This is a genomic window from Syntrophales bacterium (assembly GCA_023228425.1).
Taxonomy (GTDB): domain Bacteria; phylum Desulfobacterota; class Syntrophia; order Syntrophales; family UBA2210; genus MLS-D.
Map to the genome: position 1 here is coordinate 1 of JALOBE010000002.1, position 177,491 is coordinate 177,491.

Consider the following 177,491-nt stretch of genomic DNA (forward strand, 5'->3'; position numbering starts at 1 on the left):
ATAACGCCGGGTTTCCTTTCAAACAATCCCGGATCGGCGCTCATCGAGATGGGCGGTACGCGGGTTATCTGCGCGGCCTCACTGGAAGATCGTGTGCCTGATTTTCTAAGAAATTCCGGCGGCGGGGGGCTGACGGCGGAGTATTCGATGCTTCCATCGGCGACTCCCCGGAGATCCGCACGCGAGGCAGTCCAGGGGCGACAGGGAGGGCGTACCCAGGAGATCCAGCGACTCATCGGACGATCACTCAGGGCCGTCACGAATCTGTCAGGATTCGGTGAGCGAACCATATACCTCGACTGCGACGTGCTGGAGGCGGACGGAGGCACCAGGACGGCGTCAATAACGGGCGGTTTCGTTGCAGTGGTCGAGCTTTTCAAAGCTCTCAAGTCACGCGGTACTATCGAAACCATCCCGCTGGCGGGCTCGGTGGCGGCCGTCAGCGTAGGGCTCGTAAAGGGGGAACTGCTCCTCGATCCCGATTACGAGGAAGATTTCCGGGCCGACGCGGATGCCAACTTTGTCATGACCGGCGAGGGAAACCTCGTGGAGGTTCAGATTACGGCCGAAGGTACCCCCTTTGGGCGAAATCTTCTGGAAAAAATGATAGTTATGGCCGAAAAAGGGATCGTGGAGCTTACGGAACTGCAGAAAAACAGTACCGGGGGCTGGACGTGAAACAGGTGCTGTTCGCGTCGCGGAATCGGGGGAAAATCAGAGAAGCGCAGGCAATCCTCGATTCCTGTGAAGTGACCCTCCTCTCCATGGACGACTTTCCCCTCGCGCCCGATGTCGAAGAGGACGGCACTACCTTTTACGAGAACGCCCTGAAAAAGGCTTCCGAGATAAGTCGTCACACGGGGGTTGCTACCATCGCCGACGATTCAGGCCTGGAAGTCGACGCCCTGGGGGGGCGTCCCGGAGTCCATTCGGCCCGCTTCGCGGGACCCCGGGCGACGGACTCCGACAATATCCGTTGCCTGCTCAAGGAACTGGGGGGAGTCGCACCGGAGAAACGGCAGGCGGCTTTCCGGTGCGTCTTGGTGTACTATCGGCCCGACGGATTCTACCGGGCCTTCGAGGGATCCCTGGAGGGAACCATCGCCATGGAACCGTCCGGAGACGGCGGATTCGGGTACGACCCGGTGTTCCTCCTCCCCGGCGGCACCATTACGGTCGCCCAGCTTGACGGGGCAAGCAAGAACCGAATCAGCCACCGGGGGAAGGCCTTTGAAAAGTTGAGACACTTTCTGCTGTCTTGATGTGATCGTCCTTTGGAAGTCGTGCGATCGGGGCGTGGCGCAGTCTGGTAGCGCACCTGCTTTGGGAGCAGGGAGCCGGGGGTTCAAATCCCTCCGCCCCGACCAATAATAACAAAGGGTTACGGCTCATACCGTGGCCCTTTTTTTGTTTAAAAATCTGCGGGGTACAAATCGGGGTACAAAATGAGAAGGTGCTACAAACACAAAAAAAGCGACCGTTAAGCCGCCTTGTGAATTATATGCAAATAGTTTCACGAAACCAAATGCACAAAATTATGCCAATTTAGTTTCCGGGAACCAAAGTTGCAAAATTGCCATGAATGTCTGTCAGTGATATTTTGGCAATTTAGTTTCGCGGAACCAAACCGCCAAAATCTGCCGCCGAACTTTTAGCGGAAATGGCAGATGCGCCGAAGTCGCTAAAATCCGCCTGTGGCTGGCTCGCACGGTAAAAGAAAACAAGGACAAGCGCGACAAGAAAATATTCGACATGTGGCTTGCCTGTTGGACACAAGAAGAAATTGCGGAACGGGAGCAAATGACACGACAAGCGGTTGCGTTAATTTTGCAAGAAATGGCAGAACTGCCAAAACTTGCTAAATCAGATAAGTCAACCGCCAGCCATGAAACCGGCTTCACGCCGCCTTTGTATAATATTTGGACAAAGCAAACCAAAACAAACGCAGTCAGTCATTAGAAGAGATTGCGGAGCGTGAACATGTAAGCCAGAGGGAAGTTAGCCGAACTTTAGACGAAATGGCAGGTCTGCCAAAAAGTCTAAAGTCTGCCGCCAACCACGCCGCCTTTGTATAACATTTGGACGAAGCAGACAAAGACGAACAAAATTGGAACTCCTTCCAAATTTGCAGGACGCTTATGAAAGACATTGAAGGCGAAAAGCAAAGGATGCTAGCAACGCAAAACAATGAAGCAGCTAGGGAAATATTTCCCGAACAGGTAGAAAAAGGCCCAGCTCGGCAAGGGTGGGGGGCGGAGTAATGCCTTGTAACTCCGGGCCCAGCTCGGCAAGGGTGGGTGTGTCCGTGGTAACGTCGGGTAACTGCGGGCCAACCTTCAGCAATCCCTTTGCCCTCTCCGTATCCAGTAGCATTTCGGCGGCTTCGGCTTGTGATATTTTTGGTATAGGCAAATTTGCCGACACCACTTGATATTGATTGCCGTGAAATTCACCAACATTCATATTTGCCAGCCGCTCAGCATTTCGGCGGCTTGGGCTTGGCTGATTCCATCCGGCAAATTTGCCGAATCGAAATTCTTGTCTTTCTTGCTTGGCCTGTCACCACCCACCGGCATGTTCGCCAGCTTTTCAGCAATTACGGCCCGTCTGTATTGGATAAAAAAGAGAAGGGGGCGGCCCAGACAGGAGAGTGCGCCCAGGCCGCCCCCCAGTTGGCGGTTATTTCGTTATTTTAAGAAATTTTACCGCCTGAAAGTTGTTAATTCCAGCCGCGACACGCTTTGTGACATAAAACTTAACGAAACCTTTTTCCGTGTAGGGATCGCGAAGCAGCCGGACGCCCGCGACATGATCAACGATCAAATACGCCCGCTTGAAATCGCCAAATGCAACCGGGTATTCATTCCCGGCAATATCCGGCATATTGTCGTCGATTTCAACAGGCTTGCCTAAGAGCATCTCAGGTGCCGCCTCAGTGAGGCCCGGCCTCCAGATGTAGTTGCCTTCACCGTCCTTCAGCTTTCGACAGGCTGAAAGCGTCGTGTCATTCATGAGCCAAACGCCGTTTTGACGATAGACAGGCTTCAGCGCGTGCTGAAGGTTAAACAGGGAGTCCGCACTGATTCCGGCATTATCCCCGCTTGTAACGAAGCCCGTTTTGCCATATTCCCACCCGGCATCTGCAACCATTTTTGCTTTGTCAACGATTCCGGACGGCTGTTTAACGCCGTTTCCCTTGATAAATGCCGCGCCTTCACGGGCTGTAAACGCCTCGTCGATTTCGTCGATAAGCCAACCCTCAACATCAAAGTCTGACATATCTAAGAGCTTTTGCGTGGACTTCGGCAGCGCGTAAATTTCGCAAAACGGAGGTGCAAAGAGCTGCAACTCCGGTGAATCCGTTTCAGGTCGGTCATCCTTCTCTCCGACCCACCCCGAGCCCGTGCCACCCAGAGAAAGGGGCCTCTTATACTCCCCTCGTGCCCTCTTGACAGTCGCCAGCCGCCGCATAGCAACGCTATCCGTTGCCAGCCGATCGATCTCTTTCGACATTTCCTCAGGCACGAGAAAGCCACCATCCGGATCGGACAAGGTGGAAAGCGAAGCCTCGAAAGCTCTTAAATCCGCGCCATCGCCGCCGCGCCGCACCCATGCCACGAAAGCGGCCGTGTGCTCCGTGTTTCCGGTCATGTCGGAATTACCGCCGCCAAGCCCACGCCTGCCGACAACGGTATCCAGCTGCTCAAGCTGCTTTTTGAGGTCGTCAAAATCCTTACGCAGGCCATCGAACTTGTTCTCCATCTTGCCTCGTTGTTCAGCGTTAAGCTGTCCTAATTTATCAATTAAATCCTGTACTTCCTTCTGTGTATATGACATTTGTATAAGTCCTTTCGATTTCAAGTTGGCCAGATTCGGGGCTTTCGCTCTCGTTCTTGCCCTTAACATTCGCTCTCGCTCCTGCTCGGTTCTGGCTGGTCCGGCCGGGGCTTTCTCTCGATCACCCACATTTAAGATTTAGTTTCTCAACCTCGTCGCCGTTGTTTGGCCCTGTTCTTTTGGGAGGGGCCGCCTCTATATAAAATTTATTCCAAATCTTTTTTGCACCTCAAGCGAAGGTTTTCAACGGCATCTCTCGGTACGCGGATCGTGCCCCCTGGGGCGTATTGTTCCGCCGTCAGGAGGCCGTGATCGATCCACAAATAAACAGTGGACCGCGAGACGTCAAGGTAATAAGCCACTTCGTCAGGCCGCAACAACTCTTTCTTCGGCAGGTCGGTCATAATTGCCCCCTCGATTTCAGCAGTTTTTCAGCATATGGGCGCTTTCCGGGATTCGCCGCCCGCCATGCTTCCACCGTCGGCCCGTCTTTTATGTTATCCCACCATTCCCACCATTGTGGGCCTTTTCCCCAGCGGCAAGGGTGCTCATCCGGGCGCGCATGGCTGAAGCAAAAGCCAGCAAAGCCCAGCGACTTATCCGGCAAAACGCCGTCGAGTAAAAAATCTAATCGCCACTGCTCCACGGTGCCGCTCGTGTTTCTTTTCTTTTTTCGCATTTTTAACCTCCTAGGGGCCTGTTCCATAGGGCCGCTTCTCGTCAGGTGTCGGCGTGCAAATTCCAAGGTGCTTACAACCGCCGATGAACTGTGACCAAGCAATTTTGCTTACCTCAAAAGCCGGATGCTTCCGAACCATTGATCCCCCCGTTACCGTGATCCCCTCCCGCTTCAGGATATCTGCCGCCCTCCAATAGTTGCTCAGTGCTTGCACAACTCCATCAAAAAAGGACAGCTCAGCATCGTTAAAAATATATTCCGCCAAAGCTTGCCGTCGGAACTGTTCAGCTCTTTTGTGAATCTTCATGACGCCCCCACTTTAATTGAAAAATGAACTTCCGGAAAAAAATGACTCCCCATCCGGTTAAACCCCGCTCAAACGCAGTGATCTGAAGGGGGGGGGTATATCCGCTGGGCTAGTCTGGGCGCTCGCAGGCGGATATGCTTGCCGTTTTTTTTTATCCCACCCCATCGCCTGTTTGGCCTTCTTTTCATCCGTTTTCTTTCGAAACGCTCGATTGCTGCCTCGAACCGGCGGGCGATTTCTTCCGCGTCCATCATATCCACGCCCTCATTGCCACCGCGCTTCACCTGTGATCAATGCCATTTCCCCAAGTAGGAGCCTTTTTCGGTTGTCCAACAGCTTAACAGCCCGCCGCTTCAGTTCCCTAAGCCGTTCAACGTCGCTGGCTGGATTTTGAAATAAAGTTGCCAAGTTGCCGACAAGCGCCTCGGCAGTCTCTGCATCAACATCCACAGTTTCCGCCTGCCTGATTTTCATTTCCAGTTTTTCGAGTTGTTCCATTGTTTTCATATCGAACCCCCTTTATAAAATCGCCTGAATACCTGCGTACTTCTGCGGAAAGGCGGTGATCTGGTCGCGCTCCGAAAAAGCCCACTCCATAAGCTCTTGTGACGCCCCCGCTTTTTCAAGCTCGTTTAGAACCCCCACAGGGTTTTGATCATAGGCTTGAAATATCTTGCCCCATGCCTTGCAAAAGGAATTGAACTCATCAAACCCAGGGCGATCAGCTTCGATTTCCCTAAGCATCCGGCCAAGCTGAATTTGTGTGCGTAAATGCTTCACTGCTGCTGTAGTTTGTAGCGCTTGAGCCCGGTCGACGATCTTGTTGACGATCCGTATCTGTTCGGCCGTGGGTAAACTCTCATCAAGATCGTTTAACCCTTTTTGCAATGCTTTTGTCTGTATGTCGTCGTAGAGTATCTTGTTGAATGTCCACGGCCCCGCCCAGGGATGGTCAGGCGTTAAAGGTAACGGCCGAACATCGCCCCATCTTCGCAGCTCATCGCCTAGAGCGTCCATGAGCGCGTCTTTGTGGATCGGCTTTTCACCGCCGACGACAGCGCAGACATCGCCTTCGAGCCATGCATAGTAAAGGAAACCAGCGGCCACACTCGGCACCACCCAGGCAAACTGGCCGGGCGCGCCAGATAGAACAAGTCCAGATCCTAAGTTGTCCGGATCAAAAGGCGCGGGCACGGGCAGCTCCCGCGTGTCTGTCAGTAACCGATAGGCGCCAGTCAAAGCGGAAACTGTTTCCGATTTCAAACGGTCTCGCTCCCGGTGTAGCCGCATGTAATTCCTTGCCGTCCGCGACGTGAAAGGCAAGTTGTCACACACCCATTTTTCAAATTCTCCGTGCGGGAGTTCGGTCTTTACCTCTGCAAGCAACTTCCCGATCCTGATTGCATCGGTTAAGGCATTTTTAATATGCCCGGTGACTCTCTCGTGTAGCTGGATAATGCCCGAAATCCGATCTGCCTGATTTATTTGCAAGTTCATTTTTTTCGCCCTTTCATCGATACCAGCCCCCTTGCCGAACGAACTCAAACCCCCGATGAACCTCAAATTTTATCTTATTTAGCGACGGCATCGGATCGGCTTCTCGAAAGCGGTTCTTTGCGATCTCCAGCTTCCCCCAGTCCAGGGCCAGGGCCAAGGTTGCCGCTTTCACCGAATAGATGCCGCCCGTTCCCATCGTCGCGCCGGGCTTTTTCTGGATCGTAATGAGCGCGACCCCTTTGTTCAGCCTGCGAATGATCGCACTGATAACCCCGTGTATATTAAAGGCCTTCTCACCCTCCGGTTCAAGATAGTCAACCACGTTGAGGGCATCGGGTTGTATTTTGTCAGCGATGTTGTGGAAATCCCAATTGTCGATAACTTTCATGTGTTTTGCCCACTCCTCAATTGGGATCGGGAAATGGGATAGCTTCTGTTTTAGTGCCTCAGGGCCCATCTCACTATTGAAGTAGTAGATGGGAAACCGGCCCATGTTTGCCGCTATGGTGTTGAAAGCAAAAAGGGTCTTACCCATTCCCGACACACCAGCGACGACAATGACCGCCTTGGGAAAAAGTTTCGTTTTTGCATGAATCCCCAGGGGTAGGGTAAGATCGACTGTATTCTCGATGTCAGCATTCTTGAAATCCATGAACTCGATTTCGCTGTCTATGCGCCGGAAGCTGCCGTTTTTTTTGCCGTATCTTTCAATTATGCCCTCCGCGATGAGACGCCGCAGGATTTCGCTGACGTTCTTCAGCTCTTCTCGTGTGGACACTTGTAGACTTCTGTGGACTTCTGTGGACAAAAAGTGGCCGTTTGTGGACATCACCCACTCCCGAACATCGGCTGCAAGATTCCTTTCTGCCTTGTTTCCGCGCTCAAAAGCCGACTTTAAAACCGCCTCAACCTCTTCTTTCGGCAATGGCGGCTTACAGTTTTTCGCTATGTTTTCAATGGCTTGGCGGATGAAGGCTTCTGAAAGTTTCTGCTTGGTTAAGGCAAGGGCCGCCGTGAAAAGGTCCTCGTTGCGCCTGCCCTCTGAAAAGATTTTTTCGGCAGTGTCCACACGATGTCCACACCCCTTATAGGTACTATTATTTATTATATTATATAGGGCCGGTGGTACCGTCGCGGGTGCTTCGTCAAAGATGCTCAGGCCGTCAAGCCAGCAGTAACGCCCGCCCTCTCCGTTGATTGAAGGTGGCGCGATGATATAACCCCCACTGCCTCGCACATCGACGCCGGGCATGATCCCTGTGGCATTGCCAACGCTCTTATCCTTCGGCATCGCCAAGTATATATGATAGCCGCGGGGTGTCTTTGCAATGCAAGTAATGAAGCTCTCCGGCAATAGTTTTTGTATCGCCTGATAAGCGTCCTCAGAATCGCAGTCGATAACCAAAATCCCGGATATTTCGCCCGTCACGATGCCGATCATGGCTTTGGGCCATTTTGTAAACCACGTTCGGATTTCCTCCGGTGTTGCCTTCCGGGTCTGATATTCTGTCCAGGCGACGAACGGCCGCTTATCGGGCCTCACGGGAATAACGGAAAACCCGGCCTGGCGGTAGCGCAGCGCAGCATTAAGCATGCCCATGGCCGCCTCCTGTCAAGGTCGCCCGGATCGCCTTTTCTGCCCTCTCCGGTGCTCTCCGGTCCTTCTGGCACCGCTCACAGATGCAGTAGCGAATGATCCGCCGCCCGCCTGCCTTTCCGCCGAAATCCTCCGCCCTGGTAGGGACGAAAAACCCAATGAGGTCGGGATTTCCGCCGCATAGGAGGCAGAAATCGCCAGGGCCGGGGCGCTCAAATAGCTTTGGGCTAATAATGTCTTTGATGTGCGTCACGTCGCCCCCTGTCGTATCGCTCCGTTGCTTTTCGCTCAAGCCAGCTCGAAATTTCATGATTGAACCAACCGACGGAATTTCCACCCAGTTTAACGCGCTTGGGGAACCGTCCCGCCTTTTCGAGCCGCCATATCGTGGCATCCGACAGCCCGATGATGGCGAGTAATTCCGGTTTTCTGATGATCCGCTGTTTTTGCATCGTGTGCCTCCTTAAAAAAAAAGCCCTCAAGTGTTTCTCTTAAGGGCATTGAAGCACACCGCTTTGCGTGTGTATTCCTATTTACTTTTGAAAGTTCGTGGGAGTGCTGTTACCCGCTGTCAGCACGGGTTTTTCCATCGTTCTAGGTAGTTTTTTACTTCGTAGTAGAATTTTTCAACCAGGGAACCACTGAGGCAAAATTCCCGCCCAACATCATCAAAAAGTCCCCGATCGATTGCAACTGAAGGGTCGTCTCTTCGCAGCTCCTGCACCTTCCGATAAACGGCATGTCTCTTTTTTAGTCTGTCCCGGTGAGCCTCAATTTTTATGTGCTTTGGATGTGGCTTCCCAAAAACATCGTCCCAGCTCTTGGCTTGATACCTTCGAACCTTGTGATATGAGTGAGCAAGAGCCACCTCCAGCCACGCGGGCATGGCCAGCGAATTCACTGCGCAGGTGAAGAGTGCCTCAGTGATAGCGGCATCGTTCCCGGCGTCATAGGCCTGCTTCAACCATTTTAGTTCCTGCACGCCGATCCACCTGGAAAACTGGTCTCGGCAATGTGATGACCGTATGTCCCTCGGCCATCGTTCCTCCGTCAAACACTGAACCGCTTCATCCACAGGCATCGCATAGAGTCGCGCCATTTCAGCGCGTTCAGGGCCATCGATTGATGGCAGAAGTTCATCTGGTATTTTTTCTTTAGCCATGACGAAACACCTCCATCGAGATGACCTTGCTATCGCCTTGTTCCAGCCCGAGAATGGCGCGGAGCTTACGCTCCCAGGCTTCAAAGGCGTGCCGCTTTTCAACGGCGTACTCGTGGCGGTTATAGACGGCAAGGATGCCCCCCAGCTTATGGCCCAGGGCCCTTTCCGCGACGATGTCGCTGATTCCCAGTTCGGCCAGACGGGTTCGGAAGGTTCTTCGTAGATCATGCGGTGTAAATTGTTCCTCAATTCCCATTTCCCCGTAGTGCCGCCGTATGGCCGTCGATATCGCCGCCCGCCTCAGGGGAAGGGAGTCGTTGCGGGGAGAGGCGAAAACGTAGCTGCCTGCGGAATAGGGGCGTGCCGTGTTAATGACCTCGCGGAACAAGGGCAGGATGGGGACTCGGTTTTCTTCCTGGTTCTTCCTCTGGTCCGCCGGGATGACCCACCAATCCCCCTCGACGTGATCCCATTTCATTTTTACTGCCTCGCCGGGTCTCTGGCCGGTAAGCAGGATCGCTTTTGCCGCCAGCTTTACAACGTGGAAAATATCAATATCCTCGTTGCTTAAGTCCAACCCCCGCCATAGCTGTTTTATCTCGCCATCGGCCAGAACACGGGCGCGCGCTGATTCTTCGCCGCGTCTCATGCCATCCAGTGGGTTTGTTGTAAGCAGCCCTTCCTCGCAAGCGAAGTTAAAAGCCCGAACCAGTACGCCCAGCAGACGGTTTGCGGTAACAGGGGCGCGCTCCCGCACCTCCCGGATCAACAGAACACCGTCCCGCCGGGTAATGTCTGATATTTTCCGCTTTTTCCAGTGGGGGAGGGCATCTTTCTCGATTAGGCGAAGGCGTTCCTTCGCCGTGGGGGTTTTAGAAAGCTCCTGTTCCCAGTATTCTGCGATCAAATCTGCAAAGGTGTGTTCCTCGCGACGTTTCGTCTTTCTCGCTTGTGCCAGGGCACCAGGGTCAACACCTCGGTCAACGTCCTGCCCCGCTACCGCGTGCCTCTCTCGTGCCTCTGCAAGCGTAACCGCGGGATATCGGCCCAGGGTCATCCGTCGTGCCGTGCCGTCCACCATATAACGGTAAACCCACGACTTTGTACCAGATGGATTGACACGAATATAGAGACCCCCCTTATCAAGAACCTCGTATCTTTTACCCCGCGGCTTCAAATTCTTGATGGCCTTATCGGTAAGTGTCATTTTTTACTCTCCTTTCGATAAAACGGGGTACAAATTTGGGTACAAAAAAGTCCTTGCTAGGGGTGAAAAATGGTGCAATGTAATGCATAAGATATTTGCACAAAAAATGAATAGTGTCAAGTAGTTTTGCTCTGAGGTGAGTAGTGGTGAAAAATGGTGAAAATGACTCATTTCTGCTTTGGGAGCAGGGAGCCGCAGGTTCAAATCCTGCCGCCCCGACCATTCTTTCAGAAATCACTCGTCTTCAATCCTTTCAGTGCCGGTCTCTGCCGGTATAATGGTAGGTGTCGTATGTTGTTTCCGACCCGAGTACCCCGTCGATGCGGTCCTGGAGCTCCCGTCGCTGCTTGCTTGATTTCCAGGCCTCCCAGTCCTCGACGCTCGCCCAGGTGCTGATAACGACAATCGTGGAAGTGTCGGGGCCGGAAGCGCTCCACAGGGTTTCACCGGAAATGTATCCGGGCTGCCCGACGGCCAGACTTCGAAGGCGCTTTATGAGTTCCAGCAGTTCATCCTGTTTTCCCTGCACCACCTTCCTTCTGATAAATACCTTGACAGCCATGACGTCACCTCCCGAGGTACGGCTTTATTGTGTGTTTTATCTCCCGTTACCCTGAAACGTTACTTGAGGTATTTAAATGATACTTTCAATTTTGCCCGGTAGATGAGATCGCCCCCCTCCACCTTGATGTCAAGTTCCGTCACTTCGGCAACCCGCAATTCCTCAAGACTTTTATGGGCCTTTTCAACAGCCCGTCTTGCCGCGTCGTCCCAGGACGTGTTGCTGGTTCCAATGATCTCGATTACCTTATAAACGCTGTCCATGGTACACCTCCTTTTTTCTGTATCGCCGTCCCCCGGACGTTGAAATGGTAATGGATGCCGGTAATCACGGTCAAGAAATATCCATAACTCATTTTAATGCCGAGTTAAGTATAGATCAAGCACGATATCAGGTCCGTTCAATCTGTGTACGTTCGGCACAGGCCTGAACCTGTAGACGCTTCTCTCGTCCCGGGAAACAAAACAGGTGATCCTGTGCCACCGACGATTCCGCCGTCACTCCACAAAAGGGTAGTTGCTGAATCACTTGTGAATAGTGCCCCTGGCCAGGGAAGCGAAGATGGCGCTGACACACAAGAGCGAGGCGATGAAGAATATGATGCGGCTGCTGGTGATAAAGGCGTGGTGCCGGTCGGGGGTAATCTCGACGCTTCCGATGACCAGCGCGAAGACGACCATGACCATTCCCATGCTCAGGGTCATTCCGATCTGGCGCATGGTTGCCACCGTGGCCGAGGCAAAGCCGTAGTATGCGGGGTCGATGGAGCTCATGATCGCGTTCGTGTTCGGCGATGCGAACAGGGCGAAGCCTGAGCCGATAATCACCAGGCTTACGATGATATATACAATGCCGGTCTGTGCCGAGAGCAGTACCAGCATGGCCATACCGACGACGGTGACGGCCATCCCGATGGATGCCAGGATCCTCGGCTCAACGCGATCCGACAATCTTCCACAGGAGGGGGAAAGAAGGGCCTGGACAATGGGGCTGGTAATGAGAACCAGTCCTGCTGTTTCGGCAGGAAGCCCCTTGGCGAACTGAAGAAACAGGCTGAGCAGGAAAGTGACCGCCCAGGTGCCGCTGTAATGGATCAGGGCGGCCAGGTTCGAAAATGTAAATCCCCGATTATGAATAAATATCTGAAAATTGATGAGCGGGACCTCCGTTCTGTTTGCCCGTCGGACAAAGAACCCGGCACCAAGAAGACCGGCACTGATCGCCAGGATGCCGATCGTGTCCGGTAGCCGCGACAGTCCGTATATCAGGGCGATCAGGCTGGTGCTGTACAATACCGTACCCGCCAGATCAAAGCGCTCTTTTGTTTTTTCGTTGAAATCACGTAGCTTCCATACAACAGCCGTTATAACCACAAAGCATGAAAGAGAGGAAATCCAGAAAATGCTTCTCCAGCCTATAGATTCCGTCAGCAGCCCTCCCAAAAAAGGTCCCATGGACAACCCGGCGTACACGGCCGCGGTATTGATTCCGAGTGCCCTGCCCAGCCCTCTTCGCGCGAAGACCTCCGTCAGGAGAGCGAGTGTCGTGGACAATATCGCCGCTCCACCGAGACCCTGTACGGCACGCGAAACCAGGAGTATCGTACCGTTCGGCGTTGCGGCGGCGAGCGTCGATCCGATAAAAAAAATGACATATCCAATGAGGAATATCCGTTTCCTGCCGTACATGTCCGACAGACGTCCAAAGGGTACCAGCAGGGACGCCGAGGCCAATATATAGGATGTCGTCAGCCAGCTGAGGGTGATGATATTCATTTCAAATTCTCGACCCATGGCCGGAAGGGCGATGATGACCGAAGATGACATGAATGGAATAAGAAAAGAAGAAAGCGCGGTGATAAGAAGGGTGATGAGGCCATGCCGGTCGTCATCCTTCAGTGAAATCGGCATGTCCGGCTTTGAAACCGCTCCCCGGGAGGAAGATTTTTTGAACCCGTCGGATGTCGTCGATACCCGTTCCCTGCGAAACATGTTCGGACCTTGCTAGGAATGCCGCAAACTGAAAGGAAAATCATACCTGAGACAGAGGTGAACAAAGGTATCAAGGGAACCGTAATCGGACAGGATATTCCTGACATTGGCGTCCTCAAGTTTCGTCACACCCAAGTACTCTCCTCCGAGGTACCGAGACATCTGCGGAACGATGGGTACCTCCCCCACATGGGGTTTGTCTGTAAACCATATCAACTCCGGGGACCCCTCCGGATGTCCATCCGGGAGATTCACCGCCGGGAACGGGCCGTTTGCCTTGAGAAGAATGGAGGCGGCATACATGATCGAACGATTGCTGTAGCCCAGGACCAGGTCACCTTCCTCCATGCCGTGCCATGGGGCCTTCCAGCCTGTACCGGCGTTCCACAGGCACCAGGCATAACAGATCCCCCGGGGGTAGAACTGCATCAATGCTTCCCTGAAATTCATAGTCGCGGGGATCATTGAAAAAAGTTTTTCCAATTCCCAGGCTGCATCCCTGACCGTTGCCGTCCTTTCCCCGTCCCGATCATCAAGGGCCAGAATAAATACATTGCTCATTGCTTAATTTCCCGCTTTCTGCCTACCGAGTGCGTCCGGTCCGGTAGAATAGTATGTTCTTCATCAAACTCGCAGCTCTTGTACCGGATTTCCGGGATCCTCTCCGGTGCCATAGCTGCCTGAGGCATGGCGCTTCACCGGGATGTTCTTCTATCCGACGGCTTCACCGGGTCACAGATTTTCCATAATGTAACGCTTTTATACGAAGAGTCAAATGCCGATGAGCTCGCAAAAAGCCGAAAAATGGCGAATTTTGAAAATCGAGACCAATATTTCCAATGAGTTACAAGGCTGCCTTTGGAAAATTTGGACTTTTTAGGGGACCATCAAATGCCGATGCTTTAATTCTGCCTCCCGTACCGCAGAATTCCATGAAACTGCTGGAAAAGATAAAAAAAATAGGATAGGTCTATTATACGTTGTTCCAGGGGATCGGAAGGGCAGATGATGGAAAAAAACGAGGGAAACCACTTGAGTATGCTCTGCGATATGAGCGAAATCGCTTCGCTTCTGGCCGGAAGCGAGAACATGGAGAGCTTTTTCAACCACACCGTTACCATGGTGGCGGAGCACCTCCGGGTTCCCGTGTGTTCCATCTACCTCTATGACGATGAAACACGCGAACTCGTGCTGAAGGCAACATTGGGGCTGAATCCCCGGGCTGTTGGAAAAGTGCGGATGAAACGGGGTGAAGGCCTGGTCGGGACAGCCATGGATACTCTTGATCCCGTGCTTGAAGGGTCTGCAAGAACCAGCAAGAATTACTTATATTTTGAGGAAGCTGACGAGGACATGTACGAATCCTTTCTCGCCGTTCCCATCGGACGCGGCGACGAGCGGATCGGCGTCATCGTGGTTCAGCACGAGCAGCGGGATTATTTCAATCAGCTCGATGTGACGGCACTTCGCGGCATAGCGTCACAACTGGCGGGTGTCATCGCCAACGCCCGTCTTTTGATGAGCATCGAACGGCAGCCCGGGCCGACACCCATGGAAGAAATCTTCCGGCGTCTTCGGTTCGTCAAGGGGAAAAGCGGCTCGGAGGGATACGCCCATGGCCTTTCAGCACCTTTTGACAAACGAAATTCCCTCAGACTCTACGACGCCATTCCCCCTGACGAGGACAGGGCCACCAGGGAAGATTTTTTCCGTTCTCTCAAAGAGACATCGGATCAGCTGGAAGATCTTCAGGGAGATTTTTTCCAGAGGCTGCCCGAGGCGGCCTCCCTCATCTTCGATGCCCACCACCTGATTCTCAAGGACGAAGGCTTTTCCCGGCGTGTCATGGAACATATGGACGAGGGAAAGGGTGCGGCGGAGTCGGTCAGGCTTGCCGCCCTGTATTACATCAAGGCATTTTCTTCGAGTAACTATGGCTACCTTCGAGAAAAGGTGGTGGACATCGAAGATCTGGGGCTGCGCATCATTGAAAACCTCCTGCCCACAACAGCCCGAGACAGCTATTCCATGGCGGGCCGTATCGTTATTGCCGACGTACTCTATCCATCCGACATCCTCTGGCTTGCCGCCGAGGAAGTGCGGGGAGCCGTCCTTGTCGGAGGAGGCACCACGTCACACATAGCCATTCTGTCACGATCGCTCCAGCTTCCCCTGGTTATCACCGACAACAGGGATCTCCTGGTGATTCCCCGGGGAACGTCCTTGCTTGTGGACGCCGACCTCGGAGATATCTATGTAAACCCATCACCTGCCGTGATCTCGAGCTTCCGGAGGAAAAAGGAGACGCGCCTGTCCCTGGAAAAAGCGGCCGCTGCCGTCACGGATACAACCGTCACAAGGGACGGGGAACCGGTAGAGATCATGGCCAACATCAACCTGCTGGGGGAACTGCCCCTGGCACGAGGGCTGAAGGCCCGGGGAGTGGGGCTCTACAGAACGGAGTTCCCCTTTCTCGTCCGGTCGGGACTGCCCTCCGAAGAGGAACAGTATGCCATCTACCGCCGCGTGTTTGCCGAAATGGAAGGGCGCCCCGTGGTAATAAGAACCCTCGATCTCGCGGGAGACAAGGTCCTTCCATATATGGAATCCTGCAGGGAAGAGAACCCTCAACTGGGCCTCCGGTCGATACGATTTCTCTTCGAAAACAGGGATATTTTCGAACACCAGGTCCGGGCTATACTCAGGGCCGCGGCGGATGTTGAAAAGGTGGGCATTCTATTCCCGCTCATTTCGTCCATCGATGAGTTCGAAGAGGCCCGACGGTGTGTCGAATCCTGTATGACCGAACTGGAACGGCAGAAGCTCCCCCATCATCGGTCACCGGCGCTGGGCCCCATGGTGGAATTGCCGGCCCTGGTTGAGATAATTGACGAGATGGCCCGGGAAGCGGATTTTGCCTCCATAGGAACCAATGATCTCGTGCAGTACATGCTTGCGGCGGACCGTGCCAATGACCGGGTCATCCGCTACTACCAGCCGTGGCATCCCGCGGTATTGCGGGGACTGGAAAAGATTGTAAAGGCCTTCAACAAGCGGGGCAAAGGGATATCGCTCTGCGGTGAGCTTGCCCACGAATGTAATTTCATACCATTCCTCGTCGGAATCGGAATCCGTGTACTGAGCGTCGATCCCCGTTTTATTCCCTCGGTTCAGAAATGCCTGAAGGAAACCGATCTCGCCGAGGCCAGGCGCTTTGCCCTCGCCGTGCTTGCGGAAAGCACCGTGAAGGGGGTTCTGGGGCAAGTCCGGATCGCTGGAAACAATGCAAAAGCCGAAACGTTCACTGCCTGACCTTGTCCCCCACCGGGGAGAGCTGGTGGACATGACCGGGGACATGACGCGGTCACTGAAAGAGTCTCCACGAAGCCGGACCATTGCAATAGGATTGTCTTCTGCTGCACTGTGCCTATACCGGGCCGGAGAGGAGGAACACTCCTTGAAATCCGTTAAGCATTCCCTGCGCTACAACCCGTTCAGAGATCTTGAATCGAAGGGCTTCCCCAAAAGCCCTCCCGAGAATCGCCGGACAGATCCCGCTCCTGAAACCGATGAGGATCTCTTCGAAAAGGCAATGGAAGAGGTGGTTCCCATCGATCGCGAAAAGGTTCTCACAGTCGTGTCCCGACGAAAACCGGGACGGAACCGGACTGTCTGCCCTGAGGACAGGGATACGCTGAATCACCTGCGGGATCTGGTGAGCCGGGGGAGGGGGTTTTCAGTGGCTCACACGCCGGAGTATATGGAAGGGTCGCTCTATCGGCAGGCTCCCCCGGACATTACCGAGCGGCTCCACGACGGTGATTTCTCCGTCCAGGATCACATCGATCTTCACGGCTTGACCCTGGAAGAAGGGGGAAAGGAACTGGAGATGTTTTTTTCGGACGCCACGACCCGGGGGCTGCGCATGGTACTGGTCATTCACGGCAGGGGAAAATCTTCGCCCGCAAAGCCGGTGCTCAAGTCCCTGGTGCGGGAATGGCTTACCACCGGGCCCTATCGAACATGGGTAATTGCCTTTGCAAGCGCGCGCCTCTGTGATGGTGGAGCCGGGGCGACCTATGTGCTGCTTCGCCACAGGCCGCTTACGAAACGGCATAAAAAGTCGGGAAAGGGCAACGCATGAGTGTCGGTATCTTCGGGGTATATCCCATCGCGCCCTCGGGCTACGCCAACACATGGCTCATCGAAGAAGAGGGCAACCTGATGGCCGTTGACGTGGGAACCAGGAGGGCGGCACAGTCCCTCTACCGGTTTGTCACCTCTGAGTTGAAGGTTCCCGCGGAGCGTCTCCTGTACGTTACGGCCACCCATTTTCACTTTGACCACATCGCGGGAACCGATGAGATCTGCCGCCTGGTGCCGGGAGCGCGCGTCCGGTTCAGTCACCGGACGCGTCCCTATCTTTCGGGCGAAGAGAAGCCGGTCCTTCCCCCGCTTGACCGCTGGATTTCAGGTCTGGGCAGAGTAGCCCCGCGGATTCCCCGCATCCTCCAGGGAACCTTTTACAGCATCGTGAGCCCCGCAATCGGTGTACCCCTTCCTCTTCTCCGGCGGATCAACCGGATGACGTGCCGGCCGGTCTGCGATCTTCGGGAAGGAACCATCGTCGAGGGTTTCTCCCGATGGAGCATACTGGAAACGCCGGGACACACGCCGGACAGCATCTGTCTGTACAATGAAGGCAAAAAAATACTGATCACGGGAGATACTGTACTGAACCTTCTGGGAAGGGGCGAGCTGAATGCTTTCTGTTCACACCCGGAGGACATTCAAAAATCCGTCGAAGGACTTCTCGGCCTTTCCGTCGAAACCATCCTGCCCGGCCATGGAAAAGCCATTGTGGGAGTGCCCGACGTTCTTCGAGGCATATCACGACGGGGGGTGTGACATCTCTGCCGTCCCTTCACTCGAGCCCAAACCCCCGGCAAGGTTTTTAATCATCCGTTTCAGGGGACTTCCCCGGGAAGGGTGATGGTCCTGCCCTCCCGACCGCTCCGGGGACGGTAGAGAATTGCCACGTGACCTGTCACACCGACGACATGGCAGTCACAGACCTCCTCGATTTCGTGGATCATGGCTTTTTTCATCTCCCTGTCGTCCACGTCCACAAACTTTATTTTGATCAGTTCATGGGTATTGAGCGCTTCCGTGATAGAGGCGGCGGTCCGGGTATTCACGCCTCTCAGCCCGATAAGCACAACCGGCTTGAGGGGGTGGGCGCGCCCCCGAAGGTACCGTTTCTGGTATCCTTTCAATGGGAAGACCATCGATGCACTCCTTTCATACGAGCATTTGGGGATGGTGCCGACAATCGATAGATCACATCCGATGCATCATAGGTGCGATGACCCGGTAATTCAAGAGGTAACGGGGCTCGCAGTCAGACCTCCGTCGGCCACGGACGAGAGCGATTCACTCGCGGGCATATTGCCGTTGGATTCCCCGTCTATCCTGTCGCCATTTAAGGGATGGTTGATCACAGCGCAGCCCGGACCCACAGAAACGGCACACATCGTAAAACGACTCCCCACATGAACCGCCATGGAAATCAATCAGTTGAAGCGCAAGAAGCCTCTCTTGAGCCCGTTTTTTCTTGACAGGCTGGAAGCTTTCTTTTAGATTCCCCTTCAAAACTCTGCCGTGATCATATCATGATATTCAGTCGGTACTTGAGGAGGAGCAGACCTGAATGAAGCGCGTCATGCTGTTCATTATAACGAACGTCGCCATACTGGCCGTTCTTTTTATTGTTCTCACCCTTCTGGGGGTCAACACGATTCTCGACCAGCGGGGTGTCGGACTTGACATAACGAATCTTCTTATATTTGCTGCTGTTTTCGGTTTTGGTGGGTCTTTCATATCCCTGGCCATCTCCAAGTGGACGGCCAAGCGGCTCACGGGGGCGCAGGTCATCGATTCCCCCCGCAACGAAGTCGAAGCGTGGCTCGTCAATACCGTCAAGCGCCAGGCCACAGCAGCGGGTATCGGTATGCCCGAAGTGGCAATCTATGATGCGCCCGATCCGAATGCCTTTGCCACCGGGGCACGACGGAACAGCGCCTTGGTGGCGGTGAGTACCGGCCTTCTGCGTTCCATGAATCGGGACGAGGTGGAAGCGGTCCTGGCCCATGAGATCAGCCACGTGGCAAACGGGGACATGGTTACTCTGACGCTGATCCAGGGAGTGGTCAACACCTTCGTCATTTTTCTCTCCCGGGTGGCCGGTCATTTCGTTGATCGCGTGATATTGAAAAACGAGAGGGGGCACGGTATAGGATTCTTCGTGGCTACCATCATCACCCAGATCGTCTTCGGCGTGCTCGCGAGTATTATCGTAATGTGGTTCAGCCGCCAGAGAGAGTTCCGGGCCGATGCCGGTTCAGCCTCCCTGGAGGGCCCCCCGAAAATGATAGCGGCCCTGAAAAAGCTGCAGCAATCCGCAGCCCAGCCGCATCTTCCGGAACAGATGGCGGCCTTCGGCATATCAGGTTCCCGATCTTCCGGTATCAAGAGGCTTTTCATGACCCATCCACCCCTGGAAGAAAGAATCGCGGCCCTGGAATCGGCCGAGCGGCTGGGGCGATAGCTGTAAGCCGGGATTGTACGAAGCCGTCATCGATCGGACGCTTTCGACTTTCTATGGGTTCGTCACCGTTGCCCGTGCGGTACAGGAGGGCGACCCTCTGTCCGCCCTGTTTACTTCAAAATGAAAACCTCCGTTTCATATTGAAATTCAAACGGCCCCGCAGGGGGATGCGCGGAGGTAGCGCCGGTCTGTCCTTGCGGGGTTCATGCCCCTTAAACTCAATTATGTCAGTCCTATAGCAGAACCATGAAGCCGATCCGGCCGTTTTGGCATTGATGTTGCTTAAATAGGCCGAAAACACACCAGCTTCACTGAACAGGATGTGGCATCTGTGACGACATCGGTTTCACTGGCAATCTACCTTGTGCTGATAATCGCAGCGGCGGGAGGGATCCTGATCCTGTCGCGGTTTCTCGGCAGGCGTCCCCTGACGGCTGAAAAAACCGTGCCCTACGAGTGCGGAATGGATGCCGTCAGCCGGCCGACCACTCTCTTCGCGATCAAGTTCTACATAATCGCACTCGTGTTCGTCATTTTTCACGTGGAAACAGTGTTCGTCTATCTCTGGGCCGTAGTGGCGAGGGAGCTGGGTCTCTACGGATGGATAGCGATGCTGGTTTTTATAGAGATCCTGCTTCTCCCCCTCCTGTACATGTGGAAAAAGGGTGCTCTGAAATGGGAATAGAACATCTGGGCACAGCGACAATTCTGACGGCCAGTCTGGACAGGCTGGTTTCCTGGTCCCGGAAAAACTCGCTCTGGCCGCTTACCTTCGGCCTTGCCTGCTGCGCCATTGAAATGATTTCCACGGCGGTCTCACGCTATGACATCGCCCGTTTCGGCATGGAGGTTTTCCGACCTTCACCCCGGCAATCGGATGTCATGATTGTCGCCGGGACTGTAACCAGGAAGATGGCCCCCGCCGTTCAGCGGCTCTATGACCAGATGGCGGAACCGAAATGGGTCATCGCCATGGGAGCCTGCGCCTGCTCGGGAGGGATGTTCCCCAGTTACGCCGTGGTTCAGGGCGTGGACACCTTTCTCCCTGTGGATGTCTACATTCCCGGATGCCCCGTGAGGCCGGAAGCGCTTCTTGACGGACTGATCGCCCTGCAGAACAAGATCGGATCAAGGGGAAACAAACCATAGCATGGACACACAAGTACTTACAGATACCTTTGGCGGCGAGATTCTCGAGGTAACCCTCTTCCGCGACGAAGTCACCCTGACGGTGTCACCGAAGGCGCTTCTCGCCATCTGCCGGTTCCTCAAGGAGGATGACCGGTTCGACTGTGTCATGCTCTCGGATCTGTGCGGCCTGGACCGTTATCCCGCGATACCCCGGTTCGCGGTGGTCTACAATCTGTACTCCCCCTCTCTCGCGCACCGCTTGAGACTGAAGGCGCTCGTGGACGAGGAGAACCTCCGGATCGATTCCGTTACCGGCATATGGAAAGGAGCCGACTGGCTCGAACGGGAGTGTTACGATCTTTACGGGATTCGCTTTAACAACCATCCCGATCTCAAAAGAATTCTCCTGCCTGACACCTTTGAAGGCCATCCCCTGCGAAAGGATTTCCCTCTCCAGGGAAGGGAATGAATTATGAATGATTCACAGGTACTGACAATCAACCTCGGGCCGCAGCACCCCAGCACCCACGGTGTTCTTCGAGTGCTTCTCGACCTGGACGGCGAAACCGTCGTCGATGCCCGTCCCGACGTGGGATTTCTTCACCGCGGCATCGAGAAGATTGCCGAAAACCGCCTGTATCACCAGATCATTCCTCTCACCGACCGCCTGGACTACCTTGCGGCAATGAGCAATAACCTGGCCTACGTCCTGACCGTCGAAAAGCTTTTCGACCTGGAGGTGCCCCGACGGGCCCGTTATGTGCGGGTTATCCTGGCGGAGTTACAGAGGATAGCCAGCCACCTCTTCTGGCTCGGCACCCACGCCCACGATCTGGGAGCCATGTCTCCCATGTTTTACGCTCTTCGTGAACGGGAAGAAATAATGGACATATTCGACGCGGTGGCGGGATCTCGGCTGACCCCGAGCTACCTGCGGTTCGGCGGCCTCTATGCCGACATCGACGGCGGTTTCGTGCGCAATACGACGCGCTTTGTCTCGCAATTCGGGAACCGGGTGGATGAGTATGAAGAGCTCTTGACGGAAAATCCCATCTGGAAGTCCCGCACGAAAGGCGTGGGCATCATGTCCGCGGAAGAATGTACCGCCATGGGTATTTCCGGCCCCTTGGCACGGGGAAGCGGCCTGGCCCGGGATCTTCGAAAATCCAGTCCCTATTCCTCATACGAAGAGTTTCAATTTGAAATTCCCCTCGGATTCCAGGGCGATGTCTACGATCGGTACATGGTCAGGATCGGGGAGATGCGCCAGAGCGTCGAGATCATAGTCCAGGCCCTTGAGGGCCTTCCCGAGGGGCCGCACAGCGTGGTCGATGCGCCGACGACCTTTCCCGAGAAGAAGAATCTTACGACAAACCTGGGTCACCTGATACGGCACTTCAACCTGGTGGTCGAAGGCGTACGGCCTCCTGCGGCGGAGGTCTACCATGCCGTCGAGTCTCCCCGGGGCGAGTTGGGATTCTACATTGTCAGCGACGGAACGGGAACGCCCTCCCGGCTCAAAGTCCGGGCTCCTTCGTTTGCAAACCTTCAGGGGCTGGCTCACATGTGCCGGGGACGACTGCTGTCGGACGCCGTGGCAATTATAGGCATGATCGACATCGTGCTGGCCGAAGTGGACCGATGAGGCCGGCATGAAACACAATGAACATGGAGGAGCCTGCGGGATACCATTATGAAACGGGAGCTTTTAAAAGAATTCACTGCGGACCAGCTTGAGCGGGTTGACGATATCATCGACACCCACCGGACACAGCCCGGTTCGCTTCTGCTGGTCCTGGAGAAGGTGCAGGAGGTCTCTCTCTTCCTGCCCCTGGAACTTCAGCGCTATATCGCGCGACGAATGGGTGTCTCGGCCAGCGAGGTCCATGGCGTCGTCTCGTTTTACTCCTACTTCAGAATGGCCCCGAAGGGAAGAAAGGCCATCAAGGTCTGCACCGGAACCGCCTGTTACGTGAAGCGAGCGGAAGATATCATAGAACGCCTGAGCGACCACCTGGGAATCAAGCTCGGCGAGGTTACGCCCGACGGAGAGTATTCCATCGAGGAAGCCCGTTGCCTGGGGGCCTGCGGGCTTGCCCCCGTGCTTGTCATCGGCGACAGGACCTCGGGACTGGTAAACCCGGAAAAGGCGGAAGAAGTACTGGAAAAACCATAAAAGGAGAGGCCGGCCATGTCAGGCGAAGAGCTGTTAAAGATAAAGGAAGCCTATATACAGGAAAAAAGAGACGAAGCCAGAAACGGTGTCATTCATATACTCGTCCATATGGGAACGTGCGGTATCGCCGCGGGGGCACGGGACATTTTCGATATCCTGAACTCGGAGATCGATCGCATGGGGCTCACACACATCAGGTTGAGATCGACGGGATGCGCCGGTCTCTGCAGTCGGGAACCCATGATGACCGTCGAGATTCCCGGTCGACCGCCCGTCGTCTATGGCGATCTCGACAGGGACAAGACAAAAGAGATTCTTGTTCAGCATGTACTGGGCGGGCGTCCAATAACGGGCTATGCCATTCGGGCGGGTTTCGAAGGTCACCAGACACGGGTCAACGATATCGTGTAAAACGTGTAAAGGGGAGAATGAGCGGGTGCTTCCTAACGTAGCTGAAATTGTGTATTGCACGGACACATCCTGTCCAAACCGCAGGAATATCGATGTGGGCCGTCTTCTGAGGGAAGCTCTCGACGAGCTGGGCTACGGGAGCAGCATCAAGCTCATTGAAGCTGACTGCCTTCTGTCCTGCAAGGAAGGTCCCTCGATTCTGTTTCTGCCGGCGGGCAGGTCCTGTTCCTTCCTGGCGGAAGAAAACGTGGCGGAACACCTGAAAACGTGTCTGGAGGAGCTGCAGCGGCCTTCTTCACCCCTGTTTCACGCCCACCATATCGATGATGACATACCAACCACGCAGGATGTTGCCTTTTACGGCAAACAGGTGCCCATAGCCCTTCGGAACAGGGGACATATAGATCCCGAAAGCATCGAGGAGTATATCGCCCACGACGGGTACCTTGCCCTCTACAAGGCCCTGACGGCCATGACACCGGAAGACGTGATCGAAGAGGTCAAGAGCTCCAATATCCGGGGAAGGGGGGGCGCCGGTTTCCCCACGGGCCGCAAGTGGGAGGAAGGCCGGCGCTACAATGTTTTTCCGAAATACGTGATCTGCAACGGAGATGAGGGTGACCCCGGGGCCTTCATGGACCGCACCATCATGGAATCCGACCCCCACACCCTCATCGAGGGGATGATCATCTGCGGTTATGCCGTACAGGCCGGCCAGGGATACATCTACGTTCGGGCCGAGTATCCCCTGGCGATCAGGATGCTCCGGAAGGCGATCGACCGGGCCCGTGAAAAGGGGCTCCTGGGCAGAAACATCATGGGAAGCGGTTTCAATTTCGACATCGAGATATATCCCGGCGCCGGTGCTTTTGTCTGCGGTGAGTCCACGGCCCTCATGTATTCCCTGGAGGGCAGGCGGGGCATGCCCCGCACCAAGCCGCCCCGATCGACGGAATCGGGGCTCTGGGGGAAACCTACCGTGCTCAATAACGTGGAAACCTTTGCCAACATTCCCCGGATCATCTACCGGGGCGCCGACTGGTTCCGGTCTACGGGAACAGAGGACAGCACGGGCACCAAGGTGTTTTCGCTGACGGGCTCGGTGAAAAATTCGGGAGTCATCGAGGTCCCCATGGGAACCACCCTGCGCTCCATCATATTTGACATCGGCGGCGGAATGCAGGGCAAGGCGGCCTTCAAGGCCGTACAACTCGGGGGTCCTTCGGGTGGGTGCCTGAGGGAAGAACACCTGGACCTGCCGGTCACCTTCGATTCTCTGCCCAAAGTGGGAGCGATGATGGGGTCCGGCGGCGTGGTGGTCATGGACAATTCAAACTGCATGGTGGACGTGGCGCGCTTCTTTACCCAGTTCAGCGTCGATGAATCCTGCGGCAAGTGCGTTCCCTGCCGGGTCGGCCTCAAGGTCATGCTGAAAATACTCGAAAAAATCATTATCGGGGCGGGCGAAGAGGGGGACCTGGAAGAACTGGAAAGCCTGGGGAACCACATTCTCCGGTCATCCCACTGCGGACTGGGCCAGGCGGCTCCAAACCCGGTATTGAGCACACTGAACTATTTTCGGGACGAGTACGAGGCTCACATATATGAAAAACGCTGTCCCGCCCTGGTGTGCACAGCCCTGATTCAGTTCAGGGTCGATCCGGACAAGTGCAAGCGCTGTGGGCTCTGTACCCGGGTTTGTCCCGTGGGCGCCATTGCCTGGCAGAAGAAAGAGGTCGCCGTCATCGATCGGGAACAATGTATTGCCTGCAAGTCCTGCATACGGGCCTGCAAGTTCGGAGCAATCTACTAGAATGATAACACTGAAAATAAATGGACGAGAAGTATCCGTCGAGAAGGGCGCGACCATTCTCGAGGCAGCTGAAAAGGCCGGGGTATTCATCCCGACCCTCTGTCACGACAAGCGCCTGGCGCCCTTCGGATCCTGCCGTCTGTGCGTGGTTCAGAACAGGGAGAGCCGCCGGCTGATACCCTCATGCTTCACCCCCGCACGGGACGGCATGGACATAGTGACTGATTCCCCGGCGGTCCTGGAGTCCGTCAGGCGTCAGCTGCAACTGATCCTGATCAATCACCCCCTGGAGTGCCCTGTTTGCGACAAAGCGGGAGAATGTACTCTCCAGGACCTGGTGGTGCGCTACAATATAACAGAACTGCCCTATGAGCTCGAGAAACCGGAGCGTTTCGTGGACATTCTGTCGCCCATGATCGAGCGTGACATGAGCCGGTGCATTCATTGCGGCCGCTGTGTCCGAATCTGCACCGAGCTTGAAGGCAGGCACGAACTGGACTTCATGAATCGGGGAATCCGCATGTATATCGGAACCGACGGCCGGCGTCCCCTGGATTGCGATTTCTGCGGCCTCTGCGTGTCGACCTGTCCCGTGGGGGCACTCAATGACAAACTGTTCAAGAACACCACACGGGTCTGGAAACCAGAAAAGAAAGAGTCGCTCTGTGGTCACTGCGGTATAGGGTGTCCCCTGGTGTTTCATGTCGAAAAAAACGAAATCCGGCGCGTGACGACACCGATCTACGCCAGCGGAATGCAGGGGTTTGCCTGTGTTCGTGGTCGTTTCGGCTGGAAGTCCTACCAGGGGCCTCATCGTCTCACCGCCCCCCGGGCAGGAGGCCGTGAGGCATCCTGGCCCGAGGCGCTGGAGTACACGGCAAGTGCCCTGAAAGGAATTCAGGCCGATCGTGGAGGCCGGTCCCTGGCCTTTTTCAGCTCCGATTCTCTAACCCTTGAGGAGGCGGACGCCTGGCAGCGTTTCTGCCGCCTCAATCTCGGCACACCCCACATGGGATCCTTTGCCGCCGCCGGATATCGACACCTGGTGGAAGGGCTGACGGAAACCATCGGTCCGGGATGGAAAGCAGCCGACCTCTCTGATTTCCAGCACGCCGAAGTACTCCTTGTCGTCGGAGGAGGGGCCGCTGAACTGCACCCGGTTCTGAAACAGCTCATCAATATCTACCGGCGCAAGGAAGAGCACGAATTGGTCGTGCTGTCGCCCTGGATCGACTATTGTACTGAACGATCGACGTTGTCGCTTACCAGAGGCATCACCCCCGGATCACAGGAGCGGTGCATTACAGAAATGGCCGACGCCCTGGCCGACAACAAGGACCGAACCTTTTCCGACGTCTCGAGCTTCGGTGTCAAACCCTCCTCGCTGGTCAAGATCGTATCGCTCCTGCAGGGCGATCGAGAAATCACCCTGGTTATTGTTCCCGACATGTTCGGCAACAATGATCACCTCCTGCGGGTAGCTTCGGTTCTTCATGACAGGGTGAGGGCTATTCTCCCCCTGGGAGCCCATTGCAACAGTCGCGGCGCCGTCCTTGAAGCCGGTTTTTCCGGTGATCTGCTGCCCGGGGGTATGTTGCCCGGGGACGCTGCCCGGGGAATTTCCGCACCCGGCGACCTCATCGAAGCAATTGACAGGGGTGAGATCACGGGGCTCTATCTCCTGGGTGACGACCCCCTGGAAACGTTCCCTGATCCGGAACGGACCCGGATGGTCTTTCGCAAGCTCGACCTTCTGGTTGTCCAGAGCCCCTGGGACAGCACCGTGGCGTCCATGGCAGATGTCGTTCTTCCATCAACCTGCGTGCCTGAAAAAAGCGGGCACATGGTGTCGCTCTTCGGTATGAAACGGTCGGTGGAGCCGGCCATAGTTCCCCCCGGTACGGCAAAGAGTGACGGCGCCATTCTGGAGGAACTCATGAGTGCCCTGGGATTAGAACCGTCAACGACGGCCGGCGGTGCTCCCGGACCGGAGCCCTTCGGCAGTGACGGCTCGACCTGCCGGGTGCTGTCACAGCCCGTCCAGCCGGAAGAACGGTCCGCGGAATTTCCCTTTCTCATGATGCACATTCCTGTTCTTTTCGGTGACACCCAGATCGCCCACAGAAGCCCTGAACTGGCCGAACGAAAACAGGGAATACGAATTATCATGAACCCCGATGATTTCACGGAGGGGTTCTATGAACAGGACGAGGACGTAATCCTGTCGACGCCCAGTGGTCGGGCTTCGGGAAGGGTTCGGTATTCATACAGCGTCCGCTCTAAAGTTCTCCTCGTGGAGAACCTGGCAGGTTCACGGGAAGGTCTCGCCCTTGTAAGACCCGGGAGAAGCGTCACCGTAGCCGGGCTCTGCAAGGCAACCGGCAACACCCAGGAGAGAGCTGTCCATGATGGCATTCGTGATTGAAGTAATCAGAATCGTTATAATCTTCTCCGTTATCATGGGAGTCGTAGCCTACATGACGCTGGCGGAGAGGCGGCTTCTCGCGTTCTTCCAGGTCCGCCTGGGGCCGAACCGCGTGGGCCCCGCCGGACTGCTGCAACCCATCGCCGACGGCATCAAGCTCTTCTTTAAGGAAGACATGACGGTCCGTCACGCCCACGCTTTTTATTTTATCCTCGCTCCCATGGTATCGCTTGTGGCGGTACTGGCCTGTTTCGCCGTAGTTCCCTTCACGGCGAAGATATTCATCACCGACATGTCCGTTGCCGTTCTCTATCTCATGGCCGTTTCGTCGGCGGGAGTGTACGGCATCCTGCTTGCCGGATGGTCATCAAACAGCACGTACTCCATGCTGGGCGGTTACCGAGCGGCGGCGCAGATCATCAGCTATGAGATACCCATGGCTCTGGCCGTGGCGGGTGTCCTCATCATGAGCGGTTCCATGAGCATTGTCGAAATCGTGAACTCCCAGGAGGGTCTCTGGAACATTATCAGGCAGCCCGTGGGATTCCTGGTGTTTCTGACCTGTGTGTTCGCCGAGACACACCGGACTCCCTTCGATCTCCTGGAGTGTGAAAACGAACTGGTCGCCGGTTACCAGACGGAATATTCTTCCATGAAATTCGCTCTCTTCTACATGGCAGAGTACGCCCACGTACTGCTCGCATCCTGCCTTGTAACGGTTTTTTTCCTGGGGGGCTGGAATGGTCCCGTCCTGCCTGCCCTGGTATGGTTCGCCCTGAAGGTGTTTCTGGTGTTTTTCTTTTTCGTCTGGGTTCGGGCGACCTGGCCCCGGTTGCGATACGACCATCTCATGGATGTTTCCTGGAAGGTCATGTTGCCTGTGGCCTTCGCCAATGTGATGGTAACCGCCTTCATAGTAGTTATGGCCGGGTAGGGGGGACGGTTGCGAGACGATGATCAAAGCCTTGTTGAACGGGTTGTGGACGACGCTGAAGGAATTTTTCCGGAAACCCATAACCATGCAATATCCGGAGCAGAAGTGGACGTTTCCGGAACGCTTCCGGGGACGGCCGAAACTGCTCACCGATGATACGGGCGGGGTGCTCTGTGTCGCCTGTGGTCTGTGCGAAAAGATCTGTCCCTGTCAGTGCATAATCGTGGTGCCCGGAACAGGCCCGGACGGGATCCGGAACCTGAAGGACTACACACTGGACCTCAGCCGTTGCTGTTTCTGCGGTATGTGTGTCGAGTCCTGTCCGGTGGAAGCCATTATCATGGGGCACGAGTACGAGTTGGCCGTCTATGACAGGAAACAGCTGATACTCGATACTGCCGAACTGACGAAAAAGTCTCTGCGGTGACGACAAATGCATGAATATCTGTTGATAGGAATAGTGGGAATCCTGGCGATTGGAGGGGGCCTGGGGGTTGTCTTCCTGGCAAACCCCATCAACAACGTGATGAGCCTTCTCCTGACGATGCTGGCTCTCGCGGGCCTTTACGCGGCCATGGGAGCCCATGTGGCGGCGCTTTTCCAGGTGATCATTTACGTGGGCGCCATTCTGGTGCTGTTCATTTTTGCCGTCATGCTTCTGAATCTGAGGGAAGCGGCGGGGCGGATCTTCACGGGACCGCAGACTCCGGGCATCGGCGGTGCCGCTCTGGCACTCGCCATCGCCATGGGAACCCTCCTCTGGGGATCGCTCCGCAAGAGCCCTGTTCCCGATGAAGGACTGTCACTGCTGGAACGTGCGGGCGTGCACAGGCTGGCCATCGACCTCTTCACGGACCATCTTCTCGTTTTTGAATTGACGGCGGTATTGCTTCTGGTGGCCTCCATCGGGGCCATCATCATCAGTAGAAAATAGGGAGAATCGCGTTCAATGGAATTGTACCTGTTGCTCGGTATCGGAATCCTGCTCTTCTGTCTCGGTGTCGTCGGTTTTCTTGTGAGGACCAATGCCGTGGTGCTTCTGCTTTCCGTGGAATTGATGCTCAACGCCGCCAATCTGGTTTTCATTGTTTTTTCGCGATATCTTCACGGAACCGACGGCCAGATATACGTGTTTATCGTCATGGCTATCGCCGCTGCCGAGGTGGCCGTGGGCCTTGCCGTCATGATTTCCATATTCAGGCTGTACGGACTGCTTGATATTTCAAAAATACGATTACTCAGAGGATGAGCGTTTCATGAGCCCTGCACTGGCATACATGCTGCCCCTGTTCCCGCTGGTCGGCGTACTGCTGAACGGGTCGGCCGGCGTCCGTTTCAACTCGAAGACGGTGTCCCTCGTCGCCTGCGCCGCCGTGGGGCTACCGCTCCTCGCCGCCCTGGCGTTGCTCGTTTCCATGGCCGGACTGCCCGGAGACGAACGGGTCCTCACGGTAACGCTCTACACCTGGATCAGCCAGGCGGGGTTCACTGTTTCCTTCGGTTTTCTGGTGGACACTCTTTCGATGACGATGATTCTGGTCGTACTTTTTGTGGGATTCTTCATCCACCTGTATTCCATAGGCTACATGGAGGGTGATCCGGGATACCGGCGTTTTTTCGTGTATCTCAATCTGTTTATCTTTTTCATGCTGCTCCTCGTCATGGCCGACAACCTGATTCTGACCTTTCTCGGCTGGGAAGGGGTGGGGCTGTGCTCCTATCTGCTCATCGGCTTCTGGTTCGAAAAAAAATCCGCCGCCGACGCCGGACGAAAAGCCTTCGTGGTGAATCGTATCGGCGACATGGGTTTCATGCTGGGCATCCTGATGACCGTCCTTCTCTTCCAGACCGTCAACTATCAGGAATTGCACCGTGCCCTTGAAGGCAGTCACGGTATGGCCGTCACACTGCCGGCCGTAACAGCCCTTCTGTTTTTCATCGGCGCCATGGGAAAGTCCGCCCAGTTCCCCCTTCATGTCTGGTTGCCCGATGCCATGGAAGGGCCGACGCCCGTGTCCGCCTTGATCCACGCGGCCACCATGGTCAATGCCGGCGTCTATTTCATGTGCCGCATGTTTCCCCTCCTGGCGCAGGCCGGGATCGCCCTTCCCGTAATCGCTGCCGTGGGGGCGTTCACCGCCATATACGCGGCCCTTTCGGCCGTGGGCCAGACGGATATCAAGAAGGTGCTCGCCTATTCAACCGTCAGCCAGATCGGCTACATGTTCATGGCCGTCGGTTCCGGCATGTACATGGCGGGCATGTTTCACCTTGTCACCCACGGCATCTTCAAGGGCCTCCTGTTCCTCGGGGCCGGAGCCGTCATACATGCCCTCCGGGGGGAGCAGGAAACGGCCGCCATGGGCGGACTCCTGAAACGGCTGTCCCTCACATCCGCCACATTCCTCCTGGGACTTCTGGCCTTGGCGGGCATTTTCCCCATGTCCGGGTTTTTCAGCAAAGAGGTCATCATATGGGGCGGTTTCGAACGATACGGCCTCTTTTACTGGTTTCTCGGTTTCGGTGGAGCCGTGATCACGGCTCTGTACTGCGGCAAGCTCTTCGGCCTGGCGTTTCTCGGGGAAGGCACGTACGACGGCTCAATCCACAAACCGGGATATTCCATGACTGTCCCGCTGGCGGTCCTGGGGTTCTGTGCCGCCACCTTCGGTGTTTTCAATCTGCCCATGCTTGCCGGGAAAACCATTTTCGGGAATTTTATGGCCTCCACGCTCCCCCCGGCGCAAACAGGTGACCCGGCGGTGTCACACGCTCTGGAAACAGCCATGCTGCTCATCGTTTCCATCGTCGTCGTCGTGGTACTCCTGGCCGCCATGAGACTCTATTCCCGGAGAAGGAATTACATGGTCCAGTTGGAAGAAAACAATGCCGGCCTGATGAATCTTCTTTTCAGCGGTTTTCGAATGGATCATTTACATGACGCCCTTTTGGTCGGGCCTTTCAAGAGGCTGGCCGCCTTCAGCAGTACCGTGCTCGACACGATCATTATCGACGGACTGGTCAATCGTGCCGGAGCGGCCGCCCTGGCAGCGGGCAGGCTCTTCGCGCTCCTGCAGAGAGGAACCGTGACCGCCTATGCCCTCTTTATAGCGGCGGGTATCGTCCTCTTTCTTGGCATAACACTGGCGGTAACCAGCTGAAGAGAACAACGCTCCCATACCAAAGACAGGAAATACGGCTATTATGCTCAACACACTGCCCATCATATCACTCATCGTCTTTATACCTCTCGCCGGGGTCGCGGCCGTCATGCTCTGCACAGGCAGAGCCGCCGTCCAGTGGGTTTCCCTGGTGACGGCGATGTTCAGCTTTATCGCGAGCCTCGTACCCTTTTTCGGCTTTGACCCGACGGCCGGAGGCTTCCAGTACGTTGAGCAAGCCTCCTGGATACCGGCGCTGGGCATATCCTACCATCTGGGTATCGACGGGTTGAGCCTGTTTTTGATCAACCTCACGACCTTTCTCACCGTCACCGCAGTACTGGTGTCCTGGAACAGAATAGAAACCAAGGTAAAACTGTACTTCTCCCTCTTCCTCGTTCTCTCCACGGGAATGCTGGGCGTTTTCGCGGCCCTCGACACGTTCCTCTTCTATCTGTTCTGGGAAGCGACCCTTATTCCCATGTTTCTCATAATCGGCATCTGGGGAAGCGCTGACCGCCGTTACGCCGCTATCAAGTTTTTCATCTACACCATGGGAGGCAGCGTGCTCATGCTGGTGGGCATCATTGTCATGGCCTTCCTTAACCGGAACCTGGGCGGCGGCTTTGGCTTCGACCTTGTGGAATGGTTCGGGCTCACCGTACCGGAAGCCGGCCAGCGATGGCTCTTCATTGTCTTCTTCCTGGCCTTCGCCGTCAAAATACCGGCATTCCCTTTCCATACCTGGCTTCCCGACGCCCACGTCGAGGCACCGACTGCGGGCAGCGTGATCCTGGCCGGTGTTCTGTTGAAAATGGGCGTCTACGGTATTCTCCGTTTCTGTTTTCCCCTGTTTCCCATCGCCGTCTCTGACTTTACGCCGGTCATCATGGCCCTGGGCATCATCGGGGTTATCTACGGGGCATTCCTGGCTTTCGCCCAGAGGGACCTGAAGAAGCTGGTCGCCTACTCGAGTATTTCCCACATGGGGCTGATCGTGGTTGGTGTTTTCGCCATGAACCTCGCCGGCATAAAGGGCGGCATCATACACATGGTGAACCACGGCCTCAGTACGGGCGCTCTCTTCATCCTGGTGGGGGCCCTGTATGAGCGGAAGGGGACCAGGGACATGGACAGGATGGGCGGTCTGGCAGGCCGGATGCCCGTTATGGCGACACTGTTTATGATTGTTCTTCTCTCATCTATCGGTTTTCCCGGACTCAACGGGTTTGTGGGAGAAATTCTCTTGCTCCTGGGAGCGTTCCAGTTTGTCTGGTGGGTTGGGGCCCTGGGGGCGACAACGATGGTCCTGGGGGCCGTCTATATGCTCTGGATGTACCAGCGTGTCATGTTCGAAACCGAACGGGAACCGACGGAAGGAACCGTCAAAGATTGTTCCCCCCGGGAGAATTGCACCATGATTCCAATTGTTATTCTGATTTTCGTGATCGGACTCTTCCCGTCATGGTTCATGAACCGAATGGACCTGTCGGCCCAGGTACTCCTGGACAAGGTACAAGCTGGACGCGAGTATTGCGCCGTGCCCGACCATCGCGAGTACGGGAAGGCGCGGGGGGTATCCTATGATTTCTAGTGCGCCCGCATTGAACGGCATCGTGAGCGTCCTTCCGGAGATACTGCTCCTGGTCTTCGCCTGCCATTCGTTCCTGCGGGAGGGAGGAGGGGAGAGGCAACGCTTTTTAGCCGGTCCGGCCTTCCTCGCCCTTTTTTCGACACTTCTTCTTATTCCGTTCTACTGGGGACGGAACATCTCCGGTTTCGGCGGCCTGATCCTGCGGGACAACTTCTCGCTCTTGCTGCAGCTTGTCGCGTTGCTGTGCCTGTTCCTGGTGATTCTTTATTCCCATGAATATCTGCAGCGGGAAAAGCGCCATGGGGCGGAGTATTACGGGTTCATTCTCATCGCGGCGATAGGGATGAACATCATGATGGCCGCCACGGACCTCATGGTTGTCTTTCTCGGGATGGAAATCATGTCCCTTTCGCTTTACGTTCTGGTGGGCTTTTGCAAACAGGTGAAGGAAGGGATGGAAGCCGCCCTGAAATACTTCCTTCTGGGTGCTTTTTCGTCGGCCGTCTTTCTTTTCGGCATAGCCCTGATTTACGGTGTGTCAGGGGGGACAGGGATTTCAGGTGTCGGCATATTCGACAGCTCCATCGGGGGCGGGCTCCCGCTTCTTTTCACGGCGGCGGCCCTGCTCTTCGTTGGTATCGGGTTCAAGATAGCGGCCGTTCCCTTTCATATGTGGGCACCTGACGTCTACGAGGGGGCTCCGGTCAGCATCGCTTCCCTTCTCGCGGTGGCGCCCAAGATAGCGGCCTTCGCCGTTTTCATCCGAGTGGGGACCGAGCTTGCGGGATACGCGCTCGGCATGGTGGGCGGCCTTGTCATCGTCATGGCCGTCGCCAGCATGGTGCTGGGCAACTTCGCCGCCCTCCGCCAGGACGGTCTGGTGCGCATGCTTGCCTATTCAGGAATCGCCCAGGCAGGCTACATGCTCATCGCCTTCTACGCTCTGCCCGAAGGTTCCTCGGCGTTGATCTTCTATCTCTGTGTTTACGCGCTGATGAACATGGGAGCCTTCGGTGTCGCCGTCCACCTCTCACGCGGGAACGAAGGGATACTTCGCCTCAAGGATATGGCGGGCCTGGGCTCACGCAGCCCCTTCCTGGCTCTTGCCATGGCCGTTTTCATGCTGTCTCTGACGGGAATTCCGCCCACCGGCGGTTTCTTCGCGAAGTTTTATGTCTTCAAGTTCGGTCTGGAGGCGGGCCACCTGGGAACGGTCATCGTCGCCGTGCTGATGTCGGTCGTGTCGGCCTACTACTATCTGCGCGTTATCGTCTACATGTACATGGGAGAGGATTCCGACTTTCTTCCTCCGGCCTCGGCTTCCCCGGTCAATGTCTTCACCGTTGTCATTGCCGTCCTGGCAGGATCGACCATCCTCATGGGCGTTCTGCCGGGCTTCTTTCTGGAAGTCGCCCTCTCGTGTTTCTCGGGAGGCAGGGTTTGATCCGGAGGGCGAACCGTTCCAGGTCAGCCCTCCGAATACACGGTGACACACCGGACCTTCCCCTGGAAGCAGCACTGTTTGCCGAGTTCGAGTAAGCGATCGCAGGCATCCCCCGTTTGGCGCCGTGATTCGCCCCCATAAAGAAAATTATTTGCAAAAACACCCAGTACTGTTAACATGCCCTCCAACTACCCCGGGAGGCATTTTTCTTCGTGAGAGCGGTAATCCAGCGGATTCACAGAGCAAAGGTGACCGTGGACGGTGCCTGCGTCGGATCCGCCGGGAGGGGCATCCTGGTATTTCTCGGTGTCGGAAAGGGAGACGGTACGGCAGAGGCTGAATTTCTCTGCGACAAAATACTCAACCTGAGAATTTTTGAAGACGAAGCCGGGAAAATGAATCGTTCGCTTTTGAACATTTCCGGCGATATGTTAATAATTTCTCAATTCACTCTCTTCGCCGACACGAGCAGAGGGCGAAGGCCTTCCTTCACCGACGCCTGTGAACCGGAAACGGCCGGGAAACTCTATGAACATTTCGTTGCCTGCGCGCGGAAACATGTCACCCGGGTGGCTACGGGTTCTTTTCAAAAAATGATGGACGTCGAGTTGGTAAACTATGGACCGGTGACGGTGCTGCTCGACACGGAAACGATGAAAAACACCGCAACGAGGCGCAGATAAATAATGTACAACCATGAGAATTCAGGGGACGTGATACGCATCCCTATACGTATCGACAGGGACGGTATCTGGTACTACCGGGGCGCTGAAATGTTCCGCAGGGACATCCTCGCTCTTTTCTTCGAGGCCCTCGGTTACGACGGAGAGAACGGCTACTATGTCGAAATGAAGGGCGTCCGCACCTATATCGACGTGGAAGATACACCATTCGTGGTCAATTCGGTTTCCGTACGGGAACAGCGGGAGGTAATCGATACGATTGAAATCCTGTTGAATGACAATTCAACCGAATCGCTGGACGTTGTATCCCTGAAGGTGGGGGCCGACGATGTTCTGTACTGTTCCGTAAAGGGGGGAACCTTTGACGCGCGTTTTTCCAGGGCGGCCTATTACCAGCTCGCCCGGCATATTCAGCACCAGGCTGACGAATTTTTTCTTGAGACCCGAACAGGCCGCCACCGGATACGCCACAATGTCCGGACGAAGAACGCGGAAGCTGATCCCGGAAACCCGGGCGGACAGGAACGGCCCATCAATTAACAGGATTAATGGAGGTTGTACGTATGTTAGATGAACCCATACCCGAAGGACTGACCTTTGATGACCTTCTCCTGATACCCGCCGAGTCGACGGTTTTGCCGAAAGGGGTTGACACATCCACTATGCTGACGCGGACCATCACTCTGAGTATTCCCCTGGTCAGTGCGGCCATGGACACGGTGACCGAGTCGAAAACGGCCATATGCATGGCCCAGGAAGGCGGTATAGGAACAATTCACCGAAACATGACCATTGAGCGTCAGGCAATCGAGGTGGACAAGGTCAAGAAATCGGAAAGCGGCATGATTGTGGACCCCATTACCATAGGACCGGAACAGAAGGTCCGGGAAGCCCAGGAAATGATGAGCCGCTACAAGATTTCAGGCGTACCCGTTGTAAAGGGCAGAAAACTGGTGGGCATCATCACAAACCGCGACCTCCGGTTCGAAGACAACCTCGAGCAGCCGGTATCGGCGGTGATGACGAAGGAAAACCTGGTGACGGTCTCAGCGGACATCACGCTTGAAGAATCGAAGAAACTCCTGCACCGGCACCGCATCGAAAAACTTCCGGTAGTGGATGAAAGGAACAACCTCAAAGGTCTGATCACCATAAAAGACATCGAAAAGATCAAGCGTTATCCACTGGCAAGCAAAGACGGGCTGGGGCGTCTGCGGGTAGCCGCCGCCGTTGGAATCATCGACCGGGAGGCCCGGGTACAGGCCCTTCTCGACGCGGGGGCCGATGTCATCGTTATCGACACATCCCACGGACACACGGCCTCCGTCCTTGACGCGATCCGGTCAACGAAGGCGAACTTCAAGACGTGCGAACTCATAGCCGGCAACGTGGCTACCTATGAGGGGGCGGAGGCGCTTATCAGGGCCGGTGCGGACGCCATCAAGGTCGGAGTCGGCCCCGGATCGATTTGTACGACCCGTATCATAGCCGGCGTCGGCGTTCCCCAGATGACGGCTATCAAGGAATGCGCCCGGGCCACCGATAAATATGGCATCCCCCTTATCGCCGATGGGGGCATAAAATACTCAGGAGACGTGGTGAAAGCGATCGGGGCGGGCGCGTACAGCGTCATGATCGGGAGTCTTTTCGCGGGGACGGAGGAAAGCCCCGGCGAGACCATCCTGTTTCAGGGCAGAACCTACAAGGTCTATCGGGGCATGGGATCCATTGAGGCCATGAAGGCCGGCAGCAGGGACCGCTACTACCAGGACGATGAATATGAAGGCGCCATGAAGCTTGTTCCCGAGGGAATCGAGGGACGGGTTCCCTTCCGTGGAACAGTGTCGGCCGGAATCCATCAGTTGGTGGGGGGCATCCGGGCGGGAATGGGCTACGTGGGCTGCAGAACGATAGAGGAATTGAGAAAAAATACGCGCTTTATGCGCATCACAAGCGCCGGTCTTCGTGAAAGCCACGTCCATGACGTGATCATTACCAAGGAAGCTCCGAACTACTGGATCGATTAGGTTCATGAAGCACTCTGATTTTGTTCATCTCCACGTTCACACCCAGTACAGCCTGCTCGACGGCGCTCTGCGCCTGGATGACCTTTTCAAGGCGGCTCGCGACTATCGGATGCCCGCGGTGGCTATTACCGATCACGGAAACATGTTCGGGGCCCTGGATTTTTATAAGAAAGCCTTCAAGTACGGAATAAAACCTATAATCGGCTGTGAACTCTACGTGGCCCACGGGGATCACAGGGAAAAAAACTCTCCCGAAGCGGGCGAGGGGTCCCGTCATCTGGTTGTCCTTGCCAGGAACATGGAGGGCTACCGGAACCTCATGAAGCTGACCTCCAGAGGCTACCTGGAGGGGTTCTACTACCGGCCCCGCGTGGACAAGAAGCTGCTGGCCGAATACAGTAACGGACTGATAGCCATGAGTGCCTGCCTGCACGGGGAAATCCCCGGTTTCCTGCTCTCCCGTCAGCCGGCGGATGCCGAAAGAGCAGCGGAGGAGTACCGGGAGATTTTCGGAAGGGACAATTTTTACCTGGAAATCATGGAGAACGGGCTCCCTGAGCAGAAACAGGTCAACCTGGAACTCATAGCCCTGGCTCGCAGGATCGCCATGCCGCTGGTGGCGACAAACGACTGTCACTACCTGAAGCGGCACGACGCGGAAGCCCATGAAATTCTCCTGTGCATTCAGACCGGCAAGACTATCGACGACCCTCAGCGCATGCGATTTCAGACCGATGAGTTTTATTTCAAGTCCCCCGACGAGATGAAGGCAGCCTTCGCTCACGTTCCCGAGGCGATTGAAAACACGATTACCATATCGGAGCGATGCAGCCTCTCCCTGGATCTCAACCAGGTCTATCTTCCCCACGTTGATATAGAGAGAGGTCTCTCCGCGGCGGATTACCTGAGAAAACTCGCTCGAGAAGGCCTTGACGGGATTTCTTCGTCCATTCCCGCCTTCGACCGGGAAGAGGTCCGGAGAACCTATCACAAGCGCCTGGAAGACGAACTGGATATAATAGAATCGATGGGTTTCCCCGGCTATTTTCTTATCGTGGCTGATTTCGTGGACTATGCCAAAAAGCATTCCATCCCCGTGGGGCCGGGAAGAGGGTCTGCGGCGGGAAGTCTCGTGGCCTTCGCCCTGGGTATCACCACGATAGATCCCATACGCTATGGTCTTTTTTTTGAACGTTTTCTCAACCCCGACCGGCGCAGCATGCCCGATATCGATATCGATTTCTGCATCGAAGGACGTGACCGGATCATCGATTACGTTACCCGAAAATACGGCTCCGACCGTGTCAGCCAGATCATCACCTTCGGCAAGATGCAGGCGAAGGCTGTCGTCCGTGATGTGGGAAGAGCGCTGAACATGCCCTACGGGGAGGTTGACCGGATCGCCAAGATGATTCCCAATGTTCTCAACATTTCTCTTGACGAGGCCGTCAAGCGGGAAGTTCGCCTCAGGGAAGAAATAGAAAGGAATCCCGCCGTCAAGAGGCTGGTTGCCCTTTCCCGGTCCCTGGAGGGACTCGCTCGTCACGCGTCGACACACGCCGCGGGGGTGGTGATCTCCGACGTACCGCTCGTCGAACGGGTTCCCCTTTTTAAAAGCCCCAGGAACGAGGACATCGTTACCCAGTATTCCATGAACGACCTGCAAGAGGCGGGGCTTACCAAGTTCGATTTTCTGGGGCTGAAAACACTGACAGTAATCAATGAAACCCTGCGTTTCATCGAACGGGGAAGGGGGGTCGCGATCAACTTTGATGACATTCCCCTCGATGACCGGGAAACCTATCAGCTTCTCAGCAGGGGCCAGACCGACGGCGTTTTTCAGCTTGAAAGCTCGGGTATGAAAGACATCCTCCTGTCCATGAAACCCGACTGCATCGAAGACCTCATCGCCCTCATCGCCCTCTATCGTCCCGGACCCATGAGCATGGTGCCGGATTTTATCGCCCGAAAGCAGGGCCGGCAGACAATATCCTACGAATTGGAGGCGCTTGAGCAGATTCTCAAGGAAACCTACGGCATCATCCTCTACCAGGAGCAGGTGATGCAGATCGCGGTAACCATAGGGAATTATACCATGGCAGAGGCGGACAATCTCCGTCGTGTCATGAGCAAGAAAAAGGCTTCCGACATGGAGCGGGAACGGCCGAAGTTTCTCGGGGGAGCCGGAAAGAACAGGATTCCGGAGTCAAAGGCCGTAAAGATCTGGGAACAGATGGAGACCTTTGCCGAGTACGGCTTCAACAAGTCCCACAGCACGGCCTACGCAATGATTTCATTCCAGACGGCCTATCTGAAGGCCCACTATCCCGTTGAATTCATGGCGGCCCTTCTGACGAGCGAAAAAAACAACCGTGATAAAATAATAAAGTACATCAGTGAATGCCGCGACATGAACATCAAAGTTCTTCCTCCTGATTTTAATGAATCACATAAAGATTTCACTATAACCGATGAATCTAACATTCGATTTGGAATGTCGGCAGTGAAAAATGTTGGCGAAGGAGCTGTTGACGCCATCATCGAGGCTCGAAATGATCGGAACGCGGGGGGAGCGTTCAAGTCGTTTTACGACTTCTGCAGCAGGATCGATTTCAGGAAAGTCAATAAAAAAGTCGTTGAAAGCCTTATCAAGTGCGGAGCTTTTGACTCTCTGGAACCCAACAGACGAAGGCTCATGGAAGGCTATGAATCAGTCATCGAACTGGCCCAGAAGCGTCGCCGTGACCACCTGAGCGGCCAAACAAGCCTCTTCGACCAGCCCGACTGGGCAGACGACGAGGGCGAACCGATGCTGCCGAGTGTGCCCGAATGGGATCAAGACGATCTTCTCATCCATGAAAAGGAAACTCTCGGATTCTACGTGTCGGGGCACCCCCTCCTCAAGTATCAACAGCGCTTGAGCCTCCTTTCCCCGGCAACATCGGAAACGGTTTTGACCCTCAGGGACGGCGCGTCCGTGACAATCTGCGGAGTTGTCAGCGGCATTCGCGAAGTATCGACGAAAAAACGGGAAACCATGGCCTACATCTCCCTCGATGACATGAAAGGACTGGTAACGGTGATTCTGTTCCCTGAACTCTACCGCAGTGCCCACGCCCACATCACCGCCGACGCGCCGCTGGTGGTAAAAGGAACGATCGATGCCGCGGAAGAGGGCGCGAAGATCATTGCCACCGAGGTTTCCAGCATGGAAGAGGCCCTCGAACAACCTCTCGGTTCGGTGCATTTTCTCCTGAGACTGGATACTGCAGCCGGCGCCGCCGACCTGGTGAAATTCAAGAAAGTTCTCAAGAAGCACAGGGGAAGTTACCCCGCCTACATTCACCTTCGTTCAAATGAAACATCAGAAACGATAATCTACCTCGGAGACAACCTGAAGCTGGACATTTCCGAGTCCCTGAAGACCGACGCCGATGGGGTAATTGGAGCCGGGGCAACCTATTTTATGTAGTGTTATCGCATCAATATGAGCCCTTACCACGAAAGGACCTACAGGCGTCTCTCGACGGGAACGGGACTTGTTTCCTGCACCGTAACAGTCAGGGAGTCGGACCTCTTCATCAGCGGCGACCGCGATCTGTCGGACCCGGCCCGACGCTCACTTCTGAAGCACCGCCGCATTATCGAGCAGTACGGGAGGGAACATCCTGATTTTTTCTCATCACTTGTGCCCCTGCGGGAAGAATCGGCTTTAGCCCCGGGAATCGTGAAAACCATGATGGACGCCTCCCGGTCTGCCGGCGTCGGTCCCATGGCATCTGTCGCCGGCGCGTTGGCTGAAAAGGTTAGCCGGGACCTGAACGGGTTCAGCAGGACCGTCATTGTCGAAAACGGGGGAGATGTGTTTCTGATTCTCGAGAAGGGCGAGGCCAGGGTTTCTATTTTTGCCGGTCCGTCTCCCTTGAGCTGTAACGTCAACCTGGTCCTCGCCGCCGGGAAGACACCCTGTGCCGTCTGTACTTCATCGGCAACAGTGGGACCTTCCCTGAGCTTCGGAAATGCCGACGCCGTGTGTGTTGTTGCGGCGTCGGGAGCCCTGGCCGACGCCGTTGCCACGGCACTGGCTAATCGCGTTCAGGATAAACACGACATTCGACGAGTACTCACGGAGGCGAAAGAAATCGACGGCGTCAGGGGAGTGGTGATCATAGTCGGAGACGCGCTTGGAGCCTGGGGGGACGTCACCCTGGAATAAATCCACACCAAAGTTTACATAACATATCTTATCAGACGTTTCCGGTTTCGGCGGCGGGGTGGTCCGGAGACCACCCCGCGACGGCTCATGCACCCCACCTGATCACTTCTTTTTCGGACGCCCTGGAACGTTCGAAGCTGTTGATCGGGGCGGCCATATCGGGATAACCGACGGCCAACCCCATCACGAGCGCCTCGCCCTCGGGAATGTCAATGTGCCGCCGTACGACATCGGGATAATTTACGGCCACCGCCAGCGGGCAGGTTCCCAGGCCCTTTTCCCAGGACAGAAGACAGATGGTCTGCACGAAAGATCCCAGATCGAACATGGCGTACTCCGGTGGAGTTATAGCCCTGTCCACGGAAAAAAGCAGCAGCATCGGCGCTCCGAAGAGACCGTGCATGCGGGCCTGATGTTCGTGCCTGGCCTGCTTGTCACCCCGGGCGATGGACAAGGCTTCAAAGACCCGGCGCCCAACCTCTCCGTACCGGGCTTTGTTGATTTCGGGCCACTCACGAGGCATCGGCATGTCGGGGTTCGGAACCACCCCGTCAAGGTACTGCCGCCGGTTGTTTTCCCTGAAGGCCTCGAGACGGTCGCCGTCGGCGACGGTCACCTTCCAGCACTGCGTGTTCCCCCATGAAGGGGCCCATCGGGCATGCCCGAGGATTGATTCGACAAGACTTCGTTCCGGCACTTTCACGGAAAAAGCGCGGATACTGCGCCTCTCCAGGACACCCTGTGATACATTCATGACATGCTCCCCTGCGTTTTTCTCTACAGTCCCTTTTCAGCCATGGACCTGATAAGTTTATCTTGTTCTTTATTCAATGATTTCGGAATGATAATGCTCAATCTGAGATAGGCGTCTCCCCTGCCCGCCCCCCTGAATCGGGGCATCCCGTAGCCTTTCATCCGAATCTTTGTAAGCGGCCCTGATCCGGCGGGTATCCTGACGCGTTTTGTCTCTCCGCCTATGGTGGGAATCTCGACCGTCGTACCGAGAACGGCCTCTGAGTACCTGATGCCGGCACTCACCGTCAAGTTGTCTCCCTCTCTGGCGAATACCTTATGGGGTACAACACGCACCGTTATCAAAACATCACCCGCGACACCGCCATGTTTGCCGGGATGGGCCTTTCCCGGAAGCCTCAGTTTCCGGCCCGTGGCAATACCCGGCGGAATCCTGACAAGAATTTTTTTCCCTCCCCCGGCCAGGGAAATCTTTTTTTCCGCGCCCCCGAATGCTTCTTCAAGGGTAACATCGAGGTTGTACTCAATATTTTTTCCCCGTTCAGGCTGGAGGCGAGGTCCCTGTTGATTCCAGGTACCGGAAAAAAGATCGGCAAAGGCAAAGGGATCGTCGCCCCGGGACATCCTCCTTTTCCCCTGAAAGCCCGTCCTCCTGGTTCCGAAGGCGAATTCACGAAAAATGGAATTAAAATCGAAATCCCTGAAGATATCTTCCTGTGAGTAGCGGCGGCCGAAGTCTTGTGATCCGAAGATATCGTATTGTTTACGTTTTTCGGGATCACTCAAGACGGCGTAGGCTTCACTTATTTTTTTGAACTCCGCCTCTGCCTGAGGGTTTCCGGGGTTTCGGTCCGGGTGGTACTTGAGCGCCCGTCGCCGGTAGGCTTTTTTTATGTCCTCGGCTGTCGCTTTCTTGGTAAGGCCTAATATTTCGTAATAGTCCGTCGACATGCGCCGGCTTGAATCTCCTGGTATTTCAATAAGTTCTTCCCATATTAAAGGCGGTCAGGTTCTTTTCGACCAGCCTCTCGGGAAAGGAAGCCCTCAGCACGTCTTTCCAGAGGTGCTCGTTGACATCGGTAAAAGATGACAGGGCGCCCAGCATAACCGTGTTGGCCATTCTCCGGTCACCGGCCTGAAGAGCCATGTCCGTCGCCTTCAGGATCTTGACGGCGGAAAGGGTTTTCTTCAAGAGGGCCGGCACATCCGCGGGATAGGCTTCGTCGCCCAGGTTAACGGCGGGAGGGAAGAGTTCCTCATCGTTGACAATCGCCGAGCCCCCTTTTTTGAGGTAATCAAGATACCGAAGGGTTTCCATTGTTTCGAAGGAAACGAGAATATCCACGCCCCCCTTCCCTGCCAGGGGGGAATAGACCCTGCCGCCATACCGGACGTGGCTGCTGACACAGCCGCCCCGCTGGGCCATACCGTGAACCTCGCTCTTTTTGACGTCACGGCCGGCCCGCAGCATCACCCGGGAAAGCAAGTCGCTCGCCATGATGATTCCCTGGCCGCCCACGCCGACAAAAAGAACGGTAGTGACGCTGTTGTTATTCATCGCCGACACCCTCCACAATGGCCTTTGCCGCGCAGAGCTGCAGGCATACCCCGCATCCGTTGCAACTGACGGGATCGATCAGGGCAATGCCCTCCTGCTTTACGGTTTTCTTTTCAATTGTCACGTCAGGAATGTCTTTGAAACGCCTCCATGAGATCGAGGGGCATCCCAGGGCAAGGCAGGCCCTGCAGCCGGTGCAGCGGTGAATGTCAACCCTGAACGGTTTTCGTGCTTCAGCCCGTCTTGTGGCGAGCAGCGCGCAGGGTCCCCGGGACAGGACCAGCGATGGACCTTCCGAGGCGAGCGCCTCTTGAAGTACTTTTCTCGTGTTCCTGAGGTCGAAGGGGTTCAGCACCTTCACGTCGTCGATACCCAGGGCACGGGCAAGAACTTCATAATCGAGCTGCTTCGTAGGTTCCCCCTGCAGGGTACGCCCCGTACCGGGATGATCCTGCATCCCCGTCATGGCCGTGGTCCTGTTGTCGCAGATGACGATGACGGCATCACTCCGGTTATAGGCCATGTTCAGCAGCGAGGCTATGCCCGAGTGGACAAAGGTCGAGTCCCCGATGACACCGACGACCCTGCCCTTCTCGCCGAGAACCCGGCTCATACCGTGGGCCATGCCGATGCTTGCCCCCATGCATATGCAGGAATCGAGGCCCTCGAGGGGCTTGAGGAATGAAAGGGTGTAGCAGCCGATGTCACCGGTGACGAAGACCTTGAGCCGTCCGAGCACATAAAAGAGACCCCGATGAGGACAGCCCGGACACAGATTCGGCGGGCGGGCCGGCAGCTCGGGCAGGCCGGGGAACAACGGTTCCTCCTCTGTCTTACTCATGGATCGCTCAAGAAGTCCCGGGTCAAACTCGTTGTTGAAAGGAAATATCTGTTTTCCCGTCACGTCGATGCCCATGGCCTTGATCCGGTCCTCGATGAAGGGGTCCAGCTCTTCCACAACATAGAGTTTTTTTACCTTTGAGGCGAAATCCCTGATCATTTTTTCCGGAAGCGGGTAGACCATGCCGAGCTTCAAAAAGGAGTATTCCGGGAATGCTTCCTTCGCGTAATTATAGGTCATGCCGGCGGTTATGATGCCGGCTTCAGTGCTGTTCAGCTCCATTCTGTTCCCGTCGAATGATTCGGCGAAGACCTGAAGCTTCTTCAGGCGGTCTTCCACGACAATCCGCCTTTTCCGGGCCATAGCGGGGACCATGACATATTTCGCCGAGTTCTTGACGACATTTCTCCCGTCAACCCGCTTTCGGGGCTCCTCGAGGGTAACCACCGACTTGGAGTGTGACAGCCGCGTCGTGGACCTGAGGAAAACCGGCGTGTCGAAATCCCGGCTCAGGGCGAAGGCCGTTTTGATGTATTGTCGGGCTTCTTCACTGTCCGCCGGTTCAAGCATGGGAACTTTCGCGAATGCGGCATAGTTCCTGCTGTCCTGTTCATTCTGCGAGCTGTGCATGGACGGATCGTCTGCAACGACCAGCACCAGCCCGCCGTTTGTTCCTGTGTAGCTTACGGTGAAAAGAGGATCGGCGGCGACGTTGACTCCCACATGTTTCATGACGGCCATGGCGTCGGCTCCCGCGAAGGCGGCGCCGATCGCCACTTCGAGGGCGACCTTTTCGTTGGGTGACCACTCGGCATAGACGCCGTCATACCGTGAGAATTCCTGCGTTATCTCGGTGCTTGGCGTGCCGGGATAGGCCGCGGCGAAGGTGACCCCCCATTCATAGGCACCCCGGGCAATGGCCTCGTTCCCCGAAAGTATCGTTTTATGCTCATTCATATTGTTGCCCATCCACCCTATCTGATTTCCGCGATCCGGTTCCTGGCAAGACCGGCCAGGATCACATCCGAATCGACATCGATCACCTTTTCGTAGTATTGTAAGGCTTTCTCCCTGTCAGACATTTTTTCATACATTCGTGCCATGTTCGAATAATTGATGGCCTTGAAATGAATTCCCGATGAACCTTCATGGGCCTTCTGAAAGGACTCCAGGGCCCCCGGGTAGTCACCCCGCGCCTCCATGGCATAACCGAGACCGTACCAGGAAAGCGGCCTCAGGACACTTCCCCGGGGAGCCTTCTCGAGATATCTCCCGTATGCGCTGATGGAATTGTCATAGGCTTCGAGGCTGTAATAGAGATTTCCCAGGTTGTAGCTGGCCGTCAGCGCCGCATTGCTCGCGGGGTATTCCCTGAGCAGTTTCTCGTACCCTTCAACGGCTGCTTCCAACCGGCTCCTCTCCGACACCGTTTCCAGGAGCGATTCATAGGAACCATAAGCCTCGGCATAGAGATGGGCCGCCTTTGATTCATAGCGACCCTGGTAGAAATACCATCCCAGGACGGCAATGACCAGAGCCAGTACTATCCCGGCAGAGAAACAGACCATTTTGAGGTTCTCCCCGGCCAGGTCGAAGACCCGCTGGGAAAAGCTCTGAAACTGGTCCGGCTGCTTGAGTTCTTTTTTTGTCAGCCTTCGTGCCACGCGTTTTCTCCTTCTCCGTGTTTTTCTTTGATTCTCGAGTGTATCACCTCGGGAATCCGTATGATCCTTCCCTTTTCATCGGTGCAGGCATGGAGTGTGGAACCGCGGACCAGGACCCGCTCCTTTCCCTCGTCGTATAGGCTGTAACTGAAGGAAATGCTGGCCCGTTTCAGTTTGTCGACGTGCGTTTTCAGGATAAGGAGATCGTCGTACCGGGCGGGCAGAAGATAATGACAGGACAGCTTTGATACGGGGAAATAACACTGAAGAGGCTCCATTTCGGACCAGCTGATTCCCAGGGACCGCATCAGTTCCGTTCTGCCCGTTTCGAACCACTTGATGTAGTTCGCGTGATAGACGATTCCCATGGCATCGGTGTCGGCGTAGATGACCCGTATGGGCAGTTCAAAGGGATGCAATAAAGGACCTCCAGTCGCCCAGGAAATGATCGATCAGACTGTGCCCCGGTGAAACAAGGATGTTCGACCGCAGTGCCTCCGTCTCTCCAAAGGAACCATGACGTGACAGGTTTTCTCCGGGAACTGACGACAGTACGGCAAAGGGGACCGGATCCGAGGTGTGTGTTTTTACGGAAACAGGCGTCGCGTGATCGCTGAGAACCATGAGACGAAAATCCTTTCCGCTCGCCTCAAGCCCCTCGAGAACGCCGGCCACCACCTGTCTGTCGAAGTCTTCTATGGCCGCTATTTTCCCAGCCGTGTTTCCCTCGTGGCCCATTTCGTCGGGGGACTCCACATGGGCAAAAACAAAATTCCCTTTTTCAAGCCAGGCAAGCACAGCTTCGGCCTTGCCCCGGTAATTCGTGTCTATATAGCCCGTGGCTCCCTCTACCCTGATGGGTTCGAGACCGGCACAGACACCGATACCCTTCAGAAGATCCACCGCGGATATGATGGCGCCGGTGACAGCGTACCGTGAACTGAGCGGTGTCATGGGCGGCAGCCCGCCCTGCCCCCAGAGCCAGACAGAGGTGGCCGGCTTTTCTCCCCGGGATATCCGGTCTTTGTTCACCCTGTGATCGGCCAGAATGTCCCGGGAACGAGCCATCAGTTCCTCCAGTTCGCGGGCCCCGTCGCCAAGGGGCATATAATCCTTGATTTCCCTGCCGACGATATCATGGGGCGGGGTCGTTCCAAGGTTCCGGGGACCGTTCTTCCAGAGCATCAGGTGACGGTAGCCCACGCCGGGATGAAACGAACGTGATGGTGATCCCAATTCGGTCTCGAGATCCTCGATAATGAGCCTCGCTTCCCCGGATGATATATGCCCGGCGGTAAAATCCTCCATGACCGGCCGTCCGGTGCCGTCGTTGGAGATGGTTACCAGGTTGCAACGGAAGGCAATCTCCCCGGGTCCCAGTTTCAACCCCATACTCATGGCCTCGAGGGCTCCCCGTCCCGCCCGGCAATGAAGAGGATCATAGCCCAGGATGCTCAGGTTGGCCACGTCGCTGCCGGGAGCCAGACCCGTCGGAATAGTGTCGATTCTGCCGATGGTTCCTTCCCGGGCGATTCTGTCCATTGCCGGTGTGCGCGCGGCCTCCAGAACGGTTCTGCCTCCCAACTCCTCCAGCGGGTAGTCGGCCATCCCGTCGCCCAGCAGTATAATGTAATTCATGCTATCGCTCATCTTCGATCCGTATCAGCACGGTATCGGCCAGCATCGTATCGAGGCGGTTGATTTCCGCCAGTGCCTCCCGCACGTTTCTTTCCCTCGATTCGTGGGTGGTCATCACTACGGGAACGGCCCCGCTGTCCCTGCGCTCGGTCTGAATGACCGAGGCGATGCTGATGTCATGTTTGCCGAGGATCCCCGCGACGGCGGACAGAACTCCGGGCCGGTCGACGGCGGAAAACCTGAAGTAGTAGTTCGTTCGCACCTCATCCATGGGGAGAAGCCTGATATCGGTCATCCGGTCTTTTTTAAAGGCCCTCAGGGGAACCCGGCAAAGGACCCCTTCCTGCATGTCACGGGCTATATCGATGAGGTCGCTCGCCACGGAACTCGCCGTGGGCATCATGCCCGCCCCCTGGCCGTAGAGGACCAGGGGTCCCGAGGCATCGCCGACGATATGAAAGGCGTTGTAATTTCCGTTCACGCTGGAAAGTATACTGTCGAAGGGTATCATCGTCGGGTGTATGCGCGCTTCGATACTGTCCTCCCGTTCGATGGCGATGGCCAGGAGCTTGATCTTGTATCCCAGCTGCCGGGCGAATTCAACATCCTGCCGGCTGAGAGTCGATATACCTTCCCGGTATATGTCGTCAAGCCGCACCCGTTTCCCGTAAGAAAGGGCGAGAGTGACGGCCAGTTTGTGAGCCGTGTCGTGTCCCTCTATGTCGTAGGTGGGATCGGCTTCGGCGAACCCCAGGCTCTGCGCTTCCTTCAGGACCGACTCGAAGGGAAGATGCTCGTCGGTCATCCTGCTGAGAATATAGTTGCAGGTACCATTCATGATGCCGAAGATCGAGCGGATATTGTTACCCGCGAGGCTTTCCCGAAGAGTCTTGATGATGGGGATTCCTCCGCCCACACTGGCCTCGAAGCCGATATTGACCTTCCTGTTCTCGGCCTCTTCGAAAATGGAGTCACCTTCGGCGGCAAGCAACGCCTTGTTTGCCGTGACCACATGCTTTCCCTTCCGAATTGCGCCGAGAATGAACGTCCTGGCCCAGGTCAGCCCGCCCACCAGCTCAACAACGATGTCGATATCGGGATCGTTCAGAATGTCCTCTGCGTTTTCGGTCAGGCGTATGCCCTCGGTGGAGATGTTTCGCGGCGTTACGATGTCGATATCGGCTATCGTCTTGATGACGAGGTTGACTCCCAGGCGCCGATGGATAACCGACTCGTTCTGCTTCAGAAGCTGAACCACCCCTGTTCCTATAGTTCCAAAACCGATCAATCCGACAGAAACGTCTTTTTTCGCCACAGTGCAAACCTTTCTCGTAGTGTAAGAACGATTCACGCCCCGACGGCCCGATAAAGCCCGTCACCCCATCGCCTGACAACCTCTTCCATGACGGCGTCATATTCCGCATCGTTCCGGGCTCGCTTCCCGAAAGCGAAGGCCATCGCCTCATCCCGGGCTTCTTCAAGAATATCTCCATCCCGGAGAATGTCGGCTATTCTGAAATCGGGAAACCCCGATTGACGTACTCCCATCAATTCGCCGGGACCCCGCAGACGGAGGTCCGCTTCGGCGATTTCAAAACCGTCAGCGGTCTTCTCCATCACTTTCAAACGCCGTCGTGCCTCCGGTGTCGTTTCCTCACGGGCCACAAGCAGGCAGAAGGACGGTCGATCACTCCGCCCCACCCTTCCCCGCAGTTGGTGAAGCTGGGCAAGTCCGAAGCGTTCCGCCTGTTCGACCATCATGACCGTTGCCGTGGGAATGTCGATCCCCACCTCGATGACCGTGGTGGCCACCAGGACATGAAGGGCGCCCCGGCGGAACTCTTCCATGACCCCATCCTTGTCCTCCCGCCTCATGCGGCCATGGACAAGTCCCACCTTCCGGTTCGGGAAGATGTCCTTTTGAATACGTTCGGCCATGGTCGTGGCATCCTTCAGGTCAAGGGCTTCCGATTCGGACACCAGCGGGTATACGATGAACACCCGGCCTCCCCGGTCCATTTCCCGACGCATCAGGTTCCAGGCCGCGTCCATCGCGTCTTCGGACAGAACCATAGTGGTTACGTGCTGTTTCATCGGTGGCATACCGTCTATAACGGACAGGTCGAGATCGCCGTAGGCGGTCATGGCGAGCGTCCGGGGAATCGGCGTGGCGGTCATAACCAGGATGTCGGGGCACAACCCCTTGTTTCTCATCATCTCCCGTTGCAGCACGCCGAACCGGTGCTGCTCATCCACAACGGCAACGCCCAGGCTCCTGAATCGCACCTCTTCCTGGATCAGGGCGTGGGTTCCCATAACCATGTGGACCGATCCGTTTCCGATACCCTCCAGCGCTTCCCGACGGCGCGCCCCCTTCAGGGAGCCTGTCAGGAGAACCGCCTTCAGGCCCAGGCGCTCAGCCCAGGCGCCCATGACCCGGTAATGCTGTTCCGCCAGGATTTCCGTCGGTGCCATGATGGCCGACTGAAAACCGTTATCACAGGCAACCAGCATGGGAACCATGGAGACGACTGTTTTACCGCTTCCCACGTCACCCTGGAGAAGCCGGTGCATGGGAATGGAACGGTCCATGTCCGAAAGGATTTCTTCTATGACTTTCTTTTGAGCTTTCGTCAACTCAAAAGGGAGAAGCCCGTAAAATTTCTTCAACAGCATCCCGTCGGTTCTGAAACTTCTTCCCGCCTCGAGGAGATACCGCCGCTTCCTGAAGGCCATGGCAAGCTCATAGAAGAACAGCTCATCAAAAATCAGTCTCCGGTGAGCTTCCGAGCGAAACCTGTTATACTCATCCGGATCGTCTTCATTATCAGGAAAATGGACACGCCGCAGCGCCTCCTCCATGGGAATGAGACCTCTGCGCCGGCAGACAGAAGCCGGAATCGGACTCGCGAGGCATCCCGGCGGATCCCTGAGCAGGGTCATCATGAGGCGGCGAATGAGTTTCTGTCGCAGCCCCTCTGTTTCCGAATAGACGGGAACGATCCTTTTGCTGTGCAGGAAGTCGGGCTCACCCATGTCCGGTCCACGGTTCTCGTCGACAGGTTCGAACTCGGGGTGTGCCATGCTTTTCGTCCGCCCGACTTCCTGAATAACACCGGTCAGAAAGAAGTGCCGATCTTTCTGAAAGACGCGGTGCACGTGAGCCGTTGCGCCGCGGAACCACAGGCCTGTGACGGTACCGCTGCCGTCATCGAAGGTTACCTCGCAGATTCCCCGGTAGCGGAATCCTTTTCGTACGACCTTGCTTACGGCGGCACAGACTGTTACTTTTTCTCCCGGCAGGACCTGCGACAGAGGGACCACCCGCCGGCGATCCTCGTAGCGCCGGGGGAGAAACCTGAGGAAGTCCTCGATGGTGGATATTCCCTTTTTCCCCAGAAGCGACGCGGTCTTGGGCCCTACACCCTTCAATGACCCTATGCTCGAATTCCTGCTCCCCTGCCGCACCGGGCAACGCCTCAAAACAATGTTATTTCATGAACTAAGAATCGCGAAATATTAACAGAAACAGTTCGTTTTGACAAGGAAAGAATTGACTTTGACTGCCTGTTGAGCTAGCTTCTGAATTACAAAACCGATCTTCCATGATGAAGGGATGACCGTCAATGTCAAAGAAAGCCGTCTCCTACCGTGACGCGGGAGTGGATATCGACCGCGCGAACTCCTTTGTAGAATCAATCAAACCCCTCGTGGGCGCCACGACCCGACAGGGAGTTCTGGGTACCATCGGGGGCTTCGGGGGATTGTTTCACCTCGACCGTGAGATGTACCGGAACCCGCTTTTGGTAGCTACGACGGACGGTGTCGGAACGAAGCTCATGATTGCCCATGCCATGGACCGTCACGACACCGTAGGAATCGACCTGGTGGCGATGAATGTCAACGACCTCATCGTCCAGGGGGCGGAACCGCTCTTTTTCCTCGATTACATTGCCACGGGCAAGCTCGACCCTCACCGGTGCCGGCTCGTGGTGGAAGGTATATCCAAGGGATGCGTCGAGGCGGGCTGCGCGCTTCTGGGAGGAGAAACCGCCGAAATGCCCCAATTCTATCGTGAGGATGAGTACGATCTTGCCGGGTTCTGTGTCGGTGTCGTGGAACGGGAAAGCATCATTGACGGATCCGGCATCAGCCTGGGTGACCGGATCATCGGGCTTCCCTCGAGCGGACTGCACAGCAACGGTTACTCCCTGGCCCGCAGGGTATTTTTTCAAAAGAAAAAATTGAAACACACCGATATCATTGACGGACTCCGGGGAACCCTCGGTGACGAACTGCTTCGTCCCACACGAATATATGTAAAGACCGTTCTCAGCCTGATAAAAAACGTCTCTGTCAAGGGCATCGTGCATATTACGGGTGGAGGCTTTTACGAGAACGTCCCCCGCATTCTTCACCCCGCTCTTAAGGCCCGCATCGAGAAAAAACAGTGGGAACGACCGGCCGTCTTTGAGATCATGCAAGCCATGGGGAACATCAAAGAAGCTGAAATGTATCGAGTCTTCAACATGGGCATCGGTATGATGCTCATCGTCGGAGAGGAAGACGCCGACGACGCGCTTGACCATCTCACCTCCATGGGAGAAACCGCAACCGTCATCGGGTCCATTGAACACAAGAGCGACGATGAGGCCCCGGTGCTCGTAGTGTGAGCCCATGAAGAAGAAGCTCGTCACAGGAGTCCTGGTATCAGGCAGCGGCTCAAACCTTCAGTCCATCATCGACGGCATCGATGCGGGCATCCTGGACGCCACGATCGGCATCGTGGTAAGTAACGTGGCTGACGCCTACGCTCTCGAGCGCGCGGCGAAACACGGAATCAGAACCGCCGTTATCGACCATCGGGTCTACGAAAACAGGGTCTCCTTCGAAGAGGCACTCATCCGGAAACTCAGATCAGCCTCGGTTGAGCTGGTGGTCATGGCGGGATTTATGAGGATTCTTTCGGGTCATTTTCTTTCGGCCTTTCACCGGAAGATCATGAACATACACCCCGCCCTTCTTCCCTCCTTTCAGGGGACCCATGCCCAGCAGCGGGCATTCGAATACGGAGTGCAGTTTGCGGGGTGCACCGTTCACTTCGCCGATGACGGCGTCGACACGGGACCCATTATCATACAGTCCGTCGTTCCCGTCCTGCCCGACGACACGCCCGAGACTCTTCAGGAGCGGATATTACGTGAGGAGCACCGTATTTATCCGCAAGCCATCCAGTTTTATGCCGAAGGACGTATCGAAGTGAGGGGGCGTAAGGTCATCATAAAAAACCGCCGGCCGCATCCTGTAACGTCCTTTCACAATCCTCCGCTGGAAGGCTTTTAACCATCGAGCCGCTGGAACGACGAATCGCCCGGAGAATCCCTGAAAAGCCATGTACGATATTATTGTTGTCGGTCGTGACATATCCTCCCTCGTGGCGGCTTCCCTGGCCGTTCACCGGGGAAGGAGGACGCTTCTCCTGGAAGAGGGAGGACCGGACCATGTCTTTTCACTTGCCGGAGGATACCTTTTTGACCGGGATCCCCTGCCCTGGTCGGGCCTCGACACCGACGGCGTGTTCGCCGCCTTTCTCGAGGACATGGGCATTGACTGTTTCCGGGACAGCGGGCGTGAACCCCTAATCCAGGCCGTTCTCAAGGACCGTTCCGTCGACTTGCCCTGTACCGTCGAAAATCGATGCCGCGAACTATCCCGTGATTTTTCAATCCCCGAAGACACAATCCGCTCCTGGTACGAAACACTGTACCGGAACAGCCGCTTCATCAGGGAAATGGTGCCGAAATACCTGGACCGAAAGAACGGCCTCCATGAAAGGGCCGGCAACCTGTTTCGTGAGCTGAAAGGGAGGGTCATTGGGAATTTCAAGGGCTTACAAGAGAATTTCAACTCCCCGGAGTGGCTGGAGCTCAAGGGCGTCCTGGAAGCCGAACGAGCTGTCTTTGCCCGTTATACAGATCCGGATGAAGGGCTTTCGTCCGACGGAGCTTCCTACGCTCTTTCTTCATCGCTGTCCGGAGGCTTCCGGCTTCCCCCGGGAGGAAAACAGTCTATCGTCAAGGCCCTGAAAGACACGATCGTGAGAGGAAGCGGAACGATCCTTTCCTGTGACACCGTCACCGAGATCCGGATCGGTACGAAGGTTACCGTAAAACTCGAACAGGGAGGTGAGACATCATCGCTTCCGGCAGGGCGGGTCATCGTCAGCACCAGATGGCGCGGGCTGCCTTCCTTCCTGGAAGGAAATCCACTGTTGTCACGCTGTTTAAAAAAGTTTTCTCCCCGGAAAAAAGAATGCTGGCCCTTTACAATGCACATGGGTGTCGGCGAACGATCCTTGCCTGAAATGATGGGCGAGCAGGTCATCCTATCTCTGAACGAATCTGAACGGCCCTGCCCGACACTGCCCTTCATCTATCTGAACCGCACCCTGTCAGGGGCCGGTGAGACCGCGCCGCCGGGCAAGACAGCTCTTGCGGCGACAATGATGGTTCTGAAGCCGTCACCGAGAACCGGGGACGACGAGCTGGCGGCATTGGCTTCTTGTATGCTCCAGGTTCTTCGGCGGCCTTTCCCGTTTCTTCCCGATGCCGTCGAGAGCTTCGATCTCGATACATCGATCGGGATTTCCAGGGCCGGGGGGGAGGACCGGGATTCCGGCTATCGGGCAAAGGGCCGAGCTTTCTTCGGCCTTCCCCTTCGAGACGGATCGACTCCCCTCGACACGGTCTTTCTGGCCGGTGGAGAGCTTGCACCGGTACTTGGTTTCGACGGCGATGTAGTGTCGGGGATCACCGCGGCTCGGGCCGCTCTGGGAGAGGACCGGTATGCATACTATCCCCGATCCGGGTAAGCACACTCTCCCGCCGTCCGGTGCGGACTTCCTGTTTTAGCTGCGGGTGGGCGCTTCGACAGTAAAAAAACAGATGGTGACCGGCGACGGAGCAGGAATGTCTTAAAAAAAACTTGCAAAAGAAATCCAAATCCTTTAAGAAAACAGCCCACGAACCATCACCTTGACTGGAACAAAGAGGAGAACCGGGAAGATGTCACGAGTATGCGATATATGCGGGAAAAAGCCGTCCGTCGGGAATAATGTGAGTCACGCAAACAACAAATCCAAGAGGACCTGGTATCCCAATATTCAGAAAATCAGGATCATCGACGACAAAACAGGAGCGCCGAAACGTTCAAAGGTCTGCACACGGTGCATACGATCGGGCTATGTGAAAAAAACGGTTCAGTAACCCTGGTCCCCCGTCCGTCATTCAACGGACGTTTCGATTTCCAGAGCGATTTCTTTTCCGAGCGCCCCGAGGACGGCTTCCGCTGATTCTACAAAGTCAGGTGCTATCTGCAGCCGCACCAGTCCCTTTTCCTCGTCAACGGTGGTAGCGTTGGCAATCCCCTCGTATCCCTCAAAAACATAGCGGATATAAGCGATATCTTTTTTCTGCACCCGCAGCAACCGCGAAACGGGTTCTGGTTGTGCCATCGGTCAGCCTCCACAGGATTCAAGGGTAACACCCATCTCTCCCGAAGATCAACCACGTTTTATGTTATGTCATTTCTCGGCCGCGAATCCGTCCCGTCAATCCCGAAAGTTGATGACTTCGTACACAAGGGTACCGGAGGCATACCTCCGGTACTATAGCCGGATGCTTGATTGCACCCTGGTCTTCGTCACTGCGTTGTACCTCACAGTACCTTCATCCCCCAGGGATGTGCGCGCCGTGCCTCGAAGATATTAATATTTTTTCAGAGGCTTTCGTGACCGATTACCGCCTTGACAGTGCTTCCCGCCTCGTTTATAGTCCAACACCATGCGAGGCGGACTGTACTCCTTCGAGACCGCTGTCCCGGTCTCACCATATCCCCGGCGTGCATACTCCCCCCGGTTTCAGAACAGGAGAGCTTTGGATTTTGTCATTTCGAGGAGCATGGCGACGAGAAATCCATGTCCCGAGCAAAGCGAGGGATCTTGTAGACTTCTCACATGCGTTCGAAGTGACAGGGAAACGTTCGAAGTGACGGGGAAGAGGTCGAAATGACACAATCGATAGTTTTTCAAGGTCTTAACAGGTAATCAACATGAAACACAGAGTCGAATGGAATATCCGCAAGAAAAACGCTATGAACGGCAGGCGTCTCATGGCGGAACTCGGTATGAGTCCCCTTCTGGCACACATTCTGTCGAACCGGAACATCCACACACCGGAAGAGGCAAAGAAGTTTCTCTTCCCCTCTCTCAAGGATCTCCATAATCCCTTTTTACTCACGGACATGCAGAAGGCCGTAGACAGGATTGCAGGGGCCGTAGAGAGGGACGAACCTATAATGATTTTCGGTGATTATGACGTTGACGGCCTTACTTCCACGGCCATCATGACCACCTTCCTCTCGAAACTGGACGCCAAGGTGTCCTGCTACATTCCCGACCGGATCGATGAAGGATACGGCCTTAACAGGAAAGCTGTGGAGACTATCCATCAGCAGGGATACCGCCTTGTCATCACTGTTGACTGCGGCATTTCCAATCATGAGGAAATCGCCCTTGCCTCCCGTCTCGGCATGGACACCATCGTCATCGACCACCATGAAGTCCCGGAGCGGCTCCCCCCGGCGACGGCCGTCATCAACCAGAACCGCAGGGACAATGAATTCCCCTTTCGCCACCTCGCCGGTGTCGGCGTGGCCTTCAACGTTCTTATCGCCCTGCGGGGAACCATGCGTACCAGGGGATTCTGGAAAAACCGATCCTACCCGAACCTCAAGAACTATCTCGATCTCGTCGCCCTGGGAACCATCGGAGACCTTGTCCCCCTTACAGATGAAAACAGGGTGCTGGCAAAGATAGGCCTGGCCGTCATGGAGGAGGGGAAAAGGCCCGGCATCAGGGCACTGAAGGCGGTGAGCAACATGGAAAACGCCGACATCGATTCTGAATCGGCCGCTTTCCGGCTGATCCCCCGGCTCAACGCCGCCGGTCGGGTCGGTACTCCCGAGGACGCCTTGAACCTTCTCATTTCCGATGATTATGACCATGCCCTGTCCATAGCGCGACGCCTGGACGTTCTGAACAGGGAACGGCAGGAGATCGACCGGAAAATATTTGCTGAAATACTTGAAGAAATCGAATCTAACCCGGTGCTTTCAAAGAGTAATTGTTTCGTTTTTTCATCCGACCAGTGGCATCCGGGTGTCATCGGTATCGTTGCCTCGCGGCTCGTAGAACGATTCTATCGCCCTTCCCTCCTTATAAGCCTGAAGGACGGCATCGGTCGCGGTTCGGGACGAAGCATCGCCGAGTTCAACCTCTATCAGGGACTGGAGTCGAAGTGCGCGCCTCTTCTCCGCGCCTTCGGCGGCCACCGGTACGCCGTGGGCATTTCCATAGATGAAACGAATATAAGTGAATTTACGCGTCTTCTGAGCGAGGCGGTCAGTGACCACGTGGGGGATGAACAGGTCATTCCCTCCGTCAACGTAGACGCCGAATGCCGCCTGAAGGACATCGACTACCAGCTGCTGTCACACCTGGAAATGCTCGCCCCCTTCGGAAATGAGAACCCGGAGCCTGTCCTCTGCGCCAGGAATCTCCTTGTCACCTCCTCCACTGTTGTGGGAACGAACCATCTTCGAATGACCCTGAGCGATGACGGTCTTGAGCGGGAATCTATCTGGTTCAACCAGGGGCAACGGTTCGGTTCTCTGGAGGGGTCGATGATGGACGCGGCCTTCACTCCCCAGGTAAACCGCTGGCGGGGCGGCGCCTCCATACAGCTCAAAATCGTAGACGCCGTCACTCTCTAAAGCCATCGCTTTCTTCGCTTGTATGACTTGACGTCCTTGTAGGACTTCTGGTCCCCCGAAGCCGCGAGACCCAGGTAGAATTCCTTGATGTCGGGGTTTTCCTTCAGATCCTCAGACCTGCCTTCCATGACGATCTTGCCGTTCTCCATTACGTAGCCGTAGTGGGCGATCTGAAGAGCCATGTTGGCGTTCTGCTCCACCAGGACGATAGTGGTCTGCTGCTCCCGGTTGATTCTCCGGATTATCTGAAAGATCTCACGTACTACCAGAGGCGCAAGACCCAGGGACGGTTCGTCGAGCAGGAGAAGGCGCGGGTGTGCCATGAGTGCCCTTCCCATGACCAGCATCTGGAGTTCGCCGCCGCTGCAGTAGCCCGCGAGGGCCTTCCTCCGCTCCGCCAGGACCGGGAAGTACTCGTAGATCATTTCCATGTCCTGCCTGTAGGGTTTGCCCCAGCGGGTCGCCGTTCCGACCCGGAGATTTTCTTCGATGGTCAGGTACTTGAAAGGCTGCCGCCCTTCGAGTACCTGTATGATGCCCATCCGCGTGATGTCTTCCGGTGAGAGGTTCTGAATACCCGTGCCGTCAAATTCAATGGATCCATCCGTAACTTCTCCGTTTTCCGGTTTCAAGAGTCCCGAAACGGCTTTCAGCGTGGTAGTTTTCCCCGCGCCGTTGCTGCCCAGGAGCGAAACGATGCGCCCTTCCGGGACCGACAGCGACACGCCCTTGAGAACCTGGATCACATCGGAGTAAACGACACTGATGTTGTTGATCTGGAGCAGTATGGTGTCTTTCATGTCCTGTTATCGCCTCATCGGTGAGCCCTTCTAGTATGAAAAAGGCCAGAGCCTGAAATTTGATTTCACTATCCGCCACAGTTCGGCCAGACCCCGGGGCTCGAATATGATGAACAGAACGATGGCCAGGCCGAAGGCCAGTTCCCTCAGGGGCGCGAGGGTCAGCTCGATGCCCGACATGAACGGCGTGTTCATGAGAAACTGGGTGATGAGTCTCAGGATTTCGTTGAGCATCACGATGAACGCGGCGCCGAAAATCGCGCCGGGAATGCTCCCCAGCCCTCCGATGATGATCATGGCAATGTATTCTACCGAGAGCATGAGCGTGAAGGGTTCCGCCGTGATGCTCACCATGTAGAAGGCCCAGAGGGCACCGGCAAATCCCGCGTAAAATGAACTGATGGCAAAAGAGAGCAGTTTGTACCGGAATATGGGTATTCCCATGCCCTCGGCTGCTCTGTCGTTGTCGCGTATGGCGATGAAGGCCCGACCGTAGCGGCTCCGCATGATGTTGACGGCTATGAACGTCATCAGAACGAGAGCAATGAAGGTAACGTAGAAATAGGCGATGTCGCCGTCGAGAAAGATTCCGAAAAGCGCCGGAAAAGGAAGCACGATACCCCGGACACCCTTCGTGACGCTTTCCCAGTGTACCAGAACGTACTCGATGATGAACTGGCCCGCCAGGGTGGCAATGGTGAGGTACAGGCCCTTCAGGCGCCCGGAGGGCAATCCGAATCCGATGCCCACGATGGCCGTCACGATACCTCCCGCGAGAACGCAGAGCAGAAAGGGCCAGCCGAAATCGGCGGCAAGAACGGCCGCCGTATAGGCGCCGACACCGAAAAACGCGCCGTGGCCAAGTGAAAGCTGCCCCGTGAATCCCACGAGGATGTTCAGTCCCAGGGCGGCGATGGACGTGATGGCGATTATGATCAGCAGATACAGAGTATACGACCCGCTCACGAAGGGAACCACCGCGAAAAGAATCACCAGTGCCGCCAGAAGGCAGAGGCGCCCGAAGTCGGTTTCAAAGATTGCGATTTCCTGCTCATAGCGGTCGTAGTAATTTCCACAAAGACTGAACCTGAGATTCCTTAACATTTTCATTATCATAGGTACTATCCTCTAGACCCTCTCGATTTCCACCAGGCCGAAGAGCCCGTAGGGTTTCACCATGAGAATGAAAATGAGGCAGATATAAGGAACCACGTCCCGCAAAGAAGGTGAAATGTAGCCCCCCGTAAACGTCTCAAGGAGACCGATAATGAGGGCTCCTATGATGGCCCCGCCGATGCTGTCGAGGCCTCCCAGGATAACAACGGGAAAGACCTTCAGGCCGATGGACGACAGGTCATGGACGTTGATGCCGCTGATGATGCCCAGGACAATGCCGCTCATGCCGGCTACGAGGGCGGCGATGGCCCATGACAGGGCGAAAACCCGTCTCACATGGACGCCGAGGGACATGGCGGCGGGCTGGTTGTCAGCCACGGAACGCATATAGATTCCCTGAGAAGAGAACTTGAAGAACAGACCGAAGACGGCCAGAAAAGTCAGCCCGATGACGATGGAGGCTACGTAGACCGGCGGTACTCTGACGGGGCCGAGGTTAACGGCGAGCCAGGCGGGGAGGAAATCGGGGTAGACGTACAGATTTCCTCCCCAGACGAGCAGTATCAGCCCCTTGAACATGGCCGCCAGTCCAACGGTGAGCATGATGACATATATGAGGGGTTCGCCGATAAGGGGCCTCAGGAAGAGACGCTCAATGATGAAACCCAGGATGAAACTCCCGGCGAGGGAAAGGACAAAGGCAACCGGAATGGGCAGGTGCGCCCAGGTTACAAGGGTCAGGAACAGGTACGCCCCCAGGGCAAGGATTTCGCCATGGGCGAAATTGAGAACCCGGGAAGCCTTGAAGATCATGACAAAGCCCATGGCGGCAAGCCCGTAGAGAAATCCGAGGCTGATCCCATTGATAAGCAGTTGCAGAAAAAATTCCATGACCTTCCCTCCACTGGGCGCCGGCCGGGCCGATCACCCGGAAATTATGCGCACCGTCGTTTCAATGGTCCCCGTTCGCCCGTCCCGGTAGCGGACCCGGCCCTTCACGGCAAGCTCGCTCAGGCCGCCGTACATGGCCTCTATGAGCTTCAGATAGAGTCCGTATACAAAGCGCCGACGCACCTTTCCCGTCCTGGTCAGTTCATCGTCATCGGCATCGAGAAGCTTGTAGAGCAGGATAAATTTTTGAATCCTCATGTGTTCCGGCAGGCGATCGTTGACAGACCGTACCTCTCCGAGGATAAGGTCCTCCACGGGTTTCTGCTGGGACAGGTCTGTATAGGTCGTGTAGGGTATCATGCGGTTCTCCGCCCAAGCTCCCACGTTTCCCATGTCTATGTTGATCAGTGCCGTTATGAAAGGCCGCCCCTCTCCGAAAATGACCGCCTCCTTGATGAAGGGCGAAAACTTGAGCCGGGTTTCGATGAAATCCGGAGAAAACACCCTTCCTTTCTTGTCCCGGATGATCTCATCGTTTCTCCCGATGATGACGAGGTGGCCCTCATCGGTGATGTATCCGGCGTCACCCGTCTTGAGCCAGCCCTGGGAAAATGACGCTTCCGTTGCCTCGTAATCGTTGAAGTATCCCCTGAAGACTGAGCCGGATGATACGAGAACTTCTCCATTATCCGATATCTGAACATACGTTCCGGGCAACGGCTTTCCAACGGTTTCAGCCCTCACCTCACCGTCGGGCTGAACCTGGAAAATACCGCCCGCCTCGGTCAGCCCGTAGCATTGTTTGAGGTTGAGGCCGATCGAGCGGAAAAAGCGAATAACGTCGGGGCTGATGGGGTGCCCCCCCGTGTAGGCGGTTTTCAGGCGTCCGCTCCCGAGCCGGTTCAGGAGGGGACGATACACGAGGAGCGACGAAAAAAAATTGAGGAGCCGCAGACGGACCGGCAGGCGTTCCCGTGCCTCCTCCCGATCGACCACCTGCTCACCTGTTTTCACGGCCCTGGAGAAGAGGGCACGGTTCAGGCGTCCTGAATCCTCGATTTTCACCCTGACGGTGGAAGCCAGATCCTCCCAGAAGCGTGACGAAGTAATGATGATGTCCGGACCCAGTTCCCTGAAATCATCCATGACCGTGTCGTGGGTTTCGGGGAAATTCATGGTCACCGCTCCGACCAGGGCGACACCCACTCCCCACATCTGGTCGACTATCCAGGGCGGCGGCGACATGGATAGCCAGTTCGAGTTGATGCCGATGGGAGATGCTTCGATCCATTTTCGCCCTATATCGGTAAAATTGGCGTGGGTTATCATGGCAAGCTTCGACAGGCCGGTGGTACCGGATGTCATGATCATGAGAGCGACGTCATCGGGATTCCCCCGGGCAACTTCTTCAGCGAAGAAGCGGGGAAACTGTGCTTCCATTTCCATTCCCAACGTAAGAACCTGTTTGAAGCTGATCAGCCATGATTCGTCCCCGTAGGAACTCATGCCCGTGGGATCCACGTAGATCACCTTTGCAACCTGGGGCAGCATGGCCCTGTTTTCAAGAAGTTTATCCGCCTGTTCCTGGTCCTGGACAACCACGATGCGGGCCTTGACCCGCTCCAGGGTCCGGGCTATTTCAATGCCGACGGCAGAGGTAAAAAGGTTCAGGCTCACACCGCCCAGGGCCTGGGCTCCCAGTTCACTGAAGAGCCACTCCGCGTGGTTGTCCATAACGATACCGAGGTGATCCCCCCTCTCGAATCCCAGGGCCTTCAATCCGTAAGCCACGTGCTTCACGTAGCGGGCATAGTCCTGCCAGGTAAAACTGTTCCAGATGCCGAGACTTTTTTCACGAATTGCGACGCACTCGGCAGAAAGAGTCTGAGCATGATGGAGCAACACCTGTGGAAGCGTCATAGTTCTCAACAGGTCAAGTTCTTCTGTTGCCATTCTCCTGATCATCGCTGTGCCTTTTCAGTGCGTCACGGTGTAATAAATGTTGGGCCGCGGCCGGTTCCGTTCCGGCAGAGTCCTTACTCCAGGTCAATTTTATCGCCGAGATAGGCCCGTATAACCTCGGTGTTTTCCTGTATCTCCTCGGGGCTTCCCTCGGCCAGCTTCCTGCCGAAATTAAGTGCCACCACCCGGTCGGACAAGGACATGACCACCGACATGTCATGCTCGACCAGTATCATAGTCTGCTTCCAGGACCGGCTCAGCTCGGCAAGAAACCGTACCATGTCCTCCTTCTCTTCCAGATTCATTCCCGCGAAGGGTTCGTCCAGGACCAGCAGCCTCGGTTCCAGAGCAAGGGCCCTTCCCAACTCGACCCGTTTCCTCAACCCGTAGGGAAGAGACCCCACCAACTGCTTTCTGATGGGTTGCATTTCGAGAAAATCGATAATTTCTTCCACAATTTCATGGTTCCTGATCTCTTCCCTACGGACGGAAGGCAGGAAAAGACAGGCACCCGCAAAACTGTAGCTGCCGTGGAGATGCCGGGCCATGAGCATGTTGGAAATGACAGACATGCCCGTAAAAAGCTCGATGTTCTGAAATGTCCTGCCGATACCCTTTTCAACGAGATGGTGCGAGGAATAGCCGGTCACATCCTCTCCGTTGAACCGGATTGTCCCTTTCTGGGGATGGTAGTATCCGGTGAGGCAGTTTAAAAGGCTCGTCTTCCCCGCTCCGTTCGGTCCTATGACCGCCAGCAGCTCTCCCGTGGAAAGTTCGAGAGAGACGTCGTTCAAGGCCATGACGCCGCCGAAGGAGAGGGAAAGATTTTCAACGGCCAGTTCCGCCGCGACCGTCCCGGCCTTTCCCTCAAATATGCGTGGCTGTCCCCGGAGCGACTTCATGGCTGCCGGATGATTTCCAGACTGTCTTTCCCGGGAACGAAGAAGGACGTCAGAGGGAGAAACGACCCGTCTTCGTTAACCTGAACGATGCGCGCCGTAAAGGATCCTTCATGATTGGTCGAAGAATAGCTCACGTCAGGCAACAGACCGCCGAAGGATTCCCCGTCAAAGGACTCCATGGCCGCGTTGATGCTTTCCCGCGTTATTGCTCCCGCCTGCTCGCCTGCCCGGATGAAGGCGCGTTCCATGATCATGGCCACGGCAACACCTTCCCAGTAGGAAGCGTCGAAAGACGTAACCGTCCCGTATCGTTCCCGGAGCTCCTCCATAAGGGCCATGCCCTCCGAGCCGTCTTCCGGGACACCGCCGGGGAACTGGATCCGCAGCCGGTCACGGATAAGGCCCTTGCCCATAGTGAAGAAGTCGGGATCCGTTGACGTCCAGGTACCGAAGAAGGGAGGGGTATAGCCCAGGCGGTCGGCGTCTCGAAGGGCTGTGATGATCGCCGCCGGCAGCATCTGGATGAACACATACTCGGCGCCGCTCCGCTTGAGTCGCAGGAGTTCCGTGGTCACGTCCACCGTCTGGGGAGGAAAGTCTTCTATGCTGACAATGTCGATGCCGGTCCGGGCGGCATATTCCCTGCTCGGTTCGTGGATCGATTTTCCGTAGGCGTTGTTATAGGTCAGAAGGCCGACCTTAGGGGCATCGGGGCCCGCATGGATCGCCTTGATGTAGTCGAGTATCGCGTAACAGTCAAGGCGGTAGCTTCCGAAGGGGAGATACATGTAATCAACGGGTTCTTCGAGGATTTCCCAACCCGTGGAATAGTTGATTGTGGGAATCTTGTAGCGCTGGATAATCGGTTTCGCCGCCATTCCCTCGCCGGCACCCCAAGTGGCGATCATGTCGACGTTGTCCCTGACGGCAAAGCGCCTGACGGCGGAGACGGATTCCTGTACTCGATACATGGAATCGACGAGGATCATCTCAATCTTCCGTCCATGAACACCTCCCTTTGTTTCATTGATATAATTGAAATAGTCCTGTTGACCCTTGGCGTGAAACTGCCCGAAGGTCGAAGCGGGTCCTGTCAGGTTGATCGCCGCTCCCACACGGATCGGATCCGACGCCGAAAGAGGGGCCACGCCCCCCAGGACCATCAGTATAACCATGACCGCCATCACTGATCGTTTCATGTTCCTTCCCTCCTGAATGGGCCCCTTAAAAAAAAGGGCCTGGTTGTCACGCGCTTGCCATGGCCCACAAAAAAAAGCCGCGGGAAGCGTTTCTTGGGGCTGCCCGCGGCTTATACGATGTCAGATTCTACAAGCCCGACCGGCAGACCTCCCCGTTAAAGCCGAAAAAGCCGAAAAAGATGAACGCCGTCGAGTTTGATTGGTTGTCCAGTATCATGGTGTGTACCGCCCTTACAGTATAGCGATGGTGGGTTCATACCCGATCACGCCTGTGTTTGTCAAGAAAAAACTTACCGCAGGTACCTGAAAAACGGCACGTCCGGTGTTACAATCAGCTTTGTCCGATCCTTCATGGTCTTCTTGTAGGCTTCAAGGCTTCTGAAGTAGGAGAAAAATGCCGGGTCCTGCAGATAGGCCTCCGCATAGATCCTGATCGCCTCGGCGTCACCTTCTCCCCGCAATGTTTCCGCTCTCCTGTAAGCTTCTGCAAGTATGACCGCTTTTTCCATGTCCGCCTGGGTGGTGATTTTCTTAGACTCCTCTTCCCCCTCGGACCTGTATTGTCGGGCTTCCCGTTCACGCTCGGCCCTCATGCGTTCGAACACATGCTTCTCGTTCTGTTCCGCCAGGTCGGCCCTCTTGATCCTGACGTCTACCACTTCTATGCCGTACACCTTGGCCCGCTCCGCCGCTATGCGGGTCACCCCCTCCATGACGGAGCTCCGGGTTGTCGACACGATATCCGATAGATCGTGCAATCCCAGCTCCACCCGAAGCTGGGCGTATACGATGTCGTCAAGGCGCGACCGCGCGCCCGTCTCGTTTCTCACCGATTTATAAAATATGAGCGGGTCTTCTATTCTCCATTTGGTGAAATTGTCCACAACCAGATTCTTCTTGTCCCGTGTCAGAACCTCCGTGGGGCTCGCGTCGTACTGAAGAATTCGACTTTCAAAATAGACCACTTCCTGCACGAAGGGAACCTTGAAATGAAGGCCCGGTCCATAGGAGTGAGGGCGGGGCCTGCCCAGCTGGATGACAATCGCCTGCTGCGTCTGGTCCACCGTGAAAAGGCCGAAGGAAAGGAAACCAGCCAGGAGAATGCCGACAATGGCGATAAGGGAGGCCTTCATGTTCATGGCACTTCCCCTTCCGGCGCCGGCGAGCCCGGGAAACCGGACTCCAGGGACAGGTGCGGCAGGAGATTGGCGCCGACGGCCCCCTCGAGGATGATCTTTTCCATGGATGGAAGAATCTCTTCCATCGTTTCTATGTACAGACGTTCCCGGGTCACTTCCGGCGCACTCGCGTACTGGGCGAGAATCTGTGTGAACCGGCTCGCTTCACCCCGGGCTCTGATGATGCGGGCCTCCTTGTAGCCGATGGCCTCGTTGACGATTTCAGAAGCCATGCCTTTAGCCCTCGGCAGGAGTTCGTTTCGGTACCCGTGGGCCTGGTTGATCATTCTCGCCCGGTCCTCCCGGGCGCTCGCCACGTCCCGGAAAGCCTCCATGACCATGACGGGCGGATGGACGTCCTGCAGTTCAACCGCCACGATCAGGATGCCCGACCGATACATGTCGAGAATATCCTGCAGGATCGTCATGGCGTCCTGCTGAATCCTGAACTTGCCTATCGTCAGGATGTCATCGATATCGTTGTCTCCCACGACCTGGCGCATGGCCGCCTCGGCCGCATCTTTTACCGTTTTATCCTGTTGGGTTACGTTGAAGAGGTAGTCCCCGGGATCCTTGATCCTGTACTGAACAATAAAGGTCAGGTCCACGATGTTCTCGGCCCGTGTCAGCATGAGGCTTTCACCGGGAATGCTCTGACCGGTCGGTCTGAAGCCGATTTCAATGCGGCGCACGGAGGTTACCGAGGGGGTAAGGACTGTTTCAATGGGCCGGGGAAGATGGTAGTGAGGACCCGGTGCCGTGATTCGGACGGCCTTGCCGAATCGCTTCACCTGGCCCACCTCGTCGGGTTTTACAAAGTACACGCCCGACAGAAGCCAGAGAACCACAAAAATCCCGGCAAGGTAAGGAACAAGTCCGTATTTCCCCAGACTGAAGGATCCGAAAGGAGTGGATTTCCTGATCTTTTCCAGCAGCTTTTTCAGATCCGACGACTGCCGTCCGCCCCAGGGATCATCTCCCTGATTCTTCCATGCCATAGGTGTCCCTCCCCGCTGTTTGTACCGTAGTATTGGTGTTGAAATCGAGATGTGTCCGACAAGCAGCGTCACAAGGAAGGCTTTGTTATCACGGGGCGAAAGCACTGTCAATCAATAGCTCCCCCGGCCCGGCAGAACCGGAATCTTGCTGTCCCGCCGTCGATCTTGATTGTCAGGGCTCGCTCTCTATGGTATGTAAACGCTTACTTCTGCGGCAGCGTTAAGGAACAGTCCATGAATCCGGAAGTGTTTCGAGAATATGATGTGCGCGGCATCGTCGGGAAAGACCTGACGGACGATTTTGTCATTGACCTTGGAAGGGCAATCGGCACCCACAGCCGCGAAAAGGGTGTGCGTACCATGGCCCTGGGCCGCGATACCCGCCTTTCCTCGCAGGCCTATCACGGGCTGATGATGAGAGGGCTCGCTTCAACGGGAATCGACGTCATCGATATCGGCCTTTGCGCCTCGCCCATGCTGTACTTTTCCATACGTCACCTTGGGACTGACGGAGGCGTCATGGTGACGGGAAGCCATAATCCCCCTGATTTCAATGGCTTCAAGATCTGCGTTGGGCCTGACACCATTTACGGAGAGGAAATTCAGAGGCTCAGGGTCATCATGGAACGAGAAGCTTACCTGTCAGGATCGGGAACGACGATGGAATGCTCCGTGACAGAGGCTTACCAGGACTACATCTGCAACAACGTTACGGTCCCCTCAACCCTCTCCATCGCCGTCGACGGCGGTAACGGCGTGGGAGGTCATTTCGGGATACCCGTCTTCGAACGCCTGGGTTGCTCGGTGACGCAATTATACTGTGACATGGACGGAAACTTCCCCAATCACTTTCCCGACCCCACGGTGGAGGAAAATCTGGCAGACCTGATCCGGGTGGTACGGGACAACCGACTTCACATGGGCATCGCTTTCGATGGTGACGCCGACAGAATAGGCGTCATCTCCGAAAACGGCAGGATCATCTGGGGTGACGAACTGCTCCTGCTCTTCTCACGCTTTATTCTGAAAGAACATCCCGGCGCCGTCATTATCGGCGAAGTGAAGTGTTCCCAGAAACTCTACGATGACATTGAACGGCGGGGCGGCCGGGGCATCATGTGGAAGGCGGGCCACTCCCTCATCAAGGGAAAAATGAAGGAAGAAAAGGCGCTCCTGGCAGGCGAGATGAGCGGCCACATCTTTTTTGCCGACCGATACTTCGGCTTCGACGACGCCATCTACGCCGCCGCCCGTCTCCTCGAAATCGTTTCCACAAGCGGTTCGGGACTGGACGACCTTCTCGCGGACATTCCGAAAAGCTTTACCACGCCTGAAATACGGGTAGATTGTCCCGATTCCCTGAAATTCGAAGTTGTCGAGCGAGTGACCGATCATTTCAGACACCGCTATGACATCATAGATATCGACGGTGTCCGGGTCCGCTTCGACGGTGGATGGGGCCTCGTCAGGGCTTCGAACACGCAGCCCGTCCTGGTCATGCGCTTTGAAGCGTTTAGTGAACGGCGACTGAGTGAAATCCGCTCCCTCGTGGAGACGGTCGTCAGTGACGCGCTGCGGCAATCCGGCGGATCGGCCATGACCTAGCACCGCGCTTTCCGGCACCCCGGACGGCATGAACCGGTGTTCCAGGCGGAGGGTTCCGATCCGAAGGATCAATTGCTACAGGACACGCGAGAAGCACCGAGGAGGTATTTCTCATGTTCAACGTTTCTCAAAAACACACGAAGCTGACGACGTTTTATCTGTTGGGCACAAAGACAGACGATCTCGTTCCCCAGTTGCGGCGGAACATGAAACGAAAAAAGCCCGTTCTCGTGGTACCCACGCTGGCAACGGAGTTCACCCTTGACGAGAACAAGCCCGTTTTTCTTCATATCGTCAGACAGCTGCGCCGGGTTACCTACCTTAACAGGATCATATTCGGCCTCGACCGGGCAACCGATGAGGAGGCCCGGGAACTCGCGGATATCCTGAAAAAGGCCGGAATGAAAAACGTCATCATTCAGCACAACGAGGGAGAAGGCTTCACATCCATCTACAAGCAGCTCACGGACGCCGGATTCAATGTGGACCAGCCCGGAAAGGGGCGTAACATGTTCATGTCCTTCGGCGTCGCCCAGGCCCTGGGAGCCCAGTGCATCGGCGTTATAGACGCGGACATCAAGACCTTTCACCGGCGCCAGGTGGACCGCCTGTTCTACCCTGTTCTCGTCAGGGATTATGAATTCTCCAAGGCATTTTACGCCCGCATCAGCGAAGGCCAGTTGTACGGGCGGGTGAAGCGGCTCCTGGTGGACCCCCTGCTGATCGCCCTGAAAAGGAAATTTTCGGAATTCGGCGACAACAAGTTCATGCGCCTTGCCGACTACCTGCTGGCCTTCAATTACCAGACCTCGGGAGAAGTCGCCTTTGACACGAGTCTGCTGAGGCGTATGCACTTCGCCACCAACTGGGGCGTTGAAATGTTCACGCTCATCGAGGTGTATCGCAAGGCAAACAATATCGCCCAGGTGCAGTTCTCCAGAAAGCCCTTTGATCACAAGCACCAGGACGCTTCCGCGGACGACAGGGAACGGGGGCTCTACAAGATGGCCATCGACATCGTTACCACCATTTTTTCGTCGCTGGTGGTGGACGAAGGACTCGAACTGTCAGAATATTTCATACAGGACCTGACCATCAGCTATCGAAACGTGGCCGAGGAACTGATCAAAAAATACGCAGACAATGCCGCCTTCTCAAATCTTAACTACGACCGCAGGGCCGAGGAGGCCCTGGTGAAAACCATCTTTACCGAGGCCATTCTCACGGCCGGCGATTACCTTATATCGCCCTCGCGGGTAACAGACCGGTTCCTGCGCATTCTCCTGAGTGACGACCGTTTCAAGAAATACCTTACAATGGGGCTTCAAAAAGACATGCTTGCCTTCGAAAGGGATAATCGCTACCAGCTCTTCGAAGTTCCTCAAACGGTTTCATGGGAACGGATCGTGACGAAACTCCCCAGAATCCTGATGGATATCGGTGATACGGTCAAGCGCGAACAGAAATTGTATCCATAATTTCGGGACGAGCCGCCCCGGTGTCCCGCGGCCTGGAGCCCGACGGGCGGTAACGAGGCCTTCGGAGCAGAACCCGTCAGGTAAAGCGCGTGTCACCCCGTCCGGTGGGACAAGGGCATGGCACGGTACCGGCCGTCACCGCTTCCGACCAGCATGATCCGCAGGTCCATGACGTTGGTAAGGGTCGGCCCCGTCATGAGCAATTCGCCGCTTCCGCAAAAATAGTTGTAGGAATCGTTTCTTCCCAGATATTCCCGGGCGCGCTTTCCAGCCTCTCCGCCCCGCCGGACCGTTCCGCCGTCGACAACGGCTCCCGCCGCGTCGGTGGGACCATCCGTTCCGTCGGTCCCCCCACTCAAAACAACGATGCCCTCTGTCCCGTCCAGGTCGATCGCGGCGGCCAGGGCGAATTCCATGTTTCTTCCCCCCGTGCCGTTCCCCCGAACGGTTACCGTTGTTTCACCGCCCGACAGGATGCAGGCCGGCGGAGCCACGGGATTCCCCGACTTTAAAACTTCCCTGGCAATGGCGGCGTGAACCTTGGCCACCTCCCTGGTTTCTCCTTCTATGGACGACGAAAGCACGAGAGGCGTGTATCCAAGCTCGCGGGCCTTTTCCCCGGCCGCTTCTATGGACTGGGCCGCATTTCCGACAATGAAGTTCCAGGTTTTCTCAAAGACCGCCTCCCCCGGCTTCGGCGTTTCCAGAACGGCGCCGCGCACTCCCGCCTCGAGATAGCCGCGAAGGGGTTTCGGCAGTCGCTCCCTGATGCCGTATTCCTCGAGAACGGCATCGCAATCGGCGAAGGTGCTTCTGTCCGGAACGGTGGGCCCCGAGGCGATGACATCCAGGTCATCGCCGATCACATCGGAAAGTATCAGCGAAATAACCGTCGCCGGGGCGGCGGCCAGGGCGAGCCGACCTCCCTTTATGGCCGATAGATGTTTGCGCAGGGAATTGATTTCATGGATAGTGGCACCACAGTTCAGCAACTCCTTCGTGAGCGCCTGCTTGTGGCTCAGGGTGAGGTTCCCCGCCGGCAGGGGCATCAGTGCCGAACCGCCGCCGGAGATAAGGCACAGGACCAGATCTCCCGGCCCTGCCCTGCCCGCGATATGGAGAATCATTTTCGCGCCGTCCACTCCGGCTTCATCGGGGACGGGATGGCCCGCCTCGGATATCGACAGGATATTAAGCGGTCCTCCGTGGCCGTATTTCGTGGTGACGTGACCGTCGCTGATCCGTGGCCCGAGAATGTCTTCGAGAGCCGCCGCCATAGGCCAGGCGGCCTTTCCCGCCCCAACCACGAAAACGCGATCGATGTCGTCGAGGCTCCTCGACCACGACCCGATGGTGAGCCTGTCTCCGCCGTTCAGGAGAACAACCCGAGACACTGCCAGTCGGGCGTCGGCGGCTCCGAGACCGGCGTCAAAAATGGCACGGGCGTCCCGCCTCATGCTTTCTTCCGGCATTCGCCGACCCCTTCCTCTGCTGTCAGAATTCCTGCTTCGTCGTCACAGTCGACTTGATGGCATTAATCAGATCAGTCATGGCGGCAATGACGTTTTCCCTGAAATCGCCGGCAACGACCAGCAACATGATATCGTCACCGGGCTTGAGCACACCTTCACGAATCTCGGCAAGAACCTCGACGATGCCTTCCCTCCGCCGAGCTTCATCGAGAAGCCCCCGGAGGGCTCGCCTGTCGGCTTGGACGCGGATTTCCTTCACGGGGTTTCCCTCCCGCGACGTGGCCCGGACTATGCCATTGTGTCCAAGGATCATTCCCGCCTTGTTGATGTCAGGGTGTCTTTTCGCGCGGTCTATGAGGACCTGGAGGTTCATGGCATGCTCCCTGATAGTGTTTCTGACGGCGTCTTGACTGCGTGGATGCATTATGGGACAAAAGGCCCATGAGCGCAAGACGTCGATCCAAAAAAAAGGTGTACCGCCTGGAGCGCCTCGGGGAATTCCTTCCGGGAACGCTCGTCAAAGAAAAAATATTCATCCCCACCATGCCGCCCGGAACGGCGAGTCTCTGGAACAGGGCCGTGGGTCCCCAGATAGCTCGTCAGACAGAACCTCTCCGGCTTAGAGGGAGTGTGCTGTATGTTACGGTGAGTACGCCGGCATGGATGCAACAGCTTCAGTACATGAACGAAGAGATTCTCGAAAAGGTCAACTCTCTGGAGCCGGCTCACAGAATTACAAAGATACGCTATTCCATAGGTCATGTCACGCCCCGGGCCGAGCGGCCCGAGTCTTTCCGGGACACCCTGCTCGACGAAAGCAGGCTCAAAGACCGGGACAGGCGACTTATAGCGCAACACCTGTCATCCATAGGAGATGAAGACCTCAGGGAAGCCATCCGCCGCGTCATGATACGGGAAGCCCTGACCCGTTACCTCCGTTCATGATGCCGGTGCGCGGTGCGGGGCACCTGTCGCCTCACTCTCCCGTCATTTCCCGTACCTCGGCGGAATACAGGCCCGGTGCATCGAACAGGACAAGAGGGGACATGACCGTCACTTCCTCCCCTCCTCCCCTGATTCCTTCCGCCAGAACAAAAACCGCCGGCGACGAGGCCTCGGAATGTACAAAACGCAGGACCTTCGGCTCCAGGCCGTTCTGCCGCAGGGAAGCGATGAGACCGACTGACCGACTCGCCGGGTAAATAACGTAGACCCGGCCCTTTTCCTTCAGCAGGAATGCCGCTCCCCCGACAAAGTCGTCTATGGTCCCGTACACCTCGTGACGGGCAGCGGCTTTCTCACGAAGGGGATTTATCCGACCGCTTCCCACCTTCCGGTAGGGGGGATTGAAAAAAACCACGTCATATGAGCCGGGTTCGTAGTGTCGCCTGATTTCGCGCACATCCCGGCAGGCAAAGGACACCCGTTCCTTAAACCCGTTCAGGAGGGCACTCCGGTTGGACATGTCCACCATTTCTTCCTGGATATCGATGCCACTGATAAGGACCTCCGCCTGCCGGGCCGCAAGTATCAGCGATATCACGCCGCTTCCGGAACCCAGTTCCATCGCGCGCGAGCCGGGCCTGAGCCTGATACAGCCCGCCAGCAGAACGGCGTCAATGGAAAACCGGTAGCCCTTTTGTTTCTGAAGAACCGACAGGGTAGTGCCGGGGAGACGTTCGACCGTTTCGCCGGTGTGTATTGCTGGATCACGCATAGGTTTTTCCGGAACAACTATCGGCTGTTCTCCCAAAACAAATACCCCCAAAACGCTGTTTTACAGGGAAACGGGCCGGCAGGAAAAGCGCGACGAGAGAGCGTCGGGCTTGATTCACAGTTCGACGGCGTAAAACTCGTCCGTCTCCCCCCGCTCCTTTCGTTGCCTCCAGAAGCGGCCGATCGCCATCAGCAGCCACAAAGCCTGGTCGTGGGTGATATCTTCCATTTTTTCAAGGAGATCAGGAACATTCACATCGAAGCGGGCGCCCAGTTTCTCGTATTTTTCAACGTCTTCGACATCCCAGGACAGCAGCAGCGGCCATTCGTCGAAGCGTTTTACCGGAAAATCGGCATTTTTGAAGGTTTCGCAGAGAAATGCGCCCTCGGAAGGCGAAAAAAACCCCGCCATCTCCCGAGCCGTTTCATGCGCGCGTTCCAGGCTTGAGGAAACTCGGTCCTTCAGGGCGGCGGGAATATCCTCCATGCCTTCCAGAAGGCTGCCGTGATCGTGCTGTGCGGAAGGGGACTCGTTCGGGGATTTCATGGCATTTCTCGCGACAGGCACGCCCGCGGCTGAAGGGGAAAAAATGGGGTGAGTGAAGGGATTTGAACCCTCGACCTCCGGGGCCACAACCCGGCACTCTAACCATCTGAGCTACACCCACCACACAACCCGGACCGTCACGGTCCGTCTGGAGAAATGGTTCTATAGCATACAGGCACCCCGGGGGCAACAAAAAATACGCTCCCCCCCATGAGTCCCCCTGTCTCATGTCGTTGCCGCTCCGCTCCGGCGGAGGAGCCGTTTCCGCCTGTGTACGAGGGACTGCCGGCGCAGGGGGTTCAGGCCGGTGGTTTCCGCGAGGGCTCGCTCCACGAGATCGAGGGCCTGTTCGTAATCGCGGGCATGGTGTTCATACCACTTGGCCAACTCCTGGAGCGCGAAAAGATCGCCCGGTTGTTCGGCGAGAATCTGCTCCCAGAGAGCCCGCGCTTCCCGCCAGTTTCCCGCGCGCCTGTGAATCAGGGACAGGGCCCTGGCCGCTTCAAGGGTTGTCTCTCCGGACTCTTCGCCCAGAAGATGTTCCAGGATCCGGCGCCCGCCCGCGGGGTCGCCCCGGTCGAGCCGAAGCCGGGCCGCCGCCAGGAGATCTTCATGAACGGTCCGCCGGTTCCTGGGGTCTTCCCGGACAATATCGGCCAGGTGTGCCGACAGAGCGGCCATGGACACCACGTCGACGCGGTTGTGCTCGAAGACATCTTCCATAAGTCTTCCGTCCCGCCGCCGGAGCCATTCGAAATACCTCCCCGGTATCTCGAATCCCGGAATATCGCCGCTTCGCCGGAGATCGAGAACCTGTTCCTCCAGAGTGCAGAGACGGCAGTTTTCAAGTCGGTGCCCCAGAAGACGCCTCGATGGAAAGAGAAGATCCAGGTGAGGAATCCCCTCAAAGGGGTTCTCCCGGCGGTTCATGATACAGCGGGTTACCAGGAGCCCCACGTCAAAGGCCTTTCCATTGAAAGTGACCAGGAAACTTCGCTTTCTCAAGGCCCGGGAGAGCTCTGCCAGGGCCGCTCCTTCTTCATCGAAATCCCGGAGAAATATCTGCCGGGTCACCAGCGATGATCCTTCGAACCAGCCCAGACCGATCAGAAACGCCGTGGTCCCCGTTCCGCCCGCGAGACCGGTGGTTTCCGTGTCCAGGAAGAGAGCGCCGGCGGGATCCATATCAGCGAGACTGTCATCATGGGCCAGCAGGGCGATCTGTTTCATGTCAACGCCCCTCATGTCGGCAACGGACAGAGCACCATGACGGACACTCTCCTCCAGTGAGTCGTCGACCACAAAACACGAGCCGTGATCATTCCGGACCACTTCTCCCCGGATCACCTCCGCAAGATCGCGAGCGTCGCTTTCGTCGAAGAGTCGATCCCGAACAGGGGCGGCGGGGCGACCGGCCGGACGCCGGGACATGATGGCCTCTACGCGTCGCCTCAGGCCGTTCATAGTCCGGTCGCGGTCCCGGCCGTGATCGGTCCCGGGCTTCTTTTCGGGGGCGTTCTCGCCGGTCAGGCGATGCAGTCTCGTAATGACGCTCATGAGGGAACACCCATGATATCGAGGATCGCCAGGGCGGCTTCCTTGCCCTTCGGTCCCACTTCGAGAGTGGGTCCCACACAGGAGGGACAGCCGTGGTCGCAGGGGCATCCGGCGATACGTTCCCGGGCGGATGCCATGAGGCGGTCATGCTCGCCGAAGAGCAGTTCCGAAAAGCCGATGCCGCCGGGACAGGCATCAAAAATGAAGATGGTGGGATCGAAATCATTCATTCCGACGGGCAGGCCGTCCCTGTCACCGGGGGGCGCATCGACGAAAGACCGGTGACCGCCGCCGCGCTGAACGAACCACTCGCCGCTCTTGTCGCCGATACAGCGGTCGATGTCCCGGATGTCGGCCATGAGAAGCATTGCCGCAAGATGATGGAGGGCATGGGCAAGCCCGGCCATGCCGTCGATGATCTCCTCCCGTGAGCAGGACAGGCGGTCCAGCACGTTCCGGGGGACGGTGAACCAGTAGCTGGTGGTGTGCATGTCCTTTTCGGGCAGGTTTACATCGCCATAGCCCACGTTTTCGGAGGTGTAAAACTTGATCTTCTTGTAACCGACCACCTTCCGTACCACCTGTACCTCGCCGTGTTCCACGATGAGAGGATCCCGATGGACGGTCCCGAAGACGTCGATGACCCGCACGTTGGTGTAGGTCATCGCATCGGTGTAGTAATCCACGTCGACCGCACGGACGTAGGCTTTTTTCCGCTCCAAGTCGAGGGAATCAACGTGATACTGCCGGGAGTCCACCATGTAAACGGCCTCATCGTGAACGGTGGTAAAGGCGCTGTCCCAGTCCACCTCGGCAATGACGCGATGTTCACCCCTGACGGTGGTGTCAATGACAACGATGCTTTCCGGGTTGATGCTCCGCAGACTTATTTCATCGGCGGGGTAACTTTCGGCTGCCCAGTACCAGCGATCGTCAACGCGGTGAAGTACACCTTTATCCTCAAGGTATTCAAGCAATTCTTCTATATTTTCTGAACCGAAGCGTTCGCCTTTCCGGAAGGGCAGTTCAAAAGCGGCGCTTTTCAGGTGGTGGAGAAGGATAAGCAGGTTATCAGGATTCACGCGGCAGTGTTCGGGTGATCGGGAAAAGAAATAGTCGGGATTGTCCGCGATGTACTGGTCCATGGGGTTGCTCCGGGCGATGAGGACGGCCAGGCTGTGCCCCCGTCGGCGCCCCGCCCTTCCCGCCTGCTGCCAGGTGCCGGCGATGGACCCGGGGTAGCCGGCCATGATGCAGACCTCCAGATCGCCGATGTCAATTCCCAGTTCCAGGGCGTTGGTACTGACCACGCCCATGATCGCCCGGTCACGGAGTCCCGCCTCGATCTGTCTCCTCAGATTGGGAAGATACCCCCCGCGGTAGCCCGTGACGTACCGGTCGTCACGAGGTATCTTCCGACCCAGGCCGTCCTTGAGGTACCGGGCAAGAACCTCCACGTTGAGGCGGCTGGTCGTGAAAACAATTGTCGCAATGGCGTTTTCAATCAGGTCCGAGGCCATGATCCGGGCCGGCGTGAGGGCCGACTGGCGGATCCCGAGCTCGCGGTTCACTATGGGGGGGTTATACAGGATGAACGTGCGGGAAGCCCGAGGCGCCCCGCTTTCATCGATGAGCATGACGGGACGCTCCAGAAGAGCCTCTGCATGCTCTTTCGGGTTGGCAACCGTGGCGGAACAGCAGATGAATACCGGATCAGTTCCATAAAACCGGCATATTCGAACCAGACGCCGCATGACATTGGCGAAATGGCTGCCGAAAATGCCACGGTAGACATGGAGCTCGTCGATGACTACGTAACGGAGGTTCATGAAGAGTTTCCGCCACTTGGTGTGGTGGGGAAGAATCCCCGTATGGAGCATGTCCGGGTTGGTCAGCACCACGTTACCCCGCCTGCGAATGGCCTGCCGCGCATCGTCGGGCGTGTCGCCGTCATAGGTGAAGCTGCCGATATCGGCTCCGATGCGACCGACCAGGCCATGGAGTTCGTGCATCTGGTCCTGGGCAAGCGCCTTCGTGGGAAAGAGATAGAGCGCACGAGTCTCCGGTTCCTCGAGAAGACGTTGGATTACGGGAATGTTGTAGCAGAGCGTCTTTCCGCTGGCCGTAGGGGTGACAAGGACCACGTGGCGTCCCTCCCGGATTCCGTCCAGGGCCTTTACCTGGTGGCTGTAAAGGCGTTGAATGTCCTCCTTCTCAAGGGCGACCCGCAGGCGGGGGTTCACCCAGTCGGGAAAGGGCGCGAAGGTTCCTTCATCGGCTGGAATCCGCTTCAGGGCCCGGACATGTTCCGTAAAACGACGATCCGACTCCTTCCGGGCCAGCCATTCTTCAAGGGTCAATTTCGTCACCGCCCTTTCCTCCCTCGTATCGTCCAGCTTTCCACAAAACCACAATTCGTTATATAGCACCAACACTTACAGGCATTTCTCAATGTATTCCGAAAGGACAGCGAGCGTCTCGTCGGGCTGTTCTTGGTGAGGCGTGTGGCCGCACCGTTCCATTACAACCGCCGTCGCCTCGCCCGTCGTGCCGGAGGTGATAGAGTCGACCTGACGCTTCGTGCCGTAGCGGTCGTCGGCACCCTGGATCACCAGCAGGGGGCAGTCGATGGAGCGAAGCAGGTACTCGATGTTCCAGGGGTAAAACCAGGGGCTGAGCCAGGTGTCCGACCAGGCCCTGAACACTGAATCGGTCTTGTCGCCGTGATAGGCCGAAAGGGTCCGGAGACGTCCGCTACGGTACTGCAGGACGGCCCCTTCTATCCCCGCGAGCGTTTCAGGCTCAACGAAAACATGGGCCGCGACAGTGATGATCGCCTGCAGAAGGGGCGGCCTTTCAGCGCCGTGAATCAGGGCGATGCTCCCGCCATCGGAATGTCCCACCAGTATGTAGGGCATCCCGGGTATGGTTCCCTCCAGGAGCTGCGGCAGTTCCTGAAGGGCGTAATCGTGCAGGTAGTGGATTCTTCGCGGACCCCGCAGCGGTGAGGATCTTCCGTATCCCCGGCGATCATAGACGAGCCCGGGACATCCCGTGGCGGCGCAGAGCCGGTCGGGGAAATCCTTCCACATGGCGACACAGCCGAGACCCTCATGAAGAAAGACCAGGTACGGTCCGGTGACGGTCCCGTCAATCAGCCGGTAGTAAAGGGATTCATCGTCCCGCAACAGCAGATAGTTCATGATCCTGTGTCTCCCCGGAGCCCTCCCCCGCGTATTCCCGGTGTAAGGCATTCCCGTCTATCGCGGATCGACGGCCCGATTCCAGGTCTGCGTCCGGTAAAGAAAGCCGATGTAGCCGCGGGGTCGGCTGCCCGAAGAGGGGCGACACATACAAAGCTCCGGAGCACGACTAGCACCAGTACCGCTCCGATAAAGGATCTTTTCATTTTCCGCCCCCGCTTCGTGCTGAAGCTTTCCGGATGTATCGTATCGGAATCCTGCGCTAAAACGTCCCTCCTGTCAAGAAAAAGGAGACCCGCAGACGCACCGGCCCCCCGGAAAGAACAACCCGCTGTTAACCGGACGCGATACATGTTATAGATCGGCTTCTACGACATCATTATCGGTGGCGGGTGCCGTCACCTCCCCGAGCCTCCCGCGCTTTTTCGCGGGTCTCCGGGGAATCACGGGACCAGGGATGGCAGAACTCCAAGGACACATCGAGAACATACCATACTTCGACGAGGAATCGGGTTTCGCCATAGTACGGCTGAGGGTGCGCGGAAGCCGGGACCTCGTCACCTGCGTGGGCTCCATGGCAGCCCCCATTCCGGGCGAAATGCTTTCCATGGAGGGTGAGTGGATCAACCATCCCCGCTACGGCCGCCAGTTCAAAGCCGACTCCTGTCTGACAACCGCGCCCGCATCGGTCCAGGGTATTCGGAAATACCTGGGATCAGGGCTTATCAAGGGAATCGGCCCCGTCATGTCCCGGCGCATCGTCGGTACCTTCGGAGCAGACACCCTCGACATCATCGACAATGACATCGGGCGGCTCATGGAAATCCCCGGTATCGGAGAACAGCGCGTCGGAAGCATAGAAAAAGCCTGGCGGGAACAAAAGGAAATCCGCTCGGTCATGATATTTCTTCAGGGCCACGGCGTCAGTACGGCCTATGCCGCCAGGATCTTCAAGCACTACGGAAAGGATTCCATCAGGCTCGTCGGAGAAAACCCCTACCGGCTTGCCATGGACATTGCCGGCATCGGCTTTCTTACGGCAGACAAGATTGCCGGAAACATGGGCTTTGCCCGGGACTCTCACCGGCGCGCCGAGGCGGGCATCCTCTATGTCCTGAACCAGCTTGCCGATCAGGGCCACGTGTATTACCCCGAACGGCTTCTCGTTGACGAGGCCTGCTCCATGCTGGATGTTGAATCCACGCTGGTTGAGACGGCCTTGGGAGTCCTGGCGGAAGAAAAGCGTATTATACGTGACACACGGACGGACTCCGATCAATCGGCGGTCTACCTCCCCCCGTTTTATCAGGCCGAAACGCAGGCTGCGGAACGGATGAAGGTCCTCGTCGGAACGGCACGAGATTCTCTCGGCATCGATGCCGGAGCGGCCATCGCCCACGCCCAGAAAACGATGGCCGTCACCCTTGCCCCGAAGCAGGTCGAAGCCCTTCAATCCTCGATAAAAAACAAGGTCCTGATCATCACGGGAGGCCCCGGAACAGGGAAAACGACCATTCTGAAGGCGATCCTGAACATTCACACCGGACGGACGGCCCGGGTGCTTCTGGCAGCCCCCACGGGACGGGCGGCGAAGAAGCTTTCAGAGGCCACGGGGCGGGAGGCGAAGACGATTCACCGACTCCTGGAATTCAACGGACGGAGGGGAGGCTTCCAGAAGACCGAAGATTCCCCCCTGGAATGCGACATGCTCGTTGTGGACGAAACGTCCATGATCGACATTGTTCTGCTGTACCACCTCCTGAAAGCCCTCCCCGCACGGGCTACGCTCATACTGGTGGGTGACGTGAACCAGCTGCCTTCCGTCGGACCCGGTATGGTTCTTCGGGACACAATCGATTCGGGAGTCATTCCCGTGGTGGAACTCAACGAGATCTTCAGACAGGCCCGCGAAAGTTCCATCATCGTCAATGCCCACAAAATCAACCAGGGATTGTCCCCCGATACGGAACCACAGCAGGAAGGGCTTTCGGATTTTTATTTCATCGAGCAGGAAGAGCCGGAAAAGGTGCTGGACACCCTGATACGGCTCGTCAAGGAACGGATCCCGGCCCGTTTCGGGCTCCACCCCCTGTACGACATCCAGGTGTTGACTCCCATGAATCGCGGAACCCTCGGGGTGTCCAACCTGAACAACGAACTTCAGAAGGTTCTCAACCCCGGGGAGCACGGCGTGACGAGGTCCGGGAGAGAGTTCAGGATCAATGACAAGGTGATGCAGATAACCAATAATTATGACAAGGAAGTCTTCAACGGCGACATAGGAAGAATTGTCGCCCTGGGAAGAGATGAACAGGAAATCCGGGTTCTCTTCGACGATCGCCTCATCACCTATGACTATGCCGAACTGGACGAACTGGTCCCGGCCTATGCCGTAACGGTGCACAAAAGCCAGGGATCGGAATACCCTGCGGTGGTGATTCCGGTCCTGACACAGCACTACATGATGCTGCAGCGCAACCTGCTGTACACCGCCGTCACACGGGGCAGGAAGCTGGTGGTCCTGATCGGGACGAAAAAAGCCCTGGCCATTGCCGTCAAAAACAACCGGACCCGGCAGCGGTTTTCGCTGCTGAAGGAGCGGTTGCGCGGTCCGGGAGTTCCGCCTCATCACTCCGAGAATTTGTGAAGCAACGGAGGCCGTTTTCTGGTATAACCCGGGGCGCCTGATGCCGCACCGAATCAACCCGAATCACTGAAACGAGGTGTACCATGAAGAAATGGATTTGCAAAATCTGCGGTTACATCCACGAGGGAGAAGCTCCTCCGGAGACTTGCCCGATTTGCGGCGCCCCGGCCTCGGAGTTTGAGCCTATGCCCGACGATAAAAAACAGGACACCTCGTCCCCCGGAACACTGCCGGGAGCGAACAGAGAGGAGGCGCCCCCGGAAAGGCAACAGTATATGCCGGCCTTTGTTCGCAATAACCGCTTTCTGTCGTTCATAGCCAGGGTTTTCCCCCTCTTCCAGTTTCACCCCATCATGGCCCACTTCCCGAACGGCCTCATTCCCGCGTCGGTTTTTTTCCTGCTGCTGGCGATCTTTTTCGACCTTCCCTGCGTGGAACTAACTGCCTTTTATACCCTCTGCGCTGCCGTGGTACTGTCTCCCCTGACGGTGATCACGGGCATCTATAGCTGGAAGGCCCACTACAAAAAAGCGGTGACAACCAGGTTCATGTTCAAGCTCTACGGCGGAATCGCCTTCGTTGTGCTGGGATCGGCAACCATCATATGGCGCCTGATGACCCCGGGTATCGTTGAAACCGGAACAGGTCCTTATGTCGTCATCAACCTCGTCCTGCTGGTCCTGGCGGCCCTCCTGGGCCATGTAGGAGGCAGCATCGTTTTTGCCGGAAGACGACAGCGATGAACCGGAGCGCGGCACAGCGAAAATCCTTGAGGAGACAACGATGGCTACGATAACCTTTCTCGGCGGAGCCCGATCGGTTACGGGCTCGACCTATCTTGTCGAAACAGAAGACGGAAAGCGACTGCTTATCGACTGCGGTCTCTTTCAGGGCGGAAGCCGGATCGAACGAAGGAATCGGGAGAACTGGGGCTTCAGGCCGTCGGAAATCGACGCGGTGATTCTGACTCACGGCCACATCGATCACAGCGGGCGCATTCCGAAGCTCGTCAAGGACGGCTTCAGGGGACCCGTCATCACCTCGCCTCCCACGGTCGAGATCTGCCAGATCATGCTCCTTGACTCCGCCCACGTCCAGGCCATGGAGGCCCGGTGGAAATCGTCCCGCAACGTCCGACGGGGCGGAAAACCCGTGGAACCGCTCTACACCATAGACGATGCCCGTAACAGTCTCGCCTGCCTGAAACCCATGGAACGGGACCGCCTGTTCGAGCCGGTGCCGGGCGTACGGGCGCGGTTGAGGAATGCCGGGCACATTCTGGGGTCATGTTTTATCGAACTGTGGCTGTCCGAAAAATCCGGCACCATCAAGCTGGTTTTTTCAGGAGACCTGGGCAACAAGAACCAACTCATCGTCAGGGATCCCCACGAGGTCGCCGAGGCCAACTACCTGTTCCTCGAATCAACTTACGGTGACCGCCTGCACCGGACCTTTGAGGATAGCAAGGCAGAACTCCTGGAGGCCATTCGTTATGCCGTGTCCCACGGAGAAAAGGTCATCATCCCGGCTTTCGCCCTGGAACGGACCCAGGAAATTCTTTACCTCCTGGGTGAATTCTACCGGGACGGGTCCCTGCCGAAAATACCCGTCTATGTCGACAGCCCCCTTGCAATAAAGGCTACGGAAATATTCAGAAACAACAAAAAATACTATGATGATGCAGCCCGGGCCATCGTCGAGCAGGGATTCGACCCCTTCGACATGCCGACGCTCCGTTTTACTCCGACAACAGATGAGTCCATCGCCATCAACCGCAGATCGGAACCGGCCATCGTTATATCCGCCAACGGAATGTGTACCGCGGGCAGAATCAAACATCACCTGAAGCATAATCTCTGGCGGCCCGGGGCGAGCCTGATAATTGTGGGATATCAGGCTGAAGGAACCACGGGGAGAAAAATCGTCGACGGCGCCGGGACAGTCCGCATTTTTCGGGAGGAAGTGTCCGTCAGGGCCAGGGTGTACACCATCGGCGGATTTTCCGCCCATGCGGACCAGAAGGGTCTTATCGACTGGGTCCGGCCTCTCGTCGATTCCAACCCGCGCGTTTTTCTTGTCCATGGGGAATTGAAGGCCAGTGAGCCCCTGGCGGCAAAAATTGAAGCGGACCTGGGCCTCGAAACCTACATACCCGACTGGAAAGAATCGGTGCTGCTGACACCCCGCCGGGAGATTATCGCGCAACCGGGGGTAAGGAAAGCTCCCGAAACACTACCGGGAATACAGAGAGAGGAGCTTCTCGAATCCATTGAAATTCTCGAGGAACGGCTCGAACTCCTTCGTGACGGACTCACGGACGACCGGTATCCGGAAGCAATGGACAGGACAATGCTGGACCGGCTGAAGAAAATCAGTTCCGACCTGGCCGGCCTGGTTTCTCCCTGATTACGCGCGGACGCGCTGACGGAAACGAAGAAAAAGGAAGAGAAAGGAGTTGATGGCATGGATTTTCGGAACATCACCTACGAAAAACAGGGATACATCGCTATTCTCACCCTGAACCGGCCACCGGCCAATTCGATCAACCTTGCCACGCTGGAGGAGATCGACCGGGTCCTTGATGATGTCGCCGGCAACAACGACATTCGGGTACTCGTTATAACCGGTGCGGGAGAAAAGGGCTTTTCAGCCGGATTCGACGTGTCCGACGCGGCTAACAGCGACAAGGCCGGCCCCATGGGCCAGGCTCTGTGGACGAGAATCAGCCGTTTTCAGAAGCCCGTTATTGCGGCCATCAACGGCTACGCCTTCGGCGGGGGGTGTGAACTGTCAATGGCCTGCACGTTCAGGGTCATGCTTTCAGGTGCGAAGATCGGCCTTACGGAACTCAACATGGGCATCATCCCCGGCTGGGGAGGAACCCAACGCATGCCCGCCATCCTGGGTAAATCGAAGGCCTTGGACCTGATACTGTTCAGCAAACGCATCACCGCCGAAGAAGCGCTGGATATCGGCCTGGTGGACGCGGTTTCCCGGCCGGGAGAATTGATGAAAGATGTTATGGAGATGGCCGGTTTCCTGGCCGGACGTCCCCCCCTTGCCGTTCAGGCCGTAATGAGGGCTGTCACCGTGGGCCTGGAAAAGGGACTCGATGAGGGATCAAAGGCCGAGCAGGACGGCATCGCCTTGACGAGCCGCTCCAGGGACGCCACGGAAGGTTTCATGGCTTTCCTGGAAAAACGGGAACCGGACTTCAAGGGTGAATGACCTTCGTTGAAAGGAACTGCAATGACTGCGGAAGACGTAAAAGACATTGCCGTGATCGGCGCCGGAGACATGGGTCACGGAATCGCCGCCTGCTTCATCAGGGCAGGCTACCGGGTTGTCCTGCGGGACATCGAGCAGGAATACATCGATCGCGGCGTCGACAATATAAGAAAAAGCCTGTCGCGCCTCGTGAACAAGGGCACAATGACCCGGGAGGCCTTCGATGAAGCACTGTCGCGACTGGTTCCCATGATTGACCTCGCGGAAGCCGTCCGAAACGCCGATTTCGTCATCGAGGCCGTTCCCGAACGGCCGGACCTGAAAAAAAGCGTTTTCGCCGAACTCGACCGGAACGCTCCGAAGCGTGCCATCCTGGCCTCCAACACGTCGAACATCAGCATCACCGATATAGCCGCTGCCACCGGCCGCCCCGACAAAGTCGTGGGCTGTCACTTCTTCAACCCGGCCATGGTAATGAAGCTGGTGGAGGTCACCCGGGGCGATCACTCCTCCGATGAATCAATTCAGACGGCCTGTGAACTGGCACGAAAGATCGGGAAGGTTCCCGTCATCGTTGAAAAAGACTCGCCGGGATTCATTTCCAACCGGGTCAATGAACCGACAGTGGTTCTGCTTTCAAAAATTCTTGAAGCAGGAACTCCCACGCCGGAAGAATTCGACGCCGCTTTCAAGGCATTCATGCCGATGACTCCCTTTGAACTTCTGGATTACGTCGGCATCGACATCTGTTATCACGGCCTCGAATACTTCGCCCAGGCGCTTTCACCGGACTACGCGCCTTCGAAGGCCCTGGAAACCTATGTCAGGGAAGGCAGGCTGGGGAAAAAGACGGGGAGCGGATTCTTCGATTGGTCCCGGGGGAGACCGGAAATCGACCCTTCAAAAGCGACATCCGAGTATGACCTGAACCACCTGGTTGCCCTGCAGGTGAACGAAGCGACAAAGCTTATCGAAGAAGGCGTGTGTACCGATCCGGCACAGATCGATCTCGCCATGATAAACAGCAGCGGATCGCCCTTCGGACCCTTCGCCCTGGCCCGGGGGATCGGCTATGACGTGCTGAACGCGAAGCTCGAAGAACTCTACGACAGGTTCGGACTGGAAATCTTCAAGCCCACGAAAACCATGAAGGAAGGTGGCGTGACCACCTGATCCCTGGGAGCAAAACCTGCCGTCCGGGACGCCCCGCCCGTGTCACGCTGCCCGGGAAGACAACACAGCGTGACACGCGGTACTAGAGCACGATTGTGATGCCGCTATGGGAACTTAAGCGGTTAAAGAGATCCGTCCGGTCCTCGTCACTGTGCACGATGGCTTCAACCCGGAGGGAGCAGTAGGAGCCGGCGGCACTTGTCCTCGAATGACTGACCCGACAGGCCCGTTCCTGGAACACCTCCCCAATGGCCCGCTCCATCATGGCCCGATCGGAACCGATGACGGTGTATGCCCAGGAGCACGGATACTCCAGCACTGCCCGCCCTCCCTTCTTCTCCGGGTTCATGGCCGTACCGCCCCGGGGGGCCCTTGCCGCTCCCGCGGCATCATTTTTCCAACTGTTCCAGGGCAAAATCCCAGTTGACGAGATTGTCCATGACGCCGGTCAGGTAATCGGCCCGCCTGTTCTGGTAGTCCAGATAATAGGCGTGTTCCCAGACGTCCACCGTAAGAAGGGCCTTGATACCGCGTGCTACAGGAGTATCGGCATCGGCAGTGGTCATGATATCAAGCTTGCCCTCGAGCATGACCAGCCAGGCCCAGCCGCTGCCGAACCGGCCCATGGCGGCCGCATGGAAGGCTTCCCGGAACCGGTCAAAACCGCCGAAGGAGGCGGTGATCAGTTCCAGCATTTTCCCGCCCGGCCTTCCCCCTCCCCCCGGCGTGAGGCATTTCCAGTAAAACGTGTGGTTCCACAGCTGGGCCGCGTTGTTGAAGAGCGCTCGTTTCGAGGGGTCATCCACGATCGTTTTCAAAATTATCTCCAGGGGTTCCTCTTCAAGGCCGCTGCCCGCGATCAGTTTGTTCGCGTTTGCCTCATACTGGGCATGGTGCTTGCCGTAATGAAAATCAACGGTCCTTCCGCTGATAGTGGGCTCCAATGCCCCCGATGCATAGGGAAGATACTCTCGTTCAAGAATCATGGCTCCTGTTCCTCCTTCATGTTGGTCAGTCATCCTGCCGGTCGGTTGTTCACCCCTCTTTTCGACGGAGCTGCTGCCGGTGGAATGGATGGTTCCCTCTATCCGGTCCCCCGGCAGGATTTTCCGGTCCTTTTTCATACGTTCATCCATCCACAGGGGATGCCGTTTCCGGGCGTAGTCGAGTCCGACATACCCTGTGAACATACCTCTGAGAAGCGGTCTGTTCGGCTTTATCAGCAGGGCTGCGATATGGGCGACAAAGGCGAGAACAAACAGAAAAAAAGCACCATTGTGTATCCAGGTGGCCGTCAGGGCGATTGGCCGTGAAAGCTGAGGGTTCAGGAGGTTCATGTAGGTCTTGACCAGTCCGGAGAGTACCAGCAGTACTATGAGTGCCGCCATTCCCATGTAGGCGAGGCGCTGTTCCGGCAGGTATTTCCCGAAAGGCGGCTCCTCGCCCTTGCCGAAAAATGATTTGATGACCGCGATGGATGCTTTCAAATCACCCCGCCGGGGAATAAGACCTCCGTCCCCCCGAAGCCCATGATAAAATAAATGGAAAAAAGCGACGGCAACGAAAACGATGGCGGCCGCGTAATGAAGCGAGAGGGTGACAAAAAAATCATCAGCCCAGGAAAAACCGGGAATCTCGGTAATATAGTATCGCCTTCCCACGGGCAGTTCGAGCAGGCCGGTGACGATCAGCATGATTCCCGACAGGGCGACGGCCCAGTGCTCGACCATCTCTATCAGTCCATGCCGCCTTACCAGGTCCTGCTTCCTCGGGATTCCATCAGTCACAGCCGCCGCCATCCCGGTTGTCTTTTCCTCTCTGTTTCAGTGCGGCCACGGCCGCGGCGATCCCGGCACCCATTCCGGCAACCGGCGCCATGAGGACTGACGCTTCCAGAATGGATGCCCGGGCAAGCCGTCGTTCAACCCGGTCCAGGTGCGGCCGGCCCGGCCCCTTGGCCAGAACGGCATTTATATCCTCAAAGGGCACAGGCGACAGGTAGATGGTCCCCGTGCCCCCGTTTTCCGTGTTCCCGTAGAGCCGGCCCCCCGTCCGCGCCGCCCTTCGCTCCGCCTCGTTGAATATGTCCCGCCTCAATCCGATGATCATGGCACCTCGGGGGCACGCCTCTACGCAGAGCGGAACCCGTTGCTTCATGAGTCGATCATAACAGAGGTCGCACTTGAACATGACACCGTTTCCCGCCAGGGTCGGCAGAATATTCAAGTAGATGCCGAGACCGGATTGGCGCTGCGGGATACCCCAGGGACAGACGTCACGGCACTTTGCACCGCCGAAGCAGAGGTCGTCATCGATGACGACGGCACCGTTGGGATACTTGTGGTTCGCCGTGAAGGGACAGATGGTAGCACAGGGAGGATTGTCGCAGTGCATGCAACGCCGCGGCAGATAAACCGTTCGTCTGTCGTCACCCTCCCCCACATCGGCCCGTTGCACATAGATCTGCGTATAGGGCGTCAACCGGTCAAGAACATCCTTCCGTTCAGACCAGTCTTCGATCTGTCCCCGTGGAAAGAGCTTTGGAATCGGTTGTTCGGGATCGGGAATCCTCTCCAGGGCCCGTTCCCTGCAGGCCGCGACACAAAGCGCAACGGCGTGATCCACACACCCGTCGCAGAGCGTACAGTCGATCAGCGTGGCGAGATCTCCCCGACGGGGTCCGTCGGCAGCAAAGGACGGCGCGCCGGAAATGCCCGTCAGTGCAGCCAGGCTGGCGGCTGCCCGCAGAAAATGTCTTCTCGATAAAACCGGCATCGTTTTTCTTTCAGCCTGCAATCCATTTCAATCATCGATCACCGGAGCCACATTGTACGTCGGAACGGCACCGGTGACTTCGGGTGTTCCGCAGTATCTCATATATTGGAGGCAGCGTACAGCATCTTTCGAGAAACCAGGGCACTTCGTCAGTGCGCCTCGTCCCAGTCGCCGCCGCTCCTGATATGCACTTCAAGCGGAACCTTCAGGGTGATGACACCTTCCATTTCCTTTTTCACGAGATCCGCAAGGCTGTCTCGTTCTTCCCGGGGGACTTCAAAGACAAGTTCGTCGTGAACCTGCATGATCATACGGGCGGAGAATTCTTTTTCTTTGATGGCTCCGGCGATCCGCAGCATCGCGATCTTTATAAGATCCGCCGCGGACCCCTGGATGGGCGTGTTCACCGCCGCCCGTTCGGCAAACTGGCGGACCTGAACGATGGGGCTGTTGATCTCAGGAATTGCCCGGCGCCGCTTCATGATGGTAGTCACGAAACCGTCCTCCCTGGCCTGATCGAGCACCTTCTCTATGAAGCGACTGACCCCCTGGAAACGCTGGAAATATTCGTCAATGTAAATCTTTGCCATTTTCTGGGTTATGCCCAGTTCCCGAGCCAGCCCGAAGGGGCTCATTCCATAGATCACACCGAAGTTTATGACCTTTGCCTGCCGCCGCATCTCGTCGTTGACCAGGGCCGGGAAAACGCCGAAGACCGTGGAGGCCGTCTTTCGGTGAATGTCCTCGCCATCGGCGAAGGCCTGTATCAGCTCTTCATCCTCTGAAAGATGGGCCAGGATGCGCAGTTCGATCTGCGAATAGTCCGACGACAGGAGTTCCCAGCCCTCGGGTGCCTTGAATGCCTGGCGGATGCGCTTCCCCTCGGTGGTTCTGATGGGAATATTCTGCAGATTCGGATCGCTGCTGGAGAGCCGTCCCGTCGCCGTTGCCGTCTGGTTATAGGATGTGTGGATTCTCCCCGTTTCGGGATTGATAAGCTCAGGCAGGGCATCCACGTAGGTGGACCGCAGTTTGGCAAGACTCCTGTAAGCCAGGATTTCTCCAGGCAATTCATAGGAGCGGGCAAGGCGCGCGAGTACCTCCACGTCCGTTGAATATCCCTCTTTTGTCTTGCGCCCCCGGGGCATTCCCAGCTTGTCGAAGAGTACGACCTGGAGCTGCCTGGGCGAATTGATATTGAATCGCTCTCCCGCCAGGGCATAAATCTTTTCTTCAGAGAGCCTGAGCAGTTCCCCCAGATCCTTCGACATGTCCGCCAGGAGGCCGCCATCGACAAGAACTCCGTAAAACTCCATGGCAGCCAGAACTTCCACCAAGGGCATTTCAATCTCCCTGAACAGCTCGGCCAGTCCCTCTTTCCTGATTTCGTCTTCCAACAGGGGCTTCAGGCTCGAGAGGACGTCCACTGACCGGCAGAAACAGTCGACGGCCTTGTCCGGAGGGACATCACGGATCGATAGGGCACGGGCACCGCTCCCCGTCAGTTCCTCCGGCGACGGAAGACGACGGTTCAGGTATCGGGCGGCAAGTGACTGAAGACTGTAGTCCCTCTTCGATGCATCGAGGAGCCAGGCTGCCACCATGGTGTCAAAGTCGGCCCCCGCGAGGGTAATGCGGTTTGTCGCGAGGACAAGAAAGGCCTTCTTGAGGTCGTGACCGGTTTTGAGAATCGCGGGATCTGAAAAAACCGGCCCCAACGATGAATAGAGGGACTCCGGCTCGAGTCCGACGCCATCTTCCTCCTTCCCGATGGGAATATACCAGGCCTCCCCCGGCCGGGCTGAAAGGGCCAGTCCGACCGGTTCAATGCCCCGCTGAGGAATCTCCCGGCCGGTGACGAATTCAAAGGAAAAACTTCCCGCCTCCCGGAGGAGCCTCGAAAGGTCGTGAAGATGCTCTTCACGGGTAATCAGCGTATAACTACGGTCACCGGGGGCCTCTCGGCCCTGCACCTGCTGCAGCAGCGATGAAAATTCAAATTCCGAGAACAGAGCCCTCAAGGCGTCGGCGTCGAGATTTTGTCGCACCAGGTCTTCAAGTGATACATCAAGATCCAGATCGGTCCTGATGGTCGCAAGCTCCCGGCTCAAGCGCGCCTGGTCGGCATATTCCATGAGATTGCTTTTCAGTCGGCCCCCCTTCAACTCCTCAAGACGGCTCAGTATGTCATCCAGGGAACCGTAGTTACTCACCAGTTTTACGGCTGTCTTTTCTCCGATTCCCGGCACGCCCGGTATGTTGTCGGAAGAGTCTCCGGCAAGTCCCAGTACGTCGACAACCCGGTCCGGCGGAACCCCGAAGCGTTCCACTACACCATCCATGTCGTAGGATTTGTCCTTCATTGTATCCACAATGGTGACCCGGGCGGTCACCAGTTGCAGCAGGTCTTTGTCTCCGGAGGCTATCTTTACCCGGACACCCCGGGCATCGGCTGATTTTGCCAGTGTACCGATGATATCGTCGGCTTCGACACCTTCCCTCTCTATGACGGGAATGGCAAAGCCTCGCACCACATCCTTGACGCGGGGGATCTGAAGAACGAGATCATCGGGCATGACAGGCCGGTTCGCCTTGTACTGATCGTAGGCTTCATGGCGGAAGGTGGGTCCCTTCGCGTCGAACACGACGGCCATGTAGTCCGGTTCCTGTTCCCGGATCAGCTTCATCAGCATGGTGGTGAAGCCGTATATGGCGTTCGTGGGGAAGCCCTTCGAGTTTGAAAGTTCACGAATGGCATAGAAGGCCCGGTAGACATAGTTGGTGCCGTCCACGAGAACCAGAGTGGGGTAATCACGGTTATCCGACACCCGCTCTCACCTTCCTTCCTTGACGGCCGGGAGACATCAGGCCTCTTTCCTGCCGGGAGCCTTCGAAAGGGCGATGGTAATCACTGAAAGGGCCACCACCGCCGCACCGGCAATGAACGGGACCGAGTAGGTTCCTGTGGAATCCTTCAGCATGCCGCCCACCAGGGGACCGAAAAAACCCGCCAAACCGAACGCGGTGAACAGAAGTCCGTAATTGGCTCCCTGCGCCGTTGGCCCGTAATACTGCAGACAGGCAGAGGGAAACAGCGTGAACATGCCTCCGTAGTTCCAGCCGATCACGGCCGCTATGACGACGAGGAAGACCACGCTGCTGCCCGCCGGGTAGAGGAACAGCAGGGCCACTACCTGCAGGGCCAGGATCACGATGAGGGAAACTTTGGCGCCGATCTTGTCCGCCACGTAGCCGATCAGGATGCGTGTTACGGCATTGAACACAGCCAGGGCGCTCACGGCCATGGCGGCCTGCATAGCGGTCAGCCCCGAGTCGGTGCCGTGGCCCGCCACATGCCCGATGACCATGAGGCCCGCGAAGCAACCGCAGAAATAGGCAAGGTACAGCATCCAGAACTGGCGGGTCCGTACGGCCTCGCTGAAGGTATAATCACGGGAAATCACCTTTTCTCCCATTTCCGCCGGCCGGGGAGGATTCCAGCCGGCGGGTTTCCACTTCGGGGGCGGATTGTTCAGGCAGAAGGCGGAAACAAGGCCCATGATGCCCATGGCGATGCCCGCGTAGATAAAGACATACCGCCACCCCAGACCGGGGTGGCCGATGATCTTGGTCGCCAGGGGGGCCATGATGAATGAACCAAGACCCAGCCCGACAACGGCGAAACCCGTGGCAAGGGCCCTCCGGTCAGGCCACCACTTGGGGGCCGTGGCTATGGGAGGCAGATAGACGAGGCCGCCGCCTGTCCCCGCGATAAATCCATAGGTCAGATAGAGCTGCCATTTCTCCTGGATGAAGCCTGCGGCGGTAAATCCGACCCCCAGAATGATGGAGCCGATAATGACCACGATCCTGGGGCCGAAGCGGTCGCTCATTTTCCCCGATACGAAGGTTATGAGTCCGAACATGAGCGCGCAGATGGAAAAAGCCATGGATATCTCCGCCCGGTTCCAGCCGAACTCGGCGCTCAGGGGTTGAATGAAAACGCTCCAGGCATAGAGGAGCAGACCGCAGGTGGTGGATCCCAGGACTCCACCAAGAAGCGGAATCCAGCGGGGCATTACTTTCATGGATGCTGGTGACATGGGGTTCCTCCCGTACAGGATTTTTATGGCGGCGGAAAGAAAAAAAGTGCTTTTCCGTTACCATAGTGAATCGGCAAGAATCAATCATTTTGTCGGAGCACGCGGCCGCAGGTCGAAGGCGGCGTTGATCTTGAAGGTGCGAAGGGTTTTCATGTCCACGATATCCGTAATGCCCGTCTGCGCGCGCAGGGTTTCAAGAATGCGGTCGATATCGCCCCGTGAGGCCGCGATGAGCGTGAACCAGACATTCCAGTCGTGGTTGCGGCGGTAGTTGTGAGTAACACCGGGTATAGCGTTTACCGCCCCCACAAAGACATCGAGTCGGTCGCCGGGAACCTTGGCGGCGCAGAGAGTCCCTTCCCAGCCAAGGGCTTCACGGTCGAAGACGGCGCCGATTCTCCTGATGACGCCCTCCTCTTTCAGCCGCTTCACCCGGTCGCGCACGTCCCCTTCGTCCATGCCCAGCCTGCCGGCCACCACGGCAATGGGATTTTTTTCCAGGGGAAAGTCGCCCTGCAGCATGGTGAGAAGGGTCCTGTCACGATCATCCATTGTACAGCTCATCTTTCCCCGGCAAACGAACCGCTCCTGCCGCTTCCGGGTTCCCAGGGACAGAGCGGCTCTTCAGCCAGGTAACTGCCTGTCGCCTCGTATGCGCGGGCCCGGCAACCCCCGCAAACCCGGATAAATTCGCAGCGACCGCATTTCCCCTCATAGCGAGAGAGATTCCTCAGGTCACGGAAAATGGGAGAATCCTCCCAGATTTCCTGAAAACTCTGACAGGACAGCTGTCCGCAATCGATTTCCAGAAACCCGCAGGGCTGCACCTGCCCCCGGTGGGAGATGAAGCAGAAGGAACTGCCCCCCATACAGCCCCGGGTCATGGTGTGAAGTTCACCGCCCCGTCCCGGGTCGTTCTCCCGGTTGTTCCTGTTCTGGTGATAAATGCGGTAATACTGGGGGGCACAGGTGGCTTTCAACTGCATGGAACAGCCTTTCTCACGCTCGTGGTACCAGAGAAGGGTTTCCTCGTATTCATCGGGTCCCATGGCCTGGTGTGCCATGTCCCGGGCCCGCCCCGTGGGGACCAGGAGAAATATGTGGTGAGCCGCCGCACCGAGCCGCTCAGCCCGTTTCATGATCAGGTCCAGTTCTCCTCGATTCCGCTCTGTTACCGTGGTGTTCACCTGGAACTCAACTCCCGCTTGTCGAAAGGCCTCGATTCCCCTGAGCGCGGCGTCGTAGGCGCCGTGTACGCCCCGAAAGGTATCGTGGCTTGTCCCGTCCGCCCCGTCGATACTGATGCTCACGCGCCTGATGCCCGCCTCCCTGGTTTTTCGCGCGATTTCGTCAGTCACCATGGTACCGTTCGTGGCGAGAACCATACGAAGCCCCCGCCGGTCCCCTTCGGCGGCCACGTAAAATATATCTTCCCGAAGGTAGGGCTCACCCCCCGTGAGAATCACCACGGGAGTTCCCAGAGAGGCGATGTCGTCCAACAGTGCCAGGCATTGTTCCGTGGCCGGTTCCCCCTCGTAGGGACCGTACTTGGCCGCCGCCCGGCAGTGGATACAGTCCAGGTTGCAGCTCCGTGTTATTTCCCAGGCCACCATGCGAAGGTCATGGGGCAGAATGATCGATGGTCGGTTTTGTACCACTAGTAATCCCTTTTTTCTTTATTTTAAAAGCACTTCTGCCGCTTCCTTCGCGTGATAGGTTATAATTATGTCGGCGCCGGCCCGCCGCAGCGACAGCAGGATCTCCATCATGGCGCGCTCACCGTCAAGGTGCCCCATGGCCGCCGCCGCCTTGACCATGGCGTATTCACCACTTACGTTGTAGGCAGCGAGGGGCAGATCAAACTCCTCCCTGGCCCTGCGTATGACGTCGAGGTAGGCGAGTGCCGGCTTCACCATGAGAATGTCCGCCCCTTCCGCCACGTCCAGGGTCATTTCCCTGATGGCCTCGTCACTGTTGGCAGGGTCCATCTGGTAGGACTTCCTGTCCCCCCGTTGCGGCGCGCTTTCGGCGGCCTCCCTGAAAGGCCCGTAGAAAGACGACGCGTACTTGGCCGAGTAAGCCATGACGGGCGTTGACTCATACCCTCCTTCGTCGAGGGCTTCACGAACGGCCAGGATCTGGCCGTCCATCATGGCCGAGGGTGCCACCATGTCGGCGCCGGCCCTGGCGTGGGAAAGGGCCGTTTCACCCAGTACCTGGATCGTGGTATCGTTGTCCACGTCATCGCCGTCGAGCATGCCGCAGTGGCCGTGGCTGGTGTACTCGCATAGACATACATCGGTGATGACCATCATGTCGGGAATCGATTCTTTCAATGCCGAGACGGCCCTCTGCACGATGCCCTTTCTCGCGAAGGCTCCGCCGGCCAGCTCATCCTTCTTCTCGGGAATACCGAAGAGAAGCACCGCGGGAATCCCCAGGTCTCGAATCACCGCCGCTTCCTTCACCAGATGGTCAACGGATACCTGGAACTGTCCCGGCATGGAGGTGATCGGTTTCTTCACTTTTGAACCGGGAACGACGAACAGCGGACACACGAGGCTGTCAACGGACAGGCGTGTTTCCCTGATCAGCCGTCTCAGGTTCTCATTTTTTCTCAGCCGTCGTGGCCGGTATTCGGGGTACTGCATGGTCAGCCCTCCTTGTCGATTTCCTCGTCCGTCAGGTAGCAGGCCGGGTCTTCAGCCCAGATGTCTCCCGTCGCCGCTTCCGCCCGGGCCCTGAAATTACCTCCGCAGATATCGAGCCATCGACAGGAGGCGCAGCGGCCCCGGACATGGAGTTTCTTGTCCTTCAGTCGCATCAGCAGCCCGTTTCCCCGATCCTCCCAGATCTCATGAAAGGGACGATTTTTCACGTTACCCAGGGAAACGGAACGCCAGAACTGGTCCGGATGGACCTCGCCGTCCCAGCTGACGCAGCCGATGCCCCGGCCCGAGTTGTTTCCCTCGTTCATGCAAAGCAGCTTCATCACCTCGGCGGCCCGTTCCGGGTCCTCCCGCAGAAGACGCAGGTACAGGTAAGGCCCGTCGGCATGGTTGTCGACGGTGAGGACTTCCTTTGGCACACCCCGGCGGTACAGGTCTTTCGTGCGGTCAAGAATGAGGTCCACAGCGGCCCGGGTCTCACGATGATCAAGGTCTTCATCGATAAGAGCGGAACCGCGTCCCGAATAGACCAGATGATAGAAACAGAGCCGGGGTATTCCTTCAGCCTCCGCCAGGTCAAAAATGGCCGGCACCTGATCCACGTTCGAGCGGGTGAGGGTGAACCTGACACCCACCTTGATGCCCGCGTCCCGGCAGTTCCTGATACCCCGCATGGCGGCTTCAAAGGCCCCTCCGACGCCCCTGAAGCGGTCATGCACGGGGCCTGTCCCGTCGAGGCTCACCCCCACATAGGACAGGCCGATATCAGCGTAAATCCGTGCCTGCCGCGGCGTGACGAGAGTGCCGTTGGTGGAGATGACGGCGCGCATGCCCCGGTCGACGGCGTAGCGGACCAGTTCGGGAAGGTCGCTTCTCATGAAAGGCTCGCCACCGGAAAAAAGCGCTACGGGACAACCGTAATCGGCCATATCCGACAGGAGCGCCCTGCCCTGCAGCGTGTCGAGTTCGTCGGCATAGGTCACATTCTGAGAGCTTGAGTAGCAGTGCACGCACTTCAGGTTGCACCGCCTGGTTACGTTCCACACCACTACGGGTTTCTTGTCGGCGGAAAACTGGAGCAGCTGCGACGGAAGGCTCCCGGAATCAGAACCGTAGCGCAGAACATCCGACGGCTCGACACCCCCGCAGTATAGTTTTGAAACACCTATCATCGTTTTTCTTTCAACCCCTCCTCGATGGCAGCCGCAAAGCCCTTCATGTCATAGGGGCCCTGCATGATGTCCACTCTCAGGCCGGCTTTCCGCGCCGCCGCTTCCGTTACGGGTCCGATGCAGGCGACGGCGACGGAAGGGGGTATGTTTTCGATACCGCCGATCATGTCGATACAATGGGTCACCGTTGAGGGACTCGTAAAGGCGAGTACATCCACGAGGCCCTCCTTCATGAGCCCGATCAGTTCCGTGCCGTCACGGCCCGAACCTGTCGCGCGGTAGAGGGGTATCACGTCAACGCAGGCCCCCCGGGCCTCAAGTTCACGGGGAATCACGTCACGGGCCGTTTCCGCCCGGGGAAGCAGGATTTTGACACCCTCCAGGTCCAGGCTTTCGAAGGCTTTTACCACCCCCTCCGAGATGTATTCTTCAGGGACTATGTCAACCCTGATTCCCTTTGCCTCGATGGCCGCCGCCGTGGCGGGGCCGATAGCGGCCACGCGAAGGCCCTTCAGATCCCGTAAATCCCTGCCGAGGCTTCGAAGACGGTCAAAAAAGAAGCGGACGCTGTTGGCGCTGGTGAATATGACCCACTGGTAGGAATCGAGAACGCCAAGGGCCTCGTCGAACCTGCCGGTGTCTTCATGGGGAACAATGGAAATGACGGGGAAAACAATAACCCGGGCTCCCCGTTCACGAAGCATGTCCGCACATTCACGGGCCTGTCCCTCGGGCCGTGTGATAACGATACCCTTCCCGAAGAGGGGCTTCTTTTCGAACCAGGCAAGCCTGTCTCGCAGAGCCACCACGTCGCCGGTCACGAAGATCGCCGGTGGCGTCATGCCTCGTTCACGGGCCAGCGCTGCGATGCTTCCCAGGGTCCCAACCACTGTCTCCTGATCTGCAGTGGTCCCCCATCGGACAAGAATCGCCGGTGTTTCCGGATCTTTCCCGTGCTCGATGAGTTTTTCCGTGATCGTTGGAAGGTTTTTCACGCCCATCAAAAAAACCAGTGTTTCAAGAGGCGCCAGGTGTTCCCAGTGGAGGCGGCTTTCAGGCTTCGTTGGATCTTCGTGCCCCGTGACAAAGGCCACCGTGGAGGTGAACTTCCGCTGGGTCAGGGGAATCCCGGCATAGGCCGGCACCGCGACGGCCGAGCTGATGCCGGGGATGATTTCGAAGGGTATCCCGTGATCGGCGAGAACCAGCGCCTCTTCCCCGCCGCGACCGAAAATGAAGGGATCGCCGCCCTTGAGCCGCGCCACCACGTGCCCTCCGCGGGCCTCCTCAACGAGGATCATGTTGATGTCGTCCTGGGAAAGCGTGTGGTCCCCCCCCTGTTTCCCCACGTATATCCGGCGGGATTCGCCGGGGGCGTGATCCAGTATCTCCCTGTTGACGAGATGATCGTAGACAACCACGTCCGCCCGCGACAGGCACTCGACGGCCCGAAGGGTGACGAGTCCCGGGTCTCCCGGCCCTCCACCGATGATGTATACTTTCCCCATGTTTCGCATAGGCTCTACCCTCAGTGCCGACCCCGCCGCCGGGGTCGGCAGATCCCGGTCCCGCGGCCGGGGATTGTTTTTCTCCTCAGTATCAGACCGTCGGCCATCAGCAGGAACCGTACTCAATGTCAAGCACCCTTCGTCCGCCACGGGCAAGAATCGAGTCGGCCGCCGCCCGGCCGAGAGCCGCCCCTTCGTGACGTCCGCCACGGAGTGTTTCTCCGATCAGGACCCGGCCGTCGGGTGTCCCCACCAGTCCGCTGATCCTGAGGGAGTCACCCTCAACCCTTGCATAACCCGCGATGGGAACCTGGCAGCCGCCGCCGAGGCGACCAAGGTAGGCCCGTTCGGCAAGGATTTCAAGCACCGTCTCGGGGTGATTGAGCGGGGAGACAAGCTCTTTTATGTCCCGATCATCACGGCGGATCTCGATACCCAGGACACCCTGACCCGCCGCGGGAAGAATCACGTCGGGAGAAAGGAACTGGGATACTTCCCGGAGCCAGCCCATGCGAGCCATGCCCGCCGCCGCCAGGATGATCCCCTGGAGCCCCTGCTTCTCGATTGTGTCTATTCTCGTCCGCAGGTTTCCCCGTATGGGAATGATCGTCAGGTCCGGTCTCACCTTCAGGAGCTGCATACGGCGCCGGAGTGACCCCGTCCCTATCCGGGCCCCCGGCGGCAGATTTTCCAGCAGGGCCTCTCCCTTCGTCACCAGGATGTCCCGCGGGTCTTCACGTCGGGGATAGGCTGCCATCTCAAGGCCTTCCGGCAGTTCCACCGGAACGTCCTTCATGCTGTGTACAGCGAGGTCGATAGAGCCTTTCAGAAGCTCCGCCTCGATTTCCTTGACAAAAACACCCTTCCCGCCCAGTTCGGCGATGCTCATCTCCTGCAGCCTGTCGGCCCTGGTCTTAATGGGAACGACCTCACAGACAAGTCCCGGGTGATGCTTTCGCAGCGACTCGGCAACACTCCGAGCCTGAACGAGGGCCAAGTCACTGCCCCTGGTTCCGATACGCACTGTCCGTTCGATTGCAGACCTCCCTCAGCGCGTTACACCTCTTCGTCGAGTCCGAAAAGACGCCTCAGTGCCGCCACATAGGCGTGACCGCCGCCGTTTTCACATTCTTCCTTGAGGCTCGTCACCGGTCCGTGAAGAATCTTGTTGGTTACCGACCTGATCAGGGTTTCAACATTGCCGCGCTCTTCCTCGCCGAGCCCGGTCATCCATGACATGGATCGGTCAAGCTCTCCCCTGGTGATGTCCTCCACCCTGTTTTTGAGGTCCACAATCGTGGGAACCGCATCGAGAGTCGCCCGCCAGCGGGTGAAGAGAGCCACCTCACCGCTGATGATTTCTTCGGCCCTGGCCGCCTCGGCCATGCGGCTCTTCAGGTTCTCGTCAACCACCTGCTGAAGATCATCGATGTTGTAAAGATAAACGTTGTCCATAGCGCCCACACCGGGATCGATGTCCCGTGGAACAGCTATGTCTATGAGAAAAAGCAGGTGGTTTTTCCGACGGCGCAGGGCTGCCGATACCAGCGGACGATCGATGATGTATCCCGGAGCGCCCGTGGAGGTGATAATGATGTCCGCATCCCCCAGAATACCGGGCAACGCGTCGAACCCAAACGCCGTCCCTCCGAATACTCCCGCCAGGGCACGGGCGTTTTCGACGGTCCTGTTGGCCACGATGATCCTCGTCGCCCCGTTGTTCTTCAGATGCCGCGCCGCCAGTTCGGCCATTTCACCGGCCCCCACGAGAAGGACGGACGTGCCCTCCAGGCTCCCCAGGATTTTTTTTGCCAGTGCCACTGCCGTGTAGCCCACGGAAACAGCGTTTTCAGCGATTCCTGTCTCCGTTCTCACCCTCTTTGCCACGCGAAAGGCCTGGTGCAGCAGACGGTTCATGATAACACCGGTGGTCCGCTTTTCAACGCACAGGCGATAGGCTTCCTTCATCTGCCCCAGTATCTGGGGCTCGCCCATGATCATGGAGTCGAGGCTTGATGCCACCCGGAAGAGGTGCCGCACGGCCTCCTCGTCCCGGTAGCGATACAGGCAGACCTCCATCTCCCGGGCGGGAAGGTTTCCATGAGAAAGAATGAACTCCTTCAGGCTTTCCATGGCCCGCTTCACGTCTCCGACGGAGGCCAGCACCTCAACTCTGTTGCACGTCGCCAGGTAGAGGGCTTCTCGCACATGGGGAATGCTCTTCACCGCTTCCACGGTCCTGCCCTGGTCCTCGCAGGCTATCGTAAGGCGCTCTCGCAGGGCCAACGGGGCCGTTCTATGATTCATTCCCAGGATGACAATATGCATGGTTACCGCTTAAAACGTGTGTATTGTAGTAAAAAACAGATTGACCCCCACAAAGGCGAACAGCAGTATCGCGAAGGCCCCCATGGACAGGAATGCCGCCCGGCGCCCCTTCCAGCCGATGACAAGCCTCTGGTGCAGCAGAACCCCGCAGAGGAACCAGGCCGCCAGTGTGGCGATCTGCTTGGGGTCCCAGGGCAGATGGCTTCCCCAGGCGGTGCGGGCCCACACCGATCCGGCGATGATGCCCAGGGTAAGGAGAAGAAAGCCCCAGAGGACACTGAGATGATTTATCCTGTCCAGGTCGCCCAGCGACGGAAGAACCCGATACAATTCGTGAATCTTCCTCCGGCGTATCAGGCCGTCCTGGATCAGGTACATGAGGGCCGCGCAGCACGCCAGGGCAAAGAGAGCCGATCCGGTGAGCGAAAAAATGACATGGACCGTCACCCAGCAGGTTTTCAGGTCCTGTCCCGCGGGGGACGGGCCCATGATGCCCGCCGATGAGGCTATGACCATCACCAGCGAGAGAGGGGCTACAAACGCTCCGAGTACCCGCGTTTTTGTCAATGCCTGAAAGAGAAAATACACCGCCGCGATAGCCCAGCCGATAAACGAAAGCGCCTCGGACAGGTTGACCGCCGGGCTGTACCCTGACCCCCACCAGCGCAGACCGATAAAGACCGTGTGCAGGGCGAAAGCCGCCGCGAACACCCAGGTGGACAGCCGGGCCAGGGCAACCCTTTTCAGAAGGAGCGACGCCGTGAACCCCGCCGTGCCTGCCAGGTAGATTACCAGGGCGGCCCTGAAAAACAATGCATCCATCAGTCGTCACCGAAATAATTATTGTTTCCGGTTTGTGCCGCCTCGAGTTCCGCCGGGTCCATCTCTTCGCCCGTCAGCTCCATGACAAGATTCCGTGCCTCGTCCAGCCGGCCTTCCTTGAGAAGTATCATGAGGGGTGAATAGATGAGAGATTCGAAGGTGAGCCTGTTCTCGTCGGCCGGCCTGGCCCGGGCCAGTATGCGTCTTCGCAGGTTCCCCAGCACCCGCAACAGGGGACCGTACCCGTCGTCCAGAAGCGTTTCCAGGTTCATCCGTATCATCCGGGCAAGAGCGGGACTTTTCCCCCCGGTGGAGACGGCCACCGCCAGGTCACCTTTTCGAACCAGGGCAGGCAGGATGAAGGTGCATAATTCGGGACAGTCGACGATATTCACCAGCAGTCCCGCCGCTTCAGCGTCGCCATGAACGCGCCGGTTAACGGCCTCGTCATCGGTTGCCCCGATGACGAGAAAGGCACCTTCGATGTGTTCACTCCTGTAGTCATCATCGATGTGGGAGAGAACTCCCTCGTCACGCATGCGGGCCAGCTCGGGTGTCAATAAACGTCCCACCACGGTCACCCGGGCGCCGCATTCGATCAGACGGACCGACTTTCTCGCCGCGACATCACCGGCACCGATGACAATACAGTGTCGGTTCATTATATTCAGAAACAGTGGATAGTAGACCGTCATGGCCGCGCAACCGTCCCTTGTGTAATTTGGTTTCGTTACCATGAAGACAGGGAAAACTCAAGCAGCTTGAATTATCAGATGAAAGAGGATATACCGAAGTGGCGCGGTTCAGGCGCCCGAGGAGGATGTATGACAACGACCCCAGCCAGGGAATCGTGGATTGAAATTGTAGTCAGGACCCCGCCGCTGCTGTCGGATCCTCTTGCAAACTTCCTGGATGAACTGGGAACCCGGGGCGTCTTTGAAGAAGAATCAATCCAGGGCCCTTTCAACGATTTCCCCGAGGACCCCCCGAAGACGGTCACAATCAAGGCATACCTGCCCGACACCGGGGAGGTAGCGAAGAAGCTCTCGTCCCTCGAGACTTACACGGCAAGTCTGAAGGAACTCTTCCCGGAACTGGAGGCTCCGTCATACTCCACCTCAACCATTTCCGATCCGGACTGGGCCGAGCGGTGGAAAAAGTATTTCAAGCCCCTGCGCATCAGCAAGAACATCGTCATAAAGCCCACCTGGGAACGCTACCGGTCCGAGGGGGGAGAAATTGTCATCGACATCGACCCGGGTATGGCTTTCGGAACGGGTCAGCACGCCTCCACGCGACTCTCGGTCAATGCCATTGAAGATATCATCTTGAAACAGACACCGCCGGAGGGCTGGAATGTTCTCGACATCGGAACGGGCACGGGCATCCTGGCCATGTGCTGCGCCATGCTGGGCGCCGATCTCGTGACCGCCATCGACCTGGACCCGCTTGCCGTGGAAATAGCGGCCGTCAACATAGCCATAAACGATCTTCACGACCGGATCCGGCTGGTCAACCGGGATGCCTCCGACATGGAAGGAACCTTCAACCTTATCGTGGCAAATCTCACGGCTCCCGCCCTGATGAACCTCCGCGACAGGCTCGTCACCATGATGGCGCCGGGCGGTTATCTTGTCGCCTCGGGCATCATCGACACATATGGAAGCCGGCTCGAACAGATTTTTGAGGACGACGGCGTCACCGTCACCGATCGTCGGGATGAAAAGGAATGGCTCTGCCTCACCTTCAAAAAAAGGGACCCCTGACGTGTCGGTTCAGCGGGTGTACCGGCCGGCCCTGAGGCCGGGAACAACAATGACCGAGCTGGACCGGGAGGACTTTCACTACCTGAAGCATGTCCTGAGGCTGAAGGTCGGTGATACGGTGATTCTCTTTGACGGTGTCGGCAATGAATACGAGGCCGTCATCGATGATTTCGGTGCCTCCCGGGTACGCCTGGAAATCCGGGAAGAACGACCCGTCGACGATCCGGCGCCGCCGGTGATTCTGGCCCAGGCACTTCCCAAGGAAGGCAAGATGGATTTTATCGTTCAGAAGGCAACCGAGCTGGGCGTGAGGACCATCATCCCCTTCACCTCCTCCAGGACAATACCCAGACTCACGGGCGAAAAGGCGGCAGCGCGGGTGAAACGCTGGCGGAAGATTGCCGCTGAAGCGTCAAAACAGTGCGGCAATGCCATTGTTCCCGAGGTTTCTGAAATCAGGACCTTCGAAGCCATGATAGATGAAGGGGCCCGGGCAAGCCTCCCTCTCTTCTTCTGGGAAGAGGAACACCATCGGGGCATCAGGGATATTTTCAGCACGCCCTTCAGGCCCGATCTGTCAGAGATTTCCATCGTTGTCGGCCCCGAGGGGGGCTTTTCCAGGGACGAGGCAACCGCCGCCCGGAACCGGGGCTTCATGACGGCGCACCTGGGACGCCGCATATTGAGAGTCGAGACGGCGGCCCTGGTCATCCTGTCGATTATCCAGTACGAAATCGGATCCATCGGAACGTCGCCGGAAAGGAACGATGTCCAATGAGGTACCATCGCTACGGAGGGTTCTGGCGCCGCGCCCTGGCCATCTGGATGGATGGACTGATCATCCAGCTCCTCATAGCCCTTGCCTTCATAACCATTCGATTCACCCTCCCCGATTCCATGGGACAGTCCATGGGGAGCTATTCGACCTTCGTCACGAGCTATGTATACCTTTCCGTCGGCGTGCTCATGAATATGGCCTACTACACCATCTTTCACGGAGCAGGCGGGCAGACACCGGGGAAATGGGTTGTGGGTGTCAAAGTCATTCGGGATACCGGGGAAGAGATGACCCTGGGATATGCCTTTCTCCGCTGGGTCGGATACCTGGTGTCGTACATGTTCCTGTGCCTGGGTTTTCTCTGGGCCGCCTTCGACGGCAGAAAGCAGGGCTGGCACGACAAAATTGCGGGAACTCTCGTGATCAGGACACGGGGGCGAAAGCGGACGCCGGATCAGGAAAGAAGCCTTTCCCCGGACAGGACGGCCCGGCACATTTCTCTTTCTTCCCCTTGAAACGGTTTCGATGAAACAGGCACTCAAACCTGATATCGACGGGAGGGGAAAGTGCTTGACAAAAAAATTTGAATCGGCTAATCATCGATTCCTCACAGGATCTACTGATTCCTCCGGGGTGAGTAGAAAACGAGACCTTTTAATTTTGTCATTTCAAGGTCTCAAAACGAAATAAAATGGGTCGGTAGCTCAGTCGGTAGAGCACCGGACTGAAAATCCGGGTGTCGGCAGTTCAATTCTGCCCTGACCCACCAGTCGAAAAGAAGGGTCGGCACTGTTTGCCGACCCTTTTTCTCAATACCGCTCTCAGCTGTCCCGCCGACGGTTCGCCCTCTGTGCCCTGCACGGATATGTTCCATATTTTCTTGCGTTACAGTGCCGCTTCTGGGATGATACCGGATCATTACAACCATCGGAAGATGTCGTTCCCGGAATAGTCGGAAAACATCCGATGAAGGACGGCTTTATAAATAAACAGTTCCTGAGGCATGGGGAGCACATCCCGATGACTGAGGAAAAACCGAAGAGCCGAAACGCTGCGAAAAAAAAAGATCCGTGTCTGTATTGTAGAGAAAAGTCCTTGCTTTCACGTGGAAGACACGTATTATAAAAAACACTTGATTCGATTCGTCGCAACACTTGACCGTCATGGGCTCCGGGAACGTCACGGAAAGGGTGATACCGTACAAACATCAACGAGAGAGGTGGCACCGTGAAACGACAGTCTTCGATATTTCTTGCCGGGTTGTTTCTGATCCTGTGTTTTGTTGTCCCTGCATCCCAGGCATCCGGCAATGAGTCTCCTGAGGAACTGCTGCAGCGGGGTATCAGGGAATACCGGATGGACTATTATGAAGAAGCCATCGAGACGCTGACAGCCGTCCGGGAGTTCCTGCCCCAATCGTCGCTTGCCGCCTTCATGCTGGGCATGGCCTACAAACAGATCATGGACTACCAGAAAGCCCTTCCTCACTTCCAGGATGCCGTCACCCTGGAACCGCGCATCAGAGAAGCTCTCCCTGAACTGATCAACACCCACTACCGGCTGGGCAACCTCGAGGAGGCACACCGCTGGATAGCCCTTGCGGAAAAAGAGGATGTCCTCCCGGCGACGGTGTCATTTCTCAAGGGCCTGGTTCTTCAGAAGGAAGGCAAACACCCGGAGTCCGTGGAAGCCTTTGAACGGGCGAAGAAGCTTGATCCGAAGATAACCCAGTCGGCGGATTTCCAGATCGGCCTCTCCTACATGATGGCCCGCAAGTTCAGGGAGGCCGGCGAGCGCTTCCAGGCTGCCGTGGTAGCTGATCCGGCGACGGACCTGGGAACCTACGCGCGGCGTTACCAGGATCTGGTGGACCAGCGTGTTTTTCTGGAACGCCCCTGGCGCTTTACCCTGGGCCTTTTCGGCCGAATGGACAGCAACGTCATATCCAAACCGGAGGACTCGGCGATTGCCGGCGGTATCACCAACGAATCGAGCCTGGCCTTCACGCCTTCCTTCAGGATCGATTACGTTCCCGTTCTCGAGGGGCGGAAGCTCTTCAACGCCAGCTATTCACTGGGAACCGTTTTTCTCGACAAGAACGCCTCAACCCACAACATGATCGGCAACATCGTCTCGCTCAACCCGGGGTACCGTTTCGAGCGATCGGCGCTCAACTTCAACGTCAGCTACGGCCACTATATGCTGGGCGGCAGGCGCTATGTGGAAATGCTGTCGGCGGGCCCCCTCTACCGCTACCTGCTCAACAACACCAACATCATTGAAGTATTTGCCGGATATGCCGTCAACAACTATTTCCAGCCCGTCGTGCCTCCCGATATCGAGAACGACCGTGACAGCGAAGGTATCAGGGCCTACGTGAGCTGGGTGTGGCTCTTCGCCCGTGATTCCTTCTTCAACGCCCGGTACGAGTTTACCGACGAAAACGCCGACGGACTTCGATATGACAACCGGGGACACCGGTTCAGCCTCAACACCATCTTCCCCATTGCCGACGATGTCAAGATCCAGGCAAGCATCGGCTACTTCCTGCGCGACTTCAGTTATACCCTCCCCTACCCGGAACCCCTGGGAGGCGGTTTTATACTCCTGGACAAAAAGCGCAAGGACAACCAATACTCCCTTTCCCTCGGGCTGACCTGGGAGGTGACGAGACAGCTCAACGCCATCGTTTCGTATTCAGGGTTGAGAAACCGTTCGAATGACGTCCTGAACACCTACACGCGGCATGTCGTCACAACGGGCATAGAGTACAAGTTCTGATCCAAGAGGAGGCCTTTATCATGAGAAAATTATGGATTGCGTTTGTCCTTCTGGCCCTGGTTTCGCTCCTCCCTTTTACGGCCCTGGCGACTCCCGTCGGCATTGTGACCGCCATCGAAGGCCGGGCCGACATCACCCGGGGTGACGATCCCGCCCGGCCCGCCGCGGTGGGCGACGAGGTCCATATGGGAGATTTCCTGCGCACCATGACGAAGTCGCGCCTGGAGCTGACTTTCATCGATGACAGCGTCACCCGGCTCGCCCCGCTCTCGCGTCTGCGGGTAACGGAGTTTCTCTTTGACGCCGATAAGCGGACGGGTACCATCGATCTCCTGAGGGGCAAGGTCCAGAGCGTCCTGGTAAAAGCCACCCCGGACAGTGTGTACGAGGTTCACACTCCCACGGCCGTTGCCGGGGTCAGGGGCACCACTTTCTTCGTCTACTTTCGTGACGGTGTTACCGGAGGTGCCAGCAGAGAGGGAACCTTCTATGTCTACAGCAGGGGCCGTCCCGACCAGGTTCGGATCGTGAGGCCCGGCCAGGCCTTCCTGGTGCTCGGAGCTGACGAGATTCCCATTGTCAGGCCCGCCACGGAGGAGGAACTGGAACGTCACCTCGACGACACCACTATCCGCAAGGGTGAGGCTTTGGGTGATGGGGAAGACCCCCTCAACGGCGGCGACATGGCCGGTGATGCCGAAAGCGGCGAGCGCTACGCCGATGCCGCCGACCCTGATACGGATCTCCCCGGACTCGATCCGGACAGGGACCCCATGCCGGATCAGACACTCCCCCCGGAACCCCCGCTGCCTGAACTGCAGCCCGAGTCTGAACCGCAGCCCGAGCCCTTTGCGGGAGTGAACATATCCGGTACAAGCAACTACAATAACTGGGCTTTCGTACATCTCTCCCTGGTCGCTTCAAGCCCGGGGATAATGGAAGTAGACGGAGAAATCCATGACCCGTCTTTCGGCCCCGTGCTTTATCCAAGCTGGAGCGCTCCCGTAAGCATAGACGACGGCACCCAGCGTCTCGACGGCATCTTTGCTGGAGCCAAGTGGATTGACGGCTGGTTCGGCCTCCTCCCGGGGTTTCATGTGAGAGATGACGGTCTTCTGGGCTACACGCTCGGCATGCTCGAAGGAAGCGGTGAGGTGCCGGGTCAAGGAGGAGTCTACGAGTTCGATGGCGGCGGCCCAGCCGATTATGTGCTCCTGACCACGGAACCCGGAATCTTTGAGGTCGATGACAACCCAATATTTGATGAAGATATGTGGGGTACCTGGAAGTTCTCGGACGGCGGAGGAGAGCCCTTGCCTCTTACCTTCAATAACGCCAGGACCGTAACCTGGTCGATCAGGGAGCAGGGTGGCGACGAAGCCAGTGTCGCGACGATATTATTTGAAGGATTCGGGATAGGAGCAACTACCGAAGCTCTTATAACGACCTGGGGTGATCTGCTTGTTGAACTGAACCTTGGAACGGAAAAACCCCGGGCGTATCTCAGAAGTAAAGATATCCCAATCATCCCAATCGGAGACGGCGGCACCTTTGAACAAACGATGACCGGCTCCTGGATCGATATAGACGATGCCGTGACAGGAGTCCTGGGAGGCATGATAAGGGGGGGCATCTTTGAAGAGAGGGAACAGAATGAGCTAACGGGGGTTCCCTGGTATGCCATGGCCGGAGGGATTTTCCTGGAAACGTCGGCATTCCTTGATATGGTGGCGGATGACCCCGCAACCCTCGGGGCACTGAACATTCCCTTCGTCGAGGTGGGCAGGACCACCCTATCCGGTGCGAGCGAGGGGGAGGGGCCACACGGCGGCACTATCCCCTCGTTGACGATGGACGATGTACGGTTTTTCTCCTATAGCCCCGGAGGAGCCCCCCTGATATGGGCAACGGGAGCTGTGACTGGAACGTATGAGGGTAACCCTGCCGGCGCCCACGGGAGTTGGAATACATCAGACTGGGAAGAAGGCGGTTTTTCAGTAACGAGCTGGGACGGAGGCTCCTGGGCAGCCGACATTGACGGTGGCGGGAGCGTTACCGGTATCGGGAACGTATCGATCCTGGGCGGAGCGGCAGGTTCCTACGCTGCCGGCCCGGGGCCTGCCGGTACTTTCGAGGGAACGGCTTCAGGTGTGGTTGTTCCTTAATGTTCCATGGGGAACTGGCATTTTCCGACTCAAGGATGATGGTGATCTCCCGGCAGTCTCCGGCAATTCACGCGGGACGGGCGGTGTCGCTTTACAACTTCAGGCACCACCGGGGACGCGGCAAAGGCGGTTCTGATTTAAGGGCCACCCCATTCACGGCATTGTATCCACCTGGATATATGCCCCGTCGTAATTTGGAGGTGTTACAATGACCCGTTACATCGTTTTAGTCTGTTCGGCGATAGTGATTGCCCTGTGGTTCGGATATGCCTGGGCGGAACCGCAGATGAACCCCGGAAACTGGGAGATCACCACAAACATTGAAATGGCCGGCCTGCCCACTCAGAGCATGACACAGACCATCTGTATCACCGAAGACGACCTGGTCCCCGTGAGTCCCGATGAAAGCAGCGAGTGCAAAATCACGGACATCAAAACCAGCGGAGACACCGTGTCCTGGAAAATGACCTGCAGCGCTGACGGGGGTGGCATGGACGGCAGGGGGCAGGCTACCTATAGGGACGACAGCATGCATGGTTCGATGACCATGGTCATGAAACCCGACGGAACGGAGATAAGAAACACCTTTTCAGGTCGCCGCGTGGGCGGATGCGACGGCTCATCAACCAGGTCCAACGCGGGTGAGGGCTTGGCCGACGATGCCAGGGATATTGGAAGGGCAGCCAGGGACGAAGCCAAGGCAAGTGTCGTGGATGAGGTTCGCCAGGGCGTCAGGGGTGCCGTACGGGGTCTTTTTAAATAACTTCTGTTCCCGCCGGAAGCTATCGACGCCGGACGTTCCCGGCGTCGATAGCCGCGTACAAAGCACCGTCGGGCGAACTTCCAGGCAACAGAGACATACGTATATGAAATCATTAAGTACACAATTGTTAGTTCGGTCTCCTTCTCCGGGTTCGCCGGCGCGTCCATACTCGACGATGCCCGCTTACGGCACGTTAGTTGTATGTTACAGGACCGCCGGAGGCGGACCGGGACGCTTCTAACGAACTCGTCATTGTTGTTGCTTTTTTTCTTCCTCCTCCTGAAGCACACGTTTGAGGACCTTCCCGATGAGCGACTTGGGCAGGGAGTCCCGGAATTCAACGTGTTTCGGCACTTTGTAGGCTGTCAGCCGTTCTTTGCAAAAGGCCTTGAGTTCCTCGGCCGTACATTGCTGTCCGGACCTCAGCACGACCCATGCCTTGACCGCCTCTCCCCGCTCGGGGTCTTTAACGCCCGCCACGCCCACCTCCATAACCGCCGGATGGGCCGCGATGACCTCCTCCACTTCCACCGGAAAGACCTGATGACCACTGGGCTTGATCATCTCCTTTTTCCGCGATGTAATATACAGATAGCCGTCACCGTCCAGGTGCCCGATGTCGCCGGTGTACAGCCATCCGTCACGGATCATCTCCTTCGTGGCATCGGGATTTTTCCAGTAACCCTGCATCAGGTGGGGTGCCCTGGCGATAATCTCTCCGGTCTCGCCAGGAGCCATCTCCGTTTTTCCGTCCACGATATCGACGATCCTGACTTCCACATCGGGTGTGGGCAGTCCGACGGCCCCTTCTTTCCACGTCCCCTGTATGGGCCCCATGGCGATAATGCCGGATTCCGTGAGACCATAGGCTTCGACAAGCTTTCCCCCGGTCAGCGCCTCCCACCTCTTCTTGGTTTCCGGCAACAACGGCGCGGCGGCGGCAACACACATTTTCATGGACTTGAAGTCGATGGCACCTGACTTCACATCGGGATGATTCATCAGGCCCACAAAAAGCGGGGCTATGGCGGGGAAAAATTTCGGCTTCGTTGCCTTGATGGTGGCAAGCAGATCGGGAACGTCACGGGGATTCGGTACCAGAGCGATGGGCACCCTGGCGTTCAGTATGGTCGAAACCAGAATGATATTCCCGTAGATGTGGAACAGCGGCATCAGCAGGATGGTCACGTCCTCCCAGTCCGTCAGCACCGTGCCGAACCAGGCGCGTGTCTGCATGCCGTTCATCATGATAGCGCCGTGAGAGAGCATGACACCCTTGGGAACACCCGTGGTGCCTCCACTGAAGAGGATCAGGCCGGTCTCGTCAAAGCCGGGCCGTATGTCGGGAAGCGGGGAGCGCGCATATTCCCGAATGACCTCCTGGAGCCATAGATCGCCTGGTCTGAGCTCCACGTAATGGCCCTGTTTCTTTTCCATCAGGAGCCCGAAGATGAACCTCTTGAAGGGAGCCAGGTACTCCTTGACTCCCGTTGCGATTACCGTCTTTACGCCGGTTCGGGGCTGCACGTTTTTCAGTTGATCGTAGAAGGGGGTCATAACGATGGCCAGTTCCGCACCGCAGTCCTCAAGGGTGTGCTCGAGCTCGGAATCGCTGTAGAGCGGATTGACCGGTACGGCAATGGCGCCTGCCCTCCACGCCGCAAACTGACAAATAAGCATCTGGGGTATGTTCGGCAGGAGCAGCGCCACCCGGTCGCCCTTCATCACACCGAGGCCGACCAGTGCCCGCGTCGTATCTTCCACGTACTTCTGAAACCGGGAATAGGTGATGACATTGCCCTTAAACCACATCATCATATGGTCCGGCCGCTGTCTGGTGGTTTCAGCAACGACGTCCAACAGATTCTTGTCCGGGTAGGGCGCAAGGGTGTGCGGCACCCCCGCATCATAACTCTTGAACCAGGGATAATCAGCCAAAGCGCACCTCCTTCCAGGTGTGGGTTGTTGATAACCGGCCCGCGAGGACGAATGATGGCCGCCGTGCATTGTTCGAGAGAACTGATCGTGTGTGAAAGGAAAAATCAAAAATATTGTCGCATATCCCTGCTTCCAAAATCAATGGCGGATTTCCGGACTCTTTCCGCTGGAAATACATCATACAAACTGCTATATTCGAGCAATCCGATCCCGATCACAGCATCTCGAAGCTCCTGGACAAGAAGTGAAGATTCCGAAACCGGGACGACTCCCGACCCGGATGATCGTCGATGCGCGGGGCCCTGTCGGGGTTACTCATCATGAGGCTTCCATGGCCGGCGTCGCCGGAAACAGAGACCGACGGGACCAACCGAGATTGAATGAATGCTGGACCGCGGCCCTGCAGGGGAACGGACGTCCTTCCTTCCCGATTGCAATCAAGGTACCTCGACGACAGCATGACATACTCTTCAAAGCACCTCGACGGTCGGTGAAACCCGGTCTGCTGCCGCGAGCCGCCATAGAAAACCGGAAGCCGGATCGTATCGTTACCGGGGGGAACACATGCCATGACCGAACAGCCGGACTCGAAAAACCACACCGACGCTCGGGGAAAGAAGAAGCGATCGGGAGGAAACAAAACTGAGATAAAAAGCGTTAACCTGGCCCTTCAGGGCGGTGGATCCCACGGAGCCTTTACCTGGGGTGTTCTGGATCGCCTGCTTGAAGACGGCAGGATTGTCATCGAAGGAATCAGCGGCACCAGCGCCGGTGCCATGAATGCCGTGGTCGTTGCCGACGGTCTGATGCGAGGCCACAGGGAGGGCGCGAGAAGGGCCCTTCATGATTTCTGGCATGCCGTAAGTGCGGCCTCCATCTTCAGCCCGATCCAGCGAACCCCGGCGGATATCGCTGCCGGACGGTGGAATCTCGACCTTTCACCGGGCTTTATGCTCTTCGATATGCTGGAACGTTCAGTATCGCCCTATCTGCTGAACCCACTGAACATAAACCCGCTGCGCGAACTCCTGGCCAGCCGTGTAGACTTTGAACGGGTGCGAAGCTGCGACAAGGTCAAGCTCTTCATATCCGCAACGAATGTACGAACAGGTCACGTCAAGGTCTTCGAACGGTCGGAAATGACCGTTGACATGGTGATGGCTTCCGCCTGCCTGCCCTTTCTCTCCCAGGCGGTCGAAATCGATGGGGACGCCTATTGGGACGGCGGCTACATGGGAAACCCGGTCCTCTATCCCTTCGCCTACCGATGCCGGGGCAGGGACGTGGTGATCGTGCAGATCAATCCTCTTTACCGTCATGACATCCCCCGGACCGCCCAGGAGATTCTCAACCGGGTCAACGAAATAACCTTTAACGGCAGCCTCATGAAGGAACTGAGGGCGATTGAGTTTGTCGGTCGGCTGCTGGACGCTGAAAGTCTTGACCCCGGCCGTTACAAGAAGATGCTGATCCACATGATCGATTTCGATGCCGCCAACCGGCCGCTCAACGTCTCGAGCAAATTGAATGCCGGCTGGGACTTTCTGACCTTCCTTCATCGGGAGGGAAGACATGCGGCAGCCGAATGGCTCGACAGGCATTACGACAGCCTCGGAAGGGAATCTTCCCTTGACGTGCGCTCGCTTTTTTCCTGAGAGGCGGATCGCCTGTTTGAAAACCGCACCGCACCAGACAGCCCCGGCAGGGCCGTAAAAAGGGGGAACAATGAAACTCAAGCCGCTTTTTGAACCCGGGACGATGGCCGTCTTCGGCGTTTCCGCCACCTCTGAGCGCCATCCGGCCAACGTTATTTATGAAAAAAACAAAAACCGCTACCCTCTTGAAGTATTCGCTGTCAATCCGAAGGGAGGAAAGTTGCGCGATACGGTCCTGTATCCGTTGATTGCCGACGTTCCGGAAAAAATCGATCTCGCGGTGATTGCCGCCCGAGCCGAGTTTGTCCCCGACATCCTGATCCAATGCATCGATGCCGGTGTTAAGTCCGCGGCAATCATTTCCGGCGGCTTTACCGAAGGCGGCCGGCCCGATCTCCAGCACCGGCTGGTGGACATATCCCGTGAAGCCGACTTCCCCTTTATCGGGCCAAACTGCCTTGGCCTGTACGTTCCCCACCGCCTTGACACCTTTTTCCTGCCCATGGAGAGGATGATCACGCCCGGTATCGGCGATGTCGCCATTGTCAGTCAGAGCGGCGGTATCCTCGTTGACCAGATGATCAAATTTACCCAGCAGGGTGTGGGAATCTCAAAGGCCGTCAGCATCGGCAACAAGGCCGTCATTCGCGAAATCGACCTGCTTCGCTACCTGCGATCCGATTCAAAAACCAATGTCATCGCTTTTTATATCGAGGGTTTCAACGAGGGAGAAGGACGGGAATTCGTCAAAGCCGCCGATTGTTCGCCCAAGCCGGTGGTGCTGATGAAATCGGGAAAAACCGAAGCGGGACATCGGGCCGTATCGAGCCACACTGCCTCCCTGGCGGGAGACTACGCGGGTTTCCAGGCGGCTGTGGCGCAGCACAACATCCTGGAGGCGGCCAACGAGCATGAACTGGTCGCTTTTTGCGAAGTGCTGAGCGCCTACAGACAGCCCATCGAGGGGAAAATCGGTATTATTACCGCAAGCGGAGGCCACGGAGCCATGGCGGTAGACGCCTGTGCCCTGGATGGCATGTCCGTACCCGAATTTAACGAAGCGACACAGTCGGCGGTGCGCAGCGGTCTCTCAGATAAAGTCAGCCCCATCGCCTCCGTGGCAAACCCGGTGGACCTCACGGGCAGCGCGACAGACGACGACTTCGTCGCCTGCGTGAAAGCCCTGGGCTCTTCCACTGAAATCGATTGCGTCATTGTCCTGCTGTTGCCCTACATTCCCGGCGTGACTCTCGACATCGGAGTCAGGCTGAGCCAGGCCATGCGTCCCTTCAACAAACCGCTTATCGCCTATGTTCCGCACGTGGAAAAATACAACATGATGGTAGATGGGTTCGAATTCAACGGAACACCCGTGTCTTCTTCTATCGAAGGCGCGGTGCTGATGGCCAAGGCCCTGATGAGGAAAAAGCCATGCTGAAACAAGAAGCGGCAGAAATTATCCGGAAATCCGGGGAGTGGGGTTGGGTCCTCGAGCCCGATGCGATGAGGCTGCTTTCCCTCTACGGATTTAAAACGCCTCGATACAATGTGGTGACCCAGGCTCCCCGGGCCCTGGCCATTGCCCGGACAATCGGTTATCCCCTGGTAGCCAAGATCGTTTCGCCGTCCATTATGCATAAATCCGATGCCAAGGGTGTCGTTGTCGGCGTCAGGGACGACGAGACACTGATTCAGACATTGGAGAGGTTTCAAGGCTTCGACGGTTTCGCCGGCATGCTGATAGCGGAGATGGTCAGGGGCCTCGAGCTGATTATCGGAGCGAAAAACGATCTGCAGTTCGGCCCCATGATTCTTGTCGGCATGGGCGGCGTGGGCGTCGAGATTTATAAGGACGTCGCTCTGCGCATGGCGCCTCTTAAAGTCCGGGACGTGAAGCCCATGCTGAGTGAACTGACCGCCCACAAGCTCCTGGCCGGCTACCGCGGTTCCGAGCCTGTCAACATGGACACGCTCATCAAGACCATTGTGCGTTTTTCCCGGTTGATGATGAAGATGCAGGAAACCGTCGAATCGATAGATCTCAATCCCGTCATGTGCGGCGAAACGTCCTGCATCATAGCAGACGCCCGGATTATCTTGAAACAGGAGAGGTGGTCACATGGAAGAACGCGACAGGGGAATGACAACGCGCACCGATAAGGCTGGTCTCCCTCCGGGCACACTCATGCACGTGGGCGAGCGCAGGGAAGAGGAGATCAGGATCACCCGTTTTGACTACGGCCCCGATGGCGTCCACGAGACGGCTCCGGCCACCATTGAAGAATGCCTTTCCCTGACGACCGATTTCCCGGTTACCTGGATAGACATCGAAGGACTTCACCAGGTCGATGTTGTGGAAAAAATTGGATTGTTCTATTCCCTTGACCCCCTGAGCCAGGAAGATATTCTTACGACGACGCAGCGCCCCAAGGCGGAAGATTATGACGACTATATTCTCATTATCGTAAAAATGCTTTCCTTGGCGCAGGATTCCCACAGAGTCAGTACGGAACAGGTCAGTATCGTACTCGGCAAAGGCTATGTCCTGTCCTTCCGGGAAGCCCGGGGAAACCTGTTCGGTACCGTCAGGAAACGGCTGCGGGGAGAGAAGGGACGTCTTCGAAAAATGGGGGCCGATTACCTTGCCCACGCCCTGCTCGATGCCGTGGTTGATAATTATTTTGTCCTGCTGGAGCGATTCGGCGAACGAATCAAATCTCTCGATGATGAGCTCGAACAAAGGCCCGACAGAAAAACGCTCCAGGCAATTCACACATTACGACGAGAAAACATCTTTTTGGGAAAATCGATATGGCCTCTTCGGGAACTGATAAGCGAACTCGACCGGAGCGAATCGGAACTCCTGACCGATGGGCTGGACCGTTACCTGCGGGATCTGTATGACCACACGATTCAGATCATCGACATCGTCGAGACAAACCAGGACCTCATAACGGGCATGCTCGATCTCTACCTGTCGGGCCTAAGCAACAGGATGAACGAGGTTATGAAGATTCTCACCATGTTCGCGTCGATTTTTATTCCACTCTCGTTCATCGTAGGCATTTACGGCATGAATTTCGAGTTCATGCCCGAACTCACCTGGCGGTGGTCCTACCCGGTACTGTGGCTCGTCATGGTACTGGGCGCCCTTGGAATGCTCCTCTTTTTCAAGAAAAAGGACTGGTTCTGAAGCATACCGGAACAGGGTTGACATTACAGTATCGACTGCTATAGTCATTTGTCAGTCATTTGCCGAACAAAAACCCGAAGCATTCCACTCAAAACCAAAACGGAAAGGAGAACTATGATGAGACGTTTTTACTTTTTCGCTCTTGTCGTGGCCCTGGTGTTTTCCCTGTCTTTTTCAACAGCCATGGCGGAAATGTTCAACGGCCCCTACATCGGCGTAAATCTCGGGTACGGATCCACTGATTACAAAACGGACGTCGGCCCCGGCACACTGACACTGGATTCTCTCAGCGGAAGCGGTGTCAATGCCGGTCTCTTCGCGGGATACGGCGCGACGTCTCCCCAGGGCATATACTTCGGTATCGAGGCTGAGGGCTCCTGGAGCAGTGGAGATGTGGATGTGGATTTGATGGGCGCGAAGGCGGAACTGTCCCAGGACTGGACCCTGGGCCTGACAGCCCGTCTCGGAGGCATGCTTACGGAAACCATTCTCGGCTACGTCCGGGCCGGATGGGTCGCGACGAAATTCGAAGCTGAAGTCCCTCCCCTTGCCTGGTCACAGAAGAAGACCTTTACCGGTCCTCGGATCGGCCTGGGACTTGAATTTCCCATAAACAAAGATGTCTCTTTCCGCACCGACTACACCTACACCTGGTACCAGTCGAAAGACCTCGATGACGCCGGCGTTCCTGTCATGAGCGTCAAGCCGAGCGAACAACTGTTCCGTATCGGTTTCGCATACAACTTCTAAAAATCTTTATACGACATTCAGCACCGATACTGAGCCCGCCTTCTTACCGGCCGGAGAAGGCGGGCCGTTTCATCTGATCGGACCGAGCCGGAAGAAACCGGGTTCCCGAGGCATGTTCACTGCGGCCGGTCGGCCCACATCGACCGCCCTCGATAGTGGGGTCCTGCCGAAACGGAATCATCCACCCCCGCCGGACACCTTCCGGCCCAGCCATCGCAAGGCTCGACAGGGACAAACCGCCGGCATCGCCGACACATCCGTCCGAGAGAGTCACTCTCACCGGGTTATTTTTCCTTTCCATGTCCCTATTCTTTTATCTCTCTTGACAATTACACGGCACAGGTATAGATAGGCCTATCTAACTTTTAAGCTCTCACCGCTTCCGCAGGGTGAAAGCGACCAGGAGTGCCATGAAAAAAACTCTTTCTGATCTGAAACCTCATGAAACGGCGATCGTGTCCGAAATCCAGGGCGGGCAGGGCCTCGTGAGCCGCCTGAACGCCCTCGGCATCCGCCGGGGCAAAAAAATTACCATGATCCATCCCGTCTTTTCCCGAGGACCCGTAACGGTACTCGTCGACAGGACCCATATCGCCATCGGCCGCGGCATGGCTGACAAAATACTGGTGACCGCAGAGGAACCCTGATAATGCGTATCCTGCTCATGGGTAACCCAAACGTAGGCAAGAGCGTCGTTTTTTCGCGTCTTACGGGGGTTCGCGTGGTTTCCGCGAATTATTCAGGGACCACGGTTGAATATCTCACGGGAACCATGAAACTCGGGGATGAAATGGTGGAGATCGTCGATGTTCCCGGAACCTACACACTTGATCCTACCAGCGAGGCCGAAGAGATAGCCCTGAAAATGCTTCAGACGGGCGATCTGGTAATCAACGTGGTCGACTCGACGAATCTTGAAAGAAACCTCTATCTCACCCTGCAGCTTCTGGAACGGGACATACCGGTCATCGTAGCGCTGAATATCTGGGACGAAACGGTCCACAAGGGTATCGAAATCGATGTCGGCAAGCTGGAGGAAGTTCTCCGGGTGCCCGTGGTCACCACGTCGGCACTCACGGGACAGGGCATCAAAGATCTCGTGGAACGAATCCCCGAGGCCCGCTCACCCAGGTTCCCCCCCCTCATCCAGGATGTCCGGTGGGCCTCCGTGGGCAATATCGTTTCTATGGTCCAGCAGATCAGCCATCGCCATCACCGGTGGTATGAGCGGCTTGAAGATGCGAGCGTCAAGCCTCTTTCGGGATTGTTCATCGCAGCGGCGATACTCATCCTCTCCTTCGTGATCATACGCTTCATCGGAGAATCATTGATCGATTACCTTTTCGACCCGCTCTTCACGACATTGTGGCTTCCCGTCCTGGAACGCGCCAGCTTTCACCTTGGAGGGGACGGCTTTCTGCATAATATCATCATAGGAAAGCTGCTGGATGGGGAGATCAGCTTCACCGAATCCTTCGGCGTTCTCAGCAGCGGATTCTATGTACCGCTGGGGATGGTTCTCCCCTATATCATCTCCTTCTACCTCGTACTGGGACTCCTCGAAGACGTGGGGTACCTGCCCCGGCTCGCGGTTCTCATGGACACGACCATGCACCGCCTCGGCCTTCACGGCTATGCCATAATCCCCACGCTCCTGGGGCTGGGCTGTGCTGTTCCGGCCATCCTTGCCACCAGAGTCCTCGAAAGCAGACGGGAACGGTTCATCGCCGCCACCCTGGTGGCCATAGCGATTCCCTGCGCTTCCGCCCAGGCCATGATTATCGGTCTTGTGGGAGATTACGGTATCCGGTACGTCCTCATGGTCTACGGATCACTGGCGGTATCCTGGGTGGTTATCGGCATGATTCTCAACTACCTCATGAAAGGGCACAGCCCTGAGCTGCTTATCGAGATCCCGCCCTATCGACGGCCTCCCTGGACGTCAGTGTTTCAGAAGCTCAGGATGCGGGTGCGGGGATACCTGGTGGAAGCGGTTCCCATCATTCTGGGCGCGATTATTGTTGTGAACATCCTCTTTTACATCGGGGTCTTCGACGTTCTAACCCGCCTGTCGGCGCCGGTGGTAAAGGGCATCCTCGGCCTTCCCGAAGAATCGGTCACCTCCATCATCATCGGGCTTCTGAGAAAGGATGCCGCTCTGGGCATGCTTGCCACGACGGCAATGACGGCGAAACAAATGGTCGTCGGGTCAGTGGTGCTCACCATGTTCTTCCCCTGCATCGCCGCTTTCGTCGTCCTGTACCGGGAACTCGGAATGAAAGATTTTTTCAAGTCCATGGCGGTCATGCTCATAGCATCCATAAGTGCCGGCGGGCTGCTCAACCTGATCCTTTGAACATCGAACGGGCCTCTTCAAGGGGGACCCCTATCCAGCAACTCCAACTAACCGGTTGATTTTCCGCCCGCTCGTCCCGTCGGTTCCGGTCATCGTCAACAGGACTGTTCATAGCCATGTTGATAACCTTGTGGACGCTTCATACAAATGCTATAAAATCTCATTTTTACACCCTTTTGCGTAAACATTGGGCACATAATTGTTCTATATTATCAAATAGATAGAGCTTTCCGTCGCATAACTGAGGAGTTACAGGGCACGGGGGATCGGGCGGGACGGCTCACCGGGACAGGCGGGTACCGTGAACGGTCAGGAAGAAATGAAACAAATCAGGTCTGTTGTAACGATTATCGTTTCTCCGCGAAGAAGCCGAACCATTCCGATTCTGTTTTTCGAAGTTCCGAGTTTATATACTTGCGTTCTTTCCAGAGATGTTCAACCAGTTCGGCATTGTGCCTGCTTTCCATGTTTCCGCAGCCCGGCGCGGATGAATACACTTCACACAGAGTCGAATGGTGATTGCAGCGAATGCTGATGAATCCGCCATCCATTCCCCCCAAAAGAGGAACGTAATAGTAAAACTCCCTGTCCGAACGACGGATCTCTCCGGCAAGCAACCGGGCGTCTTTTTTGGATCGTATCTGAAAAATCGCTGGTTTCTTCATGGTTCCTCCTTCACCTTTATCCAGCCGGTGTCTGAAAAAACAAAAATACTCCAGACAGCCTTTTGTGGTGCGGCGAAAAGAACTGCCCTGTCGAATACGGGGAACACAGAGGATCGAAACGAATGTACCATTACAGTGACAGTGTATATTCTCAACTGATCCGGGCAAGGTCAAGCATTTTATGGTGACTCCCGCAGAGCAGATCCGGCGTTGCTTTCCGGGGTATTCCGAAGTCCCGGATCGGCTGTGACGAGATCTACCGTGAAGCTTCCAACCACGACACTGCTTTTCATGCGTACGGGCATGCGCCGGTTGTCGGCGGTTACCCACACAAAAAGGTCGGCGTCCCGGCTTTTTTTGAAAACGCCGTCCACGTCACCCATGTCAACCCGCACGAGGAAACTGTCATAATCAACGCCCCGGACCTTGATCATCTCCCGATCCATGACGACCGCCCTGCCGGTGATGGTTTTTTTCCCGTCAGAAACCGGTATAGCAAACTCTTTTCCAACATCGATATCAAAAAACCGGAAAGCGAAAAACATGGAGAGGGGGTCGAACGATCCGGGCAGCAGGGCAACCGAGGCGTGTTCTTCTCCGTTGTTGAAATAGCGCGACCGCATCGTATCCCAATCGTAGGTCACCACGACATCGCGCCTGCTTTTCCCCTCGCTTTTCTTGGTATAGAGGAGGGACATGGTCATGTCCTTGTCGGTAAAGCCTTCCATCCGGTCGCGGACACGGTAGAAAATATCGGCAAAAGCGTTTGTCCTGCTGACCATGGCGAAATGTCTGGCCTCGAGACCATTCACATCCGTCCGGGGCATCACCTCCAGGACACCTTCGCCGACCGGTATGGCGCCCCAGGTAACGACGAAAACCAAACGTTCACCGGGATAAAAAGGCTGCCCCGCGAAATCGCCGCCATGGCTCCGGAAAGGCCACACGCACAGACACACGCACAGGAGCAAGGCGACGGCAAGCGTTCCGATCCCTGCCCCTGCCCGGAAGCAGACATGCCGCTTCAGCGCCATGGTATCCGGTATTCGACAGTCATCCATGGGCATAACCGTAATAGCAATCAAACCGTGAGTCAAGCGCGTAACGACCGGCATGGAGTACACACCTCCCCTATGCTCTCCTCTCTCCGGCTGTGAAAAAACAAGACAACACCGGTGGATGTCCTTTTTTCCGAAGGTGACACAAAAGTCTTGAGGTTACCGTCTTACGGAACGAATCGACCGTCGGTAGACACAAGGATTTCCCGGCCCCTGTTCACATCCTGTGCTCTTTTAGTACTTGACAAATGGCGTGATGAGGCATAAGCAGCACATTCATTACCGTAATCACCTTTTCAGGAAAAATCCGACGGCCTTCCATGGAACAACGGACACGTTTCCCGGGAAGTCCCCACACAGCACCATGAAACAAGCAGAAAACAAAAAACCTCTTCGTCGCGGCCACATCGTTATTCACCAGGACACCTGTAAAGGGTGCGGCCTGTGTATATCCGTGTGTCCCGCCCAGGTGATCGGCTTTTCGCATGTACTGAATGAAAAAGGCTACTACCCGGCACTGTATCTGGAACCATCGGAATCAAACGAGGGACGTTTCTGCACCGGCTGCGCCATCTGCGCTATTATCTGCCCCGATGTCGCCATTGAAGTGTACCGTGACTGATAAAATTCTCATGAGGGGGACCCATGTGATCGCCGAGTCGGCCGTCAGGGCCGGCTGCCGTTTTTACGCGGGCTACCCCATCACACCACAGAACGAACTCGCGGAATACATGGCCTCCGCCATGGCCGCCCTGGATGACGGAACCTTCATTCAGGGAGAGAGCGAAATCGCCTCGATCAACATGGTGATCGGCGCCTCAATAGCCGGCGCCCGCGCCATGACAAGTTCTTCCAGCCCCGGTTTGAGCCTGAAACAGGAGGGACTCTCCTTCCTCGCGGCCCAGGAACTGCCGGCTGTCGTGGTCAACTCAATGCGGGGCGGTCCCGGCATGGGCAATATCGCTCCTTCACAGGGCGACTATTTCCAATCCACCCGCGGTGGAGGTCACGGCGATTACCGCTGCATAGTTCTGGCGCCTGCCTCGGGCCAGGAAATGGCCGATCTCACCCGAAGGTCCTTCGAGTACGCCGATCACTACCGTTCACCGGTCATCATGCTCATCGACGGTATGATGGGACAGATGATGGAACCGGTGCTTCTTCCCGAACCCCTCGCCGCGGCCGATCTTCCGAAGAAAAACTGGATCCTTGACGGAGCCGCCGGAAGACCCTGCAGAACGGTCAAGTCTCTGATTCTCGATACGGCCAAGGAAGAGGAGCACAACTGGAAACTGTTCCGTAAATACGAAAACATTTCCAAGGAACTCCAGATGGCTGAAACCTATCGGACCGATGACGCCCGTCTGGTGGTTGTGGCCTATGGCACCGCCGCCCGTGTAGCCAAGGGGGCCATAAAACGTGTTCGAGAAATCGGATTGAAAGTAGGCCTGCTCCGTCCCGTGACGCTCTGGCCTTTCCCACGCCGGGCTCTTGAAGACGCGAGCAGGTTCGTCAAAGAATTCCTGGTCTATGAAATGAATACGGGACAAATGGTTGAAGATGTGCAACTCTCCCTGAAACACCGGAGTGAAGTCCACTTTTATGGACGGCCGGGCGGTGTTGTACCGACTCCCGACGAGATAGCAAAGGTCATAACGAGCCTCTATTATCGACGGCGTCTCGAAGAGGAAGCCTGATGGCGAAACCCGTTTTCCAACGGCCGAGATATCTGCTCAATGCCCCTTTTCACTACTGTCCGGGCTGCGGTCACAGCATCATTCACCGGCTCATAGCCGAAATCATAGAAGAGCTTGAAATCGGGGATATCACGATCGGTGTTCCGCCCGCGGGATGCGCCGTTCTTGCCTACGATTACCTGGACATCGACATGGCCGAGGCCGCTCACGGGCGAGGCCCGGCCCTGTGTACCGGAATCAAACGGGTTCTGCCCGACAGGATCGTCTTCTCCTATCAGGGCGATGGCGATATAGCCGCGATCGGAACAGCCGAAACGATTCACGCCGCCAATCGGGGGGAAAACATAACCGTTGTATTCGTGAACAACAGCTGCTACGGCATGACGGGCGGCCAGATGGCGCCGACGACCCTTATCGGCCAGGAAACAACGACCACGCCGGGAGGCAGGATCGCCGAACGGGACGGTTCCCCCATCGATTTGAGCGAAATGGTCGCCATCGCCAAGGGAAGCGTCTACATCGAGCGGACATCGGTCCATTCCGTCAAGCATATCGTCAGAACGAAGAAAGCCCTCACGAAGGCCTTCAGGAACCAGATGGAAGGTCTGGGCTTCTCACTTGTTGAAATACTCTCACCCTGCCCGACGAACTGGAAATTATCACCTCTCGATTCCTGCGAGCGGATTGAAAAGGAAATTATGAAGGTATTCCCTCTGAAAGTTATCAAGGATGAAACGGGAACATCTCGACGTCAGCAGGGGGGGTCAAGGCATCTATGAAGAAAACGGTATTTGCCGGATTCGGCGGCCAGGGAGTTCTCATGATGGGGTACGTTTTTGCCGTTGCCGCCATGCGTGACGGGCAACACGTGACCTACCTGCCGTCCTATGGAGCGGAGATGCGGGGCGGCACGGCGAATTGTACGGTTGCCGTTTCAGATGACGAAATTTTTTCGCCTGTCGCGTCCGAACCTGATTTCGCGGTCATCATGAACAAGCCTTCCCTGACCAGGTATGAGAACATGATGCGGTCAGGCGGAACGGTCTTCCTGAACTCCAGCGTCATAGACCGGGATCTGACGCGAGAAGACATTTCCCGGGTTCTCGTTCCCGCCGGCGACATGGCCGGGGAGCTGGGATCACCCCGCGTTCTTAACATGATCATGCTGGGGGCCTTTGTCGCAAGGACACGGCTGACCACTCTCGAATCGATCATGAATGGTCTTGAAGAAATTATTAAGGGAAAATCGAGCTCCGTCATAAAGCTCAACAGGAAAGCTCTCGATCGGGGTGCCGGGTACGTAATGAAAGGATTATCCCCATGAAAACAATCAGGCAGATTTCACATTTTTTAAAAAATGAACCGGGGGGACTGTCCGAGGTAAGTGAAATTCTCGGCGCCAACGGCATCAATATTATTGCAATCTATTTCAAGGGCCATGGTAAGGAGGGAAGACTCCAGTTCGTTGCCAACGACCCTGACAAGGCCTTCAATGTTATGAAATCAGCAGGCTATGACGTCGAGGTTACCGAGGTCATCGCCTGTGTCGTACCTCACCATCCCGGCGGCCTGAACGCCGTTCTCAAGCCGCTCAGAAGCGCTCGCATCAATGTTGAGTATATTTATGCCTGTCTTGGAACCGGTGACATTACCGTTGTAGTCCTGGGAGTGGACGACATTGAAAAGTCTCTGAAAATTCTCAGCGACAACTGGATACGGCTCCTGGGCGAAGAGCTGTACCATATGTGACGGCATCGTCACAGGTAAAATCGACGTCCCCGTAAAAACTGCCTCATCATCCCCCGCAACCGATCCGGGCGGTCACTTCCGTAACAGGCAGCGTGCCTATGTCCAGGAGCTTGCCCTGTTCACGATGGTCCTCGTCCAGAAGATCGATCACCCGGGAATATACGTTCTCGATAAACACCGGTCCTTCGTGACCTGTCTTGCAAATTCCCATACGAAACTGTTTCCAGTCTTTTTCAGCCATCTTGTTTACGAGGTTTTTGGTCGCAAAAATTGAGCCGTAGCGGGCCAGACCTGAAAGGCGGGCCGCACAGTTGATGGTATCGCCCAGGGCTGTGAATTCAAGGCCCGTGGAACCGCGGACGGTGCTGAAGTATTCTTCCCCCTCGTTCAGGCCGATATTGAGATAGAGCGTGTTGAACCATTGTTTTCTGACCTTCCATTTCTGTGAAAATTCCACCATCCGTTCCTTGATCTCCAGGGCACAGGAGAGGGCGTTGACGAGATACCTGGAGTCACCTTTTTTGAGAAAGTAGTAAACCATTCCGTCCCCAACGTGTTTTCCATATATCCCGTAGTATTTTCTGTATGTTTCTTCAAGTGCTTTCCACATGTCATTGACGATCTCGAAGTATTCCTCCGGTGGCAGTTCCGTGCAAATGCGGCAGGAGTCCTGAAGATCCGCCACGAGGACACAAAAGGGGATCATGGTGGGCATTTTGAGGGATATGAGATCCTTGATAACGGCGGCCCTGTCCTTCAGGAGGTCGGATATTCCCTCGAGAATGGCATCCTCGTACTCAAAAATAAAAAATATTCCCTCCCTGAAAAAAGTGACATATACGGAATACAACTTCTCGCTCCCATCGGAGCAACGCACCCTGACCGACGTCCGGCGCACAACGCCCGCAGGGCTGACGGTGATCTTCTCGAAGCACTTTTCAAGAAAGCCTGCCTCGCCCTGAGATATGCCCTCATAGATCTTCGAGAGATACTCCACCCCGTGGCGTTCCTTGACGAGGGCAAGATGAATTCTGACCATCTCCTCCCAGTTCTTCATGTTTTTTTGAAACTCCCATCGGAAGAACAGCCTGAAGATATTCCTGTCATCCGCGATCCTGATGGACCTCACATCACTGTGAAAGAGCTGTTCCTCGGCCGATTCGTTTATCCACTCTATCTCGAAGTTGTAATTTAAAAGATAGGCGGGCGCCCTGATCGAATCAAGGTCGAGATTGAGGCCTGTTTTTCTTTCAGGCAACGGATGCCTTCGGGGCCGTTCGGGCGGTTTTGTACTGCTGAGGGAATCATCCGGCTCCGCTCGCCTATCCCTCTCATCAGCCGTCAGACCCTGCCGCCCCGGGACCGGTTGCCCGTCAGGACGCTCCGGACCGGTGTCCCGGACTTCATTCCGCCCGTTGTCTTCCCGGCCTTCCGTCATTTCACCGACAATGAGCCCCATAGACATACCCTCCCGTTTCATTCGCTGTATCCTGTGGACCCGACTCACCACCCATTCGGGGAAATAACCTATGCGCTTCGCTCTCGTCGTACCGGAACCGGGAATTTTTACAACCGGTTTCGGCAGCATTCCCATCTTGATATAATTATTCAAGGTTGCCCGAGATATGCCTGTTTTTTCAAGCAATTCTTTACTGGTGACGTCCGGCGTACTCTTTCTTTGTGATGTCATGGGAATCCCTCCCCCGGTATGTCCGTTCCCGACCAGAGCCCTGGAACGACCAGTCACAGGACCACGCAATTTATACTGTACAGAAATATTATACAGTATAATTATACATGTCAAGAAAAAATTATACTGTACAATTAGGTCGGTCCCGTACCCTTTCCGTTGATCATATACTTGATTTTTCATCCTGTCCGGGACCACTGCGAATTAATTACGGGGAAACCCATTGACAGGCTTTATCGAACAATATACAAAATGCGGACGCCACACGACAGGAGGAACAATGACAAAAAAAACCCCTCTCTATGGCCGCCATGTGGCTCGAAGGGCAAACATGGCTGATTTTGGCGGCTATGAAATGCCCCTCTGGTATCCCTCGGGGGTGAAAAAAGAGCATCTTTCCGTCCTGACCGGGGCGGGCCTCTTCGACACGAGCCACATGGCTGTTCTGATGATATCCGGTCCCTCGGCCTTTGATCTCCTTCAGCGATGCATCACCAAGGATCTCAGCCACTGCGTCGGGAAAGACCACCTTCCCCTTGTACCCGGTCGATCAGCCTACGGGGCATTCCTCGACTCGGCCGGCCATGTCATAGATGACGCCATCGTCAACAGAATCAGTGAAGAAATTTTCATGGTCGTCGTTAATGCCGGTATGGGTTCCGCCATCACCGATCACCTGTCGAAACAGGCAGGGGAAGCCTCCCTGGCCGTCGATATCACGGATCTGACGGACCAGGTCGGGAAAATCGACCTTCAGGGACCGGCATCCGGTAAAATCCTCCTGTCGGTACTGGAAGATTCGAACGTCCTGTTCAATGCAATGCCTTTTTTCAGCTTCAAAGGCCACTTCGACCCATCGTTCGCGTCCACTGAGAAGGTCCGTCTCGTCAACGGAACTTCTGTTCTTCTGTCGCGAACGGGATATACGGGAGAATTCGGTTTTGAGCTGTACATGCAGCCCGATGCCCTTGAAGACGCCTGGAACCTCCTGGAAGATGCCGGAGGTCCCCGTTGCTGTGAGCCCTGCGGCCTGGCGTCCCGGGATTCACTGAGAGCGGGGGCCTTGCTCCCCCTTTCACATCAGGACATCGGTGACTGGCCCTTCATCAACCACCCCTGGGAGCATGCCCTCCCCTACGACAGTGAGAAAAGAGACTTTACGAAGACCTTCATCGGTGCCGACAGGCTTCTTGAAACCAGGGGCACGGGGTATTTTACCCTCCCCTTCGCCGGCTTCGACCTGCGGAAGGTGGCACAGGGACCGGGCACGAGTGTTGTCGATGCCGAGGACCGGAATCTCGGCATCGTACTGACCTGCGTGACTGATGTCGCCATTGACCGCCAGGGCAAACGGATCTTCAGCATCACGAGCCCCGACAGGCCCCGGGGATTCCGTCCCCGGGGTCTATGCTGCGGTTTTGTTCGCACCACATCGCCCCTGAAGGTCGGCTCCATGGTTGAGATCAGGGATGATCGACGATCTCTGCCCGTCATGATCATGGACGACCTCCGGCCCGATCGGACGGCACGGAATCCGATAGGAACCATGATGGCGTGATACCCCTCATGTAACAGTTCAACCACCGCCGGTCTTTGACGGACCGGCGCAACGATCAGGAGAGACCCATGAAAGAAATCAGTACACTGCTTTTCCCCGAGGACCTGCTGTACGCGGAGGATCACGAATGGACAAGGATCGAAAACGAGACCCTGACTATCGGAATTGACGACTACGCCCAGGACCGGTTGGGTGATATCGTTTTTGTCGAACTTCCCCGGGAGGGAGACACTTTCGGCCGGGGAGAAGAGTTCGGCACCGTTGAATCCGTGAAGGCTGTCTCCGAACTGTACATGCCCGTCGGCGGAGAGGTTATCTCGGTAAATACGGATTTGGAGGATTCTCCTGAACGCATCAACCAGTCTCCTTACGGCGACGGGTGGCTGATCAGGGTACGGCCCGACAACGAGGAAGAACTCGATCTGCTCATGAAAAAAGAAGCCTACATCACATACCTTGAAGGAAAAGATTGATGCCCTATCTGCCCCACACTCCCGAAGATATTGATGAAATGCTTGCACTGACGGGTCATGCAGACCTTGACACACTCTTTGAGCAAATACCCGAACCCTGTCGCCGCGTTTCCGAGATGAATCTTCCCGAGGCGCTTTCGGAATGGCAGCTTGACGCCGTGATGGAGAATCTCGCGGAACAAAACGCCCTCCGGCCGGAATATAAGATCTTCCTTGGAGCCGGGAGCTATGATCATTACATCCCCGAGACGGTCCCCTATCTCACGGGACGGTCTGAATTCGCGACCTCCTACACTCCCTATCAGCCCGAATTAAGCCAGGGAACGCTCCAGGCCATGTACGAATACCAGACGTTGATGACACGGCTTACGGGAATGGATATCGCCAACGCTTCGCTCTACGATGGAGCGTCCGCTTTCGCCGAGGGACTGCTCATGGCGGTGAGGGTGACGAAACGCAAGCGAATCGCCCTCTCGACACTTGTCCATCCCTTCTACCGCCAGGCGGCCCGCACCTACCTGGAACCCACCGGCTGCGACATCATCGAACTCCCCCCCCTGCCCTCGGGAACAACGGACCTGTCACCCCTGGCGGGGCGGGAAACGACAGCAGCCCTGGCTCTGCAGTCCCCCAATTTTTTCGGCTGCGTCGAAAACCTGCCTGTCGCGGCGGAACTGATTCAGGGCTCCGGAGGACTCCTGGTGGCGACCTTCACGGAGCCGCTCGCTTTTGCGCTCTACCGGTCGCCCGGAGAGGACGGCGCCGACATTGCCTGCGGCGAGGGTCAGAGCCTGGGAATTCCCCAGTCCTTCGGAGGACCGGGTCTCGGCATATTCGCCGCCCGTTCAGACTACATGCGGGCCATGCCGGGACGGCTGGTGGGGAAAACACGGGACCGCGCCGGCCGGGAGGGATTCGTTCTCACGCTGGCCACGCGGGAGCAGCATATCCGCCGCGAAAGGGCCACCTCGAACATATGCACAAACAGCAGTCTCTGTGCCCTGGCGTGTTCGATATACATTGCCTCCCTCGGCGGCACGGGCATCAGGGCCCTGGCGAAGATGAACTACGACAAGGCACAGTACCTGAAACAGGGACTTGCGGGGGCGGGCTGGAAGCTTCCCTTCCCTGCCGCGACATTCAACGAGTTCGTAGTGAAAATACCCGGTGACGCGACCGCGGTTCACCGGCGGCTCCTGGAAAAAAAGATTCTGGCGGGTCTTTCCCTTGAAAGGTGGTATCCCGAACTCCCGGGGCATTATCTGCTGTGTGCCACGGAAACATCCTCCCGGAGCGACATGGACCTGCTGATCGAGGAGGTGCGCTCATGAAGGATGGTCTCGCCACCCGAGGCCTGGTATTGAACGAACCCCTGCTCTGGAAAAAGGGCCGGAAGGGACGGGCCGGTGTGGTCATACCTGCCGCCGATGTTGACCCGGCTCCTGTCGATGAACTGCTTCGTGGCCGGGGTCCCGATTTTCCGGACCTGTCCGAACTTGACGTGGTACGCCATTATACCCGCCTCTCCCAATGGAACTTCGGAGTGGACTCGGGCATGTATCCCCTGGGGTCCTGCACCATGAAATATAATCCAAAGACAAATGAAAAACAGGCCTCACGAAAAGGGTTCGCCCGGCTTCACCCGTTGCTTCCGGATGAGTTGTCCCAGGGGGCGCTGCAGCTCATGGGAGAACTCCAGGACTACCTGATCGAAATCACCGGCATGCCTGCCGTGTCCCTCCAGCCTGCGGCGGGCGCCCAGGGTGAACTGACGGGAATGCTCGTCATGCACGCCTTGTTTAAACACCGTGGTGAATCCCGCACAAAAATAATAGTTCCCGACACGGCCCACGGGACGAACCCGGCAAGCGCCGCCCTGTGCGGTTTCTCGTCCGTCCCGGCGGCCTCCGGTGAAAGGGGTATCCTCGAAGTGCAAACCGTTGAAGCCATCATGGATGACGCAACGGCGGGTATCATGGTCACCAACCCGAACACCCTGGGCCTTTTCGAAGAAAATATACAGGAGATAGCCCGTATCGTCCACGAACGGGGAGGACTTGTATACTGTGACGGGGCAAACATGAATGCCCTCATGGGCATTGTCGACATGGCCGGGCTGGGCATCGACATCCTGCACCTGAACCTGCACAAGACCTTCTCAACCCCCCACGGCGGCGGAGGTCCCGGAGCGGGGCCCGTACTGGTCACGGAAGAGCTCGAGCCCTTTCTGCCGATCCCGCGGATCATCCAGAAATCGGGAACCCGGCGGCTCTCCGAGGACTACCCGCTCTCCATCGGAAAGGTACATGGCTTTTATGGTAACTTCGGCGTTCTCATCAAGGCCTGCAGCTATATCAGGAGCATGGGCACCGACTTGAAAATGGCGAGCCGGATGGCTGTTTTGAGCGCCAATTATCTCAAGGAACGCCTCAAGGGCACCTTCCATCTCCCCTTTGACCGCCCCTGCATGCACGAATGCGTCTTTACGGACGCCTTTCAGCAGCCACTGGGCGTGACAACCCTTGACATAGCGAAACGCCTCATGGATTACGGCTTCCATCCGCCCACGGTTTACTTCCCGCTGGTCGTCAAGGGAGCCATCATGATTGAACCAACGGAAACAGAGTCAAAAGAAACCCTTGATACATTTGTGGAATCCATGCTGGCAATAGCCCGGGAAGCCCGGGAAACACCGGAGCTTCTGAAAAACGCTCCCCACATCTGCAGGACACGGCGGCTGGATGAAACGCAAGCCGCCCGCAAGCCCTGTCTGGCAGGATGAGCAGGAGCACCCCCGATGTCCTTCCGGTTCACACAGTACCGTCGGTTGATGCTGGCTGTCATAGCCGTCACCTATTTCATAGCCTGCCTTCACCGCCACGCCCCGACAGTCGTGGCCCGTGACCTTGCGGCCTCCTTCAATGCCGATGCCGTGGCCCTGGGTTTCATAGCCTCCAGCTACTTCTATCTCTACGCAGCGGCACAACCCCTCGCGGGGTTCCTTTCAGACACGATCGGGCCCCGGCGTGTCATGGCCGCCTTTTTTGTCCTTGCTTCACTGGGTTCACTTATTTTCGGCATGGCGCCCAACACGACAGCGGCCTTCATCGGGCGCGCGCTCGTGGGAGCCGGGGCCGGGGGTATTTTCATCCCGAGCCTGAAGCTGTTTTCAGAATGGTACCGGATCCGGGCATTCGCCGGCCTGACCGGGTTCATGCTGACCATCGGAGGCCTGGCGGGAATAGCGGCAACACTTCCTCTCACGCTGCTGGTGCTGTGGAGCGGCTGGAGGGGAACATTCGTAGTTATCGCCGTCATATCAACGGCCATGACTCTTCTGTGCTGGCTTATCCTTCGCGACGACCCGGGAAAAAAGGGGTGGGACCGGGCACTCGTGGGAGAGCTCCTTCAGCATCACGCCGCCGCCGAAGTCATTCGGGAAAATATCACCGTCGGCAGACGGCTTTCCCTGATTATGGGCAACTCTGACTTTTACAAGCTGTCCATTGCCATTTTTTTTACAACCGGGGCCTTCCTCACCTTCCAGGGCCTCTGGGGCATTCCCTATCTCATGGACTCTTTCGGCCTGGACCGGATCAGGGCCGGCAGATTCCTGATGCTCTTCCCTGTCGGTTTCGCTCTGGGCGGTCCTGTGATCGGCGTCGCCGCCGAACGGTTGGGACTCAGACGCAGGAACGTCCTTGTGGCCCTGACAGCCCTGCAATTTTCCCAGTGGGTCATGCTGTACGCCTTTGAAGACCGACTCGTCATGCCCGCCCTGATGGTTGCTCTGTTCGTCATCGGTTTCACCTCCGGCGGATCATTGCCCATCTCCTTCACTATCACCCGCGGCCTCTTCTCACACCGGCTCATGGGAACCGCCGTGGGCCTGGTGAATACGGCATCCTTCCTCGGAGCCGCGCTTTATCAGCCTCTGACCGGGTTCATCCTTCGGTCCTCAAACAGCCTCCGGCCGGGCGCCTTCAGCATCGATGCCTACAGCCACCTCTTTTTTCTGTTTACACTGTCTCTGGCCATCGCGTGCGTCGCCGCGGCACTGCTTCGCGGTGAACCCCCATGAACGGCCGGACCCGTCCCTCACCGAAACCGAAATGGCTGAAGAAGCGGCTTGCCGCGGGCCCCGGCTTTGAGCCCACCAGGTCATTTCTTCGAGAAAACGCGCTCCATACGGTGTGCGAGGAAGCCCGCTGCCCCAACCTTCGGGAATGTTTTTCCCGGGGCACGGCCACCTTCCTGATACTGGGAAACCGCTGCACCCGGAATTGCCGCTTCTGCGCCATCACACAGGGAAGGCCGGACCCGCCCGACAGGCTCGAAGCCGGGCGGGTCGCGGCAGCCGCCGAAGACATGAATCTTGCCTATGTGGTGGTTACATCAGTGACCAGGGACGACCTGGCCGATGGCGGAGCATCCTGCTTTGCAGAAACAGTGACGGCCATAAGACGACGTGTTCCGGGAGCCGCGGCAGAAATACTCGTTCCCGACTTTCAGGGCGACCGGGAAGCTCTCCTCGGGGTTCTGCGATCAGGTCCCGCCGTTTTAAACCACAACATGGAGACGGTATCCCGCCTTTACCCCGTTGTCCGCCCCGGGGCCGACTATGATCGATCACTGGGAGTGCTGGCGAGGGCCGCCGCCTTCAGCCCGTCAATACCCGTCAAGACGGGACTCATGCTGGGTCTTGGCGAAACAGCCGCCGAACTGAAAGAAACCCTGAAGGACATCTACCGGGCGGGCGCGCGGATTATCACGCTGGGACAATATCTCCAGCCGGCGCCGGGAAAGCATCCCGTGGCCCGCTTTGTCCCGCCTGAAGAATTTGAACAGTGGAAAGAGGAGGCCCGCGCCACAGGATTTGCCGCCGTCGCCTCGGGGCCCTTTGTGAGAAGTTCCTATGACGCGGCGGCACTCCATGGATCCTTTCTGAAAACGTTTCCGGATTGAGAACCCTCACCCCCTGCGTCAGGCCTTGTGGGCAATCCTTTCATTCCGTGACCCTTCCCGGAATTCCGGCAATAAAGCCGGTTCTTCCCGCCTCCCGCGCGGACTATCCCGTCGAGCCCTGCGAGGAAGAACCATGCTCCCGAAAGGAAACCCGGACGCACACCGTCCCCGCGCGTTCCTGTTCTTCTTGAATGGCCGGATACTTCGTGCTACGATACTCAATCATTATCCTGATCGGCAGACATCGGTCTGACCCCTGTCCCCCCTGTCTGCCGGAAGGTTCAGGCAGGGACACTGTACAAGGCCTTGTCCCGCCGGTCACCGCGGAACCGGCGGACATCGCTACGGAGGGAGAGCCATGCTGAACTATCTATACAAACTTATCATTGACGATGTTACCGACGTTTCCTACGGGAACTGTCTTGAGTATTTTCCCGAAACCTCGAAAATTCTCGATGTGGGAATCGGCAACGGTATTATGCTTGAACAATACCATTCGCTCATACGATCGAAACAGCTCAGGATCACCGGGATCGATATCAACCGTCAATACCTGAAACACTGCAGAAAAATGATCCGTAAATGCGGCCTCGAAGACCTGATCAAGGTTCATTACGCGTCGATTGAATCCTTTCGCCCCCCCAGGAACCATTACTACGACTACATACTGTTCAGTATGAGTTTCATGCTCTTTGACGACCAGCAGATTGTCCTTGACCGGATCAAACCCTGGATCACGCCGAATGGAGAAGTCATCTTCTGCCAGACCATGTATGAAGACCGGTCCCTGTTCCTTGAAATCGTCAAGCCACGCCTGAAGTACCTGACCACCATCGATTTCGGAAAAGTGACGTACAAGAAAGACTTCTTTGACCTGCTTGACAAGAAGAATATGACCGTTACCGAAAGCAGGGTTATCAAAAAAGAGTTGTTTAAAGGGGAATATCACCTGATTGTATCGTCGCCGGAAAACGGCATCGGGGCGCACTGGGGGCATACGCCCGGAAGGTGATCTCCTTCATTTTTTTGCGGCATCGTCGGCCGACTTCAAAGGACTCCCGGGCATCCGGTGTTCCCTGACGAGACCGCTCACGGTACTGATCCTGTCCTTCGACCAACGCAGATGTGTTCCCAGGCGCACAACCATATCATGGCCCAGGATATCATGGAACCTGTAGGTCCCCCGGTCGGGATCCCTCTTTTCAACGCGGACAAAGGGCTTCGCAATATCATGAAGGAGTGCCGCCCAGCGCAGGTTAATATCCGGCTGTGACGATTGAACTACAAGGATCGTGTGATCCCAGAGATTGTGGGCATGATAGAGGCTGTTCTGCTCGTAGTCTTTCTGAAGTGAAAGTTCCGGAATCATGAATCGGCAGAGCCCGGTGTCCATGAAAAGCCGCAGCCCTTCTTCAAGCCGGTGCCCTGCAAGCAGCCGGTCCAATTCCGTCATCCACCGTTCCTTGCTGATCTGAAGAATGCGATGGGCCGATTGTTCTATAGCCCGGACAGTTTTCGGATCTATGCTGAAGCCAAGCTGCGCCGCAAATCGTATGGCCCGAAGCATACGCAGGGGATCCTCCCTGAATCGGGTCACGGCATTCCCCACGGCGCGGATCACCCTCTTCTGCAGATCTTCCTTCCCTCCAAAGGGATCGATGACCCTGTCGCCTCTCCGGGCCATCGCGTTTATGGTGAAATCCCGCCGCGCAAGGTCATCGGTAATACCGTCCACGAAGGACACATCGGGACTCCGGCTCCCCTCACGGTAACGCTCGGTTCGAAAGGTCGTAATCTCCACCAGGCGACCTCCAAGGCGCAGGCCGATGGTTCCGAAGCGTTTTCCCGTCAGGAAAGGGCGTTTCCCCGCTTTCCTGACCTGTTCCTCGATATACTCGGGCCGGTGGGGCGTCGCGAAGTCATAGTCCAGGGGTTCAATTCCCAGCAACTCGTCCCGCAGTGATCCACCCACTTCGTAGACCGGTGAAATAATGTCTTCGATCGCGTCGAATACCCTGTTCATGGAATCACGTAATGCCGCAGCCCGGGGCATCCCCTTTCTTCATGCCGATCATGTGACATCACCATACACGCCACTCTTCCCGAAGTTCAAGCTATGCAATGATTGCACCCTGGCGTACCACGATATGTCTATACAGGCCGCAGGCGCCGACGGCCGTCAAGACGCCGCAGACCGGCGGCTTCAGCCGCAGCCGATGCCCGGGCGTATTCAGCACCCGTTATTCTCCGCCCCAGCACGGGGTCTCCCAGGGCATCGTGGCAGGGCCGGTACTGATCCATGATGTTGACATAGGTTTCCCGGGAAATTTCACGGGCAATGAACTCCATGACTTTTTCGGTGCCTGCCACGTCGCCCGGCATGACGAGGTGCCGCACCAGCAGGCCCCGCAGGGCTGTTCCGTCTTCGGCGAGAACCAGGTCTCCAACCTGGCGATGCATCTCCTTCAGTGCCCGGCAGGCATGTTCCCGGTAATCGGAAACACCACAGGCATAGCGGGCCCAGTCGTTGTCCCAGAATTTGAAGTCCGGCATGTAGACATCGACGACACCGTCGAGGATTTTCAGCGTTTCCAGGCTCTCGTAGCCACCACAGTTATAGACGAGAGGGATTTCCAGGCCCCGGGATGCCGCCAGGAGAAGTCCCTCGAGTATCTGGGGAACCACGTGCGTGGGTGTGACGAGATTGATGTTGTGACAGCCCTGGCCGGCAAGGGACAGCATCATATCCGCCAGGGTTTCCGGCCCGACCTCTCCCCCCGCGCCGCCGTGACTGATGTCATCATTCTGGCAGAATGAGCACAGCAGGTTGCAGGAACTGAAAAAGATCGTGCCCGACCCGAGGCGGCCGACCAGTGGCGACTCCTCGCCGAAGTGGGCTCCCCGGCTCGCCACGGACGCCCTCCTCCCGGTCCGGCAGAAACCCTGTTCCCCGGCCCGGCGATTGACGGAACACATCCGGGGGCAGACAGTACAGGAGGTCAGCAGGTCAACAGCCTCTGCGACCCGTTCCGCAAGCTTGTTTGCGCGATGCAAGGCACGGTATGACGGTCCCCGGATCATGATACCGGAAGCTCCGCGCGCAGGCCTCCACCCTCGATGAACTCGTAGAAAGTCGAAAACGTTGCACAGGCACGGCGCGCACGTTTTTTCACACGATCATACACATACCACAAAGGCGCAGCGTGAAACAAGGCCACATGTTCTACAGACATATTATTGTTGCGTTTTCCTTTTTCGATCCGGAGATCGTCCTCAGGATACGGCATTTTTCTTCCGTTTTTTGTTGCCGTCATCGTTTTCGTGGAGGCCTTTGGTTCCGTCACAATGTGGACAGGATTTTCCGGTTTTCGCAGGCCCCGGAAGCCCTCCGGAGATCAGACCCTGAGCCCCCTTTCCCCGGAGGTCAACAAAATTCTTGAAAATATCGGCGGGCGGTATTATATACACGAGATCAAGCATTACACACCACGAGGGGGATTACATGGAAAAGTCTGGAACTCTGCCTTTGAAGACAGGGCTTGCGGAAATGCTGAAGGGCGGAGTCATCATGGATGTGACCAACCCCGAGCAGGCGAAGATGGCCGAGGATGCCGGGGCTGTTTCGGTTATGGCCCTCGAGAGAGTACCTGCCGACATCAGGGCCCAGGGCGGCGTTGCCCGCATGACTGACCCGGAAATCATAGAAAAGATCATGGAGTGCGTCTCTATTCCCGTCATGGCGAAGGTTCGGATCGGCCACTTCGTTGAGGCCCAGATTCTCGAATCAATGGGAATCGCCTTCATCGACGAGAGCGAGGTTCTCACGCCCGCCGATGAGCACTATCACATCAACAAGTGGAACTTCAAGGTTCCCTTCGTCTGCGGCGCCGTCAACCTCGGCGAGGCGCTCAGGAGGCTCGGTGAAGGAGCGGCCATGCTGCGCACCAAGGGGGAAGCCGGAACGGGCAACGTGGTCGAGGCCGTTCGGCACATGCGCGCGATTAACGATGAAATAGCGCGCCTTTCGGGACTTCCCGAAGAAGAACTCATGACGGCGGCAAGAAACCTGGGGGCGCCCTACGAGCTGGTGAGAATGGTCGCCCGGGACCGGAAGCTGCCCGTGTTGAATTTCTCCGCCGGCGGCATCGCCTCCCCTGCCGACGCGGCACTCATGATGCAGCTCGGTTCCGACGGAGTCTTCGTGGGATCGGGCATCTTCAAGTCGAAGGAACCTGCACGGCGGGCAAGCGCCATCGTTCAGGCCGTAACCCACTACAGAGACCCTGAAGTCCTCGTCCAGGTATCACGATCTCTCGGCGACGCCATGCCGGGTCTGGATATCTCCTCGCTTACCGAAAAAGACAAGCTTCAGACACGGGGCGACTGAGACGGGTGGAACACCATGAGAATCGCTGTTCACGTTCTCCGGAGACATGCGGCTGATACAGGGCTCTTCCGAGGAGTGAAAACCCTGTAACGCCTTTTCGAAGTGACTGTCATCAATGAGACGGGGCCCGGCGGCACCGCCCGGGTCCGCCGGTTTCCCGGCTATGGCGCGCCGGCATTCTCCTCCAGCCATGACGTGACTTCATCCCACCAGGCACGACCGGGATCGCCGGGCCAGCTGTTGTGACCGGCGCCGTCGAATATCCAGAGCCGTTTCGGCTCCGCCAGACCGTCATAGAGACTCCGTGTCAGTTTCACCGGTATTATTTCATCATGCCCGGCCATGAGTACCGCCACGGGCCCCCTGTACCCGGACAGGTTTTCCGCGTTGTCGTAATGGTCCCCCATGAAGAGCCGAACCGGCAGCAGGGGAAAGAGGGCCTTGGCCAAGTTGTAAAGCTTGTCCCAGGGAGTGATCAGAACAACGCCGGCCACGGCAAGATCGGGGTCCGGAGCAAGGGCCGCGGCGACACCGCATCCCAGCGATTCACCCCAGAGATACAGGGAACCTCCGAACTCACGGACCGCCCTGGTCACCAGAGAGCGCGCGTCGGCCACAAAACTCGCTTCGCTTTTCTCACCCCCTCGGGCACCGTAGCCGGGGTATTCGGCAATGACAACCCGAAACCCCCGAGGGGCCAGAGAGGCCGCGTAGCGGGACCGGTGGACGGCAGCGCCCGCGTTTCCGTGAAAGACAACCACCGTTCCCCGGGAAGAGGCCTCTTCTTTCACATGTGTCAGGCCGAGGTAGTCCTTCCCGCCCGGAGGCCAGGGCTCCAGGCCCTCCATAGAGGAAAAATATTCTACATCCTCCATGCTCATCCGCTCGGGATAATAGAGCATGGAACGCTGAAGGCGGCATCCGCCGAGAAAAGAAAGGACAGTCATGGCAATCACCATCGTTCCCGCGAGCAGGATCAGGTTCTTCATAGTCATACATCGGGCGTTTCCCGATTTTTCAGGAAACCATCGACAGCAGCGGCTGTAACGAACTGTTCCCGGTGCGCCCGCCGGTCACAAACGGTTCACCGGCAGTTCCGAAGGATCGTCGAACCAGCTGAAATACCTCTGCGCGCAGGTTGCGCCTGATTGGATCAGGGCCTCCTTCTTCTCGTCCGGGATATCAAAATCCGTGGTTCCCACATCGAGTGTGTCGATATACAGCGTCCGTTGCCAGTCTTGTAAATCTATCAGTCTTATATACCGTACTTCCCCGGTAACTGCCCTTAACCTTGGGCGTATTCTCGCCGTCCCGGTTCCCTCCCTCGTCGTCATCGTTGTCCCGATAGTCGATATCGTCGCCCTTCAGGGTCCGCAGACCGATGATCTTTCCGTACAGGAAATAATCAATCGCCGAATCTCGAGCTTTACCCCTCTTCATGACATAAATTCCGTATGGCGTCCCTTTTTCGTCCACGCCGTCAAATAACCAGTGAAGAAGGCGTTTTTTGTCCTCGAAGGTCATCTCTGCCAGTCGTTCAGGACCGCTGTAATCCTCAAGCAACTGCCGTCTGATCGTTTCGGCTTCTCGTTTCACCTGTTCGATGTCCGGAAGGGAACGGAGTTGATCCCGGTTCCCGTCCAATTCTTCAGCGACCTTGGTTTTTGCTTGTAGTAAGGCCTGCTCCTTGGCCCGGATCGTTTCCTTTGCAAGAGTTCCGGCAAGGGCCAGATCAACCAGTTTATCAAGTTCCCGGTGAATCCGCTTCAGCTCCTTTTCTCCGGTCTTGATGTTTTTTTCCAGTAAACGGATATGATTTTCATCCGGTAAAGAATCAGCTATGGCCCGTTCAAATGAAGGAACGTCCGCAATGTTCTCAAAGATTGTCCGAAAGACAGCGTTTTCAACCGGCTTCAAAGGAACGCTATTGAAGGCCTTGCGTTTTTCGTATTTCCCCGATGGATGGGTATAATACTTGAATTCCCTCCCGTTCTTGCTCACCTGTGTCTGGCCTGACAAGGATCTTCCACAGGCTTCGCACCTGATGAAGCCCGTCAAGACGTACTTCCGGACATCCTGCCGGGACTCAATTTTATTATGGTCCAGACGTTCCCTGATCTTCTGGATGGTAGCATCGTCAAGGATTCGGGGTATGGTGTAGGTGATCGGGTCTTGATCCTTGAAAGTGATGGTCCATGTATCTCCGCATCGGTTGGTCAACATTGTGGTCAAATAGGAATAGCCTAATGGTTGACCGTACTGGGTCCGAAGGGTGTGGGACAAATCCCGCAGTGATTCTCCCTGTAAATACCGGTCTGCCGCCCATCGAACCAGACGGGCTTTTTCCTCGTCAAGCGACCATTCCCCGGTTTCCCTGTTGAATTTTCGCCCGAAGGGGAGTTGCCCGGAAGTGGGGATGCCCTTCTTCGCCCGTGCAATCCGGTTTTCAAGCATCTGTTCCCTGATGATTTCCCGTTCCAGCTCACTCATAACGGCGAACATCCCCAGCATTGCCTTGCCGTATTTGCTTCCGAAGTCGATTCCCTCGGATATGGAGCGAAGATCAACGCCAGCCTTGGAAAGTTCATCGTGGTTATTCAGTAGTTCACGGGCATTTCTACCGAACCGGGACAGCCTATGAATCACCAGAACCTCAAACTTGCCTTTCTGGCCATCATACAGACATTGCAGAAGAGCGTGGCGATCCTTGACCGTTCCCCCGGAGATTCCTTCATCGGCGTATATCTCTGTCAGTTGCCATCCCTGGGCTTTAACGTAGTCCTTAATGGACTGTCGTTGAGTTGACAAGGACTCCCCGCCAACCTGTTCTGCGGAACTGACCCTGACGTATCCTGCGGCTTTCTTCTTCATTGGCCGTTTCCTCCCTATACTTTACCCTAACTGACAAAAGAAAATCGATTCTAGGCCCGTAAAACCCCTTTCAGCGTTACTCTACATCGACGAATATCAGCGTCGTCCTAAGAAGTGTATCATAATCTCCGCTCGTGGCCTGTGCAATATAATCATCAATGAACGCCTCATCGTAGCCAGCGTCCCGCAATGCCTTGGACACCTTGCCGAGAATGTAATAGGCATTCCCGTCTTCGCCGATCAGCTTAACCTTGACTTTCGTTATGGGTCGTGATGTACTCATGCCGTAAACTCCTTCCCTTGGTTGAAGGATTTGCATCAGTCCCGGTATGGGTGCCAGCCTCGCCGGGACTACTTTTTTGGCTTCGCCTTGCTTGTACGGGTGATTTGTTCACATCTATATAGCGTCCATGGTTGACCATCCATTGTTTTTACGCCTTCAGCGTTCAGAATATCGGCTATCTGTTGCCATGTTCTGCGTCTGCCATCCTTTGTCTTACGCCGCAATGCTCTGATCTTCCGAAGTACCGCTTTTCCTTCTTCCGTCTCCCGGTATCCCTTCCGGCCTCCGCACTTTACCCCTGTGGCCCGGATTCTTTCCCGGCTAGCAATGAGCTTTTTGACGAGTAGATTCTTTTCCAGTTCGGCAAAGATGCCTTGAATCTGGACAAGGGCTTTTCGCATAGGATCGGCCATGATCGCTTCCGTAACATTTTCCTCTGTTCTGGCTGATAGTAATTCAATGTCCTTGCTGGCCAGATAGATAAGTAACGTTTCTTGGACGTGGTATTCCCTGGCAAGGCGGTCAAGCCCTTCAACAATAATCGTCCGTACTCCATCTTTCAGAATTTCTGAAACCATCTCCTGAAATGCTGGACGGTCTTCCTCTCCCTTGGTCCCTGACACATCATCCTTGAAAACGGCGACAACTTCAATCTTGCACTTCTTTGCGTAGTCCCTGATTGCCTTTTCTTGTCGTGGGAAGCCATCACCCTTGACTTGTCCCGATCCGCTAACTCTTAAATATCCGTAGGCCTTCTTCACTTTATCACCTCCTTTCATTAGTAATATATAATACTTGAATGAAAAAATCAAGCTTTTTTAATGGATTCTTAAAAATAAAAATTAATATATGATTCCCTAATGAGCCACAGTCCTGCATCACGGGACAGGAAGGGTCTACAAAGGCTCAAAACAAGGAGTTGAGAAGGGGTTTATGGGTCTAGAATCGATTTACTCAATGGAGTCCATATAAAGACATGCCTTGGCATTAAAACGTCGTATAGAAGCGGAAAACAGCGTTTAACCCGGGATGAGTCTAGCCTTGAGCGGCTGAACTCGCAATAGATTGGACGGTTCATCCTCATCAACCGGGCTCGGTTCTTCTGAATCAATAGCCGGATCAGTTACACCGGGGGAGATAAAAGGAACGGCTTTCCGCTCCCGTAGAACTTCAATGGACGGATCAGCTTTATGAATCTTACTGACCAGTCTTTCAAACATAGCAAGTTCTCGATCATTGAGCATGGAAAGGTCAGAAGTATTGTCCTGCTCGATCTGCTTTTGCTCCTGCTCCAATTCCATGATTTTGATCTGGTGCAGGGTAAGGGCAATTTTACTCAACAATTCGTAACTGCCCCGTGCTTCGGCTATCGCCTTTAATTCAAGCCTCGGATTATCCTTTTCCTCGGCCTTGTTCATGATCCGCTTGGTACGGCGTAGAAGTTCATCAATCTCTCCTAACAGGTCCATTGACCGGTGAAGCTCCTTCTGCGCCATAGCAGTTGCCAGCTGGCGGGTAATGTGATTGTCCCGGTGACGGTACAGGGCATCCTCCGACACACCATACTCACGTGATATACTGGCGATGCTCTTTCCTTGCAGGATTTTCCTGTCCAGCTCTATTCTCTTGTCATGATTACAGACTCGACATGCTTGGGCCATTGCCAATTCCTCCTTTATGGTCCGACCTTCCGGCCTTGATTAATGGGAAAAATTCTCCATTTATTAAAAATTAATAATTTTCCATCTATCTGCTATCTTCTTCTATACGTCCATCATTTATGATGGACGCTTAGAATATCTTAAAATATTTTATTCTCCATCTTAATACTCTTATATATATCCTTGGTTTTTAATAGGGCAATCCTTGATTTTTAATAGAACGATCCTTGATTTTTAATAGAACGATCCTTGATTTTTAATAGGGCAATCCTTGATTTTTAATAGACGAATATTCGTTCGAAAACTAAAGGGATTACCCTTCGAAAACTAAACGGCTATTAAGGAGACCAAAGATAAGGATAACAAAAATGGGGATTTCCCATATATGGGTTTTCCCCTATCATCTTATCCTCGGTTTCAGATAGACCTTGAACCATTTGTCAATTCTTTCCACGAGCCGGTATTTCTCCAATTGCTTCATTGGAGCTTTGATATTTGTTACGTTGACCCCTGCGTGTCGTCCCAATTCCGCAAGGGGTATTGTCACAACGTCCCATTTACGGGTACGGATATACTCGTCATGGGAAGTCATCCACTCAAACCCGTTGTCGGTTTCTACGTCACGGTAAAGTTCGTAGTCCTGAACAGCCACGCTCCGCATTGCCAGATATAGCGCCTTCGCCCGGGGTTTCAGTTTCGCCCATATCCCACTGTCGATAAGGCAAGCAAAAAATAAAAAGTAATCACCTTTCCAATGGGGGATCATATTCCTGCGGATAAATCCGGCCCGATAGAGGTAGAAATGGCGGGTGCCTTCTGATGTCATCTTCACTTCCAATAGGGGAACCGCTGTACCTTTCCCGTTCTCGTCTGTTGTTTTTAGTTTATACTCACCGTCGACAAGTTCTTTAATCCCCTTTTGAACAGTGCCCCCTCCGATCCCGGCCATCTTCCCGATGTTCTCTTGTGATATTTGGAACCAATCGTTATGCTCGAAATTTGCCTGTGAACACATGACCGGATAAACGGCGATTGACGCTTTGCTCCATTGGTCCCCAAATAGACCGGGACCGAATATCTTTGGAAAGAAAAAATGTCTGTTCATATTCACCTCGGCCTTTGGAAACTCGAAGATAGTTGTCTTGTCATATTTCTCCGCGAACAATTCTTTTTGCTGTTGTCGCCGTTGCTCTTTTTGCTTCTTGGCCTCAAGTGCTACCTTGCCCCGAAATGGGGAGCTTCTTGACTGTTCCATGTCCATTGACCTCGCTTTCCTTGATCGACCTCGCAAGTAAATAATGGCCGGGGGCTGGACAAGTGCGAGGTCGTGACCTGTCTTTCGGGAGCTACCCTAGCCCCCAGCATGTCTTTACCAATATGGAAACTGATTAACATCATAATTTCACTATATTTATACGCCAAATTTTCCTAGCGTTCCCCTGTCGAAAGAATGCCTGGGGCAGGTCGGTTGGGGAAACCAACTTTTCGGTTGCAAGCCCAGCCCCCGGCAATAAAACTATGTTTTTCAAGCTATGCGCCGTTTTAATGCCAAGGCATGTCTTTATATGGACTCCATTGAGTAAATCGATTCTAGACCCATAAACCCCCTCTCAACTCCTTGAAAAGGAGAAGGAAAAGGGACGTGCGGTCCGGCAAAAGGAGACGACAGGCGTGGGATGGATCATCCCCCCACCAAATACAAAACCCGGACCGCACGTCCAGTAGCGGCAGGGAAAAATTCCCCGGCGTAGGAAGGAGGCGGCAGGGGAGAAAATTGACAAAACCCCACCATAACCCCGCCGGTTGAAAACCCTGCCGATTCATTTACTGTACCTTTGCCCAGTTGAATTTTTCCACGTCGGCGGGCCAGCCCGGAAGATCCTCTTTCCGGATCACCCCGCCAGTAATGGGAGGCTTCATAGGGACGGGCAGACCTCGTTCTCGTGCGGCTTGTTGCGCCCGTGCAAGTCGTTCCGCTCGTTTCTTTTTCTGTTGCGCATGAAAGGTTGGAATTACTTGTTCCCGGTAGTCGATGACATCCATCCCATGATATGGGCTTCGCTCGTCACGAATTCGGAGAACGCCTGAAGGATCGGGGCTGACCATCTGCCCATCTAATTCGGTGATTACTTTGTCCAGCCTTCCGGAATATGAATCCCCACGAGGACCGTATTGAAGGACCGCTTTGTCATCGGTCCTGCTTTCGGCTTCGATTTTTTGGGCGAGTAATTCTTCCAGCTTTTTGACCTCGTCTTTGAGAATATCCTGTTCTGCTTCCAGCTTCATCAATTCACTGTACATTTCATCATTCATCGTCGTCAGCGGGCGCATACCCCGGTTAATTCGGTGTTGATTGAGATGCTCAAATCTTTCGTTGAGTTCATCAATTTGCATCTTTTTTTTCAGCTGATGGCTTGGCGTGGCTGTTCCAAGCCTGTCCGTTTTGAACGTTCCATCAGCATCGCCCCGGTACTCTGACAGCAATTGTTCCAAGCCCCGGCGCGTGGTCATGCTGTGTAAGTGCCCGAAGTTCCACGCCGTGGATGATGCCCCACCGGGATTGAGGATAAAACTGGACTGTGCCAGTCGGTCAAATCTTCTGTCATATTCGGGGTTTATGCCTATTCTGTATCGTCTTCGTCCTGCCATCTTCCTACCTCCTTCAATTCAAGCCGGTTGGCATCAAAACGTTTGGATTGTCATTGCTCGGTCGTTGGGGTTCTTGGTCTTTCCCGCCCATGCCGGTTGGTAACAGCAGATTGCGGCGATCGGCTTCTTCCCGAAGTGCCGCCTGACAAGGTGCTTTCTTTTCCTCTTCTTCCTCTGCGACTCGAACGCCCAGGGGGTACAAATGTTTTTCCATTCCTGCTCCTTCCTTTTGATAGTTCCCGATTCCTGTCCCGACGCAAGCCGGGTCTTGATCGGGCAGAAGTGCCAGATGGTCGGCCTGAACGATTTCTGTCACGATGGCCGAAAAGTAAGTGTCCTCCAGCCAACCTGAGACAAGAATATCCTCGGTAAAAACCCCAAGACTGACATTGCGGGCCCGTTGGCATAGCGATAAGTCCGCCGTGTTGATGGGGATTTCGATTGTCCCAATAACCCCCTTCCGCCGTTGGTCGTACTTCGTACCCACCAGAACGCCTCGGCTGAACTTCTGTTGAACCTGAGCGCTGTAGTTGATAGATACGAAATGCCCTTCCGAATTTTCTGGATGTCGCATTGTAACCGGGATATTGCTGAAGTCCTTTGCATGACGTTCCAAAACTCCGATGGGCCACAATACAGGCCCATTGCTCCCTGCATGAATACCGGGAACCGCTAGCAAGACCGGAGCTGTCAACTTCCCGTTCTTGACTGTCCACGGCGCAACGGCGTTACAGTTTAGGTGTTTCAGTTTCACTCGGATTCCTCCTTCGTTTTAGTCCACCGCCTTTCCAATATAGCGATGATTTTATCCTTCTCTTTCTCTGTAAAACCTTGCGTTGCCTCGTCAACTTGCTGAGCAATCTTTTCGATGCTGGGTCGGTCATACCCGGCAAGGACCAGAAGCTGAACAAAAGCCCCTTGCCGATACAGTCGAGCGACATGGACCAGAGCCGCATCAATGGGATAACGCGCATCAAAAAGATTCTGGACAGCCTGCAACGTGACATTGGCAAGATCGGGGGGGGCGGCTTCCCATTCGATTTCGCCCACCGCATCAAGGACCTGTTCAATCTTCATCAGCGGAAGTAAATCGAGCAGACGGGTTTTGCCTTGTTCAAGCATAGATAAATTCGACTGCTGGAACCCTGTCTTTTCAGCAAGCTCCTGTTGGGTCATTCCGGCCCGTTTTCTTGCTTGCCTCATTGTCAATTTCCGCATCTTCATTCCTCCGGTTCGTTATTATTATTTAATATATATTATTAACGAACAAAAGTCTAGAAAAAAGTCATTTTCTGACGAATTATTTAGGTCTAATTTTATAACCTCAAAGAATCATTGATAATAATGAAATACAGAATTTATAAAAAGAATGGGTTTTTATATTTATAGCAAATACATGATTGTGAAAAATGCCCAATCAGAAACAACCGAATTAGCGCCCTAGAAACGCCGATCCGTTTCAGGCAGGTAAATATATGCCCCAGGTAAAGAAAACCGTTTCTAGACAATAAAACCCCCTTTCAACGGTATGTTTTTGATAAAGATAAACGCTGATCCTTTGTCTATATTGTAGGGATTTTGACAGGTTCGTTTAAGTTGGGCTTGTGATTGTTTAGAAGTGGCGGATATTGCAGAGGATAAAAATTGCTGTCAGGTGGGTGGATTCTCCGGGGGCTTTGTATTATCTTTCTTCAATAGTGACAAACCCGCCTCCGATGATTGACCGGGGCGGGGCGTGGTGAAGGGGAAGGCCTAGACAGCGGCCTTGACCTTCCAATTGACTATATAAGACCTATTTTCTTGCTTTCATCACTGTGAAGGTGCTGGTTCTCCTGCACCCGGAGGACCGTCTTTACGAGTGCCCCGGCAAAGTCCGAGAATTTCTTGATGGCCCGACCGGACGGAAGCTCGTCGTAGCGGTAAAGGGCGATTTCCTCCCTCGTGTCCAGACGCATGCCCAGGGTCTGCCGATTATACACATAGGGACTGCGACCGGGCCGGAGGGCGAGAAAGCGTTCGTTCTCCCGGGCGTAGTAGGACGTCTGCCTGGCCGCCGCCCCCTCATCCTCCATATCGATGTACCGTTGGCGGTCAAATAGTTTTACGGGATAATTGAGTACCATGCCGCCGTCCACATAGACATCGTTGCGTTCTCCCCGGCGGACGGCGGCGAAAAAGAGGGGGATGGACATGCTGATCCGCAGGGCGGTCGCCAGGGGCATGTCACCCTGTCGTTCCCGGGAGAATACTTCGGCATAGCCCGTGCTAAGATTGGTTCCTGTCACGTAAAGATCGGGACCACCCTGTTTCGCCAGGTCATCAAAGGTCGCCCGGGCGTTTCCCAGCCGGTCGGCAATGATCGAGCCGATCCAGGTGGAAAAGAAATCCCCTCTGTACCACCCGAATTCCCGGGCAAGTCGGCGGACATCGCGAATAACCCCGAAGGAATCGTCCATGAAGTTTTTGAAGTCCGTTGATTTGAGGATGTCTCTCTGTTCTTCGAGGGTGTATCCCAAGGCGTATACCAGGGCATTTATCGCGCCGGCACTTGAACCTCCCACCCGGAGAATGGCGTCGAGCATACCCCGTCCCATCAGGACGCCCATGGCACCCACGTATGCAATACCCTTGACGCCGCCGCCCTCGAAGACCAGGTTGCGCACCTGTACGGTCATGGTCCGCCCTCCTTCGTCCTGATCCGGTCAACCGTGGCGTACACCACCGGGATGACGAACAGGGTGAGCAGCATGGAGAGAAGGAGTCCGAAGGCCACGGTGACGGCCATGGGAGACCGGAGCTCCGAGCCCTGGGTCCGGCTGAGAGCCATGGGAAGCATGCCGAAAACCGTCGTGAAGGTCGTTATCATGACGGGCCTGAGCCTGACCGAGGCACCCTGGACGACTGCCTCAAAGGCGTCCATCCCCCGACGCCTGAGACGATTGATGTAATCCACCATGACGATGCCGTTGTTCACCACCACCCCCGCAAGAATGAGGAGGCCCATGAAGGCCGGAACGGACAGGGACATGCCGAACAGAAGGAGGCCCAGGACGACACCGATGAACGACAGGGGGACGGTAAGCATGATCACAAAGGGATGTCGGAGAGACTCGAACTGGGCCGCCATGATCATGTAGATCAGCAGGAGGGCGATCAGAAAGGCCTGGAAGAGAGACGTGAAGGCTTCCCGCATGTCCTTGTACGAGCCGCCGTATTCTATGAAATAGCCCGGCGGAAGAGCCAGATCGGCGGTCTTTTCAGAGATGTCGTCCATAATGCTTCCGATGTCACGCTGAAAGGTATTGGCCTGTATGGTCACTTTCCGCTCCCGGTCTTCCCGGGTGATGGTCAGGGGTCCCAGCCCGTCTTCGACGGAAGCGACCTGGTAGAGAGGTATGTGGTCTCCCCTGGGAGACATGATGGTCACGTTGTCCAGATGCTCCACTGTCTTTCGATCTTGTTCGCGGTAGCGCACGCGGACGTCGTACTCATCGCCGGCCTCGCGGTATCGGGTGGAAACGACGCCCATGAGGGCGGCCCGCGTGGTCTGGGCCACTTGCGAGACTGTGAGTCCCGCCTGTGACGCCCGTTCGCGGTCGATGTGGACAAGCAGTTCGGGCCTTCCTATTTTCAGGGTGGTGTCGATATCCCGAAGGCCTTCAACAGACGACACCCTGGCCATCACGTCATCACCGACGGCCTGAAGAACCTCGAGGTCGCTTCCGAAGATCTTTATTTCCACGGGAGCCATCCCGCCTGCTCCTCCCGTGAATAGCTGTTGAATGTCAAAGAAATCAAAGGTTGCTCCCTCGATGACCGGAAGTCGCCCGCGCAGGCTGTCGGTAATCTCCTGAGTGGACCTCACCCGCAGCTCCTTGTCCAGCAGGCGCACATACACGGTGCCCTCGTTAACGCCCGTCGGACCTGCCCCCCAGGAGGCCTCGATCTTGCCTTCCTGGGAAAGCCCCACGAAGGAGGCGCAATAGAGTGTCTCGGGCTGCTCCAGGATGATTGTCTCAAGAGACCTGATGATGCGGTCCGTTTCGTCCAGCGTGGTTCCCATGGGCAGGTTCACCCGAAGGGAAATAATCGGGATGTCGCCGGATGGCATGAACTCCCGGCCCAGGAGCGACACCGATCCGAGGCTTGCAATGAACACGATGACGGCAGTGGCCGTCACCAGGACCCGGCGCTGCAGGCACCATCGGAGGGCCCACCGGTACCATTCCCTGATCCGGTCGAAGACAAGCCCCGCCCGTGCCTCCGTCCTCCCCGGCCCGTTCTCTTTTCCTGAAGCAAAGACCGATGAAACCATGGGAACTATGGTAAGGGCCACGAAAAGCGACGCCATAAGCGCCATGGCAACCGTCACAGCGAGGGGGCGCGACAGTCGCCCGGCCATACCCGATGCCAGCACCATGGGGAGAAAGACCGATATGGTGGTGAGCGTCGAGGTCGTTATCGCCATTCCCACTTCCTCGGCTCCACGGGCCGCCGCTTCGTCGGGCGGTTTCCCCTCTTCCCGGTGCCTGAAAATACTTTCAATCACCACGACGGCATTGTCGACGAGCATGCCCACCCCCAGTGCCATACCGCCCAGGGTCATGATGTTCAGCGTATAGTCGAAGGCATAAAGACCGATGGCTGTGGTGATGCCCGACAGGGGAACGGCGAGGGCAATCGTTATGGTGGAGCGCCAGTTCCAGAGAAAGAGGAAAACCATGATCACTGCTATGACGGCCCCGGTGAAGGCGTTCATGCCGGTGTTCCTGGTCACCTGCGTAATGATGCGGGCCTGATCCATGACGGGATAAAACATCAGATCTTCAGGCATGCGAGGTCGCATTTCTTCTATCGTGGCCTTGATCTCCCGGGAAACGGTGACCGTGTTTTTCCCGGCCTGCTTCATGATCATGACAATGACCGAAGGCCGGTGATTCGTGCGCGCACGGTTCCTGATCTCCTTGTAGGTATCGCGAACCTCGGCAAGGTCCCGGACGTACACGGGCGTGTCGTCGTGCATGACCACGATGGTGTCGCGTATGGAGCGCATGTCACGGTACTCACCCATGGTTCGCACCAGGTATTCCCTGTTCTTCCGGATGATGCGTCCGCCCGAGATGTTCACGTTTTCACGGGCAAGCCGGGCGACAACCGCCTCGATAGTGAGATTGAAGGCCCGGAGCTTGTCACGATCAATGTAAATATTGATTTCCCGCTCAAGGCCGCCCATGATGTACACTGATGCGACCCCTTCGATCCTGTCCAGGCGAGGCTTTACCACGTCTTCGAGAAAGGTCCGGAGTACCCGGGTATCTTCCATGCCGGTGACACCGTAATACAGAATGGGATAATCGCTGGCACTGAATTTCAAAACCATCGGCGTGTCGGCTTCCTCGGGAAGATAATCCGTGAGCCAGGCAAGTTTTTCCCGCACGTCCTGGGCGGCGAAGTCCAGGGTAACACCCCACTCGAACTCGACTATCACCGCCGAAAGCCCCTCCTGTGAAACGGACCTGACGCTTTTCACGTTCTGGACGGAACCGACAACTTCTTCAATGGGCTTTGTTATGAGATTTTCGATGTCTTCAGAAGAGACCCCTTCGTATGAGGTGATGACAGACACGGCGGGGTATTCCAGTTCGGGCATCATGTCCAGGCCGAGATTGGAAAGGGCCAGGAAACCGAAAAAGGCTATGATCAGGATGATCATGAGAACGGTGATCTTCCGCTTGACCGACAGTTCAGGTAGTGTCATGGCCTAAAAGTCTTCTGCCTGTGAGCCTCAGTATTCTGCATCACGGGCGGCAACCTGCTCGTCATCGGCAAGTCCGAAGTTCCCCGACACGAGAACAGGCTCCCCCGGAACCAACCCCTCGTCTATGGCAACGAGTCCGCCCGCCCTCATTCCCGTCCGGACCCGCCTGAAGCGCGCCCTGTCCCCGTCAAGAACGAACAGGGCCGTCTTCCCCTCGCCATCCGTCACCAGGGCTCGCTCGGGAACGATAATGACATCGGCCACAGCGTCCGTTTTTATGGTTACCCGGGCGAACATGCCGGCCCGGATGTGACGCTCATCGTTGGGGATGTCGATTTTCACGGTGAAGTTCCTGCTCACAGGATCTATGGTGGCATTGATTTCCGAGATGGCGCCCTGGAATAGTCTGCCCGGGATACCGTTAAGTTCGATAACCACGGGAGTACCTACCGAAATTCTGCCAAGATCTGCTTCAGGGATTTTAACCTCCGTTCGTACCCTGCTGATGTCGAAAATCAGGAACAGTGGTGTTCCGGGAGCAACAATTTCTCCCTGGTTTGTCATTTTTCTCGCCACATACCCCGAAAAAGGAGCCGGGATCGCCGCGTCAGCCAGATTCCGCTCCGCTATCTCAAGGGCCGCCTCGGCGGCTTTCGCCTGGGCCGCCAGGGCTTCCACCCGGGCCAGGGCCATGGCGTGGGCTGTGATTACGGTATCATAGTTCTGTCGTGATATGACGTGCCGCTCATAGAGATGTTCCATACGTTCTTTCTCGCGGGCCGCATGGACAAGGTTCAGACGTGCCTCATCGAGGGACGCCCTGCCCGCCGCGAGCTGTGCCGCCGCGCTGTTCCGGGCCAGGCGGTAGTCCTCCTGTTCGAGTTCTGCCAGAGCCTGCCCCCGGACGACGTCGTCACCCTCGTCGACGAAGGCGGCCAGTATCCGTCCCGACACCCTGGCCCCCACCCTGGATTCCCGGACAGGCACCACCGTTCCCGTGGCATGGATGGGAGCATAGATCTCACCGGTCCGGACGGACACCACCTCAACGCTGACTCGCAGCTTCTCGCCCGGTGGCGGTGGCTGAACACGCCCTGTGTCGGTATCGTTGCCGCATCCGGCGGCGGTCACAAGAACCGTGAAGAGAAAAAAGCAGAAAACAAGAAATTTCAGGAAGATGGAAGCATTTTTATTATGTTCTTCTTTATGGTTATCACCCGCCATTCCCCGGTACCTCGTAAATTGTTCCCATGGCCCGTTCCAGTTCTCCGAGGGCAAGATGATAGGCGCTGAGGGCATTGAAATAGCTTGATCGGGCACGGGTGAGCAGCGTCTGGGCATCGATCACTTCCGTCGTGGTACCCACCTGCTCCCGGTAACGCTCCACGTTGAGACGATAATTTTCTTCGGCCTGCAGGACAGCCGCCTCTGTCACCGCGATGCGATGCTCCGCTTCCCGCAGGCTGAGGTAGGCGTTCTTTACTTCCAGGGCTATCAGTTCGCTCAGGTTGTCACGGGCATTGCGAGCCTGATCGACTCGACGTCGTGAAGCATCGACAGCGTACCTGGTTTTCCCCCACTCCCAGAAATTCCACTTCGCCACCGCCAGAAGGTACCAGTCGTCCTTGTCGGTGTAGCTGTTGCCGCTCACGCCCGGTGTGTCACCGTAGCGGGAGTAGTTGGCCGTGAAAGCCACGGATGGGTAGAACCCGCTTTTTGTAACGTTGACGGCCCGTTCCGACTGTTGAACCTGGAGTTCATAGATCTCAAGCTCCGACCTTCCGGCCATGGCTTCCGCCAGGCAGGCCTCGAGGTTTCCTTCAAAGGGGCGGTAGGTCAGAATATCCTCTACAGCCACGGGAGCGCCGATATCACGGCGGAGTACTGTGTTGAAGCGGGCCTTCGCCAGTTCCAGGGAATTTTCGGCAACCATGAGGTTCTGTATGCCGTCGGCAAGCTCAACCTCGGCGTGGAGAAGGTCATTTCTCGGGATGACGCCCACGTCGTAAAAGCTCTGGGCCGTGTCACGGTGCGCCCTGAGCTGTTCCACGGCCTGCAGGGCAACCTCGCGAACCCTCTCAGCCGTCAGAATCGCGAAATAGGCTTCCCGTACATCGAGAACGACATCCTGGATGGTTGTCGTTTCCTGGAGTTTCGATATGTGAACACCCCGGGCCGCAAGATCATAGCTGCCCGACAGGGCTCCGCCGGTAAAGACGGGTTGGGTCAACTCCAGGGACCAGACATAGTTGTCCCGGGTCCCCGTGGTTCGCTCTCCCATGCCGGGGAATGACATCGTCGGCGTTTCATCGAGCCTGCGATAGCCGTAAGATGTGCTCAGGGCAGGCAGAAAGGAAGTAAAGCGCTCCTTTCGCAGGGATTCCGATTCCCGGACGAGTTCCCGGGCTGATCGTATGTGAAGGCTTCTCTCGAGGGCCATGGAAATGCTCTCTTCCAGGGTGAACACGGGAGGTCCTTCATCCGACCGGGCCGGCGTCAGGAAACAGAGAAGCACCGCACAGACAACGAGGCTGATTATAATCGTTCTTACATTACGTCCCATGACTTCCTCCATAGACACGACAGGTATGAATACAACCGGAAACGCTCAGTGACCGACGGCATTCCCGGGGGCGCCCGGGAATTTCACCGAATCGGAGATGACCTCGAATATGACAATTCCCCCGGGGGTTTCAGCAACAGTAATCGTACCCGCTTCCCGGAGGTTGAAGTGGGACTGGGTTGCCCGGCGGGTCATTTCACTCATGAGGATTCCCTGCGTATTTTGTTTCGTCAGTTCCTGAAGCCGGAACAGGGTATTGACGGAATCGCCTATGACGGTGTAATCCATTTTCTTCTCGAAACCGATATTGCCCACGACGACTTCACCGGTGTGTATACTGACGCCTATGGCCAGTGATACCTGAAATTGTGCCATAAGCAGCTTGTTCAGATCGTGGAGGGCTTCTTTCATTTCCAGGGCAGCCCTGACAGCATTGTCCGCGTCGGAGGGGCTTGAGACCAAGGCTCCGAAGAGGGCGAGGAAGCCGTCACCGAGGTATTTGTCAACGATCCCGTCATTCTCGAAAACGATTTCACCCATGACGGAAAAAAAGCGGTTAAGGAGGGATACGGTCTTTTGCGGTCCGATTCGCCGCGCCAGGACTGAAAAATTCCTGATATCGAGATTGAGCAGCGTCAGCGTGCGAAACTCATCATGCACCATAACGCCGGTTTCGGTACCGTGAATGATCTTCTCCACCACTTCTTTCGGCACGAATTTCTGGAATATTTTTCTCACTTCCCGTTCGTGTTCCGCCAGAGAGAGGGTTTCCCTGTAGAGGCGGGCATTTTCCAGGGCAATGCTTACCGAGGATGCGATCGACTGGAGAAGCCGAGTGTCGTCATCATTAAAATCATCGGTTATCTTGTTGAGTACCTTCAGAACGCCGATCACTCTGCCCTGCGATATGAGGGGAACCGCCAGGACCGATCGTGTATTGAAGAGAGTCCTCGAATCGATTTCTCCGAGGAAAAAGCTTGAAGCCTTCACATCATTGACCACCACCGTCTCCCCCCGGGCGGCCGCATAACCCGAGATCCCCTGCCCCAGCTTCAGGGGACTGCTTTTCAGAGCTTGCGTGTCCAGACCGAAAGCAACGGCGAAAACGAGCTCGTTGTTCTCCACAAGCAGTAATGACCCTGCCTCCGCATCCATGGTATTCCTGATCATGTCCATGGTGTAGGAAAGCACCCTGTCTATGTCAAAGATCGACGATGCGAGGACCCCTCCTATCTGCTTGAGTGTCGCCAGCTCGCCGCTTTTCCGGGCTACCGTCGTGGACAACTCGTTCTTTAAAACGGCAAGAGCCAGGGAGGAACTCACCTGTTTTATGAAGTCCCGCATTCCTTCCGCCTCTTCTTTCTTCAGCCCGCATAGAATCAGAACCCCCATAACAGTTCCATCATTTCTCATGGGGACGATGAGGGCGGAACCCGAGATTGTCCCGGCAAGAAGATCTTTTTCGGGTGAAGGCGGAAGATCCGTCGTTTTGTGGATGACAAGGGACATTCCCTGCCGTATGACCTGTTCGAAAAAGGAAGTATCGGCCGAATAGCGCGTTCCATGCTTGAGAGGGGAATCTCCCGGCTCGTAAAAATCGTACAGCTGGAGTTCATCCGTACGGGTGCTGTCGTGTATCAGGACTGCCGCCCGCTGGAACCCCATCTCATTGCGCACCTCATTCAGTATGGTCTGAACCAGTTCCTTCCCCCTGAGACTCGATCCGAGGGCAACGGATACCCGGTCAAGCACCTGGACCGTCCTGGCCTTTCGCTCCCGCTCCCGCATGAGGCGGAGGTTTTCAAAGGTGAAGGCGGCGTTGCTGATGAGGGGAGATATGATGTCGGCCGTCTCCGTGGTGAAAGGCGCTTGATCCATTCTTCGCGAAACGGTGATCACGCCGATTATGTCCCTGATTGTCTTGATGGGCATGCAGATAAAGGACTTGGTTCCGTACTGAGAACGGTTGATTCGGCCAAATCGGCTGTCCGTCTCGATATTCTCGATGACCAGGGGTGACTTGTTCATAACTGCGTACTTGGCGATACTCGTGGAAAACTTTATACGATCTCCGATGGAAATGAGGGTACCCGTGCCGATGGATGCCTTGACGACAAAGTGGTCCCTGTCTTCCCGGTCGATCAGCATAACCGATCCGATATCGGCCCTCGCCAGTTTCAGGGCCCGCTCGAGGGTCATGTACAGTACCTCTTCAGGATCCAGGGTAACGTAGCACAGGTCAGCCAGTTCCTTGAGAACGGAAAGATCCGATACCTTGTTTTCAAGCATGTCATGGGTCGCCGAGAGCCGCTCTTCGACGGCGCTGAAGGACTCGGCTATGACTTTCAACTCATCGGCGCCGAATCGGGGGTGTACCTCGAGGGGCAAAGACGAAGCCCGGTCGGCCAGACTCCTTGACATGTGCGAAACACGGTCAAAGGTTCTTCTGAGGACCATCACGCCTGCAAGAGAAAAGACGAGGATCATCAGAAAGTACCAGGGGGTAGCGCTGTCCGTCAGAATGTCGTTTTTGAGAGCGAAAAAAAGAAAGCCGAACGTGGGCGCGAGAAAAAAAAGCGCGAATATGATCTTCAGCTTGTAGGAAAGGCTCTTGTTCGTGATGGAGGCCTCCCCGAGCCATCTGTCGAGACTCATGGAGCCAACCTTCCGGCGACACCTGCCGGTACCGCCCTCAAAGGATTCAGGACGCCGGAGCGACCGCATCCTTCGAGTGCAGCGCGGCTTCGGTGGAAAAAATGGTTACCTGCAGCTTGTATCATCAAATTCAAAGAATCGTTGTTGTGGGGCCCCGCAGACAGGACAGGCGTCAGGGACACCACCCTCGGCTACGTAGCCGCAAAGGTCGCAGATATAGTAGAGCGTTTCATGATCCGAAGCCATGGCGTTCAGGGCATCCTTATAAAGCCGGGCGTGTGTTTCTTCCACATCCCTGCTGTGAGTGAAATACAGCGCGGCCGTCTTGTCCCCGGCCTCCTGCGCTTTTTTGATGAATTCCGAGTAGGCGACCTGAGCCACCGACTCTTCCGACTCGAAACTCGCCGCGAGGTTCTCTTCAGTGGATCGGATCTCCCGCAACAACTTCAACGCCCGGGTTCCGTGTATGGCTTCCGAGGCCGCGATAACCCTGAAAAGCCTCCCGATCTGGGGATAGCCTTCCTTGTCTGCTTTTTCGGCATATACCTTCAACCGCAACACGGCTTTTGCCTCTCCGTCGAAGGCCCGCTTCAGTGCCTCCTTGATGGTGATGTTCATGGATGACGCCTCTCGTCCCGTAGTATCCTCCGACGGTTTCGTACAAATGGTGCCGGAGGCACGCCTTCCGGCACTAAGGCCGAATGCTGCTCGATCGCGCTCTTTCCTTCGTCACTGCGGCGTACTTCACAGTACGCATCACTCCTCAGGATGCGCGCGCCGAACCGCAAGGGGTTTTTACAAAGCCGTCATCTATCAGACGTTTTCGACTTTCTACGAGTTCTCCTTCTTTCATTCCGGTGAAAACTGGCTCTTGTCGGCTCCACAGACGGGACAGGTCCAATCCTCCGGCAGGTCTGAAAAGGGGGTCCCCGCAGGGATGCCGCCCTCTGAATCCCCCTCGGCGGGGTCATAGACATAGCCGCATACATCACAGACATACCGCTCCATAGTTGAACCTCCTCTTTATGTAGTTACAGACGTTGCATCGGCCGACCCACCCACAGGATCCGAAAGCGGCTTCCGGCAGGATGCCCGGAGGAAGTCGCCGGTGAGAGGGGCATCCGCCATGGACGGAAGCAGGTTGTTCTCGTGCATCGGCGATCCCGCGGCGCGTATGCCCGCGTCGATAGCATGGCTTCGCAGGCCCTATCGATACAGCACAGGGCGTCCGTGGGCATGAGCTTCACCGTGATCCCCTTTTCAGCACGTCCCCTGGAAATGACCCGGGTCATAAGTTCCGTACTCTGCCACATTGGGAGATAAAGAACAACCGTTTTTTGTGGATTTCCGGTTTGTCCGCCGGCTATGGGAGGCGGCGGAGCCGCTGATGTTCCTCTTCCTCCGGGGGGAACCGCAGCCGCTTACTTCTGCGGCCTTCATGACGCCGGCCGGGATTTTTCTCCTCCCCTCCGTTCCGGGTTCATATGGGTGATACTGTAATGGTCCCGCAGTGTTTTGGCAAACAAAAAAACAGTGACGGTCCCCTCAAAATTCACCTGTATCGTGGGGTCGGATTACGGTATAGTCTGGAAAAACATCGGATACAGACCGCCGCCATGAGATCGTCCCGCGCCTTCAAAATAGCCGCCAATCTTCTTATCCTTATCGTCTGGGGAGGGACCCTCTTTTTTCTTTTGAAACAGGAGGATCTCCTCCCGGGGACTGTCGAACCGCAGTCTTTCGAACTTCGCATTCCTGCCGAAACCGAAATCGACTCTTGGCGAAGCGTCTATGTGGACGACGTCTGGATAGGGTATGTACACGTTCTCTACGGTCGCGGAACAGAGGGATTCACGGCGGCCACCACCTCCCTTCTCAGGTTCGGCATGTTCGGCCAACCCCGGGAACTTCTCATCGAAAGCCGACAGCTGCTCGATGACGCTCATCGTCTCCTGGAATTTGAAACGGCCATATCGGGACTCGTCGGGATTACCGTCAGCGGCAGACGATCGGGGGACGGACTTCATGTCACCATGGCCTACGGCGATGTTACCATGGGGAAATTTTTCGAGTTGGATGACCGTGTCTTTCTCGACCAGGGCATCGTACAGGTCTATCGGGGAACGGACCTGTCACCGGGGGACACCCGCCTCCTCCGAGTACTCAACCCCATGACCCTCCAGTCAGAAACGGCGACCCTCCGCGTACTCGACAGGGAAGAGGGTCTTCTGGTCATGGAAACACATATCGCGGGCCTGACGACTACATCGTGGATTGACGACCGGGGCCTGGTGGTCCGGGAGAAAACGCCCAACGGCTGGTCCATCGTGGCGGAATCGCGTGAATCGGTTCAGCGGCACCTCGAAGCTTCGGCTCTCACGCCGGTTGACATCCTGGAGAAGGTTGCCGTGCCCGCGTCAGGAAAACTCCCCCGTCCCCGATCGGTACGCTCCCTGACGCTGAGGGTCTCCGGCTGTGACATCGCGGACATTCCCTGCAGGGAGCCCCGCCAGGTGCTTCTCGATCCCGACCGGGGATTGATCCGCATAACCGCTCACGACGAATCATCCCTCGGCGGGATTTCTCTGCCCGCTGCCGGTCCAAAGCCTGAGTCCCGCCTGGAACCCTCCCTCTGGATCGACAGCAACGATCCCGCCATAGGGGCCATGGCCCGAAGCATCGTGGGCGGCGAGACAGACGCCTGGAAGGCCTCCCGCCTTATCAGCGACTGGGTGTACCGGAACATCGAGAAAGTCCCGAATCCCCATGTCCCCATCGCGACGGAGGTTTTGAAGCACCGCCGGGGGGACTGCAACGAACACACGTCCCTCTTCGTCGCCCTGGCCCGGGCGGCGGGCATACCGGCGGATATGTCCGCAGGCCTGGTATACCTGGAGGGCGCCTTTTATTACCATGCCTGGCCTCGGGTATTCGTGGGAACCTGGGTGGACATGGACCCCACATTTGGAGAAGCTGTGGCAGACGCGACTCACCTGGAACTGGTTTCGGGCGATTTCTCGGCCCAGGGGCGCATAGCGATGACCATGGGAAGGATCGGGCTTGAAATTATCGATTTCGAAGAGATGTAAATGAAATGATCGAACTGCGGAACCTTACAAAGCGTTTCGGAAAAACAGTCGCCGTTGACGACCTGTCTCTTGTCATCGGGAAAGGAGAATTTTTTACCATCATCGGACCGAACGGCGCGGGCAAAACCACCACACTGAAGCTCGTGGCGGGCCTGCTCAAACCGACAGGAGGCAGGGTTTTCGTCGGCGGCTTCGACATGGCCGGGCAGTCGGACAGGGCAAAATCCATAATGAGCTATATTCCGGACATCCCCTACGTGTACGAAAAACTCACAGGCAGAGAATTTCTTTATTTCACCGGTGAACTCTACCGGCTCGATCCCCGGCGCTACAGGGCCGATACCGAGGAACTTCTCGAGCTTTTCCTCATGAAAGACCAGGCGAACCAGCTCCTTGAAAGTTATTCCCACGGCATGCGCCAGAAAATCGTCATCTCTTCGGCCCTGCTGTCGGATCCGCGAATTATCATCATTGACGAACCGATGGTCGGCCTCGACCCGAGAAGTATTCGCCTCGTGAAGGATATTCTGCGAAAACGGGCCCTGGGAGGGACCACGGTGTTCATGTCGACCCATACGCTCTCCCTGGCCGAAGAAATCTCCGACCGCCTTGGAATCATCCACCAGGGAAAGTTTGTCGCCTTGGGCAACGCCGGGGACATCAAGAAGGCCGCCGTGGATTCCGAAGGGCTGGAAGACGTGTTCCTCAAGATGACGGCGGAGGACTGACGCCATGGACGGCATGCGGGGCCTCGCCTTCGCCAGGTTCAGGATTCTGAAAAACAGCATCGCCGGTATCCGGCGCGAACCGCCCCTCAAGATTGTTTTCATAGCAACCCTCACGACATTCTTCTGGTTCGGGGCTTTCCTTCTCTTCCACCGGGGACTGACCTTCTTCCATACCATTCCCATCGTCGGGCCGGTGCTTGTCGACGAAGCTCTGTACATTTTCTTTGCCGTTCTCTTTATCATGCTGGCCCTGAGTTCCGTCATCGTCTGCCACTCGACGCTTTTCGGTTCCCCTGAAGTCCGGTTTCTCTTTTCCCGGCCCGTGGACCATGAGACCATTTACTTTTACCGCCTCATCCAGGCAGGCATTTTCAGTTCCTGGGCCTTCCTGTTTCTCGGCATTCCCTTTCTCATCGCCTATGCCCTCATCAAGAGCGCCTCCCCCTGGTTTTACCTGGCCATCCCCGGCTGGTTCGCTGTCTTCGTCATACTTCCAACGGCGATGGCCGCCCCGGTCGTTCTGGTCATGGTCCGGCTTTTCGACTACCGGAGAGTAAGGTATTTCTTTATAGCCGTGGTTCTCCTGGTTCTTGTCGTGCTGTACTGGTACTACAGGACGACAATCGCCCCTGAGGCCCGTGCGGACAGCGACATCGTCTCTTTCATGGGAACCTTTCTCCATCACCTCCGAATCCTGAAACATCCCTTCTATCCCGGGTACTGGATGGCCTCGTCCATCATCCGGGCGGCGGCGGCGCAACCATCAGTCGCGCTGGTGTACTTTTCCGTTTACGGGGCAACGTCGCTGGTAACGCTTCAGATCAACCGGTTTGCGGCGAAGCGACTGTTTTACGGGGGTTGGCTCGCCTCACAGAACCGTTCCAAACGGAGAGTACACTCCCCTGACTCAGGTCCGGCGAATTACCTGTTCAGAGTATTTTCTATCCTTCCACGGCCGATAGCCGCCCTGGTCATCAAAGATATCAGGATATTTTATCGTGATTTCAGCCAGTACTCACAGTTCACCATCTACCTGGCCATCCTCGGCGTCTACATATTCAACCTCCGCTCCATGCCCATGTCGGTGGACAATCCCTACTGGAAGATGATCGTTGTCTACCTCAACCTGGCTGCCACGTTCCTGGTACTGGCTGGCTTCAGTGTACGGTTTCTCTTCCCCCAGGTAAGCCTTGAGGGGAACAAGGTCTGGATGCTGGGCCTTGCCCGGCTGACGTTCCGGCAACTGGTCATGCAGAAATTCTTCTTCAATCTCGTCCCCCTCCTCCTGATAAGTGAACTGCTCATGGTGTCCACAAACCTGATGCTCGAAACACCGCGGGACCTTTTTATCATAACCTGCTCACTTGCCGCCCTGGCGAGCGCCGCCCTGGTGGGGCTCGCCCTGGGCCTCGGATCGCTCTACCCGAACTTCAAGGAGGAAAATCCCTCCCGTATCGTCTCCGGATTCGGGGGAACGCTGAATTTCATAATCGCCCTGGTCTATGTGATGGTTCTTGTTTTTATTTTCGCCCTGCCCTATTTTGCCTATGAAGTTCACCACGCCATGACTGAAGCGACATTCCGTCTCTGCCTCACGGCATCCTGGATCGTGGCGCTGGCGGCGACATCGGCAACATGCCTGCTTCCGATGTGGGCGGGATGCAGGCATCTCGAACGCAGCGAGTTTTAAGAAGGAAACCGCACAACCCTCCGCCCCGGAAGGTTAAAAGCGGCGTCAACGTGTTTTTTTTACTGGACAAAATCGGAAGAAATTCTATTGTCAGCATGACGGCAGGAATGCTATAAGATATCACAACGTCCATGGAAAGCAGAGAGCCCTCTATGACAGCACTTTCAAAAACCGCCGTCGGGAACGATAATCCCGACGATCGCCAGGTCACCGATCTGGAACAGCAGCTGAATTACCAGAAAAGATTTCAGGATATAACCTACAAGATCCACGCGTCAAAGAACGTAAAGCAGATCCTCGTGGACCTGCGGGACGAGATGCTCAGCCTGTTTGACGCCAATTCCATGACGATCTACGTAATCGATGATACCACGAACGAAATATACTCGATGATGCTTACAGGGTCGACCCTCGGAGAAATCCGCCTTCCCATCGACAACCACAGCATTGCCGGCTGCGTGGCAGCCAAAAAGAAGGTCCTGAACATCGCCGACGCCTACGATGATGCGGAACTGAGAAGCATCGACAAGGATTTGAGCTTCGACCGGCGCTGGGACCTGAAATCGGGGGTCACGACACGGCAGGTCCTGGCGGTACCGGTCATATACAACGGCACGATTCGCGGCGTCGTACAGCTTATCAACACAAAGAGCGGCAAAGCGTTCTGTACAAGAGACCAGTCCCTGGTGGAGGAAATGGCCAAGGTTCTGGGGCTGGCCTTTTACAACCAGGAACGTATCAAGCAGAAGAAAAAATCAAAGTTCGACTACCTTATTCGAAGAGGTCTCATAGGGGTCGAGGACCTGGAAAAGTCCTGGGCGGAAGCGCGGGACAAACGGGTAACAATCGAACAGTACCTGATGAAGACCTTCAAGATACCCAAGAGCGAAATCGGAAATTCCCTGAGTGAATTTTATAACTGCCGTTTCGTTGAATTCAGCGAAAAGACTGCAACCCCCTACGATCTGCTCAAGAATCTGAAGGAGGAATACCTGCGCCGGGAACTCTGGGTCCCCCTGGAGAGAACAGAGGGAACCATCAGGATCATTATCGACGACCCGAACAACATCATAAAGCGCGACATGATCGAGCGACTGTTGAAGACCCGGAACGTGACCTATGACATCGCCCTCTATGAAGACATTGTAAAGTTCATCAATCACTTCTACCAGACCGGCGATACAGAGGGAACTATCTCCGATCTCATCGGCAGGCTCGACGGCGACGAGGACGAAAGCGAACTCTCTGTCGATGAGGACATCACCGAATCGGACAGTATCATCATGCAGCTGGTCAACAGAATCATCAACGATGCCTATGCGAGAAATGCCTCTGATATTCACATCGAACCAAGCATCATCAAGAAAACCCTTGAGGTCAGGTTTCGGGTCGACGGCATCCTCATGGTCTACCAGAGGGTTCCCTTCGGCTACCGAAACGCCGTGGTGTCGCGGATCAAGATCATGTCGAACCTGGACATAACGGAACGGAGGCTTCCCCAGGACGGCAAGATCAAGTTCAGGCGGCCCCGGGGTGATGAAATCGAGCTTCGCGTCGCTACGATCCCGAGCCAGGGAGGCATGGAAGATGTGGTTATGCGTATCCTGGCCAAGGGGGAAACCATGCCCCTGGAAGACATGGGTCTTTCAGAACGTAACTACCGTGAGATGGTGGAAAACATCCTCGTAAAACCCTACGGCATGTGCCTGGTGGTGGGTCCCACGGGATCGGGAAAAACGACAACGCTCCATGCGGCGCTGCATTTCATCAACAAACCGGAAACCAAGATATGGACCGCCGAGGACCCCGTGGAAATCACCCAGTACGGGTTGCGGCAGGTTCAGATAAACCCGAAGATCGGTTTCGATTTCGCCTCGGCAATGCGGTCATTCCTCCGGGCCGACCCCGACGTCATCATGGTGGGTGAAATGCGCGACCATGAAACGGCGAAAACAGGCATCGAAGCGTCTCTGACGGGACACCTGGTTTTCAGCACCCTTCATACCAACAGTGCGCCTGAAACGGTCGTCCGCCTTCTTGACATGGGAATCGATCCCCTGAACTTCGCCGATTCCCTGTTGGGCATTCTTGCCCAGCGTCTGGTCAGGACACTCTGCAAGGCCTGCAGAGAACCATACCACCCCACAAGGGAGGAATGCGACGAACTTGCAGAGAACTACGGAGAGGAACTCTTCGCTATGCTCAACGTCCCCCACGGTGACGATCTGACCCTCAACCGGGCCAAGGGGTGTACCGTCTGTGACGGCACAGGCTACCGGGGACGCATGGGCATTCATGAACTGCTCGTTGCGACCCCCGAGATAAAAGATATCATTCAGAAACAAGGGACCGCTGAGAACATTCGCACCAAGGCCGTAGAACAGGGAATGCGGACACTGCTCCAGGACGGCATCGAAAAAGTGTTAAGGGGAGTTACCGATTTCATCCAGGTCCGTCGTGTCTGCATCAAGTAGCGTGGCGGAACGAGCCGATACCCGGGAGCCCCGGATTGTGGCCCCGGCCCTTATTGTTTCAGCCGGTCCTTCCAGAGGCTGATCATGCTCAGGGCATCGAGAGGCGTCAGGGTATCGGTGTCGAGTTCCCTGATGTCACGCAGGACCCGCTCCCCCTCATCGACAAAAAGAGAAAGCTGCCCCGGGTTTTTTACGCGGCCCAGCCCTCTCCCGTCGGCGATCTTCGGCAGTCCGGTTTCGTTCAGCTCGCCCCGCTCCAGGTTCCGGAGCACCTCACGGGCCCTCGTGAGAACGGCCTCGGGAACGCCGGCAAGGCGGGCGACCTGGATGCCGTAGCTCCTGTTCGTACCTCCCGCAACGATCCTCCGCAGAAAGATGATCCGGTCACCCCACTCCTTTACGGCGATGCTGTAATTTTTTACGCCTTCCCTGGTTCGCGCGATGTCCGTCAGTTCGTGGTAGTGCGTGGCAAAGAGCGTCCGCGCGCCGATGCGCTCGCTGTCGTGAATATACTCGCTCACGGCCCAGGCGATGCTGAGACCGTCGAAAGTACTGGTCCCCCGACCCACCTCGTCAAGCAGGATGAGGCTTCCCGCGGTGGCGTTTTTCAGAATCGAAGCCACTTCCATCATTTCCACCATGAAGGTGCTCCTGCCCCTGGCGAGACTGTCGCCGGCGCCCACCCGGGTGAATATCCGATCCACAACGCCGATCTCGGCGGAATCGGCCGGAACAAAGCTGCCCATCTGGGCCAGCAGGACGATGAGGGCCGTCTGCCTGATGTAGGTCGATTTGCCGGCCATGTTGGGTCCCGTGATTATGAGAAAGCGGTTCGCCCCCCGGTCAAGAAACGTGTCGTTGGCAACGAAGCCGTCGTCCAGGTTCATCCGTTCCACCACGGCATGGCGCCCCTCGCGGATGGAGATTACGTCTCCGTCATCCACCCGCGGGCAGCAGTAGCCGTAAAGGTCGGCCACTTCGGCAAGGGAGTGGAGCACGTCCAGGTCGGCCACGAGGGAAGCCGTTTTCTGGACCCGGGCGATTTCCCGGGCAATCTTTTCACGGACTTCGACAAACAGGTCATACTCGCGTTCCCTTCGCCGCTCTTCGGCATTCAGCACCTGTTCCTCGTAGCGCTTGAGTTCTTCATTGATGTATCGTTCCGCGTTTACCAGGGTCTGCTTCCTGACATAATCGTGGGGAACCAGCCCGGAGTTGGCCTTGGTCACTTCTATGTAATACCCGAAAACGTTGTTGAAACCGATCTTGAGGCTCCCGATGCCCGTCTTTTTCCGTTCCCGTTCCTCCATAGCCGCAATCCAGCGCTTGCCGTCCATGGACATGGAAACAAGCTCATCCAGCTGTGGGTCGTACCCCCCTTTGATCAGGGAACCCTCGCGGATGGAAAGAGGCGGGGCATCGACAATGGCCCGTTCCACCAGGCGGGCCACGTCATCACAGTCATCCATTGATTCGACGATAGAAACCGGAAGAGGGGAGTTGAAGGGACGAACCATGTCCTTCAGCGCCGGAACCACCCCCAGGGACTTCCCCAGGGCCACAAGGTCACGCCCGTTCGCAACACCCATGGACACCCTGCTTCCCAGGCGCTCCAGGTCGTATACCCGTGAAAGGAGTCCGCGAATGTCACTTCTGCGCGCCGGATCCTCTTTGAACTCGGCGACGGCGGCGAGGCGCTCGCCGATTTTTCCGGGAGACACAAGGGGGTACGTCATCCATCGCCGGAGACGGCGCCCGCCCATGGCCGTAACCGTCTTGTCCAGTACATGGACCAGCGATCCCTCTTTCCTGTTGTCCTGAATCGTGGCGAAGAGTTCCAGGTTACGCCGCGCCGTTTCATCAAGAACGAGATGATCCCCGGCGTGATACCAGGTAAGGGCCCGTACGTGGGCCGGCCCCTCCCGCTGTGTCTCCCGCACATACCGCACCAGCGCGCCCGCCGCCCGGGTCATGGACCGATACCGTTCAAGATCAACGTCCCGGGTTGCATCGCCTGGAAACTGTTCCCTGAGAACCGTCCGGGCCTCTTCATAGTCAAAGATCGAAGAATCCAGACGAGTCACCATGCAGCCGCGGGTCTCGGCGGCCAGTGCCTCGAGACCTGAATTCCCGTCCGTCTTGCTGCTGAGCAGAACTTCCTTAAATCCGAGACTGAAAACATCGGCCGTAAAGGTTTCACGGTCATCCGTTTCGGTCACGTTAAATTCCCCCGTGGAAAGATCGAGAAAGGCGAGGCCGTATCGTCCCGCCTCCTCGTACCAGGCGGCAATGTAATTGTTTTCTTTTTCCGAGAGGTTGTCGGCATCCATGACCAGGCCCGGTGTCACCACCCGTACAACCTCGCGTTTCACCAGACCTTTTGTTTCTCGGGGATCCTCCATCTGCTCACAGATGGCAACCTTGAATCCCCCCTCGATCAGCTTTGCAAGGTAACCCGATGCCGCGTGGTAAGGAATTCCGCAGAGGGGAACACTGTCTTCCCGTCCCTTGTTTCGTGACGTCAGGGTTATTTCCAGGACGTTCGAGGCAACCACGGCATCTTCAAAAAACATTTCGTAGAAGTCACCCATCCTGAAGAACAGAATACAGTCGGGGTATTGTTCCTTGATGTCCAGGTATTGCCGCATGGCCGGCGTCAGGTTCATCACTCCCACCGATCGTCACCCTTCTTCTCGAGATCAATGTATCCTTCCGTTCCGTCAGGTCCCGCGGAAGACTTTCTTCTCCCGTCGATACCGCGGTGTAGCGCCTCCAGAAGAGTACTCACGATGCTGATTATAAGGGCCGCGAAAACAGCTGTCCAGAATCCCTGGACAGAGAACCCCGGGACGACTCCGGAAGCCATCTTGATAAGCAGGGCATTGATGATGAAGGTAAAAAGCCCCAGGCTGAGGACGTTGATGGGCAGTGTCAGGACGAGCAGAATGGGCCTGAAGAAGGTGTTCAGGAAGCCGAGAACGGCGGCGGTGAAAAGCGCGGAGAAAAAGCTGGTGATCTGAACCCCCTCAAGCAGACAGGAAGCGACCATGACGGCAACGGTCAGTATCAGCCACCGAATCAGTATGATCATTATTTGGAGTACTCCATCGTGGTGCGTGGCATGCCGGGGAAAAGTCCCGCCCGATGAGCGCCGTCCCGTGCATGCCGATGACACGGTAGTATACCATGAAGTTTCGTCTTGTCGAGCGCCCCACTGTCGTTTGCGCTCCGTAAAAGGCGAAAAACGTCCGATAGAGGACGGTTCTGTAAAAAGCTCCTTGAGGCACGGCGCGCACATCCTGAGGAACGAGGCGTATTGTGGGGTACGCCGCAGTGACGAAGGCCGCAGCGCGACGAGGCAACCGGTTATACTGCCGGAATCCATGTCTCCGATAGCTTTTGCGGGGCCGTCAATGGGTTCTTTCCCTGTCCGGCGGGAGGAAGCCATCCCGACGCCGGTCTCAGAGTATCAGAAGCCAGCGGTATTCCCGGATATGATCGAGCAACTCGTAAAGAACCGCGTTCTCATCGCTTGCGGTCATGCGCCCCAGGAAAACGGCCCTCAGGCGCGGGGAAGGTGCGAGTCCCACGAGATCGGCAAGGGAGCCCGTCACAACCTTTCTGCCCAGGCCGCGGGCAACATCTGCCACGTGGCTGAATCGAACCGTGTATTCCGAGTGCCCCCGCAACCTGATCTCCCGGGGATATCCGTTCCTTTCCAGGTCCCGTCCCAGGTAGTCCATGTCATGGGGAATGAGGGGATCACTGGAGTGCTCCGAAAGAAAGGCCGGCCGGCCCTTGCGGCACAGCTCCTCCACGACGAGAAGGACCCCCATGTTGAAATGAAAGAACCCCTCCGACGGAATGTCGAGACCGTAGCGGTCAACGAACCGCGCGGCCTCTTCCGGCAGGTTCTTCGGATCCAGGTTGATCCAGGTTTTGAGATCGCCGGCAACCTCGTTCATGATGAAAAGATCGATCCCCGACAGGCCCGGAAGCAGGCTCTGAATGTTTCCGTTGACAAAGGAGACCTTCTCCCGCCAGCGGAAAAGCACCCTTCTCTGACGCTCCAGGAGCTGCCTGGACAAGTCGAGCATGGTGACATGGCTGAAGGTATCACCACGGCTTTCAAGAAGACCTCTCATGAGGCTGCCGTAGCCTCCGCCGACCTCACAGACCCGCATTCCTGCCCGGAGAACACCCTGGTCGGCGAGCATTCGTCCCAGGGAGGCTCCGAAGGTTCTGGGCTCTTCGAGAGCCGCCATGTAGGGCGAATCGATACTGCCCAGTGATTCGCAGATGGTATATTCCGTCATGAGGTCCACGAGACCGTGACTGTAAAAATCCTCCGTTGTACTTATCCTTTTCATGGGTCGCAGAACTCCGGTCCCGCAATGACGTCCACCGCCCGGTACCGGGCGGGACACGCGTGAGATTACCGTTGCTATTCTCGACCATTTCATATAGTAAGTAGTACTTTATTTTGCAAGTTGGAGCTTCTATGGGACAGAGCCTGACGGAAAAAATCATCGAATCGCACCTTGTGGCAGGAACCTGGCATCCCGGGCGGCAGATCGCCATCAGGATCGATCAGACCCTCACACAGGACGCCACGGGAACCATGGCCTACCTTCAATTTGAAGCAATGGGCATTCCCCGGCCTGCGACGGACCTTTCCGTGAGTTACATCGATCACAATACGATCCAGATCGGCTTTGAAAACGCCGATGATCACCGTTACCTTCACGATGTGGCCCGGAAATACGGTATCCGGCTCTCCCGGGCGGGAAACGGCATCTGTCACCAGGTACACCTGGAGCGATTCGGTGTACCCGGCACAACCCTTCTCGGTTCCGACAGCCACACCCCCACGGCGGGAGGACTGGGAATGCTGGCCATCGGGACCGGAGGTCTTGACGTGGCCCTGGCCATGGCCGGCCGGCCCTTCTACCTGGCCTGTCCCCGGGTTATCGAAATAAAGCTGATCGGGGCGCTCTCTCCCTGGGTGACGGCAAAGGATGTCATTCTACACGTACTCCGGCATTTTACCACCCGGGGGAACGTGGGGAGCGTCTTCGAATACACAGGCGACGGAGTGACGACCCTGTCCGTGCCCGAACGTGCCACCATAACCAACATGGGAGCAGAGTGCGGTGTCACCACGTCGATCTTCCCCAGCGACGGGACCACAAGACGCTTTCTCACATCCCAGGGGCGGGGCGGGGACTGGAAGGAACTCACGGCTGACCGGGACGCCCTCTATGACGGCCTGTTCTCCATCGACCTGACGACACTGGAACCGCTGGTTGCCACACCCCACAGTCCGGAAAACGTCGTGGAGCTGAAAAACATCAGCGGCCTTCCCGTTGACCAGGTCTGTATAGGAAGCTGCACAAACGGATCGTTCCATGACCTGGCCATGGCCGCGTCGATTCTGAAGGGACGGGTCATACACGAAGACGTAAGCCTTATCGTGGCTCCCGGATCGAGGCAGGTGCTGGAAAACCTGGCCCGGGACGGCTACCTCGCCGACCTGATAGCAGCGGGAGCCCGCATTGATGAATGTGCCTGCGGTTTCTGCATCGGCAACAGCTGCAGCCCCCCATCCCGTGGGGTATCGCTGCGTACATCGAACAGGAATTTCAGAGGGCGGTCGGGAACAGCCGACGCGGACGTGTACCTCGTAAGCCCTGTATCAGCGGCCGCGGCGGCCGTCACGGGTGTTATCACCGATCCCCGGACACTGGGAATCGAATTCCCCCGCGTCCCCCTGCCCGACACATTTCATGTCGACGACGGCATGATTCTGTTTCACCACGAGCCTCCGGGAGAACCCGTCGAAATCCGCAGAGGCGGAAACATAGGGCAACCGCCGGTCAATCAACCTTTTCCGGAAGAAATTTCCGGAGAGGTTCTCATCAAGGTGGGAGACCGGGTTACGACGGACCACATCATGCCTGCGGGCGAACTCATGAAATACCGCTCCAACATCGAACGCTACGCTGAATTCGTTTTCAAACCGATCGATCCGTCCTTCCCGGAACGGGCCCGGCACCTGAAAGCCCGGGGGGGACAGGGTATCATCGTGGCGGGGCTGTCCTACGGCCAGGGTTCATCCCGCGAACACGCGGCCATGTGTCCCATGCACCTGGGCGTCAAGGCCGTTATCGCCCTGTCCTTTGAACGGATCCACGCGGCAAATCTCATAAATTTCGGTATCCTTCCCATACTGTTCAGCACGAACGACGACTATGAAGCTGTCCAGACGGGCGACACCCTCCACATACCCCACATACGGGCCCGGATCGCGTCATCCGGCACGCTGACGATTCATAACCGTACCAGGGGCACCACCTTCCAGGGAATTCTGGATCTTTCGGAGCGGGATAAAGAGATTCTCCCGGCCGGCGGCGCCCTGAATCTCGTAAGAAAACAGGATGTTTCAAAGGACGAAAAGCACCGATAACCACCCGGGCGATTACAGCCCGTTTTTTGATCCCCCTACAGGAAAGGCAATCCATGTCGCGCTACCGGAACATAAAAGTGAAAACACCCCTCGTCGAGATGGACGGTGACGAGATGACCCGCGTCATGTGGGCCATGATCAAGGAAAAGCTCATCATCCCCCATCTCGACATAGACCTGCGCTACTACGATCTCCATGTGGCGAACCGCGACGCCACCGATGACCGGGTAACGGAAGAAGCGGCCCGGGCCATTATGCGATTCGGCGTGGGAGTCAAGTGCGCCACAATCACGGCGAACGCCGAACGGGTCAAAGAGTACGATCTCAAGGGAATGCTCAAGAGCCCCAACGCCACCATCAGGGCCATGCTCGACGGAACGGTGTTCAGAAAGCCCATCCTGGTACAAAACATACAACCCTTCATTCGCTCCTGGAAAAAGCCGATCATCATCGGAAGACACGCCTACGGTGACGTCTACAGCGGCGTGGAAGCGGCGATTCCCGGGCCCGGACGGGTAGAGCTTGTCTACACTCCCGATGCGGCCGGCGATATCCGCCGCGAGGTCATACACGATTTCGAGGGTCCCGGCATAGTCCAGGGAATTCACAACACCGACGAATCCATCCGGAGCTTCGCAGCCGCCTGCTTTTCCTACGCCTGGGAAGAAAAGATCGACCTCTGGTTCAGCACCAAGGATACCATATCCAAGACCTATGATGCCCGGTTCCGGGACGTTTTCGAAACGGAATACCGGCAGAACTGGGTCGAGCGCTACCGGGAGGCGGGTATCGAATATTTCTTCACCCTCATTGACGATGCCGTGGCCCGGGTTGTCCGGTCCGGAGGCGGATTTCTCTGGGCTCTCAAGAACTATGACGGCGATGTCATGTCCGACATGATCGCCGCCGCCTGCGGAAGCCTTGCCATGATGACTTCCGTCCTCGTGTCCCCCCGGGGGTGGTACGAGTATGAGGCCGCCCACGGCACCGTCCGGAAACACTACTACCGGCATCTGGGAGGGGAAGAGACGTCGACGAACTCGATGGCCCTGATTTTCGCCTGGTCCGGAGCTCTCAGAAAACGCGGAGAGCTCGACGACACGCCCGACGTGGTTGATTTCGCGAAGGACCTCGAACAGGCCTCCCTGGATACTATCGAATCGGGGATCATGACGGGTGACCTGGTTACCGTGGCTGATCATCACCCGGAAGCCCGCAAAGTAACAACGGAAGGTTTCATCGATGCCATCGTCAGGCGGCTTCGTGCCCGGCGGAGCTGATCCCGCAGACCTCAAGGATCTGACGCCCCGGGAACTGGAATCCTTTCTGGCCGGGCTCGGCAAGGAACGATTCCGGTCCCGGCAGATCATGAAATGGATGTATCAGGCCGGCTCCCAATCCCTGGACGAGATGACGAACCTCTCCGGGGAGTTCAGGAGAAGTCTCTCCGGCATCGCCCGTATCGGATCCATCGTACCGGAAAAAATCCAGGTATCCGTTGACGGAACGAAGAAGGCCCTTTTCCGTCTCGAAGACGGCGAAACCATCGAAAGCGTCCTCATACCGGGGAAAAACCACTGGACTATCTGCCTTTCCACACAGGCGGGATGCGCCATGGGATGCGCCTTCTGCCTGACCGGGATGGCGGGGTTCCGCCGCAATCTGAGGCCCTCCGAAATCGTGGGCCAGCTGACAGCCTTCCGCTTTCGTTTCCCGGAAGGACCCCTCATCAGGAACGTGGTCATGATGGGCATGGGCGAACCCCTCCTCAATTACGACAATACCCTGAAAGCCGTTGACATCATGACATCCGACGTCGGACTCGGCATTTCCCGGAGACGTGTGACTGTTTCAACCTGCGGTATCGTACCCATGATCCGTCGCCTGGGCACCGAGGCCTCCATCAATCTTGCGGTGTCATTGAACGCACCGGATGACGCCACGCGTAACCTCATCATGCCTGTCAACCGGAGGTATCCTCTGGAAGGCCTGATCAAGGCCTGTCGCGGCTATCCCATGCCCCTCAGACGGCGTATCACCATGGAATACATCCTTATCCGGGATGTCAATGACAGCCCCGAACAGGCGAAGGCTCTTATCAGGCTTCTTCGCGGCGTCCGATGCAAATTTAATCTTATCGCCTTCAACGAACATCCCGGAAGCACGTTCCGGACACCGTCACAGGAACGGATAGCCGCTTTCCAGGATGTCCTGCTGAAAAACAATCTCACCGCCGTGGTGCGCAAAAGCAAGGGACGGGATATTATGGCCGCCTGCGGCCAGTTGACGAGTTCCCCCGGGATGAAATAAAACAGGCATTGTGGATATCGCTTGCGGGAGGCTGCAGCCTGTGCTATAGATGGCCACCAAAACCACCGACCCCGGCACAAGCTATCGTAAAGGACCCGGAATTCCGACATGAAACAGAACAGCAATCGTCTGCCGTCAACCTTTCACAGGCGACACATTGACCGCCGCACCGTAAAAGCCACTCGAGCCATTACCACGGCCATATTCGCGGGGATAGCCATCGTCGACAGGCTGTACCAGATCGGCCCCTATCTCTCGGGGCGCAGGGCCTGCCCTGACGTGTGGGACCTGGATGCCGGCGGTGATCGCCATGAGACCGTCACCAACCGTGACTGGTCGGCCTTGAGGGTGATGACCCTCAATACGGCTCACGGGAGAAAGGAAGGTTCCCACCGGCTCCTGAATTCGGTAGGCACCGTGCGATCGAACCTTGACGACGTCGCGTCGCTATTGAGGCGTATGGCACCGGATATTGTGGGGCTTCAGGAAACCGACGGCCCGTCGGCATGGAGCGGCATGTTCGATCACGTGAAATATATTTCCCGCAGGGGGAACTTTCCCTCCGCCGTCCTCGGTGAGCATGTAAAAGGAAAACTGAATGTATACGGCACAGCGCTTCTGTCGAAGCTGTCTCTTCATGACCCCTTCTCCATCCGTTTCTCGCCGGCGCCGCCCACCTTTTCAAAGGGAGCCGTCATTTCAACGGTGCGGGTACCGGACGCAGGGAAAAGAAACATAGATGTCGTTTCTCTTCATCTCGATTTCGCCCGTAAATCCGTAAGGATGCGACAGGTTGAAGAGTTGGTGGAAGGACTTCTGAATCGGGGGAATCCGCTCATCGTCATGGGTGATTTCAATTGCGAATGGACTACCGGAGAGCCCTCCCTCCCCTTTCTTGTGAAGAGCCTGGACCTGAAGCCCTTCCGGCCGGAAGCCACGACCATGTACACCCACCCCTCGTCACAACGGCGCCTCGACTGGATACTGCTCTCACGGGAGTTGGAATTCCTGAGCTACCGGACCATCCAGGAACCGCTCTCGGATCACCTGGCCGTCATGGCCGACGTGAAACTTGCCTCCTGACCCGGAGGCTGTCTATCGCTTTCTCCATACCCTGCGCAGCCTCAGGGAATTTCCCACCACCGAGACGGAACTGAAGGCCATGGCCGTTGCCGCGTACATGGGATTCAGAAGAATACCGAAAAAGGGGTAGAGAATCCCGGCGGCGACGGGAATCCCCACAGTGTTGTAGAAAAATGCCCAGAACAGATTCTGCCGGATACCTCGCATGGTCAGAAATGAGAGCGTGATGGCCGAATCGACGAGCGTCAGGTCATCCCGGATCAGGGTAATATCGCTGGCCTCCGCGGCGATGTCCGTTCCGGTGCCGATGGCGATGCCCGTGTCGGCCTGCACCAGCGCCGGCGCGTCATTGATCCCATCTCCCACCATGGCCACCACGGCTCCTTCTTTCTGAAGCATCTTGATTTTTTCGGCCTTTCCCCCGGGGAGAATTTCCGCTTCGACGTGATCGATGCCGAGCTGGCGGGCTACGACGGTCGCTGTACGGTGGCTGTCGCCCGTGATCATGACCACCCTGATACCCCGTGCTTTCAGGAGCCTGACCGCTTCCCCGGCCGATTCTCGGGGAATGTCGGCAAAGGCGGCGAGCCCCAGGGCACGGTCATCGGCGGCGACATAGGCAACAGTTTTTCCGTCAGCTGCCAGGGTAGTGGCCGGTCCTTCCAGATCGTCGAGCCCTATCCCGTTACCGTCCATAAGGGTCCGGTTGCCCACGAGGATATCCCGGCCGTTCAGCGTCCCCTTGGCTCCCATCCCCGCCAGGGCGGAAAAGTCCTCCACCGCGCGGGGCGCGATTCCATCCCGTCGCGCGCGGCCGACAACCGCCGCCGCCAGGGGATGCTCTGACAAAGCTTCGATCGAAGCCATCAGTTCCAGCACCTCTTTTTCCGAAGACCCCGGGGCCGGAATGATATCCGTCACAACGGGCTCGCCCCGGGTCAGCGTCCCTGTTTTATCAAAGACCACCGTGTCGATGCGGCAGGCCTTCTCCAGAATCTCTCCCCCACGGATGAGGATGCCCTGCTCGGCGCCGACTCCGGTGCCCACCATGACGGCCGTGGGCGTTGCCAGTCCCATGGCGCAGGGGCAGGCAATGATAAGAACGGAAACAAAGTTCAGGAGAGCCCGGTCGAAGTCCTGTCCGGGAACCAGAAAATACCAGACCGCAAAGGTGACAAGGGCGATGGCTATAACCACCGGCACAAAGATGGACGCCACCCGGTCGGCGAATCTCTGGATGGGGGCTTTCGAACCCTGGGCGTCCTCTACCATTCGAATGATCTGGGCAAGGGCGGTTTCAGCCCCTATGGCCGTTGCCGTAAACCGGAAACTTCCGCTTTGATTGACCGTACCGCCGAAAACTTTGTCACCGGGGTTCTTTTCCACGGGGAGGCTCTCGCCGGTAAGCATTGATTCATCGACGGCGGATCTTCCCCGTACAATAATGCCGTCGGTTGGAATGCTTTCACCCGGGCGGACCAGGACCATCATGCCCTTCTGAAGAACCTCCAGGGGCACGTCCCGTTCATCCCCATCGGTCAGTATCCGGGCCGTCGCGGGCTTCAGCCTGAAAAGCCGCCTGATCGCTTCCGAGGTTCTTCCCCGGGCCCTCGCTTCCAGGAGTCGTCCCAGGAGAACCAGGGTGACGATCATGGAGGCTCCTTCGAAATAAACGTGGACATCCGCATCGACCCCCGCGAAGAACGCCGGGAAGAGGATGGCAAGGAGCGAATAGAGGTATGCCGAGGTAACACCCACCACAACGAGGGTATTCATGTCCGAGGTCAATTGGCGGGCCGCCTTTATGGCGCCTGTGTAGAACCGGCTTCCCACCCAGAAAACGACAGGAAAGCTGAGCCCCGCGAGAATCCACGGCATGGCGTCATCGGGAATGAAGGCCGGGAAAGGGAACCAGTGTCGCATGGACCCCATCATTACGAGGACGGACAGAATGGACCCGATGACGACCTTTCTGGTCAGTTCGCGCGTCTCCTCCTGTCGCGCGGCCTCGACGGGATTTTCGCCGGGCGCGCCGGCTTCACCGAGATACTCGTAGCCGGCGTCACGAAGAACCTCCGCGATGCGGGGCAGGTCCGCCCCGCCGGATTCGTGGGTAATCGTGGCCGTGGCCGTGGCAAGGTTCACCGAGGCGTCACTGACCCCCGGCAGATGCTTCAAGGCGTTCTCCACGCGACGGACACAGGCGGCGCACGTCATGCCTCCCACGAGGACGGATGTTTTTTTCATGGTGTCTTCCCCATCTCACCTGTTCTTTTCAATACCGTCGAACGACTCCTCGCGGTCAACATCGTAGCCCGCTTCCCTGATTCGATCCCGGACGGTACCGGAATCGACGGGAGTGGTTTCGCTGTAGGTCGCCTCTCCCCGCTCGAGATCAACCGTAACATCAACGATCCCCTCTATTCCCCGAAGCGCCTTCGTAACCGCCGCGACACAGTGGCCGCAGGACATCCCCCTGATCACGATTTTTTTCATGACTCCCTCCCTCCTGACCTCCCGGTCTGTGCGTGTACCGCCGGAAGCGGTGTTCTGTTACAATATGCATCGCTTCTCTGAATGTCCACATTGCGCCGGAAATAATCCCTGTCCCGGGATCGTTGCAGGGGGGTGCCTTTTTGGTTTTCCATCAGCTCCGTTACGTGATATAGGACTCCGTACTCACTATCCCTGATGGTTTCGCAGGACGTCGCCGGAACCATCGCACGCGACGGCTTTGTACAAAGGTCATCGGACACGGCGGGCACATCCCGGAAAATGAAGCGTACCGCGGGGTACGCGCAGTGACGAAGGATGACGCGCAACGCGGTATCCGGGCATAACGACGGAGGTCACGCCTTCGGTACCTTTTTTACACAGTCGTCATCATTTTGTGTTGAAAGGAGAACACCCGGTTATGGATCAGAAAAACCGACTGAATGCCCTTGACACCGCCCTCAAAAATGAAATGGCGGAACGTGAGTTCTACCTCGCCAATGCCGAACGGACCGGGAACCCTCTCGGGAAAGCCATGTTCAAGGAAATAGCCGATGATGAGCTGGATCATTACGAACGGCTTCTGAAACTCCAGGAAACCTGGGAAAATGAACGGAAGTGGCCTGAAACCATCCCCCTCACCGTCAAAAAAACGAACGTCGGAAATATTCTCGCGGGAATGATGGAAAAAGTCAAAACGATGCCTCCCGGAAACGATGACGACCGGGCGGCCCTGCGGAAGGCCATTGACTTCGAGGCAAAGGGTGTCGAGTTTTACCGCGGGTTACGGGACATGGTACAGGATCCGCGGGAACGGGCATTTTTCGACCTCCTTGCCTCCATCGAGGAAGAGCATTACGTCTCGCTCAAGGAAACCGAGGAGTACCTTATTGATCCGGCTGCCTGGTACCGATCGAAGGAGCGGGGAGGAGGCCTCGACGGGGCCTGACGTGCCGTGCGGAATCCATCACGTGACAATGACGACATCACGGCACAGCGGGGAGAACTCATGAAAGCAAACGTGATACACATCATCCTGGCAGTAATGATCGCATGCCTCGTGGGGGCGGAGGCCGGCGCCCAATCGGCAGAGAGTTGGTACGAAAAGGGTACGGCCGATGAGTACTCGATGAAATACGACAGCGCGCTGAGGGCATACTCCGAAGCGATCAGGCTCAACCCATCCCTCGCGCAGGCCTACCTCAAGAGGGGAGTCCTCACCTTCAGCCTTTCTCCCTCTCTCTCGGTAGAAGCCTTCGGAGATCTGAGCAGGGCGATCGAACTCGACCCCGACAACGGCGAAGCATGGTATCAGCGGGCAAAGGTGTCTTTTTTCATGCTGAACAACGAAGCCGGCAGGCGGGACATGACAAAAGCGGCAGGGCTCGGTCATGAAGGCGCACGGGTCTGCCTCCGGTCTCCCTCGGCGGCGGTTGTCCCGGCCTACGTTGACCTGGGATACCACATCAGCCCCCGGAGAGAGGCCATTCTTTTCTTTGATTTCGACAGCACTCACATCGACGAACAGGCCCGGCA

The 177,491-nt window shown here is 56.5% G+C and carries 159 protein-coding genes, 3 tRNA genes and 1 pseudogene; 78 read left to right on the plus strand and 85 right to left on the minus strand.

From position 1 onward, the window contains the following. From rph to M0Q23_00890, 4 genes are all read left to right on the plus strand, one after another. On the plus strand, nucleotides 1–678 hold the full coding sequence (gene rph / locus M0Q23_00875) for a ribonuclease PH (protein MCK9527202.1): 678 nt from the start codon (nucleotides 1–3) through the stop codon (nucleotides 676–678). Then, nucleotides 675–1,262 (plus strand): XTP/dITP diphosphatase, encoded by a 588-nt coding sequence (locus M0Q23_00880; protein MCK9527203.1) that lies wholly within the window; start codon nucleotides 675–677, stop codon nucleotides 1,260–1,262. The genes rph and M0Q23_00880 overlap by 4 nt, the downstream gene beginning before the upstream one ends. Before the next feature lie 28 nt (nucleotides 1,263–1,290). Beyond that, nucleotides 1,291–1,367: transfer RNA gene (locus M0Q23_00885), tRNA-Pro, on the plus strand. Between the two features lie 385 nt (nucleotides 1,368–1,752). Then, entirely contained in the window at nucleotides 1,753–1,959 is a 207-nt protein-coding gene (locus M0Q23_00890; protein MCK9527204.1) for a hypothetical protein, read from the plus strand. A 237-nt stretch (nucleotides 1,960–2,196) separates the two neighbouring features. Here M0Q23_00890 and M0Q23_00895 read toward each other — a convergent pair whose 3' ends face one another. The 15 genes from M0Q23_00895 to M0Q23_00965 all read right to left on the minus strand — a co-directional run bounded on the left by M0Q23_00895 (nucleotide 2,197) and on the right by M0Q23_00965 (nucleotide 13,400). Next, nucleotides 2,197–2,463, minus strand: a complete 267-nt coding sequence (locus M0Q23_00895) for a hypothetical protein (protein ID MCK9527205.1) — start codon at nucleotides 2,461–2,463, stop codon at nucleotides 2,197–2,199. Between the two features lie 216 nt (nucleotides 2,464–2,679). Continuing rightward, entirely contained in the window at nucleotides 2,680–3,837 is a 1,158-nt protein-coding gene (locus tag M0Q23_00900) for a phage major capsid protein (GenBank protein MCK9527206.1), read from the minus strand. Nucleotides 3,838–4,043: 206 nt separating this feature from the next. Continuing rightward, nucleotides 4,044–4,241 carry a helix-turn-helix domain-containing protein gene (locus M0Q23_00905; protein ID MCK9527207.1) on the minus strand — a complete coding sequence of 66 codons (198 nt, stop codon included), beginning with the start codon at nucleotides 4,239–4,241 and terminating at the stop codon, nucleotides 4,044–4,046. Further along, a complete protein-coding gene (locus tag M0Q23_00910) occupies nucleotides 4,238–4,516 on the minus strand; it encodes a hypothetical protein (protein ID MCK9527208.1) in 279 nt (92 codons plus the stop codon). The genes M0Q23_00905 and M0Q23_00910 overlap by 4 nt, the downstream gene beginning before the upstream one ends. 10 nt (nucleotides 4,517–4,526) lie before the next feature. Then, nucleotides 4,527–4,823: a P27 family phage terminase small subunit gene (locus tag M0Q23_00915; protein MCK9527209.1), complete on the minus strand. Its 297-nt coding sequence runs from the start codon at nucleotides 4,821–4,823 to the stop codon at nucleotides 4,527–4,529. Between the two features lie 264 nt (nucleotides 4,824–5,087). Then, complete coding sequence (locus M0Q23_00920; GenBank protein MCK9527210.1) at nucleotides 5,088–5,330, minus strand: hypothetical protein; 243 nt, start codon at nucleotides 5,328–5,330, stop codon at nucleotides 5,088–5,090. A gap of 12 nt (nucleotides 5,331–5,342) precedes the next feature. Next, nucleotides 5,343–6,368 carry a DUF3102 domain-containing protein gene (locus M0Q23_00925; GenBank protein MCK9527211.1) on the minus strand — a complete coding sequence of 342 codons (1,026 nt, stop codon included), beginning with the start codon at nucleotides 6,366–6,368 and terminating at the stop codon, nucleotides 5,343–5,345. After that, complete coding sequence (locus M0Q23_00930; GenBank protein ID MCK9527212.1) at nucleotides 6,334–7,920, minus strand: bifunctional DNA primase/polymerase; 1,587 nt, start codon at nucleotides 7,918–7,920, stop codon at nucleotides 6,334–6,336. The genes M0Q23_00925 and M0Q23_00930 overlap by 35 nt, the downstream gene beginning before the upstream one ends. 224 nt (nucleotides 7,921–8,144) lie before the next feature. Further along, complete coding sequence (locus M0Q23_00935; protein ID MCK9527213.1) at nucleotides 8,145–8,369, minus strand: AlpA family phage regulatory protein; 225 nt, start codon at nucleotides 8,367–8,369, stop codon at nucleotides 8,145–8,147. Between the two features lie 119 nt (nucleotides 8,370–8,488). Next, the gene (locus M0Q23_00940; GenBank protein MCK9527214.1) at nucleotides 8,489–9,079 is read right to left on the minus strand and encodes a hypothetical protein; all 591 of its coding nucleotides are present in this window, start codon (nucleotides 9,077–9,079) and stop codon (nucleotides 8,489–8,491) included. Continuing rightward, nucleotides 9,072–10,286 carry an integrase arm-type DNA-binding domain-containing protein gene (locus M0Q23_00945; protein ID MCK9527215.1) on the minus strand — a complete coding sequence of 405 codons (1,215 nt, stop codon included), beginning with the start codon at nucleotides 10,284–10,286 and terminating at the stop codon, nucleotides 9,072–9,074. Before M0Q23_00945 ends, M0Q23_00940 begins: the two co-directional genes overlap by 8 nt. Before the next feature lie 253 nt (nucleotides 10,287–10,539). Further along, nucleotides 10,540–10,848 carry an antibiotic biosynthesis monooxygenase gene (locus tag M0Q23_00950; protein ID MCK9527216.1) on the minus strand — a complete coding sequence of 103 codons (309 nt, stop codon included), beginning with the start codon at nucleotides 10,846–10,848 and terminating at the stop codon, nucleotides 10,540–10,542. Between the two features lie 59 nt (nucleotides 10,849–10,907). Beyond that, on the minus strand, nucleotides 10,908–11,111 hold the full coding sequence (locus tag M0Q23_00955; protein ID MCK9527217.1) for a dodecin family protein: 204 nt from the start codon (nucleotides 11,109–11,111) through the stop codon (nucleotides 10,908–10,910). Between the two features lie 261 nt (nucleotides 11,112–11,372). Further along, entirely contained in the window at nucleotides 11,373–12,839 is a 1,467-nt protein-coding gene (locus M0Q23_00960; protein MCK9527218.1) for an MFS transporter, read from the minus strand. Between the two features lie 12 nt (nucleotides 12,840–12,851). After that, on the minus strand, nucleotides 12,852–13,400 hold the full coding sequence (locus M0Q23_00965) for a hypothetical protein (protein MCK9527219.1): 549 nt from the start codon (nucleotides 13,398–13,400) through the stop codon (nucleotides 12,852–12,854). Between the two features lie 444 nt (nucleotides 13,401–13,844). Here M0Q23_00965 and ptsP point away from each other — a divergent pair, with 444 nt between their 5' ends. The 3 genes from ptsP to M0Q23_00980 are packed head-to-tail and all read left to right on the plus strand — an operon-like array spanning nucleotide 13,845 to nucleotide 17,747. Then, nucleotides 13,845–16,151 carry a phosphoenolpyruvate--protein phosphotransferase gene (gene ptsP / locus M0Q23_00970; GenBank protein ID MCK9527220.1) on the plus strand — a complete coding sequence of 769 codons (2,307 nt, stop codon included), beginning with the start codon at nucleotides 13,845–13,847 and terminating at the stop codon, nucleotides 16,149–16,151. Next, nucleotides 16,123–16,983, plus strand: a complete 861-nt coding sequence (locus M0Q23_00975) for a Smr/MutS family protein (protein MCK9527221.1) — start codon at nucleotides 16,123–16,125, stop codon at nucleotides 16,981–16,983. The genes ptsP and M0Q23_00975 overlap by 29 nt, the downstream gene beginning before the upstream one ends. Continuing rightward, entirely contained in the window at nucleotides 16,980–17,747 is a 768-nt protein-coding gene (locus tag M0Q23_00980; protein ID MCK9527222.1) for an MBL fold metallo-hydrolase, read from the plus strand. Before M0Q23_00975 ends, M0Q23_00980 begins: the two co-directional genes overlap by 4 nt. A 59-nt stretch (nucleotides 17,748–17,806) precedes the next feature. On the opposite strand, the gene yhbY is transcribed toward M0Q23_00980, so the two are convergent. Then, entirely contained in the window at nucleotides 17,807–18,127 is a 321-nt protein-coding gene (gene yhbY, locus M0Q23_00985) for a ribosome assembly RNA-binding protein YhbY (GenBank protein ID MCK9527223.1), read from the minus strand. A gap of 422 nt (nucleotides 18,128–18,549) precedes the next feature. Between yhbY and htpX the strand changes: the two genes are divergently transcribed. The 21 genes from htpX to M0Q23_01090 all read left to right on the plus strand — a co-directional run bounded on the left by htpX (nucleotide 18,550) and on the right by M0Q23_01090 (nucleotide 41,461). After that, a complete protein-coding gene (htpX, locus tag M0Q23_00990; GenBank protein MCK9527224.1) occupies nucleotides 18,550–19,446 on the plus strand; it encodes a protease HtpX in 897 nt (298 codons plus the stop codon). Between the two features lie 331 nt (nucleotides 19,447–19,777). Further along, on the plus strand, nucleotides 19,778–20,131 hold the full coding sequence (locus M0Q23_00995) for an NADH-quinone oxidoreductase subunit A (protein ID MCK9527225.1): 354 nt from the start codon (nucleotides 19,778–19,780) through the stop codon (nucleotides 20,129–20,131). Next, nucleotides 20,122–20,595 (plus strand): NADH-quinone oxidoreductase subunit B, encoded by a 474-nt coding sequence (locus M0Q23_01000; GenBank protein MCK9527226.1) that lies wholly within the window; start codon nucleotides 20,122–20,124, stop codon nucleotides 20,593–20,595. Before M0Q23_00995 ends, M0Q23_01000 begins: the two co-directional genes overlap by 10 nt. A gap of 1 nt (nucleotide 20,596) precedes the next feature. Continuing rightward, nucleotides 20,597–21,046, plus strand: a complete 450-nt coding sequence (locus M0Q23_01005; protein ID MCK9527227.1) for an NADH-quinone oxidoreductase subunit C — start codon at nucleotides 20,597–20,599, stop codon at nucleotides 21,044–21,046. Between the two features lie 3 nt (nucleotides 21,047–21,049). Then, nucleotides 21,050–22,222 (plus strand): NADH dehydrogenase (quinone) subunit D, encoded by a 1,173-nt coding sequence (gene nuoD / locus M0Q23_01010; GenBank protein ID MCK9527228.1) that lies wholly within the window; start codon nucleotides 21,050–21,052, stop codon nucleotides 22,220–22,222. Nucleotides 22,223–22,270: 48 nt separating this feature from the next. Beyond that, nucleotides 22,271–22,753, plus strand: coding sequence for an NAD(P)H-dependent oxidoreductase subunit E (locus M0Q23_01015; protein ID MCK9527229.1), 483 nt, complete (start codon nucleotides 22,271–22,273; stop codon nucleotides 22,751–22,753). Nucleotides 22,754–22,768: 15 nt separating this feature from the next. After that, the gene (locus M0Q23_01020; protein ID MCK9527230.1) at nucleotides 22,769–23,164 is read left to right on the plus strand and encodes a (2Fe-2S) ferredoxin domain-containing protein; all 396 of its coding nucleotides are present in this window, start codon (nucleotides 22,769–22,771) and stop codon (nucleotides 23,162–23,164) included. A gap of 25 nt (nucleotides 23,165–23,189) precedes the next feature. Further along, a complete protein-coding gene (locus tag M0Q23_01025) occupies nucleotides 23,190–24,977 on the plus strand; it encodes a 4Fe-4S binding protein (protein ID MCK9527231.1) in 1,788 nt (595 codons plus the stop codon). A 1-nt stretch (nucleotide 24,978) separates the two neighbouring features. Further along, nucleotides 24,979–27,402 carry a molybdopterin-dependent oxidoreductase gene (locus M0Q23_01030; GenBank protein MCK9527232.1) on the plus strand — a complete coding sequence of 808 codons (2,424 nt, stop codon included), beginning with the start codon at nucleotides 24,979–24,981 and terminating at the stop codon, nucleotides 27,400–27,402. Beyond that, entirely contained in the window at nucleotides 27,383–28,336 is a 954-nt protein-coding gene (gene nuoH, locus M0Q23_01035) for an NADH-quinone oxidoreductase subunit NuoH (GenBank protein MCK9527233.1), read from the plus strand. The genes M0Q23_01030 and nuoH overlap by 20 nt, the downstream gene beginning before the upstream one ends. Before the next feature lie 19 nt (nucleotides 28,337–28,355). Further along, entirely contained in the window at nucleotides 28,356–28,763 is a 408-nt protein-coding gene (locus M0Q23_01040) for an NADH-quinone oxidoreductase subunit I (protein ID MCK9527234.1), read from the plus strand. A 6-nt stretch (nucleotides 28,764–28,769) separates the two neighbouring features. Further along, nucleotides 28,770–29,270 (plus strand): NADH-quinone oxidoreductase subunit J, encoded by a 501-nt coding sequence (locus M0Q23_01045; protein MCK9527235.1) that lies wholly within the window; start codon nucleotides 28,770–28,772, stop codon nucleotides 29,268–29,270. A 15-nt stretch (nucleotides 29,271–29,285) separates the two neighbouring features. Further along, nucleotides 29,286–29,585 (plus strand): NADH-quinone oxidoreductase subunit NuoK, encoded by a 300-nt coding sequence (gene nuoK, locus M0Q23_01050; protein ID MCK9527236.1) that lies wholly within the window; start codon nucleotides 29,286–29,288, stop codon nucleotides 29,583–29,585. A 7-nt stretch (nucleotides 29,586–29,592) separates the two neighbouring features. Further along, entirely contained in the window at nucleotides 29,593–31,497 is a 1,905-nt protein-coding gene (gene nuoL / locus M0Q23_01055; protein MCK9527237.1) for an NADH-quinone oxidoreductase subunit L, read from the plus strand. 43 nt (nucleotides 31,498–31,540) lie between these two features. Continuing rightward, nucleotides 31,541–33,091 carry an NADH-quinone oxidoreductase subunit M gene (locus M0Q23_01060; GenBank protein ID MCK9527238.1) on the plus strand — a complete coding sequence of 517 codons (1,551 nt, stop codon included), beginning with the start codon at nucleotides 31,541–31,543 and terminating at the stop codon, nucleotides 33,089–33,091. Continuing rightward, nucleotides 33,081–34,535 (plus strand): NADH-quinone oxidoreductase subunit N, encoded by a 1,455-nt coding sequence (locus tag M0Q23_01065; protein ID MCK9527239.1) that lies wholly within the window; start codon nucleotides 33,081–33,083, stop codon nucleotides 34,533–34,535. The genes M0Q23_01060 and M0Q23_01065 overlap by 11 nt, the downstream gene beginning before the upstream one ends. A gap of 212 nt (nucleotides 34,536–34,747) precedes the next feature. Further along, nucleotides 34,748–35,218, plus strand: a complete 471-nt coding sequence (dtd, locus tag M0Q23_01070; GenBank protein MCK9527240.1) for a D-aminoacyl-tRNA deacylase — start codon at nucleotides 34,748–34,750, stop codon at nucleotides 35,216–35,218. Nucleotides 35,219–35,248: 30 nt separating this feature from the next. Continuing rightward, nucleotides 35,249–35,758, plus strand: a complete 510-nt coding sequence (locus M0Q23_01075) for a DUF1285 domain-containing protein (protein ID MCK9527241.1) — start codon at nucleotides 35,249–35,251, stop codon at nucleotides 35,756–35,758. A 23-nt stretch (nucleotides 35,759–35,781) separates the two neighbouring features. After that, a complete protein-coding gene (guaB, locus tag M0Q23_01080) occupies nucleotides 35,782–37,245 on the plus strand; it encodes an IMP dehydrogenase (protein ID MCK9527242.1) in 1,464 nt (487 codons plus the stop codon). 4 nt (nucleotides 37,246–37,249) lie between these two features. Further along, entirely contained in the window at nucleotides 37,250–40,717 is a 3,468-nt protein-coding gene (locus M0Q23_01085; GenBank protein MCK9527243.1) for a DNA polymerase III subunit alpha, read from the plus strand. A gap of 15 nt (nucleotides 40,718–40,732) precedes the next feature. Then, nucleotides 40,733–41,461, plus strand: a complete 729-nt coding sequence (locus M0Q23_01090) for a UPF0280 family protein (protein ID MCK9527244.1) — start codon at nucleotides 40,733–40,735, stop codon at nucleotides 41,459–41,461. An 85-nt stretch (nucleotides 41,462–41,546) separates the two neighbouring features. Here the strand turns inward: M0Q23_01090 and M0Q23_01095 are convergent, their stop codons facing one another. Genes M0Q23_01095 through recG form a run of 9 tightly spaced genes read right to left on the minus strand, consistent with a single transcriptional unit; the run spans nucleotide 41,547 to nucleotide 51,347 of the window. Next, on the minus strand, nucleotides 41,547–42,215 hold the full coding sequence (locus M0Q23_01095; GenBank protein MCK9527245.1) for a nitroreductase: 669 nt from the start codon (nucleotides 42,213–42,215) through the stop codon (nucleotides 41,547–41,549). 23 nt (nucleotides 42,216–42,238) lie between these two features. Beyond that, nucleotides 42,239–43,165 carry a J domain-containing protein gene (locus M0Q23_01100; protein ID MCK9527246.1) on the minus strand — a complete coding sequence of 309 codons (927 nt, stop codon included), beginning with the start codon at nucleotides 43,163–43,165 and terminating at the stop codon, nucleotides 42,239–42,241. A gap of 25 nt (nucleotides 43,166–43,190) precedes the next feature. Beyond that, nucleotides 43,191–43,772 carry an indolepyruvate oxidoreductase subunit beta gene (locus tag M0Q23_01105; GenBank protein MCK9527247.1) on the minus strand — a complete coding sequence of 194 codons (582 nt, stop codon included), beginning with the start codon at nucleotides 43,770–43,772 and terminating at the stop codon, nucleotides 43,191–43,193. Then, on the minus strand, nucleotides 43,765–45,570 hold the full coding sequence (iorA, locus tag M0Q23_01110) for an indolepyruvate ferredoxin oxidoreductase subunit alpha (GenBank protein ID MCK9527248.1): 1,806 nt from the start codon (nucleotides 45,568–45,570) through the stop codon (nucleotides 43,765–43,767). Before iorA ends, M0Q23_01105 begins: the two co-directional genes overlap by 8 nt. A 17-nt stretch (nucleotides 45,571–45,587) precedes the next feature. Further along, nucleotides 45,588–46,277, minus strand: coding sequence for a tetratricopeptide repeat protein (locus tag M0Q23_01115; protein ID MCK9527249.1), 690 nt, complete (start codon nucleotides 46,275–46,277; stop codon nucleotides 45,588–45,590). Then, complete coding sequence (locus M0Q23_01120) at nucleotides 46,262–46,696, minus strand: acyl-CoA thioesterase (GenBank protein MCK9527250.1); 435 nt, start codon at nucleotides 46,694–46,696, stop codon at nucleotides 46,262–46,264. The genes M0Q23_01115 and M0Q23_01120 overlap by 16 nt, the downstream gene beginning before the upstream one ends. Further along, nucleotides 46,683–47,927: a cofactor-independent phosphoglycerate mutase gene (locus M0Q23_01125; GenBank protein ID MCK9527251.1), complete on the minus strand. Its 1,245-nt coding sequence runs from the start codon at nucleotides 47,925–47,927 to the stop codon at nucleotides 46,683–46,685. Before M0Q23_01125 ends, M0Q23_01120 begins: the two co-directional genes overlap by 14 nt. Then, nucleotides 47,917–49,230 carry a homoserine dehydrogenase gene (locus M0Q23_01130; protein ID MCK9527252.1) on the minus strand — a complete coding sequence of 438 codons (1,314 nt, stop codon included), beginning with the start codon at nucleotides 49,228–49,230 and terminating at the stop codon, nucleotides 47,917–47,919. The genes M0Q23_01125 and M0Q23_01130 overlap by 11 nt, the downstream gene beginning before the upstream one ends. A 32-nt stretch (nucleotides 49,231–49,262) precedes the next feature. Then, entirely contained in the window at nucleotides 49,263–51,347 is a 2,085-nt protein-coding gene (gene recG, locus M0Q23_01135) for an ATP-dependent DNA helicase RecG (GenBank protein ID MCK9527253.1), read from the minus strand. Between the two features lie 194 nt (nucleotides 51,348–51,541). Here recG and purM point away from each other — a divergent pair, with 194 nt between their 5' ends. The 4 genes from purM (at nucleotide 51,542) to rpmB (ending at nucleotide 55,180) form a co-directional block, all read left to right on the plus strand. Next, nucleotides 51,542–52,588: a phosphoribosylformylglycinamidine cyclo-ligase gene (purM, locus tag M0Q23_01140; protein MCK9527254.1), complete on the plus strand. Its 1,047-nt coding sequence runs from the start codon at nucleotides 51,542–51,544 to the stop codon at nucleotides 52,586–52,588. Between the two features lie 4 nt (nucleotides 52,589–52,592). Next, nucleotides 52,593–53,258 (plus strand): phosphoribosylglycinamide formyltransferase, encoded by a 666-nt coding sequence (gene purN, locus M0Q23_01145; GenBank protein ID MCK9527255.1) that lies wholly within the window; start codon nucleotides 52,593–52,595, stop codon nucleotides 53,256–53,258. A 49-nt stretch (nucleotides 53,259–53,307) separates the two neighbouring features. Then, entirely contained in the window at nucleotides 53,308–54,786 is a 1,479-nt protein-coding gene (locus M0Q23_01150; GenBank protein MCK9527256.1) for a hypothetical protein, read from the plus strand. A 193-nt stretch (nucleotides 54,787–54,979) separates the two neighbouring features. Further along, nucleotides 54,980–55,180: a 50S ribosomal protein L28 gene (gene rpmB, locus M0Q23_01155; GenBank protein ID MCK9527257.1), complete on the plus strand. Its 201-nt coding sequence runs from the start codon at nucleotides 54,980–54,982 to the stop codon at nucleotides 55,178–55,180. Nucleotides 55,181–55,197: 17 nt separating this feature from the next. Here rpmB and M0Q23_01160 read toward each other — a convergent pair whose 3' ends face one another. Then, the gene (locus tag M0Q23_01160; GenBank protein MCK9527258.1) at nucleotides 55,198–55,428 is read right to left on the minus strand and encodes a DUF4911 domain-containing protein; all 231 of its coding nucleotides are present in this window, start codon (nucleotides 55,426–55,428) and stop codon (nucleotides 55,198–55,200) included. A gap of 596 nt (nucleotides 55,429–56,024) precedes the next feature. On the opposite strand from M0Q23_01160, the gene recJ reads away from it, so the two are divergent. Next, nucleotides 56,025–57,746 carry a single-stranded-DNA-specific exonuclease RecJ gene (gene recJ / locus M0Q23_01165; GenBank protein MCK9527259.1) on the plus strand — a complete coding sequence of 574 codons (1,722 nt, stop codon included), beginning with the start codon at nucleotides 56,025–56,027 and terminating at the stop codon, nucleotides 57,744–57,746. Here recJ and M0Q23_01170 read toward each other — a convergent pair. The 8 genes from M0Q23_01170 to hflK all read right to left on the minus strand — a co-directional run bounded on the left by M0Q23_01170 (nucleotide 57,743) and on the right by hflK (nucleotide 66,792). Beyond that, nucleotides 57,743–58,546: an ABC transporter ATP-binding protein gene (locus tag M0Q23_01170; protein ID MCK9527260.1), complete on the minus strand. Its 804-nt coding sequence runs from the start codon at nucleotides 58,544–58,546 to the stop codon at nucleotides 57,743–57,745. The genes recJ and M0Q23_01170 overlap by 4 nt on opposite strands. A gap of 30 nt (nucleotides 58,547–58,576) precedes the next feature. Further along, nucleotides 58,577–59,662 carry a branched-chain amino acid ABC transporter permease gene (locus M0Q23_01175; protein ID MCK9527261.1) on the minus strand — a complete coding sequence of 362 codons (1,086 nt, stop codon included), beginning with the start codon at nucleotides 59,660–59,662 and terminating at the stop codon, nucleotides 58,577–58,579. Between the two features lie 12 nt (nucleotides 59,663–59,674). Continuing rightward, nucleotides 59,675–60,553 carry a branched-chain amino acid ABC transporter permease gene (locus tag M0Q23_01180; protein ID MCK9527262.1) on the minus strand — a complete coding sequence of 293 codons (879 nt, stop codon included), beginning with the start codon at nucleotides 60,551–60,553 and terminating at the stop codon, nucleotides 59,675–59,677. 33 nt (nucleotides 60,554–60,586) lie between these two features. Continuing rightward, nucleotides 60,587–62,506 carry an AMP-binding protein gene (locus M0Q23_01185; GenBank protein ID MCK9527263.1) on the minus strand — a complete coding sequence of 640 codons (1,920 nt, stop codon included), beginning with the start codon at nucleotides 62,504–62,506 and terminating at the stop codon, nucleotides 60,587–60,589. Nucleotides 62,507–62,589: 83 nt separating this feature from the next. Then, entirely contained in the window at nucleotides 62,590–63,417 is an 828-nt protein-coding gene (locus M0Q23_01190; GenBank protein MCK9527264.1) for an ABC transporter ATP-binding protein, read from the minus strand. After that, nucleotides 63,414–64,616 (minus strand): ABC transporter substrate-binding protein, encoded by a 1,203-nt coding sequence (locus M0Q23_01195; protein ID MCK9527265.1) that lies wholly within the window; start codon nucleotides 64,614–64,616, stop codon nucleotides 63,414–63,416. Before M0Q23_01195 ends, M0Q23_01190 begins: the two co-directional genes overlap by 4 nt. Before the next feature lie 290 nt (nucleotides 64,617–64,906). Next, nucleotides 64,907–65,755, minus strand: a complete 849-nt coding sequence (gene hflC / locus M0Q23_01200; protein ID MCK9527266.1) for a protease modulator HflC — start codon at nucleotides 65,753–65,755, stop codon at nucleotides 64,907–64,909. Then, nucleotides 65,752–66,792 (minus strand): FtsH protease activity modulator HflK, encoded by a 1,041-nt coding sequence (gene hflK / locus M0Q23_01205; GenBank protein MCK9527267.1) that lies wholly within the window; start codon nucleotides 66,790–66,792, stop codon nucleotides 65,752–65,754. Before hflK ends, hflC begins: the two co-directional genes overlap by 4 nt. 234 nt (nucleotides 66,793–67,026) lie before the next feature. Here hflK and M0Q23_01210 point away from each other — a divergent pair, with 234 nt between their 5' ends. Together M0Q23_01210 and M0Q23_01215 are read left to right on the plus strand one after the other, a co-directional pair. Then, the gene (locus tag M0Q23_01210) at nucleotides 67,027–68,397 is read left to right on the plus strand and encodes a phosphomannomutase/phosphoglucomutase (protein MCK9527268.1); all 1,371 of its coding nucleotides are present in this window, start codon (nucleotides 67,027–67,029) and stop codon (nucleotides 68,395–68,397) included. A 113-nt stretch (nucleotides 68,398–68,510) separates the two neighbouring features. Next, nucleotides 68,511–69,875 carry a hypothetical protein gene (locus tag M0Q23_01215; GenBank protein ID MCK9527269.1) on the plus strand — a complete coding sequence of 455 codons (1,365 nt, stop codon included), beginning with the start codon at nucleotides 68,511–68,513 and terminating at the stop codon, nucleotides 69,873–69,875. Nucleotides 69,876–69,967: 92 nt separating this feature from the next. Here M0Q23_01215 and M0Q23_01220 read toward each other — a convergent pair whose 3' ends face one another. Both M0Q23_01220 and M0Q23_01225 read right to left on the minus strand, forming a co-directional pair. After that, nucleotides 69,968–71,347, minus strand: a complete 1,380-nt coding sequence (locus M0Q23_01220) for a glycerate kinase (GenBank protein MCK9527270.1) — start codon at nucleotides 71,345–71,347, stop codon at nucleotides 69,968–69,970. A gap of 22 nt (nucleotides 71,348–71,369) precedes the next feature. Beyond that, nucleotides 71,370–71,720 carry a molybdenum cofactor biosynthesis protein MoaE gene (locus M0Q23_01225; GenBank protein MCK9527271.1) on the minus strand — a complete coding sequence of 117 codons (351 nt, stop codon included), beginning with the start codon at nucleotides 71,718–71,720 and terminating at the stop codon, nucleotides 71,370–71,372. Between the two features lie 68 nt (nucleotides 71,721–71,788). Between M0Q23_01225 and M0Q23_01230 the strand changes: the two genes are divergently transcribed. Beyond that, the gene (locus tag M0Q23_01230) at nucleotides 71,789–72,292 is read left to right on the plus strand and encodes a DUF721 domain-containing protein (GenBank protein MCK9527272.1); all 504 of its coding nucleotides are present in this window, start codon (nucleotides 71,789–71,791) and stop codon (nucleotides 72,290–72,292) included. 31 nt (nucleotides 72,293–72,323) lie between these two features. On the opposite strand, the gene M0Q23_01235 is transcribed toward M0Q23_01230, so the two are convergent. The 6 genes from M0Q23_01235 to M0Q23_01260 form a co-directional block, all read right to left on the minus strand. Continuing rightward, nucleotides 72,324–73,064 carry a methyltransferase domain-containing protein gene (locus tag M0Q23_01235; GenBank protein MCK9527273.1) on the minus strand — a complete coding sequence of 247 codons (741 nt, stop codon included), beginning with the start codon at nucleotides 73,062–73,064 and terminating at the stop codon, nucleotides 72,324–72,326. A 114-nt stretch (nucleotides 73,065–73,178) separates the two neighbouring features. Beyond that, nucleotides 73,179–73,610, minus strand: a complete 432-nt coding sequence (locus tag M0Q23_01240; GenBank protein ID MCK9527274.1) for a hypothetical protein — start codon at nucleotides 73,608–73,610, stop codon at nucleotides 73,179–73,181. Between the two features lie 44 nt (nucleotides 73,611–73,654). Continuing rightward, a tRNA-His gene (locus M0Q23_01245) sits at nucleotides 73,655–73,731 on the minus strand. 104 nt (nucleotides 73,732–73,835) lie between these two features. Next, complete coding sequence (locus tag M0Q23_01250; protein ID MCK9527275.1) at nucleotides 73,836–75,167, minus strand: ribonuclease H-like domain-containing protein; 1,332 nt, start codon at nucleotides 75,165–75,167, stop codon at nucleotides 73,836–73,838. Further along, nucleotides 75,164–77,536: a DEAD/DEAH box helicase gene (locus tag M0Q23_01255; protein ID MCK9527276.1), complete on the minus strand. Its 2,373-nt coding sequence runs from the start codon at nucleotides 77,534–77,536 to the stop codon at nucleotides 75,164–75,166. The genes M0Q23_01250 and M0Q23_01255 overlap by 4 nt, the downstream gene beginning before the upstream one ends. 66 nt (nucleotides 77,537–77,602) lie before the next feature. Next, nucleotides 77,603–78,370, minus strand: a complete 768-nt coding sequence (locus tag M0Q23_01260) for an alpha/beta hydrolase (protein ID MCK9527277.1) — start codon at nucleotides 78,368–78,370, stop codon at nucleotides 77,603–77,605. Between the two features lie 457 nt (nucleotides 78,371–78,827). On the opposite strand from M0Q23_01260, the gene M0Q23_01265 reads away from it, so the two are divergent. The 5 genes from M0Q23_01265 to M0Q23_01285 all read left to right on the plus strand — a co-directional run bounded on the left by M0Q23_01265 (nucleotide 78,828) and on the right by M0Q23_01285 (nucleotide 85,418). Beyond that, on the plus strand, nucleotides 78,828–81,017 hold the full coding sequence (locus tag M0Q23_01265; protein ID MCK9527278.1) for an ATP-dependent RecD-like DNA helicase: 2,190 nt from the start codon (nucleotides 78,828–78,830) through the stop codon (nucleotides 81,015–81,017). 83 nt (nucleotides 81,018–81,100) lie between these two features. Continuing rightward, the gene (locus M0Q23_01270; protein ID MCK9527279.1) at nucleotides 81,101–81,760 is read left to right on the plus strand and encodes a hypothetical protein; all 660 of its coding nucleotides are present in this window, start codon (nucleotides 81,101–81,103) and stop codon (nucleotides 81,758–81,760) included. Nucleotides 81,761–81,800: 40 nt separating this feature from the next. Beyond that, nucleotides 81,801–83,423 carry an MBL fold metallo-hydrolase gene (locus tag M0Q23_01275; protein MCK9527280.1) on the plus strand — a complete coding sequence of 541 codons (1,623 nt, stop codon included), beginning with the start codon at nucleotides 81,801–81,803 and terminating at the stop codon, nucleotides 83,421–83,423. 57 nt (nucleotides 83,424–83,480) lie between these two features. Then, a complete protein-coding gene (locus tag M0Q23_01280) occupies nucleotides 83,481–84,245 on the plus strand; it encodes an enoyl-CoA hydratase-related protein (protein ID MCK9527281.1) in 765 nt (254 codons plus the stop codon). 21 nt (nucleotides 84,246–84,266) lie between these two features. Beyond that, the gene (locus tag M0Q23_01285; protein MCK9527282.1) at nucleotides 84,267–85,418 is read left to right on the plus strand and encodes a 3-hydroxyacyl-CoA dehydrogenase; all 1,152 of its coding nucleotides are present in this window, start codon (nucleotides 84,267–84,269) and stop codon (nucleotides 85,416–85,418) included. An 82-nt stretch (nucleotides 85,419–85,500) separates the two neighbouring features. On the opposite strand, the gene M0Q23_01290 is transcribed toward M0Q23_01285, so the two are convergent. The 15 genes and pseudogenes from M0Q23_01290 to M0Q23_01360 form a co-directional block, all read right to left on the minus strand. Then, on the minus strand, nucleotides 85,501–85,767 hold the full coding sequence (locus M0Q23_01290) for a DUF493 domain-containing protein (GenBank protein ID MCK9527283.1): 267 nt from the start codon (nucleotides 85,765–85,767) through the stop codon (nucleotides 85,501–85,503). Nucleotides 85,768–85,807: 40 nt separating this feature from the next. Next, entirely contained in the window at nucleotides 85,808–86,404 is a 597-nt protein-coding gene (locus tag M0Q23_01295; GenBank protein MCK9527284.1) for a superoxide dismutase, read from the minus strand. Nucleotides 86,405–86,656: 252 nt separating this feature from the next. Continuing rightward, nucleotides 86,657–87,112: pseudogene (locus M0Q23_01300) on the minus strand (cytochrome b/b6 domain-containing protein). A gap of 85 nt (nucleotides 87,113–87,197) precedes the next feature. Next, nucleotides 87,198–88,193 carry a 4Fe-4S dicluster domain-containing protein gene (locus M0Q23_01305; GenBank protein MCK9527285.1) on the minus strand — a complete coding sequence of 332 codons (996 nt, stop codon included), beginning with the start codon at nucleotides 88,191–88,193 and terminating at the stop codon, nucleotides 87,198–87,200. A gap of 149 nt (nucleotides 88,194–88,342) precedes the next feature. Then, nucleotides 88,343–91,021: a DNA polymerase I gene (gene polA / locus M0Q23_01310; protein MCK9527286.1), complete on the minus strand. Its 2,679-nt coding sequence runs from the start codon at nucleotides 91,019–91,021 to the stop codon at nucleotides 88,343–88,345. A 36-nt stretch (nucleotides 91,022–91,057) separates the two neighbouring features. Next, the gene (locus M0Q23_01315) at nucleotides 91,058–92,296 is read right to left on the minus strand and encodes an OFA family MFS transporter (GenBank protein MCK9527287.1); all 1,239 of its coding nucleotides are present in this window, start codon (nucleotides 92,294–92,296) and stop codon (nucleotides 91,058–91,060) included. An 84-nt stretch (nucleotides 92,297–92,380) separates the two neighbouring features. After that, complete coding sequence (locus tag M0Q23_01320) at nucleotides 92,381–92,860, minus strand: Lrp/AsnC family transcriptional regulator (GenBank protein MCK9527288.1); 480 nt, start codon at nucleotides 92,858–92,860, stop codon at nucleotides 92,381–92,383. Beyond that, on the minus strand, nucleotides 92,857–93,954 hold the full coding sequence (gene ahbD / locus M0Q23_01325; GenBank protein ID MCK9527289.1) for a heme b synthase: 1,098 nt from the start codon (nucleotides 93,952–93,954) through the stop codon (nucleotides 92,857–92,859). Before ahbD ends, M0Q23_01320 begins: the two co-directional genes overlap by 4 nt. An 18-nt stretch (nucleotides 93,955–93,972) precedes the next feature. Beyond that, nucleotides 93,973–94,947 carry a porphobilinogen synthase gene (gene hemB / locus M0Q23_01330; protein ID MCK9527290.1) on the minus strand — a complete coding sequence of 325 codons (975 nt, stop codon included), beginning with the start codon at nucleotides 94,945–94,947 and terminating at the stop codon, nucleotides 93,973–93,975. A gap of 2 nt (nucleotides 94,948–94,949) precedes the next feature. Continuing rightward, entirely contained in the window at nucleotides 94,950–96,137 is a 1,188-nt protein-coding gene (ahbC, locus tag M0Q23_01335; protein ID MCK9527291.1) for a 12,18-didecarboxysiroheme deacetylase, read from the minus strand. Then, nucleotides 96,134–97,771: a uroporphyrinogen-III C-methyltransferase gene (gene cobA / locus M0Q23_01340; protein ID MCK9527292.1), complete on the minus strand. Its 1,638-nt coding sequence runs from the start codon at nucleotides 97,769–97,771 to the stop codon at nucleotides 96,134–96,136. The genes ahbC and cobA overlap by 4 nt, the downstream gene beginning before the upstream one ends. Continuing rightward, nucleotides 97,752–98,642 (minus strand): hydroxymethylbilane synthase, encoded by an 891-nt coding sequence (hemC, locus tag M0Q23_01345; GenBank protein MCK9527293.1) that lies wholly within the window; start codon nucleotides 98,640–98,642, stop codon nucleotides 97,752–97,754. Before hemC ends, cobA begins: the two co-directional genes overlap by 20 nt. Nucleotides 98,643–98,701: 59 nt before the next feature. Further along, nucleotides 98,702–99,973, minus strand: a complete 1,272-nt coding sequence (gene hemA / locus M0Q23_01350) for a glutamyl-tRNA reductase (protein ID MCK9527294.1) — start codon at nucleotides 99,971–99,973, stop codon at nucleotides 98,702–98,704. Between the two features lie 9 nt (nucleotides 99,974–99,982). Further along, the gene (gene ccsA, locus M0Q23_01355; protein MCK9527295.1) at nucleotides 99,983–100,795 is read right to left on the minus strand and encodes a cytochrome c biogenesis protein CcsA; all 813 of its coding nucleotides are present in this window, start codon (nucleotides 100,793–100,795) and stop codon (nucleotides 99,983–99,985) included. Then, nucleotides 100,795–101,490, minus strand: coding sequence for a bifunctional precorrin-2 dehydrogenase/sirohydrochlorin ferrochelatase (locus tag M0Q23_01360; protein MCK9527296.1), 696 nt, complete (start codon nucleotides 101,488–101,490; stop codon nucleotides 100,795–100,797). The genes ccsA and M0Q23_01360 overlap by 1 nt, the downstream gene beginning before the upstream one ends. Nucleotides 101,491–101,619: 129 nt before the next feature. Here M0Q23_01360 and prmA point away from each other — a divergent pair, with 129 nt between their 5' ends. The 7 genes from prmA (at nucleotide 101,620) to M0Q23_01395 (ending at nucleotide 109,048) form a co-directional block, all read left to right on the plus strand. Next, nucleotides 101,620–102,561, plus strand: a complete 942-nt coding sequence (gene prmA, locus M0Q23_01365; GenBank protein MCK9527297.1) for a 50S ribosomal protein L11 methyltransferase — start codon at nucleotides 101,620–101,622, stop codon at nucleotides 102,559–102,561. 1 nt (nucleotide 102,562) lies between these two features. Further along, a complete protein-coding gene (locus M0Q23_01370; protein ID MCK9527298.1) occupies nucleotides 102,563–103,339 on the plus strand; it encodes a 16S rRNA (uracil(1498)-N(3))-methyltransferase in 777 nt (258 codons plus the stop codon). Continuing rightward, nucleotides 103,336–103,854, plus strand: coding sequence for an RDD family protein (locus tag M0Q23_01375; protein ID MCK9527299.1), 519 nt, complete (start codon nucleotides 103,336–103,338; stop codon nucleotides 103,852–103,854). Before M0Q23_01370 ends, M0Q23_01375 begins: the two co-directional genes overlap by 4 nt. 178 nt (nucleotides 103,855–104,032) lie before the next feature. After that, nucleotides 104,033–104,108: transfer RNA gene (locus tag M0Q23_01380), tRNA-Phe, on the plus strand. Nucleotides 104,109–104,566: 458 nt separating this feature from the next. Further along, nucleotides 104,567–106,120, plus strand: a complete 1,554-nt coding sequence (locus M0Q23_01385) for a hypothetical protein (protein ID MCK9527300.1) — start codon at nucleotides 104,567–104,569, stop codon at nucleotides 106,118–106,120. A 20-nt stretch (nucleotides 106,121–106,140) separates the two neighbouring features. Further along, complete coding sequence (locus tag M0Q23_01390; protein ID MCK9527301.1) at nucleotides 106,141–108,285, plus strand: FecR domain-containing protein; 2,145 nt, start codon at nucleotides 106,141–106,143, stop codon at nucleotides 108,283–108,285. A gap of 208 nt (nucleotides 108,286–108,493) precedes the next feature. Beyond that, the gene (locus M0Q23_01395) at nucleotides 108,494–109,048 is read left to right on the plus strand and encodes a DUF3617 domain-containing protein (GenBank protein MCK9527302.1); all 555 of its coding nucleotides are present in this window, start codon (nucleotides 108,494–108,496) and stop codon (nucleotides 109,046–109,048) included. Nucleotides 109,049–109,297: 249 nt separating this feature from the next. On the opposite strand, the gene M0Q23_01400 is transcribed toward M0Q23_01395, so the two are convergent. Continuing rightward, entirely contained in the window at nucleotides 109,298–110,986 is a 1,689-nt protein-coding gene (locus M0Q23_01400) for an AMP-binding protein (GenBank protein MCK9527303.1), read from the minus strand. 569 nt (nucleotides 110,987–111,555) lie between these two features. Here M0Q23_01400 and M0Q23_01405 point away from each other — a divergent pair. From M0Q23_01405 to M0Q23_01435, 7 genes are all read left to right on the plus strand, one after another. Further along, nucleotides 111,556–112,641, plus strand: coding sequence for a patatin-like phospholipase family protein (locus M0Q23_01405; protein MCK9527304.1), 1,086 nt, complete (start codon nucleotides 111,556–111,558; stop codon nucleotides 112,639–112,641). A gap of 70 nt (nucleotides 112,642–112,711) precedes the next feature. Beyond that, on the plus strand, nucleotides 112,712–114,079 hold the full coding sequence (locus tag M0Q23_01410) for a CoA-binding protein (protein ID MCK9527305.1): 1,368 nt from the start codon (nucleotides 112,712–112,714) through the stop codon (nucleotides 114,077–114,079). Next, the gene (locus M0Q23_01415; protein ID MCK9527306.1) at nucleotides 114,073–114,801 is read left to right on the plus strand and encodes an acetate--CoA ligase family protein; all 729 of its coding nucleotides are present in this window, start codon (nucleotides 114,073–114,075) and stop codon (nucleotides 114,799–114,801) included. The genes M0Q23_01410 and M0Q23_01415 overlap by 7 nt, the downstream gene beginning before the upstream one ends. After that, on the plus strand, nucleotides 114,761–115,834 hold the full coding sequence (gene corA, locus M0Q23_01420) for a magnesium/cobalt transporter CorA (protein MCK9527307.1): 1,074 nt from the start codon (nucleotides 114,761–114,763) through the stop codon (nucleotides 115,832–115,834). Before M0Q23_01415 ends, corA begins: the two co-directional genes overlap by 41 nt. 117 nt (nucleotides 115,835–115,951) lie before the next feature. Beyond that, nucleotides 115,952–116,584, plus strand: a complete 633-nt coding sequence (locus M0Q23_01425) for a porin family protein (protein MCK9527308.1) — start codon at nucleotides 115,952–115,954, stop codon at nucleotides 116,582–116,584. Between the two features lie 410 nt (nucleotides 116,585–116,994). Continuing rightward, on the plus strand, nucleotides 116,995–117,231 hold the full coding sequence (locus M0Q23_01430; GenBank protein ID MCK9527309.1) for a ferrous iron transport protein A: 237 nt from the start codon (nucleotides 116,995–116,997) through the stop codon (nucleotides 117,229–117,231). A gap of 2 nt (nucleotides 117,232–117,233) precedes the next feature. Beyond that, complete coding sequence (locus M0Q23_01435; protein ID MCK9527310.1) at nucleotides 117,234–118,940, plus strand: ferrous iron transporter B; 1,707 nt, start codon at nucleotides 117,234–117,236, stop codon at nucleotides 118,938–118,940. A gap of 347 nt (nucleotides 118,941–119,287) precedes the next feature. On the opposite strand, the gene M0Q23_01440 is transcribed toward M0Q23_01435, so the two are convergent. Then, entirely contained in the window at nucleotides 119,288–119,605 is a 318-nt protein-coding gene (locus tag M0Q23_01440; GenBank protein ID MCK9527311.1) for a hypothetical protein, read from the minus strand. Between the two features lie 179 nt (nucleotides 119,606–119,784). Continuing rightward, nucleotides 119,785–120,720 (minus strand): DUF3108 domain-containing protein, encoded by a 936-nt coding sequence (locus M0Q23_01445; protein MCK9527312.1) that lies wholly within the window; start codon nucleotides 120,718–120,720, stop codon nucleotides 119,785–119,787. A gap of 307 nt (nucleotides 120,721–121,027) precedes the next feature. Here M0Q23_01445 and M0Q23_01450 point away from each other — a divergent pair, with 307 nt between their 5' ends. From M0Q23_01450 to M0Q23_01470, 5 genes are read left to right on the plus strand one after another with little or no spacing between them, the layout of a single operon-like run. Then, on the plus strand, nucleotides 121,028–121,285 hold the full coding sequence (locus M0Q23_01450; protein MCK9527313.1) for a ferredoxin family protein: 258 nt from the start codon (nucleotides 121,028–121,030) through the stop codon (nucleotides 121,283–121,285). Then, entirely contained in the window at nucleotides 121,278–122,360 is a 1,083-nt protein-coding gene (gene vorB / locus M0Q23_01455; protein MCK9527314.1) for a 3-methyl-2-oxobutanoate dehydrogenase subunit VorB, read from the plus strand. Before M0Q23_01450 ends, vorB begins: the two co-directional genes overlap by 8 nt. Then, complete coding sequence (locus tag M0Q23_01460; GenBank protein MCK9527315.1) at nucleotides 122,360–123,139, plus strand: thiamine pyrophosphate-dependent enzyme; 780 nt, start codon at nucleotides 122,360–122,362, stop codon at nucleotides 123,137–123,139. The genes vorB and M0Q23_01460 overlap by 1 nt, the downstream gene beginning before the upstream one ends. Next, nucleotides 123,136–123,684 (plus strand): 2-oxoacid:acceptor oxidoreductase family protein, encoded by a 549-nt coding sequence (locus M0Q23_01465; protein ID MCK9527316.1) that lies wholly within the window; start codon nucleotides 123,136–123,138, stop codon nucleotides 123,682–123,684. Before M0Q23_01460 ends, M0Q23_01465 begins: the two co-directional genes overlap by 4 nt. Beyond that, on the plus strand, nucleotides 123,681–124,109 hold the full coding sequence (locus M0Q23_01470) for a hypothetical protein (GenBank protein MCK9527317.1): 429 nt from the start codon (nucleotides 123,681–123,683) through the stop codon (nucleotides 124,107–124,109). Before M0Q23_01465 ends, M0Q23_01470 begins: the two co-directional genes overlap by 4 nt. A gap of 46 nt (nucleotides 124,110–124,155) precedes the next feature. Here M0Q23_01470 and M0Q23_01475 read toward each other — a convergent pair whose 3' ends face one another. Continuing rightward, nucleotides 124,156–125,799 (minus strand): hypothetical protein, encoded by a 1,644-nt coding sequence (locus tag M0Q23_01475; GenBank protein MCK9527318.1) that lies wholly within the window; start codon nucleotides 125,797–125,799, stop codon nucleotides 124,156–124,158. A 280-nt stretch (nucleotides 125,800–126,079) separates the two neighbouring features. Here M0Q23_01475 and M0Q23_01480 point away from each other — a divergent pair, with 280 nt between their 5' ends. The 7 genes from M0Q23_01480 to M0Q23_01510 all read left to right on the plus strand — a co-directional run bounded on the left by M0Q23_01480 (nucleotide 126,080) and on the right by M0Q23_01510 (nucleotide 133,807). Beyond that, a complete protein-coding gene (locus M0Q23_01480; protein ID MCK9527319.1) occupies nucleotides 126,080–127,357 on the plus strand; it encodes an aminomethyltransferase family protein in 1,278 nt (425 codons plus the stop codon). Nucleotides 127,358–127,425: 68 nt separating this feature from the next. After that, the gene (gene gcvH / locus M0Q23_01485; GenBank protein MCK9527320.1) at nucleotides 127,426–127,830 is read left to right on the plus strand and encodes a glycine cleavage system protein GcvH; all 405 of its coding nucleotides are present in this window, start codon (nucleotides 127,426–127,428) and stop codon (nucleotides 127,828–127,830) included. Next, on the plus strand, nucleotides 127,830–129,161 hold the full coding sequence (gene gcvPA, locus M0Q23_01490; protein ID MCK9527321.1) for an aminomethyl-transferring glycine dehydrogenase subunit GcvPA: 1,332 nt from the start codon (nucleotides 127,830–127,832) through the stop codon (nucleotides 129,159–129,161). Before gcvH ends, gcvPA begins: the two co-directional genes overlap by 1 nt. Next, nucleotides 129,158–130,612: an aminomethyl-transferring glycine dehydrogenase subunit GcvPB gene (gene gcvPB / locus M0Q23_01495; GenBank protein MCK9527322.1), complete on the plus strand. Its 1,455-nt coding sequence runs from the start codon at nucleotides 129,158–129,160 to the stop codon at nucleotides 130,610–130,612. The genes gcvPA and gcvPB overlap by 4 nt, the downstream gene beginning before the upstream one ends. 15 nt (nucleotides 130,613–130,627) lie before the next feature. Beyond that, the gene (locus M0Q23_01500; protein MCK9527323.1) at nucleotides 130,628–131,911 is read left to right on the plus strand and encodes an MFS transporter; all 1,284 of its coding nucleotides are present in this window, start codon (nucleotides 130,628–130,630) and stop codon (nucleotides 131,909–131,911) included. Beyond that, nucleotides 131,908–132,795, plus strand: a complete 888-nt coding sequence (lipA, locus tag M0Q23_01505) for a lipoyl synthase (GenBank protein ID MCK9527324.1) — start codon at nucleotides 131,908–131,910, stop codon at nucleotides 132,793–132,795. The genes M0Q23_01500 and lipA overlap by 4 nt, the downstream gene beginning before the upstream one ends. A gap of 358 nt (nucleotides 132,796–133,153) precedes the next feature. Beyond that, on the plus strand, nucleotides 133,154–133,807 hold the full coding sequence (locus M0Q23_01510) for a class I SAM-dependent methyltransferase (GenBank protein ID MCK9527325.1): 654 nt from the start codon (nucleotides 133,154–133,156) through the stop codon (nucleotides 133,805–133,807). A gap of 6 nt (nucleotides 133,808–133,813) precedes the next feature. Here M0Q23_01510 and M0Q23_01515 read toward each other — a convergent pair whose 3' ends face one another. The 3 genes from M0Q23_01515 to M0Q23_01525 form a co-directional block, all read right to left on the minus strand. Continuing rightward, nucleotides 133,814–134,848 (minus strand): CCA tRNA nucleotidyltransferase, encoded by a 1,035-nt coding sequence (locus M0Q23_01515; protein ID MCK9527326.1) that lies wholly within the window; start codon nucleotides 134,846–134,848, stop codon nucleotides 133,814–133,816. Nucleotides 134,849–134,946: 98 nt separating this feature from the next. Continuing rightward, nucleotides 134,947–135,708, minus strand: a complete 762-nt coding sequence (locus M0Q23_01520; GenBank protein MCK9527327.1) for a radical SAM protein — start codon at nucleotides 135,706–135,708, stop codon at nucleotides 134,947–134,949. Between the two features lie 164 nt (nucleotides 135,709–135,872). Then, nucleotides 135,873–136,109, minus strand: coding sequence for a hypothetical protein (locus tag M0Q23_01525; GenBank protein MCK9527328.1), 237 nt, complete (start codon nucleotides 136,107–136,109; stop codon nucleotides 135,873–135,875). 188 nt (nucleotides 136,110–136,297) lie between these two features. Between M0Q23_01525 and pdxS the strand changes: the two genes are divergently transcribed. Beyond that, on the plus strand, nucleotides 136,298–137,182 hold the full coding sequence (gene pdxS, locus M0Q23_01530) for a pyridoxal 5'-phosphate synthase lyase subunit PdxS (GenBank protein MCK9527329.1): 885 nt from the start codon (nucleotides 136,298–136,300) through the stop codon (nucleotides 137,180–137,182). Between the two features lie 161 nt (nucleotides 137,183–137,343). On the opposite strand, the gene M0Q23_01535 is transcribed toward pdxS, so the two are convergent. The 16 genes from M0Q23_01535 to M0Q23_01610 form a co-directional block, all read right to left on the minus strand. Further along, nucleotides 137,344–138,177, minus strand: coding sequence for a lysophospholipase (locus M0Q23_01535; GenBank protein ID MCK9527330.1), 834 nt, complete (start codon nucleotides 138,175–138,177; stop codon nucleotides 137,344–137,346). Between the two features lie 187 nt (nucleotides 138,178–138,364). After that, nucleotides 138,365–140,053, minus strand: coding sequence for a recombinase family protein (locus tag M0Q23_01540; protein MCK9527331.1), 1,689 nt, complete (start codon nucleotides 140,051–140,053; stop codon nucleotides 138,365–138,367). A gap of 76 nt (nucleotides 140,054–140,129) precedes the next feature. Then, complete coding sequence (locus M0Q23_01545; protein MCK9527332.1) at nucleotides 140,130–140,336, minus strand: hypothetical protein; 207 nt, start codon at nucleotides 140,334–140,336, stop codon at nucleotides 140,130–140,132. A 68-nt stretch (nucleotides 140,337–140,404) separates the two neighbouring features. Next, on the minus strand, nucleotides 140,405–141,097 hold the full coding sequence (locus M0Q23_01550; protein MCK9527333.1) for a recombinase family protein: 693 nt from the start codon (nucleotides 141,095–141,097) through the stop codon (nucleotides 140,405–140,407). A 258-nt stretch (nucleotides 141,098–141,355) separates the two neighbouring features. Then, nucleotides 141,356–141,997 carry a hypothetical protein gene (locus M0Q23_01555; protein ID MCK9527334.1) on the minus strand — a complete coding sequence of 214 codons (642 nt, stop codon included), beginning with the start codon at nucleotides 141,995–141,997 and terminating at the stop codon, nucleotides 141,356–141,358. A gap of 400 nt (nucleotides 141,998–142,397) precedes the next feature. Beyond that, the gene (locus M0Q23_01560) at nucleotides 142,398–143,258 is read right to left on the minus strand and encodes a hypothetical protein (GenBank protein MCK9527335.1); all 861 of its coding nucleotides are present in this window, start codon (nucleotides 143,256–143,258) and stop codon (nucleotides 142,398–142,400) included. Nucleotides 143,259–143,821: 563 nt separating this feature from the next. Beyond that, nucleotides 143,822–144,646 (minus strand): hypothetical protein, encoded by an 825-nt coding sequence (locus M0Q23_01565; GenBank protein MCK9527336.1) that lies wholly within the window; start codon nucleotides 144,644–144,646, stop codon nucleotides 143,822–143,824. A 13-nt stretch (nucleotides 144,647–144,659) separates the two neighbouring features. After that, nucleotides 144,660–145,400 (minus strand): hypothetical protein, encoded by a 741-nt coding sequence (locus tag M0Q23_01570; GenBank protein ID MCK9527337.1) that lies wholly within the window; start codon nucleotides 145,398–145,400, stop codon nucleotides 144,660–144,662. Then, the gene (locus M0Q23_01575) at nucleotides 145,397–145,870 is read right to left on the minus strand and encodes a helix-turn-helix transcriptional regulator (protein MCK9527338.1); all 474 of its coding nucleotides are present in this window, start codon (nucleotides 145,868–145,870) and stop codon (nucleotides 145,397–145,399) included. Before M0Q23_01575 ends, M0Q23_01570 begins: the two co-directional genes overlap by 4 nt. A gap of 557 nt (nucleotides 145,871–146,427) precedes the next feature. After that, on the minus strand, nucleotides 146,428–147,321 hold the full coding sequence (locus M0Q23_01580) for a patatin-like phospholipase family protein (GenBank protein ID MCK9527339.1): 894 nt from the start codon (nucleotides 147,319–147,321) through the stop codon (nucleotides 146,428–146,430). After that, complete coding sequence (locus M0Q23_01585; protein MCK9527340.1) at nucleotides 147,318–150,404, minus strand: efflux RND transporter permease subunit; 3,087 nt, start codon at nucleotides 150,402–150,404, stop codon at nucleotides 147,318–147,320. The genes M0Q23_01580 and M0Q23_01585 overlap by 4 nt, the downstream gene beginning before the upstream one ends. Nucleotides 150,405–150,431: 27 nt before the next feature. After that, nucleotides 150,432–151,628, minus strand: a complete 1,197-nt coding sequence (locus tag M0Q23_01590) for an efflux RND transporter periplasmic adaptor subunit (GenBank protein ID MCK9527341.1) — start codon at nucleotides 151,626–151,628, stop codon at nucleotides 150,432–150,434. Continuing rightward, nucleotides 151,618–152,967, minus strand: a complete 1,350-nt coding sequence (locus tag M0Q23_01595; GenBank protein MCK9527342.1) for a TolC family protein — start codon at nucleotides 152,965–152,967, stop codon at nucleotides 151,618–151,620. The genes M0Q23_01590 and M0Q23_01595 overlap by 11 nt, the downstream gene beginning before the upstream one ends. A gap of 45 nt (nucleotides 152,968–153,012) precedes the next feature. After that, nucleotides 153,013–155,622 carry a GAF domain-containing protein gene (locus tag M0Q23_01600; protein ID MCK9527343.1) on the minus strand — a complete coding sequence of 870 codons (2,610 nt, stop codon included), beginning with the start codon at nucleotides 155,620–155,622 and terminating at the stop codon, nucleotides 153,013–153,015. Between the two features lie 105 nt (nucleotides 155,623–155,727). Then, nucleotides 155,728–156,240 carry a rubrerythrin family protein gene (locus tag M0Q23_01605; protein ID MCK9527344.1) on the minus strand — a complete coding sequence of 171 codons (513 nt, stop codon included), beginning with the start codon at nucleotides 156,238–156,240 and terminating at the stop codon, nucleotides 155,728–155,730. A 231-nt stretch (nucleotides 156,241–156,471) separates the two neighbouring features. Then, nucleotides 156,472–156,630: a rubredoxin gene (locus tag M0Q23_01610; protein MCK9527345.1), complete on the minus strand. Its 159-nt coding sequence runs from the start codon at nucleotides 156,628–156,630 to the stop codon at nucleotides 156,472–156,474. Between the two features lie 608 nt (nucleotides 156,631–157,238). Here M0Q23_01610 and M0Q23_01615 point away from each other — a divergent pair. The 4 genes from M0Q23_01615 (at nucleotide 157,239) to tadA (ending at nucleotide 163,603) form a co-directional block, all read left to right on the plus strand. Continuing rightward, on the plus strand, nucleotides 157,239–158,711 hold the full coding sequence (locus M0Q23_01615; GenBank protein ID MCK9527346.1) for a transglutaminase-like domain-containing protein: 1,473 nt from the start codon (nucleotides 157,239–157,241) through the stop codon (nucleotides 158,709–158,711). 5 nt (nucleotides 158,712–158,716) lie between these two features. Continuing rightward, a complete protein-coding gene (locus M0Q23_01620; protein MCK9527347.1) occupies nucleotides 158,717–159,439 on the plus strand; it encodes an ABC transporter ATP-binding protein in 723 nt (240 codons plus the stop codon). A gap of 4 nt (nucleotides 159,440–159,443) precedes the next feature. Further along, a complete protein-coding gene (locus M0Q23_01625) occupies nucleotides 159,444–161,129 on the plus strand; it encodes a hypothetical protein (GenBank protein MCK9527348.1) in 1,686 nt (561 codons plus the stop codon). A gap of 152 nt (nucleotides 161,130–161,281) precedes the next feature. Continuing rightward, nucleotides 161,282–163,603, plus strand: coding sequence for a Flp pilus assembly complex ATPase component TadA (tadA, locus tag M0Q23_01630; protein ID MCK9527349.1), 2,322 nt, complete (start codon nucleotides 161,282–161,284; stop codon nucleotides 163,601–163,603). Between the two features lie 50 nt (nucleotides 163,604–163,653). Here tadA and mutS read toward each other — a convergent pair whose 3' ends face one another. The 3 genes from mutS to M0Q23_01645 form a co-directional block, all read right to left on the minus strand. Then, the gene (mutS, locus tag M0Q23_01635) at nucleotides 163,654–166,269 is read right to left on the minus strand and encodes a DNA mismatch repair protein MutS (GenBank protein ID MCK9527350.1); all 2,616 of its coding nucleotides are present in this window, start codon (nucleotides 166,267–166,269) and stop codon (nucleotides 163,654–163,656) included. Then, complete coding sequence (locus tag M0Q23_01640) at nucleotides 166,269–166,694, minus strand: phage holin family protein (protein MCK9527351.1); 426 nt, start codon at nucleotides 166,692–166,694, stop codon at nucleotides 166,269–166,271. Before M0Q23_01640 ends, mutS begins: the two co-directional genes overlap by 1 nt. A 370-nt stretch (nucleotides 166,695–167,064) precedes the next feature. After that, nucleotides 167,065–167,973, minus strand: coding sequence for a class I SAM-dependent methyltransferase (locus tag M0Q23_01645; protein ID MCK9527352.1), 909 nt, complete (start codon nucleotides 167,971–167,973; stop codon nucleotides 167,065–167,067). A 131-nt stretch (nucleotides 167,974–168,104) separates the two neighbouring features. On the opposite strand from M0Q23_01645, the gene M0Q23_01650 reads away from it, so the two are divergent. The 4 genes from M0Q23_01650 to M0Q23_01665 all read left to right on the plus strand — a co-directional run bounded on the left by M0Q23_01650 (nucleotide 168,105) and on the right by M0Q23_01665 (nucleotide 173,462). Beyond that, nucleotides 168,105–170,069 carry an aconitate hydratase gene (locus M0Q23_01650; protein ID MCK9527353.1) on the plus strand — a complete coding sequence of 655 codons (1,965 nt, stop codon included), beginning with the start codon at nucleotides 168,105–168,107 and terminating at the stop codon, nucleotides 170,067–170,069. 53 nt (nucleotides 170,070–170,122) lie between these two features. Next, entirely contained in the window at nucleotides 170,123–171,349 is a 1,227-nt protein-coding gene (locus tag M0Q23_01655; protein MCK9527354.1) for an NADP-dependent isocitrate dehydrogenase, read from the plus strand. Beyond that, a complete protein-coding gene (gene rlmN, locus M0Q23_01660; GenBank protein ID MCK9527355.1) occupies nucleotides 171,312–172,379 on the plus strand; it encodes a 23S rRNA (adenine(2503)-C(2))-methyltransferase RlmN in 1,068 nt (355 codons plus the stop codon). Before M0Q23_01655 ends, rlmN begins: the two co-directional genes overlap by 38 nt. 108 nt (nucleotides 172,380–172,487) lie before the next feature. Next, entirely contained in the window at nucleotides 172,488–173,462 is a 975-nt protein-coding gene (locus tag M0Q23_01665; GenBank protein ID MCK9527356.1) for an endonuclease/exonuclease/phosphatase family protein, read from the plus strand. Nucleotides 173,463–173,474: 12 nt separating this feature from the next. On the opposite strand, the gene M0Q23_01670 is transcribed toward M0Q23_01665, so the two are convergent. After that, nucleotides 173,475–175,709, minus strand: a complete 2,235-nt coding sequence (locus M0Q23_01670; protein MCK9527357.1) for a heavy metal translocating P-type ATPase — start codon at nucleotides 175,707–175,709, stop codon at nucleotides 173,475–173,477. A 15-nt stretch (nucleotides 175,710–175,724) separates the two neighbouring features. Next, complete coding sequence (locus M0Q23_01675; GenBank protein MCK9527358.1) at nucleotides 175,725–175,958, minus strand: heavy-metal-associated domain-containing protein; 234 nt, start codon at nucleotides 175,956–175,958, stop codon at nucleotides 175,725–175,727. A gap of 418 nt (nucleotides 175,959–176,376) precedes the next feature. On the opposite strand from M0Q23_01675, the gene M0Q23_01680 reads away from it, so the two are divergent. Then, nucleotides 176,377–176,904: a ferritin family protein gene (locus M0Q23_01680; protein MCK9527359.1), complete on the plus strand. Its 528-nt coding sequence runs from the start codon at nucleotides 176,377–176,379 to the stop codon at nucleotides 176,902–176,904. 60 nt (nucleotides 176,905–176,964) lie between these two features. Beyond that, nucleotides 176,965–177,491, plus strand: a 527-nt coding sequence (locus M0Q23_01685) for a tetratricopeptide repeat protein (protein ID MCK9527360.1), incomplete at its 3' end; no start/stop codon positions are given.

Coding starts and splice junctions, on each gene's coding strand:
- M0Q23_01395 (MCK9527302.1), top strand. CDS start 108,494: ATGACCCGTTACATCGTTTTAGTCTGTTCGGCGATAGTGATTGCCCTG.
- M0Q23_01015 (MCK9527229.1), top strand. CDS start 22,271: ATGAAACGGGAGCTTTTAAAAGAATTCACTGCGGACCAGCTTGAGCGG.
- M0Q23_01575 (MCK9527338.1), bottom strand. CDS start 145,870: ATGAAGATGCGGAAATTGACAATGAGGCAAGCAAGAAAACGGGCCGGA.
- M0Q23_00960 (MCK9527218.1), bottom strand. CDS start 12,839: ATGTTTCGCAGGGAACGGGTATCGACGACATCCGACGGGTTCAAAAAA.
- prmA (MCK9527297.1), top strand. CDS start 101,620: ATGACAACGACCCCAGCCAGGGAATCGTGGATTGAAATTGTAGTCAGG.
- M0Q23_01125 (MCK9527251.1), bottom strand. CDS start 47,927: ATGAGCGATAGCATGAATTACATTATACTGCTGGGCGACGGGATGGCC.
- M0Q23_01060 (MCK9527238.1), top strand. CDS start 31,541: ATGCTCAACACACTGCCCATCATATCACTCATCGTCTTTATACCTCTC.
- M0Q23_01590 (MCK9527341.1), bottom strand. CDS start 151,628: ATGGCGGGTGATAACCATAAAGAAGAACATAATAAAAATGCTTCCATC.
- ahbC (MCK9527291.1), bottom strand. CDS start 96,137: ATGATAGGTGTTTCAAAACTATACTGCGGGGGTGTCGAGCCGTCGGAT.
- M0Q23_01445 (MCK9527312.1), bottom strand. CDS start 120,720: ATGCCGGTCGTTACGCGCTTGACTCACGGTTTGATTGCTATTACGGTT.
- M0Q23_01150 (MCK9527256.1), top strand. CDS start 53,308: ATGTACGATATTATTGTTGTCGGTCGTGACATATCCTCCCTCGTGGCG.
- M0Q23_01675 (MCK9527358.1), bottom strand. CDS start 175,958: ATGAAAAAAATCGTGATCAGGGGGATGTCCTGCGGCCACTGTGTCGCG.
- M0Q23_01510 (MCK9527325.1), top strand. CDS start 133,154: ATGCTGAACTATCTATACAAACTTATCATTGACGATGTTACCGACGTT.
- M0Q23_01085 (MCK9527243.1), top strand. CDS start 37,250: ATGAAGCACTCTGATTTTGTTCATCTCCACGTTCACACCCAGTACAGC.
- hflK (MCK9527267.1), bottom strand. CDS start 66,792: ATGGCATGGAAGAATCAGGGAGATGATCCCTGGGGCGGACGGCAGTCG.
- M0Q23_01415 (MCK9527306.1), top strand. CDS start 114,073: ATGCTGAAACAAGAAGCGGCAGAAATTATCCGGAAATCCGGGGAGTGG.
- M0Q23_01465 (MCK9527316.1), top strand. CDS start 123,136: ATGAAGAAAACGGTATTTGCCGGATTCGGCGGCCAGGGAGTTCTCATG.
- M0Q23_01225 (MCK9527271.1), bottom strand. CDS start 71,720: ATGAACCTCCAGGTCCTCATAGACCGCGCGAAAAGACACCCTGACATC.
- M0Q23_01515 (MCK9527326.1), bottom strand. CDS start 134,848: ATGCCCCGGGCTGCGGCATTACGTGATTCCATGAACAGGGTATTCGAC.
- M0Q23_01230 (MCK9527272.1), top strand. CDS start 71,789: ATGAGCGCAAGACGTCGATCCAAAAAAAAGGTGTACCGCCTGGAGCGC.
- M0Q23_01315 (MCK9527287.1), bottom strand. CDS start 92,296: ATGTCACCAGCATCCATGAAAGTAATGCCCCGCTGGATTCCGCTTCTT.
- purM (MCK9527254.1), top strand. CDS start 51,542: ATGTCAAAGAAAGCCGTCTCCTACCGTGACGCGGGAGTGGATATCGAC.
- M0Q23_01545 (MCK9527332.1), bottom strand. CDS start 140,336: ATGAGTACATCACGACCCATAACGAAAGTCAAGGTTAAGCTGATCGGC.
- nuoD (MCK9527228.1), top strand. CDS start 21,050: ATGAATGATTCACAGGTACTGACAATCAACCTCGGGCCGCAGCACCCC.
- M0Q23_00975 (MCK9527221.1), top strand. CDS start 16,123: ATGCAAAAGCCGAAACGTTCACTGCCTGACCTTGTCCCCCACCGGGGA.
- gcvH (MCK9527320.1), top strand. CDS start 127,426: ATGAAAGAAATCAGTACACTGCTTTTCCCCGAGGACCTGCTGTACGCG.
- M0Q23_01650 (MCK9527353.1), top strand. CDS start 168,105: ATGGGACAGAGCCTGACGGAAAAAATCATCGAATCGCACCTTGTGGCA.
- gcvPB (MCK9527322.1), top strand. CDS start 129,158: ATGAAGGATGGTCTCGCCACCCGAGGCCTGGTATTGAACGAACCCCTG.
- M0Q23_01610 (MCK9527345.1), bottom strand. CDS start 156,630: ATGGAGCGGTATGTCTGTGATGTATGCGGCTATGTCTATGACCCCGCC.
- M0Q23_01375 (MCK9527299.1), top strand. CDS start 103,336: ATGAGGTACCATCGCTACGGAGGGTTCTGGCGCCGCGCCCTGGCCATC.
- M0Q23_01160 (MCK9527258.1), bottom strand. CDS start 55,428: ATGGCACAACCAGAACCCGTTTCGCGGTTGCTGCGGGTGCAGAAAAAA.
- M0Q23_01670 (MCK9527357.1), bottom strand. CDS start 175,709: ATGAAAAAAACATCCGTCCTCGTGGGAGGCATGACGTGCGCCGCCTGT.
- M0Q23_01425 (MCK9527308.1), top strand. CDS start 115,952: ATGAGACGTTTTTACTTTTTCGCTCTTGTCGTGGCCCTGGTGTTTTCC.
- M0Q23_01215 (MCK9527269.1), top strand. CDS start 68,511: ATGTTCAACGTTTCTCAAAAACACACGAAGCTGACGACGTTTTATCTG.
- purN (MCK9527255.1), top strand. CDS start 52,593: ATGAAGAAGAAGCTCGTCACAGGAGTCCTGGTATCAGGCAGCGGCTCA.
- M0Q23_01565 (MCK9527336.1), bottom strand. CDS start 144,646: ATGGCAGGACGAAGACGATACAGAATAGGCATAAACCCCGAATATGAC.
- M0Q23_00905 (MCK9527207.1), bottom strand. CDS start 4,241: ATGACCGACCTGCCGAAGAAAGAGTTGTTGCGGCCTGACGAAGTGGCT.
- M0Q23_01540 (MCK9527331.1), bottom strand. CDS start 140,053: ATGAAGAAGAAAGCCGCAGGATACGTCAGGGTCAGTTCCGCAGAACAG.
- M0Q23_01525 (MCK9527328.1), bottom strand. CDS start 136,109: ATGACGGCAACAAAAAACGGAAGAAAAATGCCGTATCCTGAGGACGAT.
- M0Q23_01170 (MCK9527260.1), bottom strand. CDS start 58,546: ATGAAAGACACCATACTGCTCCAGATCAACAACATCAGTGTCGTTTAC.
- M0Q23_00980 (MCK9527222.1), top strand. CDS start 16,980: ATGAGTGTCGGTATCTTCGGGGTATATCCCATCGCGCCCTCGGGCTAC.
- mutS (MCK9527350.1), bottom strand. CDS start 166,269: ATGAACCTGACGCCGGCCATGCGGCAATACCTGGACATCAAGGAACAA.
- M0Q23_01090 (MCK9527244.1), top strand. CDS start 40,733: ATGAGCCCTTACCACGAAAGGACCTACAGGCGTCTCTCGACGGGAACG.
- M0Q23_01435 (MCK9527310.1), top strand. CDS start 117,234: ATGCGTATCCTGCTCATGGGTAACCCAAACGTAGGCAAGAGCGTCGTT.
- M0Q23_01410 (MCK9527305.1), top strand. CDS start 112,712: ATGAAACTCAAGCCGCTTTTTGAACCCGGGACGATGGCCGTCTTCGGC.
- M0Q23_01620 (MCK9527347.1), top strand. CDS start 158,717: ATGATCGAACTGCGGAACCTTACAAAGCGTTTCGGAAAAACAGTCGCC.
- ptsP (MCK9527220.1), top strand. CDS start 13,845: ATGATGGAAAAAAACGAGGGAAACCACTTGAGTATGCTCTGCGATATG.
- M0Q23_01535 (MCK9527330.1), bottom strand. CDS start 138,177: ATGACTATGAAGAACCTGATCCTGCTCGCGGGAACGATGGTGATTGCC.
- M0Q23_01185 (MCK9527263.1), bottom strand. CDS start 62,506: ATGGCAACAGAAGAACTTGACCTGTTGAGAACTATGACGCTTCCACAG.
- M0Q23_01585 (MCK9527340.1), bottom strand. CDS start 150,404: ATGACACTACCTGAACTGTCGGTCAAGCGGAAGATCACCGTTCTCATG.
- M0Q23_01250 (MCK9527275.1), bottom strand. CDS start 75,167: ATGAGCGTCATTACGAGACTGCATCGCCTGACCGGCGAGAACGCCCCC.
- M0Q23_01260 (MCK9527277.1), bottom strand. CDS start 78,370: ATGAACTATCTGCTGTTGCGGGACGATGAATCCCTTTACTACCGGCTG.
- M0Q23_01065 (MCK9527239.1), top strand. CDS start 33,081: ATGATTTCTAGTGCGCCCGCATTGAACGGCATCGTGAGCGTCCTTCCG.
- M0Q23_01020 (MCK9527230.1), top strand. CDS start 22,769: ATGTCAGGCGAAGAGCTGTTAAAGATAAAGGAAGCCTATATACAGGAA.
- M0Q23_01045 (MCK9527235.1), top strand. CDS start 28,770: ATGCATGAATATCTGTTGATAGGAATAGTGGGAATCCTGGCGATTGGA.
- M0Q23_00900 (MCK9527206.1), bottom strand. CDS start 3,837: ATGTCATATACACAGAAGGAAGTACAGGATTTAATTGATAAATTAGGA.
- recJ (MCK9527259.1), top strand. CDS start 56,025: ATGAAACACAGAGTCGAATGGAATATCCGCAAGAAAAACGCTATGAAC.
- M0Q23_01680 (MCK9527359.1), top strand. CDS start 176,377: ATGGATCAGAAAAACCGACTGAATGCCCTTGACACCGCCCTCAAAAAT.
- M0Q23_01430 (MCK9527309.1), top strand. CDS start 116,995: ATGAAAAAAACTCTTTCTGATCTGAAACCTCATGAAACGGCGATCGTG.
- M0Q23_01180 (MCK9527262.1), bottom strand. CDS start 60,553: ATGGAATTTTTTCTGCAACTGCTTATCAATGGGATCAGCCTCGGATTT.
- M0Q23_00945 (MCK9527215.1), bottom strand. CDS start 10,286: ATGACACTTACCGATAAGGCCATCAAGAATTTGAAGCCGCGGGGTAAA.
- M0Q23_00910 (MCK9527208.1), bottom strand. CDS start 4,516: ATGCGAAAAAAGAAAAGAAACACGAGCGGCACCGTGGAGCAGTGGCGA.
- pdxS (MCK9527329.1), top strand. CDS start 136,298: ATGGAAAAGTCTGGAACTCTGCCTTTGAAGACAGGGCTTGCGGAAATG.
- M0Q23_01580 (MCK9527339.1), bottom strand. CDS start 147,321: ATGACCGTACAGGTGCGCAACCTGGTCTTCGAGGGCGGCGGCGTCAAG.
- M0Q23_01555 (MCK9527334.1), bottom strand. CDS start 141,997: ATGGCCCAAGCATGTCGAGTCTGTAATCATGACAAGAGAATAGAGCTG.
- M0Q23_00940 (MCK9527214.1), bottom strand. CDS start 9,079: ATGGCTAAAGAAAAAATACCAGATGAACTTCTGCCATCAATCGATGGC.
- M0Q23_00935 (MCK9527213.1), bottom strand. CDS start 8,369: ATGCAAAAACAGCGGATCATCAGAAAACCGGAATTACTCGCCATCATC.
- M0Q23_00920 (MCK9527210.1), bottom strand. CDS start 5,330: ATGAAAACAATGGAACAACTCGAAAAACTGGAAATGAAAATCAGGCAG.
- M0Q23_01030 (MCK9527232.1), top strand. CDS start 24,979: ATGATAACACTGAAAATAAATGGACGAGAAGTATCCGTCGAGAAGGGC.
- M0Q23_01360 (MCK9527296.1), bottom strand. CDS start 101,490: ATGACGGTCTACTATCCACTGTTTCTGAATATAATGAACCGACACTGT.
- M0Q23_01645 (MCK9527352.1), bottom strand. CDS start 167,973: ATGAAAAGGATAAGTACAACGGAGGATTTTTACAGTCACGGTCTCGTG.
- M0Q23_01390 (MCK9527301.1), top strand. CDS start 106,141: ATGAGAAAATTATGGATTGCGTTTGTCCTTCTGGCCCTGGTTTCGCTC.
- M0Q23_01190 (MCK9527264.1), bottom strand. CDS start 63,417: ATGAAGTCGCTCCGGGGACAGCCACGCATATTTGAGGGAAAGGCCGGG.
- M0Q23_01665 (MCK9527356.1), top strand. CDS start 172,488: ATGAAACAGAACAGCAATCGTCTGCCGTCAACCTTTCACAGGCGACAC.
- hemB (MCK9527290.1), bottom strand. CDS start 94,947: ATGCAGTACCCCGAATACCGGCCACGACGGCTGAGAAAAAATGAGAAC.
- hflC (MCK9527266.1), bottom strand. CDS start 65,755: ATGAACATGAAGGCCTCCCTTATCGCCATTGTCGGCATTCTCCTGGCT.
- M0Q23_01600 (MCK9527343.1), bottom strand. CDS start 155,622: ATGAGTCTCGACAGATGGCTCGGGGAGGCCTCCATCACGAACAAGAGC.
- M0Q23_01405 (MCK9527304.1), top strand. CDS start 111,556: ATGACCGAACAGCCGGACTCGAAAAACCACACCGACGCTCGGGGAAAG.
- htpX (MCK9527224.1), top strand. CDS start 18,550: ATGAAGCGCGTCATGCTGTTCATTATAACGAACGTCGCCATACTGGCC.
- M0Q23_01440 (MCK9527311.1), bottom strand. CDS start 119,605: ATGAAGAAACCAGCGATTTTTCAGATACGATCCAAAAAAGACGCCCGG.
- nuoL (MCK9527237.1), top strand. CDS start 29,593: ATGAGCCCTGCACTGGCATACATGCTGCCCCTGTTCCCGCTGGTCGGC.
- M0Q23_00950 (MCK9527216.1), bottom strand. CDS start 10,848: ATGGCTGTCAAGGTATTTATCAGAAGGAAGGTGGTGCAGGGAAAACAG.
- M0Q23_00955 (MCK9527217.1), bottom strand. CDS start 11,111: ATGGACAGCGTTTATAAGGTAATCGAGATCATTGGAACCAGCAACACG.
- iorA (MCK9527248.1), bottom strand. CDS start 45,570: ATGAATGAGCATAAAACGATACTTTCGGGGAACGAGGCCATTGCCCGG.
- M0Q23_01175 (MCK9527261.1), bottom strand. CDS start 59,662: ATGATAATGAAAATGTTAAGGAATCTCAGGTTCAGTCTTTGTGGAAAT.
- M0Q23_01450 (MCK9527313.1), top strand. CDS start 121,028: ATGAAACAAGCAGAAAACAAAAAACCTCTTCGTCGCGGCCACATCGTT.
- M0Q23_01605 (MCK9527344.1), bottom strand. CDS start 156,240: ATGAACATCACCATCAAGGAGGCACTGAAGCGGGCCTTCGACGGAGAG.
- M0Q23_01095 (MCK9527245.1), bottom strand. CDS start 42,215: ATGAATGTATCACAGGGTGTCCTGGAGAGGCGCAGTATCCGCGCTTTT.
- M0Q23_00965 (MCK9527219.1), bottom strand. CDS start 13,400: ATGAGCAATGTATTTATTCTGGCCCTTGATGATCGGGACGGGGAAAGG.
- M0Q23_01655 (MCK9527354.1), top strand. CDS start 170,123: ATGTCGCGCTACCGGAACATAAAAGTGAAAACACCCCTCGTCGAGATG.
- hemA (MCK9527294.1), bottom strand. CDS start 99,973: ATGCATATTGTCATCCTGGGAATGAATCATAGAACGGCCCCGTTGGCC.
- M0Q23_00930 (MCK9527212.1), bottom strand. CDS start 7,920: ATGGGCATGCTTAATGCTGCGCTGCGCTACCGCCAGGCCGGGTTTTCC.
- M0Q23_01105 (MCK9527247.1), bottom strand. CDS start 43,772: ATGAATAACAACAGCGTCACTACCGTTCTTTTTGTCGGCGTGGGCGGC.
- M0Q23_01595 (MCK9527342.1), bottom strand. CDS start 152,967: ATGGGACGTAATGTAAGAACGATTATAATCAGCCTCGTTGTCTGTGCG.
- M0Q23_01460 (MCK9527315.1), top strand. CDS start 122,360: ATGGCGAAACCCGTTTTCCAACGGCCGAGATATCTGCTCAATGCCCCT.
- M0Q23_01290 (MCK9527283.1), bottom strand. CDS start 85,767: ATGAACCCGGAGAAGAAGGGAGGGCGGGCAGTGCTGGAGTATCCGTGC.
- ccsA (MCK9527295.1), bottom strand. CDS start 100,795: ATGGATGCATTGTTTTTCAGGGCCGCCCTGGTAATCTACCTGGCAGGC.
- M0Q23_01195 (MCK9527265.1), bottom strand. CDS start 64,616: ATGAAACGATCAGTGATGGCGGTCATGGTTATACTGATGGTCCTGGGG.
- M0Q23_01040 (MCK9527234.1), top strand. CDS start 28,356: ATGATCAAAGCCTTGTTGAACGGGTTGTGGACGACGCTGAAGGAATTT.
- rpmB (MCK9527257.1), top strand. CDS start 54,980: ATGTCACGAGTATGCGATATATGCGGGAAAAAGCCGTCCGTCGGGAAT.
- lipA (MCK9527324.1), top strand. CDS start 131,908: ATGAACGGCCGGACCCGTCCCTCACCGAAACCGAAATGGCTGAAGAAG.
- M0Q23_01000 (MCK9527226.1), top strand. CDS start 20,122: ATGGGAATAGAACATCTGGGCACAGCGACAATTCTGACGGCCAGTCTG.
- M0Q23_01100 (MCK9527246.1), bottom strand. CDS start 43,165: ATGTCGACGGACTATTACGAAATATTAGGCCTTACCAAGAAAGCGACA.
- M0Q23_01500 (MCK9527323.1), top strand. CDS start 130,628: ATGTCCTTCCGGTTCACACAGTACCGTCGGTTGATGCTGGCTGTCATA.
- M0Q23_01005 (MCK9527227.1), top strand. CDS start 20,597: ATGGACACACAAGTACTTACAGATACCTTTGGCGGCGAGATTCTCGAG.
- tadA (MCK9527349.1), top strand. CDS start 161,282: ATGACAGCACTTTCAAAAACCGCCGTCGGGAACGATAATCCCGACGAT.
- M0Q23_01275 (MCK9527280.1), top strand. CDS start 81,801: ATGGCTACGATAACCTTTCTCGGCGGAGCCCGATCGGTTACGGGCTCG.
- M0Q23_01210 (MCK9527268.1), top strand. CDS start 67,027: ATGAATCCGGAAGTGTTTCGAGAATATGATGTGCGCGGCATCGTCGGG.
- rlmN (MCK9527355.1), top strand. CDS start 171,312: ATGCCATCGTCAGGCGGCTTCGTGCCCGGCGGAGCTGATCCCGCAGAC.
- M0Q23_01625 (MCK9527348.1), top strand. CDS start 159,444: ATGGACGGCATGCGGGGCCTCGCCTTCGCCAGGTTCAGGATTCTGAAA.
- M0Q23_01320 (MCK9527288.1), bottom strand. CDS start 92,860: ATGAGCTGTACAATGGATGATCGTGACAGGACCCTTCTCACCATGCTG.
- M0Q23_00895 (MCK9527205.1), bottom strand. CDS start 2,463: ATGAATGTTGGTGAATTTCACGGCAATCAATATCAAGTGGTGTCGGCA.
- M0Q23_01240 (MCK9527274.1), bottom strand. CDS start 73,610: ATGAAATCCCCGAACGAGTCCCCTTCCGCACAGCACGATCACGGCAGC.
- nuoH (MCK9527233.1), top strand. CDS start 27,383: ATGATGGCATTCGTGATTGAAGTAATCAGAATCGTTATAATCTTCTCC.
- M0Q23_00915 (MCK9527209.1), bottom strand. CDS start 4,823: ATGAAGATTCACAAAAGAGCTGAACAGTTCCGACGGCAAGCTTTGGCG.
- M0Q23_01235 (MCK9527273.1), bottom strand. CDS start 73,064: ATGCGTGATCCAGCAATACACACCGGCGAAACGGTCGAACGTCTCCCC.
- M0Q23_01640 (MCK9527351.1), bottom strand. CDS start 166,694: ATGATCATACTGATTCGGTGGCTGATACTGACCGTTGCCGTCATGGTC.
- M0Q23_01265 (MCK9527278.1), top strand. CDS start 78,828: ATGGCAGAACTCCAAGGACACATCGAGAACATACCATACTTCGACGAG.
- M0Q23_01295 (MCK9527284.1), bottom strand. CDS start 86,404: ATGATTCTTGAACGAGAGTATCTTCCCTATGCATCGGGGGCATTGGAG.
- guaB (MCK9527242.1), top strand. CDS start 35,782: ATGTTAGATGAACCCATACCCGAAGGACTGACCTTTGATGACCTTCTC.
- M0Q23_01305 (MCK9527285.1), bottom strand. CDS start 88,193: ATGCCGGTTTTATCGAGAAGACATTTTCTGCGGGCAGCCGCCAGCCTG.
- M0Q23_01220 (MCK9527270.1), bottom strand. CDS start 71,347: ATGCCGGAAGAAAGCATGAGGCGGGACGCCCGTGCCATTTTTGACGCC.
- M0Q23_01560 (MCK9527335.1), bottom strand. CDS start 143,258: ATGGACATGGAACAGTCAAGAAGCTCCCCATTTCGGGGCAAGGTAGCA.
- M0Q23_00890 (MCK9527204.1), top strand. CDS start 1,753: ATGTGGCTTGCCTGTTGGACACAAGAAGAAATTGCGGAACGGGAGCAA.
- corA (MCK9527307.1), top strand. CDS start 114,761: ATGGAAGAACGCGACAGGGGAATGACAACGCGCACCGATAAGGCTGGT.
- yhbY (MCK9527223.1), bottom strand. CDS start 18,127: ATGGTCTTCCCATTGAAAGGATACCAGAAACGGTACCTTCGGGGGCGC.
- M0Q23_01270 (MCK9527279.1), top strand. CDS start 81,101: ATGAAGAAATGGATTTGCAAAATCTGCGGTTACATCCACGAGGGAGAA.
- M0Q23_01280 (MCK9527281.1), top strand. CDS start 83,481: ATGGATTTTCGGAACATCACCTACGAAAAACAGGGATACATCGCTATT.
- M0Q23_01615 (MCK9527346.1), top strand. CDS start 157,239: ATGAGATCGTCCCGCGCCTTCAAAATAGCCGCCAATCTTCTTATCCTT.
- gcvPA (MCK9527321.1), top strand. CDS start 127,830: ATGCCCTATCTGCCCCACACTCCCGAAGATATTGATGAAATGCTTGCA.
- M0Q23_01475 (MCK9527318.1), bottom strand. CDS start 125,799: ATGACATCACAAAGAAAGAGTACGCCGGACGTCACCAGTAAAGAATTG.
- M0Q23_01480 (MCK9527319.1), top strand. CDS start 126,080: ATGACAAAAAAAACCCCTCTCTATGGCCGCCATGTGGCTCGAAGGGCA.
- nuoK (MCK9527236.1), top strand. CDS start 29,286: ATGGAATTGTACCTGTTGCTCGGTATCGGAATCCTGCTCTTCTGTCTC.
- M0Q23_01470 (MCK9527317.1), top strand. CDS start 123,681: ATGAAAACAATCAGGCAGATTTCACATTTTTTAAAAAATGAACCGGGG.
- M0Q23_01285 (MCK9527282.1), top strand. CDS start 84,267: ATGACTGCGGAAGACGTAAAAGACATTGCCGTGATCGGCGCCGGAGAC.